187 protein-coding genes, 3 tRNA genes and 5 pseudogenes (1 of these 195 cut by a window edge) are annotated in these 230686 nt (G+C 47.3%); 106 read left to right on the plus strand and 89 right to left on the minus strand.

The features are described 5' to 3' along the window. Positions 1-483: 483 nt before the first annotated feature. Entirely contained in the window at positions 484-2685 is a 2202-nt protein-coding gene (katG, locus tag RGU72_RS02440; protein WP_322118215.1) for a catalase/peroxidase HPI, read from the plus strand. Between the two features lie 167 nt (positions 2686-2852). On the opposite strand, the gene RGU72_RS02445 is transcribed toward katG, so the two are convergent. The 8 genes from RGU72_RS02445 to RGU72_RS02480 all read right to left on the minus strand — a co-directional run bounded on the left by RGU72_RS02445 (position 2853) and on the right by RGU72_RS02480 (position 10429). Continuing rightward, complete coding sequence (locus RGU72_RS02445; protein WP_322118216.1) at positions 2853-3614, minus strand: flagellar brake protein; 762 nt, start codon at positions 3612-3614, stop codon at positions 2853-2855. 40 nt (positions 3615-3654) lie between these two features. Beyond that, positions 3655-4005: an EscU/YscU/HrcU family type III secretion system export apparatus switch protein gene (locus RGU72_RS02450; protein WP_322118217.1), complete on the minus strand. Its 351-nt coding sequence runs from the start codon at positions 4003-4005 to the stop codon at positions 3655-3657. Next, positions 3992-5155 (minus strand): flagellar hook-length control protein FliK, encoded by a 1164-nt coding sequence (locus RGU72_RS02455; protein ID WP_322118218.1) that lies wholly within the window; start codon positions 5153-5155, stop codon positions 3992-3994. Before RGU72_RS02455 ends, RGU72_RS02450 begins: the two co-directional genes overlap by 14 nt. Positions 5156-5163: 8 nt before the next feature. Then, positions 5164-5505: a flagellar protein FliT gene (locus RGU72_RS02460; RefSeq protein WP_322118219.1), complete on the minus strand. Its 342-nt coding sequence runs from the start codon at positions 5503-5505 to the stop codon at positions 5164-5166. Next, the gene (gene fliS / locus RGU72_RS02465) at positions 5505-5984 is read right to left on the minus strand and encodes a flagellar export chaperone FliS (protein WP_322118220.1); all 480 of its coding nucleotides are present in this window, start codon (positions 5982-5984) and stop codon (positions 5505-5507) included. Before fliS ends, RGU72_RS02460 begins: the two co-directional genes overlap by 1 nt. Before the next feature lie 75 nt (positions 5985-6059). Continuing rightward, a complete protein-coding gene (gene fliD, locus RGU72_RS02470) occupies positions 6060-8066 on the minus strand; it encodes a flagellar filament capping protein FliD (protein WP_322118221.1) in 2007 nt (668 codons plus the stop codon). 107 nt (positions 8067-8173) lie between these two features. After that, positions 8174-8551, minus strand: a complete 378-nt coding sequence (locus tag RGU72_RS02475) for a flagellar protein FlaG (RefSeq protein ID WP_322118222.1) — start codon at positions 8549-8551, stop codon at positions 8174-8176. 87 nt (positions 8552-8638) lie between these two features. Further along, entirely contained in the window at positions 8639-10429 is a 1791-nt protein-coding gene (locus RGU72_RS02480) for a flagellin (RefSeq protein WP_322118223.1), read from the minus strand. Between the two features lie 709 nt (positions 10430-11138). Here RGU72_RS02480 and RGU72_RS02485 point away from each other — a divergent pair. Genes RGU72_RS02485 through RGU72_RS02515 form a run of 7 tightly spaced genes read left to right on the plus strand, consistent with a single transcriptional unit; the run spans position 11139 to position 22253 of the window. Beyond that, positions 11139-13760 (plus strand): tetratricopeptide repeat protein, encoded by a 2622-nt coding sequence (locus RGU72_RS02485; protein WP_322118224.1) that lies wholly within the window; start codon positions 11139-11141, stop codon positions 13758-13760. After that, positions 13753-14871 (plus strand): DegT/DnrJ/EryC1/StrS family aminotransferase, encoded by a 1119-nt coding sequence (locus RGU72_RS02490; RefSeq protein ID WP_322118225.1) that lies wholly within the window; start codon positions 13753-13755, stop codon positions 14869-14871. The genes RGU72_RS02485 and RGU72_RS02490 overlap by 8 nt, the downstream gene beginning before the upstream one ends. 10 nt (positions 14872-14881) lie before the next feature. Further along, entirely contained in the window at positions 14882-15556 is a 675-nt protein-coding gene (locus tag RGU72_RS02495) for an acetyltransferase (protein ID WP_322118226.1), read from the plus strand. Positions 15557-15595: 39 nt separating this feature from the next. Then, the gene (locus tag RGU72_RS02500; protein WP_322118227.1) at positions 15596-17188 is read left to right on the plus strand and encodes a class I adenylate-forming enzyme family protein; all 1593 of its coding nucleotides are present in this window, start codon (positions 15596-15598) and stop codon (positions 17186-17188) included. A 12-nt stretch (positions 17189-17200) separates the two neighbouring features. Then, complete coding sequence (locus tag RGU72_RS02505) at positions 17201-18688, plus strand: Gfo/Idh/MocA family oxidoreductase (RefSeq protein ID WP_322118228.1); 1488 nt, start codon at positions 17201-17203, stop codon at positions 18686-18688. A gap of 1 nt (position 18689) precedes the next feature. Beyond that, positions 18690-21098, plus strand: coding sequence for a glycosyltransferase (locus tag RGU72_RS02510; protein WP_322118229.1), 2409 nt, complete (start codon positions 18690-18692; stop codon positions 21096-21098). Positions 21099-21149: 51 nt separating this feature from the next. Beyond that, positions 21150-22253: a class I SAM-dependent methyltransferase gene (locus RGU72_RS02515; protein WP_322118230.1), complete on the plus strand. Its 1104-nt coding sequence runs from the start codon at positions 21150-21152 to the stop codon at positions 22251-22253. A gap of 367 nt (positions 22254-22620) precedes the next feature. On the opposite strand, the gene RGU72_RS02520 is transcribed toward RGU72_RS02515, so the two are convergent. Continuing rightward, a complete protein-coding gene (locus RGU72_RS02520; protein WP_322118231.1) occupies positions 22621-24276 on the minus strand; it encodes a GGDEF domain-containing protein in 1656 nt (551 codons plus the stop codon). 134 nt (positions 24277-24410) lie between these two features. Next, complete coding sequence (locus tag RGU72_RS02525) at positions 24411-25058, minus strand: response regulator transcription factor (protein ID WP_322118232.1); 648 nt, start codon at positions 25056-25058, stop codon at positions 24411-24413. A gap of 121 nt (positions 25059-25179) precedes the next feature. On the opposite strand from RGU72_RS02525, the gene greB reads away from it, so the two are divergent. Next, the gene (gene greB, locus RGU72_RS02530) at positions 25180-25728 is read left to right on the plus strand and encodes a transcription elongation factor GreB (RefSeq protein ID WP_322118233.1); all 549 of its coding nucleotides are present in this window, start codon (positions 25180-25182) and stop codon (positions 25726-25728) included. Between the two features lie 163 nt (positions 25729-25891). Here the strand turns inward: greB and RGU72_RS02535 are convergent, their stop codons facing one another. From RGU72_RS02535 to RGU72_RS02550, 4 genes are all read right to left on the minus strand, one after another. Continuing rightward, positions 25892-28216, minus strand: a complete 2325-nt coding sequence (locus RGU72_RS02535; RefSeq protein ID WP_322118234.1) for a bifunctional (p)ppGpp synthetase/guanosine-3',5'-bis(diphosphate) 3'-pyrophosphohydrolase — start codon at positions 28214-28216, stop codon at positions 25892-25894. Between the two features lie 51 nt (positions 28217-28267). Continuing rightward, entirely contained in the window at positions 28268-28471 is a 204-nt protein-coding gene (gene rpoZ, locus RGU72_RS02540; protein WP_322118235.1) for a DNA-directed RNA polymerase subunit omega, read from the minus strand. A 14-nt stretch (positions 28472-28485) separates the two neighbouring features. Beyond that, on the minus strand, positions 28486-29127 hold the full coding sequence (gmk, locus tag RGU72_RS02545; RefSeq protein WP_322118236.1) for a guanylate kinase: 642 nt from the start codon (positions 29125-29127) through the stop codon (positions 28486-28488). A gap of 138 nt (positions 29128-29265) precedes the next feature. Continuing rightward, positions 29266-30165 carry a YicC/YloC family endoribonuclease gene (locus RGU72_RS02550; protein ID WP_322121550.1) on the minus strand — a complete coding sequence of 300 codons (900 nt, stop codon included), beginning with the start codon at positions 30163-30165 and terminating at the stop codon, positions 29266-29268. 421 nt (positions 30166-30586) lie between these two features. Between RGU72_RS02550 and RGU72_RS02555 the strand changes: the two genes are divergently transcribed. From RGU72_RS02555 to RGU72_RS02595, 9 genes are all read left to right on the plus strand, one after another. After that, positions 30587-31600, plus strand: a complete 1014-nt coding sequence (locus tag RGU72_RS02555; protein WP_322118237.1) for a serine/threonine-protein kinase — start codon at positions 30587-30589, stop codon at positions 31598-31600. A gap of 113 nt (positions 31601-31713) precedes the next feature. Beyond that, positions 31714-32649: a PP2C family serine/threonine-protein phosphatase gene (locus tag RGU72_RS02560; protein ID WP_322118238.1), complete on the plus strand. Its 936-nt coding sequence runs from the start codon at positions 31714-31716 to the stop codon at positions 32647-32649. Between the two features lie 75 nt (positions 32650-32724). After that, positions 32725-33456 carry a ribonuclease PH gene (rph, locus tag RGU72_RS02565; protein WP_322118239.1) on the plus strand — a complete coding sequence of 244 codons (732 nt, stop codon included), beginning with the start codon at positions 32725-32727 and terminating at the stop codon, positions 33454-33456. 213 nt (positions 33457-33669) lie between these two features. After that, the gene (gene rdgB / locus RGU72_RS02570; protein WP_322118240.1) at positions 33670-34257 is read left to right on the plus strand and encodes an RdgB/HAM1 family non-canonical purine NTP pyrophosphatase; all 588 of its coding nucleotides are present in this window, start codon (positions 33670-33672) and stop codon (positions 34255-34257) included. Continuing rightward, the gene (gene hemW, locus RGU72_RS02575) at positions 34254-35513 is read left to right on the plus strand and encodes a radical SAM family heme chaperone HemW (protein ID WP_322118241.1); all 1260 of its coding nucleotides are present in this window, start codon (positions 34254-34256) and stop codon (positions 35511-35513) included. Before rdgB ends, hemW begins: the two co-directional genes overlap by 4 nt. Positions 35514-35801: 288 nt before the next feature. After that, positions 35802-37004, plus strand: coding sequence for an EAL and HDOD domain-containing protein (locus tag RGU72_RS02580; RefSeq protein ID WP_322118242.1), 1203 nt, complete (start codon positions 35802-35804; stop codon positions 37002-37004). After that, complete coding sequence (locus RGU72_RS02585; RefSeq protein WP_322118243.1) at positions 37005-39053, plus strand: putative bifunctional diguanylate cyclase/phosphodiesterase; 2049 nt, start codon at positions 37005-37007, stop codon at positions 39051-39053. It abuts the gene before it with no gap. A gap of 83 nt (positions 39054-39136) precedes the next feature. Then, positions 39137-39226: transfer RNA gene (locus RGU72_RS02590), tRNA-Ser, on the plus strand. Between the two features lie 425 nt (positions 39227-39651). Further along, the gene (locus RGU72_RS02595) at positions 39652-41574 is read left to right on the plus strand and encodes a SurA N-terminal domain-containing protein (RefSeq protein WP_322118244.1); all 1923 of its coding nucleotides are present in this window, start codon (positions 39652-39654) and stop codon (positions 41572-41574) included. Positions 41575-41739: 165 nt separating this feature from the next. Here the strand turns inward: RGU72_RS02595 and RGU72_RS02600 are convergent, their stop codons facing one another. The 5 genes from RGU72_RS02600 to kbl all read right to left on the minus strand — a co-directional run bounded on the left by RGU72_RS02600 (position 41740) and on the right by kbl (position 47118). Beyond that, positions 41740-42072, minus strand: a complete 333-nt coding sequence (locus RGU72_RS02600; protein WP_322118245.1) for a flagellar basal body rod C-terminal domain-containing protein — start codon at positions 42070-42072, stop codon at positions 41740-41742. A gap of 88 nt (positions 42073-42160) precedes the next feature. Further along, on the minus strand, positions 42161-43000 hold the full coding sequence (locus tag RGU72_RS02605; protein WP_322118246.1) for a universal stress protein: 840 nt from the start codon (positions 42998-43000) through the stop codon (positions 42161-42163). Positions 43001-43507: 507 nt separating this feature from the next. After that, positions 43508-44893, minus strand: coding sequence for an L-serine ammonia-lyase (locus RGU72_RS02610; protein WP_322118247.1), 1386 nt, complete (start codon positions 44891-44893; stop codon positions 43508-43510). A 28-nt stretch (positions 44894-44921) separates the two neighbouring features. Continuing rightward, complete coding sequence (locus tag RGU72_RS02615; RefSeq protein WP_322118248.1) at positions 44922-45893, minus strand: NAD-dependent epimerase/dehydratase family protein; 972 nt, start codon at positions 45891-45893, stop codon at positions 44922-44924. Positions 45894-45906: 13 nt separating this feature from the next. After that, positions 45907-47118: a glycine C-acetyltransferase gene (kbl, locus tag RGU72_RS02620; protein WP_322118249.1), complete on the minus strand. Its 1212-nt coding sequence runs from the start codon at positions 47116-47118 to the stop codon at positions 45907-45909. A gap of 231 nt (positions 47119-47349) precedes the next feature. On the opposite strand from kbl, the gene RGU72_RS02625 reads away from it, so the two are divergent. Then, positions 47350-47922, plus strand: a complete 573-nt coding sequence (locus RGU72_RS02625) for an XRE family transcriptional regulator (protein ID WP_322118250.1) — start codon at positions 47350-47352, stop codon at positions 47920-47922. A gap of 391 nt (positions 47923-48313) precedes the next feature. Here the strand turns inward: RGU72_RS02625 and dbpA are convergent, their stop codons facing one another. Further along, entirely contained in the window at positions 48314-49699 is a 1386-nt protein-coding gene (gene dbpA, locus RGU72_RS02630; RefSeq protein ID WP_322118251.1) for an ATP-dependent RNA helicase DbpA, read from the minus strand. A 540-nt stretch (positions 49700-50239) separates the two neighbouring features. Next, positions 50240-50908 (minus strand): hypothetical protein, encoded by a 669-nt coding sequence (locus RGU72_RS02635; protein WP_322118252.1) that lies wholly within the window; start codon positions 50906-50908, stop codon positions 50240-50242. A gap of 496 nt (positions 50909-51404) precedes the next feature. Between RGU72_RS02635 and RGU72_RS02640 the strand changes: the two genes are divergently transcribed. The 11 genes from RGU72_RS02640 to RGU72_RS02690 all read left to right on the plus strand — a co-directional run bounded on the left by RGU72_RS02640 (position 51405) and on the right by RGU72_RS02690 (position 60061). After that, on the plus strand, positions 51405-51815 hold the full coding sequence (locus RGU72_RS02640; RefSeq protein ID WP_322118253.1) for a hypothetical protein: 411 nt from the start codon (positions 51405-51407) through the stop codon (positions 51813-51815). Continuing rightward, positions 51812-52801 carry an RHS repeat-associated core domain-containing protein gene (locus RGU72_RS02645; RefSeq protein WP_322118254.1) on the plus strand — a complete coding sequence of 330 codons (990 nt, stop codon included), beginning with the start codon at positions 51812-51814 and terminating at the stop codon, positions 52799-52801. Before RGU72_RS02640 ends, RGU72_RS02645 begins: the two co-directional genes overlap by 4 nt. A gap of 2 nt (positions 52802-52803) precedes the next feature. Further along, on the plus strand, positions 52804-53187 hold the full coding sequence (locus tag RGU72_RS02650; protein WP_322118255.1) for a hypothetical protein: 384 nt from the start codon (positions 52804-52806) through the stop codon (positions 53185-53187). Positions 53188-53435: 248 nt separating this feature from the next. Then, positions 53436-54098 carry an RHS repeat-associated core domain-containing protein gene (locus tag RGU72_RS02655; RefSeq protein WP_322118256.1) on the plus strand — a complete coding sequence of 221 codons (663 nt, stop codon included), beginning with the start codon at positions 53436-53438 and terminating at the stop codon, positions 54096-54098. 77 nt (positions 54099-54175) lie between these two features. Continuing rightward, positions 54176-54373 carry a hypothetical protein gene (locus tag RGU72_RS02660; protein WP_322118257.1) on the plus strand — a complete coding sequence of 66 codons (198 nt, stop codon included), beginning with the start codon at positions 54176-54178 and terminating at the stop codon, positions 54371-54373. Between the two features lie 84 nt (positions 54374-54457). Beyond that, positions 54458-55954, plus strand: coding sequence for an IS21 family transposase (istA, locus tag RGU72_RS02665; RefSeq protein WP_322118258.1), 1497 nt, complete (start codon positions 54458-54460; stop codon positions 55952-55954). Next, a complete protein-coding gene (gene istB, locus RGU72_RS02670; protein WP_322118259.1) occupies positions 55947-56777 on the plus strand; it encodes an IS21-like element helper ATPase IstB in 831 nt (276 codons plus the stop codon). Before istA (RGU72_RS02665) ends, istB (RGU72_RS02670) begins: the two co-directional genes overlap by 8 nt. 53 nt (positions 56778-56830) lie before the next feature. Continuing rightward, positions 56831-57394 (plus strand): HlyD family secretion protein, encoded by a 564-nt coding sequence (locus RGU72_RS02675; protein WP_322118260.1) that lies wholly within the window; start codon positions 56831-56833, stop codon positions 57392-57394. Between the two features lie 180 nt (positions 57395-57574). After that, complete coding sequence (locus RGU72_RS02680; protein WP_322118261.1) at positions 57575-57901, plus strand: hypothetical protein; 327 nt, start codon at positions 57575-57577, stop codon at positions 57899-57901. A gap of 254 nt (positions 57902-58155) precedes the next feature. Beyond that, positions 58156-59304, plus strand: a complete 1149-nt coding sequence (locus RGU72_RS02685; RefSeq protein WP_322118262.1) for a hypothetical protein — start codon at positions 58156-58158, stop codon at positions 59302-59304. A 1-nt stretch (position 59305) separates the two neighbouring features. Continuing rightward, positions 59306-60061, plus strand: a complete 756-nt coding sequence (locus RGU72_RS02690; protein ID WP_322118263.1) for a nucleotidyltransferase domain-containing protein — start codon at positions 59306-59308, stop codon at positions 60059-60061. A 322-nt stretch (positions 60062-60383) separates the two neighbouring features. Here RGU72_RS02690 and RGU72_RS02695 read toward each other — a convergent pair. Continuing rightward, positions 60384-60869: pseudogene (locus RGU72_RS02695) on the minus strand (transposase); the annotation flags it as partial. A 343-nt stretch (positions 60870-61212) separates the two neighbouring features. Beyond that, the gene (locus RGU72_RS02700; RefSeq protein ID WP_322117783.1) at positions 61213-62331 is read right to left on the minus strand and encodes a transposase; all 1119 of its coding nucleotides are present in this window, start codon (positions 62329-62331) and stop codon (positions 61213-61215) included. A 215-nt stretch (positions 62332-62546) separates the two neighbouring features. Between RGU72_RS02700 and RGU72_RS02705 the strand changes: the two are divergent. Next, positions 62547-64697: pseudogene (locus RGU72_RS02705) on the plus strand (peptidase domain-containing ABC transporter). A 100-nt stretch (positions 64698-64797) separates the two neighbouring features. Here RGU72_RS02705 and RGU72_RS02710 read toward each other — a convergent pair. Beyond that, the gene (locus RGU72_RS02710; protein ID WP_322118264.1) at positions 64798-65793 is read right to left on the minus strand and encodes a site-specific integrase; all 996 of its coding nucleotides are present in this window, start codon (positions 65791-65793) and stop codon (positions 64798-64800) included. 134 nt (positions 65794-65927) lie between these two features. After that, positions 65928-66004 (minus strand) — tRNA-Met (locus RGU72_RS02715). A 285-nt stretch (positions 66005-66289) separates the two neighbouring features. Here RGU72_RS02715 and RGU72_RS02720 point away from each other — a divergent pair. The 3 genes from RGU72_RS02720 to RGU72_RS02730 all read left to right on the plus strand — a co-directional run bounded on the left by RGU72_RS02720 (position 66290) and on the right by RGU72_RS02730 (position 71552). After that, entirely contained in the window at positions 66290-69046 is a 2757-nt protein-coding gene (locus RGU72_RS02720; RefSeq protein WP_322118265.1) for a diguanylate cyclase domain-containing protein, read from the plus strand. A gap of 83 nt (positions 69047-69129) precedes the next feature. Beyond that, entirely contained in the window at positions 69130-70500 is a 1371-nt protein-coding gene (gene ppnN, locus RGU72_RS02725; RefSeq protein ID WP_322118266.1) for a nucleotide 5'-monophosphate nucleosidase PpnN, read from the plus strand. A gap of 92 nt (positions 70501-70592) precedes the next feature. Next, positions 70593-71552 carry a chemotaxis protein gene (locus RGU72_RS02730; RefSeq protein WP_322118267.1) on the plus strand — a complete coding sequence of 320 codons (960 nt, stop codon included), beginning with the start codon at positions 70593-70595 and terminating at the stop codon, positions 71550-71552. A 125-nt stretch (positions 71553-71677) separates the two neighbouring features. Here RGU72_RS02730 and RGU72_RS02735 read toward each other — a convergent pair whose 3' ends face one another. Next, entirely contained in the window at positions 71678-72079 is a 402-nt protein-coding gene (locus RGU72_RS02735; RefSeq protein ID WP_322118268.1) for a hypothetical protein, read from the minus strand. A gap of 243 nt (positions 72080-72322) precedes the next feature. Here RGU72_RS02735 and RGU72_RS02740 point away from each other — a divergent pair, with 243 nt between their 5' ends. Then, the gene (locus RGU72_RS02740) at positions 72323-72547 is read left to right on the plus strand and encodes a hypothetical protein (RefSeq protein ID WP_322118269.1); all 225 of its coding nucleotides are present in this window, start codon (positions 72323-72325) and stop codon (positions 72545-72547) included. Between the two features lie 170 nt (positions 72548-72717). Continuing rightward, a complete protein-coding gene (locus RGU72_RS02745) occupies positions 72718-73959 on the plus strand; it encodes a CocE/NonD family hydrolase (RefSeq protein ID WP_322118270.1) in 1242 nt (413 codons plus the stop codon). A 113-nt stretch (positions 73960-74072) separates the two neighbouring features. On the opposite strand, the gene RGU72_RS02750 is transcribed toward RGU72_RS02745, so the two are convergent. Further along, complete coding sequence (locus RGU72_RS02750) at positions 74073-75191, minus strand: transposase (protein WP_322117783.1); 1119 nt, start codon at positions 75189-75191, stop codon at positions 74073-74075. A gap of 108 nt (positions 75192-75299) precedes the next feature. On the opposite strand from RGU72_RS02750, the gene RGU72_RS02755 reads away from it, so the two are divergent. Further along, a complete protein-coding gene (locus tag RGU72_RS02755; protein WP_322118271.1) occupies positions 75300-76139 on the plus strand; it encodes a CocE/NonD family hydrolase in 840 nt (279 codons plus the stop codon). A 188-nt stretch (positions 76140-76327) separates the two neighbouring features. Continuing rightward, positions 76328-78391, plus strand: a complete 2064-nt coding sequence (locus RGU72_RS02760; RefSeq protein WP_322118272.1) for a M13 family metallopeptidase — start codon at positions 76328-76330, stop codon at positions 78389-78391. A gap of 45 nt (positions 78392-78436) precedes the next feature. Here RGU72_RS02760 and RGU72_RS02765 read toward each other — a convergent pair whose 3' ends face one another. After that, the gene (locus tag RGU72_RS02765) at positions 78437-78703 is read right to left on the minus strand and encodes a hypothetical protein (RefSeq protein WP_322118273.1); all 267 of its coding nucleotides are present in this window, start codon (positions 78701-78703) and stop codon (positions 78437-78439) included. Between the two features lie 259 nt (positions 78704-78962). On the opposite strand from RGU72_RS02765, the gene RGU72_RS02770 reads away from it, so the two are divergent. Both RGU72_RS02770 and otnI read left to right on the plus strand, forming a co-directional pair. Beyond that, positions 78963-79955: a bile acid:sodium symporter family protein gene (locus RGU72_RS02770; protein WP_322118274.1), complete on the plus strand. Its 993-nt coding sequence runs from the start codon at positions 78963-78965 to the stop codon at positions 79953-79955. A 35-nt stretch (positions 79956-79990) separates the two neighbouring features. Then, positions 79991-80791, plus strand: coding sequence for a 2-oxo-tetronate isomerase (gene otnI / locus RGU72_RS02775; RefSeq protein ID WP_322118275.1), 801 nt, complete (start codon positions 79991-79993; stop codon positions 80789-80791). Positions 80792-81055: 264 nt separating this feature from the next. Here the strand turns inward: otnI and RGU72_RS02780 are convergent, their stop codons facing one another. After that, complete coding sequence (locus RGU72_RS02780) at positions 81056-82084, minus strand: NADP-dependent oxidoreductase (RefSeq protein ID WP_322118276.1); 1029 nt, start codon at positions 82082-82084, stop codon at positions 81056-81058. Positions 82085-82347: 263 nt separating this feature from the next. Here RGU72_RS02780 and purU point away from each other — a divergent pair, with 263 nt between their 5' ends. The 7 genes from purU to RGU72_RS02815 all read left to right on the plus strand — a co-directional run bounded on the left by purU (position 82348) and on the right by RGU72_RS02815 (position 91774). Beyond that, complete coding sequence (purU, locus tag RGU72_RS02785) at positions 82348-83214, plus strand: formyltetrahydrofolate deformylase (protein ID WP_322118277.1); 867 nt, start codon at positions 82348-82350, stop codon at positions 83212-83214. 119 nt (positions 83215-83333) lie between these two features. After that, positions 83334-83879, plus strand: a complete 546-nt coding sequence (locus tag RGU72_RS02790; RefSeq protein ID WP_322118278.1) for a YaeQ family protein — start codon at positions 83334-83336, stop codon at positions 83877-83879. Between the two features lie 42 nt (positions 83880-83921). After that, positions 83922-84686: a spermidine synthase gene (locus RGU72_RS02795; protein WP_322118279.1), complete on the plus strand. Its 765-nt coding sequence runs from the start codon at positions 83922-83924 to the stop codon at positions 84684-84686. 274 nt (positions 84687-84960) lie between these two features. Further along, positions 84961-85329, plus strand: coding sequence for a hypothetical protein (locus RGU72_RS02800; protein ID WP_322118280.1), 369 nt, complete (start codon positions 84961-84963; stop codon positions 85327-85329). 171 nt (positions 85330-85500) lie between these two features. Next, entirely contained in the window at positions 85501-86907 is a 1407-nt protein-coding gene (locus tag RGU72_RS02805; RefSeq protein ID WP_322118281.1) for a TolC family protein, read from the plus strand. Between the two features lie 9 nt (positions 86908-86916). Then, on the plus strand, positions 86917-88536 hold the full coding sequence (locus RGU72_RS02810) for an efflux RND transporter periplasmic adaptor subunit (RefSeq protein ID WP_322118282.1): 1620 nt from the start codon (positions 86917-86919) through the stop codon (positions 88534-88536). Positions 88537-88546: 10 nt separating this feature from the next. Continuing rightward, positions 88547-91774, plus strand: coding sequence for a CusA/CzcA family heavy metal efflux RND transporter (locus RGU72_RS02815; protein WP_322118283.1), 3228 nt, complete (start codon positions 88547-88549; stop codon positions 91772-91774). 60 nt (positions 91775-91834) lie between these two features. Here RGU72_RS02815 and RGU72_RS02820 read toward each other — a convergent pair whose 3' ends face one another. The 4 genes from RGU72_RS02820 to yjgA all read right to left on the minus strand — a co-directional run bounded on the left by RGU72_RS02820 (position 91835) and on the right by yjgA (position 94910). After that, positions 91835-92497: an alpha/beta hydrolase gene (locus RGU72_RS02820; RefSeq protein WP_322118284.1), complete on the minus strand. Its 663-nt coding sequence runs from the start codon at positions 92495-92497 to the stop codon at positions 91835-91837. A 233-nt stretch (positions 92498-92730) separates the two neighbouring features. After that, positions 92731-93399: an alpha/beta hydrolase gene (locus tag RGU72_RS02825; protein ID WP_322118285.1), complete on the minus strand. Its 669-nt coding sequence runs from the start codon at positions 93397-93399 to the stop codon at positions 92731-92733. A gap of 202 nt (positions 93400-93601) precedes the next feature. Further along, positions 93602-94267 carry a molybdopterin adenylyltransferase gene (gene mog / locus RGU72_RS02830; RefSeq protein ID WP_322118286.1) on the minus strand — a complete coding sequence of 222 codons (666 nt, stop codon included), beginning with the start codon at positions 94265-94267 and terminating at the stop codon, positions 93602-93604. After that, complete coding sequence (yjgA, locus tag RGU72_RS02835) at positions 94257-94910, minus strand: ribosome biogenesis factor YjgA (RefSeq protein ID WP_322118287.1); 654 nt, start codon at positions 94908-94910, stop codon at positions 94257-94259. The genes mog and yjgA overlap by 11 nt, the downstream gene beginning before the upstream one ends. Positions 94911-94994: 84 nt before the next feature. Here yjgA and pmbA point away from each other — a divergent pair, with 84 nt between their 5' ends. Together pmbA and RGU72_RS02845 are read left to right on the plus strand one after the other, a co-directional pair. After that, positions 94995-96347: a metalloprotease PmbA gene (gene pmbA, locus RGU72_RS02840; protein WP_322118288.1), complete on the plus strand. Its 1353-nt coding sequence runs from the start codon at positions 94995-94997 to the stop codon at positions 96345-96347. Between the two features lie 158 nt (positions 96348-96505). Further along, entirely contained in the window at positions 96506-97834 is a 1329-nt protein-coding gene (locus RGU72_RS02845) for an MFS transporter (RefSeq protein ID WP_322118289.1), read from the plus strand. A 291-nt stretch (positions 97835-98125) separates the two neighbouring features. Here RGU72_RS02845 and argH read toward each other — a convergent pair whose 3' ends face one another. Further along, a complete protein-coding gene (gene argH / locus RGU72_RS02850) occupies positions 98126-99529 on the minus strand; it encodes an argininosuccinate lyase (protein ID WP_322118290.1) in 1404 nt (467 codons plus the stop codon). A gap of 155 nt (positions 99530-99684) precedes the next feature. Between argH and RGU72_RS02855 the strand changes: the two genes are divergently transcribed. Further along, the gene (locus RGU72_RS02855) at positions 99685-100722 is read left to right on the plus strand and encodes a sensor histidine kinase (RefSeq protein WP_322118291.1); all 1038 of its coding nucleotides are present in this window, start codon (positions 99685-99687) and stop codon (positions 100720-100722) included. Continuing rightward, a complete protein-coding gene (locus RGU72_RS02860) occupies positions 100719-101543 on the plus strand; it encodes a LytTR family DNA-binding domain-containing protein (protein ID WP_322118292.1) in 825 nt (274 codons plus the stop codon). Before RGU72_RS02855 ends, RGU72_RS02860 begins: the two co-directional genes overlap by 4 nt. A 68-nt stretch (positions 101544-101611) precedes the next feature. On the opposite strand, the gene RGU72_RS02865 is transcribed toward RGU72_RS02860, so the two are convergent. Beyond that, positions 101612-102889 (minus strand): winged helix-turn-helix domain-containing protein, encoded by a 1278-nt coding sequence (locus tag RGU72_RS02865; protein ID WP_322118293.1) that lies wholly within the window; start codon positions 102887-102889, stop codon positions 101612-101614. 233 nt (positions 102890-103122) lie between these two features. Beyond that, the gene (trpS, locus tag RGU72_RS02870) at positions 103123-104226 is read right to left on the minus strand and encodes a tryptophan--tRNA ligase (RefSeq protein ID WP_322118294.1); all 1104 of its coding nucleotides are present in this window, start codon (positions 104224-104226) and stop codon (positions 103123-103125) included. Positions 104227-104664: 438 nt separating this feature from the next. On the opposite strand from trpS, the gene hemC reads away from it, so the two are divergent. From hemC to ppa, 5 genes are all read left to right on the plus strand, one after another. After that, positions 104665-105654, plus strand: coding sequence for a hydroxymethylbilane synthase (gene hemC, locus RGU72_RS02875; RefSeq protein WP_322118295.1), 990 nt, complete (start codon positions 104665-104667; stop codon positions 105652-105654). A gap of 39 nt (positions 105655-105693) precedes the next feature. After that, positions 105694-106536 (plus strand): uroporphyrinogen-III synthase, encoded by an 843-nt coding sequence (locus tag RGU72_RS02880; RefSeq protein ID WP_322118296.1) that lies wholly within the window; start codon positions 105694-105696, stop codon positions 106534-106536. A 32-nt stretch (positions 106537-106568) separates the two neighbouring features. Further along, entirely contained in the window at positions 106569-107705 is a 1137-nt protein-coding gene (locus RGU72_RS02885; protein ID WP_416200150.1) for a uroporphyrinogen-III C-methyltransferase, read from the plus strand. 14 nt (positions 107706-107719) lie between these two features. Further along, positions 107720-108916 (plus strand): heme biosynthesis HemY N-terminal domain-containing protein, encoded by a 1197-nt coding sequence (locus RGU72_RS02890; RefSeq protein ID WP_322118298.1) that lies wholly within the window; start codon positions 107720-107722, stop codon positions 108914-108916. Positions 108917-109047: 131 nt separating this feature from the next. Further along, on the plus strand, positions 109048-109578 hold the full coding sequence (gene ppa, locus RGU72_RS02895) for an inorganic diphosphatase (RefSeq protein ID WP_322118299.1): 531 nt from the start codon (positions 109048-109050) through the stop codon (positions 109576-109578). Between the two features lie 412 nt (positions 109579-109990). On the opposite strand, the gene RGU72_RS02900 is transcribed toward ppa, so the two are convergent. Both RGU72_RS02900 and RGU72_RS02905 read right to left on the minus strand, forming a co-directional pair. Then, a complete protein-coding gene (locus RGU72_RS02900; protein WP_322118300.1) occupies positions 109991-111034 on the minus strand; it encodes a serine/threonine-protein kinase in 1044 nt (347 codons plus the stop codon). 51 nt (positions 111035-111085) lie between these two features. Next, positions 111086-112276, minus strand: coding sequence for a GNAT family N-acetyltransferase (locus tag RGU72_RS02905; protein WP_322121551.1), 1191 nt, complete (start codon positions 112274-112276; stop codon positions 111086-111088). 109 nt (positions 112277-112385) lie between these two features. On the opposite strand from RGU72_RS02905, the gene RGU72_RS02910 reads away from it, so the two are divergent. Genes RGU72_RS02910 through RGU72_RS02920 form a run of 3 tightly spaced genes read left to right on the plus strand, consistent with a single transcriptional unit; the run spans position 112386 to position 115606 of the window. Then, on the plus strand, positions 112386-114047 hold the full coding sequence (locus RGU72_RS02910; protein WP_322118301.1) for an NAD+ synthase: 1662 nt from the start codon (positions 112386-112388) through the stop codon (positions 114045-114047). A 50-nt stretch (positions 114048-114097) separates the two neighbouring features. Continuing rightward, on the plus strand, positions 114098-114436 hold the full coding sequence (locus tag RGU72_RS02915; RefSeq protein WP_322118302.1) for a P-II family nitrogen regulator: 339 nt from the start codon (positions 114098-114100) through the stop codon (positions 114434-114436). Between the two features lie 21 nt (positions 114437-114457). Then, positions 114458-115606 carry an ABC transporter substrate-binding protein gene (locus RGU72_RS02920; RefSeq protein ID WP_322118303.1) on the plus strand — a complete coding sequence of 383 codons (1149 nt, stop codon included), beginning with the start codon at positions 114458-114460 and terminating at the stop codon, positions 115604-115606. A 54-nt stretch (positions 115607-115660) separates the two neighbouring features. On the opposite strand, the gene RGU72_RS02925 is transcribed toward RGU72_RS02920, so the two are convergent. Further along, positions 115661-116299: a Smr/MutS family protein gene (locus RGU72_RS02925; protein WP_322118304.1), complete on the minus strand. Its 639-nt coding sequence runs from the start codon at positions 116297-116299 to the stop codon at positions 115661-115663. Between the two features lie 51 nt (positions 116300-116350). Continuing rightward, positions 116351-117304 (minus strand): thioredoxin-disulfide reductase, encoded by a 954-nt coding sequence (gene trxB / locus RGU72_RS02930; RefSeq protein WP_322118305.1) that lies wholly within the window; start codon positions 117302-117304, stop codon positions 116351-116353. A gap of 468 nt (positions 117305-117772) precedes the next feature. Here trxB and RGU72_RS02935 point away from each other — a divergent pair, with 468 nt between their 5' ends. From RGU72_RS02935 to RGU72_RS02945, 3 genes are all read left to right on the plus strand, one after another. Continuing rightward, entirely contained in the window at positions 117773-120106 is a 2334-nt protein-coding gene (locus RGU72_RS02935) for a DNA translocase FtsK (RefSeq protein ID WP_322118306.1), read from the plus strand. A 115-nt stretch (positions 120107-120221) separates the two neighbouring features. Next, a complete protein-coding gene (gene lolA, locus RGU72_RS02940; protein ID WP_322121552.1) occupies positions 120222-120878 on the plus strand; it encodes an outer membrane lipoprotein chaperone LolA in 657 nt (218 codons plus the stop codon). After that, positions 120875-122188 carry a replication-associated recombination protein A gene (locus tag RGU72_RS02945; protein WP_322118307.1) on the plus strand — a complete coding sequence of 438 codons (1314 nt, stop codon included), beginning with the start codon at positions 120875-120877 and terminating at the stop codon, positions 122186-122188. Before lolA ends, RGU72_RS02945 begins: the two co-directional genes overlap by 4 nt. A 260-nt stretch (positions 122189-122448) precedes the next feature. Here RGU72_RS02945 and RGU72_RS02950 read toward each other — a convergent pair whose 3' ends face one another. Then, on the minus strand, positions 122449-123291 hold the full coding sequence (locus RGU72_RS02950) for a DUF2145 domain-containing protein (protein ID WP_322118308.1): 843 nt from the start codon (positions 123289-123291) through the stop codon (positions 122449-122451). Beyond that, positions 123288-123734 carry a hypothetical protein gene (locus tag RGU72_RS02955; RefSeq protein ID WP_322118309.1) on the minus strand — a complete coding sequence of 149 codons (447 nt, stop codon included), beginning with the start codon at positions 123732-123734 and terminating at the stop codon, positions 123288-123290. The genes RGU72_RS02950 and RGU72_RS02955 overlap by 4 nt, the downstream gene beginning before the upstream one ends. A 435-nt stretch (positions 123735-124169) precedes the next feature. Here RGU72_RS02955 and serS point away from each other — a divergent pair, with 435 nt between their 5' ends. From serS to RGU72_RS02995, 8 genes are all read left to right on the plus strand, one after another. Next, positions 124170-125468, plus strand: a complete 1299-nt coding sequence (serS, locus tag RGU72_RS02960) for a serine--tRNA ligase (protein ID WP_322118310.1) — start codon at positions 124170-124172, stop codon at positions 125466-125468. 422 nt (positions 125469-125890) lie between these two features. Continuing rightward, positions 125891-126454: a hypothetical protein gene (locus RGU72_RS02965; protein WP_322118311.1), complete on the plus strand. Its 564-nt coding sequence runs from the start codon at positions 125891-125893 to the stop codon at positions 126452-126454. A gap of 84 nt (positions 126455-126538) precedes the next feature. Continuing rightward, entirely contained in the window at positions 126539-128035 is a 1497-nt protein-coding gene (istA, locus tag RGU72_RS02970; protein ID WP_322118258.1) for an IS21 family transposase, read from the plus strand. Beyond that, positions 128028-128858 carry an IS21-like element helper ATPase IstB gene (istB, locus tag RGU72_RS02975; RefSeq protein ID WP_322118259.1) on the plus strand — a complete coding sequence of 277 codons (831 nt, stop codon included), beginning with the start codon at positions 128028-128030 and terminating at the stop codon, positions 128856-128858. Before istA (RGU72_RS02970) ends, istB (RGU72_RS02975) begins: the two co-directional genes overlap by 8 nt. Positions 128859-128911: 53 nt before the next feature. Beyond that, a complete protein-coding gene (locus RGU72_RS02980; RefSeq protein ID WP_322118312.1) occupies positions 128912-129373 on the plus strand; it encodes a hypothetical protein in 462 nt (153 codons plus the stop codon). A gap of 54 nt (positions 129374-129427) precedes the next feature. Beyond that, positions 129428-130753: a choice-of-anchor X domain-containing protein gene (locus RGU72_RS02985; RefSeq protein WP_322118313.1), complete on the plus strand. Its 1326-nt coding sequence runs from the start codon at positions 129428-129430 to the stop codon at positions 130751-130753. Positions 130754-130827: 74 nt separating this feature from the next. Beyond that, positions 130828-130917: transfer RNA gene (locus tag RGU72_RS02990), tRNA-Ser, on the plus strand. A gap of 295 nt (positions 130918-131212) precedes the next feature. Continuing rightward, a complete protein-coding gene (locus RGU72_RS02995) occupies positions 131213-132241 on the plus strand; it encodes a hypothetical protein (protein ID WP_322118314.1) in 1029 nt (342 codons plus the stop codon). Positions 132242-132409: 168 nt separating this feature from the next. On the opposite strand, the pseudogene RGU72_RS03000 reads toward RGU72_RS02995, so the two are convergent. Continuing rightward, positions 132410-132913, minus strand: a pseudogene (locus RGU72_RS03000) (IS3 family transposase); the annotation flags it as partial. A gap of 99 nt (positions 132914-133012) precedes the next feature. On the opposite strand from RGU72_RS03000, the gene RGU72_RS03005 reads away from it, so the two are divergent. Further along, complete coding sequence (locus RGU72_RS03005; protein ID WP_322118315.1) at positions 133013-133189, plus strand: hypothetical protein; 177 nt, start codon at positions 133013-133015, stop codon at positions 133187-133189. Between the two features lie 336 nt (positions 133190-133525). On the opposite strand, the gene RGU72_RS03010 is transcribed toward RGU72_RS03005, so the two are convergent. From RGU72_RS03010 to RGU72_RS21360, 3 genes are all read right to left on the minus strand, one after another. Further along, positions 133526-134566: a stealth family protein gene (locus RGU72_RS03010; protein ID WP_322118316.1), complete on the minus strand. Its 1041-nt coding sequence runs from the start codon at positions 134564-134566 to the stop codon at positions 133526-133528. Positions 134567-135240: 674 nt separating this feature from the next. Beyond that, positions 135241-136557, minus strand: coding sequence for a metal-dependent hydrolase family protein (locus RGU72_RS03015; protein WP_322118317.1), 1317 nt, complete (start codon positions 136555-136557; stop codon positions 135241-135243). Positions 136558-136919: 362 nt separating this feature from the next. Beyond that, positions 136920-137108: a recombinase family protein gene (locus tag RGU72_RS21360; RefSeq protein ID WP_369124346.1), complete on the minus strand. Its 189-nt coding sequence runs from the start codon at positions 137106-137108 to the stop codon at positions 136920-136922. Between the two features lie 569 nt (positions 137109-137677). On the opposite strand from RGU72_RS21360, the gene RGU72_RS03020 reads away from it, so the two are divergent. Continuing rightward, positions 137678-138256, plus strand: a complete 579-nt coding sequence (locus RGU72_RS03020; RefSeq protein WP_322118318.1) for an efflux RND transporter permease subunit — start codon at positions 137678-137680, stop codon at positions 138254-138256. 326 nt (positions 138257-138582) lie between these two features. Here RGU72_RS03020 and RGU72_RS03025 read toward each other — a convergent pair whose 3' ends face one another. Next, a complete protein-coding gene (locus RGU72_RS03025; protein ID WP_322118319.1) occupies positions 138583-139044 on the minus strand; it encodes a VOC family protein in 462 nt (153 codons plus the stop codon). Between the two features lie 93 nt (positions 139045-139137). Here RGU72_RS03025 and RGU72_RS03030 point away from each other — a divergent pair, with 93 nt between their 5' ends. Then, a complete protein-coding gene (locus RGU72_RS03030) occupies positions 139138-139563 on the plus strand; it encodes a LysR family transcriptional regulator (RefSeq protein WP_322118320.1) in 426 nt (141 codons plus the stop codon). Between the two features lie 425 nt (positions 139564-139988). Here the strand turns inward: RGU72_RS03030 and RGU72_RS03035 are convergent, their stop codons facing one another. From RGU72_RS03035 to RGU72_RS03055, 5 genes and pseudogenes are all read right to left on the minus strand, one after another. Further along, the gene (locus RGU72_RS03035) at positions 139989-141635 is read right to left on the minus strand and encodes a bifunctional aspartate transaminase/aspartate 4-decarboxylase (protein ID WP_322118321.1); all 1647 of its coding nucleotides are present in this window, start codon (positions 141633-141635) and stop codon (positions 139989-139991) included. Between the two features lie 19 nt (positions 141636-141654). Beyond that, on the minus strand, positions 141655-143364 hold the full coding sequence (aspT, locus tag RGU72_RS03040) for an aspartate-alanine antiporter (protein WP_322118322.1): 1710 nt from the start codon (positions 143362-143364) through the stop codon (positions 141655-141657). A 1157-nt stretch (positions 143365-144521) separates the two neighbouring features. Next, a pseudogene (locus tag RGU72_RS03045) lies at positions 144522-145740 on the minus strand (PQQ-dependent sugar dehydrogenase). A gap of 513 nt (positions 145741-146253) precedes the next feature. After that, the gene (locus RGU72_RS03050; RefSeq protein ID WP_322118323.1) at positions 146254-146454 is read right to left on the minus strand and encodes a hypothetical protein; all 201 of its coding nucleotides are present in this window, start codon (positions 146452-146454) and stop codon (positions 146254-146256) included. Positions 146455-146965: 511 nt separating this feature from the next. Further along, positions 146966-148060 carry an NAD(P)-dependent alcohol dehydrogenase gene (locus RGU72_RS03055; RefSeq protein WP_416200151.1) on the minus strand — a complete coding sequence of 365 codons (1095 nt, stop codon included), beginning with the start codon at positions 148058-148060 and terminating at the stop codon, positions 146966-146968. Between the two features lie 290 nt (positions 148061-148350). On the opposite strand from RGU72_RS03055, the gene RGU72_RS21365 reads away from it, so the two are divergent. Next, complete coding sequence (locus RGU72_RS21365) at positions 148351-148518, plus strand: transposase (RefSeq protein ID WP_369124345.1); 168 nt, start codon at positions 148351-148353, stop codon at positions 148516-148518. Between the two features lie 391 nt (positions 148519-148909). On the opposite strand, the gene RGU72_RS03060 is transcribed toward RGU72_RS21365, so the two are convergent. The 6 genes from RGU72_RS03060 to RGU72_RS03085 form a co-directional block, all read right to left on the minus strand. After that, complete coding sequence (locus RGU72_RS03060; RefSeq protein ID WP_322118325.1) at positions 148910-149266, minus strand: hypothetical protein; 357 nt, start codon at positions 149264-149266, stop codon at positions 148910-148912. A 520-nt stretch (positions 149267-149786) separates the two neighbouring features. Continuing rightward, positions 149787-150923 (minus strand): sn-glycerol-3-phosphate ABC transporter ATP-binding protein UgpC, encoded by a 1137-nt coding sequence (locus tag RGU72_RS03065; RefSeq protein WP_322118326.1) that lies wholly within the window; start codon positions 150921-150923, stop codon positions 149787-149789. Positions 150924-151008: 85 nt separating this feature from the next. Continuing rightward, positions 151009-151908 carry a carbohydrate ABC transporter permease gene (locus tag RGU72_RS03070; RefSeq protein WP_322118327.1) on the minus strand — a complete coding sequence of 300 codons (900 nt, stop codon included), beginning with the start codon at positions 151906-151908 and terminating at the stop codon, positions 151009-151011. Continuing rightward, positions 151898-152854 carry a sugar ABC transporter permease gene (locus RGU72_RS03075; RefSeq protein WP_322118328.1) on the minus strand — a complete coding sequence of 319 codons (957 nt, stop codon included), beginning with the start codon at positions 152852-152854 and terminating at the stop codon, positions 151898-151900. Before RGU72_RS03075 ends, RGU72_RS03070 begins: the two co-directional genes overlap by 11 nt. 281 nt (positions 152855-153135) lie before the next feature. Beyond that, positions 153136-154386 carry an ABC transporter substrate-binding protein gene (locus RGU72_RS03080; RefSeq protein WP_322118329.1) on the minus strand — a complete coding sequence of 417 codons (1251 nt, stop codon included), beginning with the start codon at positions 154384-154386 and terminating at the stop codon, positions 153136-153138. Between the two features lie 177 nt (positions 154387-154563). Continuing rightward, positions 154564-155823: a carbohydrate porin gene (locus RGU72_RS03085; protein ID WP_322118330.1), complete on the minus strand. Its 1260-nt coding sequence runs from the start codon at positions 155821-155823 to the stop codon at positions 154564-154566. A gap of 567 nt (positions 155824-156390) precedes the next feature. On the opposite strand from RGU72_RS03085, the gene RGU72_RS03090 reads away from it, so the two are divergent. From RGU72_RS03090 to RGU72_RS03100, 3 genes are read left to right on the plus strand one after another with little or no spacing between them, the layout of a single operon-like run. Continuing rightward, positions 156391-157704, plus strand: a complete 1314-nt coding sequence (locus tag RGU72_RS03090) for an ABC transporter substrate-binding protein (RefSeq protein ID WP_322118331.1) — start codon at positions 156391-156393, stop codon at positions 157702-157704. Positions 157705-157727: 23 nt separating this feature from the next. Next, positions 157728-158441, plus strand: coding sequence for a response regulator (locus RGU72_RS03095; RefSeq protein ID WP_322121553.1), 714 nt, complete (start codon positions 157728-157730; stop codon positions 158439-158441). Next, complete coding sequence (locus RGU72_RS03100; protein WP_416200098.1) at positions 158434-159942, plus strand: ATP-binding protein; 1509 nt, start codon at positions 158434-158436, stop codon at positions 159940-159942. Before RGU72_RS03095 ends, RGU72_RS03100 begins: the two co-directional genes overlap by 8 nt. Positions 159943-160065: 123 nt before the next feature. On the opposite strand, the gene RGU72_RS03105 is transcribed toward RGU72_RS03100, so the two are convergent. Beyond that, positions 160066-160599 carry a peroxiredoxin gene (locus RGU72_RS03105; RefSeq protein ID WP_322118332.1) on the minus strand — a complete coding sequence of 178 codons (534 nt, stop codon included), beginning with the start codon at positions 160597-160599 and terminating at the stop codon, positions 160066-160068. A 734-nt stretch (positions 160600-161333) separates the two neighbouring features. On the opposite strand from RGU72_RS03105, the gene RGU72_RS03110 reads away from it, so the two are divergent. The 9 genes from RGU72_RS03110 to RGU72_RS03150 all read left to right on the plus strand — a co-directional run bounded on the left by RGU72_RS03110 (position 161334) and on the right by RGU72_RS03150 (position 174955). Continuing rightward, positions 161334-164159, plus strand: coding sequence for a sensor domain-containing diguanylate cyclase (locus RGU72_RS03110; RefSeq protein ID WP_322118333.1), 2826 nt, complete (start codon positions 161334-161336; stop codon positions 164157-164159). A 350-nt stretch (positions 164160-164509) separates the two neighbouring features. Next, positions 164510-165193 carry a paraquat-inducible protein A gene (locus RGU72_RS03115; RefSeq protein ID WP_322118334.1) on the plus strand — a complete coding sequence of 228 codons (684 nt, stop codon included), beginning with the start codon at positions 164510-164512 and terminating at the stop codon, positions 165191-165193. Positions 165194-165221: 28 nt separating this feature from the next. Beyond that, positions 165222-165845, plus strand: a complete 624-nt coding sequence (locus RGU72_RS03120; RefSeq protein WP_416200152.1) for a paraquat-inducible protein A — start codon at positions 165222-165224, stop codon at positions 165843-165845. Continuing rightward, positions 165838-167586 carry an intermembrane transport protein PqiB gene (locus RGU72_RS03125; protein ID WP_322118336.1) on the plus strand — a complete coding sequence of 583 codons (1749 nt, stop codon included), beginning with the start codon at positions 165838-165840 and terminating at the stop codon, positions 167584-167586. The genes RGU72_RS03120 and RGU72_RS03125 overlap by 8 nt, the downstream gene beginning before the upstream one ends. After that, positions 167583-168302 (plus strand): PqiC family protein, encoded by a 720-nt coding sequence (locus RGU72_RS03130; RefSeq protein ID WP_322118337.1) that lies wholly within the window; start codon positions 167583-167585, stop codon positions 168300-168302. The genes RGU72_RS03125 and RGU72_RS03130 overlap by 4 nt, the downstream gene beginning before the upstream one ends. A 503-nt stretch (positions 168303-168805) precedes the next feature. Then, complete coding sequence (locus RGU72_RS03135) at positions 168806-170419, plus strand: amidase (protein ID WP_322118338.1); 1614 nt, start codon at positions 168806-168808, stop codon at positions 170417-170419. 72 nt (positions 170420-170491) lie between these two features. Next, positions 170492-171196, plus strand: a complete 705-nt coding sequence (locus RGU72_RS03140; protein WP_322118339.1) for an ABC transporter ATP-binding protein — start codon at positions 170492-170494, stop codon at positions 171194-171196. After that, positions 171186-173801 carry an ABC transporter permease gene (locus RGU72_RS03145; RefSeq protein WP_322118340.1) on the plus strand — a complete coding sequence of 872 codons (2616 nt, stop codon included), beginning with the start codon at positions 171186-171188 and terminating at the stop codon, positions 173799-173801. Before RGU72_RS03140 ends, RGU72_RS03145 begins: the two co-directional genes overlap by 11 nt. Next, entirely contained in the window at positions 173801-174955 is a 1155-nt protein-coding gene (locus tag RGU72_RS03150) for a carotenoid 1,2-hydratase (RefSeq protein WP_322118341.1), read from the plus strand. Before RGU72_RS03145 ends, RGU72_RS03150 begins: the two co-directional genes overlap by 1 nt. Positions 174956-175172: 217 nt before the next feature. Here the strand turns inward: RGU72_RS03150 and RGU72_RS03155 are convergent, their stop codons facing one another. The 4 genes from RGU72_RS03155 to RGU72_RS03170 all read right to left on the minus strand — a co-directional run bounded on the left by RGU72_RS03155 (position 175173) and on the right by RGU72_RS03170 (position 182616). Then, positions 175173-176639: an efflux transporter outer membrane subunit gene (locus tag RGU72_RS03155; RefSeq protein ID WP_322118342.1), complete on the minus strand. Its 1467-nt coding sequence runs from the start codon at positions 176637-176639 to the stop codon at positions 175173-175175. Next, positions 176636-177949, minus strand: coding sequence for an efflux RND transporter periplasmic adaptor subunit (locus RGU72_RS03160; protein WP_322118343.1), 1314 nt, complete (start codon positions 177947-177949; stop codon positions 176636-176638). Before RGU72_RS03160 ends, RGU72_RS03155 begins: the two co-directional genes overlap by 4 nt. 1 nt (position 177950) lies before the next feature. Then, the gene (locus RGU72_RS03165) at positions 177951-181184 is read right to left on the minus strand and encodes an efflux RND transporter permease subunit (RefSeq protein ID WP_322118344.1); all 3234 of its coding nucleotides are present in this window, start codon (positions 181182-181184) and stop codon (positions 177951-177953) included. Between the two features lie 586 nt (positions 181185-181770). Then, positions 181771-182616: a LysR family transcriptional regulator gene (locus tag RGU72_RS03170; RefSeq protein ID WP_322118345.1), complete on the minus strand. Its 846-nt coding sequence runs from the start codon at positions 182614-182616 to the stop codon at positions 181771-181773. 147 nt (positions 182617-182763) lie between these two features. Between RGU72_RS03170 and RGU72_RS03175 the strand changes: the two genes are divergently transcribed. Together RGU72_RS03175 and RGU72_RS03180 are read left to right on the plus strand one after the other, a co-directional pair. Beyond that, a complete protein-coding gene (locus tag RGU72_RS03175; protein ID WP_322118346.1) occupies positions 182764-183720 on the plus strand; it encodes an NAD(P)H-binding protein in 957 nt (318 codons plus the stop codon). Between the two features lie 30 nt (positions 183721-183750). Continuing rightward, positions 183751-184077, plus strand: coding sequence for a hypothetical protein (locus RGU72_RS03180; RefSeq protein WP_322118347.1), 327 nt, complete (start codon positions 183751-183753; stop codon positions 184075-184077). A 43-nt stretch (positions 184078-184120) separates the two neighbouring features. Here RGU72_RS03180 and RGU72_RS03185 read toward each other — a convergent pair whose 3' ends face one another. The 7 genes from RGU72_RS03185 to cyoA all read right to left on the minus strand — a co-directional run bounded on the left by RGU72_RS03185 (position 184121) and on the right by cyoA (position 191277). Next, on the minus strand, positions 184121-184657 hold the full coding sequence (locus RGU72_RS03185; protein WP_322118348.1) for a response regulator transcription factor: 537 nt from the start codon (positions 184655-184657) through the stop codon (positions 184121-184123). Positions 184658-184687: 30 nt separating this feature from the next. Then, complete coding sequence (locus tag RGU72_RS03190) at positions 184688-186052, minus strand: ATP-binding protein (RefSeq protein ID WP_322121555.1); 1365 nt, start codon at positions 186050-186052, stop codon at positions 184688-184690. Between the two features lie 88 nt (positions 186053-186140). Beyond that, positions 186141-187019 (minus strand): SURF1 family protein, encoded by an 879-nt coding sequence (locus RGU72_RS03195; RefSeq protein WP_322118349.1) that lies wholly within the window; start codon positions 187017-187019, stop codon positions 186141-186143. Continuing rightward, a complete protein-coding gene (gene cyoD / locus RGU72_RS03200) occupies positions 187016-187537 on the minus strand; it encodes a cytochrome o ubiquinol oxidase subunit IV (RefSeq protein ID WP_322118350.1) in 522 nt (173 codons plus the stop codon). Before cyoD ends, RGU72_RS03195 begins: the two co-directional genes overlap by 4 nt. After that, the gene (cyoC, locus tag RGU72_RS03205; protein WP_322121556.1) at positions 187534-188130 is read right to left on the minus strand and encodes a cytochrome o ubiquinol oxidase subunit III; all 597 of its coding nucleotides are present in this window, start codon (positions 188128-188130) and stop codon (positions 187534-187536) included. Before cyoC ends, cyoD begins: the two co-directional genes overlap by 4 nt. Before the next feature lie 73 nt (positions 188131-188203). Continuing rightward, positions 188204-190222: a cytochrome o ubiquinol oxidase subunit I gene (cyoB, locus tag RGU72_RS03210; RefSeq protein WP_322118351.1), complete on the minus strand. Its 2019-nt coding sequence runs from the start codon at positions 190220-190222 to the stop codon at positions 188204-188206. After that, positions 190222-191277: a ubiquinol oxidase subunit II gene (gene cyoA / locus RGU72_RS03215; protein ID WP_322118352.1), complete on the minus strand. Its 1056-nt coding sequence runs from the start codon at positions 191275-191277 to the stop codon at positions 190222-190224. Before cyoA ends, cyoB begins: the two co-directional genes overlap by 1 nt. A 191-nt stretch (positions 191278-191468) precedes the next feature. On the opposite strand from cyoA, the gene RGU72_RS03220 reads away from it, so the two are divergent. Beyond that, a complete protein-coding gene (locus RGU72_RS03220) occupies positions 191469-192773 on the plus strand; it encodes an MFS transporter (RefSeq protein ID WP_322121557.1) in 1305 nt (434 codons plus the stop codon). Between the two features lie 206 nt (positions 192774-192979). Here the strand turns inward: RGU72_RS03220 and RGU72_RS03225 are convergent, their stop codons facing one another. Beyond that, entirely contained in the window at positions 192980-194323 is a 1344-nt protein-coding gene (locus tag RGU72_RS03225) for an ATP-binding protein (RefSeq protein ID WP_322118353.1), read from the minus strand. Positions 194324-194420: 97 nt separating this feature from the next. Next, positions 194421-195155, minus strand: coding sequence for a two-component system response regulator OmpR (gene ompR, locus RGU72_RS03230; protein WP_322118354.1), 735 nt, complete (start codon positions 195153-195155; stop codon positions 194421-194423). A 337-nt stretch (positions 195156-195492) separates the two neighbouring features. Between ompR and RGU72_RS03235 the strand changes: the two genes are divergently transcribed. Further along, positions 195493-195765 carry a hypothetical protein gene (locus RGU72_RS03235; RefSeq protein ID WP_322118355.1) on the plus strand — a complete coding sequence of 91 codons (273 nt, stop codon included), beginning with the start codon at positions 195493-195495 and terminating at the stop codon, positions 195763-195765. A 14-nt stretch (positions 195766-195779) separates the two neighbouring features. Here RGU72_RS03235 and smpB read toward each other — a convergent pair whose 3' ends face one another. Next, complete coding sequence (gene smpB, locus RGU72_RS03240; protein WP_322118356.1) at positions 195780-196229, minus strand: SsrA-binding protein SmpB; 450 nt, start codon at positions 196227-196229, stop codon at positions 195780-195782. A gap of 136 nt (positions 196230-196365) precedes the next feature. Here smpB and RGU72_RS03245 point away from each other — a divergent pair, with 136 nt between their 5' ends. Both RGU72_RS03245 and RGU72_RS03250 read left to right on the plus strand, forming a co-directional pair. Then, positions 196366-196797, plus strand: a complete 432-nt coding sequence (locus RGU72_RS03245; protein WP_322118357.1) for a type II toxin-antitoxin system RatA family toxin — start codon at positions 196366-196368, stop codon at positions 196795-196797. Continuing rightward, complete coding sequence (locus RGU72_RS03250) at positions 196790-197083, plus strand: RnfH family protein (protein ID WP_322118358.1); 294 nt, start codon at positions 196790-196792, stop codon at positions 197081-197083. Before RGU72_RS03245 ends, RGU72_RS03250 begins: the two co-directional genes overlap by 8 nt. Before the next feature lies 1 nt (position 197084). On the opposite strand, the gene RGU72_RS03255 is transcribed toward RGU72_RS03250, so the two are convergent. Beyond that, entirely contained in the window at positions 197085-197606 is a 522-nt protein-coding gene (locus tag RGU72_RS03255) for a DUF4124 domain-containing protein (protein WP_322118359.1), read from the minus strand. 134 nt (positions 197607-197740) lie between these two features. Here RGU72_RS03255 and guaB point away from each other — a divergent pair, with 134 nt between their 5' ends. The 4 genes from guaB (at position 197741) to RGU72_RS03275 (ending at position 203553) form a co-directional block, all read left to right on the plus strand. Beyond that, positions 197741-199201, plus strand: a complete 1461-nt coding sequence (gene guaB, locus RGU72_RS03260; RefSeq protein WP_322118360.1) for an IMP dehydrogenase — start codon at positions 197741-197743, stop codon at positions 199199-199201. A 60-nt stretch (positions 199202-199261) separates the two neighbouring features. Beyond that, positions 199262-200311 (plus strand): diguanylate cyclase, encoded by a 1050-nt coding sequence (locus tag RGU72_RS03265; protein WP_322118361.1) that lies wholly within the window; start codon positions 199262-199264, stop codon positions 200309-200311. A gap of 96 nt (positions 200312-200407) precedes the next feature. Further along, complete coding sequence (guaA, locus tag RGU72_RS03270; protein ID WP_322118362.1) at positions 200408-202003, plus strand: glutamine-hydrolyzing GMP synthase; 1596 nt, start codon at positions 200408-200410, stop codon at positions 202001-202003. 293 nt (positions 202004-202296) lie between these two features. After that, on the plus strand, positions 202297-203553 hold the full coding sequence (locus tag RGU72_RS03275) for a tyrosine-type recombinase/integrase (protein WP_322118363.1): 1257 nt from the start codon (positions 202297-202299) through the stop codon (positions 203551-203553). On the opposite strand, the gene RGU72_RS03280 is transcribed toward RGU72_RS03275, so the two are convergent. The 14 genes and pseudogenes from RGU72_RS03280 to RGU72_RS03345 all read right to left on the minus strand — a co-directional run bounded on the left by RGU72_RS03280 (position 203531) and on the right by RGU72_RS03345 (position 218883). Beyond that, positions 203531-203902, minus strand: a complete 372-nt coding sequence (locus tag RGU72_RS03280; RefSeq protein ID WP_322118364.1) for a helix-turn-helix transcriptional regulator — start codon at positions 203900-203902, stop codon at positions 203531-203533. The genes RGU72_RS03275 and RGU72_RS03280 overlap by 23 nt on opposite strands. Positions 203903-204053: 151 nt before the next feature. After that, a complete protein-coding gene (locus RGU72_RS03285; protein ID WP_322118365.1) occupies positions 204054-204281 on the minus strand; it encodes a DUF2274 domain-containing protein in 228 nt (75 codons plus the stop codon). Next, positions 204278-205531, minus strand: a complete 1254-nt coding sequence (locus tag RGU72_RS03290) for a TrbI/VirB10 family protein (protein ID WP_322118366.1) — start codon at positions 205529-205531, stop codon at positions 204278-204280. The genes RGU72_RS03285 and RGU72_RS03290 overlap by 4 nt, the downstream gene beginning before the upstream one ends. Positions 205532-205533: 2 nt before the next feature. Then, a complete protein-coding gene (trbG, locus tag RGU72_RS03295; protein ID WP_322118367.1) occupies positions 205534-206547 on the minus strand; it encodes a P-type conjugative transfer protein TrbG in 1014 nt (337 codons plus the stop codon). Beyond that, positions 206544-207251, minus strand: coding sequence for a conjugal transfer protein TrbF (gene trbF / locus RGU72_RS03300; RefSeq protein WP_322118368.1), 708 nt, complete (start codon positions 207249-207251; stop codon positions 206544-206546). The genes trbG and trbF overlap by 4 nt, the downstream gene beginning before the upstream one ends. A 25-nt stretch (positions 207252-207276) precedes the next feature. Next, positions 207277-208638, minus strand: a complete 1362-nt coding sequence (gene trbL / locus RGU72_RS03305; protein WP_322118369.1) for a P-type conjugative transfer protein TrbL — start codon at positions 208636-208638, stop codon at positions 207277-207279. Between the two features lie 3 nt (positions 208639-208641). After that, positions 208642-208905, minus strand: a complete 264-nt coding sequence (locus RGU72_RS03310) for an EexN family lipoprotein (protein WP_322118370.1) — start codon at positions 208903-208905, stop codon at positions 208642-208644. Positions 208906-208915: 10 nt separating this feature from the next. After that, positions 208916-209056: pseudogene (locus tag RGU72_RS03315) on the minus strand (P-type conjugative transfer protein TrbJ); the annotation flags it as partial. 24 nt (positions 209057-209080) lie between these two features. Beyond that, positions 209081-209848, minus strand: a complete 768-nt coding sequence (gene istB / locus RGU72_RS03320; RefSeq protein WP_322118371.1) for an IS21-like element helper ATPase IstB — start codon at positions 209846-209848, stop codon at positions 209081-209083. Next, entirely contained in the window at positions 209838-211337 is a 1500-nt protein-coding gene (istA, locus tag RGU72_RS03325; RefSeq protein ID WP_322118372.1) for an IS21 family transposase, read from the minus strand. The genes istB (RGU72_RS03320) and istA (RGU72_RS03325) overlap by 11 nt, the downstream gene beginning before the upstream one ends. Before the next feature lie 534 nt (positions 211338-211871). Further along, positions 211872-212693 (minus strand): abortive infection family protein, encoded by an 822-nt coding sequence (locus RGU72_RS03330; RefSeq protein WP_322118373.1) that lies wholly within the window; start codon positions 212691-212693, stop codon positions 211872-211874. Positions 212694-212891: 198 nt separating this feature from the next. After that, positions 212892-216926: a helix-turn-helix domain-containing protein gene (locus RGU72_RS03335; RefSeq protein ID WP_322118374.1), complete on the minus strand. Its 4035-nt coding sequence runs from the start codon at positions 216924-216926 to the stop codon at positions 212892-212894. A 278-nt stretch (positions 216927-217204) separates the two neighbouring features. Continuing rightward, positions 217205-218047, minus strand: a complete 843-nt coding sequence (locus tag RGU72_RS03340) for a nucleotidyl transferase AbiEii/AbiGii toxin family protein (protein ID WP_322118375.1) — start codon at positions 218045-218047, stop codon at positions 217205-217207. Further along, positions 218047-218883, minus strand: coding sequence for a type IV toxin-antitoxin system AbiEi family antitoxin domain-containing protein (locus tag RGU72_RS03345; protein ID WP_322118376.1), 837 nt, complete (start codon positions 218881-218883; stop codon positions 218047-218049). The genes RGU72_RS03340 and RGU72_RS03345 overlap by 1 nt, the downstream gene beginning before the upstream one ends. Before the next feature lie 23 nt (positions 218884-218906). On the opposite strand from RGU72_RS03345, the gene RGU72_RS03350 reads away from it, so the two are divergent. The 5 genes from RGU72_RS03350 (at position 218907) to ldcA (ending at position 222317) form a co-directional block, all read left to right on the plus strand. Further along, positions 218907-219098 carry a hypothetical protein gene (locus RGU72_RS03350; RefSeq protein ID WP_322118377.1) on the plus strand — a complete coding sequence of 64 codons (192 nt, stop codon included), beginning with the start codon at positions 218907-218909 and terminating at the stop codon, positions 219096-219098. A 291-nt stretch (positions 219099-219389) separates the two neighbouring features. Then, positions 219390-220025, plus strand: coding sequence for a 7-carboxy-7-deazaguanine synthase (gene queE, locus RGU72_RS03355; RefSeq protein WP_322118378.1), 636 nt, complete (start codon positions 219390-219392; stop codon positions 220023-220025). Positions 220026-220062: 37 nt separating this feature from the next. Further along, positions 220063-220506 (plus strand): 6-carboxytetrahydropterin synthase QueD, encoded by a 444-nt coding sequence (gene queD, locus RGU72_RS03360; protein ID WP_322118379.1) that lies wholly within the window; start codon positions 220063-220065, stop codon positions 220504-220506. A gap of 27 nt (positions 220507-220533) precedes the next feature. Further along, positions 220534-221046, plus strand: a complete 513-nt coding sequence (gene tadA / locus RGU72_RS03365; RefSeq protein ID WP_322118380.1) for a tRNA adenosine(34) deaminase TadA — start codon at positions 220534-220536, stop codon at positions 221044-221046. 329 nt (positions 221047-221375) lie between these two features. Then, positions 221376-222317 carry a muramoyltetrapeptide carboxypeptidase gene (gene ldcA, locus RGU72_RS03370; protein ID WP_322118381.1) on the plus strand — a complete coding sequence of 314 codons (942 nt, stop codon included), beginning with the start codon at positions 221376-221378 and terminating at the stop codon, positions 222315-222317. Between the two features lie 236 nt (positions 222318-222553). Here ldcA and RGU72_RS03375 read toward each other — a convergent pair whose 3' ends face one another. Further along, on the minus strand, positions 222554-224239 hold the full coding sequence (locus RGU72_RS03375) for an MFS transporter (protein WP_322118382.1): 1686 nt from the start codon (positions 224237-224239) through the stop codon (positions 222554-222556). 505 nt (positions 224240-224744) lie between these two features. Here RGU72_RS03375 and RGU72_RS03380 point away from each other — a divergent pair. The 5 genes from RGU72_RS03380 to RGU72_RS03400 all read left to right on the plus strand — a co-directional run. Continuing rightward, on the plus strand, positions 224745-225923 hold the full coding sequence (locus RGU72_RS03380; RefSeq protein ID WP_322118383.1) for an acetyl-CoA C-acyltransferase: 1179 nt from the start codon (positions 224745-224747) through the stop codon (positions 225921-225923). 247 nt (positions 225924-226170) lie between these two features. After that, positions 226171-227988, plus strand: a complete 1818-nt coding sequence (locus RGU72_RS03385) for an acyl-CoA dehydrogenase (protein WP_322118384.1) — start codon at positions 226171-226173, stop codon at positions 227986-227988. Positions 227989-228032: 44 nt separating this feature from the next. Next, the gene (locus tag RGU72_RS03390) at positions 228033-228824 is read left to right on the plus strand and encodes an SDR family oxidoreductase (RefSeq protein ID WP_322118385.1); all 792 of its coding nucleotides are present in this window, start codon (positions 228033-228035) and stop codon (positions 228822-228824) included. 180 nt (positions 228825-229004) lie between these two features. Then, positions 229005-229535 (plus strand): PaaI family thioesterase, encoded by a 531-nt coding sequence (locus RGU72_RS03395; protein WP_322118386.1) that lies wholly within the window; start codon positions 229005-229007, stop codon positions 229533-229535. A 496-nt stretch (positions 229536-230031) separates the two neighbouring features. Beyond that, positions 230032-230686, plus strand: the 5' portion of a protein-coding gene (locus RGU72_RS03400; protein WP_322121558.1) for a serine hydrolase. Its footprint extends 608 nt past the window's final position; only the first 655 of its 1263 coding nucleotides appear in the window; its start codon is at positions 230032-230034; its stop codon lies beyond the right edge, outside the window.

Here is a 230686-nt window from a genome sequence, read left to right on the forward strand (position 1 = left end):
GTATTGAGTATATTGCATTTAAATCGGACAATTTTAGCTTAAAAGTTGTCTGAGGAATCTTAGTTCTTAACATTCGCAATCCCAAAAATACATCCCTCAAATCCCCGTTTATGCGGGGATTTTTTTCGTTTGTCATCGTTGTTTGGCGGTAGAAGTAGCATCAATAAACGCCTGAGTTGAATTTGGCATACTATAAATCGCTGTCAACAGTATTAGCTTTCTTATTCCTAGCTCAATCAGCACAGCAGCTAATTAAGGTTGTAAGGGGTGTTGGTAAGATGGTTCTGGTTTCTTTGGATGACATAGTGCGATGAGTTTGAAGAGACGTGTCGAAAATTTGTCTTAATTGGTCTTAGTATGTCGTTAATCCAGTTTTCATAGTTAAAACTAATCGATTACATAATTTAAATTGAGTTGACCTATCAATATTCGATCTCTAGAATCAATTTGGTAGTAGATATTTAATCAATCAAGGAGATAACCATGTCAAATGAAGCAAAATGCCCGTTTTCGGGTGGCGCTGGCAAACACACCGTGGCTAAAGGCGCACCATCGAACTCAGACTGGTGGCCCAATCAATTAAAACTCAATATTTTGCATCAGCATTCTTCCAAGTCCAATCCTATGGATGAAGAGTTTAATTATGCTGAGGCGTTTAAAACGCTTGATCTGCACGCGGTCGTCAAGGACTTAACCGCGCTGATGACGGATTCACAAGACTGGTGGCCAGCGGATTATGGTCACTACGGTCCTTTCTTTATTCGTATGGCATGGCATGCTGCCGGTACTTATCGCGTGACTGATGGTCGCGGGGGTGCAGGCTCTGGTTCACAGCGATTCGCTCCATTGAACAGCTGGCCTGATAATGGCAATCTCGATAAGGCACGTCGCCTACTCTGGCCTATCAAACAAAAATACGGTCGCAACCTGTCTTGGGCTGATTTATTCGTCCTGACCGGTAACGTCGCATTGGAGTCCATGGGCTTTAAAACTTTTGGCTTTGCCGGCGGACGCCCTGACATTTGGGAGCCAGAAGAAGACATCTACTGGGGATCAGAAGGCAAGTGGTTGGATGATCAGCGTTACACCGGTGACCGTGAGTTAGAAAACCCACTCGCTGCGGTACAGATGGGTTTGATTTACGTCAATCCTGAAGGCCCGAACGGCAATCCAGATCCTCTCGGTTCGGCACGAGATATCCGCGATACCTTTGCCCGCATGGCGATGAACGATGAAGAAACTGTCGCACTTACCGCTGGCGGTCATACCTTTGGTAAGACCCATGGCGCTGCTGATCCGGGCGAGTATGTTGGCGCTGAACCAGAGGGCGCAGGTATCGAGGAGCAAGGTCTGGGCTGGAAGAATAGCTTCGGTAGCGGCAAAGGCGTACACACAATTACCAGCGGTCTTGAGGGCGCATGGACACCTAATCCGATTAAGTGGGACAACGGCTACTTTGAGACCCTGTTCGGCTACGAATGGGAATTGACTAAGAGCCCGGCTGGTGCGCAGCAGTGGAAACCGAAGGGCGACACAGGCGCTGGCACCGTGCCAGACGCGCACGATCCAAGTATTCGTCACGCGCCAATGATGTCCACTGCGGACATGGCGATGCGTATGGATCCGGCTTACGAAAAAATCTCGCGCCGCTTTATGCAAAATCCGCACGAGTTTGCAGATGCTTTTGCCCGTGCATGGTTCAAGCTGACACATCGTGATATGGGGCCAATTACTCGCTACCTTGGCCTATTAGTACCGAAAGAAGAGTTGATCTGGCAAGATCCTATTCCCGCTGTCGATCACAAATTAGTCGAACAGCAGGACATCGTCGCACTAAAAGCGAAGCTGCTCAGTTCTGGTCTGTCGATTTCTCAACTGGTGAATACCGCTTGGGCATCTGCCTCAACATTCCGTGGTAGTGACAAACGCGGCGGTGCTAACGGAGCACGTATTCGTCTGGCACCACAAAAAGATTGGGAAGTAAATCAGCCAGCTGAACTGGCGACAGTACTTGCTAAATTAGAAGCGATTCAGAATGAGTTCAATGCATCACAATCTGGTGGCAAGAAGATTTCACTCGCTGATCTGATTGTCCTAGGTGGCTCTGCTGCGGTTGAGGCTGCGGCTAAAAAGGCTGGTAACGATGTGACAATTCCTTTTACGCCTGGTCGTATGGATGCTACTCAGGATCAAACCGATGTGGAATCTTTCGCTGTATTGGAACCTGCGGCAGATGGTTTCCGTAACTACATCCGTAAAGGTCTGGAGGGGTTAGCGGCAGAGCTATTGATCGATAAAGCACAGTTGATGAGACTGACTGCGCCAGAATTGACCGTGTTGATCGGTGGTTTACGGGTTCTGGATGCTAATATCGGACATGCCAAACACGGTGTATTTACCAAGCGTCCTGAGACTTTAACGAATGACTTCTTTGTGAACTTGCTCGACATGGGCACGAAATGGCAGAAGTCCGCCGCATCGGCCGGCGTGTTAGAAGGGCATGATAGAGCAACGGGAGAGATCAAATGGACAAGTACGGTTGTTGATCTTGTATTCGGCTCCAACTCCCAGCTACGCTCTTTAGCAGAAGTCTATGCCTCTAGTGATTCGCAGCAAAAGTTTGTCAATGACTTCGCTGCGGCTTGGACCAAAGTGATGAATCTTGATCGCTTTGACTTGGTATAAATCATAACGTGAGACACCTCGGTGTCTGCAAAGTGCGGCCTCGATCTGATATTGGCTTGTTTGATTTTAGTTCGAGTCTGCATACATGACTTAACCGCATCCCAATAAAAATCCCCGCTTTTGACGGGGATTTTTATTGGGATGCGGTTAAGTTATTTACAAAAACATTATCGCGTGCCGTTTATTTTAGAATTACGTTCTCTTTCCAACTTCATGATGTAGCGTTGAATACTTGCTAATACCGTATTAGACATATTTAAAAATTGGCAACCAAGTCGACGATTGGTCTTGCCATTGAGCAGGATTAAGTCCTGGGCGTTCCTGATTTGCAAAGTAGTGTCGATTAAGCCGATATCAGGGAAATCAACTTTGCAATGCTTATAGATCGTACCGATTTCGCTATCTAATAATTTTCTGTCATCCAGTATTGCAATACCACCACAACTGATATCGACCAGAGAAAACTTCGCAGTTTCAGTGCCAAGATCTGTATCTATGGAGATCGCACAGCGAATAGGGTTGGACAGTGGTGTGTTGATACGATAATACTCACGGCGTTGAAGGCGGATTACACTCACGGGTATCGCGAATTGCAGTGCAGGACGATTTTCAAACGTCTCTCGCTGGACACCAGTAGATGAAAACTGAATGCTGATTCTATCTAACAGGCCTTCAAACGACACTCGCGGCGCTTCTACAATACGTTGATTGGCTAGTTGGCTTGGTGCGCTATCAATAATTAATGTGTTGTTACTATCATCTACATCAAGGATGGAGGTGATAAAAACTTCTGTACCCCCGTTAATCATCATACTAATCAACTGATTGCCCTCTTTTAAACCACGCAACAATGCAATGATCTCGCGACGTGAGTCAACTTGGTAGGGGCTCTGATTTTCGGTGCCTAGTACTGGAGGTGAGGATTGCATGTTCTTAGTATAATTTTAGAGAGTAGGTGAATTGCTTACTTTACCCTTTTGGTGGGGGTAAAGCAGACGCCGAATTTCCAGATTCTATATGGTAAAGCCAAGCGAGCAGTTCTGCAACAGCGCGATACAGTGCTGGCGGTATATCTTGATCTAACTCTACTTTCATTAACAAAGAAACCAGCTCTTTGGATTGATGCACGTACACCCCATGCTCTTTTGCACGTGCAATAATTTGCTCCGCGATTACTCCCTTACCTTTAGCCACAATTTTTGGTGCAGAGCTGCCTGTCTCGTAAGCGATCGCAACCGCATTTTGTGTCGTTGGTTTGATCGTTGATGTCGATGCTGGCGATGACACTTCCGATTTTGGCGCTGACTTAGGCGTTGTCATCGTGTTTAATAGAGAAAGAGTCAAGCTGAGAGCCAGCTAGTTCAATAGAATCGGCCAGCGCACTGACATGGCTTTGTAATAACGTGGCGCTTTCTGGATTACTGGCACGTAAATAAAACTGTAAATGATTTCCTTGCAAGCTTATTTTTGCAGAGATTGCTCCCAGTGTGGGCAGTTCAAAACGCACAGCACTTTGCCAGGACGGGACAGCCTCTGCTTGTGCTGATGTTTGCTGACTGTCATCCTTTACGATTTCCCACTCCATTGGCATGCCAGGTAATAAATTACCTTGCCACGTTATTTTTTGTTGTTCTAAGGTGTCCAGTTGTAAATGAATAATTTGTGCCAAGCTGGAATTGTCAGCCATTTTGTTCATCAAGGTGTTGACATCAGTTGTCTGACTTGTTTGCTGCGTCGCTTGTTGTGCCTGAGGTTCCCGCATCAGGTCACTGAGAGACATTTTGCCTTGCGCCCAATCAGCAACATGAGATTCATAAAATAAGCCGCTGGATGATATTGCTTGCTGCAAGTTGGCGGCTAATTTTTCAGGTGATGCGAAGGTACTGGGGTCCTGTGCTAATGCAGTTTTACCGACCAATGTGAGTGGCGCACCTTGTTGCAGGTTTTGTTGTTGCGCTGCTTGCAAAATACTATTAATCAGTTTTCCAGCGGTGCTTAAATTAGTGGGTGTACTGGTATATTGCTCAAGCAGTCCTAACGCGGCCCTGGCGGTATCTTCTGCTGCGACAGGTAATTTAGATGAGGTGGAAATCGAGTTTTGTTGCCCTACATCTTGCAACATTTTCCCGATTAAATCTTGCCTTGAGAATGAGGCAGTAGTCGTAATCGCATTGTCTCCACTACCAAGCAGGAAGGTTGGCCTCGGGTTTAGTGCGAGCAGAGTCAGAGCCAATTTGTCACCGGGCTTGGTATCGTCCGGCAGCGCCATTCTCGCTGTCACACCGGCGATTTTGACAAAAAAAGTCCCGTCATTTAAACGGGACAGCGCTTCGCCTTGCACTTGCTTACCAATGACTAATTGATCTAGCTTAGAAACAACATCTTGCTTAATCCCTCCAACAGAGGCCGCCGCAGATAACGCCTCTGTATTGGATGCGGGTCTTGGCAGGTTATCAATCCCCGGCAACATGATAGCCGTTAGCCTGTTCGGCTAGCGCCGTAGGCTTTTGAGAGCTTACGACTGGATTCAGAACTTTTCATTAAATTAGCTAATTGCGCCATCCAAGGTTCAGTTAAATCTCTGATTTCTTTATCGTCAGCCAGGATTTTTTTAATGATCTGAATTTTTTTATTGCGTAAATCTGGTGGAAGTTCTGCACTTACTTCATTTGCTCTCAAAGTTTGTACTTGCGAGGAGCAATCATTCTCCAATTTAGCCAATAAATCCCAATCACCTATTCGGGCAGCGTTAAGCATTTGGTCCGTTATATGGGCAACATTTTCGTAAATCGACATCATTTTCATGCTATCCATTTGCATCAAGCCTCAAGAAATTTGGATGAGCGAGGAGCAAGTGCATCTACCTGCTGTGGCAGCCTGACTGTTTCTGATTCGGCAGTTGCCGCTAATGGAGCGATTGCTTCCCAGGTAGTTTTTAAATCGCGAAGTAAATCGCGTACTTCAATTAATATTTCTGCTTTATTTTTTAAATTAGCAACTAATAACTGATTGCCCATATAGGCATAAAGTGAGTCGAGACTGAGAGCAATTTCACCACCGACTTTTTTATCCAGACTTGCGCGCAGACCATTTTCGATAATCGAAATTGCTTTGGAAATGGATTGACCTTTAGCGGCAATATTACCCGCTTCAAGATTTTGCAATGCATTAGAAATGGCCGTGATCGCACCGTCAAACAGCATGACAATCAGTGTATGTGGACTGGCTGCAATGACACCAGTTTCCATTCCAACTTTTGCGTAGGCATTAGCACCGCGAGTCTGTGATGAGCCAAACATAATGGTAGATTCCTCTTTTGAGCTTCGATTTATACGTTGAATTGTTTTTGTTAATCAAAAAAATTCGCGTAGTAATTATTTTGAGCTGCCTGTTAGTGCCGATAACTGCTGGGTTAAAAATGTACTGGTGCTATTTAAACTGCTAATGATCGAATCCAAGGCTGTAAATTGGGCGCGGTAACGCGCTTCGATATCGATCAGGCGACTGTTCAGATCGTCTGTTTGTTTGCTGAGATCTTTCAGACTTCGATTGACGCCATCAGTGGAGCTTGCGATCGTTCCTGAGCTTCCCAAAAATCCATTCAGCAGACTGGTCAATTTGCTGGCATATCCAATCGAATAATTGACGGTGCCTCTATCGCCAACCGAACCACCTGCTACCAGTATTTTTAGCCCCTCAGTATTCGTCCCGACCACACCAGTCAAGGTTTGCCCTGATCCGCTGACTTGCGAGCCATTAAGAGTGCCAGCAACGTCTAACCCTGCCGTACCAGTTAATTGTGTTCCAGTGAGACTAGCGGCTCCGGTACCGGTACCGTCCGCTATTGCCACATTAGACGCTGAACCATAATTAGTCGATTGCAATATTAATTGCCCGCTATTATTGATACTCGCTTTGACAGTTGATCCGATGGCCGAAAATGCTGATGTAGTATTGATGGCTGTTTGCACAGCGGTAGCTAATTGCGCAGGCGTATAACTACCTGCAGGTATGGCAACACTGGCATTCAGATTATTTAACGTTACGCTCAGAGTTGTACTTGGATCAATCGTCGTTGTGGCTGGCAAAGCAAGATCGCCCGTCAAGCTGCCTTGAGTAGCAAGTTGAGTGACGTTCAGCGCATAAGTCCCTGCTTTTGTCGCAGAGGTAGAACCTGCAACACTAGTCAAACTATCGCTGGTCTTACCGATAGAAGCGAACAAACCTCCTACATCGCTAAAATTATTCGTCAATGCAGTGCTTAACTTTGTAGAGTCAAGTGATAAAGAACCATCTTTTTGGAACGACACGCCGATTTGGGATAATGTAGTTAAGCCACCACCCAAGCCGTTGACTGAGGCAGACAGGGAGTTACGGATTTGATTTTGAACACTTTGAGTTGTCGAGTCGCCCAATAGCAGGCCACCTTTTTGTGTGCTGCTATTGTAGGCGGTAAGACTGGTAATTGTTGCATTGAGAGCGTTATATGCTTGTACGAAACTATTGACGCCATTTTGTACCGAACCTGAGTTAGTCGTTACCGAAACTGTTGTTGATCCTACTTTGGTTAAGTTGAGAGTAACACCCGGTAGTGAACTAGTGACTGTATTTGCCGCGCTGGTGATATTTATCCCATTGACTTTCAGGTTGGCATTTTGAGCATTACTGATTTCAGTAAAATTTTGCGTTCCCGACGGGTCATAATTAAGTAGATTGGCTATCGTAGCATCACCGGTTGAACTAATTTTTAAGCTGGAAGCTACACCGGTTTTGCTTGAGTTGAGTACCAAGTGGTAAGGCGTCGCGCTACCATCACCAACAATCGATGCCGTGACACCTACGCCAGCCGTATTGATCGCATCGCGGATGCCTTGCAGCGAATTGTTCGTGCTATCAATAGTAATGGTACCCGTTGTTTGAGTTGTATCTTGTGCAAACGTCGCACCACTGTAGGTGCCGTTGGTAGCAGTGCCAGTGATCGTACCAAGCTGGAACGACACCGTGGTTGATGCGCCTGTTCCAATTGCGTCTGAAGAACTAGCCTGACCCACGCTGGAAATACTTTGACTTTGTGCCAGCTGACTTATCGCGATATTATATGTCCCAGCTGTAGCTGATGCAGCAGCGGTCGCAGATATAATCGTAGAGTCGCTTGATGTGGCAGTCAAAGACTGAAATACAGATGGCTTGCTTAAATTTGACACTGCACTTTGGAATGAGCTTAGCGCACTGTTCAGAGTGCCATAGGCAGAAACTTTGGCTTGGTAACTCGCTTGTTTAGTTGCCAAGCTGGTTAACGGCTGACTTTCCACTTGCATCAGCTTACTTACAAGTGAATTAACATCAAGGCCTGAGCCTATACCCGTGGATTGAATGGACACCTGATTCCCCTTTACAAGAAACTACTATATCTAGTTATCGGCAAAAGCAAACCAGACTTTAGAAGGGGATTTACCTGCCTATTTCAAAACTGAACGTTTTTAGCATTTCAGGCGCTTTGTTTGATCAATAGTCCCTGAAGTTTATCCAGAGACTTAGAAATTTCCAGCACTTCCTCATTTGGTATCTGGCGCAGAACTTGTTTGGTCTGCTGATCAATGAGTTTGACCACAACATGCTTAGAGTCTGGATCAATACTAAATTCTAAGCCTTGTGAACTAGATTGAAGTGATTTATTAATATCTTTCACCGCAGCCTCAACCTGTTCTCTGGTTGCTTGCGTTTTGCCCGCAGGAGTAACTGCTAGTGATGTATCTAGCGGCGTTGCTGCCTTGGCATTAGATGTCGGGGCGATGTTGCCAGATGGGGGACGATCTGAGACAGTTTGCCCTGATGGTAGTTGATTACCAGTCGAAAGAGCATCCATGATTGTTTCCTTTAAGTAAAATTCCCCTGGTCAAAAAATGACCAGGGGATTGCACTTTTCAATGAAGAGTTAAACCCCTGCCATTGATTAACGCAACAGAGCCAACACACCCTGTGGCAAGGCATTTGCCTGTGCCAAGATCGCTGTACCTGCTTGTTGCAATACTTGACCACGTGTCAAGTTAGCAGTTTCAGCAGCGAAGTCAGTATCCTGAATACGGCTACGGGAAGTAGTCAAATTCTCTGCCGTTGTTTGCAAGCTGCTGACAGCAGAGGCAAAACGGTTTTGATACGCACCCAAGGACGCACGTGAGCTATTGACCGATGCCAGAGCAGCATCAATGGTTGCCAAAGCAGACGTTGCACCCGATGCTGTGGTCAAATCCAGTGAAGAGAGGCCTGCGCCTGCCGTTGCTGTTGCCGCTGTGTTACCAGCAGTTAAGCCAGACGCTGTGGCACCAGCTCCAGCTACTGTCGTCGTACCTACTGCAAGACCAGTATTTGCAAGGGTTGCATTACCTTTTGTCGTAACAGTAAATCCAGCGCTTTGGGCTCCGGCAAGAGTTAAAACACCTCCTGTATTAGTGGCGGTAACACCAGTTTGTGATGTCTTGGCATTAATTGCAGCAGCTATTAATACACCTTGCGCTGTAGCAGTTGCAGCAGTGCCAACGGTGCCAATATCGACACCGTTGATATTGATGTCGCCTGCGCTAAGTGAGAAGTTAGTTCCGGTGATGGTTGTGCCACTTGTTGTACCTGTTCCACCATTTGCTAATGTAATACCAGCAGAGCTTGTCGATGACAACGATACTGTACCAACGGTTGTTTTAATACCAGCTGTTGCAGCAGCAATGCCTGTTGTTAAACCGGTGTTAGTATCGTTGGCGCCAGCGTTGGCAGATTTTGTGATGGTAATATTTCTAGCATCTGATGCGGTTAGTGATACGGCGCCTGTCGTGCTGTCAAAGGTTGCTGTTACACCAGTCTGGCTAGTTTTTGAATTGACTGCAGCGGTTACTTGAGCACCGCGTTCTGCGACAGAGCCTGCCGCCGCGAGTGCGCCAATATCGACACCATTGATTTTGATATCACCAGCGGCGATTGCGGCAGTAGCACTAGTTGCAGTGCCTGTCACAGTCGTTGCATTCGCACTGGCAGTAACACCAGTTTGACCGCTTACCGCATTAATTGCAGCGGCCTTTGCAATGGCGCTACCACTGGAGTTTGCACTGGATACGCCATCAGAGCTAGTTGCGCCAACGTTAAAGCCGTTAATGGCCAGATCGCCGGAGTTAAGGCCCCCAATCGCGTTAGTGCTGCCAGCAAGTGTTGTAGAGTAACTAGAGTTAGAACCTACGCCTAAAGAGGAAGAATTAGCGCTGGCGATGGATGCGATGTTGATCTGATCGTTTGATGTACCGTTTGCACCAACTTGGAAGCCTTGTGATGTAAAGCTACCATCAAGTAAGTGCACGCCGTTGAAGTTAGAAGAGCCAGCAACACGGTTGATTTCAGAAATCAGCTGGTTGGATTCATTATTAATGGCAGCACGGTCAGATGCGCTGTTAGAACCGTTGGCTGCCTGAACAGCAAGGTCACGAATACGTTGTAAGTTATTGCCGATTTGCGTTAAGTCGCCCTCAGCCGTTTGCGCTAAAGAGATACCATCATTCGCATTACGAACCGCTTGGTTCAAACCACCGATTTGCGATGTCAGACGTTGAGAAATTGCCAAGCCCGCAGCATCGTCTTTTGCACTGTTAATACGTAAGCCTGATGACAAACGTTGCAAGGAAGTCGCGAGGGAGTTTTGGGACGTTGTCAAATTGCGTTGCGCATTGAGCGATGCAATATTGGTATTAATATATGAAGCCATGGTGATACTCCTTACCTAAGTTATTTGAACTGGCGAGTGGCCTTAAACTTTGGTCTGTCTTGTTAAGACTACAGGACCGCCGTTGTTATCAGGTATCGGACGGATGCTTAAAAAGTTTAATGAATTTCCCCAAGTAAATATTTTATTTAGGGTGTAAAGTTTTATTTGCTCGCCCGTTAGTCGGCATCAATTCGAATTACTTGAGGGTGAAAATGATCTTATTTTCAAGATGAATTTTCTATAAATTTTGCTAATCTTCATCTAAATAATTCTGCTGACGATGCATTTAGGCGTTTTGGAAAGTTAAACCAAAGTTCGCTGCCTTAGCTTTAATATCAATTTGCCATTGTTAATGTTAATACTGACCATTTATTAGAATTTGTATAAGACAGTCCGGCGATGACAATATTATTGTGTCATCGAGAACTTAGCTAATTCACTTAAATTTATTGCTGATGTTTATCCCCGTAATTTAATACTCTATGGGTGTATTAAAAGTTGTCTAGGTATTAATTGGTCTATAAGGTGTATTTTAAGAAAATAGTGGGGGAGTATCTGTGGATTGAGCAGTCGCCATTAGTAATTGCGAACACATGCAGCGACGCAAATTCACTTATATCTTACGGTGGCTATTAATTATTCGGTAGCTTTACTGAGCATCATTTTTTCACTGGTATAAAAGGAAATCAAACGTGAGCCAAGTCTTGTCATGAGTAGTGAAAATGAAGTGGAGCTTAGTGAACTCACTTCGCCTGAGCAAGCTTTAGCTCAAGCGCTAGATCAACTAATGGCAATGGCACAGCAGTGCAGGCAAAGCGGTAATCTTTTGAAGGCGGAGGAGTGCTATGAGCTGATCTTGACGCATGCGCCCGAGCATGCAGACGCCAATTTCCAGGCCGGGCAATTGAAGCTTTTGCAAGACGATCAACTTAATGCGCTGGCTTATTTTGAGCGCGCTATCCAGGCGTCTCCGGCGACTGGCTCATATTGGTCGTCCTATATCGCAATTTTAAAGTCATTAGGTGAAGAGAGTGTTGTCGCTGAGGCGCTGAACTTGCGGGCGCATTTTTTAAGAGATACCACTGATCACCTGACTGCCTCTGAGTCAGATCAAAAAACGGATAACGATCCGCCAATAGCAGATAATCTGCCGAATTTGTATATCCCAAAGACGCGACCTCTGACTTCAAAAAAATCCTTCATTCCGTCTGAAGGAGTGGGTCAGCTCGTTCATTTGTACGAGAAAGGTATTTATTCAGAAGTGGAGCGTCTGGCACGCAAGCTGACAAAAAAAAATCCAAGGCATGGGTTAGCCTGGCGCTTTTTAGGGATTGCTTTGCTGGAGCTTGAGCGCAAAGAGGCATCTTTAGTTGCCATGCAACAAGCAGTACGCATTTTGCCCAATGATCCGATTGCGCATTTTAATTTGGCTCTCGGGTATGCGAAAATGAATAATTTCTCTTCAGCCGAACAGCATTACCAACAAGCGATCAATTTGAATCCTGCGATGTTGGAGGCATACAATAATTTAGGTAATTTACTCGCTGCACTATCCAAGTTCGATGAGGCGGAGTCTTGTTTTCGGGCTTTAATTCAATACAAGCCAGAGTTTGCTTTAGCACATCTCAATTTGGCTAATGTGCTGAAACAAAGCGAACGTTTGCAGGAAGCAAAAGCGGAAGCGATGCTGGCATTAAAGCTAGCACCAGACATGGCAGAGGCGCACAATTCTCTGGGAGGAGTTCTGCATCTCTTAGAAGAATTAGATCTAGCATCAGATCATCTGCAACGAGCTATTGCGCTGAAGCCAGATTTTGCCTCGGCTTACAATAACTTAGGTACGGTGTATCTAGAAAAACGTCGGTATTTAGATGCCCAAGATTGTTTTAGAAAAGCCTTGATTCATAATCCTAAAATGAGCGCTGCTTGCCGATGCTTAGGCGTCGTAGGCACTTTATTAGCAGAACCGATAGAGGAATCAGAACAATTTCTTCGAAGGGCGTTAGAGCTCGATCCCAAGGATCACTACGCAAATACTGCTTTGTTATTCTTGCTCAGTGAGGCGACTCATGTCACTCCAACCGCATTGTTTGCGGAGCATTTGCGTTTTGGTGAGCGTTTTGAATCGAGTCTGATATCAACCTGGTCAAAACATGCTAATGATAAAAACAGTGATCGTCCTCTAAGAGTCGGCTTTGTTTCGGGTGATTTTTACAATCATGCCGTTGCTACCTTTATTAGTCCGATCTTGGAGCACCTGCACAAGTACCAGTCTCTTGAGTTACACGCTTACTATAATAATGATGAAGATGATAAAGATACCGCCAAGTTGAAATTCTACTTTCATCAATGGAAAAAAATACACCTGAAGAGTGACGATTGGACATTTAAACAAATTGTTGCCGACAAAATCGATATTTTAATAGATCTGTCAGGGCACACATCGTTAAACAGATTGACATTATTTGCCCGCAAGCCCGCACCAATTCAGATAAGCTGGATTGGTTATCCAGGCACGACCGGTTTGCGTGCGATGGATTATTTTGTGACGGATCGATTCTGCTTGCCGTCTGAACAATTTGATCATCTTTTTTCGGAGAAATTAGTGCGACTACCTGCGATTGCTCCGTTTTCTCCGTCGCCTGAATCTCCAGAAGTAAATGATTTACCTGCGTTAACAAACGGTTATGTCACTTTTGGGAGCTTTAATCGAATCGGGAAAATAACGGATGATGTGATTCAAGTATGGTCAAACTTATTAAACGTAGTGCCATCTAGTAAGTTGTTTTTGGGCGCTATGCCACAAGACGCCAGTTTTCAGCATTTGATTGATGCTTTCTCTAGCAGAGGGATTTCTCGCGATCGGTTAAGCTTTTTTGGCCGGTGCGGGATGACTTTGTATCTTAAACAATTGCAAAAGATTGATATTTGCCTGGATACTTTTCCCTACAATGGTGGGACAACCACCCTCCACGGACTCTGGATGGGCGTACCGACATTAACCAAGGCGGGTTCTACCGTGTCTGCGCGGACAGGTATTGGACTTTTATCTCATGTTGGTTTACAGCGATGCGCCGTATCTAATGATGAAGAATTCGTTAAAGAGGGTGTGTATTGGGTTGAACATTTGGACGAATTGGCGCAACTAAGAGCATCTTTAAGGGATAGGATGAGAAACTCACCGTTGATTAAGCCTGAGCTTATCGCCGCAGGTCTCGACCGGGCGATGCAAATAATGTGGCAGAGATGGTGCAAGGGCTTAGCTGCAGAATCTTTTGTCGTTGAGGAAGCAGAATTGAATGTCGCAAAAAAATGGAGTAGTTATGAGTGACTTCACGCCACCACGCCCAATTTATGTTACGCAACCTCTGCTGCCACCACTAGCGGAATTTATGCCGTACCTAGAGCAAATTTGGGCGAATAAAATTTTGACTAATGGTGGACCTTTTCATCAGCAATTAGAGCAAGAGCTATGTGATTATCTCGGTGTAAAACACTTGTGTCTGTTTGCAAATGGCACGTTGGCGTTATTAACTGCCTTGCAGGCATTGCGAATTTGCGGGGAGGTAATTACTACGCCTTACTCGTTTGTAGCGACGGCACACTCCTTGTTGTGGCATGGGATTAAACCTGTTTTTGTCGATATTGATCCGGTTAGTCTTAATATGAATCCAGACAAGATCGAAGCAGCAATTACAACCTCAACTACTGCGATTATGCCAGTGCATTGCTATGGACATCCTTGCGATGTAGACCGGATACAAAAGATCGCAGACGACTATAATTTAAAAGTAATTTACGACGCGGCTCACAGTTTTGGGGTCCAATGTAAAGGCGGTAGCGTATTGAATTATGGTGATTTGTCAGTCTTGAGTTTTCATGCGACTAAGGTTTTTAATACGTTTGAGGGTGGCGCTATTATTTGTCCCGATGCAAAAACCAAAAATCGGATTGATCATCTGAAAAATTTTGGTTTCGTTGATGAATTAACCGTAGTGGCCTCAGGTATCAACGGCAAGATGAGTGAGATCAATGCTGCGTTTGGCTTGTTGCAACTAAAAAGTATCGATGATGCGCTGCAACAGCGCAAGGAAGTCGATAGAGCTTATCGGCGCGGGCTGGTAGGTATTGCTGGTATCCATTGCGTACCTGACGCTGGTGAGGACATTGCTAATTATTCGTATTTTCCAATTTTGGTTCAGCAAGACTATCCGCTGAAAAGAGATGAGCTATATCAAAAATTGCGTGATTCCGGAATTTATGCGCGACGTTATTTTTATCCGCTGATCAGCGAATTTCCAATGTATCGTAGTATCCCTTCTGCCCTGCATACTAATCTACCAGTTGCCAGCAAGGCTGCCAGTGAGGTGATTTGTTTACCGATTTACCCTGATCTGAATTTGTCTCAAATTGAGCGGATTATTGATCTGATTAAAAGTTGATGATCAGCTTATGAAAACAATCATCTACGGAAATGGGGCGATCGCAAAATTAGTTTTTTCATACGCGCGTCATAGTATGAATATTGCAGGTTTTACAGTGGACGATATTTGTATTGCTGATAATACGGATAGTTTTTTAGGTTTACCCCTAGTTCCATTTACTCGCGTAGAAGAGCAATTTGCACCCGATCATTACAACATGATCATGGCAATGGGCTTCGTCGATATGAATGCTCTGCGCGAAAAAAAATATCTGGAAGCGATCCACAAAGGCTATGTATTTACCAGCTTTATCCATGCTTCAGTAACCAAGCACGACGATGTGATTATTGAGGATAATTGCGTGATTCTCGATCATGTTTCTATTCACCCCGGATGTAGAATCAAGCAAGGTACTTTTATTTCAAGCAATGTCAATATCGGACACGACTGCAATGTGGATGAATTTAACTGGATCAATTCTGGTGTTGCGATTGCTGGCGGATGTCGTATCGGGCAAGCTTGTTTTTTTGGTGTTAATTCCTCTGTAGGTCATGGCGTGCACATCGGGGCTAGAAATTTTATCGCTGCAAACACGCTGATCAATAAAAGTACAGAAAACGATCAGGTGTATTTGTCAGAAGCGGGTCAGCTTTTAAAATTAAAAAGTCAATCATTTCTTAAATTTAGCCAATTACTTGGTTGATTGAATTGATTTGGACGATTACAGCGCTGGGAGGGTGCTTTGCTCCAAACGGATATTGAAGAGTCAGCGACAGCCAAAATTGCGCCCTTATTTTTTAGTTATGCCAAGAGCACACCCGAAAAACAAGCGATTTGGTGTGAGGGCGAGACAATAAGCTACCGACAATTAAGTGAATTAGTTTGTCGCTGGTCGCATGGAATGTTGACCAATGATGTTAAGCGAGGTGATCATATTGGAGTGATCTTGCCTAACTGCATTGAGTTTGTCGCATTGATGTTGGTCGCCGCGGATCTTGGTGCAGTATTAGTACCTTTAAACACGTCGTTGACGCCGAATGCAGCGCGACGAGCTTTTGATGCGGCGGAGGTAAAACATGTAGTGTCAAACGCTAGCTTATTGCGAGCATTATTTGATCCCACGAATGCACCAGAATCCACATTAAATTGGCTGGAAATAGATGGATTGTGGTTGAGTGTTGACACTGCCATTAACCATGCGAAACAACTAAGTCATGTGCTGGACAGTATTCCAGTGGAGGTACAGCCAAACAATTTAGCGCTAGCGGAAGATGCCTTTATTCTCACGATGACATCTGGTTCTACGGGTGATCCCAAGCCCATTGTGTTGACTCAGCGGACTAAATTTAATCGTGCCTCTGCTGCAATTGCGATCTATGGTGTGACAAAAGAGGACAAGACATTAGCCGCTACGCCGCTCTATCACTCTTTAGCTGAGAGACTAGTTCTGATCCCTTTATTGACCGGTGGAACTTGCGTGTTGATGTCTAAGTTTTCCGCCACGACATGGCTGAAGTGCGTGGCAACCGAGTTGGTGACTTTTACGATCGCTGTGTCTTCGCAACTGAAATTGATCGCGGAAGAGTTAAGCGTAATGAAAAAGAGTGACGCCAATACGAATCAAATTTCTAGTTTACGTTGCATTGTTTCTTCATCCGCACTACTTGAACATTCGGTAAAAGCGGATCTGTTAGAAAAGTTTGATTGCGAATTTCATGAGTGTTACGGCGCATCTGAAATTGCCATCGCCTCAAATTTAGATGGCGTTGCTGCCAAGATCAAGCTCCAATCGGTAGGTACGGCTGCTCTTGGAGTCGATATTAAGATCATTGATAAAAATGGCGAAGTATTGGGTGTAGGTCAAGAAGGTGAAATTGTTTGTAAGACGCCGATGTTGTTTGGAGGATATTTTAAACGACCAGATTTAACCAGCGCTGCGATGTGGGGAGACTATTTTAAAACAGGAGATACTGGTAAGTTGGATGAAGACGGTTTTCTTTATTTTCTTGGACGTACTAAGGACATCATCATTTCTGGCGGTATCAATATTTATCCCTCGGATATTGAAGAGGTCGTCGCACAGTTTGATACTGTGTTGGAGAGTGCCGCGTTTGCTTTTGCCGATCACCGGCTTGGAGAAGTTGTTGCGCTTGCTGTCGTACCTGTCAATAAAGATAGTTTTGATTTAAGGCAGCTTCGCTTTTATTGCAGTGAACGTTTAGCAGATTTTCAGCAGCCAAGAAAATTTTTTGTCGTAGATGAGTTACCTAGAAATAGCATGGGAAAGCTCATGAAATTCCAATTAGTACAGACACTGGGTAATAAGAGCGAATAGGATATAAAAATAATGCAAACTACTATTTCAGCGTCATCTGCAACTCCGTTAAAACTAGGTTTTATCGGCGGCTCTATTCACTCTGCAGTTGGGTATTCCCACTTCATTTCTAGCGGAATGGATAGACGATGGCAATTAGTGGCAGGATGTTTTTCAAAAAATACGTCTACAAATAATGAGACAGCGATCGCTTATGGTGTCAGCAAAGAGCATCTTTACGATACTTGGCAAGCCATGCTGGCTAAGGAAAAAGGGCAGCTTGATGCCATCGTCATATTAACGCCGACGCCAGATCATTCTGAGAGTGTCATTGCTTGTATGCGTGCTGGTTTTGCTGTCATCTGTGAAAAATCTCTCGCCGTTGGCAGCGAGCAAGCGCGTCAGATTCTGGATGTACGCAATGAATTGAATGCGTTCTTAGCTGTCACCTATAACTACTCTGGTTATCCGATGTTGCGTGAACTGGCAAAAAGAATTTCTGATGGCAAGTTGGGGAAGGTGATTCATTTTCAAGCAGAAATGCCGCAAGAAGGTTTTATCCGGGTAGATGCTCATGGCAATAAGCCAGCGCCACAGTCCTGGCGCTTATCTGACGGCGATATTCCGACTTTACATTTAGATTTAGCGGTGCACTTGCACCAGATTATTTATTATTTGACGAAACAAAAGCCGCTAGAGTTAGTATCAGATCAAAACCATTACGGCTGGTTTTCTGGAGTTGTCGATAATGCGAGTTGTTTATGTCGTTACACCAGCGAGATTCAAGGCCAGCTATGGTTTAGTAAATCGGCATTAGGACATAGAAACGGTTTAAAAATTCGTATTTATGGCGATCAGGGTTCTGCCGAATGGGTGCAATCTCATCCTGAAGAATTGATGCTTGCCTATGTAGATGGTCGACGTGAGGTTTTAGACCGTGCAGCAAGTGTCGAAGTTACCAATCAACGTCGCTACAATCGTTTTAAGGCGGGACATCCTGCTGGTTTTGTTGAAGCCTTTGCCAATTTATACGCTGATATCGCGGATGCTTTGCAGCTATTTAAGAATAAGGGTGAATGGCATTCAACGGAGGTGTTTAGTGCAGAGTTAGCGTTGGAGGGAATGTATTTTCTCGAGGCAATGGTCGCATCAGCAAAAACACGCGCATGGCAAACGGTAGGAAGTTCTCACGGGGCGCTTGCTCCAGTATTGGCGGCATTGCAGGATGTCTCGGATCAACACCATAATCTAAATAGTGAAAATTCTATTGACGTTGAGATCAAATCTTTCATTCTGAGATTATTAGAAAAAAAATCGAAGCTGCCTGAAAAATTTAACGATGGCAGTGACTTTATTAAAGAAGGCATCGTTGACTCAATTGGTATTATTAAATTTATTCTTGAGTTGGAATCTAGATTTGATATTGAAATAAATGAGACTGATATAGAAACTGACGATTTTCGCTCTGTAAGAGGCTTGGTCGGGTTGATTCGCAACAAGCTGACGACTAAGGCTAAATGAAATGAACTCTGTCGCTACGATTATTCCGCATGTTAATCACCGTTCATTAGAATTTTCGGTAGTGATCCCTGCCTACAATGCAGCAAAGGATGTTCAACGTTGCTTAAGCAGCGCGCTTAATCAGACGTTCGACAGAGACAGCTATGAAGTCATCTTAGTTGATGATTGTTCTACGGATGCTACTTTTTCGATTGCATTGGACATGGCAGGCAACTTCAGCCATTTGAGCGTAATTTCAGCGCCTGAAAACGCCGGTCCAGGGATCGCCAGAAATATTGGCATTCATCATGCAAATGGCTCATGGATCATTTTTCTTGATAGCGACGATACATTAGATCTGGATGCGTTGACGACATTAAAGCGTTTGATTGATTCACAAACCAATGACCTGGACATAGTTGCCTATAACTGGGCGTTTGATGACAGTCTCAGCATTCCGTCTACGATGCTGCCAACGTCAGGTCGACGCGATCAAGCGGCATTCAAATTAAATAAACGAGATTTGTTAAGTAAATATCTGTCCTTGCATATGGATGGATCGGTGATATTTACCGCCATCCGCCGGCAACTGATGATGGATCATCGGTTGATGTTTGCAGCTGGGTATCATGAAGACGTTGATTATATTTATCAGGCGTATTGGTATGCAAGGCAGATCGCGTATGTTGATCAAGTACTGTACTTAAAAAAATGGCGAGCAGAGTCGATTGTTAATACGATTTCGTTTAAGCATATTGATGGCTTTATTCGCGCCTGGAACAGCATTGCAGAATTTAGTAAGTTAGTGCATATCGATAATTGGACAGAGCTTGTTTCCTATTATCGTCAAGGCACAACGGGTGTTGTTGCTACGCGCCTTAGAGAGATTTATTTAAGAGCAGGTTCTCCTACGCAAGAAGCTGCCTTATACGACTATTTTTTTGAGCGTATTGGCGCAAATAAGGAGTTTGCGGCGGTCCAGACCGATCTGCAAAATGATTTGGTTTTGTCGCAAACAAAATACGGTCAAATAGCCAGTCACTTTATGCGGATGATGCAAGCTACAAATCTCTCGCTAGTACAGAGAGCTACATCCATTCACGAGTTTATAGATCAAATGATGAATAAAAGTTGGAGTTGCATTGATTTGCATCACTCGGTGTTTCTCGCGCCAGATCAAATACGTACCTGCTGTAAACGCTTTTTTGTCGATGGCGAAATACGCGGCGATGTTGTATTGATGGATGTGCCATTAGGTGAATTAATTCCGGTGACACCTGAGCGTATCTTAAAAGCGAAGCGCGATTTACATACAAAAATTAATCGTGCAGAGGCATCTGCTTGTGATAAATGCCCCTTCTTAGAGTTTAAGGAGTGGGGTGCACTAGATAAGTTAGATGTGAGATATCTGTCGTTTGAATATCATTCTGTATGTAATCTTAAATGCAGCTATTGCAGTGATACATATTATGGCGGCCAACAAGCGAACTATGATGTCAACCGCTTGCTAGATAAGTTCTTAAACAGTCATGCGCTAGATCAATGCGGCACCATCGTTTGGGGCGGTGGAGAACCTGTAATAGGCAAAGATTTTGACGTGATGCTGGACAAAACCGTAGAGCGTATTCCTAATGCGAAACAGCGCGTGCTAACGAACGCAGTAAAACATAACAACACCGTGCAACGCTTGCTCGCAGAAAAAAAAGTGACCGTTACGACCAGTATTGATGCTGGTACTGAGGCGACCTACACTCAGGTTCGCGGTATTGCGAGTCTGTTGTACAAAGCCATGACGAATTTACATCAATATGCAGATGCCGATCCTAGTCAGGTGACGGTTAAATATATTTTTACTGAAGGTAACTATTCATTAGACGAAGTGAAGGCATTTGTCGCTCTAGTGCATGAATACAAGCTGACCGATTGTAACTTTCAAATTAGTTGCGACTTTAAACATGAGACGATTGCCTTAGATGCGGTTATTTCCATGATTGCTATGTATGGTTTATTATCAGACGCGCACTGTCCTCTGGTATTTTTTGATGACTTATTGAGGCAGCGTCTCAGCGATGCTCATGGCGAGTCGGAACAGATCATTAAACAAGCCTTACAAGATCTGGGTTTGTCGCACATCCTGGCTGACCGCTCTGACTACCAATCCGTAGCAATTTGGGGGGCTGGTTGGCAATCGAAGTACCTGATAGAAAAATCTGCTTTTTTTAAAGATGTTGATGTCGCTTATTTTATTGATTCCAGACCATCGCGGATTGGGGAATGGTATATGGGGCATGAAATCGTAGGTCCCGATACTTTATTAAAATCAGATATTCCTGTCGTTATTGCTGCCGTTCAAAACTTGCCCTTAATTTATCAATCTTTTTTGGATCTTGGTATTGATGAATCACGCTTGATCAAGAAACTCATTTTTTAAAAAACAGCTTCTCTATAACTTATTTTACAAATGATTAACCAAGGAAACTCTATGGATAACCCAGCTAAACAGTCTGGATTGAAACCTATTTTGATTTTCCCCGCTGGTATGCCACGCTCATTGGATTTTCTTGAGAAATGCCAACGTGAAGGCCAGCCAGTAATCGGTTCTTCGTCGTTGGCTTACGATGTGTCTAAGGATAAATATGCTGCATGGACGTTTTTGCCCTATATCACCGAGCCAGATTTTAATGATGCTTTAAAACTCGCCATAGTAAGCCTTGGCATCGGTGGCATTTTTAGTCCTAATCCGGTGGCCTGGAATTATTTAAAACGTGAGTTGAAGGGTATTAATCCTGATGTCCAGATGGTCAATGATTCACCGGTCAATGATGAACTCAGTGGCTATCGCGTTGCATCTGCAAGGGCGAAGAAAGTAATCGACAGCCCTTTATTCGTTGCCTCTGACATTGCCTCCAAACCGCTGATCTCCGCTCTTGAAATTGCGACAATTTTCAGACATGGAAATGTGATCTCAGGCATGTGTGATGACGAAAAAATCAGTGCCTTGTGCGAGATTGCCCGGTTTAGCGTCGCAGGCGATGTTGTAGAAATAGGCAGCTGGTGGGGAAAGTCAGCGTTTGTTTTGGCACGCCTTGCACATTGCTACCAGATAGGGAAAACACTATGTGTCGATCCATGGTCTAGTGCACATCTGGTACAAAACGACGAAGGCGGTTTAGTCGACAGTGGTATTGCGCAATATGATTGTGATGAGGCACTGAGGGTATTTGAAATGAACTTATTGCCTTACAACGCTAATAATATTAATTATTTGCGCATGCCTTCAACTGAGGGAGCAACGCACTACGTTAAAACGAAAAATGCTACAACAGAGTCGTTCGGGTCAACTGATTATGCGGGCCAAATAGCAATTCTTCACATCGACGGCAATCATAGTTACGAAGCCGCAAAGGCAGACGTTGATGCGTGGACAGGGTTTGTTGTATCAGGTGGTTGGATAGTGATCGATGATTATGTGTGGCCTTACGGTGATGGGCCAAAAAAAGCGGGGGACGAATATCTGCTTCAGAATTATCATAGGATTAGTTCTGCTTTTGTGATGGGAACAGCGCTGTTTATGCAAGTTGTTTAGGCGAGTGGGATAAATAGCGAAGCAAAAATTGGCACTAAAGAATGTCGTTTGATTAATGCAGACTAAAACAGTTTGATTCACATACTCCCCCATTATTTTTTAAAAAATATCTTATTGTCCAGATATTATATCGGTGATTAAAATATACTCCTGGTGAGTATTTTTAATACTGAATTGCAGGGTCGCTGATATGACGCTATTTGTTGATCCGGGTAGTGACCGTTACTAGCGTGTTTCGTTTGTTCTAAATGATGGTATTTACAATCAGAATCAGCTTTCTTGGGAAAGAATTCTGAAGCGTGCTTAACGCAATAGTCGAAAAATTACTCTAGAACTTAGTCGCACATCCATTGCAGAATCAAGTTATTTACGCCGCCTTCACGACCCTATTTTTCCCTGTTTTTTTTGCTTCATACATCGCTTTATCTGCTCGCTTTACAACCGCATCTTGTGGCTCTTTGGGCGCACGTAATGCAACACCTGCACTAAATGTGATGAACAATCGTTGTTCGTTGGCAGTAAAAAAATGAGTGGTCAATTCTCGCTGCACTCTGGTCATCGCCAAGGCAGCCTCATCGAGACTTGTTTCTGGCATGACGATTAAAAATTCTTCTCCACCATAACGGGCAATCACATCGATTGAGCGTAATGTTTGTTTGACGATGCGTACCAGATGCACCAAGGCGTCATCGCCGGCCGAGTGACCGTAGGTGTCATTTAATTTTTTGAAGTTGTCCAGATCAAGCATGGCGGCGCAGAGCGGGGCGCCGCGACGATCTGCACGATCTGCTTCCCGTTCAAATACATCGTCTAGACCTCGGCGATTTAAGCTGCCGGTTAATTGATCCTCTCGCACCAGCTCGCTCATGTGGGCAAGCTTGTCCTCTAATTCTTTGATACGGGTCTCTGCTTCTTTGACTTCTTTTTGCGCACCCAGCATCATTTCATGCGACCGCATTGTTTCTGACTGGACGGTACGCGTTTCGTTGAGAATGGCACCGATCAATTGATTGACTTCATTGGGGTTGCTAGTGCTACTCAACTGGTGGGAGTAGCCATCCATCTTGCTATGATAGGTCTCAGTACTCACAGCCATTACACTTAAGCGATCGATGAAAGTCGCCATCATATTTTTGACGGATGTTTTTGACTCGTCAATACTATGTTTGAGTACGCCTTGCTTATAAATCACATCTTTTAAGCTGCGCGTCGCTTCTTCCAGCGTACGATGGTCTATTGGCCCAGCGATCAAAGTTCTTACCACTTCGATTTGTCCACGCAACCAATTGTCTTCGTCTAGTAGTTCGTGCACGTTATCTAGTAACAGTCCAAAGAGACGAAGCAATAGTTCTTGCTGCTCTCCTGTATCACCGCCTTTTAATTCAATTTGAAAGCATAGTTGTTTCAGGCGAGTAGCTATTACATTGAGTGCAGGCTCATTATCGGCGTCGCGTACTGCAACACCAATTGACTCTGACTCTGCAGCCAGTTGTGGTGTTGATTTGAGTACGGAGGCTAGTGCCAGCGTGAGCGTGCGGTACAGCATGTCTTGTAAGATGCGTTGACGTCCATCTTCTAAGGGTAAGTCATCCACCAGAGAGATTTTGTTAGCTACTGGGGGTGCAATTGGGTCAACTAAGCTGATGGAACTAGCTGGTTTTACCATTGTTTTTTCTGCCAATTGGGACAGGCCTTTGCTGTAATCCTCCCAATCCCCAATTTTTATTGCGCGGCTAAAGCGATGTCCAAAGTTGGCCAGATCACCCTGAGATTGTTGCAGGCTTTGCGCAAAGCTGAGTAGCAGGGTTTCTGCTGCAGACGGTTCCTGCGTTTTCTCTTCTTGAGTTTGAGGGGCAGGGGGTGTTTCAAGTTCTACCGGATCTGTAACACCTGAAATTTCTTGGTATAGTTTTTTATAAGCGTCAGGTGTCGGTGCAATTCTTTGAATCGCCAAACGTTTAAAGGTCTCTTTAGCGATATCTGCTGGGTTTTTAAATTGCGAATTATTTTGATTATTTGACATGATGCTTCCGCGCTTAATGCTTCAGGTAAGAGAGAATGTCCTTGCGTAAAGATTTTATTCTAATTTTGAATCAAGTTTATTTTTAAGATGGAGTTTTGTACAATTCCTGTGTGAAAAGACTTTAATTCTTTAGCTTATTCGACCAGCTGATTCTTAATCGCGTAGTGAGTCAATTCAGCGTTATGGCGTAGTTTCATTTTAAGTAATATTCTTGCGCGATACTCGCTAATGGTTTTTACGGATAGTGATAGTTCCCGTGCGATATCGCTGACGTTTTTACCGGAGGCGATCATGGTCATGGTCTGGAATTCACGGTCGGATAAAGTCTTATGCAGCTCACCTTCGTACTCTTGATTTAAATTATTTGCCATTTCTTGCGCTAGTTCTGGACTAATATATTTAAGCCCCGACGCTAGTTGTCGTATCGCACGCAGAATTTCATCTGCGCTGGCTTGCTTATTTAAATAGCCGGAAGCACCGGATTTGTGGGAGCGCACCGCATATTGATCCTCTCGGTGGATGGAAAACATCAAAATGGATATTTGTGGAGATTCTTTTTTGATTTGTTTCAGGACTTCAATGCCATTTTTATCTGGTAGAGAAATATCTAACAACATAATGTCGTACTCAAGCTGTCGTGACAGTTTAATGGCATCAAATCCGTTTTCTGCCTCGCCAACGACGACGATATCTTCGGTGCTACCAATAATTTGCTTTAGACCTTCTCGTATAACTGCATGATCGTCGACGATGATAAGTTTAATTGCGGTGGTATCTGTCATGCATGGACCTTGTAGGGCTAGTTCTAAACGAAGAGAGTGTATCCACCCTATTCTATAAGGCTTAATGTTGCTGTGGTAGTTAGAGCAGAAGAATTTTACCTAAGTCCGTTACAATAGAAAGATGAATAAAGCATTTGTAAAAGAAACTGAGCAGGACGACGATCAGGAATTTGGCATGCCTGAAATACCTGCTGGCGTAAAAAATTATATGACGCCAGACGGACATCAAAAAATGAAGGCAGAGTTTTTGCATCTCATGGATGTAGAACGACCTGAGGTAGTGAATATTGTCCATTGGGCTGCATCGAATGGCGACCGGTCTGAAAACGGGGACTATATTTATGGTAAGCGTCGGTTACGTGAAATTGATAGACGCATACGGTTTTTAACCAAGCGTTTGGATTTGGCAGAGGTCGTTGATCCCAGAGTGCATCATGGCTTGGATCAAGTATTTTTTGGTGCCACCGTCACCTACGAAAATCAACATGGCGAGGAGCTTACAATTACTATCGTTGGCGTTGATGAGTTTGATCCGCTGGCGGGGAGAATTAGTTGGGTATCGCCAGTTGCACGGGCATTAACCAAGTTCAAAACAGGTGATACCGTTACATTGCGGACACCTGCTGGTGTGGACGAGTTAACGATTACCGACGTGCAGTATCCGGAGTAATTGAATCCGGAGAATTTCTGTAAGTTCTGCTAAATTTTTATAAGATCGTTGCTTGGTAGTTGGTATCAAGCTCAGAACGAGCGGTAGGAAGTGTCGAGAGCTTGCGCAATATGGTCGCTTTAACTTAGTCACACAATTGTTAGTCGCGCAATTGGCTATGTACTTAACCGCGCTCTCGCCATATTTTGGTAACGCCCGCCAGATGCTTGATATTGCGCATCATGCGAGCCAGGTGGATGCGATCTTCTATTTGTATCGTGAAATGGATATTGGTCATATCGTTGGCTTGACCATCTTCTATGCTGACATGGCTAATGTTGGCATCGCATTCACCAATTTCAGCTGCAATTTTTGCCAGCGCACCGCGTTCGTTATTCACCATGACGACAATGCGGCTGTCAAAGCGACGGTTTAATTCATCTCCCCAACTGACATCAATCCAACGATCTGGTTCTTTGACTTGCATGCGTTTGGCATTTTCACAGTCGTCTGTGTGAACAACCAATCCTTGGTCGCGCTTGAGCTGTCCGATAATGCCGTCACCCGGAATCGGCATACAACATGGCGCCAGTTGTACTGAAATACCTTCACTGCCATAAATGATGACAGGATCGCGTTTGCCGGATTTTTCTCCAGCCAGTTCTTGAAATGGAATCGATGACGAATCGTCTTCAACCAAATCTAATATATGACGCGCTACCAGCGCTGCCATACGTTTGCCTATGCCAATATCGGTATATATTTCATCCAGAGTTTTGGCCGTGGATTCATTGAGTAATTTTTCAATTAAGCTGGAAGGTAACACTGGATTGAGGTGAACATCCAGTAGTGCTTGCGACAGCAATTGTTTACCTAGTTCAGTGGACTCATTGAGGTTGATGGTACGCAGATAATGACGTATTGCGGATCGTGCTTTACCTGTCCGCACATATGTTAGCCAGTTCGGTGTGGGGCGCGAATTTGGCGAAGTAATAATTTCAACGATATCGCCGTTTTTTAACTCAGATCGTAACGGCACTGGTTCATGATTTATGCGTGTGGCGATTGCCTGATCACCAATATCTGTATGGATGTTATACGCAAAATCCAGTGCTGTCGCACCTCGCGGCAGCGCAATAATTTTTGATTTTGGTGTGAAGACGTAGACCGAATCAGGAAACAAGTCGATCTTCACATGTTCTAAAAATTCTGCTGAATCACCGGTTTGTTTTTGAATATCCAGCAACGATTGCAGCCATGCATGTGTACGCTGTTGCAGATCTGTCAGACTGCCTTCTTCATTTTTATACAGCCAATGCGCAGCCACTCCAGATTCTGCAACGTGGTGCATATCTTGAGTACGGATTTGGAATTCCACCGGCGTACCGTATGGGCCGATCAAGGTTGTATGCAGGGACTGATAGCCATTCGTTTTGGGAATGGCGATGTAGTCTTTAAACTTACCCGGCATCGGCTTGTACAGCGCGTGCAAAGTCCCCAGCGCAAAATAGCTATTAGGGAAATTATCGACAACGATACGAAAACCATATACATCAAGCACTTGAGAAAAACTCAGGTGCTTGTCGTGCATTTTGCGATAAATGCCATACAGCGTTTTTTCGCGGCCATATACCTGCGCATTTAATCCAGCGTCTTTAAGCGCTGTTTTGACTGCTTCCATAATCTTGTTGACGACTTCGCGTCGGTTACCGCGTGCTGCTTTTACTGCTTTTGATAAAGTGCGGTAGCGCATCGGGTAGAGATGCGCAAACGCTAAATCTTGTAGTTCACGATAAATATTATTCAAACCCAAACGATGTGCGATTGGCACATATACTTCCATCGTTTCGCCTGAAATTCTGCGCTGCTTTTCTGGCCGCATCGCACCTAGCGTGCGCATATTGTGCAAGCGATCGGCAAGCTTAACCAAGATCACGCGTACGTCGCGCGCCATCGCCAACAACATTTTGCGGAAGTTTTCTGCCTGCGCTTCTATCTGACTCTGGAATTCAATTTTTTCCAGTTTGGATAAGCCATCGACCAAGGAGGCCACCGGGGCACCGAAGCGCTCTATCAGTTCTTCTTTTTTTACATCCTGATCTTCCATCACATCATGTAGCAGCGCAGCCATGATGGCCTGTACATCCAACTTCCATTCGGCGCAAATCTCCGCTACCGCAATGGGATGCGAGATATAGGGTTCACCAGATTTTCTGATTTGCCCAAGATGCATCTCATCGGAAAAGCGATACGCTTCTTTGACCAATTTAAGATCAGCAGGCGATAGATATTCTGCAAGACGATTGGTTAAGTCAGTGATCGATGCGACGCCAGCAACAGGTGCGCGTGGTGCAGGTGTTTCTGCTATGGAGGATGAGGCAGGAGCGATATTTTTTTTGGAAGAACTTGCAGAGGGTGTTGCAGATGAACTTGTGGATACAACCCGTCGTGAGATTACTTTCTCAGCAGCGGAGGCGGGGAGCGAAGAATTAGTTTCAGTAAGATTCATTCTGTCAGGTTCCCGGCTCCAAGCCGCTTCATGGTGTCGTTCTGAACAGAATTAACCAGGTACTTTTTTCAACATTTCGATACCGATTTTGCCTTCAGCGATTTCACGCAAAGCGATTACGGTTGGTTTGTCTTTTGAGTCTACTTTTGGAGTATGACCTTGCAACAGTTGGCGCGCGCGATAAGTCGCACAGAGCGTCAGTTGAAAACGGTTAGGGATATTTTTCAGTGAGTCTTCAATTGTAATACGTGCCATCTTTTTTCCTTCTATTATGAATTGGCATGAATGCCCAATTGGGCAAACAGCGCTGCATTGCGGGTTGCTTGCTGTGCAAAGCGACAGCGAGTCGCTTTAACAACGGCATTTAATTCTGCTAATGCCGTTGCAAACTCTTGATTAATAATAACATATTCGAACTCAGGCGCGTGCGCCATTTCGCCGCCGGCAGCTAGAATACGTCTGGTAATGATATGCGGTTCGTCCTGTCCCCGTTTTTTTAGCCGCTCTTCCAGTGCAGGAATCGATGGCGGGAGGATAAAAATCCGTACCGCGTCAGGGAATTGCCGTTTAACTTGTTGTGTTCCTTGCCAGTCAATTTCTAGCAAAATATCGGTGCCAGCTTGCATTTGACGCTCGATCATAATCCGGGAGGTGCCATAGTAATTTCCATGCACTTCGGCTGACTCTAGAAATTCTCCTTGTGCTTTTCGCTTTAGAAAGTCTTCTGCTGAGGTGAAATGGTATTCCCGTCCGTCTTGTTCACCCGGGCGTGGTGGGCGAGTCGTGTAGGAAATCGAGAGCTTAATTGCTGGCTCTTGTGCCAGCAAGGCATTTACCAAGGTTGATTTACCAGCACCCGATGGTGCTGCAACCATAAACAGGCTACCTGATGTTGTGGTGGATGTTTGCATAATGGCTCACTGAATTTACTTAATAAAATGATTAAAATAGTGGGGGTATATGGTAAAAGCGACCTTAATCCCCAGTAATCATATGGACATAAAAATATACAGGTGGCAGTATATGTAAATAGTAAAATTCATTAAAAGTCACTCAAGGTTCTGAACTTGCTCACGCATTTGCTCTATCAGTAATTTTAATTCCATTGAGGCATCGGCCAGTTCTTTGAGGGCGGCTTTTGATCCCAGCGTATTTGCCTCTCGGTTTAACTCTTGCATCATAAAGTCCAGACGTTTGCCGACTTGTCCGCCTTTTTTTAAAATATGTCTGGTTTCTGTCAGGTGAGCAGATAAGCGAGCCAGTTCTTCTGCGACATCAATGCGGATGCCATAAAGCGTTACTTCTTGGCGAACACGATCCAGTGCTTCTTCCCGGGTGATGCTTTGGTTGCTGGCGTTACCCACGTGCTGGCCCAAACCTAGCGCTTCTTCCATGCGACTTGTGGCTTTTTGTTGGAATTGCTGAACAACTTGCGGTACCAGCGGGGTGATTCGCAGCACAATTGCCTCCATCGCCTCAATCCTGTCGGTAAGCACCAGTGCTAGTGCCGTACCTTCACGCTCACGGCTAGTAATAAAGGCATCCAGCGTGGAGCTGATCCCGCTAGTAATCACGGATTGCAAAGCCTCCGCATTAATTTCTGCTTCTTCAATCACGCCGGGCCAGCGCAGTAACTCATTGCTGGTCAGCGGTGCCGCATTGGGAAATTGTTGAAGGATGCTGGCCTGGAACTGAGCTATTTGCGATAAAACCTCTGCATTCAAGGCTTTGGCATTACCGCTACTGGTTTTTTTGCCAAAACTGAAGCGGCATTCCACTTTTCCTCTGCTTAATTTGCGGGAAATCGCTTCGCGGAAGAGTGGTTCTACCGAGCGGAAATCATCGTTAATCCGAAATTGTAAATCTAAAAAACGCGAGTTGACGCTCTTGATTTCGATAGTAATCGTGCCGGCATCGGTTTCTTGGGTGCTGGCGGCGTAGCCTGTCATGCTATAAATACTCACGTTATTTCCTTGGTATGCTGTATGTTTCTGGACGGACATCTAATTTTATTATAAAGCTTACGCAGAACCTGGATGGCGCCGTTTGCTTGCCTTGTTCGAGATTCGGGCTATTTTTGCTACTGTATGTTGCGGACACAATTTTGTGTAGATGTTAATGATTTGGATTTTGCGGTTTTTTTGATATTGATGAACAGAGTTAGAGCGCAGCCAGCAAAGTAGAGGGATGGCTAGTCAGAGGTGATCTGTCCGATGTTGACTTGAGCGTTATTTACACACACTAACTAGAATAGTTACGAGGCTAACCAAGCATCGCTAATGTGGCAACCACTGTATTTGCTTTATCTATATCCTTTACAAAATCACCAAACATCAACACAATCCTTTATATAAATGGATATAGGACGATATGGCCGCACAAAATAACGCACCCTTGCCGGACGGTCTTGAGATTGCTGGATACCGCATTGTAAAGAAAATTGCCTCTGGCGGGTTTAGTATTGTTTATCTGGCGTCTGATGAAGACGGTAATGCCGTCGCTATCAAGGAATATTTACCCAGCTCTTTAGCTTTGCGACAGCAAGGTGAATTGGTGCCCTCCATTTCGTCAGAAAATCTGCCGATTTATCGTATTGGTCTTAAATGTTTTTTTGAGGAAGGTCGGGCACTGGCGCGCATCGCACATCCTAATGTCGTTAGCGTGATCAATTTTTTCCGTGCGAATGAGACAGTCTATATGGTGATGGCCTACGAATCGGGCCGGTCGCTACAAGAACATATCTTGCGTCGCCGCGACAAAGGCGAGAAACCGTTGGTATCTGAGCGCTTTATTCGTCGCATGTTTAACCATGTGATGAATGGACTGCGTGAGGTGCATACCAATAAATTACTACATTTGGATTTGAAGCCAGCCAATATCTATTTACGTCTTGATGGAACGCCAATTTTGTTGGATTTTGGTGCGGCGCGCCAAACCTTAAAAACAGATTTACCAAAGCTATATCCAATGTACACCCCAGGTTTTGCTGCTCCAGAGTTATATTCTAAAAATGGTAATCTTGGTCCGTGGACGGATATTTATAGCATAGGCGCATCCATTTTTGCATGTATGGTTGGTGCGCCACCACAACCTTCAGATCAGCGTAAAAGTGGCGATAAGATGGAAAACCACTACCGCAAGCTGGACGGTTTGTATTCTCCAGAATTGATCGAAGTAGTGCGCTGGTGTTTGAAAATGGATCCGCTGGAACGTCCACAAAGCGTGTTCGCTTTGCAAAAAGCTTTGCAACTGCAAAAGCAGCCGCAAAAAGAACTAAGCGTATTTGAAAAAACGAAGGTCAAACTTACAGCCTTGTTTGCTGCGGGGAAAAAAAGAAAGACTCTCAATGACGACACCACAATACAGGACAATACCCTGGGGTAGGTATAGTCGTTTTTCGCAATAATATTGATATGTTTTTAATCGGTTTGAGCAGCAGATATTTTTTGTTTGCTGTAATTTTCAACCTAAACAATAGTAATTACACTAGATACCTCATGCGTTTCTCTGTCTATCAAGAAAGTCATATCGGTGGCCGTAAGGTCAATCAGGATCGTATGGGTTATAGCTTTACCCGTGATGTCATCCTGTTGCTGCTGGCCGACGGTATGGGCGGTCACATTATGGGAGAAATGGCAGCGACGATTGCGATGCAAACAATCGGTAATTTATTCCAGCAAAATGCCCACCCAATGATAGGACGGCCGGAGCGGTTTTTGGAAGACAGTTTTTTCGCTGCGCACCAAGAAATACATCGCTATCGAGAGATGCACAATCTGCCCGAAACACCACGCACAACAATCGTTGCCTGCCTGATTCAAAATGGCTATGCTTACTGGGCGCATTGCGGCGATTCGCGCTTGTACTGGATGCGCCAAGGGCAAATCCTATTGCGTACCAAGGATCATTCACGGCTCGAGACATTGATCGCACAAGGCAAGGTTGATCCGTCAGAGCGCCATACTCATCCTGATCGTAATAAGCTATTTAACTGCTTAGGTGCGCCAAATGCGCCGATTGTGGAGCTATCGCGCAGAGCGACATTGCAAGCTGGTGACCTGCTGTTTTTGTGTTCAGATGGTTTATGGTCGGTACTGCCAGATCATATGCTCGCGCAACGTTTGAACGACCACACGATCGTGCGGGCTGTACCGGAATTGATTCGGTCTGCCGTCGATATCGCTGGCAAACAAAGCGATAATGTGACCGCATTGGTGATGATGTGGGAAGGCGATGATAAGCTTGAAGATTCCTCGATTATCTCCACTAATACTTTGCCTATAGGCTCAGTCACAACGACGATACAAGCACCACCACCTGGCGAGGCAGACAATGCCGAGGCCGACGCGTTTAATGAGGTGGAAATAGAAAAGGCGATTGCAGAAATCCGCAACGCAATTCATAAATCGTCTCGCGTGACAACCAAGCCCTGATGGAATTTGTCGCTAACTTGGCCTTAATCCTAGTTATATATTTTCTTAAATTTCACTCAATTTTTATTTACTACTATGCCTCAATCAAATCGTCCTAGCGGACGCTCGGCCAATGCCCTGCGTCCTGTCGTCATTAATCGTCACTTCACCAAACATGCCGAAGGTTCGGTATTGATTGAGTTTGGAGATACGCGTGTTATTTGTACCGCTAGTATTGAAGATAAAGTGCCTGGTTTTTTAAAAGGTAAAGGGCAGGGCTGGATGACTGCTGAATATGGCATGCTGCCGCGTTCAACACATACTCGCATGGATCGTGAAGCCGCCAAAGGCAAGCAATCCGGACGCACGCAAGAGATACAGCGCCTGATTGGTCGTTCCTTACGCGCAGCGTTCGATCTGGAGGCCTTTGGTGAGCGCACCTTGCATATCGATTGCGATGTAATTCAAGCCGATGGCGGTACACGTACGGCCGCGATCACCGGCGCCATGGTGGCGGCTTATGATGCTTTTTCAAAACTGGTGGAGCGCGGTGCGATTGCCGCCGTGCCGGTCAAACATTTTGTGGCAGCGATTTCTGTCGGTGTGTATCAAGGGATGCCCGTGTTAGACCTGGACTACCCCGAGGACTCTTCTTGCGACACCGATATGAATGTCGTCATGACAGACCAAGGTCAGTTTGTTGAAGTGCAAGGCACGGCTGAAGGTGTGGCATTTGATCGCGCTACCATGGATTGTTTGCTCGATTTAGCGCATGAAGGTATTACGGATTTAATCGCATTGCAGAAACAGGTATTAGGCTTGTTATAGTCAGCGGAGTCTCGATTTTATTGATGTAAATATAGAGGGAGATTTAATATACTCCCCCTTATTTTTATAGAATATGCCTTATTGTCCAGTAATTATCTGGACGATTAAGATATACTCATGATGAGTATATTTTTTAGAATTGCTCGCACCTCCGATTTAAATGTTATCAGACCCTCCTCTGAAGATGTTTTATCTTAGTAAAAAAATCGTAAAATGAATGCCAAAAAAATTGTCTTAGCCTCGAATAATCAAGGCAAACTCAAAGAGTTTTTCCACATATTGTCGCCACTAGGCATCACACTGCGCGCGCAATCTGAATTTGATGTGCCCGAGGCTGAAGAACCGTATTTCACCTTTATTGAAAACGCCCTCACCAAAGCTAGGCACGCTGCCAAATTGACGGGTTTGCCCGCTTTAGCCGACGACTCAGGGATTTGTGTAAATGCGCTACAAGGTGCGCCCGGTGTGTTTTCTGCCCGGTTTGCAGGTGAACCTAAATCCGATCAGCGCAATAACGCGCACTTGATCAGCCAGCTTGCCACCTCAAACGACAAGTCGGCTTATTACTATTGCGTGCTGGTTTACGTGCGTTCAGAACATGATCCGCAGCCGGTCATTGCAGATGGGCTTTGGCATGGCGAGATCGTGGCAGAGCCAAAAGGTAATAATGGTTTCGGCTATGATCCGCATTTTTGGATAGCGGATTTAGGTAAAACAGTGGCAGAACTCAGTCCCGAACAAAAGAGCCAATGGTCGCATCGCGGGCAAGCTTTGCGTGTGCTGCTAGAGAAGTTACGATGATCCCGATTAAGCCTATTCAACTACTGACGCCTAAGAAAAAAACCATCGATCTTTCTTCCGTGCCGCAAGATGTCGTTAGTCATTTTTTGGGAGCAGGACAGTTTAATTTTACTAGTCTGCCCCCACTATCGCTATATATCCATTTTCCTTGGTGTGTCAAGAAGTGTCCTTACTGCGACTTCAATTCGCACGAGGTAAAAAGTAGTTTTGATGAAGCCCTTTATCTGGACGCCGTACGTGCTGATTTAGAGGCGGCCTTGCCTCTGATTTGGGGGCGTAAGATTTACACCATTTTTATTGGTGGCGGCACGCCTAGTCTGATGTCGGCAGCAGGTTTGGATCGCCTGATGTCGGATGTCAGAACGCTGTTGCCAATTGACGGCGCGGCTGAAATTACAATGGAAGCCAATCCGGGGACGTTTGAGGCTGAAAAGTTTCGCTCTTATCGCCAAAGCGGTATCAACCGTTTATCGATTGGTATTCAGAGTTTTAATTCACGGCATCTGCAATCGCTGGGGCGCATTCATGATGGCGATGAGGCTAGGCGCGCTATCGATATCGCACAACGATATTTTGATAATTTTAATCTTGATCTGATGTTTGCACTGCCAGGGCAAACCTTGGAGCAGGCAAAGTCCGATGTCGAAACCGCGATTGCCTGCGCACCGCCACATTTATCGCTCTACCATCTGACGCTGGAGCCGAATACCTACTTCGCTAAATTCCCGCCAGTGATACCCGACGATGATCTGAGCGCAGAAATGCAGGATTTGATCCAGGCCAAAATGACGCAAGCTGGTTATGGTAATTACGAAGTCTCTGCCTATGCTAAGCCAGGTAAAGAATCACGTCATAATTTGAATTACTGGAACTTTGGCGACTATCTGGGTATCGGTGCTGGCGCCCATTCCAAACTTTCTTTCCCTCATAAAGTGGTGCGACAAGTCCGTTATAAGCAACCAAAAACCTATATGGAAGAGAGTCTGCGCGGAGCAGCTGTGCAAGAAAGCGTTGAGATACAGCGCCATGAAATGGGCTTTGAATTTATGCTCAACGCTTTACGACTAAATCAAGGTTTTGCCGTCAATCTATTCAATGAACGTACAGGTCTTTTACTTAATGATCTTGAAAAGGAGTTATCGATAGCAGAGCAAAAAGGATTGATTACCCGGGATCATCAGTACGTCCGTCCAACCGAGTTGGGGCGACGGTTTTTAAATGATTTACAGACCTTGTTTTTAAAAGACCAAGAGTGATCGCGACAGCTGATTGTTCTTTATTCGCATGCTTTAGGGTTATTACAAGCTCACTGTTGTGAAAACAGTCTTATTCATGGCTTACTTAGAACAACACTAGAGTAATACTTAAAGTAAAACGTTAAATAATATTGCAATTGATTAATTTTCAACTTAGTATTTAAAGCTGCTTACGACTTATGTAAAAATGTTTTTTTGCAAAGAGCTAAAACCTCATTGCATCAGTTTTCGTAAGATCAGGCAGCAGAAAGCAAATAGAAAATCCAACTAAGATCAAAAATTGTTTATATGACCAATGCGACTGGCCTGACGTTACCAATTTCTCCACTGACTCCGATCGTTAACAACAAGCAGCAACTGGTTGCTTTGAGCGTTCATTTTGATACCGCTGTCCTTGCAAATTCTTTGCAGTTATTACATTACTTTAAAAGTAGTGATTTTTTTGATCAGTTATCCTCGCTGTCGCTCCTTCTGCCTATCGATGACGTCATTGCATTACCAGCAGATATTGATACTCGTATTGCCGCCTCAAAAATTATTTTGTGCATTCCAGAGGCAAGTTGTAATAGTCCTGATGCGCAAACCAAACTGAACTATTTAGTGTCTAAAGGTGTGCAAATTGTCGTTGACGATTTTGCTTCTCAGACTACGTTAGTCTGGGATGGATCTAGTACTGTTTGTGTCGATTGCACCGCTGGCATGCCCATATCAATAAAGCCTTGGCTAGCGAGTTTAAGCAAGGGTCTGCATATCGCTAAAAATGTGAATACAGCAGCACAATTGCAAGCAGCATCCGATATGGGATTTAGCTCGTTTTGCGGCGACTATGCCTTTCATCCTGCGCCGAATAATAAATCAGGCGACGCAACTGCCAGAACCCGTTTATTGAAATTGCTCGGATTAGTATCTCGCGATGCAGAGTCACGCGAACTGGAGGAGCTATTTAAGCAAGACACCACCTTGTCGTTTATGTTGTTTAAGATGGTTAGTTCTGCCGCATTTGCGCAGACAGTCAAAGTATCGAGCTTTGGGCAGGCCATTAATTTGCTCGGGCGGCGGCAATTACAACGATGGTTGCAGTTACTGTTGTATGCCCGTCCTCATGATAATGGGGGCGCACTTAATCCTCTGATGTTGCGCGCTGCATTTCGCGCCAGTTTGATGGAAGTGATTTGCCAAAAAAATGGCGGCAACAGAGATCAGCAAGATAGTGCTTTCATGGTCGGTATGTTCTCTTTACTGGATACCTTATTTGGAAGCCCCCTAGCTGAAATTTTATTGCCATTGAATTTGATCGATGATGTGTTGGCCGCCCTGTTAAATCACGAGGGTGTTATGGGCGCGCAACTGCAACTCGTTACTCAGGCAGACCGCATCACCGCCAATCTTGATGTTGCAACATTACAAAAAATTGGTCTTGATGCAGAGATGTATTACGACAGCCTGACCAAGGCTTATGTTTGGGTTAATCAGGTTTGTCAGGACATGTAGATGAAGTCACGCGCGAACACGGGTAATCTAAACATTGATCTGGATAATGATCTGAGTCTGGGCGCGGCCTTGGGTGAGGCCGTGTTGTGCCTGGACGGCCATTCTTTAGAGACCGAGTTGACGCGGATTGTTCAGGCCATTTTCAATACGTCAGATGCTGCTTACGTTCAGCAAGTGAGGTCCGCGGCGGATGTGAGCAATGTTCAACAGTTGCAGTGCGCTGTATCAGCAGAAGCGTTTTATGTTCTGAGCGGCAAAAACGGAATTTATAATGAAAGTGATGTCGCAAAGCTCAATAAACTAGCCGAATTGACGGCGCATTTATTTGCCTCTAAAGCACAACTGGACCAACGTTATAAAGCCTCAGCAGAAACCCAATTACAGCAATCGCAAATTCTCGATCAAATTCATGAGTCCGTCATCACCATGGATTTGGCAGGATTTATTATCAGTTGGAACCGTGGCGCAGAAGTGCTGTTTGGTTACAGTGCAAACGAAGTCATCGGCAGGAATATTTTATTTTTATATGAAGATGAAGAGTTAGACGGCCTGCGCTTGTTTGATTCTTTTTTGGAGCAAGGCGGCCGTCAGATGGAAGTTCGCCGTCGCAAAAAATCAGGCGAAGTCTTTTGGGCCAGTCTAAGCTTATCTCCATTGTGTGATGCCAACACTCAACCTGTGGGAATTATCGGTTATTTAAGCGATATCACTGAACGTAAGCACGCAGAAGAGAAAATTAATCATCTGGCTTATTACGATCTCCTGACCGATTTACCTAATCGCACTTTGTTTAAAAAATTAGTTGATAAGGCATTGCTACAGTCTCAGCGTAATAACTCTATCGGTGCTTTATTGTTTATTGATCTGAATCGCTTTAAGCCAATTAATGACACTCTAGGACATGCGATCGGTGATTTATTACTTAAACAAGTAGCAGAACGATTTCGCGTAGCCTTGCGCGAAAATGACGTGATCGCTCGTTTGGGCAGCGATGAATTTGCAATTGCGTTGTTAGAAATCCCACAGCATTTTCATGCAGGTTTGGTCGCGCAAAAATTATTATCAACTTTAGATCATGCCTTCCTTATTGATGGTCAGGAGTTGCGTATCGGAGCAAGCATCGGGATCAGTACGTATCCGCAAGATGGTATGGAGGCAGACAAGCTTTTACAGAGATCAGACATTGCCATGTTTAAGGCTAAGCGCAACGCCGAACGCGCTAGCGGTAGTTACGCGTTCTACGATAATGAAATGAATCGTACTATTGCTGGTCGTTTATATCTGGAATCAGGTATGCGCCGGGCATTGCAGCATGATGAATTTTCTTTACTCTATCAACCAAAAATCGATATTGCGACTGGGCGAGTGATTGGTGTCGAAGCATTAATTCGTTGGAATCATCCTAAAAGGGGATTGATTTCTCCAGCAGAGTTTATTCCAATTGCGGAAGAAACAGGACTGATCTTACAGATTGATGCGTGGGTGCTAGAAACAGCCTGTGAGCAAGCCAGAAAATGGCAGGATTTACATATTTCTCCTTTGCGTATCGCTGTCAATGTCTCCGCAAAAGAATTTACATCTACCCTGCCAAGTCGAGTGCGCCAAGCCCTATCGTTTTATCAAATTGCACCATCTTGGCTAGAGTTAGAAATCACTGAAAGTATGCTGATGCAGAGCGCCGAAAGCGTTATCACCATCATGGACGAGATCACCGCTTTAGGTGTGACTTTATCTCTAGATGATTTCGGTACAGGTTACTCTAGCTTGTCTTACCTAAAGCGGTTTCCTATCGATACGTTGAAGATTGACCGATCATTTATCCAAGGAATACCAACAGACAATGATGATTGCGCAATTGCCGATGCCATTATCAGCATGGCAAAAAAGCTTAGACATAAAGTGATCGCAGAAGGGGTCGAGAACTGGGAGCAGTTCTCTTTTCTAAAAAATGCGGGCTGTGACGAAATTCAAGGATATCTGTTTTCTCGCCCAGTCAGCCCCGATCAATTAACCCAAATGCTTTCAAGTGATTTTCGGTTTGTTGTGTAATTTACATAGTGGCCAAGATTAACAATAACCCTTACGAAGAAAAATGTCTCAAAGCCATAAAATGCAGCTATAATATTGGGCTTGGAAGGTTGGCAGAGCGGTTGAATGCACCAGTCTTGAAAACTGGCGAGGATGAGAGTCCTCCGTGAGTTCGAATCTCACACCTTCCGCCAGTTTTATGAAAAAGCCCTTGATATTTAAGGGCTTTTTTGCTTTTTGACTTTGTTAGTATCCGAACTTTTTCCTGGCATATCTTGGACTGCATTCAACTGAATACAATTCAAAAATAAGCAACTGAGTTTTATAATTTCAAATTAATAATAAAAATGCGTTATCAGGTGCTTTTTTTATGACTGGAGCACAAGAATCATTGAAACACTGATAAAATCTGCAGTCGTTTAACAGTAATAACAGAATCTAAAATACTTTTTCTGTTACTTTTTATTAATGCTGTTACTAAGTCCTTGATTATGATGGCGGTCGTTGAGACGGATTCAGTTTTTAGCTAGTTCCGTGCAATCCACCAAAATTTAAAAGGTGAACATCAGTTCACCTTTTTTCATATTCGGTAACAGTTTGTCAGAGTGATCGGTTGACCATGTTTGAGTATATTCGTACACACCAACGCTTGATGCAGTTTCTCTTGCTGCTCATTATTTTTCCGTCGTTCGCATTTGTTGGATTGCAAAGTTATACAAGTTCACGCGGCGCGAGTGATGCGGTTGCTACCGTAGCTGGGCAGCCGATTAGTCAGCAAGAGTTTGATGCAGCACAGCGTGATCAGCTCGAACGTCTGCGCCAAACCTACGGTGCTCAATTTGACTCCAAATTACTTAACACGCCAGAAGCACGTCAATCGATCTTGGATGAATTGATTTCCCGTAAAGCCTTAACGGCTGAGCTGACTAGCCAGCATTTGAGTGTGGCAGATCAAACTTTGCAGCAGACAATTATTGCTACGCCTGGTTTAACCAAAGCCGACGGTAGTTTTGACAATGAGAGATACAAAACACTATTGGCGGCGCAAGGTATGACGCCGATGATGTATCAGGAGCGTTTGCGTCAAGATATGTCTTTGCAGCAGTTGTTGACGGCAGTGCAGGGAACTGCGTTTGTACCTAAGACAGTTGCCGAGCGTTTTTCTGCGATCAATGAGCAAGAGCGTGAAGTCCAGGCTTTGAATTTCCAATCAGGTGATTTTGCTGCTCAAGTAAAAATTACTGATGAAGCCTTAAAAGCGTACTACGAAAAAAATGCTGCACAATTTGAAATTCCTGAGTCGATCAAAGCAGAATATGTTGTGTTGAATACCGATGCACTGAGTTCGCAAATCACCGTGACAGACGCGGAAGTGCAAGCACTATATGAACAAAATAAAAAAGCGTACTCAACTGAAGAGCAACGTCGTGCCAGCCACATCTTGATTTCGACTAAGAAAGACGCCAGCGCTGCTGATAAAGCAGCGGCCAAAGCAAAGGCCGAAGGTTTGCTAGCAAGCTTGCGCAAGAATCCTGAATTGTTTGCGAAGTTAGCGAAAGAAAATTCTCAAGATCCGGGTTCTGCAGAACGTGGTGGCGATTTAGATTTTTTTGGCAAAGGCGCTATGGTGAAGGCTTTTGAGGATACGGCTTTTAAATTGAAGCAGGGTGATATCAGTGATGTGGTACAGACAGATTTCGGTTATCACGTTATCCAGCTGACTGCGATAAAGCCTGCCAGCGTAAAGTCTTTGGATGAAGTTAAACCTCAGATTACTGCTGAGATCAAAAAACAAAAAGCAGCAAAAATTTATGCAGATGCAGCCGAGACTTTTACAAACTCCGTGTATGAGCAATCCGATAGTTTGAAAGATGTTGCTGACAAACTTAAATTAAAAATCGAAATAGTATCATCGTTGACGCGTCAGCCAAATCCAGCTTTGCCAGCGACAGCTTTATTTAATAATGCTAAGTTTTTAAAAGCAATTTTTTCTGATGATGTCATCAAGAAAAAACATAATACTGAAGCAGTAGAAGTAGCCCCGAGTACCTTGATTTCAGGACGTATTGTTGAATATAAAGCAGCAAGCAAACGTCCTTTTGATGAAGTTAAAGCGTTGATCGTTGCCCGTGTCACTCAAACTGAATCTGTGGCGCTGGCGAAAAAAGCAGGCGAAGATAAATTGAAGTCCTTGAAAGCCGCTGATAGCACAGCTGGTTTTTCAGATGTAAAAGTGTTTTCTCGTTTGAAGAATCCAGAGATATCTCCAGCGGCGTTTGCTGAGGTGATGAAAGCGGATGTCCAAAAATTACCCGCGTTTGTCGGTATTGATGTTCCCGGTGCTGGTTATACGATCTACCGTATTGGCAAGGTCACTGCTGGCACGGTTGATGTAGCAAGACGTAAATCTGAGCAACAGCAATTGTCTGATGCTTTGGCGCAGCAAGATGTTTATTCTTATATAGAAGCTTTGAAGCAAAAGGGTAAAGTAACGATCAATAAGTCTTTGATTTCTGCGCCTGTTTCTAACGCTACTGAATAAAATATTTTGCTCAATAAAAAAGCACCGTTCGCGGTGCTTTTTTATTGCCTGGTTTTATACTTACTTATTACATTCATTTATTTCGCATACTTATTATGCTTAGTCGGGCTATGTTAGTTTCTTGGTTCTGGTTGTAAATTAAAAATCGGTAATATTATTTCAAAGTTAAGCAGTAATGTTGATCAATGTTCCTAAAACTTGATCAGCAGTTTTAACGATCTTGGCTGAAAAATCGAAGCCCGCTTTGTATTCTAAAGACTGTACAAGTTCAGTGGCGAGGTCGGTACCACTAGGGGCGCTTGGCGCGGTAGCTCCCGAGCTATTGCTAAAGCTGGTAATACTACTATTTACCCCGCCGTTTGTGGCTTCCTGAAATTGTACTTGCTGGGGTTGGAAGCCATTCGTATTGGCGTTTGCAATATTGTGAGCCGAGCTATCCAGTGCCCGTTGATAAGATTGAAGTCCTGACAGACCAGTTTGTAGTGCCGAAATAGACATAAATCACTTTTCTTACAAGGTCTAAATTAAACGTGAACAACGCATGAATGACGCATTATAAAAAAATGTTCGTACGCCTCAGTGTAGCTTAGTGCGACATTAGCACAGGAATAGTCATGCTTTTAAGAATGGTTCTGGTTACGCCACCCATAATCATCTCGCGGAAGCGCGAGTGCCCATAACCACCCATCACCAGTAAATCACTGTCCAGATCATGTGCCAGCGACAGCACCGCATTGCCGATATCAGTAGATGTTTTATGTACTGACACTTCAACTTTGATGCCATGTCTAGCCAGATACAGAGCGATATCTGCACCAGGTTGCTCTCCATGTGCGTCGGGTGTGGACTTGGGATTGAAGATCGCCACTTGTACTAATTCTGCCCGCTTGAGCAGTGGGATTGCATCAGTCACAGCGCGCGTCGATTCGCGACTGGCGTCCCATGAAATAAGCGGACGCTTTGCTACTGACGTGAAATCACCCGTGTAGGGAATGATCAGCACAGGACGTCCAGAGTTCATGATGATGTATTCTGGAAAATCAGGTAAAACCGATGGCGATGGCTCATCATTATTAGTTTGTCCGATCACGACCAGATCGCTGTAACGTGCTTGCAAGCCAATGCCACCACCAGCCTCGTCATTGGCAATCATGCTGGCAAAAGATTGCACACCAGATTCCTGCATACTTTTATTGAAACCAGAAATAGCTTTTTCTGCACGCTCACGTAGCAAGTTTAAATGAATCACTAAGTTAGGGTCACCCATACTGATGTTGCCATCCTGGTAGATAAAACGCGATACGCCAGTCACGGCAGTACCAATCAGGTGAGCATTTTCTGCAATCGCAAGTTCGGCCGCGACCTGGATTCTCAGGTGGGAGCGGTTGGATTCATCCACATGGACGAGTATGGTCTTGTATGACATGGCGTACTCCTGATCGAAGATTACAAAGCTAAGCGATAAAAACTAAGTGATGTGGCTAAGTTATATAACTAAGCGTATACCCATTTCATTTAACTGCAACTTTGATTATTTTTTGGATAACGTATTTATATTTCATCGTTAAAAAAGAGAACAGAGCAAATCCATTCAGACCAGAGTTAAAAATATACTCTCTACCTGTATATATTAATTGTCCAGGTAAAGATTGGACAATAGAGGGTTTTGGAGAAATTTTATGGGGAGTATATAGTCAAGGATATTTACTAAGACCTACTCGACTTGCATAAGACTTGCATAAGCTCGATGAAGAAGCAGGATCTGATTCTGCTTCTTCATTGACTAAAGTAAGTTTATTTGTGTAGGTTTAGTTGTATAGTTTTTCTATGCTGGTATAGCTGTTAAGCACAGTGTGATGTTGCAAATGCGGGTCGCAGAGGTCACATCTTAATGAGTGCAATAAAACAATAGTCGCAGAGCAGAGTACCGCAATTAGCAGGCAGCATGATTGACTGTGATGACATGCACAGCCAAACCACCGAGTGAGGTTTCTTTATATTTAGTTTGCATGTCCGCGCCGGTCTGTCGCATGGTTTCTATTACTTGATCGAGGCTGACATGATGCGTGCCATCGCCTCTGAGCGCCAGTGATGCTGCTGTAATCGCTTTAACTGCACCCATGCCGTTGCGTTCTATGCAGGGGATTTGTACCAGGCCGCCGATCGGGTCGCAGGTCATGCCTAGGTGATGTTCGATACCAATTTCGGCTGCCGACTCGATTTGTTCATTAGTGCCGCCCAGCGCTGCGGTGAGCCCGGCAGCAGCCATGGCGCAGGCTACGCCGACTTCGCCCTGGCAACCGATTTCTGCTCCAGAAATAGAAGCGTTTTTCTTACAAAGCATGCCGATTGCCGAAGCAACTAACATAAAATTGCGGATACCTAATTCTGGATTACTTGGTTTGCAGTCTTCTGCGTAATAGCGCAATACAGCTGGGATAATACCCGCGGCACCATTGGTAGGGGCGGTAACGACGCGACCGCCTGCAGCATTTTCTTCGTTTACCGCCATCGCATATAAGCTGACTTTATGCATGCCGTCATGTGGTAAAACGTCCGCACTTTCATTGGCGCTGCGCCACAATTTTGCTGCACGTCGTTTCACGTGCAAACCGCCAGGTAATTCACCTGAGATTTGCAAGCCGCGTGAGATGCATCCCTTCATTACAGCCCAGATTTTATCGATACCTGTATCGAGTTCTGCATCGCTGCAATGGGTGATCTCATTCGCCCGCAGCATCGCGGCAATGGACAGCCCAGTGCGCTGACCGTGTGCCAATAACTCTGCCATTGTGCCGAATGGAAAAGGTCGGGAGGACGTGGCGTGATCATTATCCGCGTTGGCCGATTGCAGCAACTCTGCCTCAGTCGAAATAAAACCACCACCAGTAGAGTAAAAGACCTGATCGCAGCTAGTGCCATCGTTACGCGTCAAGGTAAAGCGCATGCCATTTGGGTGTCCTGGCAAAACTTCTTGTTTGCGCCATAAGAGGTCGTCCATCATGTCAAACTTGACGGGATACTCCCCCAGCAAATTCATACTGCCGCTGCTTGCGAGCGCAGTCAATTTATCTTCAATCGTATCGGGAATCACATCTTGCGGTGTCTCGCCCATCAGGCCGAGTAATACTGCTTTGTCAGTGGCATGACCATGCCCCGTTAACGCTAGCGAACCGTATAAGGCAACTTGTACTTTACTGACTTTAAATAATTCAGGACATTCGAGTAAAAACCGCCGCGCCGCAAGCATCGGGCCGACGGTATGTGAGCTGGATGGACCTACACCTATTTTAAATAAATCAAATACACGCATGTCCATACCAAACCTCACTTTGTCTCAAAAATTTTTATGCAGCCTGGGCTTGTGCTCCAGTGCTGATCTTTACGTTCTTCAACATGTCATTGACTAATTGTGTCATGCCGATCTCTGCCTGCCATCCCCAATCCTTGCGGGCGGCACTGTCGTCAAGGCTCTGTGGCCAAGTAGCGGCAATCGCCTGGCGGCTATCTGGCGCGTAGTGTATGTCAAAGTCGGGCAAATTTTGTTTGATTGCAAGGGCCAATTCCCGTGGATTGAAGCTTAAACCAGCGACATTGTAAGAAGAACGTATACAAAGTTTGCTGGCAGGTGCATCCATCAAAGAAATCGTCGCCCGGATCGCATCAGGCATATAGATCATCGGCAATGTTGTCTCAGCTTCCAGGAAGCATTCATAAGATTCACCACGCAAAGCGGAGTGGAAAATCGCAATCGCATAATCAGTCGTGCCGCCGCCCGGTGGCGACTTGTAGCTAATGATGCCTGGATAACGAATGCTACGAACATCAACACCATATTTTTGGAAATAATATTCGCACAGACGCTCACCCGCTAATTTGCTGATGCCATAAATCGTACTTGGGTCCATCACCGTATATTGCGGTGTGTTGACGGCTGGCGTGTTAGGACCAAATGCAGCGATGGAGGACGGCCAGAATATTTTTAAAGGTTTACCCGCTTCACCTCGGATACGTGCCAGTTCTAAAATATTCAGCAAGCCATCCATGTTCAAGGTCCAGGCTTTTAACGGTGCTTGCTCGCCTGTGGCAGATAATAATGCAGCCAGTTGGTACACCTGAGTCACGGTATATTTTTCTACGACCTCTGCAAGACGGGCTGTGTTTAACACGTCGATGACTTCATAGATTTTTGCGCCATACAAACTGTTAGGGCTGATATCTGCCGCAATGACATTGTCTGCGCCATATTGTGTGGCTAATGCTTCAACCAGTTCACTACCGATTTGACCATTCGCGCCGATGACTAAAATACGTTCCATGTGCTGTCCTTTATTAAATTAAACCAAGTTCACGGCCTGCTTGCGCAAAGGCGGCGAGGGCGGTATCGAGTTGTTCTGTTGTATGCGCTGCGGATAATTGCACTCGTACGCGTGCCTGACCCATCGGTACCACCGGATAAAAGAAACCAGTAACTAAGATACCCAATTCATACAAACGCGCAGCAAATTTTTGTGCTACTGGAGCATCGAATAACATCACTGGTACGACAGGATGTGTGCCGGGTTTGATAGTGAATCCGAGCGCTGCAATTTCACGACGGAAGTGTGCAGTATTGGCATGCAAGCGATCTCGCAATTCAGTAGAAGTCGATAAGCGTTCCAGCACCGCCAGCGATGCACCTGCAATGGATGGAGCTAAGGTATTAGAAAATAAATAAGGACGGGATTTTTGACGCAAGGTGTCGATCACTTCTTTACGCGCTGCGGTGAATCCACCCATCGCACCACCTAAGGCTTTGCCCAATGTACCGGTGATGATATCGATGCGACCTAAGACGTTGTGATGCTCATGTGTACCGCGACCTGTTGCTCCCATAAAGCCCGAGGCGTGACACTCATCAATCATGACCAAGGCATCATATTTGTCGGCCAGATCACAGATTTTGTCGAGCTGGGCAATCGTGCCGTCCATTGAGAACACCCCATCGGTCACAATCACGCGATGACGTTTGCTTGCCGCAGCTTGCAATTGAACTTCCAGATCCGCCATATCGTTGTGGGCATAACGGAAGCGGGCGGCTTTACATAAACGGATACCATCGATGATGGATGCGTGGTTCAGAGCATCAGAAATAATCGCATCATTCTCATCAAACAAAGGCTCGAATACACCGCCATTGGCATCAAACGCCGCCGCATACAAAATCGTATCTTCAGTACCCAGAAAATCAGCAATCGCACGCTCTAATTGTTTATGTACCGTTTGTGTGCCGCAGATAAAACGGACTGAGGATAAGCCATAGCCATATTGTTCGGTCGCTTTGATTGATGCCTGCACCATCGCTTCGTCACCAGACAAGCCCAGATAATTATTGGCGCACAAATTAATCAGTTGGCGACCATCATCACAAGTGACTTCGGCACCCTGACGCGACGCAATCACCCGTTCCGGTTTATATAAGCCTTGTTCGCGCAGGCCATCCAAGTTCTGGCTTAGACCGCTAAAAAATGATTGTTTACTGGATGTGTCGGTGATGTCGCTCATGTTTGGCTCCTGGTGGCTGTGTAAAACTATGTTATGACTTTTCAGGACTTACACAAGATCGCTTCAGCAATACTGCTGGAACAAGTTTATGCAAATCCTGGATTTAAAACTAACCCACCCATCGTAATGCTCTGGTAAGATGTTTTCAAATAATTAAAATATTCGATATGAAGAACTAAAGTTCGATATAGTGGATATTATCTGTGCTTGTTCAACTATGCAAGAGGCAATATGAAAAAAATTTTGAGTAATACGCCGCCAGAAGTAGGCGCTACTTTGCAAAGAATGCGTCTGGAGCGTGGTCTGACGCTGGACGATTTATCGCGTACAGCCGGTGTTTCTAAATCGATGCTGTCACAAATAGAGAGAGAAAAAGCCAATCCCACGATTGCCGTTGCGTGGCGGCTGGCGAATGCACTAGGCGTCAGTATTGCCGAATTGCTGTCAGCCGAAGCGCCCAAGGTCGATGTCATCCGTATGCTGGAACCGCATGAGACACCAACTTTGCCAGGTGAACACGCGGGTTATGTGTTAAAAATTTTAGGCCCGATGGAACTGGCAGGTAAGTATGAGTGGTATGAACTGATCCTGGCTCCGGGCGGTGCGTTAGTGTCTAATTCACATGACCCCGGTGCGACCGAGCATTTGACATTGCTCAATGGTCAGGTAGAAGTAGAAGTAGACAGTATCAAGAAAAAACTCAAAGTCGGCGGCACAGCGCGGTATGAGGCGGATAAGAACCACGCAATCCGCAATATTGGCAAGACGGAAGCGAAGGCGCTAATGGTGGTGATCCATCGGTGAAAAGGATTTATTGCAGCGCCACACGTTTGCAATTTGTCTATCATTAAAATGATACTCCCTATATGTATTTTTTAAATCCCCAATGATTTATTGGGGAATATGGCTAAATAGCTTATAAAAATGGGGAGTATATTTAACTCAGGTTTTCTATTAGACCGCTACCACTCCGCAAAAAACGCAGACGGCATCCGATGTTCAGAGGTGCAGCACCGCCGCGATTTGAGTGTGAGCGCTACCGCAACAATTGCACCTTTGGCAAATTGCCTTGCGTCGTCGTCGCGTGCAGCCAGTCAGTCCGCCAAAGGCACACTTGTCGCTGTTCCAATGAAAACTCTGGGTTTAAAAATCGATGAAATAAGGTTTAAAAAAACTGAGTGGACTATAGCTAAGCTCAATAAATCGCCCGCATCCTGAATTGACGCCCTTTGATATTGCAGCGGCTTAATTTATCCAGCGCCTGTTCAGCGATCTGTCGGTCTAGCGCGACATAAGTCATAAATTCAAACACATTGATCTTGCCCACTTGCTCTTTGCGCAAACCAACATCACCTGTCAGGGCGCCGAGCAAATCACCGGGACGCAACTTGTCTTTTTTTCCGCCCATGATGCAAATACTGACCATTGGTGCTTGTAGGGTGGTGTCAGAGGTTGTATCCAGTTCAGCAAGTTCATGCCATTGCACCGACTGCCCCTGGTATTCTTCGATGAGCTTGACCCATTTTTTCTCACTCGGTGTTGCCAGACTGAGCGCTAAACCTTTTTCGCCAGCTCGACCTGTACGGCCTATGCGATGGATATGGACTTCAGTATCTTTGGAGACATCGACATTGATGACAGCGCCCAGAGTTTGGATATCCAGACCCCGTGCAGCAACGTCGGTGGCGACCAGTACCGAACAACTTTGATTAGCAAAACGGACCAAGATTTCATCACGCTCGCGCTGCTCCAGATCGCCATACAGCGCTAGCGCATTGATGCCTTGCGCTTGCAATTCATCTGCCAGTTCGCGGCAATGGACCTTAGTATTACAAAAAGCGATCGTCGAAACCGGCTTGTAATGCGATAACAAGCGCGCTACCGCCGCATTGCGTTCCTCTGGTGTGACCAGATAAAACAGTTGTTCAATATGGCTGCCGGTGTGTTGCGATTCCACTTTGATTTCGGCCGGATCGCGCAAAAATTGCGCACTGGCTTTGCGGATGTCGTCAGGGTAAGTAGCAGAAAATAATAGCGTCTGGCGACGTGGTGAACACGCCGCAACAATGCCGTAGATATCTTCATAAAACCCCATATCGACCATGCGATCTGCTTCATCCAGTACCAGCGTCTGTACGGTATTTAAATTGATACTCCCGCGGCCGATGTGATCCAGAATCCGTCCCGGGGTTCCGACCACGATATGCGCGCCATGTTCCAGCGAGGCTATTTGCGGGCGCATCGGCGCACCCCCGCACAAGGTCAAAACTTTGATATTTTCTACTGAGCGAGCCAGACGACGTAACTCATTCGATACCTGATCCGCCAGCTCACGCGTCGGGCAGATCACCAGACCCTGCACCGCAAAATAGAGTGGATTGAGCTTGGCAAGGATGCCTAGACTGAACGCCGCTGTTTTACCACTCCCTGTTTTGGCCTGCGCAATCACATCACGTTGCTCCAGAATCAGGGGCAAGCTCGCTGCCTGGATCGGCGTCATCTCTAAATAACCGAGACTCTCCAGATTAGCCAGTAACGGGGCTGATAAGGGCAGGGTATTGAATAAACTAGGATTTGTCATGGGAGGTGTTCCAGAAAGCGATCAGATAATTATAGGGACAACGCAGTCTAGCACTCCCCTCATTTTTCTCATAATGTGGGACACGACACGACACGATAGCGTGGCTGAGAGAGCTAAGTTGCTCATCCCGGGGAGCTTATGCATTCCAAGGGAGAAGCGATAGGCAGAAAACAAAAAAGTCCTTGAGTTTGAATAATCAAGGACTAGGCATTGTTTAGTTGCGAGGTCGGGATTTGAACCCATAATCTAAGGGTTGTAAACCAAAACCTAGAGGCGTTTAAAATAAAAAATACTCAATGAAATTAATGCATTGTCATATGCTAAGTTGGTCGGATTATACTGGAATTTATGCACTCAAGTGCAGCAAAAATTCTGACTTTCCTGGATAAACCGAGATTTCAATTAGGTGCACCAAAGGCGCCCCCAGTAATTGATCACACGAAGGGCTAGCCATATGATTGCGTACTTTATAACATACGCTATGCCCGACGATTCGTTTCTTGGGAAAGGTCTTTTGTCAGACTGATGCAGGCTTACTGTTTACTCAGTTTTAAAGCAGGCATTACAAGTCGAATCCGCAAACCTCCTCTGACATATCTTCTCTCCAGGGTATTTTGTCGCTAGCTCCTTGTAGTCTGTGCAAGTAGTTGTAGAAAGTGCGGCGATATTTGGTTGTTGCAATGTTATACCCACCTTCGGATCAGTCACTGTCAGACGGGATCCGTCCGTATCCGACCTAAGTTCAATGGCACTAGCTTGCGTAATTAATGTCAGAGCACTTGCCTGATTTATAGATGGGCCAGCAACGAGAATGGCAGCCATTTTATGTTTTGAGTCGAGTGTCAACATGGCGTTGCTGCCATTGTCCATGGTGGCATAGCCGCCTCGCTCGATACCTTCCTCATCATAAATAATAAAACCGGCTGCCTTCGACCCCCTGTTAGCAACATGTCCGCCAGCCATCACTGCATTGGGCAAATCGCCACCCATACGGGCATGGACCACACCTTTGTCATCTACGACAACGACTTCTTTCGCTTTAATACTATCAAAAATCGCATTTTTCAGACTGGAGCCGGCAAATGCGCCGCCGCCAGCAACAAGCAACAACACGCTCACCCAAAACATGTTTTGACGGGCAATCCGCTTGCGTAAACGGACATTTTCTTGTTCGCAGGCGCGAACTCTATCTTCAATACTATGCAACATTGCGATCTCCGGAAGTCTGTAGATTTTCGATATCTAACCGGGAATAGTATTCCTGTATGTTATGAAATAGTCAATTAATAAAATTCAAGCCCGACATTTCTGCTACTGCGTTATGAAACGCAGCGATGGATTACCTCAGGCTGATTCGATATGTACGCCACCTGTCCTGTCAGACTCATCCGCAAATATTTTGATGTTTTCGTGGCATGTTGGGAGACACAATTTCCAGCAAGCGTAGTGCAGATGAACCTAGGTTGGCGCATCTAGAAGCGAAGCCCAACATCTCAAACCTTTAGAGCATCAGAACAATAATGCGATGCCTGTGATAAACGTAAAAGCGTGTCTTGGTAAGACTGAAGACTATAAAAAATAATATACTCCCTATGAGCATATTAAAGACATCTAGATAAAATATGGATACTCAGCCATTTCAGAAGAAAAACAGAGGGAGTATCTGCTTTCGTCATGGATTAAACGAATATTCCCCACGCGCAGCATGAGCGACGACACCCTAGACAGCCTGCTCACAAGCACCGTTGGCAGCCGCACCAACCTCCACAGCTACGACACCACAAAAAACCGGCTCAACAGCATCAGTAGCAATATCAGTAATTTTTACTACAGCTACGACTTCGACAGCCAAGGCAACATCAAACAACGAGGCAATCAGCTATACATCTTTGACCAAGGCAACCGCATGACCAGTGCCACGAGCAAAGCTGACTATGTTTATGATGCACTGGGTCACCGCCTCAGAGTCAATCACGTCGATGGCACCAGCCAACTACAAATTTACAGCCCAGCAGGACAATTACTCACGATACAACAAACCGGTGGCCCCAATAACGGTAAGCAGACGAACTACATTTATTTAAACCGTCACGTGATAGCAGAGGTAACGCAATGAGCTTCGTCACTTATATGAAAAAACAGACGCTTAAAACAACGGGCTTGTTGCTTAGTTTGAGTTCGAGACTGAGCATAAGCCTGATCCTGACTCTGAGCTTAGCCCTAGGAGGGATTAGCCAGGTTTTAGCCGAGACGACGAGTTCAGGCGCTGTGGGCAAAGGCATCATCCACACCAACGACGTCGGCGCAGAAACCGTCATCTATGTTCACACCGACGGATTAGGCAGTCCGGTAGCGAAGACGGATCAAAACGGGACTCGTCTTACCCAGACCAAATACGAAGCCTATGGCATGACGGTGGCGGGCAGTGACGTGCCGACGATCGGTTTCACGGGTCATGTGAATGACGCTGACACCGGTTTGACTTATATGCAGCAGCGCTACTATGATCCTGTGGCTGCTCGGTTTTTATCTGAGGACCCCGTTCTTACGGATGCGAATACTGGTAGCGGATTTAATCGCTATGTCTACGCAAATAATAACCCTTACAAATTTGTTGATCCTGATGGACGAAATCCTTGGGCTCTTCGCTTGGCCTATGCGGCTGGTTACGAAACAGCTACAGCACTAGGCGCACCGATTCTTGGTGGTTTAATTGCGACGGTAATTTGGGATGTTGTTCACAGTGATGTCTTTAAATCAGAGCCTAAGAAAAATGATGCATCTGATGCACCAAAGACAGGTGATAAAAGCGACACGAAGGCAGATGTCGGTATTTCGAGCTCTTTACCAAAGCCACCAACAGGGCCAGGTAGCGTACCTAATGATGAAAGAGACCCGAAGCGCTTTTTCACCCCAGGGGAACGTGAAGCGAAACGAGGAGAGCAAGGTAACAAATGCGGAAACGGTTGTGGGACAGACATCGATCAGTCAAACTCGACCGGCCATCACGAAATACGCCATGCCGATGGAGGACCCACAACACCAGAAAATCACGTAGAGGTTTGCAAAGTTTGTCATACCGAACTTCATAATGGAAAGTAAATATGAGCGAAATCGTACCTGTTTTGAAAGATGAGCATAACCAAAGTTCGATTCCAACTGCGTGGAGACGTGCCTTTGCTGACATCGTGGAAGGATTGAAAGAAGAGAATTTCGATCTTGTGCGAAAAGTGGAAGGAGTTCGCCAGATTTCCGCAGAAGATGCAGCCAGAATTGCTGGCAACATAAAGCGCTATGGCGCTCAATTGACCAGTTTGCCAGAAGATACGTGGCGGACGTCGGCATGTCAGTGGATGATCGGATATTGGGATGCATTGGTCGATCTGTACACTGTGGACGAAGGAGCTAGCGATTTGGCGTTGGTCGTGCGCGTTTATGAAGAAGGCTCTGCATATGCTTTCGAAATTCTTTCTGTGCATGTGCCATAACAAGCATAGCCGGGCTAACGCAGGTTGGCGAAAAACGAAGCGAAGCCCAACATCTCAGACTCGTAAAGCATCAGATCAATCGTGAGACGTGCGCAATAAAATAAAAGCCGGTGTTGGCAACAGCACCGGCTTTGTCTATTGTTGAACCCGATTCTGCCTATCGTTGAAACACATTTGAATACGCTTTGAAACACGTCTGTATACCATCTGTATACGTTCTGTAGTCGGTTGTAATAAATCTGAATGACGTGTACACCGGTTTGACGTATATGCAGCAGCGGTACTATGATCCTGCGGCGGGACGATTCTTGAGTGAAGATCCGGTGCTCACGGATGCTAATACCGGAACTGGATTTAATCGCTATGTCTATGCATCTAATAATCCGTATCGGTATATTGATCCTAACGGCCGAGCTGAATGTACGACAGATGGCAATGGTTGTAAACACTACGGAACTCCCCAAAAAACTGACCCAAATGACAGGAGTGGACACGCCAAAGCGAGTGCCAAGATTGGAGAGCAATTGTCAAAACAAGGCGCTAAAGAGGTGCATTACAATCGCCCGTTTTCAGCGATCACTGGAAATCCGGCTGCTGGCCTTCAAAGAGCTGACGTTGCAGCCGTCTGGTCAGACAATAGTGTAAGTACAGTTGAAGTTATATCTCCCATGCAGACACCAGCATCACAGATCGCAAAAGGAGAAGCAATGCAAGCTAAATTAAATAGTATTGGTCGTGCGGGTACTGCAAATACCGTCTCCATTGGTGAAGGCTTGTCCGGCGTTGCTATAAAAGGGGTGGGTAGTTTGAGCATATTGAGCCCAGTTGTTCGTGCATTTGAACTTCAAAAAATGGGGGGAGCTGGTTCACCCATCCCCGTAGGTATTGGTATAGGTTATATGGGGGGGTAATAACACGTGAACAAGCTGTTGATGCTTCACGAATTTTCACTCCCATGTGAGACCGCAAAAAAAGGGGAACTAATAACATGATGAATACGGTAAATTTAGAACTTGTTGAAGCGTTAACTGCCGATCAAATTCAGGGCGCTCTAAACACTTGGGAGTTTGAGGGAAGTGAAATATTGCTAGCCCTGGTTAGAGCGCGAGATTTGGTGCTCAGAGCGGGTGAGATTGATGAATCAGTTTTATTGGGTGTTGGCGCGCACTCAATATTGACCAGATAAACGCAGTTATACGCACTGAATATTGACCAGGTAAATTAACCTATCCTTGCAGTTTTGACTGCGAGGGAATTCAAGGTGATTACCATGGGAATGTACTCTAAGGTCAGGCGGCTGTTCTACCGAGAACGGCTATCCATTAGCGAAATTCAGCGACGAACCAGCCTGTCGCGCAATACCATCAAGAAGTGGCTTAAAGAAGCCGAAGGGACTGAGCCGAAGTATGCCCGGCCTCCGACTGTCAGTAAAATAGCTCCCTTTGCATCCCTCATTCAGTTAGCGCTACAAACCGACAGCCATCGACCTAAAAAAGAACGTCGTACTGCGCTTATGCTATTTAAGGAACTCCAGCAAGCAGGGTTCACCGGTAGCTACTCGGGTGTCAACCGTTACATTTACGCCTGGCGTGACCAAGCTGCCAAAGTCACTGGTAAATCTGCCTTCGTTCCACTGAAGTTTCAACTCGGCGAAGCATTCCAGTTTGACTGGAGTGAGGAGCTGCTTGTCATTGGTGGCATTCATCGCAAAATCCTTGTAGCACACACTAAGCTGTGCGCCAGCCGTGCCTTTTGGCTGGTGGCTTATCCGACGCAAAGCCACGAAATGCTCTTCGATGCCCATACTCGCGCCTTTACTGCCATGGGTGGTATTGCACGGCGCGGTATCTATGACAACATGAAGACCGCTGTCGATAAAGTCATGAAAGGCAAAGGTCGTATCGTCAATGCACGCTTCTTTGCAATGACAGCCCATTACTTGTTTGACCCCGACTTCTGCAATGTGGCGTCTGGCTGGGAGAAAGGTATTGTTGAGAAGAACGTCCAGGATAGTCGCCGTCGTATCTGGAACGACGCCAGACAGGAACGCTTCGGCAGCTTTGCGGAACTCAATGCATGGCTGGCGGTACGCTGCAAGTTACTCTGGAGTGAATGCCGCCATCCGGATTACCCTGAGTTGACCGTCGCCGACGTGCTGGAACATGAGCAAGCCCAACTCATGCCGATGCCAACACCCTTCGATGGCTATGTCGAACTCGTAGCACGGGTTTCTTCTACTTGCTTAGTTCATGTCCACCGTAATCGTTATTCAGTACCGTGCTATTTGGCCAATCACATGGTCAGTGTTCATCTGTATTCAGAACAGATTGCCGTCTACGCTGAGAATGAGAGGGTTGCATGTCATCTACGACTATTTGGACGTGATCAGACCAGCTATGACTGGCAGCATTACATCCTTCTGGCAGAAAGAAAGCCCGGTGTCTTACGAAACGGTGCACCCTTTGCATTGATGCCGGCGCCTTTAATCAAATTGCAAACCACCTTGCTACGCCGTGCCGGTGGTGATCGCGTCATGGCTCAAGTGTTAGCGGCTATCCCGCACCATGGCCTTGATACCGTCATTGTGGCAGTAGAACTAGTGCTGGAGTCCGGTGCAACCAGTGTTGAACACATCACTAACGTATTGGTGCGATTAAGTCAGGGCGATCGTCCTGACCCCGTCGCCACAAGCTTGCAATTAATCGAAGAGCCGGTAGCCGATGCAAGTCGCTACGACAGCTTACATCAGGAGAATCAGCATGTTTAACATCATCAGTGAACTTAAATCACTCAAGTTATATGGAATGGCAACTGCCTATACCGATTTAACAGCACAGAGTACCGCGTCCGTGAGTACATCGGAATGGCTCATTCAACACTTGTTAGAAGCGGAATCGACGGATCGAGCGATGCGTTCGATCCGTTATCAGTTGCACGTTGCCAAATTTCCGATTCATCGCCACCTAGCTGATTTCGATTTTAGCCAATCCAAAGTAGACCAAAAGCTGATCGAACAGTTGGCCACGTTAGCCTTCACAGAGGCTGCGCACAACGTGGTGCTGATTGGTGGCACTGGCACAGGTAAAAGCCATCTGGCAACAGCACTGGCGGTCTCCGGTATTACGCAACATGGAAAGCGAGTGCGCTTCTTCTCAACGATTGAACTGGTGAATGCCTTGGAATTAGAAAAGGCAGCAGGCAAACAAGGACGCATGGCCCTAAGCCTTATGCAGATGGATTTGGTGATCTTAGATGAGTTAGGTTACCTGCCATTCTCACAGGTGGGTGGTGCGTTACTGTTCCATTTACTGTCTAAACTCTACGAACGAACCAGCGTCGTCATCACGACCAACCTGACATTCTCTGAGTGGAGCAACGTCTTTGGCGATGCAAAACTGACGACTGCGTTACTGGACCGACTGACACACCATTGCCATATTATTGAAACAGGTAATGATTCCTATCGTTTCAAACATAGCAGTGCCACAGCAAAAATGCGGATTAAATCAAGAGAAAGAAGCCGGGAATTAAACAAGCCTGAGACTGAGATATCAGCAGAACCTGGTGAAGTCTCTGGGCAGGAGTTTTAGTGCTTAAGTGGCTAAATTGAGTTCAACAAATGGAGAAAACAATGCACACATAATTGATCGACAAACCTGAAACAAACTTGTATGCTCAGCAACTAAGCGCCTGGTCAATATTCAATGCGCGCAGCTGGTCAATATTGAGTGCGCGCCAACAACCCTCATCCTCCAAGTTAGCGAAGACAACAGACACACTAGACACAACAAAGACGACTGATGCAGCGCAGCTAGAGGTCCATCTATACGCACCCAGCCGCACCGCAGGTTTCGTCGCCAATGGACAGCAAGTCCTGATCCGCTATCAAGCCTACCCTTACCAAAAATTTGGACTGCAAAAAGGCACCGTTACCGACATTAGCGACACTCCATTCGCACCAAATGAATTACCCCCTAATTTAGCCAGTACGATTTTGAGTAACGCCCAGCAGAATATTCAAGGCTTCAACAGTAATGAAGCCTTGTACAGAATTAAAGTCAGACTAGAAAAACAAACAATAGATGCCTACGGACAAGTGCAAAATCTAAAGTCAGGTATGACCCTAGAGGCAGACATATTGCAGGACAAACGCAAGATTTGGGAGTGGATTGCAGAGCCAGTATTGGCAGTGACAAATGCTGGCTAAGAAAAATTACTACAACTATAGAAATTTGTAACCCAACAAGATTCGAATACTGGATCTGAAAGGATATTTTCTTCCAGACCCAGTCCGAAAAACCGTTCAAGGTAGTCGAGACCAAGAACGGAGCAGCAAAACTATGTCATGAGGCATAGTTCAACTTAACCATGTATAGGGAAACACAAAATGCGTTTAATTACAAATGACGAATTGTTTGCGGTTGGTGGTGGGGATATTGGCCTAGCTGCTCAATATGGATTGGATATTAACAATGCCTACTATGGCGAAGAGCCAATTCAATCTGTATCAGTTTCGGGGTCGAACTCGGGACAGAATTCGGAATCGAGTGGAGCAACTGTTGTAACCAGTGTTTGTATAACTGTAGGTGCCGTAGGACAGTCGATTCAAACTTGTACAAATAATGACAACACAATATCTGTGATCACATGCGCTGGCACTCCAACGCCGGTTGTTTCTGCGCAGATTTGCACAACAGTAACTATGCAAAAATGATCAATGTCTCAGCAAGACGAGGTACGAAATTAGATTTATATTTCTGCGATTTGTGAAATAGAAAGTAGTGGCATTTGTTAAAGAAAATAATGAATGCCACCATAAAGCAAAAAGTCATGACTTGGTTAGGATTATTTTGTATAAATTAAAATAAGGAAATTGACCTCTATGCCCTTTTTTATTACTTCACATTACTGAGTTCAATTATCTTCAGCAAACCTTATTTGACAATACCTCCAAAATCTATTTAACAAATGCTTAAAATACCATTAATACTTATGTTTTTTTTTAGTGCATTTCCTTGTGGTGCGCAAATAAACGGTAAGGAAAAAAACTCCAATAGCTCGGATACCGGATTAGTGAAAAATATGGATCAATTTAAAATAATGCTTAAAAAGACTGAAATTGAAAATATTTCTATTGCTGAAGCGGGTGAGCGGCCTTTTTATAATTCCTTGAATTGCTGGGCTTTGATTGAAAATCAAGGTGTTGATTCTGGAGACAACAAATCCGATCAGTCATACGCGTTTGGTGAGCCACAATGGGATAAAAGTATTAATTTAAAAGAGTCAGATACTGCTGTGGTGAATCAGTTACTTTTAGATTCGAACAACAGAGACGCTTATCAGTTATTCCGACTTATGCCGCACAGTGTGATGTGGTGGATTCGTATTAACAAAGGAATTTCTCTGATCACGTTAACTACTGCGATACATGAAACGGTACATGACATGCACACCTTAATGAGGAAGTGCAATAGCGGGAATTCTACCTACTTATTTAACGGTTATGGGAGGATAACCGAGCGGCATCCAGGTGACAGTGCTAACTTTTCCATCGTCGAGGAAGTGATACCAGACAAATTTAAAGTACTTTTACCGTCAAATTCAAACTTTAATACTTACATTATTAAAAGCAAAAAATTCACGGGTAACGATATATCAACGGGAGTTGATGAATTCAATGCCTATACAATTGCAGCAAACCTAGAGACGAACTTAACTTCTACTAGCGTTTATCAAAAATTCAAAACTAGTGGACTAGACTCATATAGCGGAAACATAAGCGGAATGAGCGATTTTATGCTGTATATCTTGTGTTACTTCAAAGCTGCAAGAGCTCACTATCCCTCTACATATCAAAACATACAAAATAGCCATCTATTCCTCGCACACATAAATAGGTTGTGGGAGTCTGCTGAAAACACCTTGAGTATCGCTTATAAATTTACACTAAGTGAAGGTGGTATTTACTATGTAAATTCTCAGGTAATTGCTGAAATTTATTCTCCAGAATTAATTTCAGAACTGGATCTGCTTGGTGTTAAGCATCTCCATTTCGACCATTGGAACAATACCTATTTTTCAAAAAATAGGGGGATTAAAAATCTTCCAGAGAAATAATATGAATTATAAAAATTTATTAACTGAGTTTATTGTCAACGTAATTTCAAATCGGTATTCAGATTTCTCGTTCATTTATTTTTTTGGATCACAGATAAATGGCGTTGCTCGAAAGGACTCAGATATAGATCTAATTATAGTTTTTACAAAAAAAACGACCCCATTCCATGAGTCGTTTTCAGAGGGTGGGAAAATATTTGATGTCTTTGTATTTGATGCTGAAACATTAAACTACAATATTCAGATTTGTCCTAAAATTGGGCAATATTCAACAATAGAAATTATTTGTGGTAGTACTGTTTTGCCACAAGCAACATTTGAATCAGAACATTTGAAATCATGCGCTAGGTATATCGAGAATTCGGCGCAATGGGAAGTTCCTGATTTAGATTCAGTTAGGTATTTTTTAACGTCATTGATTATCGATCTAGAATTTTGTATTGACAAAAGAGAAATTAATTTCCTTGCCGCGGAGCTATATAAGACGTTAGTCGAAATAATTTTGTTAAAGAGGGAGAAAGGAGGATACGTTCGCAAACATACGGCACGAGCACTTAAAAAATTCAATCCACTAATGGATGAAAAACTAAATAATTCTCTTGAAAAAGCTATTTCGAATGCTGACACAGCAGATCTAGTCGTGTTAGCTAAAGCTGTTCTTGCCGAACTAGGTGGGGAATTGAAAGATGGTTTTAAAAAACAAATGAGAGAAAGTGGGAGGCTTCCGCTTGTTAATCCAAACAAAGTAATCCGATGACCTATTAGATTTGTAGATATTTTTTAAATTATCACTTTATTCTGCAATGGAAAAGGATTGATGTAATTTACGTTGAGATTAGATCGTAAAGCCTATTTTTTTTATTCGCTAGTATTTAGAGCTTCTTGCAAAATACCCAAACCAGTAAAGTCGAGCATGGGTGTGGCCACTGTTGCGATTGGTTTTCTTGTTTGAAGCGGCACATGTGACATGAATTTGTGCCGGATTATCGTTTTATGGCGTGTCAATCCCTATGTGACCATCACTGCCCCTATGAACGTTGGGAAACGTTGTTTTTTTCGACTCTTTAAAAGCAAAGCTGTTACGTAAATAAACGCATCAACTGATCTGCGGTCAATACCAATAAACCAAACATCAAATGCGACATCACTTTTTCGCTACCACGCACCCGTACTGTCGTGCCACCAAATTCGTCTTTCAGCCTGCCATTGGTACGTTCAGCTTGCGTGCGTTCTTTATAACGCTGTTGTTCATGCGGGGCGAACGGTTTCTTCTCCCCGCCGCGTGCGTTGTGATCAATTAATGGCACGTGGCCAAGACTTTTGCTGTGTGCCCTTAACTCTTCACTGCAATACGCTGCATCCATCAAATCGTACAAATTCGTTACTCGTGCGGCCGTCATCGTTGCTAACGGCACCGCCGTTTGACTATCGTGCACCGAGGCGCTGGTCAATAGCGCACTGATGGCAACGCCGCAGTCAGCGGTGTCGATATGCAGCTTGTAGCCGTTCCAACTCACTTTATAACCTTGCGCATTGCATTTAGTGCCGCGGTCACACTCTTTGGGTAAAGCATTGACGATGCTCGGTAAAGTTTGCGTCAACTGCCAGCCTATCTTGGTCACTTTCTCTTCCTTTGGCGGCCTTATCTCGCCTTTCTTTGGCCGTCCACGGCGCTGCTTTTGGGCCTTTTCTACGGAAACAACTGAGCTTCTTGCAAAATACCCAAACCAGTAAAGTCGAGCATGGGTGTGGCCACTGTTGCGATTGGTTTTCTTGTTTGAAGCGGCACATGTGACATGAATTTGTGCCGGATTATCGTTTTATGGCGTGTCAATCCCTATGTGACCATCACTGCCCCTATGAACGTTGGGAAACGTTGTTTTTTTCGACTCTTTAAAAGCAAAGCTGTTACGTAAATAAACGCATCAACTGATCTGCGGTCAATACCAATAAACCAAACATCAAATGCGACATCACTTTTTCGCTACCACGCACCCGTACTGTCGTGCCACCAAATTCGTCTTTCAGCCTGCCATTGGTACGTTCAGCTTGCGTGCGTTCTTTATAACGCTGTTGTTCATGCGGGGCGAACGGTTTCTTCTCCCCGCCGCGTGCGTTGTGATCAATTAATGGCACGTGGCCAAGACTTTTGCTGTGTGCCCTTAACTCTTCACTGCAATACGCTGCATCCATCAAATCGTACAAATTCGTTACTCGTGCGGCCGTCATCGTTGCTAACGGCACCGCCGTTTGACTATCGTGCACCGAGGCGCTGGTCAATAGCGCACTGATGGCAACGCCGCAGTCAGCGGTGTCGATATGCAGCTTGTAGCCGTTCCAACTCACTTTATAACCTTGCGCATTGCATTTAGTGCCGCGGTCACACTCTTTGGGTAAAGCATTGACGATGCTCGGTAAAGTTTGCGTCAACTGCCAGCCTATCTTGGTCACTTTCTCTTCCTTTGGCGGCCTTATCTCGCCTTTCTTTGGCCGTCCACGGCGCTGCTTTTGGGCCTTTTCTACGGAAACAACTTTCATGTGTTTCTTCGGCTTCTCGCGCGCCGCAATCGCCGTGCCGTCACGGCTGATGTGTCCAATGAGGCTGTCGCCTAAATAACTCTTGATCAGCGCTTCGTGCACTTTCTCCGCTAATTTGGCTTGGGCAAATTCGCCAAAGGCGCGCGAAAAAGTGGCTTCATTCGGAACTTCTTTCCACATCTCAAAGCCGCACAGCCGTTTTAAACTGCGATCCATCGTCAATCGTTCTATTAAGGCCGCTGTTGTATTGAGCCCCAACACAGCTTTGGCGATGAAGGCGCTGGCCAATGCACCACGGTCATGCGGTTTGCGTCCTATCCCTTGCCATTGGTCCGACACAAATTCTTCGATGCGCACCCAGTCTAGTACATGAATCAATTTTTCCAGCTTCGGCGTCAGTGACCCGCATTGCTGTTTTATCTCCGGTAGCAAATCGTGTTGCAGTAAATTCCAGCGTTGCATTATCAGCAGGCGTTGTGTAGGATTCATAGCGGAGCGCAGATGGTTGTTTAGTCACTTTCATCTTGCCAGAAATGGCCGCTCCTTTCTCATCTATTTTGCGCTTCTCGCAATAAAATTACTCTCCGGTGTTTCGTTTTGCAAGAACCTCATTTAGTTATATAAATTAAGAACTAAATCGTAGCTCACTTGACATTGCTTGAAAGTGTCGAAAAAATGAATTGCTCATTTAATTATCTTACTTGATGAAATCTCTCCTCCAAACAGAATCGAGCGAATGCGGTTTAGCTTGCTTAGCCATGGTCGCAAGCCATTACGGCTACCACACTGATCTCGCGGATTTACGTCGTCAATTCTCGATCAGTCTTAAAGGAGCGACGTTAGCTCAATTAATGCGCCATGCGTCGGCAATGCAATTGTCCGCACGACCATTGCGCTTGGAATTGGAAGAGTTAGATCAGTTAGCTTTGCCATGTATTTTGCATTGGAACTTAAATCACTTTGTGGTCTTAAAAAAGATTACTAAAAATTGGCAAGGCAAAGTGACTTTGATTTTGCTTGACCCCGCAGTAGGTGAGCGTCGTGTTGCTTTGCAAGAGGCGTCGGCACACTTTACTGGTGTTGCTTGCGAGTTGTCTCCAAGTGCGAGCTTTAAGCCGAAAGACGAGCGTAAAAAGATTGCTATCCGAGATTTAACCGGACACATCGTTGGCCTGCGTCGCGCCATTGTGCAAGTCATGGTACTAGCGCTGGCGCTAGAAATCTTTGCGATTACCTCCCCGCTGTTTAATCAATTTGTGGTGGATGAAGTCATTGTCAGTGGCGACCGCGAGTTACTGACGGTGCTGGTCATTGGCTTTGCTTTACTGATGGTGACTCAAACCGCGATCAGTCTGGCGCGTAGTTGGTTCTTGATGCGCTGGAGTATGGATATCAGTTTTCAATGGAGTGCTCGAGTTTTTGCGCATCTGACGCATTTACCAGTCTCTTTTTTTGAGAAGCGTCATCTGGGTGACGTGGTCTCTCGCTTTGGCAGTATTGGGGTGATCCAGAGTACGTTGACGAGTTTGTTTGTGGAGAGTGCCTTAGACGGTCTGATGGCCTTGCTGGCACTCGGCATGATGTTGTTATATAGCGTGAAGTTGTCTGCTTTGGTGATAGTGACGGTCTTGGTGTACGCCGTATTACGATGGGTGTCTTATCAGCCGTTCCGCGAGGCGTCGCAAGAACGTCTGGTGCTATCGTCCAAAGAGAGTAGCCATTTTTTAGAAACTATCCGTGCGATCTCGCCGCTGAAATTATTTGGACGGGAGGAGGAGCGTCGGGCCCGTTGGCTAAATCTCAAAATGGATGTACAAAACCGCGATATCAAGACGCAGAAGATGTCGATATTGTTCAAGATTTCTAATACCACCTTATTTGGTATTCAGAGTCTGGCTTTGTTTTATATCGGTGCTGGACAGGTGATGCAGAACGCCTTGACAGTAGGGATGCTAATGGCTTTTTCTAGTTACGCCAGCACCTTCTCAGGTCGTTTCTTTAACGTCATTGACTTGGTAGTCAACCTAAAAATGCTAGGGCTGCATAGCGAGCGCTTAGCCGATATCGTTTTAGAAGAAGCAGAAATCGATACCGTACAAGAAACCGATATGTCTCGCATACAGCCAACGATTACACTTAAAAACCTGAAATTTCGTTATGCCGAGGGGGAGCCTTGGGTGTTAGACGGGATTAATCTGACCATTCCTGCAGGACAAAGCATTGCTCTGGTTGGCCCTAGCGGTTGTGGCAAAACGACTTTATGCAAAATCATTCTAGATTTGCTTAAACCCACTGAGGGTGAAGTCTTGATTGATAATATTCCGACTAAGCAATTAGGTATAAATGCCTATCGCAAGCTAATTGGTACTGTGATGCAAGATGATGTATTGATGGCCGGCTCGATTTAGGACAACATCAGTTTTTTTGATGCACATACCAAGCAAGAACAGGTCGAGCACTGTGCTAGACAGGCGGCAATTCATGAGGATATTGCGGCCATGCCGATGGGTTATCAGACCTTGGTTGGGGACATGGGTAGTAGTTTGTCAGGAGGGCAAAAGCAGCGAGTCTTGCTAGCGCGTGCCTTGTACAAACAACCCAAGATTCTGGCATTAGATGAAGCCACGAGCCATCTGGATGTGCAGAATGAGCAAAAGGTCAATCAGGCATTGGGTACGCTGAACTTGACTCGCATTATGGTTGCACATCGACCAGAGACAATTGCCAGTGCGGAGCGCGTGGTGTCATTACAGAACGGGAAAGCGGTAGAAATACGTGCTACGTCAATCGACCGCGCTGAACTTAAGCCTGATCAATTTGAGTCGCTGGCAGAACTACAGATGTTGGTTGCCTGATTATTTCAACTAACCAAGCCAATATTCATTGGCTTGGTTTTGTTTTCTCAATGAGAAGAGTTTGAATCTCTCTTCGGCACTTATCCTAAAAAGAAGAAAGCTAATGTATTGTCTTTTGACGGATAGCTGCTACCAACTCGGCCGCAGTAGGGTTGTAATAGCGCATCGCCATTTGCAAGGTTTTCCAGCCAAAGATTTTTGCCAGTGTTGCTGCGGGTAATACTTTTGCCCATCTGGACGCCGCTTCATGGCGTAGGTCATGAAAACGTAAATTGGTTATGTCAGCATGTCGGCAAAGTCGACTAAATGCTGCAGTAACGCCATCCGTTGCCTGGAATCCCGTCAATCGGCCATGTGGATGTTGCTGGGCACTACGCAGAGCAGATTCTGCAGTGACTGACAAAGGCACATCCCGAGCAGTCCCATTCTTTGTCATATCCAAATGAATAAAATGATGAGCTAGGTCGATTTGATCCCAAGTTAAGGACACCATTTCTCCGCAACGCATACCAGTTTCGATAGCAAGTACGATTAATAAACTTAGGTCAGATGATTCTCTCTTGCGAGCAGTATCAAACAGACGTATCTCTTCATCGCCAACCAGACGACGCGAGCGGCCTCTGGGGAGTTTTGGTTTACGGATATCAGTAATCGTGTTGGCGACCGAAATTGACCAGTCACGGCGGGCTGTATTGAGTAAAGCAGAGAATACGGAAAGTTCTAGTTGTACTGTCTTCGGAGCGACTTCTTTTAGTCGCTGGTCACGGTAAGTGGAAAAGTCGACATTTTGTAGGCTGGCGAGTGGACGTAAAGCCAGAGGGTGTCGCATCAACTGCAAAAGACGGTAATTTTCTTTGACATGACCGCGCTTAGCGGGCGTTACTTCCAAGCGATAGCGTTCTAGTGCATCGCCGAGAGTCGTACTTTCTGCGGTTGAACGGTCGCTAAACTCACCACGTCGCATTTTTGCCTCGACATCTCTGGCCCAGTCGTTGGCTGCTTTGATGGTTTCTAAAGTGCGTGTTTGGGTAGGATAGCCTTTGCACCGGACAATGGCTTGATATTGATACGGACCGCGTTTATTGATCGTTGCCATACTTCTGCTCCAATTGAGGTTGAGGAACAGGGTATAGACACCGGCATTTCAAACGGAAGTGCAGCAAAATTGCAGCAATAAATCGTTTTAAATGCAAAAAGGCTTACAGCAATTCTGTAAGCCTTTGATTTTATTGGTTGCGGGGGCAGGATTTGAACCTACGACCTTCGGGTTATGAGCCCGACGAGCTGCCAGACTGCTCCACCCCGCGTCTGAAGGGGCGAATTTTACAGGTCGATGGTGAAGTTCACAACCTATTACTGAAAATAATGTTTTACTGCATTAGTATCTGGGTTACTGTTTTTTTCGAGGAAACTTTTTTTACTGTTTAATTTGCTGTTTAATGTTGAAAAAATAAGCAAAGTCACTGGCAAACTGAAAGCTAATTTTGATGTAGGCATGTTTCACTCAAGATAATGTCTTATCGCAATAAAACCTATATAAAATACATGCATAATATAGCGCTTTGATGCTACTGCACATTTAAAGAATTTTCATGTACTTATACGCGCTTGATGATGAAGTAAATCGGCTTGAGACCGAGTTGGCGACATTGGCTGGCGCCGCAAGAGTCAATACTTTGGTTAACGTGGCTTGGCATTTGCGGCAGCGTAATAGTCAGCGAGCATTAAATTTGGTAAACGAGGCCGATGGGTTATTGCGAAATAGTCCTTTGATGCCAGATCAACGTCGTGGCGTGCGCGCCAGGTTGGCATTGATTCGTGCCGAGGTTGCAGCATTGTTCCGCGATTTTGATAATGCTGAAGATTTTTTGCAAAGTGCCAGGACAGGTTTTATTGCTACGGGTGATCTGGTTGGTGAGGGCGATGCTGCGCTAACAGAATCGGTAATCGCGCTGGAGCAAGGTCAGATGGAGCGCGCTATTGCCGCTGCTCAGAATGCCAACATTAATTTTGGTCGGGTTGGTGATCGCATGCGCCAAACCCTGGCTCGTGGCTGGGCGATTTACTTAATGGCATTTACTGATAGCTTGGTCGCAAGCGAGCAGCTAGCCGAACTGATTGTGCTCAACCCCGAGCCAAGGCACCCAGCTGTTGCCGCGCTGATTTCAGCAGCGCAAGGTGAGATTTTATTTTCTCCTGAACTGACCCGATCTGCTGTGATGTATCACCATGCCAGCAAATCTGCTGAGCAAGCTGGGCTTTTACGGTTGGCAATTGTCTCTGCATCAAATGCCGGTGTTTGTTTACAAAAGCTAGGTGATTTTGAAGAGGCTGCAGCTTGCTACGATTGGGCGGTATCTTGCTCTCGCAAAACTGGATGGCCTGCATTAATTGGCTATAGCATGATGCGATTGGGCGAATTATTGCGACATTTGGGGCAGTTTGATCAAAGCCAGATTGTGCTACAAGAAGCCTTAGAGCGCATGAGTGACAACAAAATCGGTATTCACAAAGCAATTGCGCAGGCAGAGCTTGCGAATACCTTGTTGCTACGTGGCGATGCAACTCAAGCAGCAAGCTATTTTGAATCGGCAATTGCTTTATATCGCGAAGCAGGGTCGCGCAATAATTTAGCAGAGCATTTAATTTGTTATGCCCGCGCTTTATCAACGGCAAACCAGCCGGGCGCCGCGTTGAAGGCAATTGACGAGGCAAGGCAGTTAATCGACGAGCTATCCCTGGATGCCTTAGGTGTAGATATCAACGAGGCAATGGCCGAAATTTATGGCCGACACGCTTTGTCCTCGCCTGCCGATATGACGGCACCGAATATCGTCTTGCATTATCTTGAGCAAGCCTTGGATTTTGGTCACACAGTACCTGGCTGGCTGGCTCCTTCTAAATTATTATTGTCCTTAGGTGAGGCGTGGTCTAACGCGGGCAATGGCCAACATGCGTTTACTTATGCAAAACAAGCAATCGCTGCCGATCAGCGTGAGCGCACTAAACAAGCTGCAAACTGGGCAACATTGATGCAAGTGCGTCATGAGACCGAACGGGCCAGAGCTGAGGCATTGCATCATCAACAATTAGCGGCAACCCTGTTAGAAACCTCGCAAACTCTCGATTTGTTGAGCAAAATCGGCCAAGAAATTACTGCTGACTTAAACCTAGAAAATGTTTGTCACGGGCTGCATCGCCACCTTAGTGCGTTATTGGATGCATCCGATTTGTCCATCTGGCTGTTAGACGCAGATGGCATTAGTCTGAACTTGTATCACCGGGTAGAAAATGGCGAAGTTATTTCTTTGCAATTAACAACACCTGATAGAAGCACCCGCAATGCTGCGCGTTGCATCACTGAGGGACAGGAACTATTAATGGAGATGGGATTTTCTAAATCCTCGTCTGATAGCGCCAATGCTGATCGCATGCGTATTGCTTTGTATGGACCTTTGATTGTCGGCGATCATATCTTGGGTGTGATCGCGATACAGTCGACCAATCAAGCCGCTTACGGTGAGCGGCAACGGCTCATATTTCGTAGCTTATGTGCATACGGTGCAATCGCTTTAGATAACGCTCATACACACCACAATTTACAAAAAACTCAAAAACAGCTAGAACAAGCTTTGCTTGAATTAGAAGATGCAAGTTTGACTGATCCTTTAACCGGGCTCAAAAACCGACGGTTTCTGACCCAAAATATTGAGGCTGATGTCGCCTTAAGTATTCGGAGTTACCAGACTCCGTCCACTACCGATGACTCGACTCCAAAAGATACAGATTTGCTGATGTTCTTAGTTGATCTGGATCATTTTAAGCAAGTCAATGATAAATATGGTCATGCTGCCGGTGATGCGATCTTGGTGCAGATACGGCAACGCTTGCAGCAAGTATTCCGCGATTCTGATTACCTGATACGGTGGGGCGGTGAAGAATTTTTGATCGTGGCACGTGGCACTTCAAGAGACAGAGCTGAAGAACTGGCAGAGAGAGTGAGAACTATTGTGGCTGATGTGCCATTCCAACTTGAGGGCGACTTATTTATTCGTCAGACTTGCTCGATTGGTTTTGCTTGTTTCCCGTTCGTGACAGTTTATCCACGTGCGATTGACTGGCAAGACGTAATTGATATTGCTGATATCGCCTTATATTCAGTGAAGCATTCTGGCAGAAATGGTTGGGTTGGCTTGTTGGCGGAAGAACACGCATGGCCAGAATTATTGCTTTGTACCTTGAAGGCCGACGCGCAAGCCGCCATACTCAATAACGAATTGCGCATGACTACAAATAAAGTGACGGAGGCTGTAGTCCATGCTTTGCGTGCCAAGCAGCCCGGCGAGTAAAATAAATACATCACCACAGGTAAGTTCGGATATTGACTAAGCGACTGCCTGAGTTCATTCCTATTTAGAAAGATATGCGACACATGGAATATGCCGTAATTGATACACAAATTTCACCCGATGGCCGGATGGAAGTTTTATCCAAAGCCGAAGTACAAAAATTATTGGATACCAGCCATAGCGGTCTTTATCAATTGTTTCGCCGATGCTCACTCGCTGTATTAAATTGCGGTAGCAGTCTGGATGACGGTAAAGAATTGCTGGAGCGTTATAAAAACTTTGATATTCGCATTGTCCAACGTGAACGTGGCATTAAGCTGGACGTCAAAGCGGCGCCTGCCAGTGCCTTTGTTGATGGTGTAATGATCAAGGGAATACAAGAGCATTTGTTTGCTGTGCTGCGCGATATTTTGTTTGTTCAGTCGGAGATAGAAGACAACCCACAGTTCGATTTGACAGCCACAGAAGGTATCAGCAACGCGGTATTTCACATTCTGCGCAACGCTAATTTCTTACGACCACAAATCAATCCTAATATCGTCGTTTGTTGGGGCGGGCACTCCATCTCTAGTGATGAATATGACTACACCAAGCAGGTGGGTTATCAAATGGGTTTGCGAGCCTTAGATATTTGCACCGGTTGTGGTCCGGGCGCAATGAAGGGGCCGATGAAGGGTGCAACGATCGGCCATGCGAAACAACGTATTCACGGCGGACGTTATTTAGGGTTGACTGAGCCAGGTATTATCGCGGCAGAGGCACCAAATCCTATCGTCAATGATTTGATTATTTTGCCTGATATTGAAAAGCGCTTAGAAGCATTTGTCAGAGTAGGTCATGCTGTTGTCGTGTTCCCTGGCGGAGCAGGTACGGCGGAAGAGATTTTGTATTTGTTGGGCATTTTGCTTCACCCAGAAAATGCGGAGATGCCTTTCCCTCTGATTTTTACAGGCCCAGAAAGTGCTAAAGATTATTTTAAACAAATTGATCAATTTATTGGTGATACTTTGGGTACAGAGGCGCAGCAACGCTATCAAATTATTGTGAACGATCCCGTGTTGGTCGCGCAGGAAGTGCAGGCCGGTATCAAGAAGGTGAGAGAATTCCGTAAAGCCAGAGGAGATGCGTATTATTTCAATTGGTTGTTAAAAATCGATACAGAATTCCAAAAGCCGTTTGATCCTACTCATGAGAATATGCGCAACCTTGCGTTGCACAAAAATCAGGAGCGCCATTTGTTGGCGGCAAATTTACGTCGCGCTTTTTCAGGCGTGGTCGCAGGCAATGTCAAAGACCAGGGGATACGTGCCATCGAGAAGCATGGCCATTTTGAAATCAGGGGCGATGTCACTCTGATGGAGTCCATGGATGCCTTGCTTAACTCATTTGTTGCACAAAGTCGCATGAAACTACCAGGCAAAGCATATATACCGTGTTATCGCGTTATAAAATAAGTTTTAGTAGCATAATTAGATGTAATGACGAGTCGCCCGATTTGCTCATACATACAACATGATCGACTCCCTAACCCTTGAGGATTACTGACATGAGTAGCAGCGTACAACAGGAAGTTGATGAGCGTACTAACCTGACTGGCTCTAATAAATTTGAGCTGTTGTTATTCCGGCTAGGCGGAGATGCTAACGGCGATCGCTCGGAGCTGTTTGGTATTAATGTGTTTAAGGTGCGTGAGATTGTTGCCATGCCAGTGATTACTGCTGTCGCTGGTGCTATGCCACACAATCTTGGTGTAGTGAATTTGCGTGGACAGATTATTCCGGTAATTGACTTGCCATCGGTAGTTGGGTGCAAGCCTAAGACTGGTCTAAATATTATGTTGGTTACTGAATACGCCCGTTCAACCCAAGGTTTTGCGGTGGAATCGGTAGAAGAAATCGTCCGTCTCGACTGGAGCCAGGTGTTATCCGCAGAATCTAGCGCCGGTGGCGGCATGGTCACCAGTATAGCCCGCCTTGATGGCGATGTAGAAGATACCCGTTTGGCACAAGTCTTGGATGTGGAGCAAATCCTACGTCAAATTTCACCCAAAGATGGTAAGGACGTAGACCCAGAAACAATAGGTGCCAAAATTGCACTACGCGCTGGCGCAGCGATTTTGGCAGCCGATGATTCTGCCGTTGCACGTGGCTTGATCGAGCAAGCTTTAAATGCCATGGGAACGCCATTCATTATGACCAAAACTGGCAAGGAAGCATGGGAGCGCTTGCAAGCTATTTCAGCTGCTGCGCAAGCAGAAGGCAAGACGGTATACGACAAAGTGGCGATGGTATTGACGGATTTAGAAATGCCAGAGATGGACGGTTTTACTTTAACCCGCAATATCAAGCAGGATGAGCGTTTTAAAGGTTTACCAGTGGTGATTCATTCATCTTTATCAGGTTCCACTAACGAGGATCACGTCAGAAGCGTTGGCGCAGATGCATATGTCGCAAAATTTGTAGCAGAAGAATTAGCCGCGACTATTCGTGAAGTGTTACGAGGCTAATCTTGATCGCTTAAGTTCGGCTGCGCTTGTGAGCTAAGCCAAGTAAAGTTGATTACCAATTATAAAGGGCGCATTAAGCGCCCTTTATAATTGAACGGTCGTTGTAAATTTAAATCAATTTTTATTCAACGATCTGCTGGCGCTTGTGCCGGCACTCGTTGCCAACCAGCCGGGCAACTCTTAATCGACGGATAAAAACCGTCGGGATTATGGCAGTAGTACCAATCACCAGAGCTTTGTTGCGGTGTCCCAGGTGTTACGTAGTTATTGGGCGGATTATTGCTATTTGATTGCTCAATATAGACCGTGGTCGGAGGGGCAACTACTACATCTGGATAATAGCGGTAGGTATTTGGGTAATAATATGGTCCCCCATAATAATATGAACTGGCAAACACGGGGAATGGGTTGACATAAATACCCAAACCAAAACGTGGCCCATGATAAAACGGACGTGCCAGAGCTACACTGCTGCTAGTGATAGCAAGGATTACCAACATAGAAACAAAAGGTTTAATTAACTTCATCACACACCTCGCAAAAAATACAATGACATCATACGCAATTAGTTTAGGATGAAAATCATAATAATACTTAATGAATTACAGCCTGTTACTCGTTTATTATCTTTATTTAAACTACGTTACATGGAAGGTTATAACCATAATTTTTCATTAAAAATATCGTTTATTTGACCGGATGAGTATGAAAAAGTTTAACTAATGCAGTAGAAATAGCATTTTAATTAAGATAGAAGAGCGGAGAGAGAAATGACTTACGAAGAATATTTAGATGAAGTAACCACGTTGTTGACTGAAATGTATGACCTCACAGACGAGGCGGCGATTAGGTATGTGATGCGCGCGCAAGCAGCGAGTTTTTTTAGTTTGCATGACGATTATCCAGAAATGCGCAATCAACAGCGTGCGATTCATGATGCTAAATTAGTGTTTGAGCAAAGAAACAAATCACGTCCAGAAATTTATCGAAAATAATTTCGTTTTTAGGGCACTAAATTTTGCTCTCATAGTCAATAACAACATTTTGATTTAGTTTTTACAGTTTAAAGAGAAAATCATCCTTTTTATGGAAGAGCGCCAGCGCTGTCTCTTAAGGGATTTTTTTGATTTTGTCCGACGCTGATTTAATTTACTTGAAAGCTGCCATGCCAAGTTTGAAGTCCTTGTTCTTTATTTTCCTTCTCTTTGTCTTTGCTTTTACAAATATTGCTACTGCGGATAGTCTCAATACAAAAGAGTTGAACAAAGCCGACGCTGCTGAAGCAAGTAAGCCCAATACCCGTGAAAACTACACCAAGTATGAATATCGCATTCCCATGCGTGACGGCGTTAAATTATTTACCGTGGTGTATGTACCCAAAGACGCCAGCAAAACCTATCCGTTTCTAATGGTACGCACGCCATACAGTGCAGGCATTCATCAGCAGGACCAATTGCATTATGGGGTAGATTTTTATCCTTCGTCTTTAGGCCCATCTAAAGAATTTGATGCCAGCGGTTACATTTTCGTCAATCAAGATGTGCGCGGTCGCTATATGTCTGAAGGCAAATGGCAAGAAATGACGCCGCATCAAAAAACTGCACGTTTAGGAGGTGAGGGTGTTGAGAGTCAGGACATGCATGACACTGTTGAATGGTTGCTCAAAAATGTATCCGGCAATAACGGCAAAGTCGGCATCTGGGGAATTTCTTATCCTGGATTTTATACATCGGCCAGTATCATCGACTCCCATCCCGCGATCAAAGCCGCATCTCCGCAAGCACCAGTGACTGACTTGTATATGGGCGATGATTCTTATCATGGCGGTGCTTTCATGTTGTCGGCTAATTTCGGTTTTTATGCCAGTTTTACCGAGCAAGCTAACCCGACTAACCAACCTAAGCGTTGGGATGAGTTTGATTTTGGAACTGAAGATGGTTACGAATACTTTTTATCGCACTTGACGCTGAAAAAAATCACAGGACAACTTACGGAAAAACAGCGTGAATTATTGATGCCAACAATTAACCATACAAGTTATGATGAGTTTTGGCAGTCAAGAAATATTGCGACGCATCTTAAAAATATCCACGCTGCAGTTCTGACCGTTGGTGGTTGGTACGACGCAGAAGATCCGCAAGGACCATTAACAACCTATCGCAGTATTAAGAAAAACAATTCCGGTATTTATAACGGACTAGTGATGGGACCTTGGGCACATGGAGGATGGGGGCGCTCCGATGGTCAGTCGCTAGGCTACGCCAATTTTGATGCAAAGACAGGGGACTATTATCGTAAAAATATTGTTTTTCCTTTGAGCTTCTTGCAAAATACCCAAACCAGTAAAGTCGAGCATGGGTGTGGCCACTGTTGCGATTGGTTTTCTTGTTTGAAGCGGCACATGTGACATGAATTTGTGCCGGATTATCGTTTTATGGCGTGTCAATCCCTATGTGACCATCACTGCCCCTATGAACGTTGGGAAACGTTGTTTTTTTCGACTCTTTAAAAGCAAAGCTGTTACGTAAATAAACGCATCAACTGATCTGCGGTCAATACCAATAAACCAAACATCAAATGCGACATCACTTTTTCGCTACCACGCACCCGTACTGTCGTGCCACCAAATTCGTCTTTCAGCCTGCCATTGGTACGTTCAGCTTGCGTGCGTTCTTTATAACGCTGTTGTTCATGCGGGGCGAACGGTTTCTTCTCCCCGCCGCGTGCGTTGTGATCAATTAATGGCACGTGGCCAAGACTTTTGCTGTGTGCCCTTAACTCTTCACTGCAATACGCTGCATCCATCAAATCGTACAAATTCGTTACTCGTGCGGCCGTCATCGTTGCTAACGGCACCGCCGTTTGACTATCGTGCACCGAGGCGCTGGTCAATAGCGCACTGATGGCAACGCCGCAGTCAGCGGTGTCGATATGCAGCTTGTAGCCGTTCCAACTCACTTTATAACCTTGCGCATTGCATTTAGTGCCGCGGTCACACTCTTTGGGTAAAGCATTGACGATGCTCGGTAAAGTTTGCGTCAACTGCCAGCCTATCTTGGTCACTTTCTCTTCCTTTGGCGGCCTTATCTCGCCTTTCTTTGGCCGTCCACGGCGCTGCTTTTGGGCCTTTTCTACGGAAACAACTTTCATGTGTTTCTTCGGCTTCTCGCGCGCCGCAATCGCCGTGCCGTCACGGCTGATGTGTCCAATGAGGCTGTCGCCTAAATAACTCTTGATCAGCGCTTCGTGCACTTTCTCCGCTAATTTGGCTTGGGCAAATTCGCCAAAGGCGCGCGAAAAAGTGGCTTCATTCGGAACTTCTTTCCACATCTCAAAGCCGCACAGCCGTTTTAAACTGCGATCCATCGTCAATCGTTCTATTAAGGCCGCTGTTGTATTGAGCCCCAACACAGCTTTGGCGATGAAGGCGCTGGCCAATGCACCACGGTCATGCGGTTTGCGTCCTATCCCTTGCCATTGGTCCGACACAAATTCTTCGATGCGCACCCAGTCTAGTACATGAATCAATTTTTCCAGCTTCGGCGTCAGTGACCCGCATTGCTGTTTTATCTCCGGTAGCAAATCGTGTTGCAGTAAATTCCAGCGTTGCATTATCAGCAGGCGTTGTGTAGGATTCATAGCGGAGCGCAGATGGTTGTTTAGTCACTTTCATCTTGCCAGAAATGGCCGCTCCTTTCTCATCTATTTTGCGCTTCTCGCAATAAAATTACTCTCCGGTGTTTCGTTTTGCAAGAACCTCATTTCTTTGAACAATATCTCAAAGGAGTGACTGGTAAAGTAATGCCAGAAGCTCAGATGTTTGAAACTGGTACCAATGTATGGCGCAGTTACTCATCGTGGCCACCGCAACAAGCGATCACGAAGACATTGTATTTTGGTGCCGGCGGTACTTTGAGTTGGACGCAGCCTTCAGCCAATATTAATGCATTTGACGAGTACGTCAGCGATCCAAAAAAGCCGGTCCCGTTTGTTGGTTACACGGCACTTGGAGTACCAAAAGAATATCCGACGTCCGATCAGCGTTTTGCGTCCACCAGATCAGATGTATTAGTTTACAAGAGCGAGCCGCTGGAGGACGACATCACGATCGTCGGGCCAATTTCGCCAAAACTATTTGTCTCTACTACGGGTACCGATGCCGATTGGGTAGTTAAACTTATTGACGTTTACCCTAGTGATTATCCTGCCCCAGTTGACGCGAAAGTTAGGCTTAATGATGTACCTCCGCCATCGATGACGATGGGCGGTTATCAGCAATTGGTGCGTGGCGAACCTTTGCGCGGCAAGTTCCGCAATAGCTTCGAGGCGCCGCAACCGTTTGTCCCTGGTCAGGTTGAAAGCGTGAATTATTCTATGCCTGACATTAACCATACGTTCCGTCGCGGTCACCGCATTATGGTACAGGTGCAAAGCTCCTGGTTTCCGCTGATCGATTTGAATCCGCAAAAGTTTATGCAGATTCCAGATGCAAAGTCTGAGGATTTCCAAAAGGCGACTCAGCGTGTGTACCACGCGCCGGGACAGTACTCGGGTATCGCGGTTCAGGTATTGCCAGCATTAAAATAGACCCTGCCGGGTGATTTCAATATGAGTGTTGTAGTAAAAAATGTGGCGAAAAGGAGTAACAGCGCTTAACCATATTGCCCTTTAGTTTTACTTATTTTGTTTGACTTACTTCGTTTTACTTGCTTAGACAAGTCGTTTGACTCATTGACCTGGGTCAAGCTTCCATTAATTTTTATGAGACACAATCAATGAAAAAAACAATGACACTGCGTCGTAGCGTACTGGCAATTTTGCTGTGCTTCTCATCAGCAGCAACCATACATGCGCAATCCAATAGTAATAATCTGGTGCTAGAGGCGCAAACGATGGACCTTAAATCGGATCCATGTACTGACTTCTTTGAGTATGCCAATGGTACTTGGCTCAAGACAAATACTATTCCCGCTGATCGTGCGCGCTATACCGCATATGACGAAGTGACCGAGAGAAATCTGCTGGCCCTAAAGGGAATTGCCGAATCTGCATCGGCTAAATTAGCGGACCAAAGCAATAGTGCCGTAGTCAATCTGATTGGTGCTTATTATCATAGCGGTATAGATGAAGCGCGCATCGAAGCGGATGGCGCTAAGTCATTGGCGGCAGATTTGGCTCAGATTGACTCTATTACTGATCGTGCTCAACTGTTAGCAGTAATCGCACATCAACATCAAATTGGTGTCGGATCACTATTCAATTTCTATATTGATCAAGATGCTAAAAACACTACGCGGTATATCCCTCAAATCGTTCAAGGCGGCTTGGGTTTGCCAGATCGTGATTATTACCTCAAAACCGACGCAAAAACCTTGGATATCCGTCAAAAATATCAGTCCTATATTGCGACGATGTTTGGATTGTTAGGTGATGTACCAGAACTCGCCAAACAAAACGCTGCAGCAGTTATCGCATTAGAAACACGACTTGCTAAAGCCTCTATGAGCAAGGTCGATTTACGCGATCCAAAAGCTTCTTATCATTTGATGGACGTTAATGGCTTAAGCAAGTTAAGCAAACTTGATGGAAGTGCTAAATGGGCTAATTATTTCAAAGATATTGGCTTGGTTGACCCCGCACAATTTAATGTTGGTCAGCCTCAGTTTATTGCCGAGGCCGGCCGCATGTTGAACACTTTGCCGCTCCCGCAATGGAAAACCTATCTACGCTGGCAATTAGCAAATGCAAACGCCAAAGATTTATCTTCCGCTTTTGTAAATGCAAACTTTGACTTCTATGGACGTACTTTAGCTGGCACCAAAGAATTACAGCCGCGCTGGAAGCGAGTTTTGCATAACCTCGATAGCAATGTTGGTGAGGCATTGGGAGAACTTTATGTGGCACAATTTTTTGGTCCCGAAGCCAAAGCCGGCGTGTTGGAGATGGTCGATAACATCAAATTGGCAATGCGTGACAGCCTGGCTAAAGCAGACTGGATGGCTGCCAGCACCAAGCAACAGGCATATCGCAAATTAGATACGATCGTTGTTAAGATTGGCTATCCGGACAAATGGCGTGATTACAGTCAACTCAAAGTCGATCCTAATTCTTATGCAGGTAATAATATGCGTGCAGCCGAGTTTGAATTTAAACGTAATCTCGCTAAGTTTGGCAAACCGATTGACCGAAACGAATGGGGCATGACACCGCAAACGGTCAACGCTTATTACAATCCGACGATGAACGAAATGGTCTTCCCTGCAGGTATTTTGCAACCACCGCTTTATCACATTAAAGCTGACCTTGCTGCAAATTACGGCAACACAGGTGCCACGATTGGTCACGAACTAACGCACGCATTTGATGATGAAGGTCGTCAGTTTGATGCCGATGGTAATCTTAAAAGCTGGTGGACTACATCGGATGAAAAAGCCTTCTTAAAGCGAGTTGCCGGGATAGAAAAGCAATTTGATGAATTTAATCCTATCGAAAAATTGCATATCAATGGCAAATTGACTGCGGGTGAAAATATTGCCGATCTTGGCGGCGATAAAATTGCTTTGCAAGCCTTGCGTGCTGCATTGAAAAACACGCCACAAGCGCCAGAGATTGATGGTTTAACGCCAGAGCAACGTTACTTTATTGCGAATGCACAGAGCTTCCGCGGCAAGATGCGTGACGAGAGTTTGCGTCTGCAATTGGCAACTAATCCACACGCACCTGAAAAATATCGAGTGATCGGTCCTATCGCCAATATGCCTGAATTTGCCGAGGCATTTAGTTGTCCTGCAAATCGTTCTCCACTTCGCCCTGAGGGAAAGCGTGTGACTATTTGGTAAGTCCTAACGGTGTGATCAGGCCGAATCCAGACTAAAGGTGCCTGATTACACTTTTTCCATTTCTTCTGCATCTAGCGCAATGACGTGAGTTTGTAACATACCAGTTTCGTCATGCCATTCACGTACTACACAGGCTTGGCCAAAATCATCGAGGTCAACGATTTTAAAAAAATTGCCGATCATTGATTCAAATAAAATTCTTTCATCAGCAGGGAAGCTTTTAATGAATTGCTTGTCCAGACTAACAATACGAACAATGTCTCCCACTGTAACTATTTGATTTTTACAGTCGAGTATTTTGGGGCTAGTCATATAAAATCCTCAATTTTGATAATAGTTGCATTATCCCATAGCTTATCGCTCGTACCGCATGCAGTGCCACTGGATATCTTAATCAAAAGAAATTTTGTTGCTCGCCTATTCTTTTATTTTCTTGCCTTTATTGAATGACTATTTTGGTTTGCTTGTAGCAAATTGTATTTGGATAGCTATGACACGCTTGAGATAGCGAGGCTTACAGTACAATCAAAGTATTCTCTATTTTCTCTCCACGCACTCCGCGTATTCCAATATGAAGCGTCCCCGTTTTTTGCCCGATAACATGACCTTGCTGATATTGGCAGTCGTGCTGACGGCGAGTATCTTTCCTTGCACTGGCAATGTGGCAGTTGGTTTTGATTATGTAACGACGTTCATGATTGGCCTGCTATTTTTTATGCATGGCGCAAAACTTTCTCGTCAGGCGGTGATTGCTGGTGCAGGTCACTGGCGTTTACATCTAACAGTATTGTTATTTACTTTTGCAGTTTTCCCGATTCTTGGTTTGCTGTTGAAACCTGTACTGCTGTGGATGATTACACCTGAGCTGTATCTTGGTATTTTATTTTTATGCGTGTTGCCCTCAACCGTACAATCGTCGATCGCTTTTACCTCGGTCGCGCGTGGTAATGTACCCGCAGCGGTTTGTAGCGCATCTGCCTCCAATTTGCTCGGCATTTTTCTCACACCTTTATTAGTCAGCCTGATCGTTGTATCGAATGGCGCTAATCATTCTTCATTTGATGCAGTATTAAAGATTGTGTACCAATTGCTGCTACCGTTTGTGGCTGGCCAATTAGTGCGACCTTTGATCGCGCCCTGGATAGAGAGAAATAAAGATGTTCTGAAGATGGTCGATCAAAGCTCTATTCTGTTAGTCGTTTATGTCGCTTTTAGCGAGGCTGTTGTACAAGGTTTGTGGAAGCAAGTGCCGCTGGTGATGTTGGCCAGTCTGCTGATCATTAGCGGTGTGATGCTGGCGATTATCATCTTCTTGACGTCTTATGCCAGCCGTCAGTTCGGTTTTAGTAAAGAGGATGAAATTACTGTGGTTTTTTGTGGTTCCAAAAAGAGTCTGGCCAGTGGCGTACCAATGGCAAAAGTTTTATTCGCCAGCCACACGGTAGGCATGGTGCTGCTACCGCTGATGTTGTTCCATCAATTGCAGCTAATGGTCTGCGCCGTGTTAGCGCAACGGTATGCTCGTCGAAATGAAATAGCTGGACTAGGGTCTGTTGACACTTAAAACCGAAAAATAGAAATAATTACGAAGGAGTCGCGATGCCCCGTTTTGCCGCTAACCTCAGCATGATGTATACCGAACACGCCTTTATTGACCGCTTTGCTGCTGCCGCTAAAGATGGATTTAAAGGTGTGGAATTTTTATTCCCTTACGACCATCCAGCTAGCCAATTACGTCAGAATTTAGATGAGCATGGATTGCAACAAGTTCTCTTCAATGTCTCTCCCGGGAATTGGATCGCGGGCGAGCGTGGTCTGGCGTCGTTGCCGGGCCGCGAGGATGAGTTTAAGCATGCGATTGATATTGCACTTGACTATGCCCGCGTGCTGGGTAATCGCACATTACATGTCATGGCAGGATTAATACAGCCAGAGCAGGAAGAGCTGGACAGAGCGCGCCATCGCGCTGTGTATCTTAAAAATCTTGCCTATGCTGCGTTGCTTGCTGCCAAAGAGGGCATCACTGTAGTGATTGAACCCATCAATACACGTGATATGCCCGGTTATTTTTTGACCCATCAGCAAGAGGCACAAGAGATTTGTACTGAAATCGGCGTAGAAAACCTACAAGTGCAATTTGATATTTATCACTGCCAGATTATGGAAGGCGATGTCAGCAAAAAGCTACAGCGCGATATGCAGCGCAAGCATGGCGGCATTGGCCATATCCAAATTGCAGGTGTGCCAGATCGGCATGAACCCGATCTGGGCGAGCTGAATTATCCGTATTTGTTTGAGCAGATCGATGCGCTGGATTATGCAGGCTGGATCGGTTGTGAATACAGACCGAGGGCAGGGACATCAGAGGGATTAAATTGGTTAAAACCTTGGCTGGCATAAGATGTCAGACCAAATGCTGGGCTAACTCATCACAGCTAAAAAACCTATACTCCCCCATTTTTTTATAAAATATGCCGTATTGTCCAAGGAGTCATTGGACACTTAATAAATACGGGTGGGGGTATATATTGGCGATATTCGGCGATTAAACCGAATATCGCGAAGTTGTTCACTAGCTTGCCCATTGAGTCGCTTACTAAGTCGCCATTCATGTTGTGACCGGAATGACGACTTAAAATGCGCAACTAATCAAATAATTCTGATTTACTCTTCGCCCACTTGCAAAATCAGTTTGCCGAAGTTTTTACCTTCAAACAGCATCATCAAAGTATCAGGGAAAGTCTCGATACCATTGACGATATCTTCCCGCGTATGGAATTTTCCTTGCGCCATCCAAGCGCCCATTTCTTTGACTGCATCACCATAACGCGCTGCATAGTCGAACACGACGATGCCTTCCATGCGCGCACGATTGACCAGCAATGACAGATAATTAGCAGGACCTTTGACGGGCGTTGTATTGTTGTATTGAGAGATCGCGCCGCAGATAATAATACGAGCTTTCATGTTGATGCGGGTCAGCACGGTATCGAGAATCTCGCCACCAACATTATCAAAATAAATGTCAACTCCATTCGGGCAATGTTCTTTCAAGCCATCTTTGACTGAGCCATTTTTGTAATCGATGCAGGCGTCAAAACCCAATTCTTTGACAACGAAATCGCATTTATCTTTGCCGCCCGCGATGCCGACGACGCGACAACCCTTTTGTTTCGCAACTTGACCGACAGTCTGGCCAACCGCGCCTGCTGCGCCGGAGACCACCACGGTTTCTCCCGCTTTTGGCATGCCGACATCTAGCAATCCGAAGTAAGCGGTCATGCCAGGCATGCCCAATGCGTTCATGTATTTTGGCAATGGTGCCAGCTTAGGATCGACTTTATAAAAGCCAGCGACTTTATCGTCAGCGGCACCAACCCAGTATGTTTGTACACCAATACCGCCAGAGACATAATCACCGATCGCAAAGCGGGGCGATTTGGAGGCAATTACTTTACCAATACCACCGGCGCGCATGACTTCGTTAATCGCTACCGGACGGATGTAGGATTTGCCTTCGTTCATCCAGCCGCGCATGGCGGGGTCTAGCGACAGATAAATCGCTTGTACGACGATTTCGCCATCGACGATTTCGCGGACGGCTTCCGTCGTAAAAGACCAGTCACTGTGTTTTGGGTTGCCGACCGGACGGGCGGCGAGACGATATTGTTGATTGCTGAGTGTGTTTGTCATGTTGTCTCCAGGTTTTTATTGGATGGGTTGCAAATTTAAAATGCAATGTGAAATCTAAAAAAAGCGTACTAAAGATATCGATCATTGAGATAGCAATGAATCATCAAACTATACACGATTAATTAGAACGATCGTGCTTTTAAATTGATTTAAGACGCATCAAGTGGCATGCGACAATACGCACTCGTTTTTTTGCACTACATCGACAGTTTTTTGCTGATTTCTTTTGATTTTTTTTGATTTCTAAAGCATTACCTTTAACTATGCATCCAGAATATATCCTAACCCTGTCTTGTCCAGATCAACGTGGCATTGTTCACAAAGTTTCCGGCTTCCTGGCCAACCATGGCTGCAATATTATTGATTCCGCCCAGTTTGGCGATGCGCAATCGGCTTTGTTTTTTATGCGCGTTCATTTTGCTGCTGAAGATGCGACGATCAGCGATGCCAGCTTGCGACAAGAATTTGCCACATTGGGGGGCGATTTTCAGATGAACTGGCAATTGCACGATGCGCGCCATAAGCCGCGTGTGATGTTAATGGTCTCTAAGATCGGGCACTGCCTGAATGACTTATTGTTCCGCTATAAAAGTGGTTTATTGCCGGTGGAGATTAAAGCGATCGTTTCTAACCATACGGACTTTTATCAGTTAGCGGCTAGTTACAATATTCCATTCCATCATTTGCCTTTGGCTGCAGGTGCCTCCTCCGATGCCAAGCGCGTGCAAGAACAAAAAATTGTCGAACTTGTCGAAGCGAATGAAATCGAACTGGTCGTTTTAGCCCGATACATGCAGATTTTGTCGCCAGAGTTATGCAATGCCTTGCAAGGCAAGGCAATCAATATTCACCATTCGTTTTTACCAAGTTTTAAAGGTGCCAAGCCGTATTATCAGGCGCATGAGCGTGGCGTTAAGCTGATCGGTGCAACCGCGCATTTTGTGACAGGTGATCTGGATGAAGGTCCGATTATTGAGCAAGATGTAGAGCGCGTCGATCATGCAATGGAGCCCGACACACTCACCGCGATAGGACGTGATGTGGAATGTGTCGTACTAGCGCGCGCTGTGAAATGGTTTGTCGAGCATCGTATTTTGTTGAACGGACATAAGACCGTCGTTTTTAAATAGCCAGATATTTTTTCACTGAATTCGCTGGCGCTTTTTCTGGCATATTTGTCAGCTCATTTGTCAGTTCAGGGGTAAGCGCAATGAGCGACTTACCCCATTATTTTTAAAGTAGAAGTTGCATGGCACTCAAATCCACCATTTACAAAGCTGACCTGAATATCTCTGACATGGATCGCGGCTATTACGCTGACCATAGTCTGACCATCGCCAGACATCCGTCCGAAACGGACGAACGTATGATGATCAGAGTCCTGGCATTTGCCATCCATGCCAGTGAAAAGCTGAGTTTTGGCAAAGGTATTTCCGATACCGAAGAACCTGATTTATGGGAAAAAGATTACACAGATGCGATCCAGCTTTGGGTCGAAGTAGGGCAACCGGATGACCGTCGTTTGCTCAAAGCTTGTGGCCGTTCTGAGCAAGTGGTCGCCTATAGTTATGCCAGCACCAGCGACATCTGGTGGAAGCAAATGAATAGCCGCCTCGATCGCGCCAAAAATCTTAAGGTCATGAATGTGCCCGCGGCTACCAGTCAGGCGCTTGCCAAACTCGCGCAAAGAAATATGCAATTGCAATGCACGATACAAGATGCGCAGATCTGGCTGACAGCAGGGGATGAGTCGGTACAAATTGATCTGGAAACCTTCAAGGCCGATCAGGCTTAACCTAAGTCGAAATAAAGCCAGATCATCTTGCTCAAGTCACTCATGTCTATTTTTAAGTCCAAATCATTTAAATTTCCCCCGGTAACGACATCAGAGGACGATGGTGTGCGTTTCCTACATCTGGGGACACCGATGGTGCAGGGCGCAATGCGTTTAACTAAACCAGACGCGATTGAGCTGGAATACGTGCAAAACATGGTGGTCTGGATGTTATTTAAAGCCGCGCCGCAGCACATTGCACAATTAGGTCTGGGTGCTGCGGCGCTGACTAAATTTAGCTATCGCCAATTTCCCGATGCTAGAGTGACAGCGATCGAACTCAATCCTGCTGTGATCTCTACTTGCGAAGCTTTATTCGCCTTGCCACCGAACGACGCGCGTTTGCAAGTGCGCAATATGAATGCGATGGACTTTGTGCTGGATCAGTCTCATCACAACACGATCGATATTTTGCAAGTTGACCTATACGACGAGTTATCACGCGGTCCTGTTTTAGATAGCCCTGAGTTTTATCAAGCCTGCGCTGATTGCTTGACGGAAGACGGCATCATGACGACGAATGTGTTTGGCGACTACGACAGCTATGCCAAAAATATTGATGCGATGAAGCTAGTATTTGATGCCGTTGTCTGGCTACCGGCGGTCGACGATGAAAATCTGGTTGTTATCGCTTTTAAAAAAGCACCTTCTCTCGATTTTAGTGATTTATATGAGCGCGCTGGTGTAGTTAAGAAAAAATATAATTTACGCGCCAAATCCTGGGTCGATGGATTGAAGTTGTGGATGAAAGAGCAGGTTGGCGAGTAATATTTTTAGTGAAAATCATGTTTTTGTTATTTTCTCAGGCTCTTTCGATTTGGATAAATCCGTGATATAAAATTTGTTTTAGTAAGTAATTTAATATACTCCCCACAAAAAATGAAAAAAATAGCTTATTGTCCAATCATTATATGGACATTAAAAATATACTAATGGTGAGTATATTTAACTTCAATCTCTGAATAATCTAATTCTGTTTTGCAAAATAGACTGGCTAAGACACTGAATAAGACACTGAACAAGTTTGGTTTATAATCCGCAAATGTTAAAAAAGTTCATCATCCTGCTCATCGTCGCCTTCACATTCCAGCTCAGTTGGTCGGTGGCAAGCGCCTATTGCATGCATGAGACTGGCAAAACATCGCAGCATTTTGGTCACCATCCGCATCAACATCAGGCTGAAAAACAGGCCGATCAGCCAAGCAATTCTGCTGAAAAAAAATCTGACTCAAAAATAGCATTCCACCCGGATTGCGCATCGTGTGCACATAGCCCAGTCGCCGCCTATTCCTTGCAAAACGAACTGGTCAAGCCTTTGCTGGTTTCCTATCAAGCTGGTACTTCAAACACAGAGCCAACGGCTCCTTATCTGGGCAAGCCTTTGCGCCCCAAATGGATGATCGCTGCCTAGTTCCAGCGCATCGTTAGTCCCCCATTTTGTTTACTGATTTACACGCTAAATATAGTTTGACTATGTCGTCGTAGACGCGACTTCGCTGGATTTTCCCTGCTCGATTGTCGGAATTTTTTCCGAGACGTTGTCGAGCTGTTTTCGGTTGTATCGAATACGCAGGATCATCCTATGTCACCATTTTTTAAAATATTTTCACCCTTGGCCTTGTCTGCCCGGATTTTATGTCCGGCTACATCTTCCATCGCCTCAACCCAGGCATTCTCAGCAGAGCCGCCTGCGTCATTACGCACTTTATCGGTTACTTTCGCAGTTACTTCGCCAGCTACCTCATTAACCTCATCACTCACCTTACCAGTGGCACTTGATCGCGCTCTCAAAGCCAATCCGGAGGTCGCCGCTGCAATGCGTGAGGTGCAAGCGCAACAGGGCGTCATGCGGCAGGCGGGTATATTGCCCAACCCTGAGCTGGCCGCGACTGTAGAAGATACGCAAAAAGCGACCAGAACCACCACCGTCCAACTGAGTCAATTAATAGAACTGGGCGGCAAACGCTCCGCGCGGATGACTGCAGCAGAGCGTCAATATGATATTGCTGTGATTGAACTGGCGATGAAACGTGCCGAGATTCACGCCGCAGTAGTCTCGTATTTTTATGAGGTATTGATCGCACAAGAGCGACAACGCCTGGCGCGTAGCTCTACTGATCTGGCACAAACGGTAACGCAAGCAGCCTCTAAGCGGGTGTTAACCGGAAAAATCTCACCGCTGGAAGAGACTAAAGCGCGCGTTGCTGAGTCGGCTATTCGTATTGAACTTGCGCAAGCCAATAGCGACCTTATCAACGCACGCCAGCGACTTGCTGCCGTGATGGGGAGTCATTTGTCCATAGTTGAGACGGTAGCTGCTCAGTCGCCCGGTGCAACAAGTCCCCTAACTCAGCCTAACTTAATGAGCCCGCTGAATTTGCCAAACGTTCCAAGCCTGCAGGAGATCATGGCAAGTATGCAGCGCTCCCCCATTTTGCTGCGAGCAAGGACAGAAGTGGATCGACGTCTTGCCTTGTCGCAGGTAGAACGCAGCCGTCGGGTACCGGATATTACCCTTAGCGCCGGTGCTAAACGTGATGAGCAATTAGGGCGTAACCAGGCGATCTTTGGTGTCTCAATACCGCTTCCCTTATTCGATCGTAACCAGGGCAATCTGCAAGAAGCCTTAAGTAGAACCGATAAATCGCGTGATGAGTTAAGCGCGACAGAACTACGTCTGGGCAGCGAACTGATGCAAGCTCATCAGCGCCTGAGTGTGGCGCACGAGGAAACCACATTGATGCAAAAAGACCTGTTGCCGGGAGCGCAAACAGCGTACGACGCATCGCTTAAAGGCTTTGAATTTGGCAAGTTCAGCTTTCTGGATGTACTCGATGCACAACGTACTTTGCTGCAAGCACAATCCCAGTATTTGCGTACTTTATCCGACACCCACCGCGCCGCTGCTGAGATCGTACGTCTTACCGGTGACGCTACTTTGGTTGCTGCGCTGATCTCAGATCAGACAGCATCCACATCCCCATTTTAGGAGCTGAAGATGGACTTAAATACCGACAATAAAATGAACAAAAATAATCAAAAAAATAGACATCAGCGCCTCGCCATTGCCGTGGTGCTGGTAATCGCCGTTGTGTTGGCTGGCCTGATTTTGATGGGTAAGGGAAGTCGTACCGGAGCGGACGAGCATAGCGAAGAACATGGTAATGAGGCACATGCTGATGTCGCTGAAAATGCTAAGGGAAATCCGGCAAATCTGGTAACAAGCACGACCGCTTCTTCTGCACAAAAAGCGTCGCCAAGTGAGTTTTTAAAAGGGCCACACGGCGGTAAATTATTTGCCAAAGAGGGCTTTGGTCTGGAGCTCACTATTTTCGAGACTGAGGTGGAGCCGGAATTCAGACTGTATGCCTATAAAGATGGCAAAGCTCTGGCACCTGATGCACAAGCAGCAAGCAAACTCAGTATCGTTTTAGAGCGCTTAGGGCGCGCGCCGCAAACCTTTACATTTGTGCCGGAGAAGGACTATTTCAAAGGGAGTGCAACCGTAGATGAGCCGCACTCCTTCAAGGTCACCATCGCAGCTCAATACAATGATCAGTCCTATCAATTTGCTTATGAGCAGGTGGAGGCGCGTATGAGTATGAGCGAATCTCAATTACAGCAAAATGGAGTCGCGCTGGCAACTGCCGGACCTGCGAAGATACAAAGTGCGCGGACCTTGGCTGGTGAAATTCGGTTCAATCAGGATCGCATGATCCAAGTCGTGCCACGTCTGACCGGTATTGTCGAAACGGTGTCGGCTAATGCTGGTGACAAAGTACAAAAAGGGCAGGTATTAGCCGTCATATCTAGTCAGGCGCTGGCAGATCAGCGCAGCGATATGCTGGCCGCACAAAAACGCCTGGGATTAGCCCGCACTAATTTTGAACATGAAAAAAAATTATGGGAAGAAAAAATCTCCGCAGAACAGGATTATTTACAAGCCCGTAATACCATGCACGAGGCAGAAATTACTCTGCAAAGTACACAGCAAAAGTTGGTGTCGCTCGGTGCCACTGCCAGTGCTGGCGGCAACCTGACAAGGTATGAAATACGTTCTCCGATTGCCGGTACCGTGACCGAAAAAAATATCGCTCCGGGACAATCACTCAAAGATGACACGCCGATTTTTATCGTCGCGGATTTAAGCACTGTTTGGGTGGAAATGACCGTGCCTGCCAAAGATATCAATCTCATCCAATCAGGACAAAAGGCCAAAGTCACAGCCACTGCATTTGTCGCGGAAGCGAACGGTAACTTGTCCTATATCGGATCGTTAGTCGGTGAGCAATCGCGCACCGCAATTGCCCGCGTCGTACTACCTAACACCACGGGAGTGTGGCGCCCGGGCTTACAAGTCAGTGTTGATCTGGTGTCCGATGAGGTAGAGGTGCCCGTCGCAGTTGCCGTTGACGGGATACAAAGCCTAAAGGAAACAAGCACCGTATTCGGCCGATATGGCAATGATTTTGAAGCGCGCCCGGTTACCTTGGGACGCAGCGATGGAAAATTCGTTGAAGTGCTCAAGGGTTTGAATGCAGGTGAGCGTTATGCGGCAAAAAATAGCTTTTTGATTAAAGCCGACATAGGCAAATCCGGCGCAAGCCACGATCATTAAGGAGAACAATATGTTTGAAAAAATCATACAGTTTTCCATCGCCCAACGTTGGGTGGTTCTGATGCTGACATTAACGATGGCGCTATTGGGACTCTATAACTACCAAAAACTGCCCATCGATGCGGTACCCGACATTACCAATGTACAGGTGCAAATCAATACTTCTGCACCCGGATATTCACCATTAGAGGCAGAGCAGCGAATTACGTTTCCGATTGAAACTGCGATGGCGGGTTTGCCACGTCTGGAACAGACCAGATCCTTGTCGCGTTACGGCTTGTCGCAAGTGACGGTGATTTTCAAGGATGGTACCGATATTTATTTTGCGCGCCAGCTCGTCAATGAGCGGATACAGGAGGCAAAGGCAAAGTTGCCAGTAGAGGCAGAGCCGGGCATGGGGCCAATTTCAAGCGGCTTGGGAGAGATTTACATGTGGACGGTTGAGGCTAAAGAAGGCGCTTTAAAAACCGACGGCACACCATACAGCCCAACCGATCTGCGAGAAATTCAAGACTGGATTGTCAAACCGCAATTGCGTAATGTCCCCGGAGTGACGGAGATTAATTCGATTGGTGGTTTTACCAAAGAATTTCAGGTAGCGCCCAGCCCAGACAAGTTGCGGTCTTACGGTCTCACTTTACAAGATGTGGTTACGGCATTAGAGCGCAACAATACCAACGTCGGCGCGGGTTATATTGAAAAGCGGGGCGAACAATATCTGATCCGTGCACCAGGTCAGGTAGAGTCCATCAAACATATCAACAATATGATAGTCGGCAATCAGCAAGCTGGTGTGATCCGTATCAAAGATATTGCCGAAGTCGGTATCGGACAAGAGCTGCGCACTGGTGCCGCGACCGAAAACGGCCAAGAGGTTGTGCTAGGAACGGTATTCATGCTGATCGGTGAAAACAGTCGTACTGTGGCTCGCGCTGTAGATCAAAAATTGGATCAAATTAATCTCAGTTTACCTAAGGGGGTGACCGCTAAAACGGTGTATGACCGCACTACGCTGGTGGATAAAGCGATCAGTACCGTGAAGAAAAATTTGCTGGAAGGCGCATTATTGGTCATCACAATTTTGTTTCTGTTTTTAGGAAATATTCGCGCCGCGCTAATCACCGCATTGGTAATCCCTTTGGCGATGTTGTTCACTTTTACCGGTATGGTGGGCAATAAGGTCAGCGCCAATCTGATGAGTTTGGGCGCGCTGGATTTTGGCATCATCATTGACGGCGCAGTCGTGATCGTAGAAAACTGTGTGCGGCGTCTGGCGCATGCGCAAACCAGCTTAGGACGCTCGTTAACCCGCAAAGAGCGCTATCAGGAAGTCTTTGCAGCTGCACAAGAAGCACGCAGACCATTGCTGTTTGGTCAGCTCATCATCATGGTCGTGTATTTGCCGATTTTTGCACTCACAGGTGTTGAGGGCAAGATGTTCCATCCGATGGCATTTACTGTCGTGATTGCTTTGCTGGGGGCGATGATTTTATCGATTACTTTTATCCCAGCAGCGGTCGCTTTACTGATCGGTGACAAAGTCAGCGAAAAGGAAAATAAGCTGATGATCTGGGCTAAGCAGGCATATCAACCGATGCTGGCTTTTACGATGATGAATCAAGCGCTGGTGTTAACCATTGCCGGTGTCGTTGTCGTTTTAAGCGGGCTATTGGCGAGTCGCATGGGGAGCGAGTTTGCCCCGAGTTTGAACGAAGGCGATATCGCATTGCATGCCTTAAGAATACCCGGTACCAGCTTATCTCAGGCGATTCTGATGCAGGCCGAGTTGGAGAAGACGATTAAGAAATTCTCTGAAGTCGATAAGGTATTTGCCAAAATCGGTACGGCAGAAATCGCAACCGATCCCATGCCGCCGAGCGTGGCGGATACCTTTATTATTTTAAAGCCGACATCCGCATGGCCAGATCCCAAACGCAGTAAAGCCGATCTGATCAAAGCGATGCAAGCGACAGTGTCGCAAGTGCCGGGGAATAATTACGAGTTCACGCAGCCCATCCAGATGCGGTTTAATGAGTTGTTGTCAGGCGTACGCAGTGACGTGGCGGTCAAAGTCTTTGGCGACGATATGGAGGTAATGAACAGTACAGCCGATAAGATTTCTGCGGTGCTGGAAAAAATTCCTGGCGCCGCCGACGTGAAGGTGGAGCAAACTACGGGTTTGCCAATGCTGACCATACAGATTGATCGCGAAAAAGCGGCCAGAATGGGATTGAACGTGGCGGACGTGCAAGACGTGATTGCCACTGCCGTTGGCGGCAAAGAGGCAGGCACGATGTTTCAGGGAGACCGGCGTTTTGATATCGTAGTTCGTTTGCCAGAGGCACTCCGCAGCGATATCGAGGCACTAAAGCGTTTGCCTGTTCGACTGCCAACGGCATCCTCCGCTTCGTCATCAATTTTGTCCTCAACTTCGTTATCAACTTCGTCATTTCGTTCGGATGCTGCAATGCATGCGTCCTTTGTCCAGTTAGCCGATGTGGCCAGTTTTAATTTTGCTCCGGGACCGAATCAGATCAGCCGGGAAAATGGAAAGCGTAGCGTCGTCGTCACGGCAAATGTCAGAGACAGAGATATCGGCTCTTTCATCAATGAGGCACAACAACAATTGGCCGCAAAAGTCGCTATTCCGACCGGCTACTGGACTACCTGGGGTGGCACTTTTGAGCAGCTGGAATCAGCAGCCAAGCGATTAAAAATTGTGGTGCCTGTCGCTTTATTCTTGGTATTACTATTGCTGTTTGCGATGTTCAATAATCTGAAAGATGGTTTGCTGGTATTTACTGGTGTGCCGTTTGCGTTGACTGGCGGTATCGTTGCCCTTTGGTTGCGCGATATTCCTTTATCAATTTCTGCTGGGGTCGGATTTATCGCACTGTCTGGTGTGGCGGTACTCAACGGGTTGGTGATGATTGCTTTTATCCGAAGTCTGCGTGAGGAGGGAATGCGGCTGGATGCAGCGATTCAGCTCGGAGCTTTGACCCGCTTACGGCCCGTGCTGATGACGGCGCTAGTCGCCTCGCTGGGCTTTATTCCTATGGCAATTGCAACCGGAACGGGGGCTGAAGTGCAGCGACCGTTGGCGACAGTCGTGATCGGCGGAATCTTGTCGTCTACTTTGCTGACTTTGCTGGTGTTGCCCTTGCTGTACCGGATGATGCATCGCCGTGAGGCGGAGGAAGATTCGGTTGCTGTTGCTACCAATTCAGTCGGCAACTAAGTTGGACACTAAGTTGGACACTAAGTGGAAACTAATTTGGCAACTTAGTTAGCAACTTAGTCAGGCTGGAAGGTGCGCCAAAATCGCCTCACTTACGAGGCGATTTGATGGCATCAGCGTATGCATGATGGGTAGCAAGATTTCCTGTTCTGCCCATGGTGCATACGCCTCTGATATGGACACCACGCCGTCATTGTCTTCATCGCCGAAAGGGCTGTATTTGCCCTTAATTCCTTTGGTGCCGATGATCGTAATCGTCGGCGTTTTGACAGGTGCAATCGCTGCCATGCGCTCGGCACTTGATAACAATTGTCCGCAATCTCCTGTCGCCACTCTAAATGGCAACAGATGTTGCACCCGTCCCGCCACTCTGGAGGTCGTGATGGGCGAGCCGAGTAAAAACAATTGCCGGGGCTGACGGCAATCTTCCGGCAATGCATTGATCGCACTGCGCAACAACACACCGCCGAGCGAATGCCCAATCAAAATATAATCGCCCTTGGCCGCAACTGCCGTGATCGTTTTAACGAGCCTGTCCCGGATTCCCGCAAAGCTTTCCAGCGCCACAAAATAATTAAAACTACTGGTCGTCAGACCATGCGCCCGCAAACGTTGCAGCATCGGTGTAGCCGACAGCGATGAGCGCCCCATCCCATGTACAAACAAGACTTGCAGTGGCTGAGAGCCGATTTGAGAATGTTCTTGAGTAGATTTGTCAGCCATTGATTGCTGTAAAATTAAAAATAAGGGGAGTATGTTAAAAAATATACCTTATTGTCCACATAACCGTTGGACAATTAAAAATACACTCCCCTAGTATATTACTGGCTTCTAAGTGCGCTGAAGCTGTTTTTCAAGTGCGATGGCGAGGTGCAGAAGCTACATTGCCTGCAATTCAGACCCATTACCAGAGCATCGAGACGTGCTTGTGACGCGCTTCAGTACCAAACAAAAAATCAGGCTAATACCTTTTTCAGCCAGCTACTGATGTCGCCAATTTCTTCCTGACAGACCGAGTGTTGCATCATGTACTCATGCCATTCCACCGGGTAGCCTAGGGATTTTAAAAGATCACGCGATTGTTCTGCTCTGGCAATTGGGATTACCTGATCAGCACGACCATGTGCCAGATAGATAGGCGTATGTTGATTCGATGCATGGCGTTCGTTGGCGACCAGATCGCGTAAGGGAACATAACCTGACAGACACATCAGACCAGCCAATTTTTCGGTATGGCGCAATCCAGTTTGCAGCGTCATCGCGCAACCTTGGGAGAAGCCCGCGAGGATAATACGGCTAGCCGGGATGCCACGGGCATTCTCACGGGCGATTAATTGCTCGATCAATACTTGTGAACTGCGCAGGCCTTTTTCATCCTCACGTCTGGCGATGTCGGTGCCCAAAATATCGTACCAGGCACGCATTGCATGACCACCGTTGATCGTGACTGGCATCACAGGCGCATTCGGGAACACAAAGCGGATTGCCGGGCAGCCTTTTAGATTCAATTCTTTCACGATCGGAACGAAGTCATTCGCGTCCGCGCCAAGGCCATGCATCCAGATGATGGCGACGGTCGGATTGGGGGCGCTTTCGAGTTCTACGGTGTCAAGTAATGTGCTCATATTGGACTTTGAGGTTGGTGTGGTTTTTGAAGGCAATGGCAAAGGTTTTGTTGCGCTGGTTTGACTAAAACTACTGCGGCATACCATTGATACTACAGAGGTTACACCACCTAAGGTCGCACCAAAAAGCCAGCGTCTTTTTAAAGAAGTTAGCTTTTTTGATCGGATCATTTTAGGGATGTCGAAGTGAGAGTGTAGCGAGCTATGCTTTGCTACGAATAGCCGATTTTGGCCGAAACACTTTACAAACTGCATCGTGTGTTTCGATATACGGACCGCCAATTAAATCTATACAGTAGGGGACGGCGGCGAAAATACCAGAGACGAGTTGCTTGCCGTCGGCATCTTTCAAGCCTTCCAGCGTTTCTTTGATCGACTTAGGCTGTCCAGGCAAATTCAGAATCAGCGCGGCATGCTCCGCCGTCTCGCGTATCACCGCAACTTGACGCGACAAGATTGCTGTCGGCACAAATTGCAGACTGATCTGTCGCATTTGCTCGCCAAAACCCGGCATTTCTTTTGTGGCGACGGCCAAAGTGGCTTCTGGAGTGACATCGCGTCGTGAGGGACCAGTTCCGCCTGTAGTGATGACCAGATGGCATTGCTCCTGATCGACCAGCTCAATCAAGGCCTGCTCAATGGCAGCACGTTCATCTGGGATTAAGCGAGTTTCCATACTCCATGAGCTGCTAAGCGCGCTACCAAACCAGTCTTGCAAAGCGGGTAAACCCTGATCTTGATAAATGCCAGCAGAAGCGCGGTCAGAAATAGAAACCAGACCAATTTTTAAATGGTCTGCTTTTTTATCTTTTACTTCAGTATTTTCTACTTTAGTATTTTCTAACTCAGTGGCTGATTTAGTCGTCATGTTGCTCATGTTTAGCATCATCAACATCATCATCGAAGTCATCTTCATCATCAGATTCCGCATCAGCTAAATCGCCAGCAGCTTTTTTCTGCGCAGCACGTTGAGCGACCTGGATATCTTTCAGAATCTGAAAAATTTCACGATATGCTTTTGGCGGCTTGTTTTCTGCCTGTTCTTTACGCGCGTTGCGGATTAGATTACGCAGGTGTTGCACGTCGAGTTCTGGATTTTGCTCTAGCAGTTCAGTCAATGCTTTGTCATCGGTCAGCAATTTATCGCGTCTGCGCTCCAGCGCATGCATGGCGGCGGTGTCGGATTTGGACTTACCTTTCCAGCTATCGATGGTTTTCTGGATGAGAGCAATTTCTTCTTCATCCAGAGTACGCATTTTTTTGCCGACAAATTGCAATTGACGACGGCGACCCTCGTGATCTTTGATGGTCTGACACATTAAAATCGCATCGCGCACATCTTCCGGCATCGGGACGCGTTTAACACGGTCTCGTGGCTGGTCGATCAGTTCTTGCCCTAATTTTTGCAGGGCGTCACTCTCGCGTTTGAGTTGCGATTTGGAGGGGCGCTCGTATTCTTGCTCGAATTCGTTGGACTTGAAGCCGCAGGAGCCTCGGTTTGGATTTGGCATAATTGATTCGCCTTTATTCTATAAACTTAATGAAACGGCTGCTATGATACCTTGTTTATCGATGACTCCAAAGAAACCTAGCCTATGAGCAAGCCTGTTTTTACCCATACTCAAGATCAATTGAAGCAAATCGCAGAGGATGTCTTACGTTTTGCGCGTGAAAAAGGCGCATCTGATGTCGCTGTCGAAATTAGCGAAGGTGGTGGTTTATCCATCAGTGTGCGCAAAGCCAAGATAGAAACCATAGAGCAAAACCGCGATAAAGGCATAGGCGTTACCGTCTACATCGGCCAAAAGCGTGGTAATGCTAGTACATCCGATTTTTCCAGCGCCTCCTTGCAGGCAACTGTCGATGCCGCCTATAACATCGCCCGTTTTACGGCGGAAGACGATTGCGCAGGCTTGCCGGAAGCGGATTTGTTAGAAATGCATCCGCAAGATTTAAAACTTTGCTACCCATGGCTGATCACGGCAGAGGAGGCGATTGATCTTGCCACCCGTACGGAAGCGGCAGCTGTGGCAGTCGATAAACGTATTACCAATAGCGAAGGTGCCAGTATTCACGCGCAACAATCGCATTTTATCGCGGCTAATTCGCGTGGCTTTATCGGCGGTTATCCCTTCTCTCGTCACACCATTTCGGTAGCGCCGATTGCGGGCAAAGGCGCTCGTATGCAGCGCGATTATTGGTATTCATCGCAGCGTAACGCAAAAAAATTAGCCTCGCCAGAGGTTATAGGTCGTTATGCCGCTGAACGTGCGCTGGCACGTTTGAACGCACGCAAATTAGATACCCGTAAGTGTCCGGTATTGTTTGAAGCACCATTAGCGGCAGGATTGCTGGGATCGTTTGTGCAAGCGGTTTCTGGCGGTGCTTTATATCGCAAATCCAGTTTTTTGCTGGATAGTTTAGGGACGCAAATTTTTCCATCCCACATCGAAATTCTGGAAGATCCTCATGTCATTGGTGCAGTAGGCTCGTCCCCATTTGATGACGAGGGTGTCAAAACGCAGCGTCGTGATGTGGTTAAAAACGGCGTGTTGCAAGGCTATTTCCTGTCTTGTTATTCCGCCCGGAAAATGAAGATGAAGACCACCGGTAACGCAGGTGGATCGCACAATTTGTCTATGACTTCAGCGTTGACTACAAAGACAGATAACTTTAAAGCCATGCTGAAAAAAATGGATACCGGCTTACTGGTGACCGAGTTGATGGGCGAGGGCGTTAATTATGTGACCGGCGATTATTCCCGCGGCGCCTCTGGTTTTTGGGTTGAGCGTGGCGTGATTCAATATCCGGTAGAAGAAATTACGATTGCTGGCAACATGCGCGATATGTTTCAGCACATTGTGGCAATCGGCGCGGATACGCTGACACGTGGCACTAAACAAACAGGTTCAATTTTAATTGAAAGTATGACGGTAGCAGGCAGTTAGCAAAAGAGAGTAATAGTTAGCAAAAAGGGAAAGTTAGGAAGTCGAGTCCGGCTCTGGCAGCTTTATTGAACAAGTCAATAAAAAATTGAATGGACAATTTAAGCAGCGGGTACGACTTCTTAACTTAATAAGAAATTAAAAAATAGAGGAGACAATGAATGAATAATAAGGACAATGTTTATGCCGGTGGCGGCAATCTGGCCAGCACCGATGTCAATCAAGAAAATCGCCTGCTGACCAAACAAGATTACAAAACACTGTCGTTAGCTGCGCTTGGTGGCGCATTAGAGTTTTATGACTTTATTATTTTTGTGTTCTTTGCCACGGTGATTGGTAAATTATTCTTCCCGCCATCTGTGCCTGAATGGCTGCGACAATTACAGACTTTCGGGATTTTTGCGGCGGGCTATCTGGCGCGTCCCTTGGGAGGCATCATCATGGCGCACTTTGGTGATCTGCTAGGACGCAAAAGGATGTTTACTTTATCCATCTTATTGATGTCGGTACCCACGCTGATGATGGGTTTGCTGCCGACTTATCAGACTATCGGTATTTTTGCACCAATCGCCTTGTTGATACTGCGTATTTTGCAAGGTGCTGCCGTAGGTGGTGAAGTGCCTGGTGCATGGGTATTTGTCTCTGAACACGTGCCAGCTAAAAACGTGGGCTACGCTTGCGGCACGCTGACCGCAGGTCTGACTAGCGGTATCTTGTTAGGGTCATTGGTCGCAACCGCGATGAATACGATTTTTACGCCAGTAGAGTTGACTGACTGGGCTTGGCGTTTGCCGTTTTTGTTGGGTGGGATATTTGGTATCGCTGCTATGTATTTACGTCGCTGGTTGCATGAGACACCCGTGTTTGCAGAACTACAAAAACGTAAAGCCTTGGCTGCTGAGATGCCGCTCAAAACTGTATTGCGCGATCATCGCGGCGCGGTTGCTGTGTCCATGCTGCTGACCTGGATGTTGTCGGCTGCGATTGTGGTGGTGATTTTGATGACACCAACTTTTCTTCAAAAAATCTATGGTTTTGATGGACGCACGGCATTAATGGCAAACAGCGTTGCAACTTTGTGTTTGACCGCTGGCTGTGTAGTTGCCGGACTGTTGTCTGATAAATTCGGCGCTAAACGCATATTGTTTTTGGGCGATTTATTTCTACTGATCTGTACTTATTTTCTGTTCACAACAATTAAGACCAATCCAGAAATGCTATTGCCGCTGTATGCCTTAACCGGTTTTGCGGTTGGTGTCGTGGGCGCTGTTCCATTTGTGTTGGTCAATGCTTTTCCGGCGCAGGTCCGGTTCTCAGGACTGTCATTTTCCTACAATGTAGCTTATGCAATATTCGGTGGTTTGACGCCAATTGTTGTGACCTTATTGCTGAAAGATAATCCACTGGCACCCGCTTATTATGTAATGGGTGTTTGTGTGATCGGTATGCTGACGGCGATGTTTGTTCGGGATCGCAGCGCAATCAAGTAAATCTGATTGGCAGGAATGATCAAACGAAGATGGACGTAAAAAAGGAGGACTAAGTCCTCCTTTTTATTTGCTAACTTATTTACTGAATCGTTTGCTGAACTACTCGCTGAACTACTTGCCTATTTAACCCAGATTTTCCATTGGAACAACGCCAGGCAGTTTGCCAAAGGTGCAATTGTCGCTGTAGCGTTTTCACTCAAATCGCGGTGGTGCTATCCCTCTAAACACCGCATGCCGTCTGCGTTTTTTGCGAAGTGGTAGCGGTCTAATGGAAAATCTGGGTTTAAGATGCTATAAGTTTGCTGCAAGTTTATTGCGGGCACGGACAATCGCTGCTTTGACCTGATTAGGTGCAGTGCCGCCGATATGGTCACGTGCGGCGACGGAGCCTTCCAGTGTCAATACGGCAAACACATCCGCTTCGATCAGACTTGAGAAAGCACGTAACTCATCCAGACTCATATCACTCAGATCGCAGCCTTTATCTACACATGTTTTGACGGCATGCGCCACAGCTTCATGCGCATCGCGGAAAGGCAAGCCGCGCTTGACTAAATAATCTGCTAGGTCGGTCGCTGTTGCATAACCTTGTAAGGCTGCAGCGCGCATTGCGTCTGGCTTCACAGTAATGCCGCCTGCCATATCGGCAAAAATACGTAAGGTGTCAGTGATGGTATCTACCGTATCGAATAGCGGTTCTTTATCTTCCTGATTATCTTTGTTGTAGGCCAGTGGCTGACCTTTCATCAAGGTGAGCAAGGCAATTAAGTGACCATTGACGCGGCCCGTTTTACCACGTGCCAGTTCTGGCACATCAGGATTTTTCTTTTGCGGCATGATCGATGAGCCTGTGCAGAAGCGATCTGCAATATCGATAAAGCCGACCCGTGGACTCATCCAGATTACCAGCTCTTCTGACATACGGGAGATATGCGTCATGATCAGCGCCGCCGCTGCGCAAAATTCAATCGCAAAATCACGATCAGATACTGCATCCAGCGAGTTGTGGCATACATCATCAAAACCCAGTGTTTTTGCGACACGTTCACGGTCAATCGGGAAGGTCGTACCAGCCAGTGCAGCAGCGCCCAGCGGCAAACGATTGACGCGCTTGCGACAATCCACCATACGCTCGGCATCGCGGCTGAACATTTCTACATACGCCAGAATATGGTGACCAAACGTGATCGGTTGTGCGACTTGCATATGGGTAAAGCCGGGCAAAATCGTTTCTGCATTATTTTCTGCCAGATCCAGCAGAGCAGAGCGCAAATCACCGAGTAAGCCAACGATATTATCAATCGCTGCGCGCACATATAAACGGATGTCTGTCGCCACCTGATCATTGCGTGAGCGACCGGTGTGCAGACGTTTGCCGGCATCGCCGACTAATTCGGTCAGGCGTTTTTCGATATTCAGATGCACGTCCTCCAGATCCAGTAACCAGACAAACTGACCAGCATCAATCTCAGATTTGATTTGTGCCAGGCCGCGTTGAATGTCGGCATAATCTTGTGCAGTGATAATGTTTTGTGCTGATAACATCTCCGCATGTGCTAGCGAACCTTGGATATCAAAAGCGGCCATCCGATTATCAAAAAAGACCGAGGCAGTGTAACGTTTGACTAGATCAGATACCGGTTCGGAGAAACGGGCAGACCATGCCTCGCTTTTTTTAGAGAATTGTGATGTCATAGCTAACTTTGTAAGGCGAATAATAGGATGATGCGGATAGCGCTTGAGTATGGAGTGTTAGAAGTGCCAACGACGTTAAGCCGAAGTATAAAGTCAACCATGCTCAAAAACGCTGAATTCCCCGATTATAAAACACCGACGACCTGTTTCCCTTTATGACCAAGCAAACAAATCGTACTCCCACGGATTTATTGATTCCCGATTACTGCAATACCGGCGTTATTTCGAGGGTGCTGATCGCTGTCAATGTTCTGGTATTGTTGACTTTGTTGGCGCGTGGACAAGGCTGGTTATTTAATTTTCAAGAGTTTGCAGAAAGCGCGATGTTGATTGAAATGATCAGCTTACTATCACTTTTCGCTTTGTGCGGTATCCGGCGTCTGGCGGAGCGCGACGGTTCGCCAGCATGGTTACAAAGACTGCTCTGTGGCATTGTGCCTGCCTTGATTGCGATGCTTTTATTATCGACCCTGAGCGGTTTTGAGTGGTTTACCCTGACTTATCCCCGATTGTCCAAAGCCTATGTCGCTTTCATTTGTTTTTTATTCGGGATCGCTTTACAACACTATTTTGAATTACGTAGCAAGGCATTTTCGCCGGCCTTGGGCGAGGCGCGTTTGCAGGCGCTACAGGCGCGAATCCGGCCACATTTCTTATTCAATAGTCTTAATGCAGTTTTATCGCTGATTCGCACTGAACCCCGTCGCGCAGAAACTGCGCTGGAGGATTTGGCTGACCTGTTCCGCGTACTGATGCGTGATACCCGCGATATCACGACTTTGCAGGAAGAAATTAACCTCTGTCAGCAATACCTGTCGATAGAAAAAATTCGCTTGGGTGATCGTCTTCAGGTTGAATGGAGCATCATCAATCTGACTCCGCAAGAACTGCGTGACACACACATTGCTAGCCTGTTATTACAGCCTTTGCTAGAGAATGCTGTGCATTACGGTATAGAGCCATCACAAACAGCGGCAACCATTAGCGTGCGCATCCAGCGTAGTCTGGATAAAATCGAGATCCGCATCAGCAATCCTTTTCATGCCGGAGTCAAAGTGTTAGGTGGCAACCACATGGCATTAGAAAACATACGCCAGCGTCTGGCCTTGCTTTATGATATTGAAGCGCAAATGAGTGATCAGATTGTCGATGGCATTTTTGTTTTGCAATTACATTTCCCTCTGAAAAAATGAGTAGCCCCACTATATTTATTGTCGATGATGAAGCGCCCGCCAGACAACGTCTGACGACGCTTTTGGACGACATCCAGCCAGAGTGTCCGAATAATCTGGTGGGTGAGGCTAGTGACGCACAATCTGCTTTAGAGGGTATTTTGGCGCAGCGGCCTGATATTGTTTTACTCGATGTGCAAATGCCCGGCATGACGGGTCTGGAGCTGGCGCAGCATTTGCAAACGCTGTCGCAACAGCAGGCAACGCCAGTGCCGACGATTATTTTTGTGACGGCCTATGACGACTATGCGCTTAAAGCGTTTGAAGTGCATGCGATCGATTATCTGCTGAAGCCAGTGCGTGCCAGTCGCTTGGCAGAAGCCATCAACCGCGCCGGATTGATCCACGCTCGCTCCAAACAAGCCGTTCCGGTACCTGACGCTCAAGATAGTCCGCCGGTAGCGCCGCTGCTGCCCAACAGACGACAGTCTTTTTCTATATTTGAGCGCAACCGGGTTTTGTTGATTCCTGTCGCTGATGTTTTGTACTTGAAAGCAGAACAAAAATATCTGACGCTGCACACCAAAACGCGTAATTATCTGCTGGAGGAATCACTCACCTCGATCGAACATGAAATGGCTGACGTCTTTGTCAGAGCACACAGAAATGCGTTGGTCGCACGCAATGCCATCATCGGTGTCGAACGCGCATTATTTATGTTTGATGCCGATAGCGATCACGAAAAAGTCACAGAATCCTGGCAAGTCATTTTGCGCGACTGCACAGAGCGTCTGCCGATATCGCGCCGGCAATGGCCTGTGATTAAGGCCTTGGTGCGCTAATTTGGCAGAGCAAATTTGTAATCTAATCTAATGCAGTAAAAAAGTAGTATTTGCGGCCTTTTAAACCTTCAAAAACTCGTCGCCAGCATTGTTTGCAATTGCTCAGAACTGCAATAGCCGACGTCAATCTCATTACATCCGTGCCAGTCCGCAAATTCTTGGACGACTTTGGCGATATCGTTTGCCAGCGCTTGGCTGATGCGGACGTCAGCTTCTAGATGCAATGCTTTGATTTCGAAGCGGCTTTCCTTACGATGGGCTTTGGCGTCCATCCTTCCGATCAGTGCACCATTGCGTAATATCGGTAAGGTGAAATAGCCATATTGCCGCTTGGGTGCTGGCGTGTAGCATTCTAGTTTGTAGTCAAAGTCGAATAAGTCGATTGCCCGTTTTCTATCCCACACCACGGGATCAAATGGCGACAAAATCCGGGTGTTGGTGGCTTTCAGTTTGCCAGCCGCCGCCTGCTCAAGCAGACCGGCGTGGTCGGGATGCACGTAGACGATCTGATCCCAGCCAGTTACGGTGGCTTTGAGTAGCAGACCTTGCTGCGCTAAGGTCTCTGGCTCAATACGGGTATCCAGTTTTCCCATGCGAAAATAATCGGCGACCCAACTTGCTTTAGCCATGCCCAGTGCGCGCACAGCCTGCAATATCTGTTGTTGCTGGCAAGCGAGTTGTGGTTGCAGATGCTGTTGGTCTTGCCAACTGGGATGCACACGCTCACGCAGGTCGTAAATCCGCTGGAAGTTGTGGCGTTTGGCAACCATCACTTCGCCCAAGGTGAACAAGACTTCGAGCGCGCGCTTTTCTGGTTTCCATTCCCACCAGCCACCGGCTTTGCCATCCGTACGTTCAAAGTCCGCTGAGCGGGTTGCACCATGTTTTTTGATATGGCGTTTGACCTTATTGACTTGCTCCTGATTGTCACTCAGCCACTGATGATTGTATTTCCAGCCCAATTTGCCCGGCGCTATCATCTGATGCCGGTACCAGCCGTAATCTTCTATCGGTAAAAAGCAGGCCTCGTGCGACCAGTATTCAAAAATCTGACCTTCCTCTAGCAACTCTTCTAACCAGGTTTGCGGGTAAGGCCCGAGGCGACTCCAGAGCACCAGATACGGACTGCGTGCAACCACGCTGATGGTGTCGATTTGCAGCGCTGCCATTTGACGAATTTGTGCCAGCACATCTTGTTTGCTGGCTTTTTTTCGTGGAGATTGAAGTAATCCTTGTGCTGCCAGATGTAGTGCGCGGGCGGATTGCAAGCTGGGCTTGGGAAGGCTGGGTAAATTACGAAGACTAGGGAGGCTAGGAATATTGGCGGAACTTGGAGGGCTGCTCATAAAATTCTTAACACTTTTCAGCGCTCCCTTAGGTGTTTCCCGGTGTTTGATTAATTTAGTTTAAATATATACTGATGGAGGGTATATTTTATTGTCCAGGTAATCATTGGACATTAAGGCATATTTTAATAAATTGTGGGGGAGTATATTAAATCTATGCATGATTTAACTTGTGCAGATAACAAAAAGCAAGTGAACTTCTCTATCGCCCGCACAAGTTTTATCCAGCTGAATTAAAAATGCTTCAAACCGATTGCTGCTTTGACTTCATCGGTGGTTCTGGCGGCAACTTCACGCGCTCGCTCGGTACCTTGTTTGAGCATCTGCAACACTTGCCCGCGATCTTTGGCGAACTCTTCACGGCGGGCGCGGATGGGGGTGAGTAAATCTTGCAAAACGCCTTCTAATCGTGCCTTGACTTTGCTGTCGCCCAAACCGCCACGAACATAGTGATCTTTCATTTCTTGCAGAGCGATTTTGTCAATATCAAATGCATCTAGGTAAATGAAAGCGACATTGCCCTCCAGATGACCAGGATCATCTACACGTAAATGTAGAGGGTCGGTGTAGACATTTTTGACCGCAGCCTTGATCTCTGCGGGTGTTGCACCGAGATTGATGGTGTTGCCGAGGGATTTACTCATTTTGGCTTTGCCGTCGATACCAGGTAAACGACCAATCTCAGGTACCAGCGCCTGACATTCAACCAGAATGTCCTTTTTAGCCAGACGGTTGAAGCGGCGCACGATTTCGTTGGTTTGCTCAATCATCGGAATCTGATCCTCGCCGACCGGTACCAGACTGGCTTTAAACGCGGTGATATCCGCGGCTTGACTGACTGGGTAGGTCAGGAAACCGGCAGGGATATCGCGTTCAAAATTACGTAATACGATTTCTTGTTTGATCGTTGGATTACGTTCCAGACGCGCGACCGTGACCAGATTTAAGTAGTAGAAAGTCAGTTCAGTTAGCTCAGGAATTTGTGACTGAATAAATATAGTCGACTTCGTCGGATCAATCCCGACCGCCAGATAATCCAGCGCGACTTCCAGCACGTTGTTATGGACTTTAGCGGGATCATCCATGTTATCAGTGAGGGCTTGCGCGTCGGCCAGCATGATGTATTGCTGATATTCATGCTGATACTTAACCCGATTGCGCAGGCTGCCGACAAAGTGGCCGAGATGCAATGGACCGGTAGGGCGGTCACCAGTCAGAATCAGATGTTGTTTACCTTCTTCCGGCACGCTATTGCTGGCACGAGGTGCTGTTGACGTAACGTCAGAGTTGGCGGCGGATGTTGCATTGGATGCTGCAGTTGTAGTGGTATCGCTCATAGTGTGCTCTGTTTATTCTGTACTGTAATTTGCTCGGTTTTATGGAGATTTGTCGTTGCTAGCCGCTACTCTTTTTGCGTATTTTCGGAAATATTAGTCATTTCGCTTTCAATAACATTTATTACGTCCGCAGTGTTTTTTAATGCCTTCAATGTCGAGAGCACCGATTTTTATGTTGAATCTGCGCATAAAAAATGCCGCGCAGTGAGGCGGCATGACAATAGACTGCGTGCTGTGTTGCGTCATGATGCCGCCAGCCCTAATATTTTGTCAAGTTAGCTCGGAATTCCACACGTTATATTGCTTCTTGTATATCTTTCTCTCTGACTGATTGTATTCATACTTCGATGATTTTCTTCTCTGTTTTGAGTGAAGTTTGAATCCCAAGTGGCGAGAGCTGCGTGATAAAATTCGGCACCATTTCACTGAAGGTCAGTCTTGAACCCATCCCATCTCACGAATCATCCAACTAAATTGGTCATCGCTTCGCGCGAGAGTCGCCTCGCTATGTGGCAGGCAGAACATGTGCGCGACCGCTTAGCATTACTTTATCCCGATTGCATTATCGAGATTCTAGGTATGACGACGCGTGGTGACCAGATCCTTGACAGAGCTTTATCCAAGGTCGGTGGCAAGGGGTTGTTTGTGAAGGAGCTAGAGGTGGCGATGGCAGAGGGACGTGCTGATTTGGCGGTACATTCGCTGAAAGACGTACCCATGGATTTGCCTGAGGGTTTTGCGTTGGCTGCGGTATTGGAGCGGGAAGATCCACGTGATGCGTTTGTGTCAAATGACTATGCCGGATTGGATGCTTTGCCTTACGGCGCGGTCGTTGGTACCAGCAGCTTGCGTCGTCAGGCTTTGATTGCGGCTCGGTTCCCGCATTTGATTATTCGTCCTTTACGCGGCAACCTGGATACGCGTTTGCGTAAGCTGGACAACGGTGAATATGCAGCAATTATTCTGGCAGCAGCAGGTTTAAAACGATTGGGTGTGCCGGGCAGAATCCGTCATTTTTTGGAACCGGAACATAGCTTGCCAGCAGCGGGACAGGGCGCGATGGCAATCGAAGTACCAGATGACAGAGCAGAGTTAATGACATGGTTAGCACCTTTAAATCACGATTTAACTGCCCAGGCAGTCAGCGCTGAGCGGACTGTTTCTAAAGCTTTTGGCGGTAGCTGCCAGGTGCCATTAGCCGCGTTTGCAACGATAAGCGATGGCATCATGCACTTGCGTGCAATGATAGGAATGCCAGATGGCAGCAGGATCGCCAGTGCCGCTGTCAGTGGCGCAGTCAATAGCATAGAAACTGCCCAGCTATTAGGCGCGCAAGTGGCGCAAGCCTTGTCGGCACAAGATGCGGAGGCTATCTTGGTGGCTTGCAAGAAAGAGGCTACGACAGATTTTTCTGCGAAAAGCCAGTAAGATTGATCAGCAAATTAAACAGTAGAGCGAGGCAATTGTATGTACGATATGCCTGATATGCCTGATATGCCAGTCATTGTCACCCGTCCTATTCGCTCTCTAAGCCCGATAATTCCAATAAGCCTGATAAGCCAAGCAGAGTCTTTGTCGCAACGAGTTACGGCGATGGGGCGGACTGTGGTGCGTTTTCCTTTGCTGGAGATTCACCCCTTAACGGATTACAGCGCTTTCGATCGTCTGTTGGCCGATTTGTCGGCTTACGCTCTGGTGGCTTTCGTCAGCCCCAACGCAATTCAGGCGACGTTTGTCCGTTTAAAAAACAACTGGTCTGCCAAAATACCAATTGCCGTGATGGGTGCCGGGAGTCTGGCCGCATTAGATGAGCTTGGCATCACGACTGCCAACACCACAATTTATTATCCCCACAACCCGGATCGTACTGACTCTGAGACTTTATTGGACGAATTAGATATCGATGCCCTGCGCCATAAAAAAGTTTTAATTATTAGAGGTGAGACCGGACGCGAATTATTGGCCGATGCTCTGCGATCAAAGGGGATTGATGTAGCCCAAATTGCAGCGTATCGCCGTACGGCACCCGAATTTACATCGTTGCGACAAGATCAGCTTGGCAGACTTTTGCAAACGCAAAATCAATGGGTTATCACTAGCTCTGAGGCATTGCAAACTTTGCTGTCCTGGACTAAACAGTTAGAGCAGCAGCCTGGTTTTCATGGAATCGTGGCAAAATTGCAACAACAGCATTTGATACTGCCACATGCCCGTATCGCAGAAACTGCAAAGAATTGTGGTTTCCAATCAATTACTCTCACAGGTTCTGGCGACGAACACCTGCTTGTCGCGTTACAATCTCGTCTATGAATGATCAGCAATCACCATCCGACACTATATCGATGAATAAATCGACAGAACTCCCTGTAACTCAGGTATCACCTCCCGCATCGTCAGAACCGGCAAAAGCGCCTGGTCCAGTGTTTTCGCAACCTGCTTATGTGTTATCCGGCGTATTGGCGATTTTGCTGGCTGCCAACTGGTGGACTTCACAAAATCAGATAAACAACTTGCGCGAAGAGGTTGCTAAGCGTTTGCAAGTCGCGGAGAGTACGACCAGCGAAACTAAAGTACTGGCAAAAACGGTACAAGAGTCCGCGAAGGAAATTCAGGCCAAAGTGACGCTGCTGGAAGGCAAGCAGGTCGAGGCACAAGGTCAGCAATTAGCGCTGGATCAACTGTATCAAGACTTATCCAAAAATCGTGACGAATGGGCATTGGCAGAAATCGAGCAGGTACTCTCGACGGCTAGCCAGCAATTACAATTGGCCGGTAATGTCCAAGGTGCTTTAATCGCTTTGCAAAATGCAGATAGCCGCCTGGCTAAATCGGACAAACCGCAATTTATTAATATCCGCCGTGCGATTGCCAAAGATACCGATAAGCTGAAGTCTTTGCCGATTCTCGATTTGACAGGCATCGCTTTGCGCCTGGATAGTGTCATCGCGCAAGTTGATCATATTCCATTGTGGGCAGATGAAAAATCAGTTGTTTCTGCGACACCACCAAAAGCACCTCTGCGAGTATTGCCAAAATCTCCCGTGCCGCTGTTGAAAAATGGTAAAAAAGTCGCTCTTGATGAAATTCCTGAAAATTCCTGGACAATGCGGGCAGAAGATGCATGGCAAAGTTTTTCCAGCGAGATGTGGAACGAAGTTAAGCAACTCATCAGAGTCCGTAATGTTGAAACGCCAGATGCGTTATTGCTGACACCATCGCAAAGCTACTTTGCCAGAGAAAATCTTAAGTTGCGGCTGTTAAATGCGCGACTAGCATTGTTGTCGCGTAATGAAAGTATGTTTCGCAATGATTTGATTGCTTCGCAAGATGCCATCACTAAATATTTTGATACACGAGCGAAGCAAACCCAATCAGTGCAAGCTTTATTGAGACAAGTACAAGGTAGTAACTTGTCTATAGAAATGCCCACATTAGCGGAGAGCTTGAATGCCGTTCGTAACTACAAAGTGAAGCCCTAAGGTTCAATAAGAATATGCGTCTTTTTATCCGGCTTCTGATTCTCTTTGCCATGGCAGTTGGTCTTGCCGTTGGTGCCCGCTATAACCCCGGCAACGTAGTGCTTTTTTATCCGCCCTACAGAATAGATATCTCACTCAATTTTTTCTTATTCCTGACACTGGTTTTGTTTGTCGTGCTGTATCTGGTGATGCGCACCATTGTTACCACGCAAAAAATGCCGCGTAAGGTGGCTATGTATCGTCAAGGTAAGCGAGAACGGGATGGCAATAAGGCCTTAAGAGAATCATTAAAGGCTTTATTTGAAGGGCGTTTTGGTCATGCAGAAAAAGCAGCATTGCGTGCTGTTGAACTGCCAGATAATGCCGCGGTTGCTGCATTAATTGCGGCCAGAGCAGCCCATCATATGGGCCAGTTCGAACGCCGTGATTCCTGGTTCGCAAGTACCGAAGCCGACATGACTTATAAAACGGCTCGCTTGGTCACAATGACTGAGTTACTGGTTGATCAGCACAAAGCAGAACAAGCTCTTGACGCTGTGAAAGAGTTGCACGCAAGTGGTACACGTCATATCCAAGTACTGCGCTGGGCACTAAAAGCGAATCAGCAAGCTAAAAAGTGGCCAGAAGTATTAAAACTAGTTCGGACTTTAGATAAACACCGCGCGCTGCATCCGGCTTTATCGAATCGTTTGCGTGAATTGGCCTATGAGGATTTGCTGACTGATCACGGACATGATGCAGAATCACTACGTCGGGTTTGGTACGAAATCCCTGCCGATGACCGGAAAAATCGCTTCGTCGCGTTTACCGCAGCTAAATCGTTTAATGAACGGGGCTTGCATGAGGATGCGCGAGTGATCGTTGAAAAGACGGTCGCTGAAGAGTGGGATGACAGATTAATGCGGATTTATCGCGACGCTGCTGCAAGCGAAGGCTCAGTCGCTTTATTGGGACAGATTGAGCACTGTGAGCGCTGGACGATACAGCGTCCAACAGATCCAGAGCTGGCCTTAACCTTAGGTACTCTTTGCCTTAAGCAAAAATTATGGGGTAAGGCGCAACGTCATATGGAACAGGCATTGTCTGATGCAACAGAGTCCCGAACCGTAAGAGAATCTAATCTCAAGCTGGCACAATTGCACGAGGCTTTAGGGCAAGCTGATGAGGCTGCGCAACATTATCGTCAATGCGCAATTGCTACTATGCTTTAGCCATAACGTTCGTTGAAGATTGCGGACTGCTTGCTGAGCGTGAGTGACTAGCTAATTAGCTATCGAAGCGTCTATAAAAACGACTATAATCCAACCCGATTTACTTTTGACTTCTATTTTGAAAGAGCAATATGAGCTTAAATAACGTTCCTTCTGGCCGTGACTTGCCGAATGATTTTAATGTCATCATTGAAATCCCGATGAATGCCGATCCAATCAAGTATGAAGTTGATAAGGAAACTGGCGCGATTTTTGTTGATCGTTTTATGAGTACTGCAATGCACTATCCATGTAACTACGGTTATGTGCCACAAACAATCGCGGGTGATGGCGACCCGGTGGATGTATTGGTGATTACACCTTTTCCTCTGCTGCCGGGCGTAGTAGTGCGTTGCCGCGCGATCGGCGTGCTGAAGATGACGGATGAGGCCGGCAATGATGCCAAAGTGTTAGCAGTGCCAGTAGATAAGCTTTTATCGATCTATTCCCACTGGCAAAAACCAGAAGATATGAATGAATTGCGTTTGCGTCAAATTCAGCATTTCTTTGAGCACTACAAAGATCTGGAAAAAGGTAAATGGGTTAAGATCGAAGGTTGGGGCGGCCCTGAAGATGCGAAAGCTGAAATCATGGAAGGCGTTGCAAACTTTCGCAAACTTTAATTTGTGTTTGGTTTTATTGAAACAGGATTAGGTCCGGTAGTTGAGTCAACGAATTTAATCGCAAAAAAAGCACATATATATGTGCTTTTTTTGTGACTTTTTCATTCCAAAATATTTGCATACTTTCAAAAATACAGACCCTCTTTACGAAGATGGAAAAATCTGGGTTTAATATACTCCCCCATATTTCTGTAAAAAATGCTCTATTGCCCAACAAAATTCTGGCGAGCTAAGATATACATGCTACGAGTATATCAGTAATGCCTTGAGTTAAATTGTGCGGGGCTGCGCAAAATAGTTCAGCTACGTTGCAGCTTCTCGCCTCACTAAATTACTGCCTTTGTCCTGCGCCTTGTTGGGGCAATTGTGCACAAGTCTTAATGATCTAGCTGACTGTATAGCTAGCAGCAGTCTAAGGCTTTACATTAAAAAAATAAGCTACAAAAATTCCTAATGCGATTAGTACTGCAATCCAGCTCAACCAAGAAATTTTCCTCTCATCGCCAATGTTTTCCTTTGATGTATCAGCCGCAGTACCAGCATGTTTACGTTTGCGTTTAAGGCGTTGATCTCTTTCCAATATTTTATGTAAAGCTTGAGCCATTTCAGCGGCACTACGGTAGCGTTGCGCAGGCGCTTTTTGCATGGCCTTCATTACAACCGCAGACAAACTGCTAGGGACAGCAGGATTTAATTCTGATGGCGATCTTGGGTGTTTATGAGCGATTTGATTGAGTAGTTTGTCAATGTCGTTGGATTGAAACGGTTTTTGTTGCGTCAACATCTCATACATCACTGCACCTAGCGAGTACACGTCGGTCAGTGCATTCACTTGCTGGCTCATGGCCTGTTCTGGTGACATATAGTTTGGCGTACCGAGCACATTATTGTTGAATAAGGTTTGTGCTGGATTGTCGGGATTGGTTAAAATTCTATTCGGTGCACGGGCAATCCCAAAATCAACTACTTTCGGTTGCTGGTTTGGCAGGATAAAAATATTGGCAGGTTTGATATCCCGATGAATTACACCATTCTCATGGGCATACGCGAGCGCTTCGGCAATTTTGTGAATAATAGTAGTGGTCGCAATATTATCAAAATGTTTGCCGCTAGCGAGTAACTCACGCAGATCTTGTCCTTGTAAAAACTCCATCGCAATAAATGTTGTGCCGCCTTCACTGGAGGCATCATAGATGGTCACAATGTTGGGGTGAGATAAGCGTCCGGCAGCGCGTGCTTCGTTAATGAATTGCTGTTCGCGTTGTTTTTTGTCTGCAATCCCGTGGCTAGTGCCAAGTATTTTGATTGCGACCGGGCGATCAATCACAGGATCATGTCCCAGAAAGACGGCACCATTTGACCCTTTGCCCAGCTTGTCTGTCAGATAGAAGCGCCCGACACGACGCGTTGGCAATCCTTGCTTAGACGCTGGGTGAGTTGAGGATAATGGAGTCATCTATACAGGATGCCTTGCTCAAGGAAGAATTTCAAGTCTTTCCTATCACAGTTAATTTTTTAGATTTTTAAATGGAATCCGGTCATTCAGTTCATTAAAATAGTGCGCTATGCCATCGGTTTCGCGCTCGAGGAAATGCGCAACTGCGTCAAAAAATTCTGGCTGAACCAAATGATGTGCTGAGCAAGTTTTTTGGGGTAAAAACCCACGTGCCATTTTATGTTCGCCTTGCGCACCGCCTTCAAAAACCTTAATTTTTTTTGCTATACAAAATTCTATTGCCTGATAGTACGCGGTCTCAAAATGCAGACAAGGTACATGTTCCAGGCAACCCCAATATCTGCCGTACAGCGTATCGTCGTCATGCACCAACAAAGAAGCTGCGATGGGTTTGCCGTTACGTTCTGCAAAAATGAGTCTCAAATTAGCGGGCATACTTGCGCCTATTCTCAGAAAAAAATCTAAGTTTAGATAGGGCGAGGAATGATGATCGGAGTAAGTGTGGTCATAGCAACGCTTAAAAAATATCCAGTCGTCTTTTGTCATATTTGACCCTGCAACCTGGCGGAACTGGACGCCGGCCTCACTTACTTTACGTCGTTCGGCACGGATATTTTTACGCTTTTTCTGCTCCATTTGAGACAGAAAATCTTCAAAATCATAGTAATCCCGGTTGATCCAATGAAACTGAACACCGCTTCTCAATAGAAAACCCGCAGCTTGTAGTAATTGAGCCTCTTCTATGGGAGGGAAGAGAATATGGGTAGATGAGTATTCTCCCGTTTTTTGAATATCCTTGAGAGCATTCAATAAAGCGATTTGTGTATGCACATCTCTTGCTAGCAGACGACCGCCAGTGACCGGCGTAAATGGAATCGCCGAGAGTAATTTGGGATAATAATGAAAGCCATTTCTCTGGTAGGCATCAGCCCAGGCCCAGTCAAATACATATTCACCGTAAGAATGCATTTTTTCATATAAAGGCATTGCAGCGACTAAGATGCCGCCATCCCATAATGTTATATAACGCGGTTGCCAACCGGTATTGGCGCATGCCGATCCAGATTCGTGCAATGCGTGCAGAAATGCGTAAGATAAAAATGGATTACTAGTAGTTTGCAGGCTGAGCAAATGATTCCACTGCGCCTCGCCGACATCGGACAATGAAGTCACGATACGCGTGCGATAATGTGAACTTTCTTGAAGATCTTCTTGGATCCGGTCGTGCTGGTTTTCAGTCATGATGCTCGTGATATCCCTGTTCATTCAAACTCAACTTATTAGATTAATTTATTGAGACCTAGTTCTTCAGACTTATTTTCAAATTCTTTTAAATTTACTACAAGCCACTATGACAGTAAAAGTTGCAATAGCCCAGATGAACAGCGTTGTTGGCGATCTTGCTGGTAATGCCGCGCAAATTCTTGATTATGCTCAGCGAGCTGCTGCACAAGGCGCTGACATTGTCGTTACGCCAGAGCTCTCTTTAGTGGGGTATCCGCCAGAAGATTTATTATTGCGTAGTGCATTTTACGCAAAAACGCGCGAGACCTTATTCGCTCTTGCAGAGAGCTTGAGGGTTTTAAAAGACATGCATGTTTTGATAGGACATCCTGCCGAAAATGATGGTGTGCGTTTGAATGCCGCATCCGTTTTATGCAACGGTGAGGTGATCGGTAGCTATTACAAACATGATTTGCCAAACGATATGGTATTCGATGAAAAACGGTATTTTTCATCCGGTCACGATGCCTTCGTGTTCGAAGTGAAGGGCATCAAGTTTGGTGTGAATATCTGTGAAGATACCTGGTTGCCTACTGCGCCGAAGATTGCAAAAAACGCTGGTGCAGAAGTGCTGTTAGTACCTAACGGATCGCCTTATCATATGAGTAAGCAGCATCAACGTTTTGATGTGATGCGTGCCAATGTTACGTCGCAAGGTATGTCTTTGGTCTATGCCAATCTGGTAGGCGGACAAGATGAACTAATTTTTGATGGCAATTCATTTGTGATGAATCAGGCTGGCGAAGTGTGTGTTCAGCTAAAACATTGTGAAGCCGATTTGCAGATTGTTGAATTTGATGGTGCGGCGCCCATAATGCCAATAGCGCCAATGCTAGCACCACAGGAGGTAATCAATGGCGCCAGTCCAGATGCACAGATAGATACACAGATAGAGGCGCAGGTCTATCAGGCATTAGTCTTAGGTGTGCGCGATTATGTCGGTAAGAATGGTTTTCCTAGTATTGTATTGGGTTTGTCTGGTGGAGTGGATTCTGCGTTGGTTCTGGCAATTGCGGTTGATGCTTTGGGTGCTGATAAAGTCAGAGCAGTCATGATGCCGTCACCTTACACTGCTGACATATCCTGGCTAGATTCGCGCGAAATGGTGCAGGGTTTGGGTGTACGCTATGATGAAATTCCGATCATCGCCTGCTTTAGTGCTTTTCGAGATACCTTAAGTCAGGAGTTTGCTGGTTTAGCAGAGGACACGACGGAAGAAAATATTCAAGCGCGGATTCGCGGCACCATTCTCATGGCTTTATCGAACAAATATGGCTCCATCGTCCTGACTACCGGGAATAAGAGTGAAATGGCAGTCGGTTATTGCACTTTATATGGCGATATGGCGGGTGGTTTTGCTGTGATTAAAGACATTGCCAAGACATTGGTATATCGTTTGTGTGCTTACCGTAATCGTTTATCACCTGTCATCCCTGAACGTATATTGACCCGTCCGCCATCAGCCGAGTTACGACCTGACCAGACAGACCAGGATTCTTTACCTCCTTACGAGATACTCGATGGCATCATGCAGCGGTATATGGAGGAGAATCAAAGCAGAGCAGATATTGTTGCTGCTGGTTATCGTGAAGAAGATGTTGAACGTATTACTCGTTTGATCAAAATTAACGAATATAAGCGTCGTCAGGCGCCAGTCGGTATACGTGTTACACATCGTGCATTTGGGCGTGACTGGCGTTATCCTATTACATCAAAATTCCGTGACTAAATAGTTAGAAAATAAAACAATAAAATCACATAAAATTTCAAGAGGACAACATGAAACAAATCACCGCAGTTATTAAACCGTTCAAATTAGACGAAGTGCGCGAAGCATTGGCCGATATCGGTGTCACAGGTCTAACCGTTACTGAAGTTAAAGGTTTTGGCCGTCAAAAAGGACATACCGAGTTATATCGTGGCGCTGAGTATGTTGTAGATTTCTTGCCCAAAATCAAGATTGAGGTTGTAGTTGATGATAATATCTGCGATAACATCGTTGATGCCATCATTAAAGCAGCGCATACAGGCAAAATTGGCGATGGCAAAATTTTTGTACAAAATGTCGAGCAGGTGATACGTATCCGTACAGGTGAAACCGGCTCTGATGCTGTTTAAATTGGATTAAACAGGTAAATCATGCAAACTTTACGTCGTTATTTCTCCTTGTCGCTGCTCGCGGCTCTCTCTACCATCGTATTACCTGCTTCAGCGGATCAGGGTATTACGGATCAAAAAATCACACTAGGTCAATCGGCTGCTTTTACTGGTCCTGCTGCACAACTGGGCATCCAATTGCACGCCGGTGCCAAGGCTTATTTTGATCAGGTCAATGCTGCTGGTGGTGTGCACGGGCGCAAAATTGAAATCATCAAAATGGATGATAAATACGAGGCCGATTTAGCCGCTGCTAATACTAAAAAACTCATCGAAAATGAGGATGTATTCGCCTTATTTGGCTATGTTGGTACGCCTACCAGTAACGCAGCTTTGCCTATTTTTACGCAAGCTAAAGTTCCTTTCTTTGCTCCTTTTACTGGCGCACAGTCGCTGCGCGAGCCCTTAAATCGTCAGATATTTAATATTCGCGGAAGTTACTTTGATGAGACTGAGCATTTGGTCGAGCGATTAGTCAGAACAGGTCTTAAAAATATCGCTGTCTTTTATCAGAACGATGCTTATGGAAAGGCTGGTTTAGCTGGTGTAGAACGTGCGCTGAAAAAAATGAACGTGCAAATGGTAGAAACCGCGACCGTAGAACGTAATAGCACCGACGTGAGTAAGGCGATTGCTAAGATTTTGCCGAAGCGTCCGGATGTAATTATCCAGATTAGTGCTTATTCCTCATGCGCGGCATACATCAAAGGAATGCGCAAAGAAGGATATAACGGACAGTTTTATAACGTATCTTTTGTCGGTAGCCAGGCCTTGGCAGATGCTTTAGGTACGGATGGCCCTGGTACCGTGATTTCGCAAGTAGTTCCATTCCCTTGGAAAGCATCAACGCCCGTGGTCAATGAATACACCAAAGTCATGCAAAAAGCGGGCATTAAGGATTTGAATTTTTCCAGTCTGGAGGGATTTATTGCCGCCAAAGTATTTGTAGAGGGCTTACGCCGTGCAGGTCGTAGTTTGTCGCGTGAGAAATTGATCTCCTCCTTAGAGACAATTAATACGAGCAATTATGATGTCGGCGGATTTGATGTGAATTTTTCGCCAACTAGTCACAACGGATCAAAATACGTTGATATGACTGTAATCACTAAAGATGGCAAATTCTTGAATTAAAATTCTTGGGTTGAAATTGGAGTAATCCAGATTTGAGCAACTAAGATTTGAGTACTAAGATTTGAGCAAGACAATCAATGCGCCAGAGCCACCGTCTGCAGCGGTGGCTTGGCTAAATGCTAGTACTTCATCTTTTTGTATCAACCAGTTTTTTACTTTATTCTTTAACACGGGTTCTTTGTTGATTGAACCTAGTCCCTTGCCATGAATAATCCTCACGCAACGATGTTCATTGCGCTGGCATTTCCGCAAAAACTCGCCCAAACTTTCTCTCGCCTGATCGCGCCGCAAACCGTGCAAATCTAGTTGCGCTTGTATAGTCCAATGGCCGGTACGTAATTTTTTGACGACATCACTGCCAACACCTGCGCGGGTATAACTTAGGCCATCGTCGGTGGCTAGCAAGGTGATGGCGTCAAATTCATCCGATATAGATTCTTGTAATGCAGCGCGCTCATCTGCAATATGCTGGAATGGAATCGGTTGCGGGCGTGCCGCTTGAACTATGTGTTTGGGCACCGTTTTCAGTGGCGCCACCTCACCTATGCTATTGCGGAAAATATTGGCTTCCAGCTTCGCTTGTTTCTCTCGCTTATTGCGCTCAGCTTCTTGCAGCAGACGCACTTCTTCCTGCTGTTTTAATTGCTGACCTAAATTTTTCAGATCAGCAAAATTTTTTAAGGAGCTGGGCATAAGCGAGGACTAAAAGAGCCAACAGGCTGAAGAATGGTTTTTAAATTGCAATTAATCTTCGAGATAGCGCTGTGCATCTAAGGCTGCCATACAACCCGTACCCGCACTAGTAATTGCTTGGCGATAGATATGATCTTGCACGTCGCCAGCGGCAAATACACCTGGGATGCTAGTAGCTGTCGCCATACCTTCAAGACCTGTTTTAGTCTTGATATAGCCATTATGCATATCGAGTTGACCTTCGAAGATGCTGGTATTAGGTTTGTGACCAATGGCGATAAAGACACCATGCAGGGTGACATCGCTCACATTGCCGTCAATACTGGATTTGATTTTAATGCCAGTCACGCCAGAGCTATCTCCTACTACTTCATCTAATGTGTGATTCCATTTAACTTCGATTTTACCTTCGGCTACTTTTGCCATCAGCCGATCAATCAAAATAGCCTCTGCGCGGAATTTGTCACGACGATGTACGACAGTCACTTTACTGGCGATATTAGATAAATACAGCGCTTCTTCTACTGCAGTATTGCCACCACCAACTACCGCAACCTCTTTGCCACGGTAGAAAAAGCCATCACATGTCGCGCAAGCAGATACGCCTTTACCCATAAAACTTTCTTCAGAAGGTAAGCCGAGATATTGTGCTGATGCGCCAGTCGCAATAATCAGTGAATCGCAGGTATATTCAGCCTGGTCACCGATCAGGCGGATCGGCTTTTCAGTCAATTTGGCGGTGTGGATGTAGTCGAAAATAATTTCAGTATTAAAACGTTCTGCATGCTGTTGAAAGCGTTGCATTAATTCTGGCCCTTGCACACCCATAGGGTCTGCTGGCCAGTTCTCGACATCTGTTGTGGTCATTAATTGACCGCCTTGCTCTACACCAGTAATCAATACTGGTTTTAAATTGGCACGTGCCGCGTACACAGCCGCAGAGTAGCCAGCAGGGCCAGAGCCGAGTATCAATACGTGTGCATGTTTTGGAGTGGTAGTTGACATAAGCTGACCCGAGAGAAAATAAATTGAATGATGATGGCAATCGGCATAGTTGATGCTATTTAAATTGCCTTAAGAGGCTATAAACTAAGCTGCAGATTGCGACGGAACAGCAAATTTCAATCATATATGCTGGCGTAGTATTAGCTGATGAATATTAGCTAACTATTAGCCAACGACCATCTAATTTAGCAGTTGACTTTAGTATTTAACTTTCATCTTAGCTTCTTACTTATCCGTCACGAATAAGTCTTACTTTACCTAGGCAAGATTATAGACGAATAAGCGTTTTTGATTGAATAGCCAGCCGATTGCTTGATTTGCCCTGAGTCGGCACGGTTCTAAGATGATGCCTGATTGGCGGCACTTGTCATACATGCTATCTTATGAGTGTTTAATATGTGTTGAATGTACGTTTGACTTGATTGATTTTGATTGAACTTGATTGTAATGGGCTGCTGATTGTGCACTATGACTACTTCCAACAATGAACCTTATACCCGCAACCGCGATAAAACGCCGGCGCCGCCGTTGCCAAATCGGCTAGTAATTTTGCTTATCGAAGCACGCTGGATACTCTTTGCGGCGCTTTGTATTTATCTGATTTTAATTTTATTCACTTACGCCAAACTTGATCCCGCCTGGTCGCACGCCAGTGTTGTCCCGAAAATCCACAATGTCGGCGGCAAAGTGGGAGCCTGGCTTGCAGATTTATTTCTATACATCTTTGGCTTATCTGCTTGGTGGTGGAGCGTTGTTCTATGCCGTTTGGTTTGGAAGGATTATCGCCAGCTAACGAATCGTCTGGCAGTCAATGCAGAACAAGACGCTGAACATAGTTATGAAAAATTTATACAGACAGGCGGATTTTTTCTGCTGATGGCTGGCAGTATGGGAATCGAGTACCTGCGGCTGTATTCAATCAAGGCACAATTGCCACGAGCTCCAGGAGGAGTGCTGGGTGAATTGATCGGAAACACTAGCTTTGCGGCCTTTGGTTTTACCGGATCAACTTTGCTATTACTCTTGTTATTTGCGCTGGGTATCAGCTTATATTTTCATGTCTCCTGGTTGCAGATTGCCGAGAAAATTGGTACTGCTTTAGAAACGGTCTTTGTTTTTATAGGTAACAAGTATGCTGCACGTGAAGATCGTAAGGTCGGGCAAACGGCCGCCGTCAAACGTGAAGAGGTCGTTATTGTTGAAAGAGCCAAGATTATTGAGGCGGCACCTATACGTATAGAACCACAAATCATCAGCGTACAAAAATCTGAACGGGTAGAAAAAGAGCGTCAGGTATCGCTGTTTAGCGATATGTTAGACAGCAAATTACCGCCACTGTCGTTGCTGGATGATGCACCGCCGACGCAAGAGACTGTTAGCATAGAAACTCTGGAATTTACCAGCCGTTTAATTGAGAAAAAACTGTCGGACTTTGGTGTTGACGCCAAAGTCGTTGCGGCCTATCCGGGACCAGTGATTACTCGTTATGAAATTGATCCAGCAACCGGTGTTAAAGGTAGCCAGATTGTTGGCTTGGCGCGTGATCTTGCACGATCATTATCGCTGACATCGATCCGAGTAGTTGAGACCATTCCCGGCAAGAATTATATGGGTTTGGAACTGCCAAATCCCAAGCGCCAGATCGTACGTTTAACCGAAATTCTTGGCTCCAAAGTGTACAACGACAGTGCGTCCAGTTTAACGGTCGCGCTGGGTAAAGATATCGGTGGTAATGCCATAGTTGCTGATCTTGCCAAGATGCCGCATTTGCTGGTGGCAGGTACGACTGGATCCGGTAAGTCAGTCGGTATTAATGCCACGATTTTATCGTTGTTATACAAATCAGATCCGAATGATGTACGGATGATTTTGATCGATCCTAAGATGTTGGAAATGTCTGTATATGAGGGGATTCCGCATCTGTTAGCTCCGGTAGTAACAGACATGCGACAGGCCGGGCATGCCTTGAACTGGGCGGTTGCAGAGATGGAGCGGCGCTACAAATTAATGTCAAAAATGGGTGTGCGTAATCTGGCCGGTTACAACATCAAAATTGCTGAGGCAGCTAAACGCGAAGAGTTTATTCCCAACCCGTTTAGCTTAACGCCGGATGCTCCTGAGCCATTAGAAAAATTGCCCACCATCGTCATCATCATCGATGAGTTAGCTGATCTGATGATGGTCGTCGGTAAAAAAGTTGAAGAGTTAATTGCCCGTATTGCCCAAAAAGCCCGCGCGGCAGGTTTGCATTTAATTTTGGCGACGCAACGCCCATCGGTTGACGTGATCACTGGTTTGATTAAGGCGAATATCCCCACTCGTATCGCGTTTCAGGTGAGTAGCAAAATTGACTCCAGAACAATTCTTGATCAGATGGGGGCGGAAGCATTGCTGGGTATGGGCGACATGCTATATATGCCGCCTGGCACTGGTTTGCCAATACGTGTGCATGGTGCTTTTGTTTCTGATGACGAAGTGCATCGTGTGGTAACGCATTTGAAAGCGCAAGGGGAACCAAACTACATTGAAGGCATCCTAGAAGGAGGCATACTGGAAGAGGGCGGCGAAGTAGGCGCGCCACCTGGCGAAGGTGGCGGTGAGGCCGATGCGCTCTACGATCAGGCGGTCGCAATCGTACTCAAGAATCGTCGTGCTTCTATTTCTTTGGTGCAAAGGCATTTACGCATAGGCTACAATCGCGCCGCCCGCTTGCTAGAGCAGATGGAAACCAGCGGCGTAGTATCCACCATGCAGTCAAATGGTAATCGTGAAATTTTGGTGCCAGCAGGGAATGCCGAATAAATATCTGGACTTCAGCTGATTCGACCGCGGCGGTGAACGCAGCGGTTTGGCAGGCGGCCGCAGCATGAGACAATTAATTAAATCAGTCAGGATTTTTGTGAAACTTTCATTGAAAATGAATACGAATAAAGTAGCTAGTAGCGTCACAAAGTTGGTAGCTAGCATGATGTTAAGTGCCAGCATGCTAGTGCCAGCATTAGCCAATGCCAGCGCGATTGAACAATTTAAAGCCTTTGCCACCAACATAAAAAGTGCTAAAGGTGAGTTCCTGCAACAGCAAGTCAAGATGGTGGATGGTGCGCCCAAGGTAACTAAAACCTCCAGCGGAATTTTTATTTTCGCTCGCCCTGGCAAATTTATCTGGACCTACCAAAAACCTTACGAGCAAGTCTTGCAGGCGGATGGTGATCAGTTGTTTATCTTCGATAAAGATCTCAGCCAGGTTACGATTAAAAAATTAGGCAATGTATTAGGTGCCAGCCCTGCGGCAATCCTGTTCGGCAGCGGTGATCTGGAAAAAAGTTTTACTCTGCGTGAGGTCGGCGTTAAACAAGGTCTGGAGTGGCTTGAAGCTACTCCTAAAGACAAAGATAGTAATTTTGAGCATATTGGCATAGGCATGAAAGACGGTGCTCCCTTGGCTTTGGAATTACGTGACAGCTTTGGTCAAATTTCTTTACTGACTTTAAAGAATATTGAAAAAAATCCGACGCTCAAAGCTGATCAATTTAAATTCGTCATACCAGCCGGCGTTGATGTATTGCGTCCATGAGCGATATGAGCAGCGCCAGTAAAACGCGTAAAAATCCCGTTCCGCTAGCAGAGCGCATGCGTCCTGCAAATTTGGATGAGGTGATTGGTCAGCAACATCTGCTGAGTGAGGGCAAACCCTTACGAGCGGCGTTTACCTCTGGCGATCCGCACTCCATGATTTTATGGGGGCCGCCGGGTGTTGGTAAGACCACGCTGGCAAGGTTGATGGCAAATGCGTTTCACTCAGAATTTATCGCGTTATCTGCAGTATTGTCTGGCGTAAAAGATATACGCGAAGCAGTTGAACGGGCGCAAATTTTGCAGGCCACTTCGCAACGTCGTACGATTTTGTTTGTTGATGAAGTCCACCGGTTTAATAAAAGCCAGCAAGACGCTTTTTTGCCGCATGTAGAAAGTGGCTTGTTCACCTTCATCGGTGCTACTACCGAAAATCCCTCGTTTGAAGTCAATAGCGCGCTGTTATCCCGTGCTTCTGTGTATGTTCTCAAATCGCTGACTGACGCTGATCTGGAGGCGATGATAGACAGAGCTTGTGAGCGTGAATTGGATGGCTTGCAATTTCATCCCGATGCCAAGGCAAGTTTGATTAGCAGTGCCGATGGCGATGGTCGAAAATTATTAAACAACCTCGATATCGTGGCACGTGCTGCCTCTGCAAAAGCGTTGCAAGAAGTTGACACTGCTCTACTGGCCGAGTGTCTAGGGGATGCCTTACGCCGCTTTGATAAAGGTGGCGATGCTTTTTATGATCAGATTTCTGCTCTGCATAAATCAGTACGCGGCTCTAATCCCGATGCTGCTTTGTATTGGATGGTGCGCATGCTGGATGGTGGCGCTGATCCACGTTATCTGGCACGCCGCATCGTCCGCATGGCCAGTGAAGACATCGGTCTGGCCGATCCACGTGCCTTACGACTGGCATTGGATGCCGCAGAAACATACGAGCGTCTCGGTTCTCCAGAAGGCGAACTGGCGTTGGCACAAGCAGTGGTCTATCTTGCGTGCGCAGCCAAGTCCAACGCTGTGTACAAAGCTTATAACGCTGTGCGAGCCTTGGTAGCTAAAGATAAATCACGTACCGTTCCAGAACATCTGCGTAATGCGCCGACCAAGTTGATGAAAGAGCTTGGCTACGGTAAGTTATATCGCTATGCGCATGATGAGCCTGAAGCTTATGCCGCAGGTGAAACTTATTTGCCAGAAGGCTTAGAAGGCGAGTCCTGGTATCAGCCGGTGCCACGTGGGTTAGAGATCAAAATTGCCGAGAAGCTTGCTTATTTGCGATCCTTGGATGCTGCGGAAGAGTGAGCGCATATTGCGTGATGAGCTTCATTTTTCTTAAAAATAAGGTGATCAATTTTGTTTGATAAGTGTATTGGGTCACCTTGCTCAATTTATCTGTGAAAGAGACGCTGGCAGCTACAAGCTTGCTCAGCATAGCGATTAATTTCAGTATTTAAAGCTACTATTATCTTATATACTCCTATGGTGTATTTTTTAATCGTCCAATTAATATATGGATAATACGGGTATTTTAAAAAAATAAATGGGGAGTATATAAAATTCAATCAAGGGTAAGTTAAAACCTGCTGACTACTAACTGTGTGCCGCTGCTCCAAAAAATGCACGACAGAGTCGACCGTAATCGTGTCAATCTGACCTGCCATACGACGATCAAATGGATGGTCATCAAATGCCACGTTAGCGCGGAACATCCGTGCTCCCAGTCGCGTCATCGCCGGAATATCCAATGTGCTTGGATGATACGCTGCCATTGTCAGCCAGGCTTGCGCTTGCGTACGATTATCGATTTGCACATCGGTGGCGCTTGCCGCTGCCAGCAGTTCCAGCACCCACTGATTTGAGTTTTGGTACATGGTTGAAAATGGAAATGCCAGCATATTGTAACGAGGTGCATGCAGTTTTCTCGGCAGGTCAGAATTTAGTAAACCGACCAGTTTTTGCTGAAGCGCGGCATCTGGAAACACGATCAAAGTCTCATAGGCAAATGGACTATCCATAAAAAAATTACCTAAACCTTCGTTGTACAGTTGAGAGTTAGCGGTGCCGCAATCATTGAGTTCGTGCACCACCAACCAGCGTCCTTCAGGATGATCGCGCCATATGATGCCCATATGTGAGTAGCGTACATGGTACTTAGATAAATCTTGACCAACCCGCGCAATCAGTGCGACTTGCGCGCCACTGGCGTCCAATGCATTACGGGTTTTTAATGCCAGCTCCATGCCTTTCATCAATCCGTTTGCATCGAGCGCCTGATCTTCGCATGAGCGACCAGCGTAGCTGTTGGCCGATACGATAAAAGCTAGGCTTAAGAGTAAAAGCTCGGCTTTAAGACCGCGTTTTAGCAGGCGATCCAGCACTGATTTTGATTGATGAAAGAGGTTCATTTGGCGACCGTATGATGGACCAAACTACGACTAATTTCATTCGGAATAAAGGCAATTGCCTGGCCAGAAACTACCAGCATTGTGCCAGCAGATAATGCAGTGACTTCTACCACGGTGCCAGCGGCTACTGACACATTACCCAGCGCTTTACCACTGAGTTTGAGAGTGTAGCTTGCGCCGTCAGATGCGCCTTTACATACGATGACCACGCCATCCGCTAGTTTTTCTACCGACACGACAAGCAGCGTGCCAGATGCTTTGATACCTTCTGCCGATCCTTCAACTAATAACGCGCCAGAAAGTAGGGATAAAGCAGAAACTCCTGACGGGCCGCAAGAGGGACAACTCGCCGCAGAAGCCGCTGGACTGCTAGCCGCGATAACGCTGCATCCGATCAGCAACGAAAAAAAGTAATTGCGAGTCCGTGTTGATAAGGGTTTCATTATATTGTCCAATCATGTGGGGAAATCAAAGCCAGACAGCGGGTGGTATTAATAATTAAGAAAAATCAAGAAAAGCCAAGTAGAACCAAGTGCAATCTCAGCACCGAGCCAACGCATTATTGTTTTTAAAAAGTCTGCTGGTCAATTTCGATTTATTTAGCGCTGCTTTCTTATGCCGAAGGTTGCATAGTTTGATACTTATGGGACTTTAAAATGAACGTCCAATGATTATAGGGGTTTCAAGCCAAAAAACCTCGGTAAGCCCCGGAATCAGTGGGCGAGTAAAATGAAATTTTCTACCAAAAAAACTAAGCCTTGGCTGTACTTGACGAAGTTTCACGAAGTTGCAATATTCAAGCTCGCCCTTGGTACAATACGCAGCTCAATTACATTGCGACTACATTGCAACTACCTTTAACCTGGCTCAAGTATTCTATGATCGACATTCAACTCCTCCGCAAAGACATCGACACCGTTGCTGCTCGTTTGGTAACGCGTAAATTTCAATTGGATACTGCGACTTTCAATGCGCTGGAAGGCGAGCGCAAGCAGATACAGATGCGTACTGAAGAGCTGCAAGGTAAGCGTAATTCTCTGTCCAAGCAAATCGGTATGCTCAAAGGCAAAGGCGAAGATGCTTCCGCACAAATGGCAGAAGTTAACAGCATCGCTGAAGAATTAAAAGCGTCAGAAGTCCGTTTAGGCGAAGTACAAGCATCTATGAGTGACTTCATGCTGGCAATCCCCAATTTGCCTGATGAATCTGTTCCAGTCGGTGTGGATGAAACTGGAAATATCGAAGTTCGACAATTTGGTACGCCTCCTGTATTTGATTTTGAGGTCAAAGACCACGTCGATATCGGCGCAGCCTTGGGATTGGATTTTGAGGTTGCGGTCAAATTAACCGGCTCACGTTTTACGCTGTTACGTGGTGGTATGGCACGTTTGCATCGCGCCTTAGCGCAGTTCATGCTAGACACACAAACGCTGGAACATGGTTATACAGAATGCTATACGCCATATATCGTCAACGCAGACTCTATGCGCGGTACAGGCCAGTTACCTAAGTTTGAAGAAGATTTATTTGCGGTCAAAAAAGGTGGGCAAGACGGTGAGGGCGAGACCTTGTACCTGATCCCTACAGCAGAAGTGTCGTTGACTAACACCGTGCGGGACGAGATTGTTAGCCTGGAGAGTTTGCCGATCAAAATGACGGCGCACACGCCATGCTTCCGTTCCGAAGCCGGTAGTGCCGGGCGGGATACCCGCGGCATGATACGCCAGCATCAGTTTGATAAAGTGGAGTTAGTGCAGATTGCACATCCAGAAAAATCCTCCGACGCATTGGAAGAGATGGTCAGTCATGCGGAAGCGATTTTGAAAAAGCTGGGCTTGCCATACCGTGTCATGAGTTTGTGTACCGGTGATATGGGCTTTGGCTCAACTAAGACTTATGATTTAGAAGTCTGGTTGCCAGCGCAAAATACCTATCGTGAGATATCGTCAATTTCTAACATGGGTGCATTCCAGGCGCGTCGTATGCAAGCACGTTTCCGTAATACACAAGGTAAACCAGAACTGGTACATACCTTAAATGGCTCAGCTTTGGCGGTTGGACGCACGCTGGTAGCGGTGCTGGAAAATTATCAGCAGGCCGATGGCAGCGTACTTATTCCTGAAGTTTTACGTCCGTATATGGGTGGTGTAGAGGCTTTGTTGCCTGCAGCAAAATAAGCTTTTTGGTTTTAAAAAGCGGCTGGGGTGATCGATCATCCCAGCCGCTTTTTTATTGAATAAACGATTTTTAATTTGTCTTTGTCCCTGATCGTGCGGCACCATAACCCTGCCGCTGCTTATCCTTTTGTAACTGCATTTTTGTGTCATTTTAAATATTAGAGTTTTTCCACTAATATTGTTTTGGCATGTCTTTTTCTATTCTATTTCTACTATGTGGCAGGCTAAAAAACCGTGGATTTTTAGCGCCTAATTTTGTTGCGTTGCAAATTGACAATATGGTGCTGCTATTCAGATACTCCGCTCCGATCAGCTAGCGTTCGATGCAAGGTTCTTCGACTTCGCTGATTAATTTGTTCCCGTTTCTGCACCATGGCTTTCAGGCGTTTTACTTTTCCATGTTTTTACTAGAGGGGATTTAAATGGCGAAATTATTTAGAATTTTTGCAGCACTTTTGTTTGTCTCGCTCAGCGCAATGTCCAGCATTGCCAGCGCGACCAATTACACCTTATGGGTCAATGGTCGCGGTGGTGGCGGCGTGGTGGGTGACTACACCAGCTTCACGTATTGGGGGCCATCTGCGACCGCTGCGGGCATCAATAAAAAAGCAGTTAACTGGGATGGCTACAACAGCATTGCCTCCAATAATGGCAAAATCCGCGACGCACTTGATTGCTTCTGTACTGGGTCTAACTGGTGCTACGTGGCGACCCACAGCGCTGGCGATTTGATGATGGGTTACACCTTAGCAAACTACGGTGGCTCAGCCAGAACCAAGAAAAACGCCGTCGCTAATGCCTCCGGCCAATGTGGTGATGCAGGTAGCGGTACACAAGTCGGCTGGAACATTAAGTGGGTGCGAACGGCAGCAGGGGCGGGTGGCGGATCAGAATTATCCGATGTCGGATCGTGGGCAGTGTCCGAGCCTCTGGTCAAGGATTTAAAGACCACCACTGTTGGCGCGCACTCAATATTGACCAGATAAACGCAGTTATACGCACTGAATATTGACCAGGTAAATTAACCTATCCTTGCAGTTTTGACTGCGAGGGAATTCAAGGTGATTACCATGGGAATGTACTCTAAGGTCAGGCGGCTGTTCTACCGAGAACGGCTATCCATTAGCGAAATTCAGCGACGAACCAGCCTGTCGCGCAATACCATCAAGAAGTGGCTTAAAGAAGCCGAAGGGACTGAGCCGAAGTATGCCCGGCCTCCGACTGTCAGTAAAATAGCTCCCTTTGCATCCCTCATTCAGTTAGCGCTACAAACCGACAGCCATCGACCTAAAAAAGAACGTCGTACTGCGCTTATGCTATTTAAGGAACTCCAGCAAGCAGGGTTCACCGGTAGCTACTCGGGTGTCAACCGTTACATTTACGCCTGGCGTGACCAAGCTGCCAAAGTCACTGGTAAATCTGCCTTCGTTCCACTGAAGTTTCAACTCGGCGAAGCATTCCAGTTTGACTGGAGTGAGGAGCTGCTTGTCATTGGTGGCATTCATCGCAAAATCCTTGTAGCACACACTAAGCTGTGCGCCAGCCGTGCCTTTTGGCTGGTGGCTTATCCGACGCAAAGCCACGAAATGCTCTTCGATGCCCATACTCGCGCCTTTACTGCCATGGGTGGTATTGCACGGCGCGGTATCTATGACAACATGAAGACCGCTGTCGATAAAGTCATGAAAGGCAAAGGTCGTATCGTCAATGCACGCTTCTTTGCAATGACAGCCCATTACTTGTTTGACCCCGACTTCTGCAATGTGGCGTCTGGCTGGGAGAAAGGTATTGTTGAGAAGAACGTCCAGGATAGTCGCCGTCGTATCTGGAACGACGCCAGACAGGAACGCTTCGGCAGCTTTGCGGAACTCAATGCATGGCTGGCGGTACGCTGCAAGTTACTCTGGAGTGAATGCCGCCATCCGGATTACCCTGAGTTGACCGTCGCCGACGTGCTGGAACATGAGCAAGCCCAACTCATGCCGATGCCAACACCCTTCGATGGCTATGTCGAACTCGTAGCACGGGTTTCTTCTACTTGCTTAGTTCATGTCCACCGTAATCGTTATTCAGTACCGTGCTATTTGGCCAATCACATGGTCAGTGTTCATCTGTATTCAGAACAGATTGCCGTCTACGCTGAGAATGAGAGGGTTGCATGTCATCTACGACTATTTGGACGTGATCAGACCAGCTATGACTGGCAGCATTACATCCTTCTGGCAGAAAGAAAGCCCGGTGTCTTACGAAACGGTGCACCCTTTGCATTGATGCCGGCGCCTTTAATCAAATTGCAAACCACCTTGCTACGCCGTGCCGGTGGTGATCGCGTCATGGCTCAAGTGTTAGCGGCTATCCCGCACCATGGCCTTGATACCGTCATTGTGGCAGTAGAACTAGTGCTGGAGTCCGGTGCAACCAGTGTTGAACACATCACTAACGTATTGGTGCGATTAAGTCAGGGCGATCGTCCTGACCCCGTCGCCACAAGCTTGCAATTAATCGAAGAGCCGGTAGCCGATGCAAGTCGCTACGACAGCTTACATCAGGAGAATCAGCATGTTTAACATCATCAGTGAACTTAAATCACTCAAGTTATATGGAATGGCAACTGCCTATACCGATTTAACAGCACAGAGTACCGCGTCCGTGAGTACATCGGAATGGCTCATTCAACACTTGTTAGAAGCGGAATCGACGGATCGAGCGATGCGTTCGATCCGTTATCAGTTGCACGTTGCCAAATTTCCGATTCATCGCCACCTAGCTGATTTCGATTTTAGCCAATCCAAAGTAGACCAAAAGCTGATCGAACAGTTGGCCACGTTAGCCTTCACAGAGGCTGCGCACAACGTGGTGCTGATTGGTGGCACTGGCACAGGTAAAAGCCATCTGGCAACAGCACTGGCGGTCTCCGGTATTACGCAACATGGAAAGCGAGTGCGCTTCTTCTCAACGATTGAACTGGTGAATGCCTTGGAATTAGAAAAGGCAGCAGGCAAACAAGGACGCATGGCCCTAAGCCTTATGCAGATGGATTTGGTGATCTTAGATGAGTTAGGTTACCTGCCATTCTCACAGGTGGGTGGTGCGTTACTGTTCCATTTACTGTCTAAACTCTACGAACGAACCAGCGTCGTCATCACGACCAACCTGACATTCTCTGAGTGGAGCAACGTCTTTGGCGATGCAAAACTGACGACTGCGTTACTGGACCGACTGACACACCATTGCCATATTATTGAAACAGGTAATGATTCCTATCGTTTCAAACATAGCAGTGCCACAGCAAAAATGCGGATTAAATCAAGAGAAAGAAGCCGGGAATTAAACAAGCCTGAGACTGAGATATCAGCAGAACCTGGTGAAGTCTCTGGGCAGGAGTTTTAGTGCTTAAGTGGCTAAATTGAGTTCAACAAATGGAGAAAACAATGCACACATAATTGATCGACAAACCTGAAACAAACTTGTATGCTCAGCAACTAAGCGCCTGGTCAATATTCAATGCGCGCAGCTGGTCAATATTGAGTGCGCGCCAACAGACCACCACCGCACGCGCCATGTACAACCATAACGATACCCACAATGTCTGGTTCTACATGTATGCAGGCGCCAAGGGGACGGTCTATTCCGCGATATTGCCGGGTCAGGACGACGAGGCTGTGGCCTACCATAGTTCAGGCGGAGTATCAGGCAGCTCGGGTGCCGCATTTTGTAATCCGAGCGACTGGTTCTGTAATGACCTGACCTTAGGCACTGCGGCCAACGAGGGCGGTAGCGTGAAGTGGAGTTATCACTCAGTATCGTTCCGCGATGATGCCGAAGCATATAACCACTACTCGAATAGTAATTGGCAAGGCGTCATCTCTCTGGTACGAGCGGATATGGTCAGTAACGCAATTTGATCACGATGCGAAGCTAATAATTTAGGTCAACTTATCTGAAGATTCGATCAAACGATGCGATCTAAAAAAGTAAGCCCCTCACGCAAGTCAGGGGCGACTTCAAACTCGGCGCAATCTTCCAATCAAGCTGGTTGGTTGCGTCGGTATTGGCAAGCCCTGGCTGTATCACTGGCTCTTATACTAGTCGCTTTGGTCTGGTGGTTTTCTAGCGGTACAGAATCCAGTATGGCAGCCACATTAGCGAATCAAGCCAATAGCAATTTTTTAAAAACGCCGGGCGGTCCCGACGGTGCTCCTTTATTAGCGTTAAACAATAACCACGACCAACGTCTGGCGGCTTTGACTAAGCAAGTTGAATTGGCAGATCAGACTTTATGCAGCTACCGCAACAGCACAAAATACCCACAAGGATCACGTCCCATCGCTGAAAACCCTGATCAGGTTTACCCAAATCAACCGGTGCAAGAAAAACGGGCGATGCACAAAGAAAACGGTCAGACCGATGGGCATGTCCAAATCGAGACTACGCAGTCACGTATTTTTTTAGCTAGTCGTGAGAGCGTCATGTTTACCGTAAAAGCGATGGACGAGGACGGCAATATTCTTCCATTATTTGTCACGCGTGCAGTCGCACGTGGACTGACATTTCAAGGCGCGCGAGAAGCACCCCAAATCCCTGTCGCCTTCAGTGACGATGGCAATAATGGCGATGCAGTCGCTGGCGATAATATGTTTTCTGGCGTATTGGCGCCTACTACCACAGGTTTAGCCCAGTTCAATGGCACCATTCGCTTAGAGCTTAAATATAATGTCGGCGATCGTTCTGGCGTACTGTTTTTCGATGTCATCTATTCACCAGAAGTCCCCGCAACCTGGGCCAGTTCGGTGCGCGAAGCAGTCGAGCAAGGTTCACTCAATTTTTATCTCAAAGCCGACGTACGCGAAGCAGGGCGCTATGTCGTTACCGGACGCATCGATGATGCTAAAGGCAAGCCATATGCACTCGTGACGTTTAACGATCTTTTGCCGCAAGGCGCAACCGAGGTCAAGTTAACCGTCTTCGGCAAACTGATGCGCGACCAATCGCCCACCTTCCCGTTAACCCTCAGAGATATCGACGCTTATCTGCTTAAAGAAAACGCAGACCCTGATCGTGCTTTAATGTCGCGCATCGTCGGCCCCGCCTATGTATCTAAAATGCATACTGCACAAAATTTCTCAGACGAAGAATGGCAAAGCGAAGAGCGTTCACGCTATCTCAACGAGTTTGGCAAAGACTTAGAGCAAGCAAAAAATGCGTTACTAGAGCTAAATCCGGCAATGTCAAAAACATCGCTACCGAAAAGCGACTGCACCAAGGCTTTAGAAACTAAGCCATGATGCGCGTCTATCAAAGCCAGATAAAGTTTGCTATAATGCACGACTTGATTGGCCGTAGAACGCTAAGCAAGACAGGAGAAGTGGCAGAGTGGTTGAATGTACCTGACTCGAAATCAGGCGTACGTGCAAACGTATCGGGGGTTCGAATCCCTCCTTCTCCGCCAGGAACACCGCAAACGATGCCAAAGTTTGCCTAATAGCCCCTAAGAAATTAACGACTTAGGGGTTTTTTTGCGTCCAAAGTCGTCAAAGTTAGCCCATTGATGGACACAGTTTATGCATCTACGCCCTGATCTGGAAAAATGAGTCCCATGGTGTTAGTCGCTGCGTTGCAACGAAGTTGAAGGAATTCGGTAACGATTCTGTAGTTGTGACTTGTATAATCAAGAATATTTCCTCTCATCGAACCAAGACTATGACCTATGTTATTCATGTTTGGGAGCATGCTGCCCCGATTCCTTGAAGACCGCCCTGGCGCTCCATGAACGCCTGAGTGCTACGCCTTCACCACCTAATAGCAAGTTTGCCGCATTGGCAAAAGCATTGATCCGGCGATTTCCAGTCGAAGTAGGCGGTGCAGAAGATTCTGCGGAAGATCCATGCGGCGAGCCGGGTGCTTGGGTGGAATCCCGACCGGACGGCAGCACTGACACTGCCGTCTACAGCATGGCTGTCTACGAAGATGGTGTTGAGGTGCTTTTGCCTTTGCTTATCGACACTGCGACAGCATTGGGTCTAACGGTCTACGACGATCAGGCGGGTCAGGTCTTTCTGCCAGATGGCGGTGTGCTCGATAGTGAGGGGCGTATAGAGCGTCGTGTAGTCGCCCCGAAGGCAGTGGCTTATGAGCCGCTTTCGCCAACCATTGCCAAGGCTGCGCTCAAGACTATCGTTGCGGTGCAACTCAAGCCTTTTGCGTTTCGTTACAAGGTCGAACATGGTGGTGTCAGTTTCCGGCGTAAAACACCGGCAGGCGAGCAGATTCTTTACATCATTTTGCGTCAGACCTCTGGCATACATCTCAGTCTGGGGGCAGAGCTAGAATTGGATCTGCCGGCTGAGTTGGCTCAAATCGTTGCACCACAGACGTCAGTTCAATTGCTGTTAGGGTCTTGTAAAGCCTTGCAGCAATTCGCTATTCCTGTGCCGGGAAACGACCCTTGGCCCACGTCAGAGTTGTACAACATGAAGGATTTGCAGCAATGGTGCCAGCTTTACGTGGACATGCTGCTCGAGGAGGTACTGCCACTATTGGATGTCTGCAGAGTAGCGTCTGGGTTGCTTGACTGCGATGATCACATCGACCGCTATCAGGTAAGGCTATGGCCGAGCCTAGCCACGCTGGCCTTGGCAAAATTTGTTGGTGCACCCGATTGGATCGGCCGGGTACAGCGGTATCGGGTTCGTCTTGCACAGTTTATGCGGCATCCGACTCCATGGAGCGAGCCGAAGATCGCTGCCTTGGCCGCGCTGCCTGATGTAACCTGATCATCCCCTATATGGCGCTGGTTACTGAATGACCATACTCCTTCCAAAACAAGCCGATTAATCTTGGTCTGCGATGATCGGACTTAAGATTTCTGAGTCAATTTATTTGGTAGAGGTCATTCAAAAAAAGACGCAAAGTAATCTTTCTTACAATGCGTCTTTGTAGCATTTCATGGATGCTAGGGCCTCACGGCCAAGTAGTTGATTTGTCCATTTATATAGCGTCGTCCTGTCCACGTCCAGCTTTTGTGCAACTACTTGCGCGCTTTCTTGTCGTGTGCAAAGTTCAATGACCGCTGCCTGCTTGAACTCTTGGGGATGTAATGGTCCCGAGACTTTGCCAACAATCCGCTTCTCTGTTTCGGGGTGCAGTTCATTGATCCAGTCGCTCAGTGTCTTTCGCCCGGGATAACCCAATGCCTTGACCGTGGCAGCAATGCAGCGACCGTGATTAAAGTAATGTTCAACAACCTCATTCTTCTGCTGCTCAGAATACGTCGGTTTCTTGCGCGCATAGCTTTCCGGCAAATCACAAAATTCTTCGAATTCCCGATGCCAGCTCTTGAGAGCATTCTTTGTCGGGTAACCCAGCTGCAAGATGGTCGGCGCAGTGCGCCTCCCAAATTTGATGTAGAGCTTTACTGCTCTAATACGATCTTCGTATGAATACATGAACTACCTCCAAGTAGTCCAAGTTTTTATCCGCACCCCCCTATTACCATTAACCCTTTTGTAATTTCCAATGTGTTTGTGAATTACTCGTTGAAAAATATGTCTACTTTTTTAAAGGGCGGAAAAGTACAACCGAGTGTTAATAATTTATTTGATAAATATAGTATTGTTGGCGTGACACCTGCGAGTAAGATGAGCTCAATTGCAGCGGCAGGAGATCAATTGACTCTTCTACCAGCTCGTAGCGTATCGCTGGCATTAATAGTAGATTTTTAATTTTTGAAATTACGAGAGTCATCATTGCTATTGATTGTCCGTTATAGATAAAAATTGTTTAGTAAAAAAAAATCCAGCATATTTGGAGGTTTTTTCTTTTGAACGTTAGTGAACTACAGGCATTTCGATCAAATCAACAGGATGCTGCCATTGAGACGGTAGGCACCAGCAATAGCAGGTCTTAAGAAAAAAATCATCGGCGTTAATTTTTGTATAAAAAATGTGTTCAATTTCACATAAACCGAAATAATGCTACCAGCGCTAGACAAAATGTCCATCTTGGAAATCGAAATGCCTTATCTCACGTTCGCTAAGTGCTTTGGACCAAATTTAAGACTAGTGTGATGCTACCGCTTTAGGTTCCGTGAAACAAACGGATGATGAAGTTATCGAATCACGGAACGACCGCTCAAACTTCGACGGCTCAGGTAACAATTTTTTTAAAGTTTGGACGACTCGAAGCAAGCGGAAATCGTTTTCCGGCGCATCGTCGCAGGTATCGTTGATACAAAAAAACGGCAGTTCGCCAAAGTTAGTAATTAGCGAATCGAATTGTCGCTTAGCATGATTGTCGCCTGTATTAATATGCAAGGGGTCCAGTACTATTTGTTGAGCGATGCCGATATGTACCATCCAGCGCGGAACCAGATCGGGGACAATTGCCGGTGATTGCCATGAGCGGAATGTTGTTGAACGCACACGCTCAAATAATTCTGGCGCAATTTGCTCAAGCGCAAACATTGCACTCCTGAGCATTGGGCGGGGTGAATGCGAATAAACGCGGGGATCATGACTGTATGCTGAATAGCGCTTTGACAACCAAGCCTTCGATAGTATGGACGCGTTGACCAATGCGGACTCATTAGGTTGTAGGACTTCATACTCTGGTATTGATTTTGTCTCGGAAAAAATTTTCAGACAGTCACCAAACCACCAATCAACATCAACTTCTGCACCGAAAAAAACATCGTCGTTAAGATAAATGAATTTTTCTGACAGGTCGGGGATATTGTGCAAATAAGACTCGATATGGCCTGAGTCAAACACCGGGCCTTTTGTGTCTGGAATCAAATCTCGATGATCAATGATAGTGATGTGTTCCGACGAACGCAGCCAAGAGGGCGTTTGTTTGTCGCTGACGATATAAACGTGGCCGTGGTCAGGAAAAAACTTTTCCAACGCGCGTAGGTTAAATAACAGCTCGCCGTTGTCGCGATATCTGCCCGCTGTGTTTCCATGTGCTGCCAACTCGCCCGGATTTTCTATAATCCAATGTGCATAAGCCTGTTCCCGTTTTATTTGCCATATCGGATCTGAACCATCTACCCATAAATAGACAATATCGATTTGTTCCGAAATCTTACGTGCGTCTTTCATTAAGCCAACCATCTTTCTATCGTTATTATTTTGAGTGATACTCGTTCTATGCGAGTTCTTGCAGAGCTTGTCAGACTATTTACATCGAAACGAAAATTCGTCCATAACCAGAACACTTAGTTATCGATATCTCCTAAGTCAAAGAAACTCATAGTCAGTTTAAAATTCGAATGAAGTTGACAGTTGCATTGCGTTTCCATAACAGGAAGACGCTCTATGCACGTGATTCATTGCGATGTAATGATTTGTTCGTGTTGTAGGCACTAACAAATGAAGTGAGACTGCTTAAGTCCAAAAGAAAAGGGGCTGCAAATAACTGCAACCCCTTGTATTTTATGGCTATCCTTCCTAGTATTAACCAGGTAGTTGCGGAAAAGCAATCAAATCAAGCAGACGAAGCCTAACAGCGATTGCCGTGTTTCACAAGAATTTTCGCACCTAAATTGGCCGGTCATAACTGGCTTTTATTAGATTGGTTAATTAAAATCGAAATATAAATTAAATTATTTATAAGTGATTTTCCTCAAAGCCACGCTACCTGAATAACTATAAAGCCATGCACGGATTGAGAGACAATCTCGCTGAAATTTAAGGTCTATTATTCCGATTTAGCGGTTCGAGAGCGCGAGGTAGACGCTAAAACAGACTCCAAGATTTTTAAAAATATCCTTGTGTTACATCCCACCAACATAGATTTGACCCTCTTTCATCACGAAGATCGGGCGGGCGGTCGTAGTCATATCACGGAGCGGGTTACCTCTAACCGCTATGATGTCGGCAAACTTACCGCTGACGAGGCTGCCTGTTAGATCGGACACCCCCAACAGCTCCGCCGCGCTGGCTGTACCGGCTATTAAGGCCTGTTCCGGCTTCATGCCTGCGTTGGTCATTAGCTCAAACTCGAACCCGTTGCGACCGTGCCGACCCACTGCAGCATCGGTACCCATCGCGATTGGAGTGCCGACCTTCAGTGCCTGCTGAAACATGATTGTTTGTTGTGCTATGGCGGCCTTGGCTTTCATTGCGATCGCCGGCGGGAACTTGTCCAGTTTGAATCCTGACCCATTCAAAGCCGACAAGGTCGGAACCAGGTAGATATGTTTCTTTTTCATCTCGGCCAGAGTCGATTCTTTTAGGAACGATCCGTGTTCGATGGAATCAACACCAGCCATGATTGCCATCTTTGCCGCCGTATCGCCGTGGCAGTGTGCAGCGACTTTGCGGTTCCACCGATGCGCTTCCGAGACGATGGCGTTCATCTCTTCCTGTGTCAGTTGTACGTTGTCGACCGGGTCGGAAAGCGATAGTACGCCGCCGGAAGGCATGAATTTGATGACGTCGGCACCGTACTTGACCTGATACCGCACGGCTTCGCGACACTGATCGGCGCCATTGCAGATCCCCTTAATGGTGCCGGCAACAGCGATGGTCTGCGGCGGAATCGGATCCTGATCGGCATGGCCACCGGTCGAGCCGATGGCATAGTTTGACACCAACATGCGTGGTCCTGGGATCATCCCGTCGCGAATCGCATTACGCAAGCCTAAGGCAATATAGTCACTTGATCCAACGTCACGCACAGTCGTCACTCCGGCTTCCAAGGTGATCTTGGCGTAATGCGCGCCATATAGCGCCTGCTCGGCCGGAAACCGCTTGATTCCGTCGAAAAAATCCTTGTACCAGTCGTCCCCAGACTCACCGGACAAATGTACATGCGCATCGATGAAGCCGGGCATCAGAGTGGCGTCACCCAGATCGATCACCCTGGCGTTCTGCGGCAGGGGCCCCTGGTTGCCCATCGACTTGATCTTCCTGGCATCGATGACGATTACGCCGTTGTCGAGCAGTTTGCCGCCCACAGCATCGAACAGGTGAGCCGCTTTAAGAACGATCGGTTGGGACGCCTGATCTGCGGCAACGGCACATTGTGCGGCGATGGTGGTGATGACTGAAAAAGATAGTTTCAACAAAATGCCGCTGCGAATGCTCATCTAGATTTGGCCTTTGGAGTTGTTGGAAGCGCGAGGAGATTGCGCCTCAGGGTTAAACAACGGTCCAGCGGGTAGTGTCAATTGGCAAATTTTTTAAAGTAACTTAGACAGCATCTTTTATTGCTAATGAGCTAAATCGCTAGCGATAATGGACCTCAGTCGATTCCTAGAACCCTCAGGTTATTTGACGTAAATCGTACTTGGTCACCAATTTTCAACCCCGTTGCGAGCTGACTCCATACTCGACATGCATTTTGATGACCGTTATTCGGACAATTCACGATCGGCCGAATATGTCCGAGGCTACGTAAAAACGCCGCAACACGTGAACCCGATTGTCTTCATCATTTGGCAATCAATTCTCACTCAAATTTCGCCATTGCATTGAAAACTTCAAAGAATAAACATCCGCTCCCGGTGTTCTTGTCTAAGTGTGCGCCACTATCGTCCAATACTTTCAAGCCGATGTTTCGAATGCGCAATTCATCCACTGTTGTCACCAAGTGCTTCAAGTCACGACCTAGGCAATCCATTTTCCACACCAACTGCATAGTGCCGGTCTGGAGCGCCTAAAGGCAAGCATTCAAGCGAGGCTGATCGTGCTTAACGCCTGACGCTAAATCCGAATAAATCTGTTCTTGCTCAACACCGCTAGCCAACAGCACATCTCCTTCCCTCACCAACGTCTGTCTTCCATCGCTTTTGGAAACTCGAACATACCTAACTGGCAGAGGACATTCAATGTGCAAGAAAAGCTGAAATCAATGCGACAGTATGACGTAAATTTTTTTAATGAATTTTCTTGAAGTTTTTCTTTCTTTTTGGCCATTTTTTCAATGCGGTTCTTACCTGCCGACTTTGAAAGAGAATGGAGGATGAAACAAGAATAAAAGGTCACTTAAAATCTTGGAATATGCCGTCAGCTAACTTGAACTCTTCCATATTCAGGAGAGAGTAGTCGTCAATGTATCCATTGGTCTTCAGACGATCGCAAAGATAATGCAGATTATAGCGTATGGATCATGTCAAGGGAAATCCGTACAAGTCTAACTTTAGTTTCTGGTGTCTCCCAATTCCATTGTATTGAATATCGCCATTGTGGGTGCTGGTAACATCGGCAGTGCTTTCGCCTTCCAACTCGTCTCCGATGATCGCTGTCACCGGGCGGATTAGTGGCAGAGATCTTGGTTCCGCTATTGCAGATGTAAAAGTCGTGATGGCTCAGAAAAATTTACTTCCAAAAGGTAGCTACTATCAATTAGGTGGACTATATGAGCAACAGCAGATTGCTTTCCAGGGATTACTTTCGGTTTTTGCTGCGGCAAGTACCTTAGTCTTTCTATTACCTTTGTCTATATATGAAAGTTTCCGTCTGGCGATTGCTATTTTGTTGACTGCTTTGCTCGCGGTATCGACGGTATTTATTGGTCTTTGGATTACCCATACAGAATTGAATATTTCCGCGATGATGGGTATGACAATGATTATCGGAATGGTGACTGAAGTCGCCATTTTCTATTTTTCTGAACACCAAGATCTAATTACGCAAGAAGATCTGCTCGCTTCAATGATACATGCAGGTATTAACCGTATGCGCCCGATTGCGATGACGATGATCGCAGCGATTTTGACTTTACCACCATTAGCGTTTGGGATCGGACAGAGATCGGGTAGAAAGAAGTTGCTACCGGAACTTTAAGATGTGCCCCTTTAGGCCAGTTTCGTTTACTGGATACTGAAGTACAAAAATAGGATCGACAGCACTTGGAAAAAATCGGCACATTCCAGCCAAATTGACCTCATTGCAAACTTATCCTTGCTAATCAATCAATTCGTATTTATTCAAAGATTTGATTGACAGACAGACAGGGCTAGATCGCGTCGACAACTGCAGTCAAGAATCTGCCGACCTTAAGGTGCGCTCGATGTCGATCTAGATCAGCCAAACGTAAAGTCTTTAAAACAATATTGACTGATCAATCGAACTGGAAAGCAATTAGTAAGTGACGATCTGGGTACAGCTCGTTATTGCAGTATTGGATGACTTATCTCAATAAGATTACCCCAAGGATCGCTAAAAAATGCGAATCGTACGTCCATCCTTGGCGCGTCTCGCGCCTCGCTGACGATTCTGACTCCGCGGCGCTTTAATTCTTCGATAGCTAAGTCGACATTTGCCACGCGCATGCAAAGATGGTGCCAACCACCAACTCTATGGGTGTGGATTAGTTGCTCATAACTAGGGCGTTCTGTACATCCCGGACCTGCGATAAATTCGATAAGAAAACTGTCATCGCTTGCGGGCGCAAGAAAAGCGAGAGTTTTTTCACCTAACTGCATTGTTCGTACCAACCTAAAATCTAGCTTGTGAGTGTACCAAGCGGCTGCAGCCTCAAAGTCTGGCACGCGAATGCCAACATGGTTGCCTCTCCAAGAAGCGAATGGACTGGACGCGTTCTTTGGGAACGCGTTATCAACTGAGTTCATACTATATTCTTCCATAAAGTAAATTTAGTGCAGCAATCATAACGTCCACTAAATGGATTGATAACGATGCTGGAACCGAATAGACTGTTCGCCATGAAGAACAATCATGAGTTAACTCTGGACGATTTGTCTGTCTTTGTCGCAGTTTGCAAAGCGAATGGCTTTCGCGCGGCAGCAAACCAGCTTGGATTGTCGCCTTCCCATGTGAGCGAGATCATCACTCGCATCGAGAAGCAATTAGGATTACCTCTTTTAATTCGCAACACTCGCAGTGTCATGCCGACTGAGGCAGGGCGTTTGCTCGAAAGTCGTCTCTCGCCATTGTTGATGCGGCGGCTGCTGCCATTGGGCTCGCATGTGATGGGCATGGCCTCATATGCACATTTAAGAATTGGCTTGATCCCTTTTTCGAAAGCGGACAGCTCTAGCCGGTCATGCCCGACTGGTGGCAACGGTTCGAGGGGCCAAGGTTATACTTTACTAGTAGACGTATGCCAGGTACCTTGCGTGCTTTTGTGAATATGATTATAGAAACAGCGTAATGCACAACGTCGCTCAAAATATGTGTACACGGTGCTCAGTGGCGGAAACAAGTCTTTCCAATTTCCGAGTTGCAATATCTTTACCGAGCCAATGTAACGATTTCGAAGGTATTTTTTCTCTCAACCGCGGTCAACCCCAAATTCCTCTAACGGCACATTGTTGACACTCGCATTTTCAATTGAAAATCTGAATTTACGAACCGACCAACAGGTGCTGAAGTAATTCTGTATCTTGACCCACTCGAAATTTGGCGGAAGATGCGTTCAGTGATTTCCGGTTATCGACCTGTAATTGCAATCAAATATGATTACTTAACATCCACAAATTTCGAGCGGCTTGATTCGCTAGAGGTTGCTTCAGGTGGGCAAGGCCGCACGAGCGTTTGGTTCTTCACTCGGCGGTCAGCTAGGATGCAATGGCACTGCGCGCGGGGGCTGAGGGTCTGTTACAGGGGCTGGTAAGCTATCCCTAAAATCCTGATAACACTCATCGAGCACATGACGCGTAAATTTGCCGATAGCCGCGTACTCGATCTCAGTTAGGTTGGCCAACGAGACCCGCGCCGAGGTGTCGATCACATCAAAACCGTTACCCGGCAGCAGAACCACACCGGTTTCTTGCGCAAGCCGGAAAAGAAAGCTGATACCAAGATCGCTGCGGACGAACCATGCTTCAAATTCGGGCCCATACAATGCGCCGCCAATTTCTTGCAGATCGATCAACGAGTAATAGTTCACGTCATTGGGCGTGCGCAACGCCTCGATACCCATATTGCGATACAAGGTCTGATAGCGCTTGCGCAGTAACTGTTTGGCCGACTCCTTGTAGCGGTGTTCTCGGTCCATGAGTCCATTGAGCGCGAACAGTGCCATTTGCAGTTGTTGCGGCAGTGATAATCCGGCGGTATGGTTGAGCGCGACGGCGCGGCTGTCAGCGACCAGTCGATCGATGAAACGAATCGTGCGCGGCGTGGTGGTGAGTGAAGCGTATCGTGCGTCGAGAAGCACTTTTTCCGCCTCCGGTAATGCTGCCAGCGCCGCGTCAAAAACATTTTCGTCATGTAGCGCAATGGTACCTAGGCGCCATCCTGTTGCGCCAAAGAACTTTGAGAATGAGTACACGCAAAGTGTATTTCGTGGGCACTTTGCGAACAGCGACACAAAATTATCCGCAAAGGTGCCGTATACATCATCGGTGACAATGAACAGATCCGAGCGTTGTTGCGCTACCAGCGCGGCCAGTTGATCGAGAACTTGATCTGATAACTTGGTCGAGGGTGGATTACTCGGATTGACGAGACAAAATAGCTTTACTGCCGGATCGCTCAGCTTGTCGATTTCGTTGTCCGGCAACTGCCAGTCGGCGTGCCCATCCATGCGAATATCAACCACCTCGAGGCCGTATTCGGCTAGTAGCGGGATTTCCAAATAAGGTGAAAAGATCGGCGTGCTGATGGCGATCTTGTCACCCGGCTTGATCAAGCCGTTGGCCCGCAATGTTTGGAAAATATACGTCATCGCGGCCGTGCCACCCTCGGTGGCAAACACCGAGAACGATCCCTGATGGGCGAGCGGGCCGAACATTTCCTGCGCCAGATACGCTTTGACGATTTCTTCGGTGTGCGCCAGCATACGCGGTGGGGTAGGGTAATTACATCCAAGAAATGCTGCCACCATCTCGAACAGAAACGTCTCTTGGTCAAGTCCGAGCTGATCCTTTACATAGGAAATGGCTGCGCGTAGAAAGCGCACACCATCCGTACTGCGATGAGCCGTGGCATAGATATCGAACCGGTGCACGATGCCGCTGCGTTCCGGCAGTCCACCAAAGCCGCTGTCGAGATATGAATACGACCGCTCGGCCTCGCGCATAGAAAAATCGCCCAGGCTCAGAAACGCCCAGCGCGGCAGTGTCGCCAGAAAATTCGGATTGCCGCGACCTGCATTGAGCATCATACGCTGTGCATCCGAGGAAGCAATGGCGATGAGCTGATCCTTGAGTTCAAACGGGCTGAGGTTGGCAAATTGCTGAAAATCTTGTTGCGGCATGATAGGACTCGATCGCAGTTTAGGGCGTGGCATTTGTGGTGATGATTCCAACGATGACTGGACCCCAAAGGGTTAGAAACACATTGGCAACGGCGTAAGTAACGGTAAAGGACACGACAGGGGTTGCATTGCCTGCTTTCTCGAGCAACGCTGCAAACGCTGGGTTGGCGCTGCGTCCTCCGGCGACACAGGCGAGCGCTTCGATCGGATTGCGAATGCGCAGGACGTACCACGAAAAAAAGAAAGTAACGACTTGGGGTATCAGCGTCACACCAGCGCCGAGCAACAGTAGTGTGAAGCCGTGCTGCCGGATTGCGACCAATGCCTGCGGTCCTGCCGAGATCCCGACGATGCCAACAAAGACTGCGAGACCAAAATCGCGCAAGAAGTTGGACGCGCCCACGGGCAGTGCCGACACACCTGGATGGACACTGCGAAGCCAGCCGAACATCAGGCCGGAGAGTAGACATCCACCGCCACTCCCGATCGAGATCGGGATACCCATGATGTGGAACTGCACCATGCCAATCAGAATGCCGATCAACATGCCTAATCCCATGAAGATGAAATCAGTGACCGCTGCCGGATTGATCTTGTAGCCAATTTTTGTTTGCACTCGGTCCAGATCCACGGGGCTGCCGGTGAAGTGTAATTCATCACCGCTTTTCAGGATGATCTTGTTGAGCAGCGGAAGCGCTAGGCCCATGCGCAAGACCCGTGTCAAAAATACGCCGTGACGTGTATCCACCGTTACGTGGTCGTGAATTTCGCCGACTTCACGCCCGCTCAGCGCGCGATTGGTCAAAATGATTTCACGACTCTCCTGCACCAGTAACATGTCCGCCGGCGCGCTGATTTCCTTGCCGAAGTAATCGGCTGCGGCTTCCATGACGGCAATCAGCCCAGTAACCGCCACCATGTCTCCGGCCAGCACGACGGTGGTGTCCGCGATCGCCAACGGTTGTCCAGACCGATAAATCGCCTCTACCGAGGCATCCGATAGCGCGATGTCGATCGCCAGGGCAGTCTGGTTGACCGCCGCGCTGTCGGGTGCAACCAAATACATTCGAGTGGCAACGGTGCGCATTGCATTGAACTGTCCCCGGTCAAGTTCGGCGTGGCCGCCGGAGATTGAAGCAGCAAGCTTGATGGCTTCCTGACGAATATCCCAGCGCATCACCATCGGCAGGAACCAGGTGACCATTATGATCGGTCCGAGCGACCCAAAAATATAACAAACCGCATAGCCAACTGCGACGTTCGTTTGCATCGTCTTGATCAAGGCCGGGGCCAAACCAAGCTTGGCGATGGCATCACCAGCGGTGCCAATGATGGCCGACTGTGTCAGCCCGCCAGCGGCTAGGCCAGCAGCCATGCCGCGATCAAGGTCGAACATCCAGGCACTGAACAGTACGCATAAAAGACCCGTCGCGCACATCACAAATGCCGACACCAGTTGATTGAGTGAGCGTCGGTTCAGCGCATGGAAAAACTGCGGGCCACCTTGGAACCCGACCGCGTAAATAAATAGAGCGAAGAAAATCGCCTTTATGCCGCCATTGATCTCAATTCCGAGCTGGCCTATGACAACTCCCACCAGCAGGGTTCCGGCAATGCCTCCCAGAACAAAACGCCCAACCTTGATTTTGCCGACCAGATAGCCGATTGCAATCGTCGCGAACAGAGCCAGTAACGGCTCGCGTGTAAGCAGATGTTTGATCAATTCCATTGCAGTTCCATGATGAATTTCCGCCAGAGTAAAATGTGCATGAGCGCTTGAGCATCCGAGTCGATGCTGCGAACGAAATTGGAGAACAGTTGACTAGTCAGCACGCGGAAAGGGAGCCGCGGCCAGCGCGCGTTGAGTATAGTTTGTCCATTTGATTTTTCTGTGTGCGGTACCCCGCACAACAGCATATCGATATGTGCAATTAAGCCGTAGGCAGGGCGCAAGATTGACCACTTCAGAGTAGGGTTCTAAGCCCTACCCAGCGAAGTTTGTTTATTAGGGTGACCAACTGTCAGATTGAATCGAAACTAATACAACTTAGTTCCGAAAATGTAAAATCATGTCTAGTGCACGTAATCGAACATCGCTAGTCGGAATTGAAAAGCCATTGCATTTACCGTTTAGTGTCATGATTCATTGCGGAGCCATGCTCATTCTTTCGAACGCCTCTCAAATTAAGAATAAAAAGACCAACCTGTAATTCAACCAATGCATAGGCGTTATCGTATAAACCCCAAATGACCCATAACAAGTTGCTCAAGATAAAACACCAAAAACCTGAATTTCTTTTTCCTGCCGAATTAGACCCAACCAACCACGATGCGACTAAGGTGACGACCATCGCGACACATTGCAATGTAGTTAAACCGAAATCTAGCAATTGCACCTCTCCTTGTGTATATAGTATTTTGTACCACGCAGGGCTTTAGATTTCATCTCAATTAAATCGCGATCATCAATATTATTTTCACACTCTTAAATTCCTAAACGGATTGTCAAGGTGTTCAGTATTAATCTCTCACGGTGCGTGCAAAGTTTTGGATATCAGAATCTCAGGATTACTCACTTCTTAAAGCTATCCTATTATTGAACCACCTTGTTTTTGTGGGGAGGGGATTACCGTATTAATCAATAATGTCCTTTCCAATGAACATGAGAAGAATAGTTAGGAGGCTCCCAAATATTTAAAACAATTCTAGAACAATGACAAGTTTGAACTATGCGGCCATGAATATGTAGGCGATACTTAAGATATTCATTGTCAGCAAACAGATTACGAGCAAACGCCAACGCCAGACAAACCAACTTCATTACAAGGCAAAAATTGAACTTTGTTCCTCAGACGCTTATTTTAACTATGCCTAAAAATAGTAAGGCTATTTTGCTACTCGCCAGATAATGTTACCAACGTCATCAGCGACAAGTAACGCTCCTTTCTTATCAATCGCAACTCCCACAGGTCGCCCATAAGCTTCATGATCTTTGTTTAAAAATCCAGTCAAAAAATCCTCAACCGCTCCAGTGGGGTGATTATTAATAAATGGAACAAAGATCACTTTATAGCCACTGTGTAATTTCCTATTCCAAGATCCATGTTGCCCAACAAAGGCGCCATTTTTATAATGAGGAGAAAATAAGTTAGCATCGTAAAAAGTAAGCCCCAATGAAGCGGTATGTGCTCCCAATGCAAAATCCGGCTTGATTGCTCTCTCAACTAAGTCAGGTCGTTGTGGATGCATGCGCACATCGATATTCTGTCCGAAATAACTGTATGGCCATCCATAAAATGCTCCATCTTTCACAGAAGTCATGTAGTCAGGTACGAGGTCGTCCCCCAATTCGTCCCGCTCGTTTACCGCAGTCCACAAACCGCCATCTTCTGGCTGCCAAGCCATACCGACTGGATTACGCAATCCAGAACCGAAAACTCGAATAGCTCCCGTTTTAATCGTGATTTCCAAAATATCAGCGCGATTGGTTTCTGCTTCTATACCATTTTCACCGACATTACTGTTCGATCCAACACTAACGTATAAACGAGTTCCATCGCGGCTAGCAATAATATTTTTCGTCCAATGATGGTTAATCGTTCCAGCCGGAAGATCAGCGATTTTCGTGGGCTTCGTAGTTATTTTTGTGTCGCCCTCTTTATACGGGGAGCGTAAAACTGCGTCCGTATCAGCAATATATAAATCCTCGCCCGCTAAGGCCATACCAAAAGGGGAATTTAATCCCCTGCAAGAACGCCGTTTTTAATTCTGCAATTCCTTCCTTACTCACTCCTCTTAACAGCGTAACGCGATTGGCACTTGCAACACCAGCACCAGCTTTTTTCATGACTTTTTTCATCACAAAGCCTTTGATGCCTTTACTATCGTCTGGCTTGGGAGGTGCATTAGTTTCCGCAACTAGAACATCTCCGTTTGGGAGAACATAAAGCCACCTTGGGTGATCAAGGTTGTTGCTAAATACGGTGACAGAAAATCCAGGTGGAGCAACAAGTTTCACGCCCGACGGCCATCCAATGGCTGGGGCAATATTTACCGTAGGTATTAGTTGCTTCTGAGGCTTTGGTAAAGTTGGATTACTTCCCATTTGCGTTATGGCATTGACTGTTTGGGACAACACGTTTTCACCACCAAAAAAAATGATAAGTAAGACAAATAGACCAAATAGATTTTTCGACCTTAGCAATCTTTTTTCTGGTGAAAAAAAATCAATAGATTTATTTAGTGTTAGTAAAAAAATGTCTTTTTTTATTGAGCGCATGATTTTTATCTGAAGATATCAATAGAAACCGAGAATAAACGAATCACTCAGATTAATTTGGGCTTCAATCCACATAGCTCATCCTATTTTTACGCACATTAAATTTTTAATTTAATAAATAAAAAAAGTACAAGCGTAAAAGATCTCAGAAATATTTTTTGAAATACATTGATTGTAAAAAATATATTTAAACTATCTACTTTTGTTACCCAACTTAATTCTGAATTAAAACAGGCCAGCAATTTGCTGGCCCGATGTTTTACTTAGTTACTTATTTATTCTAAAAATCAAAAATTTATTGATCTGATTTAATACCAACATAAATTTTCAATTTACTAGTTACATTGTTGAAGAATGGCATGCTTTTTCAGTGCTTTTTTGCACCGTATTACAGCATCCCATTGCCGTTTTTGAGCTCTCCTTCGCTTCGCTTACTTTATTTTTTTCGTGAGAATCTGCTGCTTTCAGATGATTTTTTGCTGCTTCTTGATGATCTGTGTCCTGCTTGTGTAAGCTACTGGCTTCTGTTGTGTTGGACATGATATTTGATCATCAGTTATCGAAAGTTTCTTGAATTTCACTCCACATGCCAGAAAAATTTATGCTCCAGCAAGGAGTTAAACATAACGCTCAACAGAGAGTTATCTGTTCGGTATCCAACGTCAACGAACATATTTTTCCGTTAGCTAAATATTTTTTGGCCGCACGTGCTAAAGCAGATGAATCGTCAACTACTGTTCTAAGTTATTTGTAGTTAAAAAGAAACTACGAAAATTCTACCGGGCATATTAACTAAACTTACATTGTGTTTTTAGAAATTCTAAGTCGTTTTTAGGATACTAATTTTGAATCAACGATTTGATGTCAAACAGCGTCTTGCATTTTTCACTTGTCAACGCTTACAACTCTTATTTAGGTCGGTAGAAGTCCGCGTCGTATCGGGATAGCGAACTTTTTCCAGTATGCTGAAAAAAAATGAAAAATTTGCCACGCTGATTGACAACCCATGACCGCCTAAATAATCCACGGTCAACCTGTGTTGGCCTGTTGCTTACTTCTCGTCGCGCTTGAGTGAAGCCATGTCAATTACGTAGCGGAACCGCACATCGCCTTTTTCGACCTTTTTGAAGGCCTCGTTCACATTTTGAATATCGATTATTTCGATATCCGGTCCTATATCGTGCTCTGCGCAAAAATCGAGCACTTCTTGGGTGTCAACAAGATTAGCGATGAGTGATCCAGCCACGCGCTTGCGATGGAACGCAACGGCCGAATTATCGACACCAGCCATCGGCTCGAGTGCGCCGACGATGCACAGAGTTCTGTCCCGCTTCAGCAGTTCGATGAAGGGATTAATATCGTGCTTTTCAGGGATTGTAGAAAGCATGAAGTCAAAACTCGATTTCAGTTTCTCCATCGCAGCCTTATCGCTTTCAATGACACCTTTGACTCCAAGGCGCTTCGCCTCTTCCAGCTTCTGCTCGGTGGTGGTGAATACAGTAACGTGTGCACCCATCGCCTTGGCAATCTTGATTGCCATGTCGCCAAGGCCGCCAAAGCCAATCACGCCTACGCTATCTCCGGCCTTCACTCCCCAATGCTTTAACGGGGAATAGGTGGTGGCACCAGCGCACAAGATCGGAGCGGCTACCTCGGGTTTCAGGTTCTTTGGAATCTTGAGAGCGAAGTCTTCATTGACGACAATCACATCGGAATAGCCGCCGAAGGTATTGTCCCGCCCGTACATGTTGGCGCCATTTGGCGCCTTGGCTGCGGGTACCATTGGGCCGTTATAAGTGGAAAGCCAAGAATTCGGGCCTTCGCAATAATTTTGGTCGCCAGACTGGCAAGGATTACAGTGGCGACAGCTCTCAATCATGCAACCAACACCGACTAAGTCGCCAACTGCGTGACGGGTGCTGCCCGGCCCAACCTTCGAAACCCGACCGACGATCTCGTGACCGGGTACGCATGGGTAGACAGTGTTCGACCACTCGTTTTTCACCTGATGAATGTCAGAGTGGCAGACGCCGCAGTAAAGCACCTCTATTTCAATTTCGCTCGCGCCCGCTTCCGTTCGCTCAAACTCGATGCGCTTCAGTCTGCTGTACGAGTGCTTTGCTGCATAACCCGAGACTTTGATCATGGCTAGTTCAGCGATAACATTTTGTTGAATCTGTATGTCGGTTTTCATGCTCATCTTTCAGTCTGTTTTAAGTACCTTAGAATGAACCGCAAATACGCTTATTTTTGTACGTTATAGCTCATATAGAGAAATAAAAGTGCGCTGTTGGTCTAAGTAGCGAAAATCGATAAATAAATAAGGTAATCCCCCGGCTTTGCCGGGGACTCACCAAGGTTTGAAATATATGTCGGTCGGTTTGAAACTTCTATTTCTGCCAAAAAAAGGAGTTTCGAATGCAATAGCATCAAAGTTTGAGTGCTACGAGATGTGACTGCAAATATCACATCGGATTTATTCCTAAGTTCAGGAAAAAGGTAATTTACGGTGCATTGCAAAGAAATCTGGGTGAGTTATTTCATGAGTTGGCGAGGCAAAAAGAATGTAAGATGGTGGGAATACCCTGTCAGAAAACGTTCTGAAAAGCGAAATGTCGCCGGACGCTGCGAGTTGTTTTCTTAGTTTGATTATCGCGAAATTAAAGGACGAGCCCAGTTTTATACTTCCGATCATTGATGACTTAATGCATGCTCTTGAATATGTTGCTAAGAATCAGATCTTATTTGATGCTGATCTTAATATATATGGTGATTTTTCCGGAAAGCTAAATGAGATATCGCTTTTGATAAAACAAATGCCAGACGCATATTTTTGTCTGGTCATACCAATGCCGCACATTCTTCCTATGGCATAAAACGGTGTTATGTGGGCATTCCGATAACGCTGTTTTTTACAGGTAATGCAGAGTGGTTTCAAGCTAATTCGGTTTGGCACCTGCTGATACTTATATTTTTATGAAATTTGGCATGCGCGCTATTGCTTGCATGCCTTCACAATATGTTGCCAGACTTGGTCAGTTGTTTTAGTTAATTTGCTTGCAAATATTTCTGCCTCAGCAGAGCTTGAGTAACCAAAAAATACTTCTCCTTTTGAACTAACGATCAGTTTTTTTTCAGCATAAACAGCGTTTAACTTTAATCCTTCAAAGACAAATGAGATATTGTCTTTCTTATTTTCCACCACTTTATATTGTTCATTGGCAATAATAGTTGACGCTAAACACTCTTCAGTAATAACTATTGGGCTTTCGCTTTTTGAATATGTTTTAGTGAAAGCACAAGAACCAAGCAAAAGACTGAGTGAGATAATTTGTATAAGATTTTTAAACACTTCTATTCTCTATTTTTGGGAATTGATTTCACATATCGTTTTAGCTGTGCGGTGCCCGAACAGAATACACGCAGCGATGTTCGCTAAGAATATCCTATAAAGCCGCAATATTATCGCTATCAATTTACTTGTAATATTATCATTTATTGCGTACTACGGGGATGCATACCAACAATCGATCCTAAATTGGTATGTAGAATGTTAAAGTGGTTTTCTGTAATGGAATATGAGTTTGTTTTTTACAAACGTGTGGTCCGTTGAATTGAAGTGATCGGCGCTATTCGACTTTCACAGATGCTATAAACGTTTTTCAACGTGCTCGCCTTAAATCTTTAAAACCTTGGAAGATTTTAGCTTAAAACCTTTACTGCAAATAAGATATACTCCTACCTAGCATAATTTTCTCGCCTCTGTAAATAATGGTCAATAGGCTGATATTTTTAATAAATATGGGGAGTATATTTATTTGTAATGTGCGGAGATGGCTAGTACATGTTTAAGCCATCATTGTTTAAGTCCTTCAACCGATGCGCAGTTCTGTCTTCGGATCAAACAAAATAGCCTTTGACAAATCAAATGCCAGACGCATATTTTTGCCTGGTAAAGCCATCGCGCGCGGATGAGTGCGGCAGGTGATACGACTTTGGTTAAACCAGATAAATGCTAAGGTGTCAGGGCCAGTTGGCTCGGTTAGTTCGACTTTGCAGTCGACTTCTGTAGGGCGATAATCTTCTTCACTTTCTGAGCGGCGGGCGCTGATAGTGTCGGTCACATGTTCAGGTCGTATGCCGAGTATGATCTCGCGCTCCGCCCATTGCCCTGCTTTGAGTTGTTCTGCAAAAGAGGTCGGTAGAGGCAACAAACTCGTCTGACCTGCATGCTCTAGAGTAAATGCCAGTCCATTAGCATGCGGAACTAATTTGCCTTTTAAGAAGTTCATTGAAGGTGAGCCAATAAATCCTGCGACAAACAAATTATTAGGTTGATCGTAAATATCTTGCGGACTACCGAATTGCTGTACCACGCCATCTTTCATCACGGCGATTTTGTCGCCCAGCGTCATCGCCTCAATCTGATCATGGGTAACATAGACGATCGTCGTGCCTAGTCGTTGGTGCATCAACTTAATTTCAGCGCGCATTTCTACCCGCAGTTTTGCATCCAGATTAGAGAGCGGCTCGTCAAATAAAAACAGCGTTGGATCGCGGGCAATAGCACGACCCATGGCGACCCGTTGACGTTGTCCACCGGACAGCAAGGCTGGTTTACGATCTAGCAAGTGGGTGATTTGTAAAGTCTCGGCAACCCGCTCTACGATCTTTTTTTGTTCGTCTTTAGGTACTTTGCGTATGCCTAATCCAAACGAGATATTTTCTCTGACGGTCATGGTTGGATACAGTGCGTACGACTGAAATACCATAGCGATATCACGCGATTTGGCAGGAACATCGTTGATGCAGCGATCACCGATATAAATCTCGCCATCAGAAATAGGCTCTAAGCCGGCGATCATATTCAGTAAGGTGGATTTGCCACAACCAGAGCCACCGACTAGGATTAAAAACTCGCCATCTTGAATCTCAAGATTGATGCCCTTTAATATCTCCGCGCCGTTGGGATAGACCTTGCGTACATTGCGTATGGATAAACTTGCCATGGTTGTTTCGTTTCTTCTGAATAGATTAAATACGATTACTTTAATGTGATTGTGACCTTGTCCAACCGGTCGTCGTTATCAGGAATCAGCCTTTGACCGCGCCGGCAGTCAGCCCCCGGACGAAATATTTTCCTGCGATCAGATACAGCCCCAATGTCGGTAGTGCTGCGATAATCGCCGCTGCCATATTGACGTTATATTCCGTCACACCTGTCGAAGTATTGACCAGATTGTTTAGGGCAACGGTGACTGGTTGCGCATCAGAGCCGCCGAACACCACGCCAAATAAGAAGTCATTCCAGATCTGCGTAAACTGCCAGATAAAGCACACCATAAAAATTGGCAAGGACAAGGGGAAAATAATCCGGCGATAAATAGTCAAGAATCCTGCACCGTCGATGCGGGCAGCTTTGACCAATTCTTCTGGCACCGATACATAATAATTACGGAAAAACAGCGTTGTAAATGCCATGCCATAAATCACATGCACTAATATCAAACCCGCTGTTGTGTTGGCCAGATGCATCAGACCCAGCAAGCGCGCCATCGGTAATATCACGACCTGAAATGGGATAAAGCAACCGACCATCAAGCCCGTAAATAAAATTTCTGATCCGCGAAAGCGCCAGTGCGCTAGTACATACCCGTTCAGTGAACCGATCAGGGTGGAGATCAAGACTGCCGGTATCACCATTTTGACGGAGTTCCAAAAATACGGTGCCAGTCCATCACATTGCACACCAGTGCAGGCGGAGCCCCAAGCCTTTGCCCAGGCGGCAGTATTTGGATGCAAAGGAAAATCGAGTAAATTTCCACTCCGGATTTCATCTAGTGATTTGACTGACGTGGTGAGCATCACATACAAGGGTGCCAGGTAATACAGTGCACATAAAAATAAGAGCACGTAGATCAAGACACGACCGATATTTAGCCGCGAGCGATTGGGATTATTTGCTGCAGATGACTTAAAGGAATTAGCGACCATGGCGTGCCTCCTTTGCTTCAAGATAAATCAGGGGCACCAAGACTGCCAGTACCGTCATTAGCATCATCATCGCGGATGCAGCACCCAAACCGAGCTGACCACGGGTAAAAGAAAACTGGTACATAAAAATCGCAGGTACGTCGGAAGAGGTGCCGGGACCGCCAGCCGTCAGCGCCATGACCAGATCAAAACTCTTGATGGCAATATGCGATAACACTAGCAACACACTAAAGAACACGGGACGCAAAGAGGGGATGACGATACGCCGATAAATCGTCGGCAGGCTGGCGCCATCCACCATCGCCGCCTTCATGATGCTGTCATCAATCCCGCGCAATCCCGCTAAAAACAATGCCATCACAAATCCTGAGGATTGCCAGACGCCTGCGATGACGACGGTATAAATTGCCATATCAGAATCGACTAGCCAGTCCATAGAGAAGTTGGCAAAGCCCCAGTCATGCATCATTTTTTCTAAACCCAGACCTGGGTTTAGTATCCATTTCCATGCAGCACCCGTGACGATGAACGATAGTGCCATCGGATATAAATAGATTGCTCGCAACGCACCTTCTGCACGGATACGCTGATCTAAAAAAATCGCCAGCAAGAGTCCGACAACCAGACAAATCAAAATAAATAGTCCACCGAAAATGCCTAAGTTAGTGGCAGAAACCCACCAGCGGTCAATTTCAAACAAGGCGCTATATTGCGAAAATCCTGAGAAGGTGTAATTCGGCATCAAGCGTGATTCGGTCAAAGACAGATACGCTGTCAGGCCGATAAAACCGTAGACGAAGATGAGGGAGGTCAACACCGTCGGTGATAACACGATGCGCGGTAGCCAGATATCGGCAAAACTGGCGAGTCTTTGGGCGACCTTGGGGCGCTGAGCGTGATCGTCAGCCTGACTGCGGCCCGATATTGCTGTGGGGGTAACTGACATCAAGAATCTCCAGAGCGACATCAATGATCGCTCCAATTACTTATAGGGAGTATATTTTATTGTCCATATAATCATTGGACACTAAGGCATTTTTAGTAAAAATAAGGGGGAGTATATGAAAATAAGCAAAATTCGACACTATTTTCATCACTGCCCGTCATACGCACCAGCGAGTTGTTGTCTCATCCAGTGCGTATGACGTTTGCCGCCTTGTGTTACAGCGTACTTCCAGCTTATTTGCAGCTTACTTCTGTATCACGTCGCTATTACTGCAGCTTACTTTACTTCGCTTTGGCCGCTTTTGCTAATGCTTGTACTGCGGCTTGCGAGGTCATCGTGGAGTTCATAAACTTCGCAATCACGTCCTGAATCGCACCGGCTTTAGCGGAGTCGATTGCCATGCCATGGGCAAAGCTAGGGACTAAACCGCCGCTCTTACTCGTAGCATCCATATCGTCCATTGATTTGATAGCGCAGCTATCAAACTTAGCGCGTGAGACACCGGCACGGGCAGGGATAGAGCCTTTGTTCAGATTAAAGACTTCCTGAAATTCCGGACTCATCACCGCGCTTGCCAAGACCAATTGGGCCTTTTGCTGATCAGCATCTTTAACTTTAAACATCGTCAGAGAGTCGATATTAAAGGTGAATGCTTTCTCGGTACCTGGCGCAGTCAGACACAAGAAGTCTTTGCCAGCGACTTTACCTGCGGCGGTAAATTCGCCTTTCGCCCAGTCACCCATAAATTGCATACCAGCCTTGCCGTTGATGACCATGGCAGTTGCCAGGTTCCAGTCACGGCCAGCGGCATCTTTATCGATGTAGGTTTTGATCTTTGCTAAGGTATCAAAGGTTTTGATCATGGTGGGACCAGTCAGGCTTGCCGGGTCCAGTTGTACGATTGCTTTTTTATAGAAATCGGGACCGCCGACGCCGAGTGCGACGGATTCAAACACCGTCGCGTCTTGCCATGGTTGACCACCGTGTGCGACTGCGATCAAACCGGCTTTTTTGATTTTGTCAGCGGCATCAAAAAACTCGTCCCAATTGGTCGGCGCTTTAGCGCCCGCTTTTTTTAAGACGTCTGGATTGACCCATAACCAGTTGACGCGATGCACATTGACCGGTGCGGCAACATAGTGTCCTTGATACTTCATGATATTGGAGACGACTTTTGGCAAGCTGGCATCCCATTTGCCTTCGGTCGCCGCAGCATCGATATTCGCTAACACGCCTTCTTTACCCCATTCTTGAATCGACGGGCCTTTGATCTGTGCTGCAGTCGGTGCGCTACCAGAAATGACGCGTGCTTTTAACGCCGTCATAGCATTTTCACCACCGCCACCAGCTACGGCGAAATCTTTCCAGACGATGCCCTTGGCTTCCATCATTTTTTTCAATTCAGCGACGGATTTGGCTTCGCCACCGGAAGTCCAATAATGTAAGACTTCGACTTCTGCTGCCTGAACTTGCGCGCCAGCGATCAACGCTGTGGCTGCAATAGTTGCCTGAACGATTTGTTTCAATTTCATGATTGTCTACTCCAATATGTTTGGGGAATGTTTTTAAATGATTTTATTTTGCTGTCGCCAGATGTGTTGATATTTTTTTGTTCAGACACATCTGGGCAGTCGGTAAAATTGACTAAAAATGAGCTAAGTCATAAAGATCAAATTTAAAAGCGAGCGTAAAAGTGACCGATGAGCGAATCAGAACCAGGTTTCTAACTGGATACCAACTGAGGTGCCGCTGGTATTGTTGCCATATACCGGACCAGAGTTATTGCTAGCGTTGACAGCGGCGGTTGCTGCATCATTCCATTTGCCATAGGTGACAAAGGCGCGTAGTTCCGGACGCGACCAGTAGCCTTCGCCCATAGACAGCGTCGGTGCGAAGGTGATTTTGGTCAAGCGTAATGCATCGCCACCATTTGGTTGTGTTACGCGGCTCGTACCGACTTCTGCTTGTAACTTAAAGTTTTTTGTTAAAGCGTATACCGGTCTTGCACCTAGTGTCGTCCAGGTGGAGGAACCCAGTGCATCCGACTTATCACGCTGCATCAGCGCGATAAATTCAGTACTGAATTGTGCTGTTGGCTGGATGACCAAATTATCAAATACACGCAAACGAGTGACATCAGAGCCTAATGTTGTGCTGCCGGAGCTACCGATCCGGTCGCAACATGGTCCGCCAATACCAGTTCCTGGACCAACACCGTATTGGATACCAACAGTATTTGCGCCGCCGAGTACTTTATCTTGCTTGTGGAAGATCGAGAACTGCCAACCGTTATGACGGTTTTGTCCTTGAGCACTGATGAGCGACATTGCCATATCGATGGTGCCGTTTTCGTTGACCGGCACACCTTCATAAATAAAGTTCTGGCGCACCGCCGCTGGGGTGTTGAGCACTTTGCCTGTCGTTGCATCAATATCATTCGTGTCATTGTCTTTGAACACGGCATAACCGAACTTGCCCGGACCAAAGCCGCCAACTTTATCAAAGCCACCGCCCGTGCCGTTCAAATTGATGTATTGCAGATCCAGCATATGGATATCTGGACGGAAGTAGTAACGCTTACCAATCCATGCAGTACCGCCGTTTAAGAAGTCGAGCCCTTTTGCTTCAACATAGGCTTTGGCAATTTCTGGTTTGGCATTGCCAAAATCAGAGCCATTTTTGTAAGCGTCGATCCACAAAGTACCGACCCAGCTCACGCCGTTTTCTGATTTTGCCAGTTCCTTTGTATAACCACCTTCAAAATAGCTATCGCACTCATTGCCGAGACGATACTTCATGGTGTTGCCACCTAAGTCGTAGCAGCTTTGTGGACCTTTTTCGGAGCTAGATCCCACGCCAGCGCGCAAGTAACCATGGAATTCACCTTCAGCATCGCTGGCATGTGCTACACCAGCAGTAAAGGCAAGTGAAAGGGCGAGCTGTAACGCTCTGAATGCAGTTTTACTCATTATGTCTCCTGTGTATTTTTAATCGCTCGCAAGCAAGCTGACGCTGCTTTTGAGCATGCTGTCATGTCCGGTATTTCCCGGATTTTTAATCTACTGCTGATGGAAAGTTCTAAAAATTCTTAATTGAGCGCATATCGATTGAAGAATTTTTAGGCGCTTCCAGATGGTTGCCTGATTTTTCTCACCATCATTTATCTAAAACGGGGTACTTATCCAGCGTTCGTATCGGACTAAATTGTTGCGGCGAGCAGACATTAGCACTGCAGATACTGTGACACCACACCGAGACTTGTAATGTGCGTTAAATGGGTTAAGTATATGATTTATATCAATAAGTTGAAAATCACTGAAAGACTTGCTGTTACATAACTTTACGTTGGGAATTTAGTGTTTTTCTGGCATTTTTGGACTGTGTCATAGCGAATTACTGTAAAAAACAGCTAGGATTCCGCCTGAAATAAATTGCAATGTAAGCTCACAGTTCATTACAAATATCGATCCTTATTTACCTGCGCAACAACAATCAGTTACGTTATAGTCTCCTCCGAGACAAAGAAGGATCTTCAGGTGCAAACAGCAAAAATAAGATTGTTGCCCCATGCAGAATGCGTTCGTCGTTACCTGTTATCTTCACTGAAGGTAGTCCGTAACTTGATATTGCCCATTTTGTTGATGGTGAGCAGCTCATCAACGTGGGCCGAGACATTGCAGGTGCTGCACTGGTGGAAATCTGCCAGTGAGCATAAGGCTGTCGATGTTCTGGCGAACAAATTAGCTCAAGAGAACATTATCTGGCGCGATACATTGATCCCTAGTGGATCAGGCATAGGCGCGGGAATCGTGCTGAAAAGTCGAATCTTGACGGGCAATGCACCTGAGGTCTCGCAAGTTAATGGTGTACTAATTAGCGAATGGTCTGATTTGGGATTGTTGCTCGATTTTGACGGCGTTGGTGCGGCTGGAAAATGGGATAAGGTTTTATTTCCACTGGTCTGGACTTTGGTGCAGCCGAAAGGCCGTCTGGTCGCCGCGCCGCTGGGAATTCATCGCATCAATACGTTATTTATAAATCGAAAACTTTTCAAAAAATATGACTTGAAGCCACCTGAAACTTGGGATGAATTCGAAGCCGTCGCAATAAAGTTAAGGCAGGCCGGAGTGACGCCCTTGGCGCAAAGCAGCGAACCATGGCAAGTGGCAACATTATTTGAAAATTTGGTGTTGTCCGAGGCGGGCGCTGGTTTTTATCAAGAATTATTCGTCAAAAAAGAAGTAGATGCATTTTCCGATAAGCGTTTTGCTAATGCCTTAAAACGCTTACGCTCGCTCAAAAAAATGATGTCCGTTTCCGCGCAAGAGCGTACCTGGATAGAAATGGCGCGTCAGTTTGCCGATGGTAACGCAGCCATGTTTATTATGGGAGACTGGGCAAAAGCAGAGTTAAATTATTGGGGATTAGCGACCGATGTCGGCTTTAGTTGCATGGCTGTGCCCGGTACACAAAACTACCATCTGTACGATATTGATACGCTCGTAATGCTGTCCTTGGATGGATCACACAGAGCAGCGCAAGAAAAGCTCGCCCAGATTGTGGTGTCACCGTCGCTGCAAACAGAGTACAACCGTGTCAAAGGTTCTATTTCTGTTTTACGCAATCAGGATTCGTCGAAAATGGATAGCTGCTCCCGTGCGTCGCTCAAAGCATTTTCTATGGGAAGTGCTGCGCAAGTGCCTAGTTTTGCCCACCGTATGGCGACCGACGAAATTTCTAAAGACGCGATTATTGCTGAGATCGTCCGCTTTTTTATCGACGACAAAATGTCGATAGGTGATACACAGCGCCGATTGGCCGCCATCGCACGTTCGCTTCCAAAGACATAAGCAAAGATAGAATACTGAAAGTAATAATGCGCAAAATACTGATAGTCGATGACGACCAAAAAACCAGAACTCTGTTAAAGACCTATCTGGAAAAAAATCAATATGAGGTCAAGCTGGCACATAACGGTGAATCATTTTTGGCCGAGTTTCACCGCTACGCAGATGAATTATCTTTGGTCATTTTAGATGTGATGCTGCCGGATACGGACGGGTTTGCATTGTGCAAAGTGGTGAGAAATCGCTCCAACGTTCCCGTGATTATGCTCACAGCCAGTTCGGACGAGACTGATCGCATTGTTGGCTTAGAGCTAGGGGCAGATGACTATATTTCTAAGCCGTATAGCCCTAGAGAATTGCTGGCTCGCATTAAAGCAATACTCAGGCGTACTGGTAGTGAGAGTCTAGCTGCTCCGCGCTATTATCGATTTGTCGGCTTTACTCTTGACACCGTTGAACGCACCGTCAGCGACCGTGATGGTACCGTGATTGCGCTGACGGGACTGGATTTTCAATTACTCAAATATTTTGTTGAGCATCCTGGCGACATTCTGGATCGCAGCGTATTGTGCGAAGAGACGCGTGGTCGTGATGCAGGTCCTCTGGATCGCTCTTTAGACGTACAAATCAGCCGCCTTCGCTTGCGTTTGCATGATGATGGTAAGCAGCCAGCCCTCATCAAAACCGTACGCGGCGCAGGTTATGTATTTTCGGCGGATGTTAGCGCTGCTCATGCCTAGCAAAGTTGAGTTCTCGGGGATTACTACATTGCCCGCAATGACCTACTCGCAACGTCTCCTGCAAAAAATTCTTCCGCATTCTTTATTGGGACGATTGACGGTGGTAATGGTGGCGGGTGTCATGCTGACACAATTCGTCGGCAATGCATTCTGGACGGCGCAAGTTCGTAAAGAATCTGAGATCGAAACTAAAGCATCCTCTCAGCATGTCGCCCGCAGTGCTGCCAGTACGATGCGATATTTTGCCAGTCTTCCATCCAATTATAGGCCCCTGACGATACAGCTATTTCGTGAAATGGGTGGTACACGTTTTTTTGTCAGCATTAATAAAAATGCGATTAAATTGAACGAGATGAGTGAGAACCGTTTAGCAACGATGGCAGTACATGATATTAAAATTTCACTCAAAGAAGAGCTGCCAGCTTTAGAAAAACTTAAAATCGGATTTGCGTGGCCGTCCGATCTGGTCGTATCCGATGATGGCTCACAAATCAGTGAGGTGCCGGAAAAATGGGTGCAACATATTTTAATCACGCAGCCAAATCCTGCTCCTATCTTAGTGATCCAAACCGAGATGGCAGATGGTCAGTGGTTATATCTCGCGACGTTAATGCCCAACCCTTATTTTTTTAAAAGTGGTGATCCTTTTTCATCTGACCGCGTATTACTCCAGCTACTTTCACTTGCCGCCGTTTTGGTTTTATCTATTTTAGTCGTACGTTGGACAACCAGGCCGCTAGCTGCTTTATCTGAGGCAGCGCAAGCATTTGGTAACGGTGAACATACGCCACCGTTACCTGAAACCGGCAGCAAAGAATTTGTAAAAACAGCCCGGGCTTTTGGCGAAATGCGGGAGCGGATTCAGCGTTATATTGATGACCGTGAGCGACTGTTTGTGTCGATTTCTCATGATTTGCGTACACCGATTGTGCGTCTGAAATTGCGCGCAGAATTACTTGACGATGATGCTGTCCGTGCCGAGTTTCATGATGATCTGGACGAGCTGGATATGATGGTCAAAGGTGCGCTGCAATGCGTGAAGGATAGTGATATTTATGAAAATCCCACTGAAATCAGACTTGATGCTTTATTAGGACGGATGGTAAAAGGTGCGCACTTAGCAGGGCATGAAATTTTATTTATTGAATCCGGTTTAACCGCTTTTGCGAAACCACTTGCCCTCAAGCGAGCGGTTGGTAATTTATTGGACAATGCGATTCACTATGGCAAACAGGTAGAGATTAATGTCTCTGAACAAATCGATCATATAGCCATAGAGATCCGGGATCATGGCCCGGGCGTGCCAGAGGAAGACTTTCCCCATTTATTGGAGCCTTATGTCCGGCTAGAACATGGCCGGCATCAAAATGCAGGTGGTATGGGCTTAGGTCTGGGCATCGCTCATAGTATTGTCAAGGCGCATGGCGGAGAGTTGCGCTTAGAAAATCATCGCGACGGTGGTTTGATTGCGACCATACTCCTTCCAAAACAAGCCGATTAATCTTGGTTTGCGATGATCGGACTTAAGATTTCTGAGTCAATTTATTTGGTAGAGGTCATTCAAAAAAAGACGCAAAGTAATCTTTCTTGCAATGCGTCTTTTGCACGTCTATTTTATGTCGAGTTAATTAGCTGCCTTCCACTTTTTTAGCGCTTCTAAGGTATTGGTTACATGCTTATCTGGAGCCAGGTCCGTGAATGAGTAAATCACCTTGTTATTAGGCGTAATCACGTAAGAAGTGCGGTTGGCGTATTCAGGTTTCATGACGAGAATTGCATCATAGGATTTCATGATCTTTTGATCTGTGTCGGCCGCGACTGCAAATTTGCTGCCACATTCGCTGACCGAAAACTTGTCTAAAGTCTTGATGTCATCATGAGAAACCCCAACGACAGTTGCGCCAAGGGCACGATATTGCTCCACCGATTCTGCAAATAGATGCGCCTCAATCGAGCACCCTTGAGTGAAGGCTGCTGGATAAAAATACAGCACAACAGGTCCTTTTTTAAGTGAATCAGCGAGTGAAAAGGTAAATTCTTTTCCGCCCAAAGATGCCTGGGTTGTGAAGTTTGGCGCGGCATCTCCGACACTTAACGCAGCATACGCTGGTGCTGCAATTGCAGTAGCGAGCATAGCGCAGGCAATAACTGTTTTCATGAATGTTCCCTTAAGGGTTGAAAAGCAAGGTGATGTGAAAGTGGAATTTTGTCAAATCGCTAGAGTCATTGCTGTAACAAGCTTGCCAGTGACCCAACAATAGATGGACTATTTTAGCGAAATTTTAAAAACGCACACGACGAGCGCCAATAATCATTTGATCGGTAGCGATTTGATCGGATTTTTTGGTATGGGATATATTTTTTTAAGCCGTTTTCTTATATCTTCCCGGCATTTTATGATTTGCTAATTAAAATACTCCCCCTCATTTCTAATAAAATCGGCTTGTAAGACAGTATTTATGTGGACAATAATAAATACATATAGGGAGTATATTTTTACGTATGTTGTTAGTACTGTGCACCAACATATAAGTCTGTTTATTTTTCAAGCTTATTTGACTGCAAAAAAGTCGACTAATTTCGTCCGTACTGATTTTTTGTGTGGGAGTATGGTGCTGCTTTATGCCCGCGCTGTTGGAGTCACATTTCGGATTTAGTCGAGTTTGTTGTTTATTCATTGATATGACGGTTGCCTGATCGTTAGCAGGCCAGAATAATTCGTACAAGTGAGTGTTATTTGCTGTGCCATAGAATATGATCAGGCTTATCGAGCGAGAAAAATAGTACGGCTCTGCATAAATATTTAGTGATTTGCTATTTGTTCTATGCCGAATCGGCAGCAAGCGTTTCACATCATCGTGACTGAATATAAAATTTGAGTTAAATTGACGAATGGAAATTCTTGTACTGGATGAAGAAGTCGCCAAGTTAGAGGTCAGCCTGTTGGCCTCGCGTGTACCCAGCCAACTTCTAGATTTGCTTGAACTTTCGTGGCATTTGCGTCAGCGTGATGCGGCGCGGGCAATTTCTCTGGCTTCTGAGGTGGAGGCTTTGAGCGAAATTGCGGATATTCCCCTTGCCGAACGCAATAGAATTCTTGGTCGCCTCGACCTGATTCGTGGTGAAGTGAAGTGGTTATTTGCCGAGCTTGATGTTGCTGAGGCGACGGTGGAGCGCGCTTTGCTTTTGTTTAAAGGTTTGGATGACGCGATCGGATGTGCCGATGCTCATTGGTTGCTGGCGTTAATCATCGCAGACCGTAGCGATCCCAATCGCCGTGATGCCGAGTTGGAACTGGCATTGGCGGATGCGCGTCGTGCTGGCGATAGCTTACGATCCGATTTGATGGAAGCCACGATGGCGCGCTTTGCCGTGTTTCGTGATTTACATAATGCTCAGGCGCGCTGGGGAACGCGGTTTGGTTCTGATCTCAGTAATTTGCATCCTGGTCTTGCTACCTGGGTTTATGATTATCTGGGACTGATCGCTTTCCAAATCAGTGATTTTGAATCTGCCGCGACCTACCGTTTGCAAATGTACGAAAACGCGATGATTACCGGGCAAGTGCAAAGGATCATCATTGCTGCCACGAATGTTGGCTGCTGCTTTAATAATCTCAATGATTATCAGGGTGCATTGGAATGGATGAAACGCGGTCTGGAAATGGCGCGACCAACTGGTTGGCCAGCCAGTATCGGGCTGGGTTTGATACAAACTGCAGACACTTTACGTCACCTTGGGCGGCTAAAAGCGGCGCATGATTTATTGCTAGAGGCGCTGACGATTCTGATCCCACTTTCTGGTTCGCGTACGTACGCAATCACGCTGGAATATATGGGTGATGTCGCGCTGGATCGCGGTGATTATATTGTTGCGCTTGATACTTTCCTTGAGTTGGAACGACGTGCCACTGCCTTAAATCAATCCGACATGCAAACCATTGCTTTGCGCGGTCAGTCGCATGCTCAATTACATTTGGGGCGACCCGAAGAAGCTCTAGCTGCCGGACTAGCATCGCTGGCGCTGGCGGTCGAGCAGCGTAATGGGTTTAACCAGATTGATGCTTTACGCGTGCTGGCGCAAATACATGCACATCATTCTTTGCCAATATCCGATCCGATTTCTACGCCGACCACAGCACCAACTTCCGCTTTGTATTATCTGAACCGGGCATTGGATGTTGCTGCCACGATTGATGGATATACCGTCCCCGGTAGTTTGCTCGATGAGATTGCGCGCGAGCATGCCAATATCGGCGATACGGCCCAAGCCTATGCTATCGCAGTGAAAGCCATTGCCGCCCGCGAGAAAACTAATAGCGCTGATGCGACTAACCGTGCTGCTGCAATGCAGATCAGTCATCAGACTGAGCGCGCCCACGCCGAGGCGCAATATCATCAAGAACTGGCAATGTCGGAGGCAAAGCGGGCAGAGGCTTTGCAACAAACTAGTCTGACGCTTGAGCGTTTGAGTGCGATTGGTCAGGAAATCACAGCACATTTAGATGCAAACGCAGTTTTTCAAACGCTGTATAAGCATGTTCATGGCTTACTTGATGCGACGCATTTTTCGATATTTTTAATGGAGCCAGATGGCGTTAATTTCAGCTGCGCTTTTGGCATTGAAGATGGGCAGCCGTTGCCAGCGCTGCGCGGCCCGATATCGCATCCAAGTTCCAATGTGGCTAAGTGCGCGCGCGAGCGGGTAGAGGTCATCAGAGAGCAGGCGTCGCAAGGATATAACCCGAATCAGATTCCCGGCACGCGTACTTCCTCTAGCGCCTTGTTTTTTCCTTTGACGATAGGGCAGCGTTTGTTAGGTGTAATGTCGATTCAATCACCGCAGACTCAGGCATATGCAGAGCGCGAGCGTTTGATCTTTCGTACTTTGTGCGCGTATGGCGCGATTGCGCTAGAGAATGCGACAGCCTACCGGCAACTAGAGGCAACCTTAAAGACGCTGCGTGATACTCAATCCCAATTGGTCGATAAAAATATTGAACTGGAACATGCTTACCGAGAGCAGCAGCAAGCCAGTCTTACCGATCCGCTGACAGGCTTACGTAACCGGCGCTTTTTGTTGCAGCATATCGATAACGATGTTGCCATGACTTTACGTCGTAATAAAAAGCGTCTGCAACGTGCCGCAGCAGAGATGCCCGCCGATATTGATCTGGTGTTTTTTATGATTGACATCGATCATTTCAAGTTGATCAATGACAAATACGGTCATGCAGCAGGTGATCTGGTTTTAGTGCAAATGCGGGAACGCTTACAAAAAGTAGCACGCGAAACCGATTACATTATTCGTTGGGGCGGTGAAGAGTTTTTGCTGGTAGCGCGTGGCACTGACCGCAGCGAGGCAAAAATAATTGCAGAACGCTTGCGTGCTGCGGTCAGTAGTCTGGCATTTGACTTGGCAGATGGCGTCAAAATCGCAAAAACCTGTTCGGTTGGCTTCGCCTGTTTTCCTTTTTTACCGGAGCATCCAAGACAGTTAAGCTGGTCTCAGGTAGTAGAGTTAGCAGATATCGGTTTGTACCACGCCAAACAAAGTGGTCGTGATGCTTGGGTAGGAATGTATGCGACTTCGCAATCCAATCCTGAGGGATTATTTCATCGTATAACGCATGAGACTGAGCAAGCTTTACGCAGTGGCGAAATACATGCTGTGAGTAGTGTAAAAAATGCGCTGACGATGAAGACGCTGACTGGATAAAAGGTTGCCATTTTTTTGCGTCAGCAGAAAGGATAAAAAAGCTCAAGACCTTTCACGACAGAGGTATAGAGACACACAGGAGCAACCAATGCAGAGAAAAGTGCTGATTTTCTCTTTACCTCTTTCGTGAGAGATTTGGATTTTTGTGTAAATTCTATGAATATTTGTATTCATCATTTACAGTCCTATTCTAAGTCTCTTTCTAAGTCTCTTTCTAAGTCCCTTTGTAAGTCCTATTGCCAGTCCCATTGTCGCTAGCAATTTTCGGGTTTGTCGGCAATAATTGATCGCCTTATCAGTAGTCGCGGCTTATCTACATACTTACCTACAATGCAGCAATAGCAAGGACGATGAACACATCCACTTCGCCAGTCAAGCAAACTAATATTAAGCAAACTACTGTCAAGCTCATTGTCTGTCATGAATGTGACCTGATTTGTCGTGACCTGGAGCTGGTCGTTGGCGAGACGGCTAGTTGTCCTCGTTGCCAGGCCATGCTGTACAGAAATAGCCGGGCTACGTTAGATCAAGCACTGGCGATTGCGGTAACATCGGCGATTTTGCTGCTGATATTAAATAGCTTTCCGCTGCTCACACTCAAGGTGCAGCAAGCCACTAACAATACAACTTTGTTTCATGCCGCTTTATCGATGTGGAACGATGGGATGCACGCGATATCAATTCTGGTTGTCATCACGACGATGCTGGCTCCGGCCTTGCAAATCATGATGGCTTTGTATGTTTTACATTCATTAAAATTTGGCGATCCAGATAAAGCCGTCGGGGCACCTATGAGGTTTTTACAGAAGCTGCGTCCCTGGAGCATGGTAGAAGTATTTATGCTGGGTTTGCTGGTGTCGCTGGTCAAACTGCAACACATGGCAGATATTATTATTGGCCCCGCCTTGTGGTCATGTGCTGCAATGATCTGTGTGAGTGCGGGACTGACATCCATACTGACGCCGCGTAATGTCTGGGTCTGGGCACATCAGCAAAGCACAAGACGGACTTCTGCTGAGGTCAGGCATGTCTGAGCATGATGTCGCATGTGTAGCAGAAAACCTGGCAGGCAAAAACGGTGCCGAGGCCAATCTTGTGAGTTGCGATATCTGCGAAACCTTATGCTCGACTAAAGATGCATCGCTTACGCATTGCCCATGCTGTGGTGCGTCGTTGCATTTGCGTGACAAAGACAGTCTGGCAAAATCTGCGGCTTATCTTTTGGCTGCGGCTATTTTGTACATCCCCGCTAATTTATTGCCTGTCATGCATACCGAAACCATCTTCGGCGGACAAGACGATACTATTATGAGTGGGGTATTGTTGTTGCTAGAAACTGGCTCCTGGCCGTTGGCTCTGCTGGTATTTTTTGCCAGCATCATGGTACCCATGCTGAAGCTATTTTCAATCAGCTTATTATTGCTGACTTGCTGGAGAAAATCGACTTCAAATCCATTACCCCGCACCCAGTTATTTCGACTTATTGAGGCGGTTGGTCGTTGGTCGATGTTGGATGTGTATGTGGTGACTGTGCTGGTTGCGCTGGTGCAGTTTCAGTCGCTTGCCTCGGTGCATCCGGGCGGTGGCGCGTTAGCCTTTGGTGCTGTTGTCGTGTTGACGATGCTGTCGGCGCAAAGCTTTGATTCTCGTTTAATTTGGTCTGCTATAGAAACTTCTCATGAGTGATCCAACATCAGAAAAACCAGATGGCGCAGGTGGTGCAAGTGTTCCCCCAACTGCTAAGCCAATAGCTAGTCAGCAGGCAGCAAATCCGCAGTCTGGATCTGAGCCTGCAATCACCACAAATTCTGCAGATATCCCCAATGTCAAAGTGAGGCAACGTCGTCGTTTGCCTTCCTTCGTTTGGGCAGTCCCGATTATTGCGGCGCTGATTGGTATTTGGTTAGTCGTACATAGCGTTACCAGTCAGGGGCCAGTGATTACGATTAGCTTTAAATCTGCAGAGGGCTTAGAGGCGGGCAAAACTAAAATTCGCTACAAAGATGTGGATGTGGGCCATGTCACTGCAATCACTTTATCGTCGGACCGCAAGCGCGTGCTGGTATCGGCTCAATTGATCAAAAGTGCCTCCGATATTTTAGCGACCGATACGCGTTTCTTTGTGGTCAAACCACGTATCTCCGGTGGCTCGGTATCGGGCTTAAGCACGCTGTTATCCGGTAACTATATTAGTGTTGATGTCGGCGTAGCGGAAGCGACGACGGATGAGTTTGTCGGACTGGAAGAGCCGCCCCTGGTGACCCGTGATTCTGCTGGTCACGAGTTCGTATTACGTGGGACTCAGACTGGCTCGGTCAATTATGGATCGCCGATTTTTTTCCGGCATATTAACGCCGGACATGTCACCAAATTTACGCTGGATCAAGACGGCAAGGGCGTCACGATCAGAGTATTTATTGATGCACCTTATGATCAATATGTGACCGCTGATACGCGCTTCTGGCATGCCAGCGGGGTGGATATGCAACTCGATGCAAATGGTCTGCGTATCACCACAGAGTCACTGACATCACTGATTGAAGGTGGCTTAGCCTTCCAGGATCATGATGATGCGCTGCCAGGGGGTAAGCCTGCATTTGAAGGCTCAATTTTTACCTTGTTTGAAGACAGAGAACAAGCGATGCGCGCACCGGATACCAAGGTGCGTAATTTCCTGATGTATTTCCCGGAATCCTTGCGCGGTTTATCAAAAGGTGCACCAGTGGATTTGCGCGGTATTGTCATCGGCGAGGTCAAATCGGTGGGCGTAGAGTTTTCCGATAATGGCCGGGTGCCGCGCTTCCCAGTCGAGGTTAATATATTCCCAGATCGCCTCAGGTCCAGAGTCAGATCAGGTACCAAACCACCCGATGATGATACCGAGGCAAAAGAGCGCGCTCTGGTCGATCATTTATTGGCCAGCGGTTTGCGTGCCCAATTGCGCAGCGGTAGTTTGCTGACTGGGCAACTCTATATCGCGTTGGATTTTTTCCCCGATGCAAAGCCCGCCAAAATGGATTGGAGCACCGCATACCCAGTATTGCCAACAGTCGGCGGCGGCTTAGGCGAGATCCAGGATACCGTTGGTCGTATCGCTAAAAAAATCGATAAGCTGCCGATGGAGCAAATGTCTGCTCAGCTCGTACAGGCTTTAGAAAAACTTAACACCACACTAGCTAGTACTGAAAAACTGGTACGCCGTCTGGATACTGACGTTACGCCAGAACTTACTTCCACCTTAAAAGAGGCGAAAGCAACTTTAGCCAATGCCAATGCAATCCTGGCTGAGGATGCACCTTTGCAGCAAGACGTGCGCGAATCCTTAAAACAAGTCGCCAAATCTGCCCGAGCCCTGGCTAATCTGGCCGATATGTTAGAGCGCCATCCTGAAGCGCTGCTCTTTGGCAAACAAAAGGTAAAGCCATGATGAAGAAAAATATGATGAGTAAAATAATGATGGCTAAAGTGTTGGTGAGCAGAGTCGTGGCTTCGGTTTTAAATATTCAGGCTCGCAAAGCGCAAGCATCAAAAATCATTTTGACGCTTTTTACTTTAGCGCTGACAGCATGTGCCACGCCCTACACCGAGCGTTACTATCAACTTACCTATCCGCTCAATAATACAAGCGGTGCACAGGCTGACGACGCTAACGCCGCCAAAGTCACCTATGAGTTAATCGTGGGTGATGTGCGTATTCCGGATTCGATCAACAGAAACCAATTGGTCGTCCAAAAATCGGCGACAGAATCGGTCATCGCAGATGATCAGCGTTGGGTCGCATTACTGGACGAGCAGATTGGGCAGGCGGTAGTTGCCAATCTGCGAAGCCAGTTGCCTGGGGCGTGGATTGCAAACAGGGTTGCTGTCAGCAATACCAGTGCAGCCGGACAAAATTTGCCGCGCTACCATTTGGCTATACAAGTAGCCCAGCTATTGATACAGAGCGGAGATAAGGTGACATTAGAGGCAATCTGGATACTACAAGATGGCAGTAAAAATACACTCAAGCGCGAGCGCACTGCCATCACCGTCCCTGTCAGCGGTGCAGGTTACGATCCGATTGCACCCGCTGTGTCTGAGTCAGTCCGGCAATTATCCGAGCAAATAGCCAAAGGCATGTTAGCTGCCAGAGCGACTCAATAGCATTGGTGCAGGTATCTCGGTTAAATAAACTTTATGAGCTGCGTTTACTCGTCTCTATTGAATATACTCCCCATTATTTTTTACTAATCTGCCTTATAAGGCAGTAAATGATTGGACGATTAAATTATACTAATTGGGAGTATAGGAAATACTTGTATGAATTAAACTCCGTCGAAAGGCGGAAATCATATGCAAACTAGAAGACTTATATGTGTCGTCAGGCGTATTTCTAATGTGAGAGCAGACTGCATTTTTCTTCTTCATCCTCTTTAATAACTCGCTTAATACTTCGCTAAAAATAAAACTTGTAGATGTCATTTTCAGTTCGACGATGCGCAAGACACTCTGTTGGAATCCGGTCAAATTGAACTGAAATAAAAAGACGATACGTCTTCGTTTAACAATATAGTTGTGAAGTATATTTTTTGTCTGCGACTTATCTTGCCTGATCTAAGTTAAGAAGGTTTTTGATGGGTTCGTTCTATCTCTAACTGGAGTAGTCTATGCATCGTCGGAATTTTATGAAGTTGAGTGTAATCGCTAGCGCCACTGGTGCTGCTAGTGTCGCTGATGTCGTTAGTGCTTCCGGCACACTTGCTGCGTCCTCAGCAGCGGCTGAAAAAGCTCATAACATCGTTGAAGCCAGTATCGCTGATCTGCAAGCGGCAATGACTGCGGGATCGCTGACATCAAAAAAACTAGTCACGGAATACTTAGCGCGGATCAAAGCTGTCGATAAAGCGGGTCCGAATTTAAACGCAATTATTGAGCTTAATCCGGATGCACTAGCTATCGCCGATGCCCTGGATCGTGAGCTCAAAGCCAAAGGACCACGTGGCCCTTTGCATGGTATTCCTGTGCTGCTCAAAGATAATATTGCTACTGCCGATAAAATGCAGACCACTGCAGGATCGCTGGCGCTAGTCGGCGCCAAGGCGCCACGCGATGCTTTTTTAGTCGCCAGATTGCGTGAGGCTGGTGCAGTAATTTTAGGTAAAACTAATCTGAGTGAATGGGCCAATATGCGGTCTACCCGTTCTACTTCTGGCTGGAGCGCACGCGGTGGTTTAACCAAAAACCCGTATGTATTAGATCGTAATACCAGTGGCTCCAGCTCTGGCTCTGGTGCGGCAGTTGCCGCCAGCCTTGTCGCTATTGCAGTAGGTACAGAGACAGACGGATCGATCACTTCACCAGCATCGATTTGTGGACTGGTCGGTATCAAACCAACTTTGGGGCTAATCAGTCGTGATGGCATTGTCCCTATCGCCCATTCGCAAGATACCGCCGGACCAATGACACGCTCTGTCAGCGATGCCGCGGTAATGTTAACTGCCATGACCGGCGTCGATACGCATGATGCTGCGACGGCAGCTAGTGCCGGCAAGGCAGTTGACTACGCAAAATATCTGAATGCAGATGGTTTAAAAGGTGCACGTATCGGCGTCGCGCGTAATGCGATGGGTGGCAATATGCGCCTACAGCCAATTGTTGATGCAGCTTTGGATGTCATGAAAGCCAAAGGTGCCATTCTGATCGATGTTGAAGTACCTAATATGAGTAAATATGGTGATTCAGAATTAGAGGTTTTACTGTACGAACTGAAAACCGATCTGAATAAATATTTGGCAGAATTTGGCGTTGGTGCTCCGGTCAAAACCTTAAAAGATGTGATCGCATTTAATGAGCAATATCGTGATAAGGAGATGCCTTATTTTGATCAGGAACTGTTGATCCGTGCAGAAGCCAAAGGCGGTTTGGACAGCAAAGAGTATCTCGATGCCTTAGAAAATAATCATCGATATTCACGCCAAGAAGGTATCGATAAAGTCATGAGCGAGAATAAATTAGACGCACTTTTTGCCCTGACAGGTGGCCCGGCATGGTTGACCGATTATATTAACGGCGATCATTCTGGCGACAGCTTCTCATCACCGGCAGCGGTTGCAGGGTATCCGCACATTACGGTGCCTGCTGGATTTTTTAATGGTTTGCCGATTGGGGTGTCGTTTGTCGCGGGCGCCTATGCAGAACCAACTCTGATTAAACTAGCCTACGCGTTTGAGCAAGCGACCAAGCATCGCCGTGCCCCAGCATATTTAAAACATACCACATAGAGTTATCGCAAATAGTGATTGGCAAGCTGGAGCTAATAATCAAATGAAATCGCATGAAAGAATGGTCGATAAATGAGTGAAGTCCCCGCACTAGAGTGCCGCGCCCTGAAGAAAAGTTATGCCGATGGGCGCGTGGTGTTATCCGGTTTAGATTTCACGCTGAATGCGGGGGAGTACATTGCAATCATGGGCGAATCTGGCGTCGGCAAATCCACCTTACTCAACATGATTGCAGGACTGGATACGCCGGATTCTGGCAGTGTTTTGATCGATGGAGCGATCATGTCGCAACTGACGGATGACGAAGCGACCCGCTTACGCCGTCAGAAGCTAGGATTTATTTTTCAGGCTTTTCATGTCTTACCCCACTTAAGTTTGATGCAAAACATCAGCCTGCCACTCTTGCTAAATGGCGAGTCGCCTGCGCGTGCGACACAGATGCTAAAAGCAGTTGGTCTGGATGGACGAGGCAGTGATTTTCCTCGTCAATTGTCCGGAGGAGAGCTACAGCGTGTCGCCATTGCCCGCGCACTGGTGCATCGACCTACATTGGTCATGGCTGATGAACCGACCGGCAATCTGGACCCGGCCACGGCGCAGGGGATCTTAAAATTATTGCGCGATGAAATTAAAGCCAATGGTGCGTCCGCCATCATGGTGACCCATTCCATGGCAGCGGCATCGACGGCAGACCGGATTTTAATACTGACCAGTGACGGGCTGCATCCCCTGGCTCCGAGAACAGAGCACATTGCTGCATCTCTCCATGCTGAGTAGTTTACACACGCAACTAATGAAATGGCTGGTGTTTGGCGAATGGCGTGCGCATCCAGTACGCGCCATGGCTGCGATCGCCGCGATTGCCTTGGGCGTTGCTTTGGGCTTCGCAATTGACCTGATCAATGGTGCTGCATTAAATGAGTTTTCTGCCGCCGCCAAAAGCTTGACAGGGCAATCTGATTTACAAGTACGCGGTAGCCAAAGTCTGTTTGATGAGTCGGTTTATCCTTTGCTTGCCGAGCATCAAGGGGTATCGCTGGCGAATCCTGTTTTGGAAATCGATGCAACGGTACCAGGGCAGCGCAGTGCTCTGAAGGTGCTGGGTATAGATGTATTTCAGGCGATGGAATTGGCTCCGGATTTAATCGGAGTACCGCAGATTGACCATCCGTTTGATACCTTGTCTGATGACGCCATCTTTTTATCGCCAGCCGCGCAAGAATGGCTTGCGGTCAAGCCTGGAGATCAGTTGCGCTTACAAAGTGGTACTGAGACCGTCTCACTACGGGTAGCTGGTGGCATTGTCAGGGCACGTCCCGGACAACGGATTGCTGTGATGGATATCGCTACTGCGCAGTGGCGTTTTGGGCGACTCGGTAAGCTCTCGCGGATTGATTTAAAGCTGGACAGCGGCATCTCCCGTGATGCTTTTCGTCGCAGCTTATCTAAAGAATTTGCGAGTGAATCGACGAACGAATTTACGAACGAAGTTACGAACAACCGCACGAATAAATTTAATAAGCACTTATTGATCACAGAGAGTGCAGATCAGGAGGCGCGCAGTGCCAATATGTCACGTGCATATCGCGTTAATTTGAACGTGCTTGCTTTGGTCGCCTTATTCACCGGCGCATTTTTGATTTTTTCAACACAGGCTTTGTCGGTACTGCGTCGACGTTCTCAGTTTGCATTGTTGCGTGTGATTGGAATGACGCGGTCGTTGTTGCTGCGACAAATTTTGTTAGAGGGCGGCGTACTTGGCGCACTCGGATCCCTGATTGGACTTGCCGCCGGATATGCTATGGCCGCACTGGCACTACGTTTTTTTGGTGGCGATTTGGGTGGCGGTTATTTTCCCGGCATCCGCCCCAGTGTGCAGTTTGATTTGACGTCTGCTGCCGTTTTCTTTTTACTCGGTACGGGTATTGCGTTGCTAGGAAGTTTGGCACCCGCCTTAGAAGCGGCACGTGCGCAGCCGGGACCTGCATTAAAGTCCGGTAGTGAGGATGTTGCGATGACGCGCTTCTCGTCTCCTTGGCCGGCGATGATATGTCTGGCTTTGGGTGGTGTGCTGACGCAATTGCCGCCCGTATTCGAATTGCCGGTATTCGGTTATCTGGCGGTCGCTTTATTGCTCATCGGCGGTATTGGATTAATGCCTCGCTGTTCCGCAGTAGTATTCACGTCTCTCCTGAATTTTCTACAAAGCCGCGCTGCTTTGCTCAGAAAAAATCAGGTCCTGTTGCTGGTTCTTGCTCGCCTAGCCAACACACCAAATCAAGCCTCGATTGCACTGGGAGGTGTGTTATCGAGTTTTAGTCTGATGGTGGCGATGGCGATTATGGTATCGAGCTTTAGGGTGTCGGTAGATGATTGGCTGGCGCAAATATTGTCTGCCAATTTATATGTGCGCACAGCGTCCAACGGTGAAACTGCGGCAATGAACCCAGCACAACAAAAAATGATTAGCACTCTGGCAGGTATAAAGCGCGCAGAGTTTTTGCGCACAATTCCATTAACGCTAGATATAACACGGCCACCCGTCATCATGATCGCCCGCACGACTGATGCAGCAGATCCCGAGCGCACCTTGCCGCTGACTGAGGATGTGATAGATGCTACCAAGATCGCAGCAGAGACCATGCCGGTCTGGGTGTCTGAGGCGATGCTGGATTTGTACGGATATCGTGTCGGGCAACGCGTCAATTTGCCTGTCGGTACAGGCGTGCATCCATTTACAGTAGCAGGGGTGTGGCGTGACTATGCGAGGCAATCTGGCTCGATACAAATTCGCCTATCAGATTATCAGCGGTTGACGGCGGACCTTACTGTGACAGATGCCGCGCTATTTTTTAATCCTGATATCAGTACGGTGTCCGTTATTAAACAGGTGAGGTCGCTACCATTTGGGAATACGGTTGAGTTCGCTGATCCTGGAGAAATCCGCGCAATCAGTCTTAAAATTTTTGATCGTAGTTTCGCAGTCACTTATCTATTGGAAATCGTTGCGATGATGATCGGTTTGTTCGGTGTCGCGGCGACATTTTCAGCGCAAACACTGGCGCGTACCAAAGAGTTTGGGATGTTGCGCCATGTTGGGGTGACGCGCACACAGATATTACAAATACTGGGTGCAGAGGGAAGTTTGCTGACAGGATTGGGGATTATGGTCGGCTTCCTACTCGGTTGGATTATTAGTCTGGTGCTGATTTTTATTGTTAATCCTCAGTCATTTCATTGGAGTATGCAAATGCATATTCCGTGGTTGATGCTGGCATCGGTCGCCGTTTTATTATTGTTATCGTCTGCCGCGACGGCGGTATTGTCAGGTGCGCGCGCTGTGGCCGGTGATTCGGTGCGGGCGGTGAAGGAGGATTGGTAATGTGGAATCGAAAGAAAAGGAATCATAGCGCTGCTTCGTATTTTTCCATTATTTTCGGCTTGTTATTGGCAGCGTTCGGTGCCGTTAGTCATGCAGCCCCGCCTGATTTTAGTGTAGTGCAACCGGGCACATTGCTACAATTTCCCACCGACTTTGGCGCCCATCCCACGTTTCGTACTGAATGGTGGTACGTCACAGGCTGGCTAGACACACCGGATCATCAAGCGCTCGGCTTTCAGATTACCTTCTTCCGCTCGGCAACCGATCATGACCGTAACAACCCCAGCGCGTTTGCACCATCGCAGCTAGTGATTGCGCATGCCGCGCTCTCTGATCCTAAGATCGGACATCTGTTACATGATCAAAAAAGCGCTCGCTCCGGTTTTGGTCTTGCGTATGCCAAGGTAGGGAATACGGATGTGAAATTGAGTGATTGGCATTTGCTGCGAAACGCTGATGGTAGTTATCAGGCGCAAGTGCGTACGCGTGACTTCTCACTGCAGTTACAGCTCACACCAACACAGCCACTCTTGCTACAAGGCGAGGCTGGTTACTCCCGTAAGGGACCAAAACCAGAGCAAGCAAGCTATTACTATAGTGAACCTCAACTGAAAGTGTCGGGTAAGCTGATGCGGTCAAATAGCTCTTCTGCTGTGTCTGAAAGTGCCGCCAAGTCGGGATCACCTAACATGGAGGTGCAGGGTAAAGCTTGGCTAGATCACGAATGGTCTACCAGCGTGCTGGATGCGCAAGCCACAGGCTGGGACTGGCTTGGTGCCAATCTGGATAATGGTGACGTGCTGATGGCGTTTCAAATCCGTAATCAACGCGGTGATACTGTCTGGTCGCATGCAACGCTGCGCGATAAATCCGGCCAAGCTACACAATTTTTGCCAGAGCAAATTCGCTTCCAACCTGTGCGCACATGGCGCTCACCTCGCACTAATGCGACTTATCCGGTTGCTACCATGATCTCTACTGCAAATATGCAATGGCAAATCACGCCTCTACAAGACGATCAGGAATTGGATTCGCGTCGGTCAACTGGGGCGGTATATTGGGAAGGAGCTGTCACGATCCAGAAAGATGGCAAGCGAGTCGGTCAAGGGTATTTGGAGATGACTGGCTATGTTAAACCGATGAAATTGCAATGAGGCATAGCCAATGCGAATTAAATATACTCCCAATTAGTATATTTAATTGTCCATATAATGATTAGGCGATAGGGTGTATTTATTAAAAATAAGGGGGAGTATATTGATTTCAATGCATTTATTTCCTTATTTTTACTGAAAAATACCGTCACTGCGAGTTAATTTAGATCAGCTCCGCTTACGTTCAACATCCGCTTAACATCTGCTCTAAGCAAACTCAAGGTCTGTTCAATTCGGCATCCCGAGCACCATCCCATCCACCACCTAAAGCCTTAATCAGATACACCGATGTCAGCATTTGCTGACCGTTGATTTGTACTGCCTGACGTTGATTGTTGAGCAGAGTTTGCTGCGCTGTGATGACGTTTAAATAGGTGTCCAAGCCGCCTGCGTAGCGATCATTGGCGAGATCTAGTACGCGTTGTGAACTCCGTACGCTGGCGTTTGCTTGTTTGCCGGCGTCGTTTAGGATGCTTAATCCGGTCATGCCATCTTCAACCTCTTGCATCGCAACCAGTACGCTTTGGCGATAACTGGCGACCGAGGCGGTGTAGGACGCCTCGCTGATTTTGACCGTGGCATTCGTTTTTCCCGCATCAAACAGAGTTTGTGTCAACGCTGTCCCCAAAGACCATAACAAGCTGGGCGCGCTAAATAAATTGCTGATCTGATTGGCATCCCAGCCGCCGTTGGTTTGCAACAGTAGAGTAGGGAAATAAGCAGATCGGGCGACGCCGATATTGGCATTGGCTGCGGCAATCGCGCGTTCGTTTGCGGCGATGTCAGGACGTCGCTGCAACACATCAGAGGGTAAGCCGACCGGCAATGTGGGCGGTAGCATTTTAGCCATCGACGGCGCCAGCTTAAAATTGGGTGCTGGCGTGCCTGTCATGGTGGCTAAGGCATGTTCATATTGTGCGCGGCGGTTCTGCAATAAACTGAGTTGCGTTTTACTCGCGTCAAGCAAGGCCTGTTGTTGTGCCAGATCGAGGCCGGAGGCAACGCCTAATTCATGCCTTGCATCGATGAAATTCAGTGCTTTTTCCTGTAGCTTCACACCTTGGCTGAGCACATCAATCTCGGCATCTAGTGCACGCAGATTAAAGTAATCAGCAGCGAGTTCTGAGGTCAGTACTAATCGTGTATTTTCAAAATCGGCAGCCGCTTGCTCTGAGCTTGCCCGTGCGCTGGCCACGGTGTTGCGGACACGACCAAATAAGTCTGCTTCATAATTCACCGCGAATCCGAGCTGAAAATTATTTTGTACTGTCGATTGGTTTGCCGTGTTGTAGGATGCGAGCGGGCGGTCGGCCGAGGTTTTTTGGCGCGCGGCGCCTGCTTGTAATCCGACTTGCGGAAATAAGCCAGCAGCGCTGACACTGACCTGGGCACGTGCTTGTTCCAGACGTGCCGCTGCGACTTGCAGCGTCTGGTTTTGCGCCATCGCTTGTTGTTCTAGCTGGTTTAGTTGTGGGTCCTGAAATATCACCCACCACTGTCCCTTTGGTATGTGATCGGCTGGAGTGCCTTGTACAAATGGTGCGGTGGATTGCCATGCGGCTGGCATCGCGACTTGTGGTTTTTTGTAGTCCGGTGCGCTGGAACAGCCAGCTAACAATGCTAGCGGTGCCAACAACGCTAGGATGGTTGGTGCCCCTGTGGAAGAAATGCGAGCTGACTTCATGAGCCTGCCTTCTTCGGTGAGGCATCACTATTAGCTGACTTTTCGGACATTTTTTCAGCCGCTTTTTCCGCTACCTTTGCCGGCATCACGGTTACCGCGTCGTTATCCGCCAGCGAGTCTGCTGGATTGAGTATGAGTTTGTCAGATAAGCTGATGCCATCTAAAATTTCCAGAGCATTACCCAGATCATGTCCGATGCTGACAGTCCGCAGCTTGACATGACTTTGCGCATCTACGACGGCAATTTGAGTGCCTTCCGGACGGAACAAAATCACATTAGAAGGAACAATTAAGGCATTGGACGTCCCGCTGACGGGTAATGCAACCTGTACGTAGGACCCGGCTAATAACTTGCCATCTTTATTGTTTAAATTGATTTCCATCTGCATTGTACGGGTTGCCGCATCGATCGCACCGGCTGTGCGTGCGACCGTACCCTGGAACGTCTGACCCGACATCTCACTCTGAGTCACTTTGACCGTGTCGCCAGTCTTGATGCGTTGCGCATAGGCTTGTGGCACATAGACATACACACGCAAGGTATCAACTTGCGCCAGCGTAAACAGGGCACGTCCTGCGCCGCCATTGCCAGCATCAATTAAGTCGCCGATTTCGACGTTACGTCGCGTTACCACTCCAGAAAATGGCGCAGTAATTTTTTTAAATTCTTCTAATTTTTGCAAGCGGCGCACATTGGCTTCGGCGGAGGCAAAGTTTGCCTGAGCCTGCGTAAAGGCACTGGAACGCTCGTTTAATTCTTGTTGGGTGACGGCGTCCTTTTTACGCAAAGCTTCCCAACGTTCAGCGGACGATTTGGCAAGTTCTAAACTGGATGCAGCTTGCTGGCGGGCGGCGATGGCTTGCGCTAATTGCTGGTCGATTTCTGGTGTGTCGATCTCTGCCAGTACGTCTCCTTTATTCACTTTACTGCCGATGTCTTTATTCCAGCGCAATACATAGCCGCTGCTACGCGCATAAATAGGCGATTCGATCATGCCTTGTAGCGTGCCAGGTAAGGTTAAGGCATCGGTATTTCCAGACGCTTTGGCGTTCACCGTAGTGACATAGATTTTGGCGTGCTCTGCGGTTGATTCTGCTAGTGCGTTCGATTGAACAACGCGCAATCCCATGGTGATGATTGCACCCAGTACCAGCAGCGCTAGCGTTGAGGCGCCGATCAATTTAGCTCGTTTCAAGATAGGGCCCCGGTGGTGATGTGGATGTGCATGAGGATTGGAATGTTGCTCAGCATTTGCCTCATGGCTTTGCGCGCTATGTATGCCAAGGACGGCGTGGCGTTGATCAGACATATCAGGACTTTCCTTCTTCTACAACAGGCGATGATGGAGGTACGGGGGAAGTATTATTTGTGGCAGCAGTAGCTTGCTTGCGATGCTCAAGGTAGCGATGGATGCTGGCAAAGACGATCGGAACAAAAAATAACGTAGATACCGTAGCGAACAGCAAGCCGCCGATCACTGCGCGACCGAGCGGGGCATTTTGTTCTGCTCCTTCACCAAGGCCGATTGCCATCGGGATCATACCGATGATCATTGCCAGCGCAGTCATTAATACAGGTCTGATGCGGGTAGCTCCGGCTTCCAATGCGGCTGACAGCGGCGGCAATCCATCGTTAAGGCGCTGCCGAGCAAACGAGACCATCAAAATACTATTGGCGGTGGCGACCCCCATGGTCATAATCGCGCCAGTCAGGGCGGGAACGTTCAGTGTAGTTCCCGTTAAAAATAACATCCAGACGATACCAGCCAAGGCAGCAGGCAATGCCGTAATGATGATAAAGGCATCTACCCACGATTGGAAATTGACCACGATGAGTAAATACACCAAAACAATCGCCATCAGCAAACCAACTCCCAAACCGATGAAAGACGACTTCATCGTTTGTATCTGACCACGGATATCAATCCGCGTACCGCGTGGCAATGTTGGTCGTAAGTCGTTCACCAGTTTTTCCACTTGATTAGATACACCGCCCAGATCACGGCCTTCTACGCTGACATACAAATCAATCACAGGTGTGATGTTGTAATGCGAGACCACCGCCATTTGTTGCGCTGGTTTTACGCTGACCAGATTACTCAGAATTTGCGAGGGGACGATACCATCGCCCGCTGTATTCGCAACCGAACTGGAGCGCACAGGCGTACGCAATAGGGAATTTAAATCACTGATCTGATGTTGTGGCGTTTGCACGGCGATGCTATACACAATGCCATTTACCGGATTGAGCCAGAAGGCAGGTGCAGTCTGGAAGCTGCCTGACAAAGACACCAGCAAATTCTGTGCGACATCAACCGGATTTAAACCTAGCTGTTTGATCTGGCTACGATCTATATTTAAGGCTAAGGTAGGCTGATCCATCCTTTGCTGGATATGTACATCCACTGCACCAGGTATCTGTTTAATCTGCTTCATCAGATCACTGGCATAACGGTAATTGGACGGAAGATTATTGCCAGCGATCTGGATATCCATGGCTGCCGGTAAGCCGAAGTTCAGAATCTGCGTCACGATATCGGCCGGTTGGAAGAAAAATTCTACCCCGGGGAAACGCTTTGGCAGTTCACGACGCAGCCGCTCAACATAGGTCGCGGTAGGACGATGATCTTCGTTCAGTGAGATCAGAATTTCGCCATCCAGCGTGCCTATCGTGCCTGCATTGCTGTAGGACAGGTTGATGCCGCTATACGGTAAGCCGAGATTATCGAGCACGGTACCGATTTCTTCTTTTGGAATCATCTCGCGGATGACTTTTTCCACCTCATCGGCGATACGGGCAGTCTCCTCAATACGAGTACCTGTCGGTGCGCGCATGTGAAGACGTATCTGACCAGAATCGACACTAGGAAAGAAATCTCTTCCCAAGCCAAATACCAAACCTAAAGACAAAATACAAAAGCCGAGGAACATGCCGCCAAACATTTTTCTATGCGTGAGTAGCGTAGATAAAATAATGATGTAGCCACCGCGAAATTTTTCAAATGCGGCATCAAATTTGCGATAGACCCGTTGCAGCAAACTTGGCTTGGCCGCCGGATCAGTATGTGAATGATCCATCATCAGCATGACCATGGTCGGCACCAGAGTGCGGGATAACACATAGGATGCCAGCATCGCAAAAACCACAGCTTCTGCCAAAGGCACAAATAAATAGCGTGCAACACCGGTTAGGAAAAACATCGGCAAGAACACGATACAAATACACAGCGTAGAAACCAGCGCAGGGATGGCGATTTCACCGGCACCGTCCAGTATCGCTTTGTGCAAATCAGAACCTTGGTGTAAGTGTCGCTCGATATTTTCTATCGTGACGGTCGCATCGTCTACCAGAATGCCGACTGCCAGCGCCAAGCCTCCGAGAGTCATGATATTGATGGTTTCTCCCAGCGCATATAGCGCCAGTATCGACGCCAGAATGGACAAAGGAATGGATACGGCAATGATGCAGGTACTGCGCCAGTTACCCAAAAATAGCAAAATCATGGCAGCGGTCAATACCGCAGCGATCAGCGCCTCGTGGATGACGCCGGTAATAGCGGCTTTGACAAAGACAGATTGGTCAAATAGTTGGGTGATCTTTAATTCTTTAGGTAGGGTTTGTAAGGCGGTAGGCAAGATATTGCGTAGATTATTGACGATGTCGAGTGTTGATGAGCCACCGTTCTTGAGTACTGATAACAGCACACCACGCTCGCCATTCTGCCGGACAATATTGGTTTGGGGCGAGAAGCCATCGCGTACGCGTGCGACTTCTGACAGATAAGTCATGGTGCCGTTTTTGTTCAGTACTGGAATATTGTTCAGTCCCGCAATCGTGTCCGGTGATCCGTTCATGTTGACGTTGAATTCGGTCGCGCCGATTTTAGCGGTACCGGAAGGCAGCGCCAGATTTTGCGCATTCACGGCATTCACTACATCTGTTGGTGTCAGTCCCTTTGCCAGCAGTGCTTGCGTGTCTAAATCTACTGAAACAAGCCGGGATTTGCCACCAAAAGGGAAGGGCACCGCGGCGCCCGGAATAGTGATTAATTGTGGACGTAAAAAATTGACGGCAGTATCAAACAGCGATTGCTCATTCATCGTCGCACTCGATAACCCAAGCTGAATGACAGGGATGCTGGATGCCGAATATTTAATCACCAGCGGCGGTGTAATGCCTGCCGGTAGCTGGCGTAATTGCGCTTGTTCGATAGAGACTACTTGTGCAATCGCCGTCTGGATATTGGCATTGGGCTGGAAAAAAATCTTGATGATGGAAATGCCAGCCAGCGATTGGGACTCGATATGTTCAATATCGTTGACCGTGGTTGTCAAACTGCGCTCATTGACAGCGGCGATGCGCTGCCCCATTTCTTGCGCAGACAGGCCGTTGTAGTTCCAGATAATACTGACGACGGGGATATTAATTTCTGGAAAAATATCGGTCGCCATCTTGGTTAGCACCAGTGGCGTCGATAATAAAATCAATAGCGCCATCACGATAAACGTGTAAGGCCTTCGCAATGCAATTTGAACGATCCACATCTTAAATCGACTTCCCTAGGAAATACTCGGTTTGATCAGGCTTAACAATAATGGCAATCATCATCACCGAGGTGATGGCTAAAAATTTGCAGCGGAGTTTACAGCGATGGTGGTGCAAAAACAGCGTTTAAATTACTCAGGCGTGGTTACTGCGTCGAACGATGAAAAGTGTAAATGAATTTGCTTACCAGCGTCTAAATCTGACCTGTAAAGTTGTTACCTAAAATGCGTAATTTCTGTAGCAAATGCGCGCAAGTACAGACAAAGCTAAGGCGCTTGATGAAGCATTATTTTTGTGAATTTTATAAGACTTAAGTCGCGCAGAATAAATATACTCCCCATTAATTTAATGAAAATAGCCTTATTGTCCAAATAATATATGGACAATTTATATATACATAGTGGGAGTATATTTATTTGATAGATTGTTTAGCTTAGTAAGCTTTAAGTTAAAAATCGTCGTGAGCATAGATAATTTTTACTGCTACGGTGTGCCTTGCGTTTTTGTAACGAAATGTTTTGCAACGCACAAATTAGCTATTTGTATCGTTTCTGACTCCGCCAGTGGCAACAACCAAAGTAGGTATCAGTTTGGAATAATCTCAAGTAACTTCGTGACCAAAAAATCAAAGCATGTTTTGTAGCGTGCATTGAGTTTCAGATCCTCATGCATCACAATCCAAGTCGGAAATTCTATGCAGAAATCGGCAGGCAAAATGTGAACCAGATTTTCATCACGTTTTGCCAGTAAGTCCTGGCAAATTCCTATGCCAAATCCAGCGCGTATTGCCGCTAATTGAGCGACGCCGCTATCGACCCGCAAGCTGAAATGCTCTCGCCGGAGAAAAGGATATGCCTCTTGGAATGTCCGCATATAAGGCATCACGCTATCAAAACCGATCAAACTGTGATTAGACAAATCGCTAATTTCGATCGGTATGTTGTGTTTGTTCAGATAATTTTGATGGGCGTACAAGCCTAATTTGACAACACCAATACGCCTGCTTACCAATACTTCCTGAGTTGGCTTTGCCATTCGTATAGCGATGTCTGCATCCCGATTTAGTAAGTCCTGATTCAGGTCAGATAGCACGAGTTCTATTTCTAAACCAGGATGAAGCTGTCGTAATTCTGCAAGTATGGGCGGCAAGACTTCAATACCGATAACAATCGATGACGTGATACGCACCGCGCCCCGAACTTCTTTCGCCTCTGCAGAAATGGCTCGCTCCAGGGCTGCGGTAGTTGTTTTTAGATTTTCTGCATAAGGACGTAGTGCAAGCGCGCTGACTGTCGGCGTCAATCCGTTTTGAGAGCGGGTAAATAAAGTGACACCGAGCGCTTTCTCCAGCGCTTCAATCTGTCTTCCTATCGTCGGCTGGGTCAAGCCCAATGCCCGTGCCGCACTAGAGAGCGATCCCTCCTCTAACACCGCAAGAGCTGCTTTGTAATGATCCTAATTGATATGATTTTTATCCATACAAAAATGTATATCAGGTGCACGTATTTCGTCAATTGTATTTATCCCGCTTGAGGGCCAAAATTCAAACGTCACTTACATTTAACAAAAGGAAATCAAATGACTTCAATAAAAAAAGCTCTGGTACTCGGTGCAACCGGCGGAATCGGCGGCGAAGTTGCCAGACTCCTCGTCAAGCGAGGATGGGAGGTTACAGGACTGGTCAGAAATATTCACAGTGTCTCTCAGGGACAGGACGGAATTTTCTGGGTAGCGGGAGATGCAATGAATTCGTTTGACGTCCTCAATGCCGCAACTGGAGCGAGCTTAATTGTGCATGCGGTGAATCCACCTGGCTACCGCGATTGGGATAAATTGGTGTTGCCGATGATTGACAACACCATTGCCGCGGCTAAGCAAATCGGGGCACGCATTTTATTGCCTGGGACGGTATATAACTATGCGCCAGACATAAACTCTGATGTAGATGAAAACTCTGCCCAATTACCTGTCACCAAAAAAGGAAAAATTCGGGTCGAGTTAGAAAATCGTCTGCGTATGGCCTCACTTCAGGGAGTGAAATCATTAATCGTTAGAGCCGGAGATTTTTTCGGACCGCGAACACTAAGCAGCTGGTTCTCACAAGCATTGGTTGTTCCCGGGCGAAAAATTGAGTCTATTCAGTATCCAAGCAAAATGGGAATAGGGCATCAATGGGCTTATTTGCCCGATGTCGCGGAAACCATGGTCAGACTTATTGAGAGCAGCGAAAAGTTAAAAACCTTTGATGTATTTCATATGAATGGTCAATGGGATCAAGATGGTACCGAAATTGCTGATTCCATCCGCAGAGTCGTTGGAAACCCGGCGATTAAGATCAAAAGTTTTCCTTGGTATCTGATGCCTTTAATCGCATTTTTTAGTCCTACGGTGAGAGAGATGCTGGAGCTTCGCTATTTGTGGACGTCGCCATTAAAAATGAGTAACGCGAAATTAATTGAGGTGCTTGGTCAAGAGCCAAATACGCCTTTGGACATAGCAATCAATGCAAGCTTAAAAGGATTGCGTTGCATTTAATGAGTGACTTGACACGTTAAGGAGTAAAAAATGAGCATTCTATGTTTAAACCAAAAAGAGGAAATGTATCGCCATCGCATATTTGGGCAACGAGAAAAATGCGATCAGTCACAATTCTGCGACTCCCTCAAACAGATGAATGGAAAATTAGTTAGGGTATTTCATGAACAAAATAAATCGATGGAGCGTTTTCTATTGATCCCGACGGTCTGGCTGCAAAAAATGGGTATTGTTGAAGTATTGTATTCAGCTGGAGGACTCGGTTCTATTTGTGTAAATATGGCTCTGATACTGATGTCGAAGTATTTCTTCAGACTAAAATCGAGAATGAGTCTGCTGATGTTTGTCGGGGCTTAAGAGAAAAAATAATCGTCATGCTCTGAGTTTGCATCAGATCCGGTTATTTAATCCTTTGTTTCTCCAGCTTGCGTGCTAGCGTGCGTCTGTGCATGCCTAGTCTTCGAGCTGTTTCTGAAATATTAAAGTCGGTTTCGGCCAGAACTTCGTGAATCCTTTCCCACTCCAAATTTTTGATGGAGGTGGAGCGGTTGGTAATTTCTACCTCCGCTGTGCCGGCGATATGCCCGAAGGCAGCTTCAATATCATCCGTGTTGGAGGGTTTAGACAGGTACTGGCATGCCCCAAGTTTGACTGCTTCTACCGCAGTCGCAATACTGGCAAAGCCGGTCAGTACTACAATCAACATTTGGGGATTGTGCTGATGCAGAAGCTGCACGCATGCAAGACCGGATGAGTGGCCGTTTAACTTCAGATCAACGACGGCATAGGCGGGAGAATGATCTGATAGTAATTTCTCAGCATCCTCCATACTAGTCGCGTGCAAAACAGTGTAACCGCGTCGCTCAAACGAGCGGCTTAGTGTGCGGGCAAAAGCAGTATCGTCTTCGATAATGAGTAACAGACGACTCTCTGACATAGTGAATAAATTCCTGAGGTTAAATCTCGGTTAAAGCATGATCGCTGCAAGTGGCAATGTTAATTGTACGACGGCTCCGCCCTCGTCGCGATTAGATGCCGTGACATAACCACCGAGTTTGCGTGCCACATTGATGACAAAAAATAGCCCTAGTCCGCTACCCGGACGACCTTTGGTCGATTGATAAGGTTCACCGATGCGTGACAAGATGGTGGGGTCGAAACCATGCCCACTATCTGCGACCGTAAATATGAGTGCATCGTTTTCACGCCGGACTTCCATGCGCAGCCAGTCTGGGGACGCTTCTAAGGCATTGTCGAGTACATTACAGACCATTTGCTTGAGAGCGGTGTCAAAGACGATAGGAATATCTTCTTCAATCTGATTATCAAAACCAAACGAGACTATTGGTCTGGTCGAGATAAATTCTCTAGTGAGATCGTTTAGAAAAGTATTGATCGTGGTTTTGACTGCGGATTCGCCACGTGCTTCTCCGGCCGACAGCAAGATGCCGCTGACGATACTTTTACAGCGTTGTAGCTGCGTTTCCATCTCGCTGATTTCTTCCAGCAGTTCGGCGTTATTGCTGAATTCTGGCATCCGTCGCCAGTCTCCCAATATGACGGAGAGTGTCGCCAGTGGCGTACCTAATTCATGCGCGGCACCAGAGGCGAGCAGACCCATGCGTACAATGTGATCTTCCTCGACCGCCCGTTGGCGCAGATCGGCGAGCTGGGCATCACGTGCGCGCAGATTGTGACCAATCCGGGTAATGAAAAAAACTAGCAGGGCGGCATTCAGCATAAAACAAATAATCAAGCCACCGACATACAAGTGCGATAGCCCGCCGTTTTCAGCCGGCGGTAAAGTCAAAGGCTCAGAAAATAGTGATAGTCCGGCCAGACAGGCACTGGTGAAGATGACGATGATCCAGGTTGACCAGGCTTCTAGCAACACGGCACTTAAAATGACTTGTAACAGATAAAGGAAGGCAAAGGGATTAGAGGTGCCGCCACCAAAATAGAGCTGCGCCGTCAGACTAAACACATCGATGAGTAATGCAAAAACCAGTTCACCATTGGTCACATACACGCGCTCATGCCAGCGCAAATGACTGGCAATATTGAAAGCGATTAAGCATACAAGCACAACCAGCATTTTGACTAAGGGCAAATGGATGCCAAAGCCAAGCATCACGATCAAAATGGTTGACAGCTGCCCAAATACGGCAATCCAGCGCAGCTGAATAAGCTGCAGCATATTCTTGTGCCCAGCGGAGTTTTTGTACTCGATGGCGATGGCGGATTGTTCTGCCAGTGTTTTAGTCGCTGACTTCGTTACCGACTTAGCTGCGGTCTCTTGTTCAGTTTTTTGAGGGACGATCTTTTTTACCATGCTCACTATGTCCGCTTATTCTGATTATTCTGGAATGTTTGCAGATCTTAAATCATATTTAAAATTAAGTGCTGAAGCTCCTGGCGGACTAGAGTCTATGCTGACGAGGCTGATATTTTCTATCTCTGATGACATAAAACCAGGCAGCTCCCGTCATGATTGCGAGTAAGAACCAGACCACAGCATAAACTAAATGGTTGTTATGGAAGTTGATCACGGTCAAGCCTGCGACTGGGTAATTTCTTGAGTCCTCATTGCGCTGGGTATTCAGTTTATCTTGTGATGACGTATTGGGGGCATTAGTACCAGCGTCGGCATCGATAAAAAAAGGAGCTACCTGTGTCAGATCATTTGCAGCTGCAATTGCCTGCACATCACGTGAATACCAGCGATTACCAGCAGGGTCATTTTTTCTTAAAAAACCTCCACCCGGTTCGGTCATACGCATTAACCCGCTGACATTGATCGTGCTAGGGCTAGTTAAATTGGAGTGATCTTTTTGGGATAATGTCCGATACGATTCAGCCATCTTTTCCGGGATAAAGCCGCGATTAATCAGGACGATACTTTGATCTATTGTCTTGAATGGCGTCAGTACCCAGAAGCCGCCTCCCAATTCTGTGGACGCTTGTACCAGAGTGTTTTTTTTAGCCAAAAAATTACCGGTAACTTGGACATGGCGATATTCATCCGCACTTGCATTGATGCGGGGCCATTGAGCAGAAGTAGGGGCGGGTGTTGCAGCAGCATGAACGCGTTGTTCAACACGTTCAATTAAATCAAGCTTCCACTGAAGACGTTTGACTTGCCAGGTTGCAAGTGAAATAAAGCCTGCAAAGATAATACCCATGCAGGCAGTGAATGCTAATCTGAATAACATGGAATGGCGGCTGGCACGATTTGGTGATTCTGTGGTTAGCGTCAGGCCGACGCCATCGCCTGCCATTCCTTGTTCTGGCTTACTCATTGCATAGACGGCATAGTCTTCATGTTATCCGGCGCAGGTAACGGTAATGATGCTGGCGTTGCTGCTTGTGTTGATTGTGTCGCCGGCATTGGCATCACGCTAATCGATTCCGGTTTGGTTTCTGTTTCATGCATCATGCCAGGCATCATATTGTGATTTAAGTGATACATGACCCAGAGCGAACCACTCATCATAATGAAGACCAGCATGCCGGTGAACAGCAACGCCAGCATTGACCAGCCGCCTTCAGACTTAGTATTCATGTGCAGGAAATACACCATATGCACCACGATCTGTACAGCCGCAAATCCCAACAAGATAAATCCAGTCGTACTTGATTTATCAAAGACTTTGCCCATGACTAACCAAAATGGGATTGCCGTCAAAATCACTGCCAGGATAAATCCTGTGGCATAGCTTTTCAGACTGCCATGATCCGCATGCATATGACCATGCTCGTGGTGAGCATCATGATGGCCGCCGTGACCGTGAGCCATGTGTTCTTGGTTTGCGCTCATGGTAAAACTCCCATCAAATAAACAAAGGTAAATACACCAATCCAGACCACATCAAGAAAGTGCCAGAACATTGACAAGCACATCAGTCTTCTGCTGTTCTCTGGCGTAATACCATGACGACCAACTTGGAACATCAATGTAATCAGCCAGATAATGCCGAAGCTCACGTGCAGGCCATGTGTGCCAACTAAGGCAAAGAATGAGGTCAGAAATCCACTGCGCTGAGGACCTGCACCTTCGTGTATCAGATGCACAAACTCATATAACTCAAAGCCAATAAAGCAGGCACCAAGTAGGCCGGTAATGGCGAGCCAGATCAAGGTGGCTGGGACGCGCTTACGCTGCATTTCCAACATGGCAAAGCCGTAAGTGATGGACGATAACAATAGCAACGATGTGTTGATCGCAACCAGGGGCAGGTCAAACAATTCTGCACCTGTAGGGCCACCTGCATAGTTACGACCAAGTACCGCATAGGTTGCAAACAGGCAGGCGAAGATCAGGCAGTCGCTCATCAGGTAGAGCCAGAAGCCGAGCAAAGTGCCATTTTCCGGATGGTGCTCTTTGACATAAAAATCGCTGCTGGCATGCATGCCAGCGTGTGGCGTTGCACTGGTGTTCAAACTGGTATTCAAGTTCGTGCCCTCGTTTGGAAAAGTTACAGTATTAGACATAGCTTGCACCTTGGCCGGTACCTAACAAGTGGGTACGTTCGCCTTCAGTACGGACAACATCAGCAACAGGGATGTAGTAGTCACGTTTGTAATTGAAGGTGTGAACAATAATTGCCACCATCATTGCAGTAAAGCCCAAGCCTGCCAGCAACCACATTTGCCAGATCAGGGCAAAACCACATACGGCACTCAGTAAGGCGATGATAAAACCGGCACCAGTATTCTTTGGCATATGGATTGCCACAAAACCATCTTGAGGGCGAGCGTATTGGTTGCTTTTCATATCCGCCCACGCATCGTTGTCATAGACTTTTGGTGTGAACGCAAAGTTATATGCTGGTGGTGGTGAAGATGTCGACCATTCCAGTGTACGGCCACCCCAAGGATCACCAGTAAAGTCACGCAGGGAGTCACGGCGCTTGAAGCTGACGTATAACTGAATGATGAAAGAGGCGATACCCAAAGCAATCAGGAAAGCACCGAATGCAGCGATCTGGAACCAGATTTGTAAAGACGGATCTTCAAAATGGCTCATGCGTCGTGTCACACCCATCAGGCCGAGTACATACAACGGCATGAAAGCGAAGTAGAAACCGATAGTCCAGAACCAGAAGCAGCATTTACCCCAGAAATCATCCAATTTGTAGCCGAAAGCTTTTGGGAACCAGTAGTTGATTCCAGCAAACATACCAAACAATACGCCACCAATAATCACGTTATGGAAGTGAGCGATCAGGAACAGACTATTGTGCAGAACAAAATCGGCAGGCGGTACCGCCAACAACACGCCTGTCATACCGCCGATGACGAATGTGATCATAAAGCCCAAAGTCCATAACATAGGTAATTCAAAACGAATACGACCACGGTACATTGTGAACAACCAGTTAAATATCTTCGCACCAGTCGGGATAGAAATAATCATGGTGGTGATACCGAAGAACGAATTGACACTCGCGCCAGATCCCATGGTGAAAAAGTGATGTAGCCACACTAGGTAGGACAAGATCGTGATTACGACTGTCGCGTAGACCATTGATGTGTAGCCGAACAGACGTTTGCTGCAGAAGGTCGATACAATTTCAGAGAAAATACCGAAAGCAGGCAAGACCAAAATATAAACTTCGGGATGACCCCAAATCCAGATCAGGTTCACATACATCATGGCGTTGCCGCCCATATCGTTGGTGAAAAAGTTAGTGCCGACCATACGATCCAGCGACAACATACCTAATACCGCTGTTAGAACAGGGAAGGCTGCAACGATCAACACGTTGGTGCACAGAGCAGTCCAGGTGAACACAGGCATTTTCATCATGGTCATGCCAGGGGCACGCATTTTAACGATTGTCGCAATCAGATTAATCCCCGAGAGCAAAGTCCCGACACCTGCGATCTGTAGCGACCAGATGTAATAGTCCACCCCCACATCCGGGCTGGACATAATGCCAGAGAGCGGTGGATACGCCAGCCAGCCAGTGCGGGCAAATTCACCCACAAACAATGACGCCATTACCAGGCCACCGCCGAATGCAGTCATCCAGAAACTAAAATTATTCAGGAAAGGAAAGGCCACATCGCGTGCACCTATTTGCAGTGGTACGACATAGTTCATCAAGCCAGTGACCAAAGGCATGGCGACGAAAAAAATCATAATCACGCCATGTGCCGTAAAAATTTGATCATAGTGATGTGGCGGCAAAAAACCGGCAGAATCACCAAACGCCAACGCCTGCTGCAGTCGCATCATGATCGCATCAGCGAAGCCGCGTAGCAGCATCACCAGTGCAAAAATTACATACATAATGCCGATTCTTTTGTGGTCGATACTGGTAAACCAGTCACGCCACAACATGCCCCATACACGGAAATAAGTCAGTGCCGACAGAACTGCTACACCACCGATACCGACAACAATAAATGTCGCCAGCAGGATAGGTTCATGGAAGGGAATTGCATCCCAGGTGAGACGGCCGAAGATCAGCTTCGTCAAATCGATATGGTCTTGCATCATTGTTTTCCGATGGTAAGAGGGGATGCTGTACAAATTTCAGCGTCGATATTGAAGGACAATCGTGTTGCGTTATCTTGCTTAAGGCGTTGCGTAAAAATACTGGTGAAATCTGCTTTGGCATTGGATGCAGCATAGGCTTTTGCGTTAGCTCTGGCATCGCTCATCATCATTTTGTCCATGCAGACTTCGCCTGCACCAACGCAACGATTCAGGATGGCATGATACAAATCCGCATCAACGCTCGCGTAATGACGCACCGGGTCACGCTGACTCGGTTTTTCTAGTTCCAGATAATTTGCCCGATCCAGTGTTTGTGCTTTCGCTTTGGTAGCTTGTACCCACAGATCGAAGTTTTTGGCGCTCATGCCATGAAACTTGAAACGCATATCCGAGAAACCTGCACCGCTATAATTTGCAGAGAAACCCTCAAATTCGCCTGGCTTGTTAATTACCGCGTTGAGTGAGGTTTCCATTCCAGGCATGGCATAAATCTGACCAGCCAGCGCAGGAATGAAGAAAGAGTTCATGACACTGGATGCTGTGATCTTGAAGTGAACAGGTACATCCACTGGTGCCGCCAGCTCATTTACCGTAGCGATACCAAGATCCGGGTAGATGAATAACCATTTCCAGTCCAGCGCTACTACTTCGACATTTAACGTCTTGGTACCCATAGGAATAGGGCGGTTTTCATCCAGGCGCGACAGCTTACGGTAAGGATCTAAGGTGTGCGTGCTGATCCAGGTGATCAGACCCAGAGCGATAATAATTAGCAGCGGTGCGCCCCAGATCACGAGTTCTAACTGGGTTGAATGATCCCAGTCAGGTTCATATGTCGCTGCGGTATTGCTTTTCCGGTAGCGCCATGCAAATACGATGGTGAGAATGATCACCGGTACGATGATCAGTAACATCAGTAGTGTTGAAACCCAGATCAGGTGACTTTGCTGAGCAGCAATATCACCTGATGGATTCATTACTACCGTGTTGCAGCCTGCCAACAAAACTGCAGGGAGGAGAGCTAATCCGCGACGTGCAAATAATGGAATCATGATGTGATAAGTCAGTAGGTGTGAAAATTTATGCTAATGTACTCTTACCGATATGCCTTGGCGATTGGACGTTTTGTCCTAGTTTTCAAATAAGCACGAAAAAAAGAGTAACGTTCAGCGACCTAACTAAAATTCGAGAGACAACTATGGCCAGCATGAGTACAAACGATAACGAACTGCCTTCCAACTATATGACAGATTCTACAATTAGGAATGTCAGAAATACTAAATCTGATCATTCCTCGATTGCCCCGGGAGAGATCGCAATTGGTGTTGTGATCGGTCGAGCATCAGAATATTTTGATTTCTTCGTGTATGCGATCGCGTCGGTGCTGGTTTTTCCTCAGGTTTTTTTTCCTTTTGAGCAACGATTAGAAGGCACTCTTTACGCCTTCGTGATTTTTTCATTTGCATTCTTAGCCCGTCCGTTTGGTACAGTGACTTTTATGGAAATCCAACGGCGATTGGGGCGTGAAGCTAAGCTCACCATTGCCTTATTTTTGCTTGGTATTTCCACCGCTGGGATCGCGTTCCTCCCGACTTACTCCCATCTTGGCGTAACTTCTATCGTGTTACTTTCTTTGCTGCGGATAGGGCAGGGCATTGCGCTGGGCGGCTCTTGGGACGGTTTGCCTTCTTTACTTGCTCTAAATGCGCCACAAAATAAACGTGGCTGGTACGCGATGTTAGGGCAATTAGGCGCCCCGGTTGGCTTTATGATTGCTGCCGGTTTGTTCGCTTATCTGGTCACAAATTTGTCTATTGAAGACTTCTTGGATTGGGGCTGGCGCTATCCGTTTTATGTCGCGTTTGCGATTAATGTAGTCGCGTTATTTGCCCGTTTGAGGTTGGTTTCTACTAACGAATATAAGCGACTATTGGATGAGCGTGAGCTGGAGCCAACGAATATCGTTGAGATGACCCGCTCACAAGGTCGTAACCTGTTGATTGGTGCGCTCGCGGCTTTGGCTAGCTACGCACTGTTTCATCTTGTCACGGTGTTCCCGTTATCCTGGATTACGATTTATTCCAAACGCTCGCTAAGTGGGTTTTTAGAGATACAGATGATAGGCGCGGTGTTGATGATCGTCGGCATTATTATCTCTGGCCTGGTCGCAGATCGTATCGGCCGTCGTAAGATGTTATTCACCTTGGCGCTGATGATTGCCGTACTGAGCGGATTTGTACCGGCTTTGTTAGGTGGTAGCGAGCTTGGGCAAGATATTTTTATCTTGTTAGGTTTTAGTATATTGGGGTTATCTTACGGCCAAGCTGCCGGTGCCGTGACTGCCAATTTTGCACCTAAGTATCGCTATACTGGTGCTGCCTTAACCTCTGATCTGGCATGGCTAGTGGGCGCAGGCTTTGCACCATTAGTGGCACTTGGACTGTCTTCTCATTTCGGTCTTGAATACGTCAGTCTGTACCTGTTATCCGGTGCAGCGTGCTCGATGGCAGCACTTAGCTTGAATCGAGCTTTAGAGATTAAGAATTAAGCTAGTTTTATTGTTTTGAGTGGAAAATTAAAATACACGGCTCATTGTTTTGAGACGTGTATTTCAGCCCGGATATAAGCTGATAGCTAACAACGTTAGTCATAATTTTTATATCTTGGTTTAAAAATTCATGAACGTCAGATTTTTATAAATCTATTTAAAGTGCTTGGTGCCTCAATACTGTAATAAGGCATTTTTATGTGAATTTACAGGAAAATTGTTACAACGAATCCACCATTACTATGATTTGAAATACGCAGCGTACCGTCATGTTGTTGAGTAATTTTTTCTACAATAGCTAGTCCCAACCCTGAACCATTTGCCTGGCTTCGTGATACATCACCTCTTGTAAAGGGGCGCAATAATCTGATCAAGTCTTCCTCGTTCACCCCATTACCGTAGTCTCTCAAACTAATAATAAAGCCTTGTTTTTTTTCTTTATTTTTATATTCACAGTGGAGATCGATGTTGACTAAATCGGTACCGGATGTTTTTCCATAGCGCCGAGCATTTTCAATAATATTGTTAAATAGTCTTTTTAGTTCGATCGCATTGCCATTGATCCACATGTCAGGAAGTATCGACGAATTTATCTGAACATCGGTTAATCGTGAAAATTCTTCTATTACCCGCAAAAGTAAATCGCTTAGATCAATTTGATTGAGTGTTGCTGCATCGATGGGTTTAGCATAGTCAAGGAATTGCCCGATGATCTCGTCCATTTGACCCAAATCGGATTGCATGCCTTGTCTTGACTCAGCAGATAAATTTGCCATTTCTACTTCAAGTTGCATGCGAGCTAATGGGGTTCTTAGGTCGTGCGATATTCCAGCAAGAATAATTGTACGGTCTAAATCTATTCGCTCTAAGTCTTCCATCATTTGATTGAAACTAGAGTTGGTTTCCCTAATTTCTTTTGGCCCTTTTTCTGGTAAAGGCCTAGGCTGTTTTCCTTTGGCTAACATGCGTGCCGCAACACTGATTCTTGCTAATGGATCATTAATCAATTTTGAAATAATTGCTGCACCTATCAATGTTAAAAATAAAGTAATTGCAGCCCAACCTAATACCTGTATTCCAGTTGCTTGTTCTATTCGCTCTTGATCTAGTCTCAGCCAGTATCTATCGTCATCAATTTCAAAGCTGACCCAAAAACCGTCTACGCCATTCATTTTTTTGGCAAAACGAGTATGAGTTCCTAATTTTTTTTGAACTGATGCGCGCAATTCTTCAAATGCTGGAGTCCTGTCTTGCGATTCAATGTCATCGGTTTCTTCTAATAAGTAAACACGAATTCCGTCATTACTTGCCAGGTCGAATAGTAGCTCGCGTCGTTTATCTGGCGCTGAGTGGGTCAGAGCCGCACGGGTAATAGTGACAATGGAGGATATTTGTGCGGCTATTTGCTGGGCTCTTGGTGCGCGTTCCACCATTCTAAAACTGGCGAACCAAACTGCCATACTACTCATGACGAGTAAAGCTAACAAAAAAAATGTGCGCCAAAACAGACCACTTTTTGGCCATTCGAAACTATTCAGGTAAGAGCGCATTAAGTGATGGCTTGGGTAGCGTTAGTTGAACTGCTAAGTCATCACGCGTAGTTGCAATGTGAGTACAGTAATTTTGCAACCACTACACCAAAAGGATTTAACGTGATTGGCCGTCGGGGATGAATACATACCCTAAGCCCCAAACTGTTTGTATATACAGAGGATTTGAAGGATCCGGCTCAATTAATTTTCTAAGGCGTGAGATCTGGACGTCTAGACTGCGATCAAAGACTTCGTATTCACGGCCACGTGCCAATTCCATTAATTTTTCGCGTGAGAGAGGTTGTCTTGCATGCCGCGCAAACACTTTAAGTACTGAAAATTCACCAGTAGTTAAGCTGATATTTTCGTGATCTTTTTTCAGTGTTCGAGTAGCCAGGTCGAGTATAAAATCACCGAACTCGAATGTTTGAGGCCCCTCCGATGGAGCGCCAGGCAATTCAGTCGGAACTTTTCGGCGCAAAACAGCATTAATACGTGCGACTAATTCACGTGGGCTGAAAGGTTTAGGTAAATAATCATCCGCTCCCATTTCCAAACCAATAATACGATCAACCTCTTCCCCTTTTGCCGTTAACATTATGATTGGCGTTTGATCTCCTGCCCCTCGAAGACGACGACAAATCGCAAGTCCATCTTCTCCTGGTAACATTAAATCTAACACTAATAAGTCATAGCGCTCGCGTATCCAAAGCTTATTCATTGCTTGAGCATTCTCGGCACTGACAACATTAAAGCCTTGTTCTGTGAGGTAGCGGCGCAACAAATCTCTCAAGCGCACGTCATCATCCACAACTAAGATTTTAGCTTTGCTAATGTTTGGACTGTCCATAGAGGAATTTATATTATTCATAGCGTTATGTTACCGCTAGAAATAAAATTGATTAGCTTTTTTTGTGAGCCATTACAAACTGTTACACACTTTACTGATTTGCTGCGTGGTTTGAATATAACAAGGCATAGACTGAAACTAAGCTATGAAATATAGTAAGTGATAGAAAATAAATAGGCTATGTTTATTTGTTTGATAAGTAAAAAAATATTGTTATATTAAATCGTCCTCATTTTTTGAATACTAAATAAATATGCTGTACTCAAGATACTCCTTTGTTTTTGCACTTGCGATATTTGCCTCATGCGAGGTAGGTGCCGACCCTGGGCATGCCAAAGTGGGTTTTCTTGGATTTGGCAAGTCTCAAAATAATAAATCATCAGAACACAAAGACGTTCAAGCACAGCGTCAAGAAGAGAAAAAAGCCAACAAAGAAGTTAGCATTGACGCTGCAATGGACGATGTTAACGCAGATAAAAAAAATTCAGGCCGTGCTGACGGTAAATCGGGCGCAATTCAAAAACGCAGCCGCCTTACAGCAGACGAGCGCCGTGCTTTAAGGCGGCAAATTCAAGATGCAGGACAAGAAATTTATATCCCTGCAAAGTAAATTATTTTTTCTTGCTACCGACGATTCTGTTTCATGATTTTCTGCTGTTCTCTCTGCCAGTCACGATCCTTTTCTGTGTCTCTCTTATCATGCTGCTTTTTACCCTTAGCTAAACCGATCTGACATTTAATTCTTCCATTGGTATAGTGCATGTTAAGAGGAACTAATGTGTAGCCAGCTCGCTCCACTTTTCCGATCAACTTCTTAATTTCTTCCGCATTTAATAATAGTTTGCGAGTGCGTACAGAATCTGGATGGATGTGAGTTGAGGCTGTTGGCAAGGCGCCAATGTGCGCGCCGAATAGAAAAATCTCTCCACCCTTGACGATTACATATGCTTCTTTTAGTTGGACGCGTCCAGCTCGGATGGACTTGACCTCCCAGCCTTGTAATACAACGCCAGCCTCGAATTGTTCTTCCACAAAATAATCGTGGAAAGCTTTTTTGTTATCAGCAATACTCATGCAGTATAAAAATTAGTTTTATATTCACTTTCTTCATGTTTTGATGCAAACAACGTGCATTTTTTCATTTGAAAAGGGAATGAGTCGGTTAAAATTTCAGATACGAAAATATGATTTTAGCAAATGGGTCTGATCAATGGCAGTCGTACATAAAACGGTTTTTGTTACCTACAGCGCAGCACAAATGTTTGCATTAGTTGAGCGTGTAGAGGATTATCCTCAATTTTTGCCTTGGTGCGGTGATGTGAGCGTCGCACAAAGAACCGAGCAAGATTTAGTCGCTTCATTATCCATCAATTACCATGGTATCAAGCAAAGATTTACTACCAAAAATACTAACACTCCGCCGAATTTGATGGAGATGACCTTGGTTGATGGCCCGTTTAAGCAATTGCTTGGCCGGTGGAAATTTAGTGAATTGCGAGAGGATGCATGCAAAATAGACTTCGATTTAAACTATGAATTTTCTAGCACGATACTAGAACATTTGATTGGTCCTGTGTTTAGTAAAATCGCGAATAGCTTCGTCGATTCTTTTTGCGCTCGTGCCGAGAAGCTGTATGGGTGACTCCAACATGATCGTTGTGCAAGTTTGCTACTGCGACCAAAAAGAAATAACGCTACTCAATATTTGTGTTTCAGAAGAATCCACTTTATTAGATGCATTTAAAAAAAGTCGAATCTGTGAGCTGCGTCAGGATGTTAATCTAGCTAAGTGCAAAATTGGAATCTTTGGTAAGTTGAAATCAGAAAATACGATTTTGCGTGCTGGTGACCGAGTTGAAATTTATCGGCCATTACTGGCTGACCCAATGGAGGCTCGCCGCCGAAGGGCAAAAAAATATTCAACATAAATTATTTGCAATCAGCAATCGCTCGTTTGACGTCCGCCGACTCTTTAGCTCTTTGGGCGTCGTCCATATAATTTCTTTCACCGTTTTTATCTGTCGTCGCTATTCTTGCTCCTGAGTCCAATGTCTGTTGGTAAGATTTGGCTCGTTCGCAGTTTTTTCCCCTGTCAGCTTTGTTTTGAGTTTCTTCTGCAGCTTTTTTTTCTGCTTCTGCTTGCTCTGTCCGCCTTTTCTGAAAATCTTCGTTTTTGGTCGCAGTAGTCACCGGTTTTTCGAGTTTTTTTGGAGTATTGCTTTTATCTGTATTTTCTGAAGCGCCAGTTGCTACTGATTTATCTTCCGCAGTTTTAAATGGTGTTTTTAAAATCCGACTTTTCGGTGTGTTGATTGGCGGCGGCATATCAGAAAATTGTTTGCTACCTTTTTCGTCCAGCCATATATATTGAGCATATGCAGACACATGTACCGTAGCAGAAGTTAAGGCAATCAATGCGCTTCCAATGATGAAGGTTTGATATTTAGACATATTCAGCTTTCAGGTTTTATAAACAATTGTAATTATAAATATTACTTAGACTATCATTTACAAGAGTTTTACACTTGGCAAGACGAGTCTGCAAGTTTTCTGTATAATTCGGTTTTGCGCCTATAGGAAATACTATGCGTTTACTCCAAAAAGCACTCACTTTTGATGACGTGCTACTCGTTCCAGCATACTCGGACATCCTCCCTAAAGATACATCCCTTACGACGTTTCTAACGCGTAACATCAAACTTAATATTCCTTTGGTATCGGCTGCAATGGATACCGTTACTGAAGCTAGATTGGCGATTGCTATGGCACAGGAAGGTGGTATTGGTATTGTTCATAAAAATCTTACTGCAAAAGAGCAGGCAAGAGAAGTTGCTAAGGTTAAGCGGTTTGAGTCTGGTGTATTGCGTGATCCAATTACGATTCCGCCGACTATGAAAATCCGTGATGTCATTGCGCTCTCCCAGCAGCATGGCATCAGTGGTTTTCCAGTAGTTGAAGGTAAGGCAGTTGTTGGAATTATCACAAATCGTGACTTGCGTTTTGAGGAAGAACTTGATGCAGAAGTCCGCGCCAAGATGACACCACGCGACAAACTTGTTTTTGTCAAAGAGGGCGCTGATCTCGCCGAGGCTAAGCGTTTAATGAACAAGCATAGGCTTGAGCGTGTTTTAGTTGTTGATGATCAATTCGAATTACGTGGATTGATTACAGTCAAGGATATTCAAAAATCGACCGAGCATCCATTTGCATCGAAAGACGAACATGGCAAGCTGCGCGTCGGTGCTGCCGTTGGTGTTGGTGCTGATAATGATGAACGTATCGATTTACTTGCTAAAGCAGGGGTCGATGTTATTGTTGTTGATACTGCACACGGTCACTCTAAAGGTGTTCTCGATCGGGTTCGCTGGGTAAAAACAAATTATCCGCATATCGAAGTCATTGGTGGCAATATCGCCACAGCCGCCGCAGCGTTAGCGCTAGTTGAACACGGTGCGGATGCTGTGAAAGTTGGTATTGGCCCAGGGTCTATTTGTACTACGAGGATTGTTGCTGGCGTTGGTGTGCCGCAAATCACCGCGATCGCGAATGTCGCGAATGCACTTAAAGGTACTGGAGTGCCATGTATCGCCGATGGTGGCGTGCGTTTTTCTGGTGACGTCTCTAAGGCCTTAGCCGCAGGTGCATCAACTGTGATGATGGGAAGCATGTTTGCCGGTACTGAAGAAGCGCCTGGCGAAGTTATTTTGTTCCAGGGCCGTAGTTATAAATCCTACCGCGGCATGGGAAGTCTGGGAGCAATGGCAGACGGTTCCGCGGATCGTTATTTCCAAGATGCTTCTAACAACGCCGATAAACTGGTTCCTGAAGGAATTGAAGGACGCGTAGCCTATAAAGGTAGCGTTTTAGCTATTTTGTACCAATTGGTTGGTGGTGTGCGCTCGTCCATGGGCTATTGTGGTTGTGCTTCTATCGAAGACTTGCATACCAAAGCAGAGTTTGTTGAAATTACTTCGGCTGGTATGAAAGAGTCACATGTTCACGATGTCCAGATCACGAAAGAGGCTCCAAACTACCGGGCTGATTGATTAAGACATATCGGTTGACGGCCCGCTTGGCTTAGTTTGTATAAAAATAGAAGGAGAGACATGGCAACACAGCTAGAACGTTCTAGCCTGACGACATCAATTCAAATGAACGTGGGCAGTAGCGGCCTTCCTTCTGAGACATTTGAAGTCAAGATCGCAAGGTTTGAACGCGTCGCATTAAGACTGTTTAATGTGTCAAATTGCCTTATTAATTTGGGTGATTTTTCTACCAGATTTGATCCCAATGAACGCTCTATGGCGTCATTTGAAGCCATGTTTTGCCAGAGTCTTCCGCTAGCCAGTGATTTGTTAGTCGCAGGAGATGCGGCAAATCATCCTGTTTTATCGACGCATGAGTTGGTATTGGGCGCGCCGTATATCCGTTTTTATGTGGCTTACCCGATTACTGATCAGACCAATAATGTTATTGGCAATATTGTATTGATCGACTACCAGGCACGTGAATTCGATGATGAATCTCGCCTCTTGCTTGCTGATTTAGCTGTTTTGATTGAGCGTGAAATAGCATTTGGCGTCATGCATCAGGCTCAGCTGGAATTGATCAAACAAAATCGCAGTCTCAAGCGCGACTCATTAATTGATCCGGTTTTAGGTACCTGGAATAAAGCCGCGATTGTTCGCTCGCTCAAAATTGAGATGGAGCGATGTAGCAAGGCTGAAAAGCCACTGTCATTGATTTTTTCTACTCTCGATCAGATACTCAGCATCAGAGATAAGCACGGGATAGCTTTCAGCGATATAGCGATGATCCGGGTTGTTAGTCGTATTCGCTCATGTGTTCGTCCATTTGATGCATTGGGTCGGTTTGGCAACGATATTTTTTTGATTGTCTTGCCCGGCGCCTCGCATTTGGTTGCAACTGCTGTTGCTGAGCGTATCAGAATATCAGTGATGTCACACCCGGACACTATAGAGCAAGAGTTAGTCAGTTTGACCGTCAGCGCTGGCATCGTTTCGACTGATATGTTTCCTGCCGCAGAACCAGAGGTTTTAATTAGCCTCGCAGAAAAAGCGCTTCTATCAGCTAAGCAAGCAGGCAGCAATCATGTAGCGCAAGCGACAATTGATCAGCCAGATATCATCATTTAATCTGGATATTGAGCTAATTTATTTACTAAGCTTTCAGACCGAATTTAATTGCCGAATTACCAATCGAATTACTAATCAGATTTTACATCCAACGCCATGCATTCCAAAATTCTCATTCTTGACTTCGGTTCACAAGTCACCCAATTAATCGCTCGTCGTGTCCGCGATGCTGGCGTATTTTCTGAAGTACATCCTTACGATGTTAGCGACGAATTTATTCGTAACTACGGTGCTGCCGGTATTATTTTATCTGGCGGCCCGAGTAGCGTGACCGAAGGCGATACTCCACGCGCACCAGCGGCTGTGTATGACGCTGGTGTACCCGTCTTGGGAATTTGTTATGGCATGCAAACCATGGCCGAGCAATTAGGCGGCAAGGTAGAAACCGGTAAAGTCCGTGAGTTTGGCTATGCAGAGGTAAGAGCCCGCAGCCATACCGCTTTGCTTAAGGATATCCACGACTTCGTCACGTCAGAAGGTCATGGCATGCTCAAAGTCTGGATGAGCCACGGCGATAAAGTGAATGAAATGCCGTCCGGTTTTAAACTAATGGCTTCAACAGACAATTGCCCGATTGCAGCAATGGCAGACGAAGATCGCCGGTTTTATGCGGTGCAATTTCATCCCGAAGTTACTCATACTCTGCAAGGCGAGGCGATTATTGCCCGCTTTGTACACGATATTTGTGGCTGTACATCGGATTGGAATATGCCCGATTATATCGCCGAAGCAGTCGCGTCTATTCGTGCACAAGTTGGTAGCGATGAAGTCATTCTGGGTTTATCTGGAGGCGTCGACAGCAGCGTGGCTGCTGCATTGATCCATCGCGCAATCGGTGATCAATTAACTTGCGTATTTGTCGACCATGGATTGTTACGTCTGGATGAAGGCAAAATGGTCATGGAAATGTTTGCCAATAATCTCGGTGTCAAAGTGATTCATGTCGATGCAACTGCCCAGTTTATGGGACATTTGACTGGTGTTACTGATCCAGAGGCCAAGCGTAAAATCATTGGCCGTGAGTTTGTTGAAGTGTTCCAGGTAGAATCCGCCAAGCTCGAAAACGCAAAATGGCTGGCGCAAGGGACGATTTATCCCGATGTGATTGAAAGTGCAGGCAAGGGCAAAAAAGGTTCGCACACGATCAAGAGTCATCACAATGTAGGTGGCTTGCCAGATACGCTGAATTTGAAATTGCTTGAGCCTTTGCGTGAATTGTTCAAAGATGAGGTTCGTAAACTCGGTGTAGCACTTGGTTTGCCTCATGGTATGGTATATCGTCATCCTTTCCCGGGTCCCGGTTTGGGCGTCAGAATTTTGGGCGAAGTGAAAAAAGAATTCGCCGATTTACTGCGTCGTGCTGATGCGATTTTTATTGAGGAATTGCGTAACACTCAAGTTGAAGGTTTGGCCGCGGACAAAGCCATGTCCTGGTATGACGCGACCAGTCAGGCATTTGCCGTATTTTTGCCGGTCAAGTCAGTCGGCGTGATGGGCGATGGCCGTACGTATGAATATGTAGTCGCTTTGCGCGCAGTTCAAACGCAAGATTTTATGACAGCGCATTGGGCACATTTGCCGCATGAGTTGTTAGGTCAAGTATCTAACCGTATTATTAACGAAGTACGTGGCATCAACCGCGTTGTTTATGATATCTCCGGTAAACCACCAGCCACGATCGAGTGGGAATGATTTTAGGTCTTTCAGCAGCTTTCGCGGACTATCGGAAAAGTAACTTAACTTATTGATTTATATAAGTTTATACCGCGAAAGCTATCGACATCTATTGACGGCAAGCGAAACTTTTTGTCGGTAATCCTGACGGTAATGAAAGCTAGGCAAGTCATCTAAAAATATTTACCGTCTGACTGTTTTCGGCTCTGACGGTAAAAAATAATAGAAAGAGCTAGTATTCATGCGGGTTTCAGAGCATTCTGTGTCTTTTGAGTCGTTGACGGTAAAATTGCTGTTCTCAGGAGGACACCATGCTGACCGATACCGCACTGAAGAATCTCAAACCCAAGGATGCGCCCTACAAGGTGACGGACAGGGATGGCATGTATGTGACGGTCTCGACGGCGGGTACCGTCACGTTCCGTTATGACTACCGGATCAATAGCAGGCGCGAAACGCTGACGATTGGCCGTTATGGGCCAGGCGGTCTGTCGCTGGCCCGTGCACGCGAAAAATGCATCGACGCGAAGCGGGTAGTTTCGGAAGGACAGTCCCCGGCGCAGGAAAAGCAGCGAGAGAAGAGGCGCCTTTCGGACGCCAAAACCTTCCAGGAATTTACCGACGAGTGGTACGAGGGTGCGCGGATGGCCGACAGCACGCGGTCGATGCGCAAGAGCATCCTTGACCGGGACATCCTGCCTGTGTTCAAGAGCCGCTTGCTGAGCGAGATCAGTCCTGATGACCTGCGCGATCTGTGCGACAAGGTGAAGGGGAGGGGAGCGCCAGCAACGGCTATCCACGTTCGCGACATCATCAAGCAAATCTACGGTTTTGCCATCTTGCACGGCGAGAAGGTGGCCAACCCTGCCGACGACGTTGGACCATCGTCGATCGCCACTTTCGTGGCACGGGATCGAGCGCTGTCGCCGTCCGAGATACGCATCATGCTCAAGCAGTTGGAGTACGTCGCTTCGTACCCGACCATCAAACTGGGTCTGCGGCTGATCTTGCTCACGCTGGTGCGCAAAGGCGAACTGATCCACGCGACATGGGATGAGATCGACTTCGAGAATGCACTGTGGACTATCCCAAAAGCCCGCATGAAGGCCGGCAAGGCCCACAACATCTATCTGTCGCAGCAGGCGCTCGACATCATGATCGCACTGCGCACCTGCGCCGGTGGCTCAAGATACCTGTTGCCTTCGCGCTATGACGGCGACAAGTGTATGTCGAACGCCACGCTGAACCGTGTCGGGCAGATAGTCGTGGAGCGGTCGAAAGCGAAGGGTCTGCCAATCGAAAATTTCACTGTGCATGACCTGCGCCGCACCGGTTCGACCATCCTCAACGAGTTGGGCTTCAACAGTGACTGGATCGAGAAGTGTCTTGCCCACGAAGATGGCCGTTCATCACGCGGCATCTACAACAAGGCTGAATACGCCGAGCAGCGCCGCCACATGCTGCAAGAGTGGGCCGACATGGTTGACGCCTGGGTGGCCGGCGAATCGCACACCCCGACGCTGCTGCCCCCGTCGATGAAGATCATCACGACACAGGCGTTGCTTTGACGGGGCGGTGCTTGCGCTGACGCACGTCCGGCGAGGGGGCTCGTTTTATCTGCGCGCTGTCGGAAGCTTGGCGGCGCGCATCAAGCCATGCCTCTACCTCCGTCAAATCCCACACCACGCAGCGTGCGGTTAGATTGAACCTGCGCGGAAATTCACCGCGCCGTTCCATGTCGTAGATCGTGGTGTCGGCCAGAGGCACGATTTGTCGCAACTCGGGACGGCGGATCGTGCGTCGGAACGGCAAGATATTCGGCGCGATCAGTCGTGGTAGCGGCATGCCGTGCAGGTCGTTTGCATCAGAGTCGTTGTTCGACCTCGCGGCCTGCAAACTTCGATCTGCTTTGTTCATGATCTTCTCCATCAGCAGGGCAGTTGCTGCGTGCATTGCAACCGCCGATATAAATACGGTCCTGTGATGGTGATCTTTCCGGCATCTATTGAAAACTCGCTCAGGCGTGCATGAGCGTATTCTGATTGCGCTCACGCGGCGCGGTTGTGAATCACTTCGCCGTGATCTTCTTGAAGCCGCGATCCCGCGCCATGAACGCTTCGAGCATGTGCGGGATCAGCGTCGTGGCATCAATCGGCTCGCCGTAGGTCTGAGCATGTTGCGTGGCGTAGCGTTCCAAGTCGGTCTTCAACGCGGTGGTGAGCGCAATGGTGATTTTGACTGTCTCAGTCTTGGTCGGCAGCGGCCCCAGCCGCAGCTTGTTGGTGGTCGTACTCATTGCGACGATCCCCTTTGGAAGAACAGCGGCTGGTACGGCCGCAAGATCAGATCCTTGTTCACCATGACCCGCATCGGGAAGCCGGGCCGGATAGTGAGCGTCGGCTGGATGCTCACATTGCGTTTGGTGATCTCCTGACCGACCTGGTTCACTGTGTCCTGCCCGCTCTGGCGCGTGGCAATGATGATTTTGCTATCGCTGCCGGTGCGATCAGGCGCAGCCAACTCAGCACCCACGCCGAGCAGCGTGGACAACGCAGCACCGGCGAGGATGCGATCCCAATGCCAATCGACGCCATCTTCCAGTCCGGCATAGCCCGCTGGGTCGATGCCGGGCAGGCGGTCGAGCGAAATGGATGAGGTATCGGGCAGGATCAACCGCGTCCACACAAGTAACACGCGCCGCTGACCGAATGACACCTGGCTGTCGTAGCGGCCGATCAGGCGTGAGCCCTGCGGAATCAGCAGGAAGCGACCTGTGGCCGTGTCGTAGACCGCCTCGGTGACGTTGGCGATGACCTGCCCCGGCAGATCGGAATTGATGCCCGTCACCAGCGCTGCCGGAATGATGGTGCCCGCCATCACTTGGTAGGGAGAGGCTGGCAGTTGCAAGCTGGCCGGATTACGGGTTGTGGTGTCGCCGCCATTGGCGACAAACGCCTGCTTCTGATCCTGCCGGTTTTGCACCGCCGTCGGGTCGGTCGGTTGCGCCGATGCGGCCGCAGGCGCCATCGGATTGAATGGCTGGTTGCCAGATACCGACTCGGGCATGGCCGAATTCGCAGTAGGTGACGGCGCTGCTTTCACCGCACCGCTGCGAAAGAAAACCCCCGAATGTGCCGCGTCTTCGGGATCACCTGTCTGCGCAATGTGCCCAGTCTGCGCGGGCGCTCCCGCATTACGTTGCGCCACTATGGCCGGACCCAAATCGCCCGGCAATGGCTCGCCCAAAACGGGCACCGGCTTGGCAGCCACCGGCACCTTGGAATAATCCTTGGGCAACTGGTCGAGGTTCTCGGCATGCGAGACTCGGTCCACGTTGTATAGCTCGGTGGCCGCGTTGCGCTCGCGCTTGTGCGATTGCAGCGACCACAGTGTGCCGCCCAATACGACCGCACCCAGCGTTCCCGCAAGGACGGCCAGCATGCGCCGGTTCAGTCGCGTGACTGGGCGCGGCGAAGCGCGCAGAGCCATGGTGTCCGGGTCGGCCTTATTCGACCCAGTTGGTGGTGGCGTGGCGGGCGTGCTCATGCTCAATGCCTCCGCGCCGTGCTGCCCACACCATCGGTGCGCTCGATGCGAACAACGGCGGCCTTGTCGGCGCCCAGCCGCAACTCGGCCGCACCGAACAACCGATCCACCACGTAGTACGGCGAGCGGAAGCGGTAGTTCACGAGTTGGCCATCACCCTGCGCTCCGATCACGAACAGCGGCGGCAATTCGCCCTGCGCGATGCCGGCGGGGAACTGGATATAGACCCGCTCGCCGTCGTCGAAGGCGCGCAGCGGCTTCCACGGCGGGCTGTCGCCGGAAATCGCGTAGCGGAACTTGATCTGCTCCAGCGATAAACCGGAGTCCACCGGCGCGGCCGTCTGAGCTTGCTGCGCCTGCTTTTGCAGGGCCAGCAGGCGGTCTTTCGGATAGTCCCACGATGCAGAGGCCATCCACGCCTGCGGTGTCGAAGACAGTTCAAGCAGGTAGGTGCGGCGATTGGTGGTGATGACCAGATTCGTCTTCAACCCGATGCGCGTTGGCTTCACGAGGATGTTCACACGCAGGCTGGCGCCTGCACCGCTGGCCGTGTCACCGACGATCCAGCGCACCGTGTCACCGGCCGAGACCGTCACCAGTTCTTCGCCATGTTGCAAGGCGATGACGGTGACGCGGCCTGGACTGGTGTAGACCTGATACAGCGCTCCATCAGCATAAGGCCAGACCTGGATAGCGTTGATGTAACCCTCGCGGCTCGGTGCCACGCGCGCCTCGGCATTGGCGCGCGCCACGCGCGTTATCTCATCGGGTGATTCAGTTGCCGGTTTATCCTCGGGTGCGTTGCGCAAGGACTTCAACTGCTCGGGCAGCGGCAGCGGTTTCGGCACTTCGACTACCTCGATGGGTTTGGGCGGCTCTGGCAACGCGTGCGCCGCCACAGATTCATCCAGCGTGATGTCAGGTGGCGGCTGTCCATGCGTGGCACAGCCTGTGACGGTTGCCAAGGTGGCACTCAGGATCAACGGCAAAGCGACAATGCGGATTTGTGTTTTCATGGTTTCTTCACTCCTTCAGTTGCGTCGAGTTCACGGCTCCAGGACAGGCCGTTGACATAGATTCCCAGCGGGTTTTTGCGTAGTCGCTCTTCGGTGCGCGGTGGTTGCAACACCACGGACAACATGGCGGTCCAGCGCTCGGTGCCCGAGGGCGAACCGTTCGCATAGTTGCGCTCGATCCAGCGCACCTGGAACGAGGACTCGCTGGCGCGAACCACACTCGTGATTTCCACCGCCGTCGAGGTCTGGCCGATGCGCGCGAACGGATCGTTGGTGCGTGCGTAGTCGTTCAGCGTGGCCGCTCCCTTGTCCGTCGTGTAGTCGTAGGCTTCGAGCCAGTTTTGGCGGACAACGATCGGATCGATCGACAGCGAACGCACGTCGGTGACGAAGCGCGCCAGGTGGTAGGCAATCTGCGCGTCGTTCGGCTTGTACGGCGTGGCCGCTTCGCCGACCGCGCGTACCTGACCACCGGCGGCCACCTCCACCACATACGGCGTGACGATGGATTGCGCTGAGCGCCACACCAGACCGCCCGCCATCAGCAATGCCAGCGACAGACAGCCGAAGGCCATCAGCCGCCAGTTCTTCGCCTGCACGCGGGCGCTGCCGATACGCTGGTCCCAGACCTGCGCAGCGGCTTGGTAGGGAGTGACAGGCGCGGGCGTTTCCGAGTAGCGCACCTGTGGTCGTTTGAATAGCATGAATTCTTCTCCTCAAGGGTTGGCGTCAAGTGCTGGATTCATCGCGCAGGCTCGGGCTGGCGCCGCTGCCACCGTGGTCGCCCGCGCGCAACGTGTGCGCCGCCGTCGAGACCGCACTGCTTGCTTGCTGTTTGCGCCGCATTTGTTTGGCCCAAGCGGGCTCGCCCGCAGGGGGCTTGGCGTCAGTCGATTCGGCTGATTCGGGTGCACCGGCTGCTGCCGCAGGCGCAGCAGCCTCCGCGACGAAATTCGCTACGCGGTCCTTGACCGCCTTCGCACCGGCTGCGACGCGCTGGCCGACAGCACCGGCACCGCTCTTGGCCACATTGGCGAGGCCCGCGCCGGCAGCGCGAACACCGCTACTACCCGATGCCGCAGCACCGGCCTGGTAAGCGGATTTCGCACCGCTTGCCATTGAGCTTGTCGCACGCCCGGCCGAAGCGGCGCTACCGATGGCCGCGCGCGCGGCACCCGGCGCCATGCGCGCACCCGCCGCCACCGCTGCGCCACCTGATGCGATAGCGGCACCACCGGCCACCGCCAAACCAGCGACACCCAGCGCCGTTCCGGCCGCAGCGCCAGCGCCGAGCTGTGGTGCGCCCGACACCAGACCGGTCGCAATCCCCGGCCCGAAAATTCCCAGTCCCAGCATCGCCAGCGAGGCCAGCATGATGGTCAGCGCCAGGTCGATGGATGGTTCGGTGCCGGGCGGCACCTGAAATTGCGCAAACAGTCCTGTACCGATGCCCACGATCACGGCCAGCACCAGCACCTTGATGCCCGACGACACCACGTTGCCCAATACGCGTTCGGCCAGAAATGCCGTCTTGTTCCATAGCGCAAACGGCACCAGCACGAAGCCTGCGAGTGTCGTCAGTTTGAATTCGATCAGCGTGACGAAGAGCTGCACTGCCAACACGAAGAAGCTGATGATCACTACCAGCCAGGCGAGGAACAACACCGAGATGACATCGAGGTGCGCGAACACTTCCGGGAAGCCGGTCATGTCGCTGATCTGCGCCATGATGGGCCGCGCTGCATCGACGCCGACCTTGGCCAGTACACCCGGACGCAGAAACTGCGCTTGCGTCAGCGTGGAACCCGACGCCACCAGCCCTAGCCCGGCAAAGGAGCGAAACAGAATGCCCGCCAGATTGTTGAAATTGCCGATGATGAAAGCGAAGGCACCGACGTATAGCGTTTTCTTGATCAGCTTGCCGATGACCTCTTCGCCGCCCATGGCCCAGAACAGTCCGGCCAGTGTCATGTCGATCACCACCAGCGTGGCGGTGAGAAACGCTACCTCACCATGCAGTAACCCGAAACCCGAGTCGATGTAGCGCGAGAAAACATCAAGGAAGTGGTCGATGACCGACAAGTCGTTCATGGCTTAGTCCTTCGGTGTGGGCGGTGGCGTAGCCGCTGGCGCAGGCGTGTACGGCGTGCCGCTGCCCATGAAGCGTCGCCGCGTGGCCTCAGCGGCCATCGTGCATAGCGCATCACCAACCTTGGCGTGGTCGGCTTTGCACTGGGCGCGAACATCCGTCAGTCGCTCGGGATTGGCCATCAGCGATTCGACGGAGTTGGTGGGTGCCGGCTTGTTGCACGCGGCCAGTAGCAGGGTGCAGGCGGTAACGGTGAGAAGGGTTTTCATGGTCGAGTCCTCAGGGGTTGTAGAAGTTGATCGTGGTCGGCGTGTAGAGAGTGCCATCGCCCTGGAAGCGACGGCGCACTTCACGCGCACGCTCTTGGACTGCGACCTGCCGTGCTTGTTCCAGCGCGGCGGCCCGGTCCTGCGTTGTCAAACAGCGTTCAATATTTACCACCTGTCAGCGTCCAAATTTTTCCACTTTATCGGCTTGTTCAGAACGATTTTTGCTGTGCTTAAATCGGTAAGAATCGTTCCCGGTTTCCAAGATATCGCAATGGTGCGTAACACGGTCAAGCAAAGCGGTAGTCATTTTTGCATCACCAAAGACCTGTACCCACTCGCCGAATGACAAATTGGTCGTAATGATGAGCGAGGTTTTTTCATAGAGATGGCTGATCAGATGAAACAACAATGCACCTCCAGAAGCGGGAAACGGCAAATATCCCAGCTCATCTAAAATGACAGCGTCCATCAGGCAGAGCTGTTTCGCCAGATTGCCGACCTTTCCCTGACTCTTCTCTCGTTCCAACTGGTTGACCAGATCGACCGCATTAAAGAAACGCACCCGCTTGCCATGATGGATTGCCGCGACACCGATGGCAGTGGCCAAATGCGACTTGCCGGTGCCAGTACCACCCACCAGAATTAGGTTGTGCGCTGTTTCCATAAATCCTGCGGTCGCCAATTGCTCAACCACTGTTTGCGATAAGGGAGTCTCTGCCCAGTTAATGCCAGTTAAGTCACGGTGAATCGGGAAGCGTGCTGTTTTGAGTTGATAGCGTAAGCTCTTGAGTTGCCTATCGGTTTGTTCTGCATGGATTAACCGCTCCATCCAGCTTTCAGGTCGATGTGCTTGCCTGGGCTTTTCTGCCTGCAGCTCACTCCATGCCAAAGCCATCCCATAGAGTTGCAGTGTTTTTAAACTGGTAGCGTGGTCAGTGGACATTGGCCGCTCCCAGCAAATAATCATAACGGTGGCAGTTCGCCAGAGGTTCCATCGTCAAAGCAATGGTGTCTGGCAGGTGGATCGCTGCTGCGGGTAAATGCGGCGCAATGAGACGGCGCAATTCATTCATCACGATAGGCGCACTGATGACGCCGCCCTCCAGAGTTAACTCACATGCCACAGTAAGCGCATCAAGTCCTGCTTCACCGGCAAGCATCAGTAATTCTACGAAGGCTCGGTCTCCTTTCGGTTGCTTCAGAATCCGGTCGCGTACTTGCACAACCGCTCTGGGTAATGTCCATTCAACGAATGGTGCGCCATTGCGTAAAGCGCCAGGCTTCTTCTCCAGAACAGGCAGGTAATGCCAGGGATCACAAATCAACTGGTCACGACTGAATTGACGGGCATGGGCGGCAATCACTTCGCCCTGTGCGACGACCCGCACCAGATTTGCTGTCGTGCGAACAGATACCGCCTGCCCGGCAAACCGCGCTGGCACACTGTACTTATTCCGGTCTACTTTCACTAGACAAGTGGACGAGGCACGCATCATTTTTTCTACATAGCCATCAAAGTGCGCGCTGACAGGTCGAAGCAAAGGCTGCTCATCAGCATAACAGTCTGCAATGGTGCGCTGACTTTGTGTCGGGTGCATACGTTGCGCTAATTCCTGGCAGCGGGTTGTGAGCCACGCATTTAAATCCGCAAAGGAAGCAAAGCGGGCCAACGGGGTAAACAGCCATTCCCGTACATTGCCAACTTGATTCTCGACCTGACCTTTCTCCCAACCAGAAGCAGGAGTGCAGGCCACTGGTTCAAACAGATAATGATTGGCCAGCGTTAAAAAGCGCCGGTTAAATTGACGTTCTTTACCGACAAAGACGGTGTCGACGACGGTCTTGAGATTATCGTAAATCAGACGGGCAGGCACACCGCCAAAGAAGGTAAATGCCCGGATGTGCGCATCAAAGACCATTTCCTGCGTTTCTCTGGGATAGGCGGCCACAAACATTTGGCGGCTATAGGCTAACCGGAAATGGGCGACTTTAATCGTTTGCATGATGCCAGCGATTTCCACCTGTTCCTGGCTCCAGTCAAACTGGCAGGCATCGGCTGGCAGAAACACCAACGGAATAAACGCTTCGGTGATTTTTGGACCATGTGCGCTGGATTTCCACTGTTTTACAAATCGTTGAATGCTGTCGTAGGCCCCGCCGTAACCTAGTTCCTGTAGCCCCTCAAATAGCCGTTGCGCTGTTCGGCGCCGTGATCGGGGTAGTTTGGATTCTTCTTCTAACCAGGAGGTTAGCTGGTCTTTATATTCATCGAGGCGGGGTGAAACCGTTAGCAGCCGCTGATATTTAGGCTGTTCGACGGTATTGAGATGTTTGCGTACGGTCGGCCGGGAGAGTCCCATTTCTCTCGCAATGGCAGAAATCGATTGTTTCTGTACTGAATGACGTCTTCTTATTTCGTAAATGATGTCCATATAAATCACTCCAGATACCCCCGGCTAAAACACCGGATGGTGACACACTAGGGTGGAAACTTTTGGACGCTGTTTCCACCCCTAATCTGGTAAGTATTGCACGCTGTTTGACAGACGAGAAGGGAAGAATCGAGAGAATGAGTAAGTTGCGACATGATCGTGCTCCAGTCCGAATCGGGCGGAATTGCCTGGAACCGGAGGAACACGCCGCAGCGCAAGCAGTCAGGGGTCGCAGACGGCCGCATGGACGCCAGCGTGCAGGGCACGCGCAGCCCTTGACGGCGAGAACGGCGTGGTACATTGAAGGGAACAGCAAGACCACCCCACACACTCCACCGCCTTTACGGCAAGCGGCGCGCGCAGGCCCAAGGGCCGGAGGCGTCAGGGATCAATGCCGAATGGCCGTGACTCGGCACGAGGCGCGGGGCAACGCCCGCGAGCCCGACGGCGGCAACGCCGGGACGCCCGGCATCGCTCAACAAAATTCACTGCACAGTAAATATTGCTGTTTGGTCGAATATCGATACGGACGAATTAAAACGGCAAATCGTCGTCGGGTGCCACGATCGTTATCGGCGTAGTCGCGTGTTTCGTTCTGGCTTCGATTGATTTGATGAAGCGAATCGAACTGGCAACGTGGTTGAAGATGAGCAGGCTTTCCTCGTAGTTGAGGATTGGGTTGTCATGGGCCAGGCTCTTGTTGTTGCGAACGTCACTGAAGGCTTCGAGCACAGAAATGCTGGATTTCAGGATGCGCTCGGTCATCACCGATTCAAGGTGACCTGCGTCGCGTAGGCGTTTCACATATTCGCCGAAAATGCTGTGCAAGGCTTTGTCGCGGTTGACTTCAACGCCGCGCTGCTCGCACAGTGTGCGCACGTATTTGATGACGAACGTGTGCAGCCGATCCAGAGCCGCTTCGGGCTGGTTTTTCTCGATGGCTTCGCGCACATGTTGAGCAACCGTTTCAAAGTCGCGCTCGTCGACCGTGGCGGTCAGTGCATCCAGTTCGGCGACGGGTGTGTCGCGCATCATACGGCTGGCGATTTTCCAGCAATCGTCGGTCAGTTCGGTCAATCCCGGCTCGTCGCCCAAACAGTTCTCAGCCTGACCGTACAAGATCAGCGCTTGGATTACTTTGCCGACCAGGTGGTTGCCTTCGACCTTCCAGAATCCGCGCATACGGTTGGCTTTGGAAGTACCACGCTCGCGGTAGACAGCGGTATCGATGTCACGGCGCGTGTGTTCCTCGAAAAACTCGCTGAATGTGCGATCGGTGAAATTGAGCACGTAGCCGCCACCCATGCGAAATAGCCGTTCGAGTTTGCGATGTTCTATGGAAGACAAATCGGCCATGGTGCATCCCTTTGGTGAGTAGGTAACCGGTCGGCCGCCGACCTTCGGCAAGTTGGCGGCGCGAACGACGCGCAGCGCCGAACGGACGTTTAGGCACGACCGCCAACGAAAAGCCAAAACGAGAATCGGATGAAGACGGAACCTTCAAAAATTCCATCCCACAACTCTGAGCGAGACAGAGCGCTGAGCGCGCCGATTTCAGGCATCAGCATCCTCCTCGTCCATGCTGCGCCCCTCCTCAAGCTGGCGTTCGATCGCGTGGGCAGCGTAGTCCCGGAGGTCTCGGTAGAGCTCGAATGTCGCGTCGCTCTTTGCAAGGTGCGCCAGACGCTGCTCCGCCATCTGCTTGAGTTCGAGATCAGCATCGAACGGCTTGCCGGGTGCCCCCGAACGGACTCCACTCACGCTGGCCGCGAAGATCGCTGAGGAAAGATCCTTATGCGCCTTGCGGCTAATGCCACGCGCAGCCTTCAGCGTTCGTGCTGCGAATCCCTCATTGGCATGGATGAAGCGAGGGCCGGCATCGCGAAGAATTGCAGTAACGACCTTCAAGTGCTCGGCGGAGCCACCGGTGAACCAGTCCTCCATGGTCGCGACGCACACCGCACCGTACGGACTGCAGAGCGACTGCATGAGTTCGGCGAAGCGGTAGCTGAACGTGTAGTCACCGATCCGTGCGAGCGCCCAGTCGAGCAGGCCGCGAAGGAGCGCCGGCCCCTCAGATAGGGACATGAGGTTGAGCGCATCCCGGTCATGAAGGACACCACCAAGGGGTTGCTTTTGCCAATCGTCGGAGGCTATCGCATCGTCGATGCGCGCCATAGCCAATTCGAGGACCAAGCCCGGTGCCCGTCGAATAACCTTCTTCAGGAACGCGTTGACCCAGTGATCGTCTAGGCGAGATGCGTGGCGCAGACCGCCGATCAGTCTTTGCAACTGGTCGTCGCGGATCAGATCGAACGGAATCGTCTCTTCGTGAACAATCCACATGAAGAAGTCGCGCGCGTAGCGCAGTGCGTTTTCCATGTCGACACTTGCCAGGAGCTCGATTGCCAGCCGCTTGTCTGTCCGCGCTACCTCGTGCGCGATGCGCGGCGCGCACCAGAGGACCGCCCCTTCGCGGCTGGCGAAGACACGTTTCAGCGCGACAAGGTCGAGCTCAGAATACGGGGCGATATTGGACGCGAACAGATAGCCCTCCGCAACCATCTGAAGCTGCGAGTCGCTCTTCGCGAGTAACTCCTCGATCAATGCAGACACTTCCTCACGGGCGCTAGTCAGCAGGACTCCCAGGGCTCGCCCAACGTGCGGAGAGAGCTGAGAACTTTCGCCACGCAGATACGCTTGCACGAGATGCCGGGCAAGCGATAGGTTCGATTGCAGCAGGCGACCGAGGAAGAGTTGGGCGGGCCCGTAGTTCGGGGAGCCGGTCGCGCGGGTGATGTCCTCCAAGCGGTCATGCAGGAATTGCGCGAGTCGGGTCGGCTCAGGGTACTGCGCTCCAAGTTCGAGGCAGAGCGCGTCGATGTCCGCGTCGTGTTGCGGGCGGCCGGTGTTCTCTTCCATCGGCCACGTATTCGTACCCCAGGCGTCCATGAACGCGCGGATCGTGCGCGTGACGAGGTCGCGACTGAGGCGAGCGAGAATCCGTCGCGCCGGCGCCTGGGTACGCGCGGGACCGTAGAACGCGTGCCAATGAACTGACTCCGCGACCCTGAGCAGGATTGTTGCGGGCACGTCTGCTGTGCCGAGCAGCGTATCGATCCTTTCGAGCGTTTCGAGGAATTCGTCGCCCCAGGGGTCAGCGATGCCGGGCTGAGCGGCGATAGGCCCGCGGAGGGCATCGGCGAGATGCTGTGCGGCCAGAAAGGCGCGGCGCTGATTCGTATGTGAGAGGCTTGAGAGTAGCTCGGCGATGATCCGCTGCCGCACTTGTTTGACCCTCTCGCGCTGGACCGCGTACGTCGAGATCGTGATTTCGCGGCTCGTGGCAGCGGACGTGAAGCGACCTTCGGTCGCGAGGGCGCCTTTGAGCACGTCGAATGGCGTGTACGGTCCGTTCCAGCTCTCCGGGTAGTCGAGGAGCGATAGCGCGAAATCGACAACGCCCTCGACGAATTCGGCCGGTTTCCGAGGCTCCGGCGTCGCAAGCTCTATCAGGAGTCGAATCGCGTGGTTCGGATGCTGGTGCGTCGGTCGTGCATCGTGTTGTCCGGCTTCCCAGAGCAGCGAGCATGCATCGGCGAGGTAGTTGATATGGTACGTCGCGCCATGGGCGATGCGACACACGTCCTCGTCCTGCCCATGCCCGCCGTCAATCAGTCGTCGAGCGAAGGCGAGGGCTTGTCGAGGCTGGAAGTACGCCGCCGCAGCTGCAGATTTTACCTGTGCATGCACGTAGTCGTCTTCCCATGCGAGCAGCGACCACAGCCCGTCGAGTAGCGTGCTCGCAGATGCGTCTCCTTCGTTCCGCCGCCAGTCGAGCCGCCCGAGGTTCAGCAGTACATGCTCCTTGTGCTCGGGTATGGATGCGGCGAAGACCTTCTCGGCGTGGCCGTTCGAAGCACCGCTTGCCGTGATGCACGCCGATTCGATGATCGAGTCGGCCAGCAGATCGGGTGACAGCCGGTATTTAGCGCCCCGTTTGAAGAGCACCCCAGCATCGACAAGGAGTCGCACCAAGCGTGACGCATCGGGGGCCTCGATCCCCTCGATGTTCGCGAGCAGTTCCAGCACGTGCTTGTCGTCAGGGACAACGGGCTGGATGAGCGCCAGCACGCGAAGGATCGCATGCACGCGCTCTTGGTCTTTCCCCTGCGCGATTCCCTGCGCGATGACTTTCTCGTAATGCTTCAACACCGTCGTTCGGAAGACCTCATTCGAGCCGAACAGCTCCGGGTGCAGTCCTTCGGTGGCGACGATCTGCGCGCCGACTACGACGGCCAGCGGACTGTCGTACGCCACGGCCGCGATCTCTTTGGCGGACTCGATCGGCGCCCCGTTCTTGGAGAGCACCTGGGTAGCTAAGGCGATCCCGTCCTGCTTCGTTGGCTTGCCCAGTGTGATCGACCTGGTCAGGTTTCCCGTCAGTCCGTAGCGCGCCAGTTCGCGCTGTACGACATCGGTCCAATACGACCGATAGACCAGAAGTAAACGCGCCTGGGAGCGACTGTCGGCTGCGTAGCGAATGAGTTGGACCAAATCACTGCGGTCATGAACGTCATCGACAACGAGCAGCTTCTCGCCAGCCCCCAAATCCTCAAGGCTCTTCGCCGTGATTTCCTCCGTGGGCGAGGCTACGACCACGCGAACGCCCGGGTACTGCGAAGCGAACGCTTCAAGGGCAGTACGCAGCACCCGTGACTTCCCTTCACCTGCACGGCCGATCAGACTCACCGCAAGTACGCTGGGATCTGCGAAGGCGTGCGCGAGCCCATCGAGTTCCGTTCTGCGGCCTACGAGTTCCCAGCGCTGATTGAAAACACGACCTTCCACGAGCTGCGGCGCGAAGAACGCCTCTACCGTTTGCCACGGCCCTGCGGCCAGCTCGCCCGTCAGCGCGAAGCGCTGCGTCGGGAAGTAGATGTCGGCGATGCGCACCTGCTCGCGCTTCGGCAGGGTGCGGAAGACCCGTGTGATGTCGACTTGGTCCCAGAGGTCCCATCCACGCACGCGTTTGATTTCGCCGCGCGCGTCGGGACTGGCGACGCGGGAGAGGAGGAGGTGCTTCTTCTTCGCGGCGATCGTCTGGTCCTTGATCGCCTTCTTAACCTTCTCGGGGCCGAACTCCGCTACGCGCTTGCATTGGTACGTGTGCAGGTCGCCGTTGGCGAACAGCGCCTCAATGTCGATGCCGTACTGCTTGTGGCCCGTCTTTCCCGCCAAGTGTACGTCCGCTGTTCCTTGGTGGTGGGTCGCGAGAAGATCGAGGCAGAAGTATTCGAAGCTGTCGGGCAGCAGGCTTGGGAGCGGAAGCAGCCGATCGAAAGACACCGTCGTCACCTCAGGGGCATACCCTGCGGCGTTCGTCAGTTCCGTTACGTCAACCTTGAGCACCGCAGCGAGCTTTGACAGCTCATTGGTGCGGGGCCGGGAAGTTCCCGCTTCCCAGCGGCTAACGGTTTGCTGGGACATGCCGAGGTGATGAGCGAGCTCGGCCTGCGTTGCTATGCCTATGGCCATCCTCAGATCGCACATCCGCTTGCCTAGCGCTTCGTATTTAGGAAGTTTCATTTTCAATACTCACTTTGTGTGTATGACATGTGCAACACATTATATGAGTACGGAATTTTTGTCAATGATCGTCGTAAAGCTGCTCCTGATGTCATGCTGTAAGTCATCTTCAGCATGAGCGCCCAGCGCTCGCAGCCATTCCTATTGAGCTTGATGGCGTCGTCGCTTGCCTGACACGACGAGGTTGCGGGGTGCGCCTACGCTGGAGGTAGCGCTACGGACGCGATGCGCAGTAGTGATGAGGAGAGGAAGCCATACATCGGCACGCCGATAATCGATCAGCCGGCCGCCTTCGGCAAGTCGGCGGCGCGAACGGCCCGCAGCACTTCCCGAAAAACGTCATCGAACGGCGGCAGTTGGTTCATCTGGTGCGCGAGGCGGGCAGTCCAGAGTCGCCGCAGACGATCTTCCTTGGCGGCGATTGCCTGCTCCATGCCTGCGACGACGCGCTGCCGCAGCGCCAACTTGGCATCAAGTTCGACGCGCATTTCCGCTACGCGCAAGTCCGTAGAACCGAACAGATACCAGAGGTCGTACAAGTCGCGCGGTTCATTGCGCGCCCGGTCGCTCAATGCCAGCAGCTTTTCAACCACGATTTCCTTGATGGCATAGACCCTCAAGGTTGGCCCTTCGGGTAAATCGTCAAAGCTATCGTAGATGCGATGAATCGGGCGATCTTGCAGCGGGAAGCACAGGACTTCGGTGATCGTGATATCAACCTTCACGTCGTTTGCAGCGGGCAGTGGCCCCTGGTAGCGCAGATAAAACGTGTGGCTGTTCTGGTGGCTGTGGCGGTCTTCGCGGTCGAATGCGATTCGCAAGCCGCAGGCGGCCTCAACTGCCGCAAAGATTTCGGCTAACCCTGCCAGAATTTCTTCAAGGGTGATCGGACGGGTCAATGTGAAGTCCAGGTCTTCCGAAAACCGATAGTCCTCAAACCAGCAACGTCGCAGGGCCGTGCCACCTTTGAATGCCAGTACCTCGCGCAGCGGATGACCGGCCAGACCGGTCAGGAACCAAGCCAGCACGTAATCGCGTTCGATAACGGCCTCGGGAATGCGCCGCCCGCCGGCGCTCATCAGCGTGTTCGAGATCAGGGAGATATTGCGTTGTGGAATCATTAGCCAAGCCTTACGGTATCGAGTTCTTCAGGAGTCACGTTGAGCTGGAGCCGCCAACGTGAGAGGAATGCCCCTTCGGGGGGGAGTAGTGGATCAAGGCGCTGGTACGTTGCCGTCAGCATGCCGAGCAATGGTTCCAGCGCCGACGCATCGGCGAGGCCATAGTGTTCCAGCAGGTAGCCGAGGCGGCGCACGATGGCGCCGACGCCGAGGCGTCGTGCGTAGTCCACTAGCCGTTCGACTTTCAGTACGTCGCGCTTCATCCATAAGCCCTTGGCGACTTCGGTAATGCCACCGACAAATGCCGGGTGCCGAAGCCCGTCGATGATCGTGCGCTCCATGTCGCTGATCATCACGAAGCGCTCTTTGTCGATCCAGTGCTTCATGACCCCGAATTCTTGTTCCGCAGTGATGTGGACAAACCGGAAGTCATAGCCGCCGACCGTCTGCGGACGCACGCGCCGCGTACATGACACATACACGGTGAAGTTCGGCTGCGTCACCATGCGGTGCAGTTCAAGCGCGGTGCCGTGCGACAGGAAGTAGGGCGCGGCACCGGCGAGTTCACGCGCGATCAGGTACGGGCTGTCGATGTGCTCAGTGGCCCGGCCGAGTTCGAAGGGGACGAGGTTGTACAAACCGGGCTTCAGTCGCGTCACCAAGCCTCGCTGCTGAGCCTTGTGCACGAGATTGCGGGCAGCAGCAGCCGTCAAGCCGGTGATCGAGCCGACATCCGCCAGCGTGAACGTAGACCGGCGCAGTTCATTCAGCTCAGTGAAGAGCTGCGCTGCCCGTGGGCCTAGCGTCTTTGTTTGCAAGTGATATTTTACGCTCAATTTGCGCCCCTAAAGGAAACGTAATGCGCAGTAAATATAACACTAACGATATCCAGCGGCAAGCTTGTTTCCCCCTGGGAGACGAATTCAGCGTAAAATGTAACAGTAAAAATTCAATCGTGAAAGTCGCCATGGGCCGCGCCAAGAAGAGAGTTGTTGGCGCAGGCATGCCTTTGACCTTGGGTTTCATGGGTTGGAATACGCTCGATGTATAGCGTTTGGTAATGAGAAATCGTTGCTTTATACTTGTCCTTGAGTGGAAAAACGTAGGATGCAATGACTCCGATGGGCTTCCAGACCCCCTCGATAGTTGATGATTGATGTGGAAGAGTAGTCGCCGCACAAACCGAGTGCATCTCCCGCGCCAGTCAAAGCGTTTGTTTTTTGACGGTAAATATGACGGTAAATTAGATGTCCCATACAGAGAAAGCCTGTATTCATGCGGGTTTGCAGGCCTTGGAAACAATTGAATGGGAATAACTGAATAAAAGTGAGCGAGTAGTTTTGTGACTTACAGCATCAAAGAAATTTTTTATACGCTACAGGGCGAAGGCAATCATGCTGGTCGCCCTGCGGTTTTTTGTCGTTTTGCCGGTTGCAATTTGTGGACGGGCAGAGAAGAAGACCGGGCAACGGCGATTTGCCAGTTTTGTGACACCGATTTTGTCGGAACCGATGGCGAGCGCGGCGGCAAGTTTAAACAGGCGCCAGAGCTGGCAGCGACGATCAATAACCTATGGCCGCAAGACTATGCCGCAAACAAATATGTCGTTTTCACAGGCGGCGAGCCTTTATTGCAGTTAGATACTGAATTAATCACCGCCATGCATGCAGTTGGTTTTGAAATCGCGATTGAAACCAATGGCACACTGCCAGTCCCGGAAGGCGTCGACTGGATTTGTGTCAGCCCTAAAATGGGTGCTGAACTGCTGGTACGCAAAGGCAATGAACTCAAAGTCGTGATCCCGCAACTGGGACAAAATATGCAGGCATATGCAGCATTAGATTTTCAGCATTACTTTGTGCAAGCGATGGACGGCCCGCAACAAGCCAAGAATTTGAAAATCGCTGTCGAATTCTGCAAGCAACATCCGCATTGGAAGCTCAGTTTACAAACCCACAAACTTCTTCAAATACCGTAATTTTTGTCATCTTCAGTTATCTTAGTTTAGGCCTTACATGCTCACCATCACAAGAAAAGTCGAATTCGATACCGGACATCGGATTCCTGATCACAACAGTCAATGCCGTAATTTGCACGGGCATCGCTACACTTTGCTCATCACATTGACCGGTGAAGTGGTGGAAAAAGATGGTGAGTCCGACAATGGCATGATTATGGATTTTAGCGACATTAAAGCGCTGGCAAATCAATATTTGGTCGATCTCTGGGATCACGCATTTATCGTGTACGAAAAAGATACCGTTGTCAGACAGTTTTTGGAAAGTATGCCCAATCACAAAACTGTGGTCATTGATCGCGTCCCGACGGTAGAAAATCTGGCGAAAATCGCTTTCGACATCCTCAAAGATGTCTATCATGATCGTTACGGACGTACTTTATCGCTCACCAAAGTAACGCTCTACGAAACACCCAATTGCTGGGCCGAGATTGACGGCTAAGCCAAATTCACACACTGCTCATTTCTCGTGACCTCGATCCTAACTGCCAGCGCGCAAGCAAGCAGTGACACTGATTTTATGCAACTCGCATTAATTCAGGCGCAAGTTGCCTGGGATTTGGGCGAAGTGCCAGTTGGTGCCGTATTGGTCAAAGACGGTGAAGTCATCTCTGTCGGTTACAACCATCCAATCGGCAAACACGATCCGACCGCACATGCAGAAATCATGGCTTTACGCGCTGGTGCCCAGATTTTGGGTAATTATCGGCTGCCAGGTTGCGAGCTCTATGTCACCTTAGAGCCCTGCGTCATGTGCGCTGGTGCCATGATGCATGCACGCTTGGCGCGAGTCATTTTTGGTGCTAGCGATCTAAAAACCGGTGCTTGCGGCTCGGTACTGAATTTGTTCGAGCAAGAAAAACTCAATCACCATACCAGCGTTACTGGCGGGCTAATGGCAGACAATTGCAGTAACTTACTCAAAGATTTTTTTGCCAGCCGAAGAGCCGCTCAGAAGAAAACGCCTGTGATTGATGCTTAAGATCGAGGACTAAGATTAGTTCAGTGAATTGCTTAGGTGAAATGTGATGTGAATAAATATACTTGTGGTAAGTATATATCGATCGTCCATATAATCATTGCGCATTAGGGCATATTTTCTATAAATGGTGGGGAGTATAGGATATTTGTTGTGATGTTTATTGCCCGAAAATGGATCGGTAGATCGCCTCTAAAACTGGTTGAAACTCTAATGTTTGCTCTGCATCCGATCAGAACTTTATGCTATATCCCAACCAGAATTTTGATTAGAATTTCAACGTCAACTCTAATTCCCATCAACTGATCGTCAGACCGGCAGATTTATCGCATATGACTATTTTTACTCGCAAAAACAATTCGGACTCCAAGCAAGATTCACGCAAACCAGGCATTGCTATTGTCGCTGCCAGTGGTTGTGCGAATGATGAGCCAGGCGTAGTGCGTGGCTTGCAAGTCCTACGAGATCGCGGATTTGAGGTTTATAACTACTATCAGCCAGATAAAAAATTCCAGCGTTTTGGTGGCACTGATAGTCAACGCGCAGCGCAATTGCATGACGCGGCTGACAATCCTGATGTCGATATCATCATGGCCTTGCGTGGCAGTTACGGCTTATCGCGTCTGCTGCCACATCTGGATTATAAAAAATTAGTCTCTAGCGGAAAATGCTTTGTTGGCTATAGCGATTTCAATGCGCTGCATCTGGCTTTGCTATCGCAAGGTCATCAAGCGAGTATTTCTGGCCCGATGTTGTGTGATGATTTTAGTCGTGAAGATCTGAGTGAGTTTACTCTACAGAGCTTTTTTAATTGCATCAAAAATACGCATCATCATGTTGAGTTTGATACCAACGCTTCGCCAGAATGTGATGTGGCAGGGACGCTGTGGGGTGGAAATTTAGCAATGCTGACGCATCTGGCCGGTACGCCGTATTTCCCCAAAATCGACAATGGTATTTTATTCGTAGAAGATATCGCAGAGCATCCTTATCGGGTAGAACGCATGATGTTGCAACTGCATTTTGCTGGTGTATTGGAACAGCAATCTGCGATTGTATTTGGCGATTTTTCTGGATACAAATTAGCCGCGCATGACAATGGCTACAACTTTGAACAGATGATTCAATTTCTGCGCGAAACCGTAAAGGTGCCCATCATCACGGGATTGCCGTTTGGTCATATCAAAGACAAAGCGTCGTTAGTGATTGGCAGCCAGGCCAGTCTATTGTGCCAGCGGGGCAAGGTCAGACTTGAGATGCACTATGAGTTTTAGCATTGACTTTCGCTTTGATTGTAGATACTGCATGTAAGTATATTTTAATCGTCTAGGTAAATTATGGGCTAGCGGCGATATTTGGAGAAAATATAGGGGAGTATATTGATCCTTTCAATTTCTTAATAGCGAAAATTTAAAGACGCAACAAATAAAAGAGAGAGAAGTGTTAGTGCGCTAAGACAATAAAAAAGCCGTCAAATGATTGACGGCTTTTTCTTTAAGCAAAAGGCTTTTTAATCCCCTGCGTAAATATCGTTATCTTTTGTTTCTTTTACAAACAAGACGCCGATTACGAATGTGATTAAAGCGAAGATGATCGGGTACCACAGACCGTAGTAAATATCACCTTTATAAGCTACCAGCGCAAATGCGGTGGTCGGCAATAAACCGCCAAACCAGCCGTTACCAATGTGGTAAGGCAATGACATCGATGTGTAACGAATACGGGTAGGGAACATCTCTACCAGCATTGCAGCAATCGGGCCATATACCATCGTCACATATAGAACTAGTATGAAAAGAAGGCCAAGAATCATCCACCAATTGCCCGAAGCAAAAGGGATCGGATCAGCTTTAGCTGGATAGCCTGCAACTTTGATTGCTTCTGCAACAGCTTTCTTGAACTCGGCTTCTTTCTTTTTACTGTCGGCGTCAAAATTACGTCCATCGGGAGTCAGCACAGCATTAAACGATGGAACTTCTTTGTCACCTAATCTAATCACTGCCAGGCTACCAGCAGGTGCTGCGACGTTCGCGTAGTTTACTGAACTAGTGGAAAGCACTTGCTTCGCGATATCGCATGAAGAGATAAATTTAGTCTGACCAGTTAAGTTGAACTGAAATTGGCAAGATGCGGGATCGGCATATACTGTAACAGGTGAATTTTGCAATGCTTTTTCTAATGCTGGATTGCCGTAGTGAGTCAAACCACCAAATATTGGGAAATAAGTCAAAGCAGCAATCAGACAGCCACCTAAGATAATAGGTTTGCGTCCAATTTTGTCAGAGAGTGATCCAAAAATGAGGAAGAATGGTGTGGCAAGCAACAAGGACGCAGCGATTAATATGTTTGCCGTTGCGCCATCAATTTTCAAAGTTTGCGTCAGAAAGAACAAAGCATAGAATTGGCCTGTGTACCAGACTACTGCCTGTCCCATAGTCAATCCAACCAAAGCAAGAATAACAATTTTCATGTTTTTCCATTGGCCAAATGCTTCTGTCAAAGGCGCTTTAGAGGTCTTACCTTCTGCTTTCATTTTGGCAAAAGCAGGTGACTCATTCATGGATAAGCGAATCCAGACTGAAACACCCAGTAAGATGACGGATACCAAAAACGGAATGCGCCAGCCCCAGGCAGCAAACGCATCCTCACCTATGGCAGTGCGAGTGCCCAGAATTACTAACAAGGATAAGAACAACCCCATTGTTGCTGTGGTTTGGATCCAGGCAGTGAATGCACCGCGCTTGCCATGCGGCGCATGTTCTGCCACATAGGTTGCCGCGCCGCCGTATTCACCGCCGAGTGCCAGACCTTGCAAGATTCGTAAAGTTACCAAGATGATCGGAGCGGCCATACCTATTGAAGCGTAATTTGGTAGCAGACCAACGACGAAGGTTGAGCCACCCATGATCAGGATCGTGACCAAGAAGGTATATTTACGACCAATCATATCGCCCAAGCGGCCAAACACCAGTGCGCCAAAAGGTCGAACGATAAAGCCAGCCGCGAAAGCCAGCAAAGCAAAAATAAATGCCGTATTGGGATCGGTGCCTGCAAAGAACTGTTTTGCAATGATGGCTGCGAGTGAGCCATACAGATAAAAGTCGTACCATTCAAATACAGTACCGAGGGAAGACGCGAAAATTACTTTACGCTCTTCAGCCGTCATACTGCCTGACGCTACTGGTCCTGTCGCCATGCTTGTCTCCTGTTTTATTTTAAAGTTGTAAGCAAAAACTAGCTTTACGGAATAGAAAATTTGTAAAGCTTACTTTTAGCGTGGTTGAGTGTGCAGTCTGAAACTTACGGCATGCTTTCTTGAAACTTACAGAACCTTACGAAGAAGGGCGATGTGGACGACGAGGACGACAGGGATGAATTTGTATTCACCAGTTTATAAGGTGAATTTGTGTGGTTTTACCTGCTCAAAATAAGTTAAAATTTTTGCGAACGGTCGTACTAAAAATATGCTATTCTCATATTCAGTTATTTTTGCGTGATGCTTTTGTACCTGGCCTGGTACCGAAATTGACTAACAATCGGGCGCATAATAATGTCCCGTTATCGATTGTAAAATCACTCTTAAAGTCAGTTTTTAAATCGGTTTTAAAGTTGGCAGAAGCGTCCAGAATATTAAGTATGTCCAGTTTGTAGCAATGATCGATTTACCCAAATTAAAAAAATTACCTAAATAGGAGACTCACATGACTGATGCAGTTATCGTATCCACCGCACGTACCGGCCTAGCAAAATCCTGGAAAGGTGCTTTCAATATGACGCATGGCGCCACGATGGGCGGTCATGTCCTCAGTGCTGCGATTGAACGCGCTAAGATTGAAGCTGGCGAGGTGGAAGACGTCATCATGGGATGCGCCACACCGGAAGGCGCAACTGGCAGCAATATCGCCCGCCAGATCGCATTGCGCGGTGGTTGCCCGGTCACGACTGCCGGTATGACAGTCAATCGTTTTTGTTCCTCTGGCTTGCAAACCATCGCTCTGGCAGCCCAGCGTATTATTGCCGGTGAGGGCGATGTTTATGCTGCTGGCGGCGTTGAGTCAATTTCTTGCGTACAGAACGAAGCTAATAAACACATGATCGTTGAAACCTGGTTGAAAGAGCACAAGCCAGAAGTTTACTGGCCAATGCTGCAGACAGCAGAAACCGTCGCCAAGCGTTACAACATCGGCCGTGATCGCCAGGATGAATACGGTGTGCAAAGTCAATTGCGTGCCGCCGCTGCACAAGCCGCTGGTTTATTTAATGCAGAAATCGTTCCGATGACGACCATCATGGGTGTGGCTGACAAAGCCACTGGTATGTTGGTCAGCAAAGAAGTCACGATCTCTTCTGATGAAGGTATTCGTGCAGATACAACGCTGGAAGCGGTATCTAAAATCCGTTCCGCGTTGCCAGGCGGCGTTATCTCTGCCGGTAACGCAAGTCAATTTTCTGATGGTGCCTCCGTCGCGATTTTGATGAACAGCAAATTAGCAGAAGCCAAAGGTCTGCAACCATTGGGTATTTTCCGTGGGTTCGCCATCGCAGGTTGTGAGCCAGATGAAATGGGTATTGGTCCGGTCTATGCGATTCCAAAATTACTGAAAAAAGCGGGTCTCAAAGTAGAAGATATCGGCTTGTGGGAATTGAACGAAGCCTTTGCCGTGCAAGTTTTGTATTGTGCAGACAAGCTTGGTATTCCAATGGATAAACTCAATGTCAACGGTGGTGCGATTGCGGTAGGCCATCCTTATGGCGTATCCGGTGCACGTTTGACTGGGCATGCTTTGATCGAAGGTAAACGCCGTGGCGCAAAATTTGTTGTGGTAACCATGTGTATCGGTGGCGGTCAAGGCGCGGCTGGCTTGTTTGAAGTGGTGTAATTGCTGAGCGACTGATTAGCTTTACTACCTTTCACGGTATAAAAATAGAACCTACGCAAAATTGTCCCGGCAAGGCGTAGCGACGAAGATAGTACTTTAGTACAGCTAGGAGCTACAACGCAGCCGGGGCGTTTTTGCGTAAGTCCTAAAAAATAAAGACGAGTAAGACGGGAGTAATCTGTCTTGCTTTTTTTAAAAGGACGATCCGTCGTCCTGCCAACGTCCAACATCTGATATCCGATCCGCTATGCAATCAAAAATCATCCCCCGCCGCGACCTCGATTTTTTGCTGTATGAATGGCTGAATGTCGAATCCTTAAATCAGCGCGAGCGTTTTGCTGACCACACCCGAGAAACCTTCAATGCTGCGCTCGATACCTGCGAGCAAATCGCCACTGAGTTATTCGCCCCGCATAATAAAAAGAACGATCAGAACGAGCCGCATTTTGATGGTGAAGTCGTACACATCATCCCAGAGGTAAAGACGGCGCTCAACGCGTTTTGCGAAGCGGGTTTGATGGCTGCGGGACAAGATTTTGAACTGGGCGGCATGCAATTACCCTGCGTAGTCGAGAAGGCAGGTTTTGCCTACTTTAAAGGTGCCAACGTTGGTACTTCGTCTTATCCATTTCTGACGATTGGCAATGCCAATACCTTGATGAAATGCGGTACACCAGAGCAAATTGAGCTGTTCGCCAAACCGATGTTGGAAGGCCGCTTCTTTGGCACGATGTGTTTGTCAGAGCCGCAGGCAGGGTCCAGTTTGTCCGATATAGTCACTCGCGCAGAACCTCAGGCCGATGGTAGTTATCGCCTGACCGGTAATAAGATGTGGATCTCTGCTGGCGAGCATGAATTATCGGAAAATATTATCCATCTAGTACTCGCCAAAGTGCCAGATGAGAACGGCAAACTGATTCCAGGTGTTAAAGGGATTTCTCTTTTTATCGTCCCTAAAAAACTCGTCAATGCAGACGGTTCATTAGGTGAGCGCAATGACGTTGTGCTGGCTGGCTTAAACCATAAAATGGGCTATCGCGGCACCACCAATTGCTTGCTCAATTTTGGCGAAGGTAAGTTCAAGCCGGAAGGCAAAGCAGGCGCAATCGGCTATCTGGTCGGTACCTTGCATAAAGGTCTCGCTAATATGTTCCACATGATGAATGAGGCGCGTATTGGTGTTGGTCTGGGTGCAGTTATGCTTGGTTATACTGGCTATCTGCATTCACTGGACTATGCACGAAACCGTCCGCAAGGGCGCAATCCGCAAGCCAAAGATCCTGCTACGGCGCAACTGCCTATCATTCAACATACCGATGTCAAACGGATGTTGCTGGCGCAAAAAGCGTATGTCGAAGGTGGGCTTGCACTGAATTTATATTGCGCTCGTCTGGTAGATGAGGAACGCAGTGCGACAAATCCAGCGGCACGCGCCAACGCCTTATTGTTACTGGATATCTTGACGCCTATCGCTAAGTCCTGGCCCTCACAATGGTGCCTGGAAGCGAATAATCTGGCGATTCAAATCCACGGCGGATATGGTTATACGCGTGAATACAACGTGGAGCAGTTCTATCGCGACAACCGCTTAAATCCGATTCATGAGGGTACGCACGGCATACAAGGTCTGGATTTATTGGGACGTAAAGTTGTCATGCAAGACGGCGCTGCATTACAAGCACTCGGTGCGGAGATGCAAGCGACAATCACTCGTGCAGCCGGTCATCCGGAGTTATCTGACTATGCCCAACCCTTGTCGCTGGCTTTACGTCGCATTGCGATGGTCACACAGCAGTTATATGCTGCCGGTGATTTGAATAAAACACTGGCAAATGCGTCCCTTTATCTGGAGGCATTTGGTCATACCGTCGTCGCCTGGGTATGGTTAGAGCAAGCGCTGTTGTCGGTTGGAAAAGAAACCCATCACGACGCTAATTTCTACGCAGGAAAACTGCAAGCTTGTAAATATTTTTATCAGTGGGAACTACCAAAAGTCCATCAACAATTAGATTTACTGGCGAGTCTGGATACGACGACTTTAGATATGCAAGACGCCTGGTTTTAAAAAATATTAGCTCAAAAATAGATTAAAAATAATCGGAGACAAAGATGAAAACAGTACGCACCTCACAACAATTATTCGACCTCAAAGGTAAAACCGCCTTAATCACTGGCGGCTCTCGTGGATTAGGTTTACAAATGGCAGAGGCATTGGGCGAGCAGGGTGCCAAACTGGTGCTGTCTTCACGCAAACAATCGGATCTGGACGAGGCGGTCGCGCATCTGAAAAGCAAAGGCATAGACGCCAGCGCGATTGCTGCTGATCTGGGCAAAGACGGTACCGTAAAACCGCTGGTCGATGAGGCATTGGCGCGCCTTGGTCATATTGATATCCTCATCAATAATGCTGGCGCAACCTGGGGCGCTCCGGCAGAAGATTATCCGGTTGAGGCATGGGATAAGGTGATGAACCTCAACATCCGCAGTATCTTTTTGTTGTCGCAAGAAGTCGGCAAGCGCTCGATGATTCCTCGCAAATACGGTCGCATTATCAATGTCGCCTCTATTGCTGGTTTGGCGGGCAACGGACCCGGCACCATGCAGACGATTGCCTACAATACGTCCAAAGCGGCAGTCATCAATTTCACTCGCACTCTGGCTGGTGAATGGGGCGTACATGGCATTACTGTGAATGCCGTCGCACCGGGATTTTTTCCGTCCAAAATGACGAAAGGAATTCTGGAAAATCTGGGAGAGGAAAAACTCTCCAAAGAAGCTCCATTACAACGTATTGGTGACGATGAAGATTTAAAAGGCGTTGCCTTATTGTTTGCCTCTGATGCAGGTAAACATATCACTGGTCAAACCTTGGCAGTCGATGGTGGAGTCTCTGCGGTTTAATGCACGCAATTTGAAAACTGAGTCTGAAAACCGACTATTGAATGCAGTTCACAATCCAAACACAGTCGCTCCATTTATTGCTGTGTTTTGTATTCTGCATTCTGATAATTCATTTTTAGAAATGCTCAGAGGGCTGCACTGTGACTGTGCTAAGTCCCGACAATATAACCGGAGATCAGCATGAGCTTGTCTACTACTGAGTCGAAAAAAATTGCAGAAGGTCATTCACATACCGTGACACAGGTTCAGGATGAATCTGCCAGCAATGGTGTTCCGATCCCGCAGCCTACTTCTGCACTCAATCCCTTCCTGCATGATCTTGGAGTTGAATTTTTAGAGATGGACGGGGGTAACGCCAAACTCACTTTAGATTTAACCGAGCGCCATATGAACAGCTGGCAAATCGTCCACGGCGGTGTACTCATGACCATGCTGGATGTGGTGATGGCAATGGCCGGACGATCCTTGTGCGAAGATTTAAAAGGCGTAGTCACGGTTGAGATGAAAACGACTTTTCTGCAACCGGGCGGGATTACTGGCGGCCATATCGAAGCGCGAGGTCATGCTTTTCATCGGTCAACGACCATGTGTTTCTGCGAAGGCGAAATCTGGAACGGCGACAAATTGGTGGCAAAGGCAATGGGTACGTTTAAATACTTACGCCGCTTGAAATCGGGTGAAAATATGAAGAAGCTCTATGGCAGCGACTGACTGAGTGAATGAGTGAGTGATTTAGTTTTTAAAAATATCTGGTTAGCGAGTCAATCTACATTGGTAAAACTCATCTCCTGCCAGCGGGAGAAGAGGGAGTTAATCGCTGATTTGACGCGCAATAGTTATTCGGATGCAGATGTTTAAGTTGGTGAATTATAAATATACTGAGGTGGGGTATTTTTATTCGTCCATATAATCATTGGACGATAAGCCATATTTTAATAAAATCGGGGGGAGTATGTGAATTTCCCCTTTATATTGATCTTATATTTTCTCGATTAACTTTACCAAAGTTCAACCAAAGTTCAACCAAAGTCAGACCAAAGGTATAAGCAAATTAAGTGTCAGCAGGTCCTAATAAATCCAACAGTAAAAACACAGAATGGAAACAGGAGACAGCATGCCCACAACAAAAAGAATACAAAGAACGCGTCAGAAATCATCAATCGCATCGGGCTTTACAATCGCGGCGAAGTTACTCATTGGCGGACTCATGACAACAGCAATCAATACCGCAATCGCACAAACGGCTTTACCTGATCCAGCCAGCACCGATCCAAAAACGCTAGGCTGGATGCAAGGTTTCCCACCCGCGCCAGACAAAGTCGTTAAATTTAGTAACGGCAGTAACTACCAGTTTCCCCGCACCCGTTGGTCGTTTTCGCATGGGCGTGAGTTAGGTCCAACAGCAAACGTCTGGCATGGCACGCTGGCTGCGTCCCCCTTGCCGCAAGCATTGGTCGATCTGGATAAAGTCTCTTTTGTTGATGACAAGGGCGCCAATGCGACCTGGGCCGATATGCTCAACAATACCTATACCGACAGCGTTTTGGTCATGCACAAAGGTCGTATCGTGTATGAGAAATACTTTGGTATCAGCAAACCGCAGTTGCCGCATATCGCTATGTCCGTGACCAAGTCTTTTGTTGGTACTTTGGCTGCAGCAATGTCGGTTGAAGGTAGCCTGGATTCTACTGCGCTGGTGACCAAATATCTGCCTGAATTAAAAGAGTCCGCTTATGGCGATGCTACAGTGCGCCAAGTCATGGATATGACGATTGGTGTGCAATATTCTGAGAATTATGCCGATCCGAAAGCCGAGATTTGGGATTACGCCAGAGCCGGTGGTTTGTTGCCGACAGCACCAA

The sequence above is a fragment of the Undibacterium sp. 5I1 genome (assembly GCF_034314085.1).
In the GTDB taxonomy this organism is placed as follows: domain Bacteria; phylum Pseudomonadota; class Gammaproteobacteria; order Burkholderiales; family Burkholderiaceae_D; genus Undibacterium.

Excerpts from the sequence above, each read along its gene's own strand:
- katG (WP_322118215.1), top strand. The coding sequence starts at position 484 with ATGTCAAATGAAGCAAAATGCCCGTTTTCGGGTGGCGCTGGCAAACAC.
- RGU72_RS02445 (WP_322118216.1), bottom strand. The coding sequence starts at position 3,614 with ATGCAATCCTCACCTCCAGTACTAGGCACCGAAAATCAGAGCCCCTAC.
- RGU72_RS02450 (WP_322118217.1), bottom strand. The coding sequence starts at position 4,005 with ATGACAACGCCTAAGTCAGCGCCAAAATCGGAAGTGTCATCGCCAGCA.
- RGU72_RS02455 (WP_322118218.1), bottom strand. The coding sequence starts at position 5,155 with ATGTTGCCGGGGATTGATAACCTGCCAAGACCCGCATCCAATACAGAG.
- RGU72_RS02460 (WP_322118219.1), bottom strand. The coding sequence starts at position 5,505 with ATGCAAATGGATAGCATGAAAATGATGTCGATTTACGAAAATGTTGCC.
- fliS (WP_322118220.1), bottom strand. The coding sequence starts at position 5,984 with ATGTTTGGCTCATCACAGACTCGCGGTGCTAATGCCTACGCAAAAGTT.
- RGU72_RS02475 (WP_322118222.1), bottom strand. The coding sequence starts at position 8,551 with ATGGATGCTCTTTCGACTGGTAATCAACTACCATCAGGGCAAACTGTC.
- RGU72_RS02480 (WP_322118223.1), bottom strand. The coding sequence starts at position 10,429 with ATGGCTTCATATATTAATACCAATATTGCATCGCTCAATGCGCAACGC.
- RGU72_RS02485 (WP_322118224.1), top strand. The coding sequence starts at position 11,139 with ATGAGTAGTGAAAATGAAGTGGAGCTTAGTGAACTCACTTCGCCTGAG.
- RGU72_RS02490 (WP_322118225.1), top strand. The coding sequence starts at position 13,753 with ATGAGTGACTTCACGCCACCACGCCCAATTTATGTTACGCAACCTCTG.
- RGU72_RS02495 (WP_322118226.1), top strand. The coding sequence starts at position 14,882 with ATGAAAACAATCATCTACGGAAATGGGGCGATCGCAAAATTAGTTTTT.
- RGU72_RS02505 (WP_322118228.1), top strand. The coding sequence starts at position 17,201 with ATGCAAACTACTATTTCAGCGTCATCTGCAACTCCGTTAAAACTAGGT.
- RGU72_RS02510 (WP_322118229.1), top strand. The coding sequence starts at position 18,690 with ATGAACTCTGTCGCTACGATTATTCCGCATGTTAATCACCGTTCATTA.
- RGU72_RS02515 (WP_322118230.1), top strand. The coding sequence starts at position 21,150 with ATGGATAACCCAGCTAAACAGTCTGGATTGAAACCTATTTTGATTTTC.
- RGU72_RS02520 (WP_322118231.1), bottom strand. The coding sequence starts at position 24,276 with ATGTCAAATAATCAAAATAATTCGCAATTTAAAAACCCAGCAGATATC.
- RGU72_RS02525 (WP_322118232.1), bottom strand. The coding sequence starts at position 25,058 with ATGACAGATACCACCGCAATTAAACTTATCATCGTCGACGATCATGCA.
- greB (WP_322118233.1), top strand. The coding sequence starts at position 25,180 with ATGAATAAAGCATTTGTAAAAGAAACTGAGCAGGACGACGATCAGGAA.
- RGU72_RS02535 (WP_322118234.1), bottom strand. The coding sequence starts at position 28,216 with ATGAATCTTACTGAAACTAATTCTTCGCTCCCCGCCTCCGCTGCTGAG.
- rpoZ (WP_322118235.1), bottom strand. The coding sequence starts at position 28,471 with ATGGCACGTATTACAATTGAAGACTCACTGAAAAATATCCCTAACCGT.
- gmk (WP_322118236.1), bottom strand. The coding sequence starts at position 29,127 with ATGCAAACATCCACCACAACATCAGGTAGCCTGTTTATGGTTGCAGCA.
- RGU72_RS02550 (WP_322121550.1), bottom strand. The coding sequence starts at position 30,165 with ATGACAGGCTACGCCGCCAGCACCCAAGAAACCGATGCCGGCACGATT.
- RGU72_RS02555 (WP_322118237.1), top strand. The coding sequence starts at position 30,587 with ATGGCCGCACAAAATAACGCACCCTTGCCGGACGGTCTTGAGATTGCT.
- RGU72_RS02560 (WP_322118238.1), top strand. The coding sequence starts at position 31,714 with ATGCGTTTCTCTGTCTATCAAGAAAGTCATATCGGTGGCCGTAAGGTC.
- rph (WP_322118239.1), top strand. The coding sequence starts at position 32,725 with ATGCCTCAATCAAATCGTCCTAGCGGACGCTCGGCCAATGCCCTGCGT.
- rdgB (WP_322118240.1), top strand. The coding sequence starts at position 33,670 with ATGAATGCCAAAAAAATTGTCTTAGCCTCGAATAATCAAGGCAAACTC.
- hemW (WP_322118241.1), top strand. The coding sequence starts at position 34,254 with ATGATCCCGATTAAGCCTATTCAACTACTGACGCCTAAGAAAAAAACC.
- RGU72_RS02580 (WP_322118242.1), top strand. The coding sequence starts at position 35,802 with ATGACCAATGCGACTGGCCTGACGTTACCAATTTCTCCACTGACTCCG.
- RGU72_RS02585 (WP_322118243.1), top strand. The coding sequence starts at position 37,005 with ATGAAGTCACGCGCGAACACGGGTAATCTAAACATTGATCTGGATAAT.
- RGU72_RS02595 (WP_322118244.1), top strand. The coding sequence starts at position 39,652 with ATGTTTGAGTATATTCGTACACACCAACGCTTGATGCAGTTTCTCTTG.
- RGU72_RS02600 (WP_322118245.1), bottom strand. The coding sequence starts at position 42,072 with ATGTCTATTTCGGCACTACAAACTGGTCTGTCAGGACTTCAATCTTAT.
- RGU72_RS02605 (WP_322118246.1), bottom strand. The coding sequence starts at position 43,000 with ATGTCATACAAGACCATACTCGTCCATGTGGATGAATCCAACCGCTCC.
- RGU72_RS02610 (WP_322118247.1), bottom strand. The coding sequence starts at position 44,893 with ATGGACATGCGTGTATTTGATTTATTTAAAATAGGTGTAGGTCCATCC.
- RGU72_RS02615 (WP_322118248.1), bottom strand. The coding sequence starts at position 45,893 with ATGGAACGTATTTTAGTCATCGGCGCGAATGGTCAAATCGGTAGTGAA.
- kbl (WP_322118249.1), bottom strand. The coding sequence starts at position 47,118 with ATGAGCGACATCACCGACACATCCAGTAAACAATCATTTTTTAGCGGT.
- RGU72_RS02625 (WP_322118250.1), top strand. The coding sequence starts at position 47,350 with ATGAAAAAAATTTTGAGTAATACGCCGCCAGAAGTAGGCGCTACTTTG.
- dbpA (WP_322118251.1), bottom strand. The coding sequence starts at position 49,699 with ATGACAAATCCTAGTTTATTCAATACCCTGCCCTTATCAGCCCCGTTA.
- RGU72_RS02635 (WP_322118252.1), bottom strand. The coding sequence starts at position 50,908 with ATGTTGCATAGTATTGAAGATAGAGTTCGCGCCTGCGAACAAGAAAAT.
- RGU72_RS02640 (WP_322118253.1), top strand. The coding sequence starts at position 51,405 with ATGAGCGACGACACCCTAGACAGCCTGCTCACAAGCACCGTTGGCAGC.
- RGU72_RS02645 (WP_322118254.1), top strand. The coding sequence starts at position 51,812 with ATGAGCTTCGTCACTTATATGAAAAAACAGACGCTTAAAACAACGGGC.
- RGU72_RS02650 (WP_322118255.1), top strand. The coding sequence starts at position 52,804 with ATGAGCGAAATCGTACCTGTTTTGAAAGATGAGCATAACCAAAGTTCG.
- RGU72_RS02660 (WP_322118257.1), top strand. The coding sequence starts at position 54,176 with ATGATGAATACGGTAAATTTAGAACTTGTTGAAGCGTTAACTGCCGAT.
- istA (WP_322118258.1), top strand. The coding sequence starts at position 54,458 with ATGGGAATGTACTCTAAGGTCAGGCGGCTGTTCTACCGAGAACGGCTA.
- istB (WP_322118259.1), top strand. The coding sequence starts at position 55,947 with ATGTTTAACATCATCAGTGAACTTAAATCACTCAAGTTATATGGAATG.
- RGU72_RS02680 (WP_322118261.1), top strand. The coding sequence starts at position 57,575 with ATGCGTTTAATTACAAATGACGAATTGTTTGCGGTTGGTGGTGGGGAT.
- RGU72_RS02685 (WP_322118262.1), top strand. The coding sequence starts at position 58,156 with ATGCTTAAAATACCATTAATACTTATGTTTTTTTTTAGTGCATTTCCT.
- RGU72_RS02690 (WP_322118263.1), top strand. The coding sequence starts at position 59,306 with ATGAATTATAAAAATTTATTAACTGAGTTTATTGTCAACGTAATTTCA.
- RGU72_RS02700 (WP_322117783.1), bottom strand. The coding sequence starts at position 62,331 with ATGAATCCTACACAACGCCTGCTGATAATGCAACGCTGGAATTTACTG.
- RGU72_RS02710 (WP_322118264.1), bottom strand. The coding sequence starts at position 65,793 with ATGGCAACGATCAATAAACGCGGTCCGTATCAATATCAAGCCATTGTC.
- RGU72_RS02720 (WP_322118265.1), top strand. The coding sequence starts at position 66,290 with ATGTACTTATACGCGCTTGATGATGAAGTAAATCGGCTTGAGACCGAG.
- ppnN (WP_322118266.1), top strand. The coding sequence starts at position 69,130 with ATGGAATATGCCGTAATTGATACACAAATTTCACCCGATGGCCGGATG.
- RGU72_RS02730 (WP_322118267.1), top strand. The coding sequence starts at position 70,593 with ATGAGTAGCAGCGTACAACAGGAAGTTGATGAGCGTACTAACCTGACT.
- RGU72_RS02735 (WP_322118268.1), bottom strand. The coding sequence starts at position 72,079 with ATGAAGTTAATTAAACCTTTTGTTTCTATGTTGGTAATCCTTGCTATC.
- RGU72_RS02740 (WP_322118269.1), top strand. The coding sequence starts at position 72,323 with ATGACTTACGAAGAATATTTAGATGAAGTAACCACGTTGTTGACTGAA.
- RGU72_RS02745 (WP_322118270.1), top strand. The coding sequence starts at position 72,718 with ATGCCAAGTTTGAAGTCCTTGTTCTTTATTTTCCTTCTCTTTGTCTTT.
- RGU72_RS02750 (WP_322117783.1), bottom strand. The coding sequence starts at position 75,191 with ATGAATCCTACACAACGCCTGCTGATAATGCAACGCTGGAATTTACTG.
- RGU72_RS02760 (WP_322118272.1), top strand. The coding sequence starts at position 76,328 with ATGAAAAAAACAATGACACTGCGTCGTAGCGTACTGGCAATTTTGCTG.
- RGU72_RS02765 (WP_322118273.1), bottom strand. The coding sequence starts at position 78,703 with ATGACTAGCCCCAAAATACTCGACTGTAAAAATCAAATAGTTACAGTG.
- RGU72_RS02770 (WP_322118274.1), top strand. The coding sequence starts at position 78,963 with ATGAAGCGTCCCCGTTTTTTGCCCGATAACATGACCTTGCTGATATTG.
- otnI (WP_322118275.1), top strand. The coding sequence starts at position 79,991 with ATGCCCCGTTTTGCCGCTAACCTCAGCATGATGTATACCGAACACGCC.
- RGU72_RS02780 (WP_322118276.1), bottom strand. The coding sequence starts at position 82,084 with ATGACAAACACACTCAGCAATCAACAATATCGTCTCGCCGCCCGTCCG.
- purU (WP_322118277.1), top strand. The coding sequence starts at position 82,348 with ATGCATCCAGAATATATCCTAACCCTGTCTTGTCCAGATCAACGTGGC.
- RGU72_RS02790 (WP_322118278.1), top strand. The coding sequence starts at position 83,334 with ATGGCACTCAAATCCACCATTTACAAAGCTGACCTGAATATCTCTGAC.
- RGU72_RS02795 (WP_322118279.1), top strand. The coding sequence starts at position 83,922 with ATGTCTATTTTTAAGTCCAAATCATTTAAATTTCCCCCGGTAACGACA.
- RGU72_RS02800 (WP_322118280.1), top strand. The coding sequence starts at position 84,961 with ATGTTAAAAAAGTTCATCATCCTGCTCATCGTCGCCTTCACATTCCAG.
- RGU72_RS02805 (WP_322118281.1), top strand. The coding sequence starts at position 85,501 with ATGTCACCATTTTTTAAAATATTTTCACCCTTGGCCTTGTCTGCCCGG.
- RGU72_RS02810 (WP_322118282.1), top strand. The coding sequence starts at position 86,917 with ATGGACTTAAATACCGACAATAAAATGAACAAAAATAATCAAAAAAAT.
- RGU72_RS02815 (WP_322118283.1), top strand. The coding sequence starts at position 88,547 with ATGTTTGAAAAAATCATACAGTTTTCCATCGCCCAACGTTGGGTGGTT.
- RGU72_RS02820 (WP_322118284.1), bottom strand. The coding sequence starts at position 92,497 with ATGGCTGACAAATCTACTCAAGAACATTCTCAAATCGGCTCTCAGCCA.
- RGU72_RS02825 (WP_322118285.1), bottom strand. The coding sequence starts at position 93,399 with ATGAGCACATTACTTGACACCGTAGAACTCGAAAGCGCCCCCAATCCG.
- mog (WP_322118286.1), bottom strand. The coding sequence starts at position 94,267 with ATGACGACTAAATCAGCCACTGAGTTAGAAAATACTAAAGTAGAAAAT.
- yjgA (WP_322118287.1), bottom strand. The coding sequence starts at position 94,910 with ATGCCAAATCCAAACCGAGGCTCCTGCGGCTTCAAGTCCAACGAATTC.
- pmbA (WP_322118288.1), top strand. The coding sequence starts at position 94,995 with ATGAGCAAGCCTGTTTTTACCCATACTCAAGATCAATTGAAGCAAATC.
- RGU72_RS02845 (WP_322118289.1), top strand. The coding sequence starts at position 96,506 with ATGAATAATAAGGACAATGTTTATGCCGGTGGCGGCAATCTGGCCAGC.
- argH (WP_322118290.1), bottom strand. The coding sequence starts at position 99,529 with ATGACATCACAATTCTCTAAAAAAAGCGAGGCATGGTCTGCCCGTTTC.
- RGU72_RS02855 (WP_322118291.1), top strand. The coding sequence starts at position 99,685 with ATGACCAAGCAAACAAATCGTACTCCCACGGATTTATTGATTCCCGAT.
- RGU72_RS02860 (WP_322118292.1), top strand. The coding sequence starts at position 100,719 with ATGAGTAGCCCCACTATATTTATTGTCGATGATGAAGCGCCCGCCAGA.
- RGU72_RS02865 (WP_322118293.1), bottom strand. The coding sequence starts at position 102,889 with ATGAGCAGCCCTCCAAGTTCCGCCAATATTCCTAGCCTCCCTAGTCTT.
- trpS (WP_322118294.1), bottom strand. The coding sequence starts at position 104,226 with ATGAGCGATACCACTACAACTGCAGCATCCAATGCAACATCCGCCGCC.
- RGU72_RS02880 (WP_322118296.1), top strand. The coding sequence starts at position 105,694 with ATGTACGATATGCCTGATATGCCTGATATGCCAGTCATTGTCACCCGT.
- RGU72_RS02885 (WP_416200150.1), top strand. The coding sequence starts at position 106,569 with ATGAATAAATCGACAGAACTCCCTGTAACTCAGGTATCACCTCCCGCA.
- RGU72_RS02890 (WP_322118298.1), top strand. The coding sequence starts at position 107,720 with ATGCGTCTTTTTATCCGGCTTCTGATTCTCTTTGCCATGGCAGTTGGT.
- ppa (WP_322118299.1), top strand. The coding sequence starts at position 109,048 with ATGAGCTTAAATAACGTTCCTTCTGGCCGTGACTTGCCGAATGATTTT.
- RGU72_RS02900 (WP_322118300.1), bottom strand. The coding sequence starts at position 111,034 with ATGACTCCATTATCCTCAACTCACCCAGCGTCTAAGCAAGGATTGCCA.
- RGU72_RS02905 (WP_322121551.1), bottom strand. The coding sequence starts at position 112,276 with ATGACTGAAAACCAGCACGACCGGATCCAAGAAGATCTTCAAGAAAGT.
- RGU72_RS02910 (WP_322118301.1), top strand. The coding sequence starts at position 112,386 with ATGACAGTAAAAGTTGCAATAGCCCAGATGAACAGCGTTGTTGGCGAT.
- RGU72_RS02915 (WP_322118302.1), top strand. The coding sequence starts at position 114,098 with ATGAAACAAATCACCGCAGTTATTAAACCGTTCAAATTAGACGAAGTG.
- RGU72_RS02920 (WP_322118303.1), top strand. The coding sequence starts at position 114,458 with ATGCAAACTTTACGTCGTTATTTCTCCTTGTCGCTGCTCGCGGCTCTC.
- RGU72_RS02925 (WP_322118304.1), bottom strand. The coding sequence starts at position 116,299 with ATGCCCAGCTCCTTAAAAAATTTTGCTGATCTGAAAAATTTAGGTCAG.
- trxB (WP_322118305.1), bottom strand. The coding sequence starts at position 117,304 with ATGTCAACTACCACTCCAAAACATGCACACGTATTGATACTCGGCTCT.
- RGU72_RS02935 (WP_322118306.1), top strand. The coding sequence starts at position 117,773 with ATGACTACTTCCAACAATGAACCTTATACCCGCAACCGCGATAAAACG.
- lolA (WP_322121552.1), top strand. The coding sequence starts at position 120,222 with ATGAATACGAATAAAGTAGCTAGTAGCGTCACAAAGTTGGTAGCTAGC.
- RGU72_RS02945 (WP_322118307.1), top strand. The coding sequence starts at position 120,875 with ATGAGCGATATGAGCAGCGCCAGTAAAACGCGTAAAAATCCCGTTCCG.
- RGU72_RS02950 (WP_322118308.1), bottom strand. The coding sequence starts at position 123,291 with ATGAACCTCTTTCATCAATCAAAATCAGTGCTGGATCGCCTGCTAAAA.
- RGU72_RS02955 (WP_322118309.1), bottom strand. The coding sequence starts at position 123,734 with ATGAAACCCTTATCAACACGGACTCGCAATTACTTTTTTTCGTTGCTG.
- serS (WP_322118310.1), top strand. The coding sequence starts at position 124,170 with ATGATCGACATTCAACTCCTCCGCAAAGACATCGACACCGTTGCTGCT.
- RGU72_RS02965 (WP_322118311.1), top strand. The coding sequence starts at position 125,891 with ATGGCGAAATTATTTAGAATTTTTGCAGCACTTTTGTTTGTCTCGCTC.
- istA (WP_322118258.1), top strand. The coding sequence starts at position 126,539 with ATGGGAATGTACTCTAAGGTCAGGCGGCTGTTCTACCGAGAACGGCTA.
- istB (WP_322118259.1), top strand. The coding sequence starts at position 128,028 with ATGTTTAACATCATCAGTGAACTTAAATCACTCAAGTTATATGGAATG.
- RGU72_RS02985 (WP_322118313.1), top strand. The coding sequence starts at position 129,428 with ATGCGATCTAAAAAAGTAAGCCCCTCACGCAAGTCAGGGGCGACTTCA.
- RGU72_RS03005 (WP_322118315.1), top strand. The coding sequence starts at position 133,013 with ATGTCTACTTTTTTAAAGGGCGGAAAAGTACAACCGAGTGTTAATAAT.
- RGU72_RS03010 (WP_322118316.1), bottom strand. The coding sequence starts at position 134,566 with ATGAAAGACGCACGTAAGATTTCGGAACAAATCGATATTGTCTATTTA.
- RGU72_RS03015 (WP_322118317.1), bottom strand. The coding sequence starts at position 136,557 with ATGAGCATTCGCAGCGGCATTTTGTTGAAACTATCTTTTTCAGTCATC.
- RGU72_RS21360 (WP_369124346.1), bottom strand. The coding sequence starts at position 137,108 with ATGCAGTTGGTGTGGAAAATGGATTGCCTAGGTCGTGACTTGAAGCAC.
- RGU72_RS03025 (WP_322118319.1), bottom strand. The coding sequence starts at position 139,044 with ATGAACTCAGTTGATAACGCGTTCCCAAAGAACGCGTCCAGTCCATTC.
- RGU72_RS03030 (WP_322118320.1), top strand. The coding sequence starts at position 139,138 with ATGAAGAACAATCATGAGTTAACTCTGGACGATTTGTCTGTCTTTGTC.
- RGU72_RS03035 (WP_322118321.1), bottom strand. The coding sequence starts at position 141,635 with ATGCCGCAACAAGATTTTCAGCAATTTGCCAACCTCAGCCCGTTTGAA.
- aspT (WP_322118322.1), bottom strand. The coding sequence starts at position 143,364 with ATGGAATTGATCAAACATCTGCTTACACGCGAGCCGTTACTGGCTCTG.
- RGU72_RS03050 (WP_322118323.1), bottom strand. The coding sequence starts at position 146,454 with ATGTCCAACACAACAGAAGCCAGTAGCTTACACAAGCAGGACACAGAT.
- RGU72_RS03055 (WP_416200151.1), bottom strand. The coding sequence starts at position 148,060 with ATGATCAAAGTCTCGGGTTATGCAGCAAAGCACTCGTACAGCAGACTG.
- RGU72_RS03065 (WP_322118326.1), bottom strand. The coding sequence starts at position 150,923 with ATGGCAAGTTTATCCATACGCAATGTACGCAAGGTCTATCCCAACGGC.
- RGU72_RS03070 (WP_322118327.1), bottom strand. The coding sequence starts at position 151,908 with ATGGTCGCTAATTCCTTTAAGTCATCTGCAGCAAATAATCCCAATCGC.
- RGU72_RS03075 (WP_322118328.1), bottom strand. The coding sequence starts at position 152,854 with ATGTCAGTTACCCCCACAGCAATATCGGGCCGCAGTCAGGCTGACGAT.
- RGU72_RS03080 (WP_322118329.1), bottom strand. The coding sequence starts at position 154,386 with ATGAAATTGAAACAAATCGTTCAGGCAACTATTGCAGCCACAGCGTTG.
- RGU72_RS03085 (WP_322118330.1), bottom strand. The coding sequence starts at position 155,823 with ATGAGTAAAACTGCATTCAGAGCGTTACAGCTCGCCCTTTCACTTGCC.
- RGU72_RS03100 (WP_416200098.1), top strand. The coding sequence starts at position 158,434 with ATGCCTAGCAAAGTTGAGTTCTCGGGGATTACTACATTGCCCGCAATG.
- RGU72_RS03105 (WP_322118332.1), bottom strand. The coding sequence starts at position 160,599 with ATGAAAACAGTTATTGCCTGCGCTATGCTCGCTACTGCAATTGCAGCA.
- RGU72_RS03110 (WP_322118333.1), top strand. The coding sequence starts at position 161,334 with ATGGAAATTCTTGTACTGGATGAAGAAGTCGCCAAGTTAGAGGTCAGC.
- RGU72_RS03115 (WP_322118334.1), top strand. The coding sequence starts at position 164,510 with ATGAACACATCCACTTCGCCAGTCAAGCAAACTAATATTAAGCAAACT.
- RGU72_RS03125 (WP_322118336.1), top strand. The coding sequence starts at position 165,838 with ATGAGTGATCCAACATCAGAAAAACCAGATGGCGCAGGTGGTGCAAGT.
- RGU72_RS03130 (WP_322118337.1), top strand. The coding sequence starts at position 167,583 with ATGATGAAGAAAAATATGATGAGTAAAATAATGATGGCTAAAGTGTTG.
- RGU72_RS03135 (WP_322118338.1), top strand. The coding sequence starts at position 168,806 with ATGCATCGTCGGAATTTTATGAAGTTGAGTGTAATCGCTAGCGCCACT.
- RGU72_RS03140 (WP_322118339.1), top strand. The coding sequence starts at position 170,492 with ATGAGTGAAGTCCCCGCACTAGAGTGCCGCGCCCTGAAGAAAAGTTAT.
- RGU72_RS03145 (WP_322118340.1), top strand. The coding sequence starts at position 171,186 with ATGCTGAGTAGTTTACACACGCAACTAATGAAATGGCTGGTGTTTGGC.
- RGU72_RS03150 (WP_322118341.1), top strand. The coding sequence starts at position 173,801 with ATGTGGAATCGAAAGAAAAGGAATCATAGCGCTGCTTCGTATTTTTCC.
- RGU72_RS03155 (WP_322118342.1), bottom strand. The coding sequence starts at position 176,639 with ATGAAGTCAGCTCGCATTTCTTCCACAGGGGCACCAACCATCCTAGCG.
- RGU72_RS03160 (WP_322118343.1), bottom strand. The coding sequence starts at position 177,949 with ATGTCTGATCAACGCCACGCCGTCCTTGGCATACATAGCGCGCAAAGC.
- RGU72_RS03165 (WP_322118344.1), bottom strand. The coding sequence starts at position 181,184 with ATGTGGATCGTTCAAATTGCATTGCGAAGGCCTTACACGTTTATCGTG.
- RGU72_RS03175 (WP_322118346.1), top strand. The coding sequence starts at position 182,764 with ATGACTTCAATAAAAAAAGCTCTGGTACTCGGTGCAACCGGCGGAATC.
- RGU72_RS03180 (WP_322118347.1), top strand. The coding sequence starts at position 183,751 with ATGAGCATTCTATGTTTAAACCAAAAAGAGGAAATGTATCGCCATCGC.
- RGU72_RS03185 (WP_322118348.1), bottom strand. The coding sequence starts at position 184,657 with ATGTCAGAGAGTCGTCTGTTACTCATTATCGAAGACGATACTGCTTTT.
- RGU72_RS03190 (WP_322121555.1), bottom strand. The coding sequence starts at position 186,052 with ATGGTAAAAAAGATCGTCCCTCAAAAAACTGAACAAGAGACCGCAGCT.
- RGU72_RS03195 (WP_322118349.1), bottom strand. The coding sequence starts at position 187,019 with ATGAGTAAGCCAGAACAAGGAATGGCAGGCGATGGCGTCGGCCTGACG.
- cyoD (WP_322118350.1), bottom strand. The coding sequence starts at position 187,537 with ATGAGCGCAAACCAAGAACACATGGCTCACGGTCACGGCGGCCATCAT.
- cyoC (WP_322121556.1), bottom strand. The coding sequence starts at position 188,130 with ATGCATGCCAGCAGCGATTTTTATGTCAAAGAGCACCATCCGGAAAAT.
- cyoB (WP_322118351.1), bottom strand. The coding sequence starts at position 190,222 with ATGCAAGACCATATCGATTTGACGAAGCTGATCTTCGGCCGTCTCACC.
- cyoA (WP_322118352.1), bottom strand. The coding sequence starts at position 191,277 with ATGATTCCATTATTTGCACGTCGCGGATTAGCTCTCCTCCCTGCAGTT.
- RGU72_RS03220 (WP_322121557.1), top strand. The coding sequence starts at position 191,469 with ATGACAGATTCTACAATTAGGAATGTCAGAAATACTAAATCTGATCAT.
- RGU72_RS03225 (WP_322118353.1), bottom strand. The coding sequence starts at position 194,323 with ATGCGCTCTTACCTGAATAGTTTCGAATGGCCAAAAAGTGGTCTGTTT.
- ompR (WP_322118354.1), bottom strand. The coding sequence starts at position 195,155 with ATGGACAGTCCAAACATTAGCAAAGCTAAAATCTTAGTTGTGGATGAT.
- smpB (WP_322118356.1), bottom strand. The coding sequence starts at position 196,229 with ATGAGTATTGCTGATAACAAAAAAGCTTTCCACGATTATTTTGTGGAA.
- RGU72_RS03245 (WP_322118357.1), top strand. The coding sequence starts at position 196,366 with ATGGCAGTCGTACATAAAACGGTTTTTGTTACCTACAGCGCAGCACAA.
- RGU72_RS03250 (WP_322118358.1), top strand. The coding sequence starts at position 196,790 with ATGGGTGACTCCAACATGATCGTTGTGCAAGTTTGCTACTGCGACCAA.
- RGU72_RS03255 (WP_322118359.1), bottom strand. The coding sequence starts at position 197,606 with ATGTCTAAATATCAAACCTTCATCATTGGAAGCGCATTGATTGCCTTA.
- guaB (WP_322118360.1), top strand. The coding sequence starts at position 197,741 with ATGCGTTTACTCCAAAAAGCACTCACTTTTGATGACGTGCTACTCGTT.
- RGU72_RS03265 (WP_322118361.1), top strand. The coding sequence starts at position 199,262 with ATGGCAACACAGCTAGAACGTTCTAGCCTGACGACATCAATTCAAATG.
- guaA (WP_322118362.1), top strand. The coding sequence starts at position 200,408 with ATGCATTCCAAAATTCTCATTCTTGACTTCGGTTCACAAGTCACCCAA.
- RGU72_RS03275 (WP_322118363.1), top strand. The coding sequence starts at position 202,297 with ATGCTGACCGATACCGCACTGAAGAATCTCAAACCCAAGGATGCGCCC.
- RGU72_RS03280 (WP_322118364.1), bottom strand. The coding sequence starts at position 203,902 with ATGAACAAAGCAGATCGAAGTTTGCAGGCCGCGAGGTCGAACAACGAC.
- RGU72_RS03285 (WP_322118365.1), bottom strand. The coding sequence starts at position 204,281 with ATGAGTACGACCACCAACAAGCTGCGGCTGGGGCCGCTGCCGACCAAG.
- RGU72_RS03290 (WP_322118366.1), bottom strand. The coding sequence starts at position 205,531 with ATGAGCACGCCCGCCACGCCACCACCAACTGGGTCGAATAAGGCCGAC.
- trbG (WP_322118367.1), bottom strand. The coding sequence starts at position 206,547 with ATGAAAACACAAATCCGCATTGTCGCTTTGCCGTTGATCCTGAGTGCC.
- trbF (WP_322118368.1), bottom strand. The coding sequence starts at position 207,251 with ATGCTATTCAAACGACCACAGGTGCGCTACTCGGAAACGCCCGCGCCT.
- trbL (WP_322118369.1), bottom strand. The coding sequence starts at position 208,638 with ATGAACGACTTGTCGGTCATCGACCACTTCCTTGATGTTTTCTCGCGC.
- RGU72_RS03310 (WP_322118370.1), bottom strand. The coding sequence starts at position 208,905 with ATGAAAACCCTTCTCACCGTTACCGCCTGCACCCTGCTACTGGCCGCG.
- istB (WP_322118371.1), bottom strand. The coding sequence starts at position 209,848 with ATGTCCACTGACCACGCTACCAGTTTAAAAACACTGCAACTCTATGGG.
- istA (WP_322118372.1), bottom strand. The coding sequence starts at position 211,337 with ATGGACATCATTTACGAAATAAGAAGACGTCATTCAGTACAGAAACAA.
- RGU72_RS03330 (WP_322118373.1), bottom strand. The coding sequence starts at position 212,693 with ATGGCCGATTTGTCTTCCATAGAACATCGCAAACTCGAACGGCTATTT.
- RGU72_RS03335 (WP_322118374.1), bottom strand. The coding sequence starts at position 216,926 with ATGAAACTTCCTAAATACGAAGCGCTAGGCAAGCGGATGTGCGATCTG.
- RGU72_RS03340 (WP_322118375.1), bottom strand. The coding sequence starts at position 218,047 with ATGATTCCACAACGCAATATCTCCCTGATCTCGAACACGCTGATGAGC.
- RGU72_RS03350 (WP_322118377.1), top strand. The coding sequence starts at position 218,907 with ATGCGCAGTAAATATAACACTAACGATATCCAGCGGCAAGCTTGTTTC.
- queD (WP_322118379.1), top strand. The coding sequence starts at position 220,063 with ATGCTCACCATCACAAGAAAAGTCGAATTCGATACCGGACATCGGATT.
- ldcA (WP_322118381.1), top strand. The coding sequence starts at position 221,376 with ATGACTATTTTTACTCGCAAAAACAATTCGGACTCCAAGCAAGATTCA.
- RGU72_RS03375 (WP_322118382.1), bottom strand. The coding sequence starts at position 224,239 with ATGGCGACAGGACCAGTAGCGTCAGGCAGTATGACGGCTGAAGAGCGT.
- RGU72_RS03380 (WP_322118383.1), top strand. The coding sequence starts at position 224,745 with ATGACTGATGCAGTTATCGTATCCACCGCACGTACCGGCCTAGCAAAA.
- RGU72_RS03385 (WP_322118384.1), top strand. The coding sequence starts at position 226,171 with ATGCAATCAAAAATCATCCCCCGCCGCGACCTCGATTTTTTGCTGTAT.
- RGU72_RS03390 (WP_322118385.1), top strand. The coding sequence starts at position 228,033 with ATGAAAACAGTACGCACCTCACAACAATTATTCGACCTCAAAGGTAAA.
- RGU72_RS03395 (WP_322118386.1), top strand. The coding sequence starts at position 229,005 with ATGAGCTTGTCTACTACTGAGTCGAAAAAAATTGCAGAAGGTCATTCA.